The following is a 228,938-nucleotide window of genomic DNA, read 5'->3' as shown; positions in this document are numbered from 1 at the left end:
CGGCCGCGACAAGTTCATCGAAAAAGTATGGGAATGGAAGCACATTTACGCTTCGCACATCCGCGAGCAGTGGGAAAAGCTGGGTCTTGCGCTGGACTACTCCCGCGAGCGTTTTACGATGGATGAAGGCTTGTCCAAAGCTGTGCGCGAAGTATTCGTCCGCCTGTACGAAAAAGGGCTGATTTACCGCGGCAACCGCATCATCAACTGGGACCCGGCTGCCCGTACCGCCCTGTCTGATATCGAGGTCGTTTACAAGGAAGTAAAAGGCGCCCTGCACCATATGCGCTATCCGCTCGCTGACGGCACAGGCTACATCGAAGTGGCGACGACCCGTCCGGAAACGATGCTGGGCGATACGGCTGTCGCTGTCCATCCGGAAGACGAGCGCTACAAGCACCTGATCGGAAAAACCGTCATTTTGCCGATTGTCGGTCGCGAAATCCCGATTGTCGCGGATACGTACGTCGATCCAGAGTTCGGCTCCGGCGCGGTAAAAATCACGCCTGCGCACGATCCGAACGACTTCGAGCTGGGACTGCGCCACCAACTGCCGCAAATCGTCGTCATGGACGAGACTGGCACGATGAACGAGCAGGCAGGCATCTACAAAGGGCTGGACCGTTTTGCCTGCCGCAAGCAAATCATCAAAGACCTGACAGAGCAAGGCGTCATGTTCAAAATCGAGGAGCACATCCACCAGGTAGGCCACAGCGAGCGCAGCGACGCCGTTGTAGAGCCGTATTTGTCCACCCAGTGGTTCGTGAAAATGCAGCCATTGGCTGACCTCGCGCTTGCCAACGCCAACAGCGAAGACAGCGTCAAATTCGTTCCGGAGCGCTTCAAGACCAACTACCTGCGCTGGATCGAGAACATTCGCGACTGGTGCATTTCCCGCCAGCTCTGGTGGGGCCACCGCATTCCCGCCTGGTACTGCCAAGAGTGCGGCGAGACCGTCGTCTCGCGCGAAGATGTCACCGAATGTCCGAGCTGCCACAGCCACAAGCTGGAGCAGGACAACGACGTGCTCGATACCTGGTTCTCCTCTGGTCTGTGGCCGTTCTCCACGCTCGGCTGGCCGGAAGAGTCCGAGGACATGAAGTATTTCTATCCGACAAACGTCCTCGTAACCGGCTACGACATCATTTTCTTCTGGGTAGCGCGCATGATGTTCTCCGGTCTTGAGTTCACCGGAAAAAGCCCGTTTGAATCCGTGCTGATTCACGGCATTATCCGCGACTCCGAAGGCCGCAAAATGTCCAAGTCGCTCGGAAACGGCGTCGATCCGATGGAAGTGATCGAAAAATACGGCGCGGATGCCCTGCGCTTCACGCTGGCGACAGGCAACTCGCCAGGGAACGACCAGCGTTTTTACTGGGAAAAAGTCGAGGCGAACCGCAACTTCGCCAACAAGATTTGGAACGCCTCCCGCTTTGCCCTGATGAACCTGAGCGGATTTACGTACGACGACATTGATCTTAGCGGCGAGCTGTCGACGCCAGACAAGTGGATTCTCTCCCGTCTGCAAGCGACCATCGCTGACGTGACGCGCCTGTCCGACGCATTTGAGTTTGGCGAAGCGGGCCGCGTGCTGTACAACTTCATTTGGGATGACCTGTGCGACTGGTACATCGAGATGGCGAAGCTGCCGCTGTACGGCAGTGACGAAGCAGCGAAAAAGACGACGCAATCCGTGCTCGTGACGGTGCTCGACCAAACGCTCAAGCTGCTCCATCCGTTTATGCCGTTCATCACCGAGGAAATTTGGCAGGCGCTGCCGCACCAAGGCGAGAGCATTACCGTAGCACCTTGGCCGACGGTGAACGAACAATGGATTTTCACCGAGGCGGAGAGCGAGATGACCATGCTGATGGAAATTATCCGCAGCGTGCGCAACATTCGTGCGGAAGTAAACGTGCCGATGTCCAAAAAAATCGAGCTGTTGATTAAGCCAAGCGATGCGACCTCTGCGGCTCGTCTGGCGCGCGGCGAAGAGTACATCGCCCGTTTCTGCAATCCGGAGACGCTCACGATCAGCGCGGAGCTGGCGATCCCGGAAAAGGCGATGTCTGCGGTTGTGACAGGAGCGGAGCTGTTCTTGCCGCTGGCTGGCCTGATCGACATCGAGCAAGAGCTGAAGCGACTGGAAAAAGAACTGGCTACTTTGCACGGCGAAGTGGAGCGGATCGAGAAAAAGCTGAACAACGCCGGCTTTATGGCCAAGGCACCAGAAAAAGTCGTGGAAGAAGAAAAAGCGAAAATGGCTGACTACATGGAAAAACGGGATAAGGTCATCGCTCGCCTTGCCGAACTGAAGGGCGAATGATCCGCCGTACCAACGCATATTTTTGAGAATGGAGCATTTTGGTATGCATGCTGAAGCACAATTTGTTGAATACAAAGAAGCGCTCGACTGGCTGCATGGACTGCTTCGCTTCGGTCAGCGGCCGGGGCTTGAGAGAATGCAGTGGGTACTTGAGCAACTGGACCATCCGGAACGGAGAATCCCGTTCATCCATGTGGCAGGCACCAATGGAAAAGGCTCGACGTGCGCGTTCCTGACGCAAATGCTGATGGAGGCCGGCTACAGTGTCGGCACGTTCACCTCGCCTTATCTGGTAGATTTTCGCGAGCGCATTCGCTACAACGGGAGCATGATCGAGGAAGCCGATCTGCTCCGGCTGGTGAATGAAGTCAAGGTCTTGATCGAGCGCTGCGAGCGCGAGACGGAATTTGGCTCGCCTACAGAGTTTGAAGTCATCACGCTGATCGCCATTCTTTATTTTTCGAGAGTGGCGAGACCGGCTGTCGTCGTCTGGGAGACGGGGCTGGGAGGACGGCTGGACTCGACGAATGTCGTGCTGCCGCTTGTCTCCGTTATCACAAATATTGGCATGGACCATACACAGGTGTTGGGCGATACCTTGGAGGAGATTGCCCGCGAAAAAGCTGGCATCATCAAGCCGGGCGTACCTGTCGTCACGGGCGAGACCCGACCGGAAATACTCGCCGTGCTCAAGGAGCGGGCTGCTGAGACGAAAAGCACCGTGTACAGCTTGCAGGAGCATTTCTTTGCCGAACAGGTAGAAGAAGAGCTGGGGCAGCAGCGGATTCGCTACAGCAGCATCCATCGGCGCCATGAAGCTACCTATCGCTTGACCATGAACGGCATTCATCAAACGGCAAATGCAGCGGTCGCGTTGATGACCATTGATGTCTTGCGCAACTATTTCTCTTTCCTGCTGGAGGAAGAAGAAATATCTCGTGGTTTGCAACAAACACGCTGGCCTGGTCGTCTAGAAGTCGTCTCGCCAAGACCGCTTGTGATCTTGGACGGGGCACACAACCAGGAGGGAATGGAAGCACTCGCCAATAGCCTGGAGCGGCTTTTGCCGAACGATGCAGGGCTGCACCTGCTGTTTTCCGGCTTGGCTGATAAGCCGCTTTCCGAGATGGCAAAAGCGCTGGCGCCCGTAAAGGCGAAAATCAAGTCGCTGAACGTGACGGAATTTGACTTTCCGCGTGCAGCAGCGGCAAGTACGCTGCGCGATGCGTTTTTGCAAGGCGGATGGGCGGAGGAAAACCTCGAAGCCGTCCCGGACTGGCGAGCGTTTCTCCTTTCTTGGATGCGGGAGAAGCAATCGGCGAAAGCGGATGACTGGTTGGTCGTCTGCGGTTCGCTCTACTTCATCGCCCAAGTGCGCGCATTCTTTCCCACTACAGTAGAAGAGGCAGGTGAATAGGGTGGATCAGGCTAGGCACGTCCACTTTGTGGGCATCGGCGGATATGGCATGAGTGCCATTGCCCGCGTCTTGATCGACCTTGGATACAAGGTAACCGGCTCCGACGTCGCCATGAACGAATTGGCGAAGAAGCTGGAAGCGAGAGGGGCGGTCGTTCATATCGGCCATAATGCTGCCCACGTGGAGGGAGCAGACATCATTGTTTACTCTACCAGCATCCCCAAGGACAATCCGGAGGTAGTCGCAGCAGAAGCGAAGGGAATCCCGGTCATGCACCGTTCCCAAATGCTCGCCCGCATCTTGAACGAACGAACAGGTGTAGCCGTTGCCGGAGCACACGGCAAAACGACCACGACCTCCATGATTTCGCACGTACTGGAGGAGTGCGGGGTAGACCCGACCTTCATCATTGGCGGAGAGCTGATGAATGCAGGGACAAACGCCAAGGCAGGGACGAGTGATTTTGTCATTGCCGAAGCGGACGAGAGCGACGGTTCCTTTTTGGAATACAGACCGATGTACGAAATCGTGACCAGCATCGAGCCGGACCATCTGGAGCATTTCGACGGCGATTTCAACAATTTGAAACAGGCGTACGTCCAGTTTTTGAGTCATCTGAAGCCGGGCGGCAAAGCGATTTTGTGCATAGATGACTCGCACGTTCGCGAAGTGATGCCGTCTGTCGCAGGCACGGTAGTAACGTATGCGATCGATCCGGCTTTTGTGTCGCAGGCCGAGTTTCGCGCCGTGTCGATCGAGTGCGGAGATCGGCGCAGCACATGCCAGGTGTATCATGGAGAAAAACTGCTCGGGACGCTCGCGCTGACGGTTCCGGGCAAGCACAATATTGCCAATGCGCTGGCGGCGATCATCGTCTGCCTGGATGCAGGGCTGTCGTTTGAACAGATTGCCGAGGCACTGACTTCGTTTCGGGGAGCGAAGCGCAGATTCCAGATCATCGGAGAGGCGCGCGACATTCTCGTGGTGGACGATTACGCCCACCATCCGACAGAGATCATTGCGACGTTGAACGGAGCCAAGGCGTCCGGCCGACGGGTCATCGCTGTCTTCCAGCCGCAGCGCTACACGCGGACGTATTTCCTGATGGATGAGTTCAGCCGTGCTTTTTCACAGGCTGACGAAGTCATCGTTACGGATATTTACTCCCCGGCTGGCGAAGCCAAAATCGAAGGGGTAAGCTCTGAGGTGCTGGTTCAAAAAATCCGCACCAACAGCCACCCGCGGGCGCAGTACATCCCGACGAAGGAGCAGATGCAGGAGCAGTTGGTCAAGGAATTGCAAGCTGGCGACCTGGTGCTGACCATGGGCGCGGGAGACATTTGGAAGTCCGCCTACTGGCTGGCAGAAAAGCTGGAAAAATAACAGCAGCACGAGTGCTGCAAAGAAGAAAGACTTGGTTCGGAAGCGGAGCCAAGTCTTTTTTCATACAGAAAAGAATTTATAAGATTCTTATCCAGTATAAGTGCAACTAAGGCTGCGCCAAAGGCTTGGCGCAGCCTTAGTTTTCTAATGCGCAAAAGTATAAATTAGTACCAGGTATTAATATCTAGTGTTATAATGTAGTCACAAACAAGCAGAGGTGATGATTCGATATGATGAACGCAAATGCTATTCCTTCCCGAATAACGGCGATCGGCACCTACGTGCCAAGCGGTGTGCTTCGCAATGCCGATCTGGAAAAGATGGTGGAGACGTCCGACGAATGGATTTTGCAGCGAACGGGCATCCATGAACGGCGCATTGCAGCAAAAGATGAGTTTACAAGCGATTTGGCGATTGCGGCCGTAGAGAACATGGCCGCTGCCTATGGCAAAAACCTCACAGACGTCGACTTGATCCTCGTGGCCACGAGCACGCCGGATTTTCCGTTTCCGAGCGTCGCCAGCCAAATCCAGGCTCATTTCGGCATCGCGCAGGCGGGCGCCATGGATCTTTCCGCCACATGTGCCGGGTTTACGTACGCGCTGCACACCGCGAACGCGATGATCGCCTCCGGGCTGCACCGCAAAGTGCTGGTGGTGGCAGCCGAAACGCTTTCCAAGGTGACCGACTACACCGACCGCACGACCTGCATCCTGTTTGGCGATGGAGCGGGTGCAGTGCTGGTGGAAGCCGACCCGGACGCTCCCGGTTTTCACGCTGCCTATTTAGGCTCGAAGGGAGACGGCGGCATTCACGTCTACCGCTCGGGGCTGTCGACGAGCATGGATGGCAGAGAGCTTGCGGGGAATGGCTGCATCGTGCAAAACGGCAGAGAAGTGTACAAGTGGGCGGTTACGACGGTGCCGACAGGCATGCAGGAGGTCGCAAGCCGCGCAGGCATTGCGCTCGATGAGGTGGATTGGTTCATCCCGCACAGCGCCAATTTGCGCATGATCGAGTCGATTTGCGAGCGCAGCGGCTTTCCACTTGAGAAGACGTTGTACAGCTTGGCCTACTACGGCAACACATCGGCCGCTACGATCCCGCTTGCGCTCGGGCTGGGCATCGAGCAAGGCAAGGTAAAGGCGGGGGACAAAATTTTACTCTACGGCTTCGGCGGGGGACTCGTTCACGCCGGGCTGCTTTTGACCTGGCAGCCGTAAGCTTTGGCGAAAAAGCTTCGCCGCTGTGCTAGAGAATTTGCTAGATTTGCTAGATCGCAGTCATAACCCGTCCCGCCCAGACGTAAGCTAGTACAAAGAGCCTGCAAGCTGGGAGGGCATGAGCGTGAACGGAGAAAAGAAAAATCATGTAACAGTCAAGATGAACGGCAGATTTTGGGACGAAAAGCGCGAGACCATCAAGCAAGAAGCGAGTGTGAAGCGTACCCCCAAAGACGACACGCCACGGGTAAAAATTCAGGGGCCACCTATCCCTTTTCACGGCACGCTTCCACCGAAAAAGGAAAACGACGCCTGGGAACGCATGATGCAACTGAGAGGGGCCGCGCAGCGGGAGACGAGCAGAGAGCCGGGGCCGATCCTCGATGATTCGCCCGAGCTGGAAGAGACGCAAGAGCAGGAGGAACTTCTGGGAGCTTACAGCAGCTCCGGCAAAAATCCCGCAAAGCGCTTCCTCGCTTTTTGGCCGAAAACTCCCATCTGGCGGACCGTGCTGACGACAGGGGGAGCAGTAGCGATCGGGTTGTTGTTCGGCTTTTTGGTGCTGTCGGTTTTCACGCAGGAGGAATTTTCGCAATCGTATGGATCAGTTTTAAGCGAGACCGTGCAGACGTTGACGGCACAAGAGGCAAAAGGCGGGCAGGCAGGAGGCCAGGAGGCGCTGGCTGGCCCCGGTTCGTCCGAGGCAGGAGCAGGAACTGCAGCCGGCAATACCGCTTCTGGCGAGCAGCAAAATGTCTCGCTGCAAGTGCCGCAGATCAGCATGTTCGTCGCCCAGGCAGGCGTGTTTCAGCCGGACGCGTCTCCACAGTCTGCGGTAGAGCCGCTGGCGAAAGCGGGAATCCCGCACCTTTTGTACAAGGATGGCAGCAAGCAGTATATGTTTGCCGCTGCCGCGCCTACGCGAGATGCCGTGCTGGGCTTTGCCGCCAGCTTGAAAAACAAGGGGATGGACGTGTACGTCAAGGAGTTTGCCTTCCCGGCCTTCCAGGGAGCGGTTCCGGTGAGCAAACCGGCTGCCGCCACGGAAGGGCCGAACGTGCAGCAGTTTTTTGACAATGGCGTGAAGCTGGCGCAGGCGCTCTCTGCCCAATCCGGCCTGATTATCACATCGGGACAGCTTTCTGCCTCGGCGCAGGAGACGGCCGACCTGAAGGAATGGCATCGCCAATTTTTGGAGGAAAGCCGCTTGATTCAGGTGCAGGATGCGTGGAAGCCGCTGTTCGAAGGGATGGTCAACGGGATCAATCAGGCGCTGGCCGCCCGCGACAAGATGGCGGAAGCAAGCGCCGGAAAAAAAGGGGAAAGCGCCGAATCGTACGCGTGGCAAGTACAGGCGGGCGTGCTCGGATATTTGGAGAGCTACGCGAGCTGGGTGCAGTTGGCGCGCTAAAGACAAATAAGCGAGCGCTGATAAGGCTTCCGCAAGTTTTCTTGCAGGAGGCCTTTTCTTTTTATACAGTAACTAGCAAGAGCAAACAGGGATTGTTTCACCCCCTTCCATTTGCTAAACTTATGGTTGGCAAAAAGAGAATCCCTTCGTAAAAGGGAGTTGGGAAAAGGAATGGGGAAAGAAACGCTTACACTCGTGTTTCTACTGGTGAGTGGCCTTTTGTGCGGGAGCATCGTCGGGGAAATTCTCGGTCCCTGGGTGCCTTTTCTGACCAAAAGCAAAACGATTACATGGTCACCTGCGGCAGATTTAGAAATTTTGAAGTACGACCTGAACTTTCAGGTAAAACTAAATCTAGCCAGTATCGGGGGGCTTGCCCTCGCGTTTTGGATACATCGACGGATAAAGTAGGTTGAAAAATGACGACAGAAAAACATGATACGCTCATTCTTGCTTCATCATCGCCCCGCCGAAGAGAACTGCTGCAGGCGCTGGGCATTCCGTTTACGGTGATGACCAGCGATGTGGACGAGACGACTGCGCCTGGCTTGTCTCCTGCGCAAGTGGTAGAGGAGCTGTCCTTGCGCAAGGCTAGGGAAGTAGCCGCCCGCCTGACAGAAGGCGTCGTGCTCGGTTCAGACACGATTGTCGTTCTGGATGGACATATTTTGGGCAAGCCGGCAGACGAAGCGGACGCGTTTCGCATGCTGTCCATGCTCCAGGGGCGAGAGCATACCGTCTATAGCGGCGTGGCCCTGATTGATGCAGCGTCTGGGCGCTCAGAAGTGGCGCACAGCCACACCGATGTGAAAATTCGCCCGTTGAGCGAAGCAGAGATCAAGTCGTACATTGCAACGAAAGAGCCGATGGACAAAGCGGGTTCTTATGCGATTCAAGGGATTGGAGCGACGATCGTGGAAGGGATAACCGGAGATTACTTTACGGTTGTCGGGCTTCCGCTTTGCTTGACCTCCAAGCTGCTCGCGCGTTTCGGGATGCCGATTTTGTAGGAAAGCTGTGCTTGTGTGCAAGTGACAACGGCCAACCACCTCACGACCTTCTTCTAGTAAGCCGTTGACGATAATGAGATAGGTGGGAGGCGGCGAAAAATGGCAGTAAATACCTGTAACAAAACAGACGGCAAAAACGTCCCTTACTATGACCGTCCACGTGAACGACTGCTTCGCGAAGGAGCGGTCCATCTGTCTGATACAGAGCTTCTTGCCATTTTACTGAGGACAGGCAGTGAGCAGGAGTCAGTCTATCAGTTGGCTCAGCGCTTGTTAGCCAAATTTGGCGACCTGCGTGGATTGGCGCAAGCCTCTCATGCTGAGCTGAGGGAACTGAAAGGGATCGGCCCGGTAAAAGCAGTGGAACTGCATGCCGCCTTTGAACTCGGGCGCAGAATGGTCGGCGTACCGCGGCAAAGCCGCACCTCCATCCGTCTGCCCCGCGATGTGGCTGACTTGATGTCGCCTGAGCTTGCTCATTTGACACAGGAGCACTTTGTCTGCCTTTTTCTAAATACCAAGAACCACGTGATTGGCAAGCAGACTATTTTTGTAGGCAGTCTGGACGCTTCCATCGTGCACCCTAGAGAAGTCTTTAAAGAAGCGATCCGTCGTAGCAGTGCATCGGTAATTTGCCTACATAACCATCCAAGTGGGGATCCGACACCTAGCAGGGAAGATATCGCGATCACGCATACGCTGCGTGAAGCGGGGGAACTGGTAGGGATTTCATTGTTGGATCATGTGATTATCGGGGATGGCAGGTACGTCAGCTTGAAAGAGCAAGGGTACTTGTAGGATGTAACATTGCTTGTCATTTGTATATTATTGGAAGGAGTTTTTTTATGTTTGGTGGATTTACACGTGACTTGGGGATTGACCTCGGCACTGCCAATACACTTGTTTTCGTTAAGGGAAAAGGAATTGTAGTGCGTGAACCTTCTGTAGTAGCCATTCGTACCAACAACAATTCCATTGAAGCGGTAGGGAATGCGGCAAAGAGTATGATCGGCCGCACGCCTGGCAACATCGTCGCCGTTCGTCCGATGAAGGACGGGGTTATTGCGGATTTTGACACGACTGCAACGATGATGCGCTATTTCATCAATCAGGCCCAGAAAAACCAGGGTCTGTTCAGCCGTCGCCCGAACGTGATGGTCTGTGTGCCATCGGGAATTACCGCTGTCGAAAAGCGCGCTGTTGAAGACGCGACGAAGCAGGCTGGCGCGCGCGAGGCTTACACGATTGAGGAGCCGTTTGCAGCAGCGATCGGAGCCGATCTGCCTGTATGGGAGCCGACCGGAAGCATGGTCGTCGACATCGGCGGCGGTACGACAGAAGTGGCGATCATTTCTTTGGGCGGGATTGTTACCTCCCGTTCCATTCGCGTGGCCGGGGATGAGATGGATGAAGCGATCATCCAGTACATCAAGCGCCGCTACAATCTGATGATCGGGGAACGGACAGCGGAAACGTTGAAGCTGGAGATTGGTTCTGCCATCGCGCCAGAGGAACCGGAAAACGTGGATATTCGCGGCCGCGACCTCGTGACTGGCTTGCCAAAAACACTCTCGGTCAGCAGCACGGAAATCGCAGAAGCATTGGCAGAAACAGTTGCTGCCATTATTGAAGCTGTGAAGGTGACCTTGGAGAAGAGTCCGCCGGAGCTTGCCGCAGACATTATGGATCGCGGGATCGTGTTGACAGGCGGGGGAGCGCTGCTGCGCAATATCGACCGTCTGCTCAGCAAGGAAACAGGTATGCCCGTGCATGTTGCGGAAAATGCGCTGGATTGCGTAGCGATCGGGACAGGCCGGGCTTTGGAGAATATCCACCTGTTCAAATCGAAACAAGGCATCACCTCTTCCCGACAAAAACGGGGTAAATAAACGGAGGGTAGGGCATGTCGTTTTTCGGGAATAAGCGGCTTATTATCGTACTTGTAGGCTTGGTCCTGCTAATCTCCGTCGTGGGCTACACTTCCCGTGAACGGGTTAACCTGACCTGGCCAGAAATGTTTTTCAAAGATACGTTCAGCGTGGTGCAGGGCTTGTTTTATCGCCCTGCCCAAGCTGTTTCTGGCTTTTTTCGGGAAATAGAAGACGCGTACAGCGTCTACGAAGAAAACAAGGCCCTCAAGGCAGGGCTGGACCAGTATGCCCGGCTGACGGCAGAACTCCACGACCTCAAGGCAGAGAATGAGCGGCTGAGAAAAGAGCTGGATGCGAAAAACAGGCTCAAGTCGTCGTACAGCCTCCTTTTTGCGGAAGTCGTGGCGCGCAATCCCGATACGTGGAACAACGTCATTACCATCGATCTGGGGCTGAAGAGCGGAATTAAAAAAGATATGGCGGTCATTACGGCAAAAGGGATGATCGGGCGTGTACAGAGTGTTGCCAACTTTTCAGCTACGGTTGAATTGTTGACCAGCTATGAACGGCGCGACCACATCTCCGCCGACATTCAGGCCACGTATATCGTCGACGGCAAGACTGTCCATGAGCCTGTCAGCGGTGTCATCGAGGAATACGATCCGCAGGAGCGATTGCTGGTCATGCGCAAAATTCCTTGGGGCAAAAAAATCGAACCGAAGCAGCAAGTCATTACCTCCGGCCGGGGGGGAGTGGTTCCGCGAAATCTGCCGATCGGCTACATTGTCCGGGTCGTGCCGGACGACTACGGGTTGACGCAAACGGCTTACATACAGCCGAGCGCAGACTTTTCGCAATTGAGCGAAGTGATGGTGGTAGAGCGCGACTTTACCATTTCGCCTAACGGTGAGCTGATACCAAAGCAGGCGGCTGGACAAGTGCAGCCGCCTGCGACGGGAGGCAAAGCGGCAACGCCCAATTCGACGGGGACTTCCTCCGCAACTACTGGCGGAGGTGGTCAATAGATGGCGCGTTTTTTATTGACGCTTGGTGTCGTGGTCTTGTTTGTTCTGGAAGGGACAGTCATGCAGGTCCTCTCACCTGATTTATGGGGACTGTCATGGATGACAGTCCCTCGCTTCGCGCTCGTATGCTGTATCTTCATTTCCATGTATCTCGGGAGGCGGGAAGGGCTGTACTACGGGCTTGCGTTCGGCTTTTTGCAGGATGTCCTGTTCGGGCAGGTGATCGGCATTTACACCATGTCCATGATGGTAGCCAGCTATTTTGCCGGTTTGATCGTGCTGTTGTTCCAGCGCGGGATCGGCATGGTCTTTGTGACGAGCTTCTTGATCCTGTTCGGGCACGAATGGCTCTTGTACTCCTTGTACCGTCTGTTCTCGGTCGCTCCCTATGATGTGCAATGGATTCTCACCCGTCAAATTTTGCCCACTGTATTGCTGAACCTCGTCTTCGGCCTGATTGTGTACATACCGATCAAAAACGGCTGCAACAAGGTGCTCGACAAAAAGGAAATGCACGTGGAGTAACAAGGAGACAGGGGATGTTACCCGGAAAGGAGAGGATCGCTCATGGAAGAGACCAAAGAACCGAAATCGCACATACCCGTGCGGCTTAACATATTGTTTCTGATCGTCTTTCTGTTCTTTGCCGCCATCATTTTGCGGCTCGCCTTCGTCCAACTGGTGGAAGGGGAGCAGTATCGGCACGAGCTGGAAAAGTTCAGTATCCGCGAGTTGCCGATCCCTGCGCCGCGCGGCCGGATTTTGGACAAAAATGGCGAAGTGCTCGTCTCCAACAAACCTGTTTACACGGTTCAATACGTAGAAGAGCAAGGGCAGGACATCGACGAAGAAAAAGTGGCGGATCGTCTGGCGAAAATTTTGCTGCCTGACGGGGAAAAAATCGGCACAGACAAAGAGCTGCTCAAAAAGACGATCGAGCTGCGCTCCACATTGCCGATCGCTTTCAACAACGAGGAAACGAACGCGCTGAAAAACAGGGTGGCAGCCAAGCTGCAAGCCGTTCCCAAGCAGGAAGCTGTCGACAGCATGTCAGACTTCGAGCTGGTCAAAACGGCATTGTATGTCGGCTTGCGCGTGCGCTCGCCTTTTGATGACAACCAGCGCAAAGACGTTATCAAAAAGCTCAATGCCAACGCAAAAGGAGCAGGGACCGTTCTGACGGAAGACAACACTTCCGACCTGGAACTGCTCAAAATGGCGATCAGCGCAAACATGAAGCTCGTGCTCACGCTGGACAAGGAAGACCGCGACGCCTTGATAAAAGAAGTGAAGGCACAAATTCGCAAGCTTCCGGCTCCGAACGAGTTATCGGACAAATCGGACATGGATTTGTTGCGCTACGCTTCCTTGTTCGAGCTGGATGTCAATCTGCCGCTCACCGCGGAGCAACGGCAATTCCAGTGGCACAAGCTTTCGCTGTTGCAGGAAATGCGCTCTCCGCAGATGCCGAGCTACATTCCGCGCCGGGTGAAGGTGAACATCAGCGACGAAGAAATGTTCCAAATCGAGGAGCGGCGCACGGAGCTTCCCGGGATTAGCGTCGTGCTGGAGCCTGTCCGGCAAATTTTCAAAGACCCTGACGGCTCTGCCTTCGGGACTCATTTTCTCGGCTATATCAACGCCATTCGCCCTGAGAGCCTGAAAGAGTACCAGGCACAAGGCTACAATGCAATTGACCGCGTTGGCGTCACCGGACTGGAAAGCTCCTACGAAAGATACTTGCGCGGCAAAGACGGGATCATGGACGTCTACGTGAACAAAAATTCCGAGACGATCAAAAAAGAAATGCGCCCGGGCAGGGAACCGGAGCCAGGCAACGACCTCGTGCTGGCGATGGACTGGCGCTATCAGAGCAAAGTGGAAGCGATTTTGAAGGAAGAAGTAGAAGCGTTTAAAAAACGGCCTACGACGCCAAAAGAGTTCAAGGATGCGCACGTCTTGGTCATGAATCCGAATACGGGCGAGATTTTGGCGATGGCCAGCTACCCGGATTACGATCTGAACCTGTACTACGATCGCAAGGCGTTCAACCAAAACTACACCTCGCTCATTTTGCCGAACGAGTCTAACCGGTTCATTTACACGCCGTACCCGCCGGCCTCCACCTACAAGCCGTTGTCTGTCATGATTGCCCTGCAAGAAGGGCTGACAACGCCAAACGAAACGATTAATGACCGCGGCGGCCTGAATGTCGGTACGTCCTACAAGCGCAACTGGAAGCCTGGCGGACACGGGATCGTCAACGCGCGCCGTGCGCTGCAAGTTTCGAACAACACGTATATGTACGAAATGGCGATCCGCTTGGCGAGAAAAGGCAAAGAAGGCTGGGAACAACAATTTTCCGTGCTGGATTACTACAATGCCCAGTTCGGGCTTGGCGTCAAAACAGGGGTGGACCTGCCAGGCGAGAAGACCGGATGGGAAAACCCGAACTTGTACTACGGGAACTTGGCTGACGCGATGATCGGCCAGTACGACCTGTTTACCCCGATGCAGATCGGCCAGTACGTCTCTGCGATTGCCAATGGCGGATACCGGATTCGTCCGCATCTTGTCAAGGAAATACGCAAAGGTACAACCGATCCGAAGCAGAAGGGCCAGACGCTTGCGCAAATCGAGCCGCAAGTGTTGAACCGGGTCAACATTGATCCGAAGTACATCCAGGTCGTCAAAGAAGGGATGCGCATGGTTACGCAGCCAGGCGGTACTGTGCAGCGTTTCAACGGCTTGCCGTTTACCGTTGCCGCGAAATCCGGTACCGCGCAGACAGGCAGAAGCGCGGAAAACGCCCTGGTTGTAGGCTTTGCACCGTATGAAAATCCGCAAGTGGTGTTCGTCGTGATCGCGCCAAACAGCTTGCGGGACGGAACCTCCAGTTCCGATGCGACGGGCCCGATTGCGCGTCGCCTGCTGGAAGCTTACAACGAATTGAATCCGGGAGTTCTCACAAACGGAGTCCCGATTCCCAATCCGCCCTCCTCTCATAAATAAGGGAGCGAGCCCCTCTCGTGGCAGCATCTGACCCGTTTCGGCAATTTTTTCATGCAGAGCAGGAGAAATCTTTCTGTATGGCGAATGGTAACGGTCGAGGTGAAACCGGGTGACGACTGTGAAAAGCAAGGTCACAATCAAAGGGACTAAAGAGGGTCTCGTCTTCTTTATGGATGATGCCTGTTCCTTCGACGAGCTGCTGGAAGATGTGCGTGAAAAAATAGAGCACAGTCACCAACAGATATTGTCAGGGCCACTCATACGGGTATCGATCAAATTAGGAAAACGTTACTGCTCGCCTGAACAACAGGAGCAGTTGACACAAATTATCCGGCAAAAGGGAAACCTCGTGATTCACACGATCGAAGCAGATGTAATCACGCGGGAGGAAGCTTTTGCTGAACGCTTAAAAACCCATTTTTCTATACAGGTAAACACCGTACGCTCCGGTCAAGTGTTGGAGTTTGACGGAGATTTGCTCTTATTGGGTGATGTCAATCCAGGGGGAACTGTTCGCAGTACAGGAAGCATATACGTGATGGGACATCTGCGCGGGTACGCCCATGCAGGTATTTCCGGTGATACGCAAGTCATTATTGCTGCTGCTGTCATGAGCCCGACCCAGCTACGGATTGCCGAGGTAATCAGCAAGCCAGGGGAGGAATGGACGAATAATTCCGGAGGCACAGAATTTGCCTATCTGGAAAATGAGACCATGCTCGTAGCAAAAATGAACTACCTGTCGCGAATACGCCCGGATCTTGGCGCGAAAAAGCGTGAGGGTTGAAGGGAAGAGGAGGAACGGACGTGGGTATTGGAATAGTCGTAACTTCAGGAAAAGGCGGCGTGGGCAAGACGACCACATCCGCCAATTTGGGAACTGCGCTTGCATTGCTGGGCCAAAAGGTGTGCATGGTAGATACTGATATCGGCTTGCGCAATCTCGATGTCGTCATGGGACTTGAGAACCGGATCATTTACGATCTGGTCGACGTGGCCGAGGGTGCTTGCCGCCTGCCGCAAGCGCTGATTAAGGACAAGCGATTCGAAAACTTGTCGCTTTTGCCAGCGGCGCAAACAAAAGACAAATCGGCAGTCTCTCCTGAACAAATGGAGGAAATCGTCACGCAGTTGAAGCGCGAGTTTGATTACGTCATTATCGACTGCCCGGCCGGGATCGAGCAAGGGTTCCGCAATGCCGTAGCAGGAGCGGATCAGGCTATCGTCGTGACGACGCCAGAAAAGGCGGCCGTGCGCGATGCCGATCGCATCATCGGCCTTTTGGAGCGGGAAAAAGTCGGGATGCCCAAGCTCGTCATCAACCGCGTGCGCTCTCATATGGTGAAAAATGGCGACATGCTCGATGTGGAAGATATTTTGGATTTGCTTGCCATTGACTTGATCGGTGTCGTGCCTGATGATGATTACGTTATCAAGTCTGCCAACCAGGGCGAGCCTGCTGTCATGAATCATGAATCGCGGGCAGCGCTCGCCTATCGCAATGTTGCGCGCCGCTTGCTCGGTGAAGCGGTTCCGCTGCAGCCGCTGGAGGAAAAGGCAGGCGTGTTCCATAAAATGCGTAAATTTTTTGGGCTAAAATAGGCTATGCATGGCTCCCCTTCTTTTACAGAGGGGAGTCACGTTTTCTAGGAGGAAAACATGGACCTGGAAAAACGTCACTTAAAATCAATTGACTGGACGATTATTTTGATTTTGGCAGGACTGGGTGTGTTCAGCTATCTGGGGATCTCCGGGTCGGCTGCCGGGGTGGACAAGGCCCATCAGCAGGTGATGTGGTATGTGATCGGGTTTATCGTGCTCGGCGTCACGCTGCTGTTTGACTATCGGCTGTTTCACAACCTCGCCTACGTCCTGTATGTACTCGGTCTGATTTTGCTGATCGGGGTCTTCCAGACAAAGCCGATCAACAATACGACGAGCTGGTACGATCTCGGGCCAGTCCTGTTTCAGCCCTCGGAGCCGATGAAGCTGTTTACGATTTTGACGGTCGCCCGCTTCATGGCGAAAAGGGCGGAGGACCCCGACCGCTTCTACTATTTTTACAAGCTGATTCCGGTAGCGGCGCTCGTAGGCGTCCCGCTGCTGCTTATTTTGGTTCAGCCTGACCTGGGGACGGCGATGGTCTTTACGGGGATGCTCGCCACTCTGCTGATCGTCGGCGGAATCCGCATGAAGCACGTCTTGTACTTGGTGGGCATTATCGGCAGCTTTTTTGCCGCGATGACGCTATTGTACGAGTACAAGCAGGAGATTTTTTTCAAGATCATCAAGCCGTACCAGTGGGATCGCGTCGTCTTCTGGATGGACCCTGATCTGGAACCGATGGGGCGAGGCTTCCAGTTGAAGCAGGCATTGATTTCGATTGGCTCGGGCCAGCTTTTCGGAAAAGGCATCGACACACCTACACAGGCGAGCTTTGGCTGGGTGCCTGTCGGGGAAAGCGATTTTATTTTCACGGTAATTGCGGAAAAGCTCGGCTTTGTCGGGGCCGGTCTGTTGATGATCCTGTTCTTCGCCTTGATTTACCGCATGATCCGCATCGCGATGGAAGCCAAAGATCCGTTTGGCTCCTACGTCGTAGCCGGCGTGGTCGGGATGCTCACCTTCCAAATTTTTGAGAACATCGGCATGACGATCCAGTTGATGCCGATTACGGGGATTCCGTTGCCGTTCATCAGCTACGGGGGCAGCTCGCTGATTACCAACTTTTTAATCATCGGCGTCGTCCTCAATATCGGCATGCGCAAAGACAAATTACGATTTGACTAAATGCGTGACAAATCGGAAATCGTGTGATAAAATCATCCTAAGTTAACCATTTTTACAAGTTATAGTGGTTTGGATGATTGGTTATGGAGTCGTACCGTTGTGAGAGACGTCACCATTGTCAATCGCATTGGTACGGCTTTTTTCCTTGACGCAAAAGGCTTATCTGTAAAAAAGGGGTTAACGCTACACTTTTTCGCCTCATGGGGCGAAATGTTCAGGGAGGTTTTGTTTCATGCAACAAGGTATCGTAAAATGGTTTAACGCGGAAAAAGGGTACGGGTTCATCCAAGTGGAAGGCGGAGACGATGTATTCGTACACTACAGCGCGATCCAGTCTGAAGGTTTCAAATCTCTGGACGAAGGTCAAAAAGTTGAGTTCGAAATCGTTCAAGGTAGCCGTGGACCACAAGCTGCTAGCGTAACCAAACTGTAAACTTCGACAGATTCAAAGGCAGTCTCTCAATGGGGAGACTGTCTTTTTTGCGTATGGGAGCGGTTTTGGCAAGAGGGCAAGCGGAGGAAGTCCTGGGAGCGGGCGGCATAAAGCCGGCAGACAAGTCATAAACTGGAACAAAGGCTTGGCCTGCGGAGGGATGGACATGTTCGGTGGAGCAAATCGTGTAAAAGAAAGACGGCGGGAGCGGCTGGAGCGAATCCGTACACAATCACGAGACAGTTTCTCTCCTTACGTGGACGACTGGAAGGACCCAATCGAAGTAGAGACTGATCCGTTCGGGTTTTCCTTGAAGGAAAACGACGAAGGGACGCCGCCGCCTTCTCATGAAAAATGGGGGCTGCAAATTTTTGCATCCGTCCTTTTGCTGGGGATGGCGTACTTGTTGTTCCAAACGTCGCTGATCCCGGCCAACTGGAAAGATTCCGCGCGCGAGGTCATGACGCGGGATTTTAACTTCGCGGGCGTGGCAGATTGGTACGAAGCCCGGTTCGGCCCGATTCCAACGCTGCTGCCTCAGGTTCCGGGGCCAAGCGCGGTTCCGGCGACAAGTACAGCCAAGGATGTGGCTGTCTGGAAGCTGCCTGCGAGCTGGAAAGTCGTGAAAGCTTATGAAGCGCCAGATACGAAGGTTGTGCTGGATACGGGAGTCGGCGAGCAGGTGAAAATCGGGGAGGCGGGATGGGTTTCCTACGTCGGGGAGCAGCCTGGCTTCGGGACGACTGTCATTGTCCGGCTGACCAAAGGACGGGAAGTGTGGCTCGGCAATCTGGACAGTGTCGGCGTGGCAAAAGACGAGGTGTTGTCGCCCGGACAGGTGATTGGAACGGCACGGGTGGTGAACGGAACAGAGCGCCATTTGTACTTCGCAGCGAAAACAGATGAGCAGTTTGTCGATCCGCTGGAAGTGATCCCGTTTGAATAATGGCGGATGGCTGGACATACGTTTTCGCATTCACCTGCTCTTTTGGGCAGTAATCGGTGTGTCTGTGCTTACAGGCCACTTTTTGGAAGTGATTACGCTGTTTGTGATCGTCCTCATTCACGAGCTGGGACACGTGGCGATGGCTCGCGAGCTGGGCTGGCGAGTGCAGGAGGTCCAGTTGCTCCCTTTTGGCGGGGTGGCGACGGTGGAAAACAGCTACGCCACAGACCCGCTGGATGAGATTGCTGTGGCGCTTGCCGGGCCGTTTATGAACATGGTGATGATGGCAGCCTCGTACCTGTTTTGGTACACAGGCGTCTGGACGGAAGAATGGTCCCGGTTTTTTCTCGTCAGCAACGCTACGATCGCGTTGTTCAATCTGTTGCCGATCTGGCCGCTGGACGGCGGGCGGATCGTGCTGGCGATGCTTTGCTGGTTCATGTCCTACCGCCAGGCAGCACTCGTTTCGCTGGCGGGCAGCACCTTGCTCGCGGGCATTCTCGTCGGGGTGTCCGGCCTCGATCTGAAGCTCAACCTGCTCATCATCGGCCTGTACTTGCTCGCGATGAACATTCAGTCGTTTTTGCGCTTTCCGTATCAATTTTTTCGCTTTCTGGTGGAAAAGTACGGGCGCAGGCAGGAAGAAGCGGCCGTGCAGGCCATCCGCGTCCGCCCGGAGGAGACGGTGCTGGCGGTGTCGCATAAGCTGCGCCGGGGCCGCTCCCACCTGTTCTACGTGCAGGGGGCGGGACTTTTGGCAGAGGAGCAACTGCTGCACGCCCTGTTATTCGAACAAAAGCACGATGCTGCGGTGGGCAAGCTCCTGTAACGGTTAACGCTCAACGGATGCTGGCGGACGCCATTCCAGCAGCAGGCAATCGCGCAAGCTTCCTTCGTGCCATTCGGGGCGGGGAAGCTTTTTCTTTTGGGGTAGCCGTACTGCTCTTTGGCCGAAGCGTCGAGCGGGACGGGGGAAATCGCGCCTTTCTTTTTCCGAATGCCTATGTTAGATTACTTCCTGTGAGTCCGGCAATCCTGCTGGGCTGCCGGAAAAGGACGGGAATACGGAGTGTGAGTGCAGTGAGACAATTGGCAATAAGCGGCAGGGGCGGCGTGCGGATCGCATTTCTTACGGATGGGCAACTGAGCGAATGGCGGACGCAGGAGACAGGCGAGCACGTCGGCGCAGGGGATGTTTACTACGGACGGATCGCAGACGTAAAGCCGGGAATCCAATCCGCTTTTGTTGACATTGGGTGCGGGCAAAACGCTTACTTGTATGTCGATGACACGCTTCCAGCCGCGTCTGGCGAAAAGGGCAAGCCGAGCATTTCCGAGCGTGTGCAAGCGGGTCAGTATGTCATCTGCCAGGTCATCAAGGAAGGCTCAGAGCTCAAGGCTCCGAAAATTTCGCTGAAAATCAGCCTGCAAGGGCGCTACCTCGTGTATTTGCCCGTAGAGGAAGGATTGTCTCTTTCGCGAAAAATTAGCGCGCCAGAGGAACGGCAGCGGCTGGAGCAGATGATCGTGCCGCTGCTCGGAAGCAAAGAAGGAGTCATCGTGCGGACGGAGGCGGCTGAAGTGGACAGCGAGCAGTTGACGAGCGAGCTAGCCTACTTGCGCAAGCGGTGGGAGGGCGTCTGCCAGCAGGCTGCTGCGCGCAAGTCGCCCGGGCGAATCGGCAGCGATCTGGACGCGGTCGAAGCGGCGCTGCGAGAGGCGCTGGCGGAAGGTCTCGATGAAGTGGTGGTGGAGGATGCCGCTACGTATCAGCAAGTAAAGGCAGCGCTTGCCGCCTTTGCAGCGGATGCGCAAAGCCTGCTGCGAAAACATACGGGCAAAGCGCCGCTGTTTGACGAACTGGGCGTGCAGGCCAAGCTGGAGCGGGCTCTCCAGCGCGAGGTACCGCTTGGCAACGGCGGCTTTCTCGTGTTTGACAGGACGGAGGCGATGACCGTCATCGACGTGAACACCGGCTCGTTTACCGGAGGAGGCGGCCAGCAGCGAGAGCAGGCTGTCACCGCAACCAACCTGGAGGCGGCAAAGGAAATCGCCAGACAGCTTCGGTTGCGCGACATCGGGGGCATCGTCATCATTGACTTTATTGACATGAAGGAGCCTGCCAACAAAGAAAGGGTGCTGGCGACGCTGAAAAAAGAGCTGGCCCGGGATGCAGTTCCAGCGACTGTGCTTGGAATGACGGCGCTTGGACTGGTCGAGCTGACGCGAAAACGGGTGAGAGCGAGCCTGGTGGAGCGGCTGACCGAGCCTTGTGCGGCGTGCGAGGGACGCGGGCGAGTTTTGCGTGCTGACGAGTGCCTCCGGCGTCTGCAAGACGAGCTCGCCGGACTGGCCCGTTCGCAGCAGGCGGAGGCGGCGGTCGTGGAGCTTTCCACCAGACTTTTCCCGCTCGTGGACGCCGGGGACGGGGGAACAGCCGCTGCCACCAACTGGCCTCTGCGCATCTATAAGCGCGAGCAACCGCGGCTTGCCCCGGACGGCTACCGGATTACCTACGCGGGAAATGCGGTGGAGGCAGAGCGTTTGTCCGAAAACAATCGCAAAATGACTTGACTGGGCGCTTGCTGCTATGATAACCTAATGTTTGTCATGCAGCTATGTCTTGTGCATACTGTAACCGCACGAATCGGGTACATAAGTCGCCGCCAGTCGGCGCACCTGTAGAGGCGAGTCTGAGTATAGGAGGTGCACACAGTGTACGCAATTATCGAAACCGGTGGAAAGCAATACAAAGTTGAAGAGGGTTCCGTTCTCTTCATCGAGAAATTGGCTGGCAATGAAGGAGAAGTTGTTACTTTTGACAAAGTTCTCTTCGTAAGCAAAGACGGCAAAGTTACTGCAGGAGCTCCTACAGTAGCTGGTGCAACGGTAACTGGTAAAGTAGAAAAACACGGTAAAGCTGCAAAAATCATCGTGTACAAATACAAAGCCAAGAAAAACTACCGTCGCAAACAAGGTCACCGTCAACCGTTCACCAAAGTTGTGATCGAAAAGATCAACGCTTAATTTTGGTGACCTGATATGATCGAAGTGATCGTGAGCCGTGCGCAGCACGGTATCCATGAAATTAGTATTTCCGGACATGCCAATGCGGGTGCTTATGGGGCGGACATCGTTTGTTCCGCCGTATCAGGCATCAGCTTTGGTATATTAAACAGCGTGCAGCCGCTGACGGGACTGACACCGCAAGTTTCAGTCGCCCAAGAAGGCGGCGGCTTTCTGAAGTGGACGCTCGCTTCCTCGGAAGCGGCGGACATACTAGAAAAGCAGCAGCTTTTGGCTGAGAGCATGGTGATCGCCCTGTTATCAGTTGCGGCGCAGTACGGGAAATACGTAAAAGTGAATGACCATAAATGGCAGGGAGGTGTCTGATATGAACATGCTGTTTAATTTGGACCTTCAGTTTTTCGCATCGAAAAAAGGGGTAGGTTCCACTAAAAACGGACGTGATTCCATTTCCAAACGTCTGGGCGTGAAACGCGGTGACGGTCAATTCGTTACTGCCGGAAACATCCTCGTTCGCCAACGCGGAACGAAGATTTACCCAGGTGCGAACGTAATGAAAGGCGGAGACGACACTCTGTTTGCAACTGCAGATGGCGTTGTTCGTTTCAAGCGTCTGGGCCGCGATCGCAAGCAAGTTGTGATCGAACCAGTTGCTTCCGAAGCGTAAATATTTGTTCCAGGAAAACCCAGCATCGTTGCTGGGTTTTCTTTTGCTTTTCGGGCAAACGGAACAAAAGCGGAACAGTTTGCGCCAAAATAGTTGGGCGCAGCCAAGTTTTCTCATTGTCCCGGCTTCTTTTATGGTACAATAGTTAGGAAAGAAATTCTTATCGACTTGGGTGAATGTGATGGGGGACGAGCGGAGACTGCTTACGCATCAGACAGACCAGTTGCTGGCCGTACTGAATCGGCAGCGGCATGACTGGTTGAACCACGTTCAGGTTCTGCTCGGCTATTTGCATATGAACCGTACTGAGCAGGGAGAGGCGCACTTGAAGCGCATCGCGCAGATGGCGATGCAGGAATCAATGGTCGCGCGTTTGAACAACTCCCTGTTGTCCGTCTTCTTCTTGACATTCAATGCGCTGAACAAGGAAATGCTTTTGGAAGTAGACGTGTGCAATGATGTGGATCTCACGCGAATAGCATTGGACGAGCAGCACTTGTTTCAGTTGGTGTCGGAGATATTATGCACAGTGAACGATCATGTAGACCAAAATGGCTACGAGCCAGCCAGTATGCACGTAAGCTTGCAGGCGGATCAACGAGGCGTTCATTTTCGTTTTGACCTGGCCGGAGAGCTGAATGCATCCGGAATGGAAAAATTGGAAAAGCTGATACGGAATAGCGAGCAAAGTACGGTGGAGGTCACCGAGTGGATACAGACGGAAGGCGAATGGGTGTTGGACTTGCTGATTCCATTCGCGCAATGAAAGAGGTGACACCATGTTTGTCGATCAGGTAAAAGTTTATGTAAAAGGCGGAGACGGTGGGAACGGAGCCGTTTCTTTTCGCCGGGAGAAGTACGTGCCGCTTGGCGGACCGGCAGGCGGCGATGGCGGTAAAGGCGGCGATGTCGTGTTTGAAGTCGATGAAGGACTGCGCACGCTCGTAGACTTCCGCTACCAAAGACATTTCAAGGCGCCGCGCGGAGAGCACGGACGCAACAAGTCGCAGCACGGAGCCGGAGCGGAGGACATGATCGTCCGCGTACCGCCGGGCACGACCGTCATTGATGACGACACAAAAGAAGTCATTGCCGATCTGGTGGAGCACGGCCAGCGCGCTGTGATCGCCAAAGGCGGACGTGGCGGACGGGGGAACATCCGTTTTGCCAATTCGTCCAATCCCGCCCCACATATTTCGGAGAACGGAGAACCGGGCCAGGAGCGCTACATCGTCATGGAGCTGAAGCTGATTGCGGATGTCGGTCTGGTTGGCTATCCGAGCGTCGGAAAATCGACACTGCTCTCCAGTGTGACTGCGGCGAAGCCAAAGATCGCAGCGTACCATTTTACGACGTTGACGCCGAATCTGGGTGTCGTGGATTTGGGCGAGCAGAGCTTTGTCATGGCTGACTTGCCGGGGCTGATTGAAGGCGCGCACGAAGGTGTGGGGCTTGGCCACCAATTCCTGCGCCACGTGGAGCGCACCCGCCTGATTGTTCACGTCATCGACATGGCAGGGGTGGATGGACGCGATCCTTACGAAGATTACTTGCAGATTAACCGCGAGCTGAAGCTCTACAACCTGAAGCTTGAGGAGCGTCCGCAAATTATCGCGGCCAACAAGATGGACGTGCCGGAAGCGGCGGAAAACTTGCGACGCTTCAAGGAAAAAGTGCCGGATGTCAACGTGTTTGAGATTTCGGCAGCGACCAGACAAGGCGTCCAGGAATTGATGTACGCGATAGGCGACATGCTCTCGACGATTCCGGACAAGCCGACGGTCGAGGAAGTTGTAGAAGTGGAAGAGCGCGTGGTGTTCCGGGCGGAAAAAGAGCCGGAGCCATTCGAGATTACCCGCGACAACGATGTGTTCGTGGTCAGCGGCGAGAAAATCGAGAAGCTGGTGCGCATGACGAACCTCAACAGCTATGACGCCGCTCAGCGCTTCGCAAGACAGATGCGCAGCATGGGCGTGGACGAGGCATTGCGCAAGCACGGCGCAAAAGACGGGGATACCGTTCGGATTGGCAAATTAGAGTTTGACTTTGTGGAGTGACAAACAAAAATGATTGATATCCCATCCCTTACCCCTTTCATGGCGGACAAACGCCTCCAACGCGGTGCTTCTTTGCCGATGATGATCTCAAGACAGGTCAAAGCGCCCATTCAAGTAATGGTAGAGCATGTCAAAAGCAGTTATCTCGTTGTCTCTCTTGAGATGAAGGCCGAAGCAAGGACCGAACTGCTCGGATCAACGGTACGTGTTCGGTGGGAATCGGATGCGGCTATTAACACGATTGATCTGGAAGTCATTTCAGAAGAAACGGTCTGGCCAATCAAGCTGTTGGCGATGGTTCCGGTCAGCGTCGGCGTCGAGATTGTGGCAGGCCGCAAGCAGGAGCCCATCTCCCCGGGAATCGACATCCGCGTCCCGTACAAGGTGATGGGGGCAAGGCCGATCGAGGAAAAAGGAGAGGCTGTGCTGCTGAAGCTTTCCCCCACACGGCTTATTCTCGGCACAGAAGGCTACGTGGCAAAGGGAGAGTTTCTCCACCTCTCGTTCACAGTTCCGTCGACTGGCCAGGAAATCGTCATGATGGCAAAAATCGTGGAGAAAACTTTCGACGACAAGCAAACCGTGATCGAGTTGATTTTTACGGATATCAATGAAAAGCATCACCAACTCATCAAAGATTACTATAAAAAACTCACGTCTGCCGCTTCTTCCTGAGGAAGCGGTTTTTTTTCCTTTGCTGTTCCCGCGAAGAAGGTATATAGTAGAGTACATAGAGTTCTGAATCGAGCCTGTTCACCTGGTGGATTTGTTTTGTACGCTTTCCTGAATATCACTTTGTGAAATCTTGCACTTTTGATTATTCTACGCTGTTGTGTTGCTTCAGTTTGTGAAAAATATTACAAGCACATAGGCTTTTCGGTATTTTGGGAGAATGGCGGCCGTTACTCGTATGAACAGGCATCGAGAAAGAAGGCCTCTATTCCAAAGCAAAGGAGGACGTTTTTCTATGTCTCAAACAACCACGCAACAAGCTCAGGCGGAAGTAGCAAGCACCGCTACCCTGGCACCTGAGCAGCAAATGGATGTACTCGATCAGTTGATGAAGCCAGAAATTCAAGAATCCCTGAATGTGTTGGTGGCAAACTTGCCGAAGCTGGCCGAGATGACAACCATCCTCACCAAAACGTACGACCTGGTACAAACCGTAGCCAACGACCAAGTGCTCATCGAAGACATCAAGGGCGGCGTGGAAGAGTTCGTCAAGCCGATCTCTGACAAGGCAAAAGGCATCGCACAAGCGGCGATCGAAGCAAACGACCGCGCGCACGCGGAGGAATCCACTATCGGTTTGTTTGGCATGCTCAAAATGCTGAAAGACCCGCAAGTACAAAAAACATTGCGTTTCGCCCAGGCATTCCTGGAAGTTTTGGCAGAGCGCCAGCAGCAAAAACGCTAATTACGATAACCTACGAGAGACAAGGACGGAGGATTGGGCATGGCGAAGCATATTCTCATTTTGGGCGGCGGCTACGGCGGATTGCTGTCCGCTTTGACTGCACGTAAACACATGACGGCTGAAGAAGCGACGATCACGGTTGTGAACCGTTTCCCTACGCACCAAATCATCACGGAGCTGCACCGCTTGGCAGTAGGAAACCTGTCTGAGCAAAACGTGGCGCTGCCACTGGAAAGACTGCTGCGCGGCAAAGATATCAACCTCGTGATTGATACTGTGGAAAAAATCGGCCTCGAATCGCAGCGTGTGACGCTGGCGAGCGGCGAGTCTATCAAATACGATGCACTGGTAATCGCGCTGGGCAGCGAGACGGCATTCTTCGGCATTCCTGGCCTGCAAGAGTACAGCTTCACGCTGAAATCGGTAGAGGAAGCAAACCGTCTGCGCGCGCACCTCGAAGAGCGCGTAGCAGAGTACAGCAAGAGCAAAAACAAGGCAGATGCCACCTTCGTGGTTGGCGGTGGCGGCCTGACCGGGATCGAGCTGGTTGGCGAGTTCGCCGACATGCTGCCGAACCTGTGCCGCAAATACGGCGTAGATTTTGCAGACCTGTCCATCTACTGTGTAGAAGCAGGACCATCCATCCTCGCAGGCTTTGCCCCTGACCTGGTAGAGCGTGCGAAAACAAGCCTGGAAAAACGCGGCGTTCAGTTCCTGACGGGCGTTCCGGTAACTGAAATGAAAGAAACGACGGTATGCTTAAAAGACGGCAACACCATCGAAACCAAAACAATGGTTTGGACAGGCGGCGTGCAAGGCAATCGCGTAGTGGCGGAGTGCGGCATTGAAGTAAATCGCGGCCGTGCAACCGTTACCGAATACTTGCAATCCACTTCTCACCCAGAAGTATTCCTCGCAGGCGACAGCGCGGTCGTGATGGGACCAGAAGGCCGTCCATACCCGCCGACTGCGCAACTGGCATGGCAAATGGGCGAAGTGGTGGGCTACAACCTGTTCGCGCACTTCAACGGCTCCAAAATGGACACGTTCAAGCCGGTATTCTCCGGTACGCTGGGCAGCCTGGGCCGCAAAGACGCCATCGGCACCATCGGCGCAAGCCAACTGAAGCTGAAAGGCTTGCCAGCTACCTTGATGAAGGAAGCGAGCAACGTGCGCTACCTGACTCATATCAACGGCCTGTCCTCGCTGGCCTACTAATTCATACGAGTAACACGCACAAAACCCGGGATCTGGCATCCCGGGTTTTTCCTATTTCAGCGAGCAAAGGTGCAGATCACTCTGGCGGACTTATTTGTTGCCGCTCGGATCTTCGACGATGTTCGGGGATTGCGCCATTTTTTTGCCGCGCAGATCAGCGCCAAACTGATCCAGGCTGCTCGGCTTCCCGGCCGGGTGATTGTTGCGGCGCTCTGATTTGTCCGACTTTCCGCGTCCTGCCATCTGTCTTTCACCTCCTCTTCCTCAACCGCTTTTAGTTTGCGCGAAGCGCGCCAAGCTCATGTAACCCGAGTGAACCGAATCAGGTTGGGTGAAAAAAATTGGCGTTCAAGGATTGTCACAGCGGACGGTATCCGTTATAATGTCCTCTATGAAGAAACAACTGTTTTTCTCAGGAGGACACGACGGTGAAACGGGAAGAGAAGTTCTACTTGATACGATCTGACATCTTACCAGAATCTATCGTGAAGACGATCGAAGCGAAAAAGATGCTGGAATCCGGCGAAGTGGACACCGTGAATGAGGCAGTGGAGCGGGTGGGACTGAGCCGAAGTGCTTTTTACAAATACAAGGACGGTATCTTTCCCTTCAATGCCATGATGAGCGAAAAGATCATGACGATCACGTTTTCGCTGGAGCACATGTCCGGTTATTTGTCCAAGGTGCTCACGTACGTAGCAGAACAAGGCGGGAACGTGCTGACGATCAACCAGACGATTCCGCTGCAAGGGATTGCCAACATTTCCATGTCTGTCGATATGGCCAACCTGCGCGTATCCAGCACGGAATTTCTGGAAAGCTTGCAAGAAATCCCCGGCGTTCGCAAAGCGATGATCGTCGGCAGAGGGTAAAAGAAGGGTAGGAGGAGAGAAACAATGGAGAAGCAAAGCATCAAGCTGGGGTTAATGGGGTTTGGCACAGTAGGGACAGGGGTTGTCCGCATCATCCAGGCGCATCAGGACGACTTGCAAAAGCAGACGGGACTGGGGATTGAGATTACGAAAATTCTCGTGCAGGACGCCGAGAAATCCCGCAATATCAGTTCCATGGATAATCTGCTGACGACAGAACCTGCTGAGCTTCTGGATGATCCGGACATTGAGGTGATCGTCGAGGTCATCGGTGGCATCCATCCGGCGAAGGAGTACATTCTCGCAGCACTGGAGCGCGGCAAGCATGTGGTGACAGCCAACAAAGACTTGATGGCGCTGCACGGCGCTGAAATTTTGAACAAGGCGCAGGAAAAAGGCTGCGACGTGTTTTACGAAGCGAGCGTGGCAGGCGGCATTCCGATCTTGCGCGCGCTGGTGGAAGGCTTCTCCTCTGACCGCATCACCAAAATGATGGGCATCGTCAACGGGACGACCAACTACATTTTGACCAAAATGAGCCAGGAGGGGGCAGACTACAGCGACGTTTTGAAGGAGGCGCAAGCGTTGGGATATGCGGAGGCGAATCCTACCTCTGACGTGGAAGGCTTCGACGCGGCCCGCAAAATGGCGATTCTGGCGACGCTCGGCTTCCGCGTACCGATGAAGCTCGAAGACGTGGACGTCAAAGGAATCAGCAAAGTGAGCAAAGAGGACATCGCCTACGGCAAGCAACTGGGCTATGAGATCAAGCTGCTGGGCCTGGCGAGACGCGATGGGGAAGCGATCGAGGTGAGCGTGCAGCCGACAATGGTGCCAAAATCGCATCCGCTGGCTTCCGTCAACGGCGTGTTCAACGCAGTGTACGTTCACGGCGAAGCGGTTGGCGAGACGATGTTCTATGGGCCGGGCGCGGGCGAGCTTCCGACTGCGACCGCAGTCGTGTCCGACCTCGTTACCGTTGTGAAAAACAGAAAGCTCGGGGTAAACGGACGCGGAATGGTCGCTCCGTACAAAGAAAAAATTCTCAAGGACGACAGCGAAAAGCTGTCCAAATACTTCCTGCGGATCGTAGTGACAGACAAGCGCGGCGTTTTGGCGCAGATCACCCAGCTTTTGGCTGACAAAAACATTTCCCTGGAGCAAGTCATCCAGCAGCCGTACAACAATGGCGGCGAGGCGGAAATCATCATGGTGACGCACCTGTCCTCGAAAAGCGACATGGACGGAGTCATTGCCTACATGGAACAAATGGACATCGTGTCCAAGATTGAAAGCTGCTACCGGGTAGAAGGGGGAGACAAATAATGAGTTCGGATCGACAATCTGGCATCATCGCACGCTATCGGGAGTTTCTTCCGGTTACGGACAAGACACCGCTCATCAGCCTGCACGAAGGAAATACACCGTTGATTCACGCGCCAAACCTGTCCAAACAGCTCGGCGTCGAGCTGTACGTGAAGTACGAGGGGCTGAACCCGACAGGCTCGTTCAAGGACAGGGGCATGGTGATGGCTGTCGCCAAGGCAGTAGAGGAAGGCAGCAAAACGATCATGTGCGCTTCCACCGGCAACACGTCGGCTGCTGCCGCTGCTTACGCCGCGCGCTCCGGCTTGCGCTGCATCGTGTTGATTCCGAGCGGCAACATCGCCCTCGGCAAGCTGGCGCAAGCGATCGCGTATGGCGCGGAAGTGATCGCCATCGACGGCAACTTCGACGAGGCGCTGAACATCGTGCGCGAAATTACGGCGAAAGAGCCGATTACGCTCGTCAATTCCGTCAACCCGTACCGGATCGAAGGGCAAAAGACAGGAGCGTTCGAAGTGTGCGACGCCTTGGCTGACGCACCGGACATTTTGGCGATTCCCGTGGGCAACGCCGGAAACATCACCGCCTACTGGAAAGGCTTCAAAGAGTACAAGAAAGCGGGCAAATCCAGCCGCTTGCCGCACATGTACGGCTTCCAGGCAGCGGGAGCGGCGCCTCTCGTGCTCGGACAGCCTGTACCCAATCCGGAGACGATCGCAACAGCAATCCGCATCGGCAACCCTGCGAGCAAGGATGGCGCTCTGAACGCGATCGCCGAATCGAACGGACTCGTCGACAGCGTGACGGACGAAGAGATCATGCAGGCGTACCAGCTTTTGGCGAAAAACGAAGGCGTCTTCTGCGAACCGGCATCTGCCGCATCGCTGGCGGGCATCATCAAGCTGCATCAGGCCGGAAAGCTTCCACAGGGCGTCAAGGTTGCTTGCGTTTTGACCGGAAATGGCCTGAAAGACCCGAACATCGCCCTGAAGCTCGTAGGCGAGGAGCCGCGCTCGGTGCCTGCGACACATGAAGCCGTCATGCAACTGGTTCGCCAGAGCGAAAGCGAAGTCGTGTCATGAGCGAGCAGCGCGTAAAAGTAACGATTCCCGCAAGCACAGCCAATCTGGGGCCGGGCTTCGATGCTTTGGGAATGGCTTTTCAACTGTATTCGGTAGTGGAAATGGAAGTAAGCGAGCAGACAACCGTCGAGCTGGTTGGAAAAGAGCTGGAAGGGACGCCAGCAGACAAAAGCAATCTGTTGTATCAAGTAGCCGCGGGCTTGTTTGCAGAAGCCGGGCTGGCAGTTCCGGAGCTGGCGATACGGGCTTCGAGCGACGCTCCCTTGACGCGCGGGCTGGGCAGCAGTGCCGCGGCGATTGTCGGCGCGCTGGTGGCGGCGAATCAGCTTGCCGGGGAGCCATTTACCCGCGAAGAGCTGTTCGCACGGGCAACAGCGATGGAGGGACACCCCGACAATGTGGGAGCCTCGATGTTTGGCGGCATCATCGTGGCGACCATGCCGGAAAAAGCGGGGGAGCCCGTCCCGTATGTTCGCTTCGCCCCTCCCGCCGGGTTGCAAACGCTCGTCGTCATCCCGGATTTCATGCTGGAGACGCAAAAGGCGCGCAACGTTTTGCCGCAGGTGTACAGCAAGGAAGATGTTGTATATAATGTGGGACATAGCAGTTTGCTCGTTGCCGCATTGGCACAAGGCAGACTCGACCTGATGGGACGGGCTATGTCAGATCGGCTGCACCAGCCGTATCGCGCTAAACTTGTACCTGGCTTGAACGAAATCCTGGACAAAGCGACTGAGCACGGTGCCGTAGGCGCTGCCTTGAGCGGCGCGGGTCCGACGATTCTTTGCTTCTTTTCTACCGCAGAAGAGGAGGGACGACTGCGCGCATTCGTGGACAGCGTGATGAAAGGGCACGGCATTACTTACCGTGTCATGATTTTGCAGCCGGACGAAAATGGCGTACAAGTAGAAATCCATCAGAGATAGAGCATAGTTGGATAGGAGAACGCCATGGAGAAGAAACTCGCTTTTCTCGGACCTCGCGGAACGTTCACGGAAGAGGCGGCCCGGTCTTTGACGCAAGACCAGCCGATCTCGCTCGTTCCGTACCCGAGCATTATTGATGTGCTGAACGCCGTTTCCAACAAGGAAGTGGCATTCGGGGTTGTGCCGATGGAAAATTCCATCGAAGGAACCGTCAACTCCACCCTGGATTGGCTCATTCACGAAGTCGACTTGCCGATTATGGCCGAGCTGGCGCTGCCGATTACGCAAAACTTGCTGGTGGCAAAAAGGGAGCAGCCGCTGCCTTTGTCTGCGATTACGAAAGTTTTGTCGCATCCGCAGGCGATCGCGCAAAGCCACAACTTTTTGCGCGAAAACTTGCCGCACGCCCAGATCGAGTACGTGAACAGCACGGCGCTGGCAGCGAAAACCGTGAGCGAGCATCCCGAAGAGCCGTGGGCTGCTGTCGGCACCAGGCTGAATGTGGAGATTTATCCGCTGGAATTCGCACGCGAGCAAATTCAAGATTATTCGAATAACTACACCCGCTTTGTGCTCGTCGGCCAGGAACCGCTTGCGCTGCCGGCGTCTGCGCGCGAAAAGACGACGATTCTCGTCACGCTGCCGGAAGATTTCCCGGGGGCGCTGTACCAGGTGCTGGCGGCGTTTGCCTGGAGAAAAGTCAACTTGTCGCGGATTGAATCCCGCCCGACGAAAAAAGCATTGGGAAGCTACTATTTTGTCATTGATATCGAGCAAAAAATGGATGATGTCCTGCTGCCGGGAGCCTTTGCCGAGATTGAAGCGATCGGCTGTCAGGTGCGCCAGCTTGGAACGTATCCGTTTTATATGCAAAAAGCCAATTTTTAGAAATTGGCTTTTTTTCTTTTTTCTCCCCCGGTCAGGAAAGCCAAGGCGTAAAGGAGCAAAACGCCCATGGGTGCATACCATGGTAGGGAGTTTTTACGCAAGGGAGGAGAAACATTGAGGATTCACATCGTACAAAAAGGCGAGAGCATGTGGAAGATCGCCAAAAAATACGGCGTCGATTACAAGGAACTGCTGCGCTTAAACAGCCAGATCAAAACTCCCGACACGCTCTATCCCGGAGCGAGAATCAAAATTCCGGCAAAGCGCGTTCCTGTCAGACCACAGCCACGAACAACGCCTCACCCGATGAGCGAGGCGGCTCCATATGTAAAAGAACGGCCGATTACCGAGCCTGAGTCGGAGGAAGTTCCGCTGCAGATTGAGCGGCGTCCGATCGAGCCGGAAGAACAAGAGGAAGAGGTGCGGATTGAATCGGAATCCAAGCCAAGAGTGAGTCCGGAGATTCCGTTTACGCCGCCAGCGAAGGAAAGGCCACCGGCTTCGCCAACCCCGTCTGTGTCGCCAGAGACGATCCGGCCAACGCCAACGCCTGCACCGCTGCCGGAGAGGGTCGTTCCGCCAAAGCCACCCGGACCGAACATCAACCTAGAGCCGCAGAGGCCGCCAGTGCCGACGACGCCAGCCCGGCCTGTCGTTCCGCCCGTGCAGCCAACGCAAGTAAGCCCGTATATTTACCAGCCTCCCAGCCCGCCGAACATCGCGATGCCGAACGTACCGCCGCTGCCGCCTACACAGATCAGGCCGCTTCAGCCGCAGACACCGCCTGCGATCCAGTGTCCGCCATGCCCGCCTGTTCAGACTCAGCCAAACATCCCACCAGGCCAGGTGAGGCCGTTTTCGCCGATGCCTCCGACACAGGTGCGCCCTCTGCAGCCAATGCCGCCACAGCAGGTACGCCCGATGCCGATGCCACCGAGACCGCCGCAGCAGCAAGTGCACCCGCTGCCGCCTGCGCCAAAGTTTCGGCCATGCCCGCCTGTGCGACCTTGCCCGCCGTGCGCGGCTCCGAGAATGCCTATGCCGCAGCAGCCGGGAAGACAACTGGTCAGTCCGGAGCAGATGGGGCCAGGGCCATGGCAAAGGCCGTTCCCAGGTCCAGGCCCGGGACAGCCGATGTTTCCCTACAGGCCGTTTGTCAGCCCGTGGCAGATGATGCCGCCATTCCCGGGGATGATCCCGTTCGGAATGCCGCCGATACGTCCGATGCCGCTTCCAATGCCGCTGTATCCGCTGCAACCGCTGCATCCGCCCATGCCTATGCCATATCCACCGTCTCCGCCTAGACAGCCTCGCGCGAAGCTGCCTGTTTGCCCAGAACCAGTGGAGTCATCGTCATCATGTGAGTGTTCCTCGGCCAGCCCGGAGTACAGAAAGCGCAGACGCGTGAGAAGCAGCCGTGGCCCGCAGCCGTTTCACAACAACATGATGTTCCCGCCTACCCAGTGCGTCGCCTCCATGCCAGAGCAAGGCGCATGGCCAAACTGGGGAGACGGGCTCGATGAATCCTCTTCGTACTGAGAGGGACGGTTATGAACAAAGGACTCATACCAGCGATCGAAAAAGCTTTTCGTTGTGAGGTGCACGGGGTTAAGCCTAAGAGGAACGTCAATCTGCTCAAAACAGACCGGGGACACTGGATCATCAAAGGGTATAAGCAGTTGGAAAAAGCAGTATGGGTCACGGAGTTAGCCGATGCCTTGAGGCAAAAGGGCTTTGTTCACACGGTGCACTACGTCTCCGATGCGGAGGGCGCCAAAATTTTTCCTTACGAGGATCGTTATTACACGATCATGAAGCTGATCGACGGCGAGGAAGCCGACAACGCGTCGCTCTATGACGTGAAAAAGACAGCGGAGACGTTGGCGCGCTTCCATGTCGCGGCGCAAGGCTTTCCCGTCTCCCATTCGTATGCGTACGAAGGAAAGCCGAACTTGCTGGATAAATGGGAAAGCCGCCTGGAATACTTCGAGCGGCTCACCTGGATGATTGAGCAAAACGGCCCGCAAAACAAGCTGGAGCAAATCATCGCCCACTCGGCTGATGAAGTGCTGCGCGACGGCCAGCAGTTGCTGCAGTCTGCCTACAAGCTGCCGTTGACGCCGGAAATGTTCCTGGCCATGGAGAGAGGTACGCTCGCGCATCGGGACGTTGCCAGCCACAACTTTTTGCTCACCCAGCGGGGCAACTGCTATCTCATCGACCTGGATACGGTCGGCCACGACATTCAGCTCGTCGACCTCGTCCAGTTGATGTCGCGCATGCTGCTGATGCAGGACTATCGGATGGAATCGTTCGTGGAAGCGATGGAGGCATACAGCAACATTAACTATTTGAGCGACACGCAAATTTGGACCGTTCATCAACTGCTCCGTTACCCGGACAATTTTTTGCGCGAGGTGACAGGGCTGTACAGCAGGCGACCAGGCTACCATATGCGCGGCGTCCTGCAGCTTGTCATGCTAGAGGGAAAACTTGCCCAAAACCGGCAAAAGTTTTTGAATGACGGGGAGCGCATCTTCCAGCGTTCGCCGTGGGGAGAATATCATTTTGTCGGGTAAATTGCTCTTTTGTCCGCTCGGATTGGACGATACGAAAAAAACATCCCTCTTGCAAAAGAGGGATGTTTGTCTTGGAGACGCTAAGCTTACTTGGAAGCTGGCTTGGACAGGTCGATAGCGAACTTGGCAAAGCCGGATTCCAGTTGGCCGATGAATTTCAGGTTGGGCATTTTTTCGGCAAAAGGCTTCGCGTCTGGAGAAGAAGTGAAGGTTACGTTCACTTTTTCTTTGATTGGCGCAAACGTCCAGTTGTTGTCTGCTGCCGGGTTGATGTCTTTTTGGCTCAGGATGTAGTCGATCACTACTTGGCGGTTTTCATCCGGAGAATCGATGACGATGTTTTTGCCGTCCAGGCCAGGGAAGTTGCCGCCGCCGCCTGCGCGGTAGTTGTTGGTGACGACGATGAACTTGTCTTCCGGTTTGACTGGTTTGCCGTTGTAGGACAGGTTTTTGATGCGGTTCGCATCTTTGTTTTCCAGCTTGCCGTCAATCGCGTATTTGGATGGCTGTGTCACGTCGATTTGGTAGGTTACGCCATCAATTACGTCGTAGTTGTAAGTAGGGAACGCTTCGTTTATGAGCGGCTGCTCTTCTGTTTTCTTCACATCAATCTGGTTGAACTGGCCTGCGGAGCGCTCCAGCCATTCTTGCAGTTGGGAGCCGTTAATCAGAACAGCCTTCAATGTGTTTGGATAGATGTACAGGTCAGATACGTTTTTGATGGCGATCGTGCCTGCAGGGATGTTGGTGTAGTAGGATGCGCCGTTGCGGCCGCCTGCCTTGAATGGAGCTCCTGCGGACAGAACCGGAATGCCATCGTATTCTGTGCCTTTAATGTTTTTCTCTACGAACCATTTTTGTGCATTCGTCACGATCTGGATGGATGGGTCATCCTGTACCAGCGCGAAGTAGCTGAAGATAGGGGAAGACGTTTTCCCTACAGCGGAGCGCACCCATTCCACGGTGTGGTCGTGGTCTTCTTTGACGGCATCGAGAACGGCCTGATCTGCATCTGCCAAGGAAGCTTTGTTTGTTTTGTCGTAGATCGGAATCGTTTTGGTAACCGACTCAGCCACTTTCCATTTGCCGTTTTCTTGCTTCAGCGTCAGGTCGATCACGCCGAGGTTGTTGCCCCAGTAGCCAGGCATGACAGCCGGTTTGCCGTTGATAGTGCCTTTTTCGCCGTCAACGCCAGGGATGTTTTCAAAGCCAGGTCCCGGGAAGATGAGGTGGGAGTGGCCGAACAGGATCGCGTCAATGCCTTCGACCTTGCTCAGTTGGTAGCTCGCGTTTTCCAGGTTCGCTGCCGGTTCAACCGGGCCGATGCCGGAGTGCGGAACCGCTACGATGATGTCGGCACCTTTTTGCTTCATCTCAGGGATGAACTTTTTGGCGCTTTCCACAATGTCTTTGGCGATCACTTTGCCTTCCAGGTTCGCTTTGTCCCACTGCATGATTTGCGGCGGAACGAAGCCGATGACACCGACTTTCAAGGTTACTTCTTTACCGCTCTCGTCCTTGAACTTGCGCTCGAGGATTTGATAAGGAGTGAACATGTTTTTGTCGTTGTTCGGGTTGTTATCCTTGTCGTCGATGTAGACGTTGGAGTTGATGTAAGGGAATTTCGCGCCCTTCAGGCTGCGATCCAGATGTTCCAGACCGAAGTTGAACTCGTGGTTCCCGATGTTGCCAAGGTCGTAGTTCAACAGGTTCATCGCTTTGTAAACCGGGTGAGTTTCTCCGTCTTGCAGCGGATCGATTTTCGCTACGTAGTCGCCCAGCGGGTTTCCTTGCAGCAGATCGCCGTTGTCGATGAGGATGCTGTTTTTCGCTTCGTCTCTCGCTTTTTTAATCAGCGTAGCGGTTTTGGCGAAGCCGAACTCGTCCGTGGCTTTGTCTTGGTAATAGTCGTAGTTTACGATGTTGGTATGGATATCGGTAGTTTCAAGCAGGCGGAGCTTCAGGGTGGAGCCAGTTTCGGCGCTCACAGGGGTAACAGGGAACGTGAGAGCGCTGACAACTAAAGAAGTGCTGAGGAGAAAAGCGGTCAGCATTTGTTTGTTTGTCTTTTTCATTTTTTGGTTGACCTCCAATAAGTTCACAATAAGTGCCAAGCAAAAATAGTTTATCACTACAATCTGTAGATTGGTAGATAATTGTAGGTTAAGATTATTAAATTTTGTCTATTGACAAAAAAGATATAATGATTGCTCAATTTGCCGTTTGCCCGCGATAAATTTCTCGCCAATTACGAATCCTTGAGAGATTCACGTATGTCCCCCTTCAAACATGGCAAAACTAGGAAAAAAGGTATAAGAAGGGGTTCATCAAATCATGCGAAAAAAATGGATGGTGTACGCATCGTGGGGCGCTGCGCTTCTCACCGGTGTCGTATTGGGCATCCTGCTGGCAGGCAGCGGAGGCAGAGAGAACGGACTGCTTCAACTGCTGCATACAGACATCGGCAAGACGGCAACGGTGGCAGGAAAGCCGTATGAACTGGTGTTGACCCGCAGCTACTTGTGCGGCGTCCGGGATGAAGAGCGTCAACCGATCGCCGCAGGCCATTTGCCGGAAGCGATGGGGGATTACAAAGGCTGGGAGATCGTGACAGCCGATCCGAGCAAAATGATTTTAATGAGAAGGGAACAGGACATTTCTCCCGCATGCAAGGAGAACGGCCATTTCGGCTTGTCGGCGGACGGAATGCTGACGCTGTTTCACGGGGTTCCCGCCGAGCAGGACGTCATCCAGACGTTTTACCGCATCAACACGGCAAAAATGGAAGCGAGCCTGCCAAAAGAAGAGCTGGAGAGCTTGAAGCGGGGCATCCGCATTCGCAATCTGGCAGAGTATAACAGCGTCCTGTCGACGTACGGGGAGTTTCAACTGGATGGCGACTAAAGCGAGCAGAGGAAAAAGTCGGCGATCCCGCAGGGGGAATGGTCGGTTTTTTTCGTGCTGCCGTACTGTTGTGCTGCATTTCGTTACAAGTCTACAGCGATAATCCGCCACTTGTCCCACGGCGTGGAGCGGCGCAGCAGAAACGTCCACTCTTCGTTCCGTTCATGGTTGTCATGCGTGAAGTAAGTCAGGTGGACGTGGACCTCCGAGAGCAACGGCCCCCGCTCGTCAGAAGGAATGACGATTTCGGTCTTGCGGACGGAGGCTACGTCAGACAGCCGGGCAGGCAGCGGGAAGCCGTCTGTCGTCATTTGCAGGACGTGGTTGTCCTGTTCGTGCAGGGCAGTGAGGAAATACCCCACCAGCTCCTCGGCAGTAGCACCTGTGATCGTCGTCGCAAGCGAGCCGGACGCTTTTTCGATCATCAGGCTGTGGCTGGGATCGGGCTCCTTGCGCTTGTGGGTCGAGCTTCCGAAAAAGTGGATGCAAAAATGGCCGGGAAAGTCATTGCCCGCGATCGCCCCTGCACCGTGCGGCATGCCGTGCATGGAGGCGGCAAAATAAACGCCGTTGACCTCGACGAGAATCGCTCTGCGCTTCCATCTCCATTTGCCCTGGTAAATCTTTTTCATCGTCTGCGTATCTGTGCGCGTCAGCGGCTGCACATCGGCATGCCTGCTGCCCGCACGGCGCTGGACGTGGAACCGCTCGCCAGTCTCCAGGTCGATGACGGTGGCGTACTCCATGCGGCCGAAGGTGTGTTTGACCTGCTCCCACGGCGTCGCTTTGGCATAATGCACGCGTTCCACCTGCGCGACAAGCTCCTCGATTCGCTGGTGAACATCCGTCGGCAAAAGGTATTGCAGAGGCTTGTTGCTTTCAAACAAATTCCCGTCGTGGTCGTACACAAACTGGCGCTTTTTGACGGTCAAGGTGGCGCGAACCCAGTGGGGATTCACGAAAGCCGGAACCTTTTTTGCGGCAAACAGCCGTTTGACGAACGAATGCTGGGCGCGAACATTGAGCGTAGAGTGAAAAGGCGAAGTCGGCGATACAGAGACAGAAACGGTAATCGGTTCTTTGCCTTTCGCCTGGGCGGGCTGCTTTGCGCAGCAGACAGAGAAGAGAAGCGTGACGAGTAAGAAAGCGGCTAGTAAACGTCGCACCGAATCAGCACCTCCACCCTATATGGTTTCAAGACGAAACGGCGGAAATGAGCTGTAAATCTTGGCATCATAAGGCCGGAGGCGGGACGCCATACTGTACTCATACGGCGATCGAAGGAGGAATCTTTTCTTATGTCTACCATGCCCAGAGGTAGCTACAAGGACCAGTTCCACCAGCGTTTGTACGTTCAATTGAACCAAGGACACAACAAGCTCAATTACCAGCAGATCAACCGGATCCAGGAGCAGATGCAGAGCGGCGTAGATGAATACGCGCACATGCAGCACGATGTGTCGGACTCACTTGGAATGAACAAACACTAAAAGCGACGCCGTATGACCCGTTCCTTTTGGCAGGAGCGGGTTTTTGCATGGAAATACACGTTCGCTTTTCGAGCGCTTTGTGATACAGTAGAGAGTAGAAACTTTGCACACGGAGAGAGAGTGGACCATGCGCATTTTAGGAATCGACCCTGGCATTGCGATCGTTGGGTTTGGGGTTCTGGATAAACAGGGTAGCCAATTGCGTCCCGTCCAGTATGGCAGCATTCAGACAGAGGCAGGCTTGCCCGTTCCGCTTCGCTTGAAGCAGATTTTTGAAGCGATGCAAAGCCTGCTGGAAACGTATCGACCGGATCAAATGTCAGTAGAAAAACTGTTTTTCAATAAAAACGTGACGACGGCCTTCACGGTGGGGCAAGCGCGCGGCGTCATCCTGCTGGCGGCGGAGCTGGCCGGAGTGCCTGTGTATGAATACACGCCGATGCAAGTAAAGCAGGCGGTGACCGGCTACGGCGGGGCAGAGAAAAAGCAAATACAGGAAATGACCAAGCTGTTGCTGCGGCTGAAAGAAGTGCCGAAGCCTGACGACGTGGCGGATGCATTGGGCATTGCGATTACGCACGCACAGTTTCGGGCGTTCATCTCCATCTCGGAAGGAGTTCAAAAATGATTGATTTTGTGGAAGGGACACTCTGTTACCTCGATTCAGAATACATAGTGGTAGAAGCCGGAGGGATCGGGTATCGCCTGTTTTGTCCCAATCCGTACCAGTTTGTGCGCTACGAAGGCAGCAAAACCAAGCTGTACACGCACCATCACGTCCGCGAAGACGCGATATTGCTCTACGGTTTTGCCACCCGTGACGAGCGCGACCTGTTTCGCAAGCTGCTCGACGTGAACGGTATCGGGCCAAAGGGCGGCCTGGCGATTCTCGCGGCGGCGACTCCCGAGCAGTTGGTCATGGCGGTGCAACAGGAAAATGTGACCTACTTGACGAAGTTTCCTGGAATCGGCAAAAAGACCGCGCAACGAATCATTCTCGATCTCAAGGACAAACTGGTCGGATACACGCCATCGGCGATCCTGACCGTCGCGGCAGGCGATCTGACAGCAGGCGAGCAGGCGGTTTCCGCGTTGAACGAGGCGCTCGACGCCTTGACGGCGCTCGGCTACTCGGACGGCGAGCTGCAAAAAATCAGAAATGCGCTGTCGGAGAAATCAAAAGAGGGCGATAGTGTGGAAAAGCTCATCAAACAAGGGCTTGCCCTGCTCATGAGGGGGTAGGATTTTGGATCAGCGAATCATCACGACGCATATGAACTGGGAAGAAGATGCGGCGGAGTTGAGCCTCCGTCCCCGTTATTTGAATGAGTATATCGGACAGCAGCACGTCAAGGAAAACTTGAAAATTTTCATTGAAGCGGCGAAAATGCGCAAGGAATCGCTGGACCACGTCCTGCTGTACGGACCGCCGGGACTGGGCAAGACGACGCTGTCGCAAATTATCGCCAACGAACTTGGGGTGAACATCCGCACGACGTCCGGACCGGCGATCGAGCGGCCAGGCGATCTGGCGGCGATTTTGACCAACCTGCAGGAAGGCGACGTGCTGTTTATCGACGAGATTCACAGGCTGAACCGGAGCGTCGAGGAAGTGCTCTATCCGGCCATGGAAGACTTTGCGCTCGACATCATCATCGGCAAAGGGCCGAGCGCGCGCAGTGTGCGCCTCGATTTGCCGCCGTTTACGCTTGTGGGCGCGACGACGCGGGCAGGGATGCTCTCTGCGCCGCTGCGCGACCGCTTCGGGGTGGTGAACCGCCTGGAGTTTTACACCGTTCCCGAGCTGACCTTTATCGTCTCTCGGGCAGCGGATATTCTTCAGGTGATTATTCGCGAAGGCGGCGCGGAAGAAATCGCGCGTCGCTCGCGGGGAACTCCGCGCGTGGCGAACCGTCTGTTAAAGCGTGTGCGCGACTTCGCCCAGGTAAAAGGCGAGGGCGTCATCACGACGGAGATTGCCAAAGAAGCGCTGGAGCGGCTGCAGGTAGACGCCTGCGGACTGGACCATATCGACCATAAGCTGCTTCTCGCCATCATCGACCGCTTTGACGGCGGTCCGGTCGGGCTCGATACGATTGCCGCCACGATTGGCGAAGAGGCGCAAACCGTTGAAGACGTGTGCGAGCCGTATTTGATGCAGATCGGCTTCATGCAGCGGACGCCGCGGGGCCGCGTGCTGACCCCGAGCGCGTACCAGCACTTTGGGCGGGAGATGAAATCGTGAATCCAATAGCCAAGCTTCTCATTATCGGCGGAGCCGTGCTGATCGTCATCGGCCTGCTGTGGCAGGTGGGCGGCCGCTTTTTGCCGCTGGGACGCCTGCCTGGGGATATTGTGGTGGAAAAGGAAAACGTCAAATTTTACTTTCCGGTCGTGACGTGCATCGTCATCAGCATCGTGCTGTCTCTTGGGATGTATTTGTTCCGGCTTTTCAAATGAGGGCATTTGCCTTGCACACACAGCCTGTTTGTACGCCATCGGAGCCGTTTCGTCCGGTGGCTTTTTGTTTGCGTCGCCTGGTCCCATTTTGCGGGCGAGGGCAGGAAAATCGCCTGTGATTGTCGAAAAAGATGGGAGTACATGCCAATTTTCGACGAGATGAGATCAGGAGAAAGGAAGGACGTTGGACGACATGAAGAAGAAGTGGATGGGGAAAGTCCTTTCGGTGAGCCTGATGACAGTTGCTCTAATGGGAGGACCAGCGCCGGCCGAGGCGGCTTCTGAACATATCCGGGTGGCGCTCTTTGTGGATACGGGCAAAGGCTACAGGGGAGTTGTTCCTTCCGTTACGCTGACTGCTGAAAAAGGAATGGAAGTGACGTTAGCAGGCCCGGAAGGCAAGATCGAGTTGCCAGAATTAAAAGGGGAAGCTGCCCGTTACCGGGTGGATGAATATCATCTGATCGTGGCGCAGACGCCAGACTGGAACCAAGCGCAGCAAATCGCTCAGCTTTTGAGCCAGCGCAAATATGAAGGCTCGATTCAGGTGGCGAAACGAGGCGGACAAACCGTTTACCAGGTTGTCAGCGGTACATACGACACGTATCAGGCAGCGGCCAATCAAGTGGCGGCCGTGGCCCAGGCGACGGGGCAAAAGCCGGTTGTCCAAGGCCCGCTCCGGCTGGAAGCGGGGCAGTTCAAAAGCTTGAGCGAAGCCCAGAAATGGCAGGAGTCGTTTGAGCAAAAAGGCATCCCGGCGTACCCTGTGCTGTTGTCAAACGGCGAAAAAGTCAAATACGCGGTCTGGATCGGCGACGAGGTCAGCCAGGAAGCGCTCGCTGCATTGGCGCGCAAAGCGAGCAGCGCTTTTCCGAACTTTTCCTACAAGGCGCCTGACAGCCAGTCGTATGTCGTACTGAAGCAAGATGTTTACGGCTCTCCGGATGAGCCGATCTGGAAGTACGTATTCTCGCCGCAAGCCAAGCTGACGGTCGAGGCGAAAAAGGCGGAGCCGGAAGCGTTGATCGGCGTCGTGGAACGCGAGCAGCGGACGTACCGCGGCGAGATGGAGCTGTCGGAATACAACGGTCACTTGACGGTTGTAAATGAACTGCCGCTGGAGGAGTATCTGTACGGGGTTGTCGGCTCGGAAATGGCTCCGGGCTGGCCGCTGGAAGCGTTGAAAACGCAGGCGGTCCTGTCGAGAACGAGAGCTTTGTGGCAAGGAAACAAGTACGGGATTGCCAACGTGTCGGATACGGTGACGGAGCAGGCGTATTACGGCTATGGAAAAGAGTCGGAGGACGTCCGCGAGGCGGTGGATGAGACGGCAGGGGAAGTCATCTACTACCAGGGCAAGCTCGTCGAGTCCCTGTTCTACTCGAACGCAGGCGGAATGACCGCCGATGGCACAGAAGTGTGGGGAAATCCCGTTCCGTATTTGCGGCCCGTCGAGAGCGACGATACGTATCCGCTGGAAGCGGCGAGCCTGTGGTATCGGGTAAAGCTCGCGGACGGGACGATCGGATATGTGCGCAGCGACCTGGTGCGGCTGACAGGCACAGAGGCCAATGGCGCCAGAATAGCCGTCATCACAACGGAAAACACGAACTTGCGCACGGGTCCGAGCACGACGACGCATCGGGTTTTGTCTACCTTGCCAAGCGGCGCTGAGGTGACGATTCTTTCCGAAGAGGCCGAGGAAAATGCTTATGCGTGGACGCGTGGCCCGTTTACTTCCGCTGAACTGACGGCCTTGCTCAATGCGAACCAGGACAAAAACAAGGCACCGCGCATTCAGGGGAACGTCACCAGTCTGAAAGTGACGAAGCGAGGACCGTCCGGGCGCGTGATCGCGATGGAGGCGAACGGGGTTCAGATTGCCGTTCCTTCCCCGGATGCCTTCCGCTCGCTTTTCCAGCAAGGGGGAAGCCCGATTCGCAGCACGAAGTTTGATGTCGAAGTGATCCAGGGCGGCAAGCAGGGAGGACCGCAGTTCCTGTTCCGCGGCTACGGCTTTGGACACGGCCTCGGGGTGTCGCAATACGGCGCTCGCGCAATGGCGGAGAAAGGGTATGACTACCTGCAGATTTTGCAACACTATTACCAGGATGTGACAATTGACAAGTAAGGCTTTTGCCACATGAACTGTCATTAAAGGAGTTAACGATTCGTGGACGTGCAACAATTTGATTTTGAACTGCCGGAGCATCTGATTGCCCAGCATCCATTGAAAGACCGGACAGCTTCGCGGCTGCTCGTTTTGAACAAACAGACTGGCGCCATTTCCCATCAGCGCTTTACCGACTTGATCGACCATTTGCAGCCGGGGGACGTGCTCGTCATGAACGACAGCCGCGTGCTGCCCGCAAGGCTGATCGGCGAAAAGGCCGAGACGGGAGCGAAGATCGAGGTGCTTTTGCTCAAATCGCTCGGGGACGATCGCTGGGAGACGCTGGTAAAGCCAGGCAAGCGGATGAAGCCGGGAACGGAAGTGGTCTTTGGCAACGGGCTTTTGCGCTGCGTATGCGAAGAAGCGACAGAGACAGGCGGGCGGATCGTACGCTTTTTGTACGAGGGCATTTTTTACGAGATTCTCGACCAGTTAGGTTCGATGCCGCTGCCTCCTTACATTCATGAGCAGCTTGAAGACAGCGAACGGTACCAGACGGTGTATGCGCGCGAGCGAGGCTCAGCGGCGGCGCCGACAGCCGGGCTGCACTTCACCAAGCCTTACCTGGAGCAAATCGCTGCAAAAGGCGTACAGCTCGCGTACGTGACGCTGCACGTCGGACTCGGCACGTTCAGGCCGGTCTCTGCCGACTCGGTCGAGGAGCACGTCATGCACGCCGAGTATTACGAGATTCCGGAAGAAACCGCTGAGCTGGTGAACAAGGCGAAGGCGGAGGGGAGAAGAGTCATTGCGGTCGGAACGACCTCGTGCCGGACGCTGGAGACGGTCGGACGTGCGAACGGCGGCAAGCTGGCGGCGACGTCGGGCTGGACGGACATCTTCATTTACCCGGGATACACGTTCTCGATTCTCGACGGGCTTTTGACGAATTTTCATCTGCCCAAGTCGACGCTCGTGATGCTGGTCAGCGCGCTGGCTGGCAAGGAGCATGTCATGAATGCGTACAAAGCGGCCGTCCAGGAGGAATATCGCTTCTTCAGTTTTGGGGACGCGATGCTGATCGTTTAAAAAAGGTACACATCCCACCCGTATAAGTGTATACTTATAAGTCGGGTGGGTTTACTTCACTCTCAAGTTTTCTTATAATAGGAAAGACTTACATACATAGCTTGAGGAGTGCGACAATTTGGCTGTACGCTACGAATTAATCAAAACATGCAAGCAAACAGGCGCTCGTCTCGGAAAGCTGCACACTCCCCATGGGACGATTGACACTCCTGTCTTCATGCCAGTCGGCACGCAGGCAACGGTCAAGACGATGAGTCCCGAGGAACTGAAAGCGATCGGAGCGGGCATTATCCTCAGTAATACCTACCATCTGTTTTTGCGTCCGGGGCATGAAATCGTCCGCGAAGCAGGCGGGCTGCACGGCTTCATGAACTGGGACCGCGCCATTCTGACGGACTCCGGCGGATTTCAGGTGTTCAGCCTGAGCAACCTCCGCAAGATCACAGAGGAAGGGGTTTCCTTCCGCTCTCATCTGAACGGGGAAAAGCTGTTTATCGGCCCGGAGGAGGCCACCCAGATTCAAAACGCGCTCGGCGCCGATATTTTCATGGCGTTTGACGAGTGCGCGCCCTATCCTGCGGAGTACGACTACGTGAAAAAGTCGATGGAGCGCACGACCCGATGGGCGGAGCGCTGCCTGAAGGCGCACTCACGGCCGAACGAGCAGGCTCTGTTCGGGATCGTACAGGGCGGAATGTTCAACGACCTGCGCGAGCAAAGCGCCAAAGACCTCATCTCCATGGATTTTCCGGGATATGCGATTGGCGGGCTGAGTGTGGGCGAACCGTTTTCCTTGATGTACGAAGTGCTGGAGCATACCGTTCCGCTGCTTCCGGCAGGCAAGCCTCGCTACCTGATGGGAGTAGGCTCGCCAGACGCTCTGATCGACGGCGCAATCCGCGGCATTGACATGTTTGACTGCGTCTTGCCGACGAGGATCGCTCGCAATGGGACATGCATGACAAGCCAGGGACGACTGGTCATCCGCAATGCCAAATACGCACGCGACTTTACTCCGCTCGACCCGAATTGCGACTGCTACACGTGCAAGAATTACACCCGCGCTTACATCCGCCATCTCATCAAGGCGGAGGAGACCTTTGGCATCCGTTTGACCACCTACCACAATCTGCATTTCCTCGTGAAGCTGATGGAGCAGGTGCGCCAGGCGATTGCTGAAGACCGCTTGCAAGATTTCCGGGACCAGTTTTTCGCTCAGTATGGATTGAGTGAAGATAGATCTTTTTAATCGAGGGGGATTTTCATGGAGGGCTTGACTCAGTTTTTACCGATTATCATCATGTTTGCGATTTTCTACTTCTTGCTGATTCGTCCGCAACAGAAGAAAGCCAAACAGCGCAACGCCATGCTTGCAGCTCTGAAAAAGGGCGACAAAATCGTCACCATCGGCGGCATGCACGGTACGATTCAGGAATTGAACGACGACTCGGTGACGCTGCGCATCGCGCACAACGTCAACGTTACGTTTGATCGCGGCGCGATCAACAGCGTTGTTTCTACAAGCAACGAGCCAGCGAAAAGCGAGCCGGCAAAAGCGGAAGCGGAAAAAGAAGAGTCCAAATAAAGCAAAACAAAAGCAGGTGGGAGTTCCCGCCTGCTTTTGTTTTGCTTTTTGCCTGCCAAGCTTTTTACCGTCTCGGCTTGAAGCCTTTGGGCTTGTTGCTGGAGTTGGCCGAATTGACTCCGAGAATCCCTCCCAGCGCGGCAATGCCGAACGCGCCGAGCAAAAAGAGGAGCGTTCCCCACTGCATCGGGGCATCGAAGCCAAGAAAGCCGATCAAAAGAATCAGAAGAAAATAGGAGAACCCGGTCAAGCCTCCGTAGTACCAGCCTTTGCCGCCGCAGCGCTTTCCGGTGACGAAACCGCCGACGAGCAAGGCAATCGCGTTGATGATGTACGTAAAATAAGGCAGAGAGCCTTCGCGCATGCTGGTAAAGCTAAGAAGCAAGGTAGCGAGCAATGCCCCAAACAAGACAAGTCCTGTCGTGTACAAAAGTCCTGTCAGCACAGAGGTGGACGCACTCCGCACGGTATTTACCCCCTCACTGGTCACTGTTTGTACCATCTATATGAAAGGCCTGGCCGCTGTATTCATCTTCGCGTTGAACATTGGGAGGAATTTTCGTATGATGGATGGGGAACGAGACGGGGGTGAGGAAGAATGATTAAAACGTACTTTTACAACCATTCAGAGCAGAAAATGTTTCACGATGTTGATTTGTCCACAAAAGATCAATGGCTGAAATCTCCCGAGGACTTGCTCTGGATCGACCTGTATGATGTGGGGAACAACGAGTTGCCCTATATTGCCAAAATCTTCGACTTTCACCCGCTGGCCATCGAGGACTGCCTGCACGTCAGTCCGCGGGCCAAGGTAGACAAGTACGACGATTATTATTTCTTCGTTTTTCACGCCCTGCGTTACAATGAAGAAAGCGACGACGAGATTACCACGGTAGAACTGAACGTTTTTCTCGGCCCCAACTACATCGTTACGATTCACAAATCGCCGATGAACACGATAGGCCGGATCGCTGCCATGTGTCACCGCAACAATTCCTATCTGAACCGGGGGCCTGATTACTTGCTCTATGCGATCGTAGACGGGATTACCGATGAGTATTTCCCGATTATCGACCGGATCAGCGTGCGGATTGACGAACTGGAGGACGAGATTTACGAGCATCAGATGGAGGAAATTACGGAAGAGTTCCTGGCGCTGAAGCGGACGATTATTTTGATTAGGCGTGTCATCATGCCGCAAAAACGAATCTTCGCCAACGTGAATGGCCGCTTCTCTTTCGACATTTCCGAGGAAAACGTTCCGTTCTACAGCGACTTGACCGACCACCTGGAGCGCATCTCGGACTCAACCGAGACGTTCCGCGACCTGGTGAACGGTGCACTCGACACGTACTACACGATCATCAGCGCGAAGACGACGGAAACGATGCGTGTTCTCACAATTATTTCCACGATCATCCTGCCGCTTACATTCATTACCGGCTTGTTCGGGATGAACACGTTCGGCTGGCTGGGCGAACAGGCAGAGCCTTACATGCTGATCGTCGCACTCGTCATCATGCTGGCGATGACCTTTTTCATGCTGCACATCTTCCGCAAACGAAAGTGGTTGTAATTGGAGCTAATAGTTGCAAGCCCCCTGCCGAACACTACTAGCAAATGTTCGTTAGGGGGCAGCGGGAAGTGGAAGATATTTCAACAATCATATTGCGCACCCTTTTCTCGTATTTTTTCCTCCTGATCTTGCTCCGCGTCATGGGCAAGCGAGAACTGGGAAAGTTGTCCGTTTTTGATGTCGTGATCTCTATCATGCTGGCGGAAATGGCGGCACTGGCTATCGAAGACGTGGAAAAGCCCGGACTTCGGTTTTATTTGCCGATGCTGCTGATTGCTCTGATGGAAGTCGGAATGGCGTACCTTTCACTCAAAAGCAAAAAGTTTCGCGATGTTGTCGACGGCTCCGCCGATATGATTATCGAAAACGGGGAAATTCGCGAGCAAGCGATGCGCCGAAATCGGCTGAATATGGATGACCTGCTGGTTCACCTGCGGCAAAAAAACGTCAAAAACATCGCAGACGTCGAGTTTGCGCTGATAGAGCCGACAGGGCAGATGAGCATCTTTTTGAAGCAGGAAAAAGAACATCTTACGCGTGAAGATGTGGGACTGCCTGACGAAAAGCCGGTAAGTCCTGTTTCTTATAAAGGTCTGCCGATTCCGTTGATTCTCGACGGCAAGGTCAGGCAGGAGGCTTTGCAAAAAATCGGGCAAAATCAGTTGTGGCTGAAGCGGGAAATCCGCAAGTACGGGATCAAGGACATTCGCGAAGTGTCCTTTTGCAGCATTGACGAGCGTGGCATCATCTACCTCGACAAAAAAGACAAGCCGCTACACTAGGTGTTAGCGGCGGGGGAAGAACACGGCGAGCTGCTCGCCGATCCACGGAATGAGGCGGACGTCCTGCTTGCCCAGGACGCGCATCGCCACGAGCAGCACTACGTACAGCAAGGTGCTGATGCAGGTGCTGGCGAGAAGCAGCTTGCCTGTCGAGGAATGCAGGAACCAGTGATCCGCCATGTACGAGCCGAGGTAACCCATGGCCAGCATGGCGATCCCTATTTTTCCGAACTCCCATACGTCGATGACAAAGCCGATTTTTTTGATGAGACTGGCAAAATGAAGCAGCGTCCCCAACGTGATGCCGATGTTGGTGGCGATTACCGCGCCGTGGATGCCGAAAGCGGGCTGGGCGGTAAACATGAACATAGCCCCTGTCTTGATGATGGCGCTAAGCAGCGTATTGCGAAAGACGACCTGGGCGTAGTCGAGACCTTGCAAGGCAGCAGCCAGCGGCGCCTGGAAAAACAGAAAGACGGAAAAGGGAGCAAGCTCCTTCAACAGCACGCCGACCTCACGATATTCGCTGCCGTAGAGCAGCACGCACAACGGCTCGGCAAAAATAGTTAGCAGGACGGTACAAGGTGCTCCGATTACGAGTGTGATGCGCATCGCTTGGTAGATGCGCCGATGCACGAGAGGAGCATTTTTTTGATAGGCAGCCTCGGCGACGGCAGGAACGAGCGAAACGGACAAGGAATAGGTTAAAAAAGTGGGAAAAAGCAGCAGCGGGACCGCCATCCCGGCAAATTGCCCGTACAGCCCGGTTGCGGCTGCCGTCGTGTAGCCTGCGATGACGAGTGCGAGCGGAACGAGCATCGGCTCCAGGACGTAGGCGATGGAACCGATGATGCGGCTCAGCGTGACGGGCAGGGCGACGTGGATCAGTTGGGACAAGTTCGCCTTGCTTCTGGAAACTGCTTTGCGAAACGGCGTTTCCAGAAGCTGGGCGGCCGCTTTTTTGCTTCCTTTTCGGTATTGCCAGAGAATGTAGAGGAGTCCGGCGGCTTCCCCGAAAATAATGCTGGCGACCGCACCGGCCGTGGCGTACTCGATCCCTGCCGCCAAAAACGACATCGTCATGACGACGACCAGCGCCATGCGGGCTACTTGCTCCAGCAGTTGGGAGACGGCTGTCGGAATCATGTTTTGCTTGCCCTGGAAGTACCCGCGCAGCACGAGGGAAATACTGGAGATCGGAATAACGGGGATGGCGGCGAGCATGACGATATGGGCGCGAGGGTCAGTGAACAGGGCACCCGCAATCCAGTGGGAAAACAACAGGAGCAGCGTGCAGATGAACAGGCTGATGCCGCCGGCCACCGACAAGGCCAACAGCAGGTAGCGCCGGGTCAGCCGCGGATTGTTCGCCGCTTCCGTCTCTGCCACTTGCTTGGCGATGGCAACAGGCAGGCCGAACGTCGTCACCGTAATCAGAAAGTACAACAGGGGCACGACCATTTGATACAGCCCCATTCCTTCCGCTCCGATGATGCGTGAAAGCACGATCCTGTGAGCAAAGCCAAACACTTTGGTGATGCCGCCAGCAATGATGAGGATAACCGTTCCGTAAAAGAATGACTGTCTCATGGAAGGCTCCTTTGCAACGAAAAATTCACTCAGTAAAGAATATGGACGTGCCGCTGTCGGCATGACTACTTTGAGGGGGAAACGGAGATGGACCAAGCGCAAAAACAGGAATGGTATGGGCGAGTAGCAAGTCTTTGCCAGAGCAAGGCCGAGGAATTTGCCATGCTGGGTTATGAAAATGTGGAGGCTACGGACGTGTGGGAATGCGTCACGAACGGGTACAAGGAATTCCCCCCGATGCACCGTCTCGTCAACGATATTCTGTCTCTCAAGCCGAACAAATACATGAACTATCTCATGATTCAAATGTATAAAAATTCTTAGTGAAACTTCCTGTCTCTACATTCGTATAAGTAGCATGCTCATTGTAGATAAGGGGTTGGTTACCATGGTTCGCTCTTCCAGCAATAATTGACACGTTTTTTCATACTTCGCTATAATGGGCATATTGGTTTCTCGCCTTGGCGCGGGACCCTGTTTATGAAAGAGGGGTATCACAACGATGATAAAATGGGGAAGATTTCTCCTGTTCCTGGTTGTTGTCGGCCTTTTGGCGACACTTGTGTCAACTACGACCAAACAGGTGGCAGGAAACATCACTCTCGGTCTGGACCTGCAGGGCGGGTTTGAGATTTTGTACGAGGTTGAGCCTCTTGAGGCTGGACACAAGGTTGATATCGAGCTGTTGAAATCAACCGCACACATGATTGAGAAACGGATTAACATCGGTGGCGTGGCAGAGCCTGTGATCTCAACCGAGCTGCCAAACCGGATTCGCGTGCAAATCGCTTCGCAATCCGCCGATCAGGACAAGCTGCGCGAGCTGATCGGCAAACCGGCTGTACTGACGTTCCGCGACGAGTCGGGCAAGATCATCCTGCAAGGTAGCGACCTGGCGCCAAACGGGGCAGCGGTCGGCTACGATGACTTGAGACGCCCGTTGGTAACCTTGAAATTTTCCGACGCGAAAAAAGTAGAGGAAGTTACCCGCGCGAACCTGTACAAGCGCATGGCGATTTATTTGGATGAAAACATGCAAACAAATCCTACCATTCAAGCTGTGATTACAAACGGAAGCGCTCAAATCACAGGAGACTATACCCAAGAGACTGCACAGGAACTGGCTGACCTGCTCAATTCCGGTGCGATGCCTGCGAAGCTGACAGAGAAACAAGTGACATCGGTAGGGGCTTCCCTCGGTGCGCTGGCTCTGGAGAAAACGCTCTATGCCGGCTACATCGGGGCTGCCTTGATCTTCGTGTTCATGCTGCTCGTCTACCGCATGCCAGGGATGATTGCCAATATTACGCTGGCCGGGTTTACTTATTTTTGTATGGTCGTACTCGACTGGATGGATGCTACCCTGACGCTGCCTGGTATCGCCGGTTTTATTTTGGCAGTAGGGATGGCGGTCGATGCGAACATCATTACGTATGAGCGTATCCAAGAAGAAATTCGCTCGGGCAAAACGATTTTGTCGGCATTCCGTGCCGGTGAGCGCCGTTCCTTGATTACGATTATCGACGCGCACGTGACGACGTTGATTGCGACAGGCGTGTTGTTCTACTTCGGGACAAGCTCCGTGCAAGGTTTTGCTGTCGTACTGGCAATGACAATCATCGTGAGTGTGATTACCAACGTGTTTGGGTCTCGCTTCCTCCTCTGGCTGGTGGTCCGTTCCAACATGTTTAAAAAGCCGTTCTGGTTCGGGGTAAAGGAGAGTGAGATCGGTGAGCTTTGATCGTGAACACACTGTCGTTCGATTTGACATCGTAAAGAATCGCCGGAAGTTTTTCATTTTCTCTTCCGCGATTATCGTCATCGGTTTTTTGTTTATGCTGTTCCAGGGGCTGCACCTTGGCGTTGACTTCAAGGCGGGGACCCGTCTGGACATTTACGTAGGAAAAGAGTTCAACCCGACTGACGTCGAAGCGGTGTTGAAGCAGGAGATTCCGGACGTATCCTTTTCCAAGGTGACGCCGTACGGAACGAATCAGGCGTACACCCGCTTCGATCAAACGATTTCCTCTGACACACTGATGAAGGTAGAAGAGGCGTTGAAGAAAAAATTCGGCGATCAGGTAACGAAGCAAGTATCGTCCGTTGACCCGAGTATCGCCCAGGAAATGGTGAAAAAGGCAGCGATTGCGGTAGCGATTGCCTCGCTCGGGATCGTCGTTTACATCGCGATTCGCTTCCAGTTGCTGTTCGGGATTGCCTGCGTCGTCGGGCTTTTGCATGACGTGATTATTCCGATCGCGCTGTTCTCCGTGTTCGATCTGGAGGTAGACATTACCTTCATCGCCGCGCTGTTGACGATTCTCGGTTACTCGATCAACGACAAAATCGTTATTTTTGACCGTATCCGGGAGAACTTGCGCACCATGAAGTCCAAAACGATTCCGGATTTGGAGCATCTGGTGAACGTGTCTCTCTGGCAAACGATGCGCCGTTCCGTCTACACCGTAGCGACCGTGTTCTTTACCGCTCTTGCTATCGCGGTACTCGGCAGCGAAAGCATTCGCAACTTCTCGCTGGCGCTTTTGTTCGGTCTGGTGAGCGGTACGTACTCCTCGATCTTTATTGCTGCTCAAGTTTGGGTAAACTTGAAGGAGCGGAATATGAGAAAGAAAAAAGAAGCGTAATCCATTTGCTTCAACAAAAGCTTTCGCAACGTAGACCGCAGGGATTTTTCCCTGCGGTTTTCTACTCTTACACAAAAAAGCGTGCGGATGGAGGAGGAGATAGCGATGGGTGATGATCGGCTGGCAAAAGCCCAGTTTGGCGCGTGGGTAGGCATTGTGGGCAATCTCGCGCTGGCAGGAGTGAAGCTCGCGATCGGGCTTGCGGCAAAATCGCAGGCGCTGATCGCAGACTCCGTCCACTCGGCGTCCGATGTTGTCGGATCGGTGGCTGTTCTGATCGGTCTGCGAGCGGCAGAGCGTCCGCCTGACGCCGATCATCCGTATGGACACGGGAAAGCGGAGTCGATCGCAGCGATTATCGTCTCGGTGTTGCTGGCGATTGTCGGCTTTGAAATTGCGATGTCGTCGCTCAAGGCGTTTTTCGCTCCGCTGGAAGCTCCCGGCTTGCTGGCTGTCTGGGCCGCCATCGGCTCGATGATCGTCAAGGAGTGGATGTTCCGCTACAAGTACAAGCTCGGCAAAAAGCTGAACAGCCAGTCGCTGATTGCCAACGCCTGGGAGCATCGCTCGGACGTCTATTCGTCTTTTGCGGCGCTGGTGGGAATCGGCGGCGCGATTGCCGGGGAGTGGCTGGGAGTAGCGTGGATGCTGTACCTGGACCCGGCTGCCGGAATTTTCGTTTCTGCCCTCGTGCTGAAGATGGCGTACAGCATCATGATGGAATCCATTCACAGCACGCTCGACCACGTTTTGCACGAAGAGGATACGCAAAAGCTACGCCAGGCGATCGAACAGGTCGAAGGCGTGCTGCGGATTGATTCGTTGCGAGCGAGAGAGCACGGGCACTACCAGATTGTCGATGTAAAAATCAGCGTAGACCCGTCGATTACTGTGCTTGCGGGGCATCAAATCGGCAAGCGTGTCAAGCATACGCTGCTGGAAACATTCGCAGAAGTCCGCGACGTTTTTGTCCATGTCAACCCATACGATCCCGCTCCCCGGCAAAAACCGTAAAAACGCCATGTTTTATGCAGTTGTCAGTCTCCCGCTCCATCCTCTATAATGAATGAGGATTGGAGGAGAGCCTATGCTGAAAGCGAAAACACGCTGGAAACTGGCCACCTACGATGAACAGATTGCGGCCAGTATAGCTGAGGAGTGCCAGCTAACTCCGCTCGTGTCCAAGCTGCTGGTGATTCGCGGCATCGACACAGCGCAGAAGGCCCGTGATTTTTTGCAAGCTGGCCCGGAATTGTTTCATGACCCTTTTTTGCTGGATGGAATGGAACAGAGCGTGCATCGCATTCAACAAGCCATAGAGAGGCAAGAGCCGATCTGCATTTACGGCGACTATGACGCGGACGGGGTCAGTTCCACATCGTTAATGGTACATCTGCTGCGCCAACTCGGCGCTGTTTTTGACTACTACATTCCCAACCGTTTTACCGAAGGGTATGGGTTACATAAAGACGCCTTGGCGCATCTGCATAAAAGCGGTTACAAGCTGATTATTACCGTCGACACAGGAATCAGTGCAGTAGAGCAGGTAGCGTATGCCACACAGTTAGGTCTTGACGTCATTGTAACCGACCACCACGAACCTCCGGCTGTCATCCCGGAGGCATTTGCTGTGATTAACCCGAAAAAGCCGGGCTGTACGTACCCGTTTGACATGCTCGCGGGAGTCGGGGTCGCCTTCAAGCTGGGGCATGCCTTGCTGAAGGAGCCTCCTTTGCACTTGGCCGACCTGGCTGCACTCGGGACGATCGCCGACTTGGTGCCATTGGTCGATGAAAACCGGATTCTCGCCAGGGTAGGACTGAAGCGGCTGAACCAGACGCGCAATATCGGCTTGCAGGCGCTCATCCGCGTGTGCGGGCTGGCTGACAGCGAGCTGTCGGCAGGCCATGTCGGATTTGCCCTCGGACCGCGGCTGAATGCGAGCGGACGGCTGGAGACGGCAGAGTCCGCCGTCAAGCTGCTGACGACCGAGGATCAGGCCGAAGCCGAGCAGTGTGCGCAAGCTTTGGACGACCTGAATCGCGAGCGCCAGGAACTGGTGGCGGCGATGACGGAAGAAGCCGTACAGATGGTGAGAGAGCTGTACCCACCGGAAGAAAACAACGTCCTCGTGCTGGCCAAGGAAGGCTGGAACGTCGGCGTCGTGGGAATTGTGGCGTCTCGGCTGGTCGAGCTGTTTTACCGTCCGACCATCGTGCTCGGCATCGACCCGGAAAAAGGCACGGCCAAAGGCTCGGCGCGAAGCATTGCCGGCTTTGACATGTACGAAGGGCTGACCGCGTGCAAGGAATGGCTCCCGCATTTTGGCGGACATACCATGGCGGCAGGGATGACCTTGCCTGTGGAAAATCTCGACCTGCTGCGCAACAGGCTGAACGAACTGGCAGGCCAGTGGCTGACGAAAGAAGACTTTATCCCGCTGACCAAGGTCGATGTGGCGATGAGCATGGAAGAGATCAGCCTGGAGGCAGCGGAGCAGTTGGAGCGGCTAGCTCCGTACGGAATGGGCAACCCGACTCCGCTCGTCATGCTGGAGGAAGTGGAAACCCAGGGAATGCGCACGATCGGGCGCGACGACAATCATTTGAAATGCACACTCGTCAGGTCAGGCCAAGCGTTGGATGCCATCGGCTTCAACTGGGCGCACGTGACGAAAAAGGTGACCCCGAAAGCGCGCTTTCAGGTGCTGGGCGAGCTGTCGGTCAATGAATGGAACGGCAACCGCAAGCCACAGTTGACCATTCGCGATTTGTCGGTCAATCACCAGCAAGTTTTTGATTGGCGGGGAAGTCGTGATAAAGTAGAAAAATGGAAGCAGCTTGCAGCGGAGTCAGAAACGGTGACGATCGTATTTCGCACGGAAAGCTACGAGCAGTTGGCGCAGAAGACGGCAGAAGCGCAGTTGTCGTCGCTGCTGTTGCTCGGGCCATCCGCAAAGCTCGAACACGAAGGGCCGAAGCAGACGATCATCCTCTACGATCTACCCAAGCGCCGGGCGGATTTGCATGCGATCAGTGCCATGCTGCAACAGGCCGAGCGCATCTACTGCCTGTTCGGCGACCCGGATTTGGGGATGGAGCGGCTTTCCTGTCCGAGCCGGGAGCACTTCAAGCAATTGTACCAGTTTTTTGTGCAGGTGCCAGTTGTCAAGCGCATTCATCTCGACGCGCTGGCCCGCAAGCTGCAATGGAAAAGGAACTTGCTGGACGGGATGCTCGCCATTTTTGTCGAGCTGCAGTTTGTCAGCGAGGACGCAGAACAGTACCGCTTGCAGCAGACGGTAGAGAAAAGGCCGCTGGAAAGCTCGGTTATTTATTCGGAGTGGAAGGAAGAGGCACAGCTTGCCACGGATTTGCTGCTTTCTTCTTCGGAATCATTGATTCAAACGTTTCAACAGTTGGTGACACCTGTCACCGTATAGGAGGAATTTTTCATGGATTACAAACAATACATTCGCGTCATTCCGGACTTCCCGCAACCGGGGATTCGTTTCAAAGATATCACCACGCTGCTGAAAGACGGCTCCGCCTACCGCGCTGCGATTCAGGATCTCGCTGAATTCGCCCGCGAAGTGCAGGCAGACGTCATCGCAGGTCCGGAAGCACGCGGGTTTGTTGTGGGGGCTCCTCTGTCTTACGAGCTCGGAATCGGCTTTGTGCCGATCCGCAAATCCGGCAAGCTGCCTTACGAGTCGATCAAAGCGGACTACGACCTTGAGTACGGCAAAGACGCGCTCGCGGTACACGTAGATGCGGTTACGCCTGGGCAACGCGTTCTGATTGCAGACGACCTGTTGGCAACCGGGGGAACGATCGAAACGACGATCAACCTGATTGAACAGTTGGGCGGAAAAGTGGTAGGCGCTGCTTTCTTCATCGAGCTGTCCTACCTGGAAGGCCGCAAAAAAATCGGCGACGTGCCGATCAAATCTTTGGTGCAATATTAATTGAACCATCAACGAAAAACGGGCTATATGCCCGTTTTTTTCTTTTTTCCGCGCCCTGTTCATACTTTACAGGGGAAACAGCTTTACAATACGAACGACATAAAAGATAATAGTATGAAATAGACATGACGTTTTTTTTCATCCAGACAAACGATCGATTATTCGAGCCTGCTTCTACGCAACAACTTCAACCTTTAAAGGCTTTTTTTTATCCGCAACGAAGCCTTCGCCTGTGACATAAGGCTTGGCAAAGCCAAGTTTTCCAATGAGAGGATAAGGGAAGGGAACTATGATTACCGGCATTGATGAGGTAGTAAAAAAAGCAAGCACCTATTTATCACAATCGGATCTGGACCTGATTACTCGCGCCTATCAGTTGGCTGAAAAAGCCCATGAGGGGCAGATCAGAAAATCAGGTGTTCCGTACATCATGCACCCGATTGCCGTGGCAGGGATTCTCGCAAACCTGCACATGGACGCCGTGACGATTGCGGCCGGGTTTTTGCATGATGTGGTGGAAGACACCGACGTTACGCTTGACGATCTCCGGGAACAGTTCGGGCCTGATGTGGCTCTGCTGGTAGATGGGGTAACCAAGCTGGAAAAAATCAAATACAAGTCCAAGGAAGAGCAGCTTGCCGAAAATCACCGCAAGATGCTGGTCGCCATGGCCCAGGACATCCGTGTCATCATGATTAAGCTGGCAGACCGGCTGCACAACATGCGGACGCTGCGGCACATGTCCGAAGAAAAGCAGCGGGAAATTTCCGATGAAACGCTGGAAATTTTCGCGCCGCTTGCCCATCGCCTGGGGATTGCCTCCGTCAAATGGGAGCTGGAGGACACGGCGCTGCGCTATTTGAATCCGCAGCAGTATTACCGGATCGTCAACCTGATGCAAAAAAAGCGGGTGGAGCGAGAGGCTTACCTGAATGAAGCGTCGGACACGATCAGGGAGAAGCTGGGCGAGCTGAATATCGAGGCGGAAATATCGGGGCGTCCCAAGCACATATACAGCATCTTTAAAAAGATGACCAAGCAAAACAAGCAGTTCAACGAAATTTACGATCTGCTGGCGCTGCGCATTATCGTGAACGACATTCGCGATTGCTACGCGGTATTGGGAATCGTCCACACTTTGTGGAAGCCGATGCCTGGCCGCTTCAAGGACTACATCGCGATGCCCAAGACGAACATGTATCAATCGCTGCACACGACGGTGATCGGGCCAAAAGGCGAGCCGCTGGAAGTGCAAATTCGCACATGGGATATGCATCAGACGGCAGAAATCGGGATCGCGGCGCACTGGGCGTACAAGGAAGGCAAAAGTGTCGTGCAAGGCTCGTTTGCCGAGAAGCTGGGCAGCTTGCGCGAGATCATCGAAGGCGGCTCCGAGGAAGCGCCCAACGCCCAGGAGTTCATGGAAAGTCTCAAGCAGGACTTGTTCTCGGATACGGTCTTTGTCTTCACGCCAAAAGGCGATGTCGTGGAGCTGCCAAAAGGCTCCGTGCCGCTCGACTTTTCCTATCGCATTCACTCGGCGGTTGGAAACCGGACGATTGGGGCGAAAGTAAACGGCAAGATTGTCCCGCTCGACTACGCCATGAAAACGGGCGATATCGTCGAGATTCTCACCTCCAAGCATTCGTACGGGCCGAGCCAGGACTGGCTGAAAATGGCCAAGTCCGCCCATGCGCGCAACAAGATCAAGCAGTGGTTCAAAAAAGAAAAGCGGGAAGAAAACGTCGCCAAAGGCCAGCAAATGGTGGAAGCCGAGATCAAGTCGCGCAACTTCGACGTCAAGGAAGCGATGACGGAGACGAACCTGAAGGAAGCGGCGGCGCGCTTTAATTTTCAGGGGGCCGAGGACATGTTTGCGGCAGTCGGCTACGGCGGCATTAGCGCCTCGCAGATTGCCACAAGGCTGCTCGACAAGCTCCGCCGCGAGCGGGAAGAGCAAAATCCGGTCATCCCGGAAATCAAGCAAAATCCGGCCCACCGTGCGCAAAAGAGCGAATCCGGCGTCAAGGTGCGCGGCGTAGACAACCTGCTGGTGCGCATCTCGCGCTGTTGCACGCCGGTTCCAGGCGACCAGATCATCGGCTTTATTACCCGGGGACGCGGGGTGTCTGTGCACAGGAAGGACTGTCCGAACGTGCTGGCAGACGAGTGCTCGGAGCGTTTGATCGACGTCGAATGGGACACGGACCAGAAGCACAACTTCAACGTGGAAATCGAGATCACGGGCAACGACCGCAGCGGCCTTTTGAACGACGTGCTGCAAGTCGTAGCCGAGACGAAGACGAATATTGCCGCGGTCAGCGGCAAAGCAGATAAAAATCGGGTGGCGACGATCCATATGACCATCTCGATCAGCAATGTGGATCATCTCTTGAAGGTTGTGGAACGAATCAAGCGCATTAAAGATATTTATTCGGTTCGCCGCATTTTGAGCACCTGATCCTTTGTGGATCGGGTGTTCTTGTTTGGCGGCGAGCGGCTGCGATCAGCAGGGCAAGACGCGAAACGAAAGGAATGGATCGACGTGAGAGTAGTTGTGCAGAGAACGAAGGAAGCGAGTGTGACCGTTGCCGGCGAGGTGGTCGGGCAAATCGAGCACGGGCTGCTGTTGTTGGTAGGCATCACCCATGAGGACAGCGAAAAAGAGGTGGAGTTCGTCGCGGACAAAATCGCCCATTTGCGCATTTTCGAAGACGAAGAAGGCAAAATGAACGTTTCCGTGCTGGAGACGGGCGGGCAGATTTTGTCCGTGTCCCAGTTTACGCTGTACGGGGACTGTCGCAAGGGAAGGCGGCCAAACTTCATGGCGGCGGCTCGCCCGGAGCAGGCAGAACCGCTGTACGAGCTGTTCAATGCCAAGCTGCGGGAAAAAGGTCTGGTCGTGGAGACGGGGCGCTTTGGCGCGATGATGGACGTGCGTCTGCAGAACGACGGGCCAGTCACCTTGATTGTGGAAGCGTAACACAGAAACGACGTGGGGGGCGGGCAAATGGCGCGGGAAGCATTGGTAATCGGAGCGAGCGGGATGCTGGCAGAGGTGGCGCGCTGGCTCGCAAAAGAAGGCTGGCAAGTAACAGTGGTGGGACGAGATCGCCAAAAGCTCGAACAGGTAAGAAACGGGGCTTTGAACCCTGGCTCTGTTCATCTGCTCGCGCTCGATTACGGGCAGACGGAGACGCTGCGCGCCGCCATGGCAGAGCTGGTGGCGAGCCGAGGGCCGATGGAGCTGGTCGTGGCCTGGATTCATCAAACGGCGCCAGATGCGCTTGCGACCGTATTGGCAGAGCTGTCCCGCCCCAAGCAGCCGTTTCGGCTGTACCACGTCTGCGGCAGTCGCGCCTGGAAAAATCCTCCGGCTGTCCATGTGCCGACGACGTGCGCGTACCAGCGTGTCATTCTCGGCTTCGTGTGCGAAGGGGAAGATGCGCGCTGGCTGACCAACGCGGAAATTGCCAATGGCGTCATCCGGGCAATCGGGGAAAAAGCAGCGCAGACGATCGTCGGCCAGGTCGAGCCGTGGGAGAGGCGCCCAACCTACTGAACAAGCGAACAGGTGCAAGATCCAAACAAAAAACGGCTGCCGAGGCAACCGTTTTTTTGTTTGCGCGAAGGGCGACTCCCCAAAGATCAACCGCCCTGCGGGTGCAACGAGTTGAAATATTGGACAATCCCTTTGAACAGGCCCTCTGCCGCCAGATCCTGCTGCTTCTCCGAGCGGACGCGAATCTCGTCGTTGTAGTTGGAGAGGAACCCGATCTCGGCCAGGATGGAGGGAACGGAATTTTCCCGCAGGACGAAGTAGTCGCCGAAGCGGGACTGCAAGTCTTTGTAGTTCGTCGCCTTCACCAGCTCGTTTTGCACCAGCGAAGCGAGCTTGCTGGAATTGCCTTGATGGTAGAAAAACACGATGGAGCCGTTGGTCGCCGTGTTTGGATGCGTATTGTGGTGAATGCTGACAAAAATGTCGGCTTTGTTCTGCACGGCCACGTCCACGCGCTGCTGCAAGGTGAGTTTGCGGTCGTCCGCCCGCGTCATGATGACTTTGGCTCCGGCCGCTTCCAGCTTGTTGCGCAGGAGCAAGGAGACTTGCAGGTTGACGGTTTTCTCCAGGGTGGAAAAGCTGGAGCCGGTCGCGCCGTTGTCGTTTCCGCCGTGTCCGGGGTCGACGACGATCAGTTTTCCGGCGAGCGCCTGGCTGCGAATGACAGCAGGCGCTCCGCTCGCCGCTACGAGCCAGCCGGCCACATAGCCTGTCGTGCCATCGCTGAGCGTGACTTTGAACCAGTCGCCCTCTCTGTTTTCGATGCTGTATTTCTCGCCTGTCTGTACTTGCCGCAGCACGCTATGTTCGGTGCCGGGACCGGAGCGGACATTCGTATTGGCATTGATGATCGTGACGTATGGGCCGCTTGGCGTAGGCGTGTTTGCTCCCGAGACGGTGACGAGCCAGCCTGCTACCCAGCCCGTTTTTCCGGCAGAAGTTTGCACGCGGTACCAATCGCCTTGCTTTTCCAGCACCTTCAGCTTGCTGCCGATGGGCAGCGTGGCGAGAATCGCGCTGGACGTATTGGACTCGCTGCGCAAATTCAGCCCGTCTGTTTGCACCGTCGCTGTCTGCTCAGCGGGTGTGGCAGGCGTGCTCGGCTGAGCGGGCGTGCTCGTATTGCCTGCACCACCTGTATCTGTGCTTGGCGCCGTGGTGGTGTCTTGGGCAGGTGCGTTGCTGTTCGTGGAAATCCAGGCGTTCACCCCGTCGTAGGGGAACTGAATCCAGCCGTTTTGCTGCGTCAGCACGGTAATCGTCTCGCCCGCGTGCAGTTGTCCGATCGCCGGCGTGCTCGCATCCGGTGTAGGGTACACATAAGGGGCGAACTCCAGCGTCAGGCTGGCCCCCTGAACGGCGGACGGCTTCGGTATGACAGCGCCTCCGGCAGTGCTCGGCGGATTGCCGCCTGCCTGTCCGGTTGGCGGCGTTCCGGCTGTTCCAGCGCCTGGCGTGGAGCCTGTCGAGGCAGACGAGCTGTCTTTGACGAGCCAGGCGGCTACCCAGCCTGTTTTGCCGCCGCTGAGCTGAATCATGATCCAATCGCCGTTTTTTTGCACGATCGGGTAGCGCGTCCCGGGGTTGATCGTCTGGATGACCGGATGAGTCTGGCTGGGACCGGAGCGCACGTTGAGGTTGGTCGTCGTGCTCTCGACAGTCTTTGCCGCAGCGGGCGCGGGCTGCTGCTGTGCCGAGACGAGCCAGTTGGCTACCCAGCCGCTTTGCCCATTGGGCAGCTTGACCTGCACCCAGTCGTTTTTGGTGGAGATGACAGGCAGCACCGTCTTGTTCGGCAGTGTGGTGACGACGGCGTCCTGAAGGCTCGGGCCGGAGCGGACATTGAGCTTGTCCACGGTGACCTGAACAGAACCGGCAGCCCAGGCTGACGAAACGGGGAGGGAGATGGCGCAGACGATAGTCAGTAGCGACCTCACGATTTTTTGACGTACAGACACGGTAGACATCCTTTCCCAATAATTGAAATGCTAGAGTCGTCAAGGGACGTTTCTTTCATGTTTTTGCCAACACAATCACTTCGCGCCTGCTTCGGCTTTTTCCTGCAAGAAGCGACAAAGCTTTGCAAGTCCTTCCGTCGACTGCAATGTCTCGCAATAGGCCATACTAGGACAAAAGAGCACTATTGCACGCAGGAGGAGTAGATTGTGAGGCAGTCCAACAAGGAAACATTTGCGCAAGGCTTGAATCGACAATTTTTTTCCGTCGACTTTCATGACGATTTGGCCAAAGAATCGTCACGGCCAAATGTAGAAATGTCCCAAGATTTTTTTGTCGGCATGCGCGACCTGCAGCAGCCGCGTCAAAAAAGGAAGTAATCGCCTGAAGTGCCGCTCCTTGCTTTTGTTGACCGGGGGGAACTCCGTCAGCTATGATGAGGAGTGGCATTTTAAAAAAGCAGGTGAACGAACGATGATTCAAATAAAGTGCGAGGGACACGCCTTTGAGCGCGAACTCTCCTTGATTCTCGCCTTGTTTTACGAAGACCCCGCGCTCGCCTTCGTCTCTTCGTGGGAAGGCGACGCCGATATGCGAATAAAGCTGGCACTTGCTGTACAGGAAGAGGGAGTTGTAGCTTCGGGCGAGCTTTTCGCCGGAAACAGGCAGCTCGCCCATCAAGTCAAGCGCAATTACGTCTCGCGCGATGAAAAAGCGATGCGCAAAACGGCCAAGCAGGCGCTCTGCTACGCCCTGTTGCTGATGCTGGAAGAATATACCGGGATCGAGCAAGGCTGGGGCATCCTCACAGGCATTCGCCCGACCAAGCTGCTGCACCAGTTGAACGTGGCAGGTGTCGGACGCGAGGAAGCGCACCGGAAGCTCCAGCAGGATGTGATTTTGCGCCCGTACAAGCTGAAGCTCTTGCAAGCGATCGTCGACAAGCAGCTTCAGGTGGTACCCGACCTGTACCAGATCGACCGCGAGCTGTCCGTGTACATCGGCATTCCTTTCTGTCCGACGAAATGCGCGTACTGTACGTTTCCTGCCTATGCGATTCGCAGCCATACGGCTTCGGTCAATCCGTTCCTCGAAGGGCTGCACTACGAGATCGAGAAAATGGGCGAGTGGCTGACGAAAAACGACCAGCGCATCACCTCCATCTACTTTGGGGGCGGCACGCCGACGAGCATTACGGCAGAGGACATGAACCAGTTGTTTGAGACGATGCACCGCAGCTTTCCGCATATGGACGGGGTGCGCGAGCTGACCGTCGAAGCGGGCAGGCCGGATACGATTACCGCCGAAAAGCTCGACGTGATGAAGCGCTGGGAGGTGGACCGGATCAGCATCAATCCCCAGTCGTTCACGCAAGAGACGCTCCGCGCGATCGGCCGCCACCACACCGTCGAGGAGACGATTGAAAAGTACCATCTCGCTATGGAAATGGGCCTGACCAATATCAACATGGACCTGATTATCGGGCTGCCCAACGAGGGGGTGGCCGAGCTTGTGCACAGTCTCGAACAAGTGGAGAAGCTGATGCCAGCCTCGCTGACTGTGCATACCTTGTCGTTTAAACGAGCTTCCGAGATGACCCAGAACAAGGAGCGCTACAAGGTAGCCAGCCGCGACGAGATCAGCAGGATGATGGAGATGGCTTCCGCCTGGACAGCCGCGAACGGCTACGATCCGTATTATCTGTATCGCCAAAAAAACATTTTGGGTAACCTAGAGAATGTCGGCTATGCCAAGCCCGGTCAGGAAAGCATCTACAACATCATGATTATGGAAGAGGTGCAGACGATTCTCGGCCTTGGCTGCGGCGCCGTCTCCAAGCTGATGGCGCCGGGCAGCGGCAAGCTGAAGCGGTTTCCGAATCCGAAAGACCCGAAGACGTACAACGACACGTACAAGACGCTGGTGGACAACAAGCTGCGCGACCTGGACGAAATTTACGCCGGGGCGACAGGTAGAGAAAAAGAGGCGCACGCATAGGGCGTCTTGCCGCATAGCGTAGTAAAAAAAGTTTTATGGGGCGCCTGTTGACGCCCGCTGACTGGTTTGCTATGATTCACAATAAGCTTTTTGATACAACGATCTGATGACGGGAACAAGTATCCAATGAAACGGATAACCAGAGAGGAAGCGCCGTGGCTGAGAGTGCTTTCGTATCACGACTTGGTGAATGACATCCCCGAAGACCGCAGTGAACGGGCGAGGCATCGGCCTCGACTCCTCAGTAACTGGCAGGCGTCCGCCGGCGTTAACGGCTAATAAGTGGGATAGCCTTTTTACATAAGGCTGTTCAAACAGGGTGGCACCACGGGAGTATAACCAGTCTCTCGTCCCTGACATGTGGCGAATTGCTGAATGTCAGGAGGCGAGGGACTTTTTTATTTGTCAGCGAAAAAAGTTGTCTCATCCTGGAGGTTTGGCGTAGCCCGAGTTTTTCAAAAGACATGGAGGTTCGAGAGGAATGACGAGAATCCAGATTCCCCGCGGTACGCAGGATATTATGCCAGGTACCGTAGAGCTGTGGCACTACGTAGAAGCAAAAGCCCGCGAGCTGTGCCGCCGCTTTAACTACGCGGAGATTCGCACGCCGCTGTTCGAGAGCACGGAGCTGTTTCAGCGGGGCGTAGGCGAGACTACGGACATCGTGGAAAAAGAAATGTACAGCGTGGCCAACCCGCGCAGCAACGATGCGCTCACGCTGCGTCCGGAAGGGACGGCGGGCGTCGTTCGCTCCTACGTGGAAAACAAGCTGTACGGTTCGCCAAATCAGCCGACCAAGCTGTACTACCTGGGGCCGATGTTCCGGCACGAGCGTCCGCAGGCAGGGCGCTACCGCCAATTCGTGCAATTCGGGGCGGAAGCGATCGGTTCGAGCGATCCGGCGATTGACGCCGAGGTGATCGGGCTTGCCATTCGTCTGTACCAGGAGCTGGGACTGACAGGGCTGTCCGTCGAGCTGAACAGCGTCGGGACGGTAGAAGACCGGGCGCGCCACCGCGAGCACCTGCTGGCGCATCTGAACGGCGTGCGCTCCGAGCTGTGCGAGGATTGCCAATCCCGGATTGACCGCAATCCGCTGCGCGTGCTCGACTGCAAAAACGAAAAGTGCAAAACATTGACCAAAGACGCTCCATCCATTCTGGATTACTTGAGCGAAGAGTCGGCGGCTCACTTTGAAGCCGTGAAAGACTACCTGACTGCGCTCGACATTCCGTACCATGTCAACCCGCGTCTGGTTCGCGGACTGGACTACTACACACTGACCGCTTTTGAAATCAAGATGGCGGAAATCGGCGCGGTGGAAACGCTTTGCGGCGGCGGACGCTACAACGGTCTGGTCGCGGAGCTGGGCGGCGACGACATGCCGGGAATCGGCTTCGCGCTGAGTATCGAGCGCTTGCTGCTGGCCCTGGAAAAGCAGGGCGTGCAGTTGCCGATTACCGGCGGGATCGACTGCTTCGTCGTCGTGCAGACGCCGGAAGCGAAAAAAGGCGCGTTTATTCTCGTCGACCAACTGCGTCAGGCGGGCGTGGCCGCTGAGCTGGACTATCTCGACCGGAAAATGAAGGCGCAGCTCAAGCAAGCGGATCGGCTGTCTGCCCGTTTCACCGCGATCATCGGAGAGTCCGAGCTGGCAAACGGCACGGTTGTCCTGAAGGAAATGGCAACAGGCGAGCAGCAGGAGATCAAGCAGGACGAATTTATCTCTGTCCTGGCGGCAAAAGTACAACAAGCAAACTAACAAAACCAACAAACCAAAAGTGGGGGAAATCATCATGTCTTGGCAATATCGCACCGTACATTGCGGTGAAGTGACAACAGCACATGTAGGGCAGGAAATCGTACTGAACGGCTGGGTGCAAAAGCGCCGCGACCTCGGCGGGGTCATTTTCATCGACTTCCGCGACCGCACAGGGATCGTGCAAATCGTCTTCAATCCGGAGCACAACAAGGCAGCGTGGGAAGCCGCTGACAAAGTGCGCAGCGAGTACGTGCTGGTGGTAAAAGGAAACGTCGTGAACCGCGCGCCGGAAGCCGTCAATCCGAAGCTGAAAACGGGTGAAGTCGAAGTTCACATCTCCGAAATCCAAATTTTGAACGACGCCAAAACGCCTCCGTTCCAAATCGAGGACGGCATCGACGTCGATGAACAGGTTCGCCTGAAATACCGCTACCTCGACCTGCGCCGTCCGGAAATGCAGCGTTCCTTGATTCTGCGCAGCAAAGCGGCAAAAGCATTCCGCGACTACCTCGACGAGAACGGCTTCGTGGAAGTGGAGACGCCGATGCTGACCAAGAGCACGCCAGAGGGCGCGCGCGACTACCTCGTGCCATCCCGCGTGCATCCAGGCGAGTTTTACGCGCTGCCGCAATCGCCACAGTTGTTCAAGCAGCTTCTGATGGTATCCGGTCTGGAGCGCTATTACCAGATCGTGCGCTGCTTCCGCGACGAAGACTTGCGCGCTGACCGCCAGCCTGAGTTCACCCAGGTGGACATCGAGACGTCCTTCCTGTCGATGGAAGAAATTTTGCCGATGATGGAAAAAATGGTCGCGCACGTGTTCAAGCAAACGATCGGCGTGGACGTTCCGACGCCGTTCCCGCGCCTGACTTACGCGGAAGCGATGGCGCGCTACGGCTCCGACAAACCGGACGTGCGCTTCGGCATGGAACTGACAGACGTATCCGACCTGGTTGCGACAAGCGACTTCAAAGTTTTCGCAAGCGTTGTCGCTGGCGGCGGACAAGTAAAAGCGATCAACGCCAAAGGCTGCGGCCACTACTCCCGCAAAGAAGCGGATGACCTGCAAAAATTCGCGGCCCGCTACGGCGCGAAAGGTCTTGCGTACATGGGCTTCAAGGACGGCGAAGTAAAAGGCCCGATCGCCAAGTTCTTTAAAGAAGAAGAGATCAACGAACTGAAAAAACGCCTCGAAGTCGAAGAAGGCGACCTGCTTTTGTTCGTGGCCGACAAGCCAAAAGTCGTCGCGGACGCATTGGGCGCCTTGCGCTCCAAGCTCGGTGCGGAACTCGGCCTGATCGACCAGAGCAAGTTCGCGTTCCTGTGGGTCGTCGACTTCCCGCTGGTCGAGTGGGATGAGGAAGCAAAACGCTACGTGGCGCTGCACCATCCGTTCACTCGTCCAAAAGACGAAGACCTGCACCTGTTCGACACCGATCCGGGCCAAATCCGTGCGCAAGCGTACGACATGGTACTGAACGGCTACGAGCTGGGCGGCGGTTCCATGCGGATTTTCAAACGCGACGTGCAGGAAAAAATGTTCAAGGCACTCGGCTTCACACAAGAAGAAGCGCATGAACAATTCGGCTTCCTCCTGGATGCATTCGAGTACGGCACGCCTCCGCACGGCGGTATCGCGCTCGGCCTGGACCGTCTGATTATGCTGCTGGCTGGCCGCACCAACCTGCGCGAAGTCATCGCGTTCCCGAAAACGGCTAGCGCAAGCGACCTGATGGTCAATGCGCCAGATGTGGTAGCGCCAAAGCAACTGACAGAGCTGTCTATCGCCACGCTGGCAAAAGAAGAAGAAAAGGTAGAAGCGTAATCGACTTGCGCAACTGCATTGCTCTTTGATACATTGGTAATACTAGCTACAAGCCCTGCGATGTTCGTGACATCCGATAGTTTTGAGCCACAAAGTTTGTCTCGGGAGTTTTTCGTCCGCAATTGTAAAGGCATGCCTCCGTCGAGTGGACGTCTGCAACAGTTGGGCAAGACACCCACCTGCGATTAGCAGGTTCAAAACTAAGGAGCTACACGGCATAATGGGGCTCCTTTTTTCTTTGTGATTCCTACTTTTCCGATTGACTATCATTTTACTTGCGAATGAAAGGTGAAACCTACGATGCTTCATCAATTTTCCCGTTGCGAATTGGCCTTCGGTCCCGAAGGTTTGGAAAAAATGAAAAACAGCCGCGTCGCCGTTCTCGGTGTCGGCGGCGTCGGCTCCTTCACAGTGGAAGCGCTGGCCCGTACAGGTGTCGGCAAGCTTGTGCTCGTGGACAAGGATGTGGTTGACATCACCAACATCAACCGTCAAATTCACGCGACGCTCCACACGATCGGACAGAAAAAGGCAGAGCTGATGAAAGAGCGGATCGCCGCGATCAATCCGGAATGCGAAGTCGTGACGCTCAACATGTTTTACAACGAAGAGACGGCCGAGCAACTGTTTGCCCACGAGTTCGACTACATCGTGGACGCCATGGATACGATGTCGGCCAAGCTGCATCTGATCCAGGAAGCGAAGCGCCGCCATATTCCCATCATCTCCAGCATGGGGGCCGCCAACAAGATGGACCCGACCCGTTTTGAGGTCGCGGATATTTCCCAGACGAGCTATGACCCGATTGCCAAGGTCATTCGCCGCGAACTGCGCAAAAAAGGCATTTATAAAGGCGTCAAGGTGGTTTACTCCAGAGAGATTCCGGTGACCGTTCGCACAGATGTGCGGGAAAAAATCGTGTCCAACCCGAACTCCCCGATCAGCAAAGTGCGGCAGCCTCCAGCGAGCAACGCTTTTGTTCCATCCGTAGCTGGCCTGATTCTGGCCAGCGTCGTCGTGCGTGACCTGTTGGACTGGCAGCCCGTAAAAGGATAGGATAGCATGAACGATCTGTTTTCGTATGCCTATGACCAAGAAGGGGGCCGCAAGCAAAAGCCGCTCGCTGCGCGCATGCGGCCCAAGACGATTCAGGAAGTGATCGGCCAATCGCACATTTTGGCGCCGGGCAAGCTGCTGCGCCGGGCGATTGAAGCCGATCAAGTGTCGTCGCTCATTTTTTACGGTCCGCCCGGCACGGGAAAGACGACGCTGGCCAAAGTGATTGCCCGTACCACCCGGACGCATTTTTCCGAGCTGAACGCGGTCACGGCAGGGGTGGCGGACATCCGCAAAGTCGTGGACGCAGCGAAAGAGCGGCTCGTGATGGACAACCAGCGGACGACGCTGTTCGTCGACGAGATTCACCGCTTCAACAAGTCCCAGCAGGACGCGCTTCTTCCTTACGTGGAGGAAGGAACGATCATTTTGATTGGCGCCACGACGGAAAATCCGTATTTCGAGGTCAATCCGGCCTTGCTGTCGCGCTCGCAAGTGTTTGCCCTGCAGTCGCTGTCGCATGAGGAGCTGCAGCAGGTGATGGAGCGGGCGCTGAACGATGAAGTAAACGGATTGGCAGAACTGTCTGTCACCGTGACGAAGGAAGCGGCCGAACACTTGATCCAGTACGCGGAAGGAGACGCCAGACGGCTGTTGAACGCCTTGGAGCTGGCGGTGACGACGACGCCTCCTGGTCCGGACGGCGGCGTGACGGTGACCCTGGACGTGGCCGTCGAGTCCATCCAGCGGCGCGCTGTTCGCTACGACAAGAGCGGCGACAATCATTACGATACGATTTCGGCTTTTATCAAATCCATCCGCGGCTCTGACCCGGATGCCGCGTTATATTGGCTGGCGAGGATGATTGATGCGGGAGAAGATCCCCGTTTCATTTCGCGCCGACTGGTGATTTCGGCTTCCGAGGACATTGGAAATGCGGACCCGCAGGCGATCTCGGTTGCGGTGGCCTGCTTTCAGGCGGTAGAATTGGTGGGGATGCCCGAGGGACGAATCCCTCTGGCCCAGGCAACGACGTATTTGGCTACGGCTCCGAAAAGCAATGCTGCCTACAACGGAATCAACTCGGCGCTGGCCCGGATTCGGACGGACGGCCACAAGCAGGTTCCGATTCATTTGCGAGATTCGGCGTACAAGGGCGCAGCCAAGCTGGGACACGGTCAGGGATATTTGTACCCGCACGATTACCCGTATGGATATGTGCCCCAACAGTATCTGCCTGACGGTGTGAATTATTCGTTTTATCAGCCAAAGGATTTTGGCTATGAGCGGCATATCCGGCGCTTTCAGGAAGAGCGGCAAAAGCTGGATGCTCGCGGATTGCCGAAGAAAAACTCCCCCGAGTAAGAGGGGGAGCCAAACATCAGGTGCGGACGTCTCCGCCGGGTTTGTTCGGCAAATCGCCATTTTCATTCGGCTGTTTGCTCTGTTCGCTTGCCCCGTAGCGGGCTTTGTGGGCAATGGTGCCCGCAGGCTGGTCGTACAAGGTGTCGGACGGGTGGTTGCGTCCTCGTTCCGAGCGTTTGTTCGTTGCCATTTTAATTTCACCCCCCAAGATGCTAGTGTGTCCCAGGACGCCCAAGTCATGTAGGCTAAGGGAGTGGGTAAACACAAGAATAAGAGGAGAGTTGCTACGTGAAGATTTCTACGAAAGGACGCTACGGACTGACAATCATGATGGAGTTGGCCAACCGTGTAGGAGAGGGACCGACCTCCTTGCGCAGCATTGCCCAGAAGCACGAATTGTCCGAGCATTACTTGGAGCAGTTGATTGCGCCTTTGCGCAACGCAGGATTGGTAAAAAGTATTCGCGGAGCCTACGGCGGCTACGTTTTGGCAAAACAACCGGATGAAATCTCCGCAGGGGATGTCATTCGCGTACTGGAAGGGCCGATCAGCCCAGTTGAGTTTGCGGAGGAAGAGGACCCGGCGAAGCGCCATTTGTGGCTGCGCATTCGCGACAGCATTTCGGCGGTGCTCGATGCCACCTCGCTGCAAGATTTGATTAGCTATGAAGACGACGGGCATACCGATAACTATATGTTTTACATTTAAGCACGGCTACCAAGCCAGTAGAAGGTGACACAGTGTCTGACATGTTGTATTTTGACCACGCTGCTACGACTCCGGTGCATCCCCGCGTACTCGCGGCGATGACTCCGTACTTGACGCAAGTATTTGGCAACCCGTCCAGTGTCCACGCTGCCGGACGCGAGGCGCGCAAGGCACTGGAGCAAGCACGGGATGCGATCGCAAGCTTTATGGATGCCGATCCGCAATCGCTCATCTTTACCAGCGGCGGGACGGAAGCCGACAATATGGCGGTCATTGGCGGGGCGATGGCGCAGCGCGAACGAGGCCGTCACGTCATTACGACGCAAATCGAGCACCACGCCGTCCTGCACGCTTGCGAATATTTGGAGCAGGCAGGGTTTGAAGTGACGTATTTGCCTGTAGATAAGACAGGCTCTGTCCGGCTGGAAGATGTGAAGCAGGCTGTCCGACCGGATACCGTGCTCGTCTCGATCATGTACGGCAACAACGAGGTTGGAACGATTCAGCCGATTGAAGAAATCGGCGTTTTCCTGCAGGAAAAAGGCATTATTTTTCATACGGATGCCGTTCAGGCATTCGGCGTGCTGCCGATTCGCGCAAGACAGCTTCCTGTGGACATGCTCTCCGTGTCCGCGCACAAAATCAACGGTCCCAAAGGCGTAGGCGCCCTGTACCTCGGGCGCAAGGTGCCGGTTTCGCCGATCTTGCACGGCGGGTCGCAGGAACGCAAGCGCAGGGCAGGCACGGAAAATCTGGCGGGAATCGTCGGATTTGCCGAAGCGACAAAAGTAGCGACGGAGGAGATGGCAGACCGCGTTGCCAAATACGAGCAAATGAAGGCTGCCATGCGCGCGGTTTGGGAAGAGGCGGGAATCGCTTTCCACGTCAATGGACACCCGACAAACGTGCTGCCGCACATTCTCAATGTCAGCTTCCCGGGCGTACACACGGAAACGATGCTGATGAATCTCGATTTGGCGCGAATCGCAGCCGCCAGCGGCTCGGCGTGCACGTCAGGCTCCCTGGAGCTGTCGCACGTGCTCGTGGCGATGCAACTGGAAGACGAAATCGCCCGGTCCGCGATCCGCTTCAGCTTCGGCATTACGAACACCGTCGAGGAAGCAAGACAAGCCGCGCAGACAGTGGCGCAAATCGTCAATCGTCTCGTGCGCAGCAAGTAATGGAACACACGACAAACCAGCGAAAACCGCCCGGAAGCAGGAAAGTGCCTCCGAGCGGTTTTTTGTGCAACCAAAGCTTCGCCAATCGCCTGGCACAGCCAAGTTTTATTGGTTTTTGTCTTGTGGAAAAAAATGGTTGATTGAACGGCTTCCAACCGTACCTGCCAAGCATACGTTACTACTGACGTCGGTTTTCCAAGGTGAGCATACATGTTTACGAACAAAGCTTCCGAGCTGCAAGCGAGAAAAATCGAGGCTCCGCTGTTCAGGGAGGCGGAGGCGATCAGGCAGCAAAAGCTGTTGAAGCCTGAAAATTGTCCTGACAGCGACGACGACGACCGTGACGTAAAGAAAAAGCAGATTGCAAGCATAGTTTGCAATCTGCTTTTGTTTTTCTAACCAATTTTTCTAATTATGTGGCACTTGTGGTTAATTGTGGATGACAATGATAAAATGAGTCTGTAGAACTATGTTGGAAGAATCAAATCTTTCGGCATCTTAAAGGAGAGGAAAATCATGATGGCCAGACGTTTCTCGATTCGCTACAAACTGGTGCTTACCATTCTCTTCCTGACCATGCTTCCGCTGATGGTAGTCGGGTATATCCAGTTTGAAAATGCTCGGAGTGCAGTCTATCGGTTGACTGTTTCCGACTTGCAATACATAACCAAAATGAAAGCGCGGGAACTGGCCCCTTACGTCCAGGCGACGACGCTCAATGACGGAAATAGACAGAAAATTGATGAAATCATTCGCGAGGTAGCCGACAGCTACTACAAGCCGAATGGCATGGTCGGCTACGCCTATATTGTCGATGAAACAGGGGTGCCGATCTTCCACCCTGACCCGAGCGTGCAAAATACGTCGCTTGCGGGCGAGGCGTTCATGCAGGAGATGCTGAGCAAGAAGAACGGCTGGCTGGAATACGAGTTCCAGGGAGCGACGAAGCTGGCCGTGTACGAGGCTTTGCCGAACGGATGGATTCTCGCCATCGGCAGCTATCAGGACGACTTGCTCGCGCCGATCGAGAGCAGCCGTCCGGTGATGTTTTTGTTGAATCTAATCAGCGCAATCGTGGCGCTCGCTACCGGAATTTTTATCGTCAACAGGCTCGTTCGTCCGTTGAAGGAGCTGGTAGCGGCGATGAAGATAGCCGAGGCAGGCGATCTGACCAAGCGGGCGACTGTCCGCTCGCGGGACGAGCTTGGCGAGCTGTCTGCGATGTACAACGAGATGATGGAAGTGTTCTGCAACATGTTGAGCGAGGTGCAGCGCGTGTCCCAGCAGGTGGCGGCCGCCTCCGAGGAAATGACGGCCAGTGCCGCAGAAAGCGCTCGCGCCGCGGAGCAAATCTCGCTCGCCTCCACAGAGATCGCGTCTGGCTCTGAGGCGCAAAAACAGACGGTAGCCGATACGACGCGGTTTTTGACGCGGATCGGCGGCGACATCCAGCAAATCGCGACCGCCACAGAGCGGGTCAATACCGATGCGACACAGGCGTTCCGCTTGGCGCAGGATGGCGAGGGCAAGCTGAAAGGGCTTGTGCAAGAGATGGACGAGATTACGACCCACGCCCGCAATACCGAGCAGGTCATCCGCGAGCTGGGTATGCAATCGGAAAAAATCATCGGGATCATCACGATCATCCGGCAAATTTCCGATCAAACGAACCTGCTGGCATTGAATGCGGCGATTGAAGCGGCACGCGCAGGCGAACAAGGGAAAAGTTTCGCCGTAGTCGCGCAGGAGGTGCGAAAGCTCGCGGAGCAGTCAGGGCATGCTGCAGAAGAGATTGCCTCCCTGATTCATACGATTCACACCGATATTTTGGCGGCCGTCCAGGCGATGGGGACGACGACAGAAGCGGTTCAGAAAGGACGAGGCGGCGTAGCCGTCGCAGGCGAGAGCTTCCAGCAAATTTTGGTCGCCGTCCAGGACGTCAGCCAGCAAGTGTACCGCATGAACGAGGCCGCGCAGGCCATTCACCGCGATACGCTCCGGCTCGTCGAACACTCCGAAAAAATCGCTGAGCTGGCGGATACGGCCGCGAAGGATACGCAGGAGGTAGCGGCCGCTTCCGAACAGCAGACTGCGACGACCGAGGAAATGACGGCAGCGTCCGAAACATTGGCCCAGATGGCGGAGCAGTTGTCAGAGCAAGTAAAACGCTTTACAATTTAAAACGTATGACTACGAGAAAAATCCACTTTAACAGGAAAAGTGGATTTTTCTGTTCGTGCCACTTTGCTCGTCTTTGAGCAGGCAAGAGAGGAGAGGGTGAGATGGAGGAGCAGCAATCAATCTCCCTGTTTGCGGAAACTTTTATTCGCGGCTATATGACACAAGAAATTTTTTACAACGAAGAAACGTGGTACGGCGTGATTCGTCTAAAAATAGAAGAGACGACGGAAGCGATCAAGGAATCGGACGTCATCATTGTCGGCAACTTCCCTCGTCCTCACCCGGACGAGCTGTACACGTTCTACGGCGAGTGGAAGACCCATGCGCGCTTTGGACAGCAGTACGTAGCCAAGCGCTACGAGCGGGAAACGCCGAAGACGTTGGCAGGCGTGGAGCGCTATTTGGCCAGCGGGCTGTTTCAAGGCATCGGCAAAAAGATGGCGAAGCGCATCGTGGAGCACCTTGGGGTAGATGCGTTGACGATTATTGCAGATCATCCGGAGCGGCTTGCCGAAATCCAGGGCATTTCCGAATCGCGCGCCAAGCTCATTTACGAGTCCGTCCTGGAGCATCGCTCGCTGGAGAGCGCGATGGTCTTTCTGTACGACTTCGGGATTGGCGTGAACATGGCGCTCAGGATTTACCAGACGTACAAGCTGGAGACGATGACGGTGCTCAAGGAAGAGCCGTACCGGCTGATTGAGGATATTACCGGAATCGGGTTCAAGCGGGCAGACGATATCGCCCGCGCGACAGGCATAGCGGCCTCATCGGAAGAGCGCGTAAAAGCGGCGGCCTTGTTCGTGCTGCAGGAGGCGTCCTATTCCGAGGGCCACGTCTATTTGCCCGTGGATGAGCTGTGTGAAAAGACGCTCCGCCTGTTGACGGAGTGCGGCGGGCACGCTTTTTCCGGCGAAGACATTACGCGCGCTGTCGAGGCTTTGTTTGTCGCGAGCAAAGTTGCCTGGGAGGACGAGCGCGTCTATTTGCCTTCCCTGTTTTTTGCGGAGCTGGGCTTGGCGAAAAGGCTGCGGCACTTCGCCCGGCGCGATTCGTTCGGATCGTTTCCGGCCTCCGAATTTTACCGGGCCCTGGGAGCCGTGGAGGACGAGCTTGGAATCAGCTATGCCCAGACGCAGCGGGATGCGATTGAACAGGCGATTACATCCGGGCTGATGCTACTCACAGGTGGACCGGGTACGGGCAAAACGACGGTGATTCGCGGGATTTGCCGCGTCTTTTCGCAGTTGCACGGACTGTCGCTCGACCTGAAAAAATACAACGAAGAAAATCCGTTCCCGATCCTGCTCGTGGCCCCGACCGGACGCGCTGCCAAACGGATGACGGAGACGACGGGCTTGCCTGCAATGACCATCCATCGGCTTTTGGGCTACAAAGGCGAGAGCTTCGAGCACGACGCCGAGCATCCGATTCGCGGCAGGCTGTTGATCGTGGACGAGATGTCGATGGTCGACATTTGGCTGGCGAACCAGTTGTTTCGCGCCGTGCCGGACGACATGCAGATCATCATGGTCGGCGACCCCGACCAGTTGCCGTCCGTCGGCCCGGGTAACGTGCTGCTCGACATGATCCGCTCCGGCCTGCTGCCGCTGGTGCAGTTGACGGAGATTTACCGCCAGGCCGAAGAGTCTACCATCATCCGGCTGGCGCATGATGTGCGCAAAGGACACGTTCCGGCCGATTTGCTCGATACGACCCCGGATCGGCGATTTTTCACAAGTTCGCCACAAGATGTCCCCGAAGCGGTGAAACAAATTTGCCTGGGAGCCGTAAAAAAAGGATATACGGCAAAAGATGTACAGGTTTTGGCACCTATTTATAAAGGAAATGCCGGGGTAAACCGGCTGAATGAAGAACTGCAGGAGCTGTTTAACCCGAAAACGCCACAAAAGCGCGAGGTGACGTTTGGGGACACGACTTTTCGCACAGGCGACAAAGTCCTGCAGTTGGTGAATAATGCCGAGGAACAGGTGTTCAACGGTGATATGGGTGAAATTGTTGCGATTTTTTTCCCGAATGAAAACGCAGAAAACCAGGAGATGCTGGTTGCTGCCTTTGACAATCGGGAAGTGGTGTACAAGCGTTCGGATTACCATCAACTGACGCTTGCCTACTGCTGTTCCGTACACAAATCACAAGGGAGCGAATTTCCGATCGTCGTGATGCCGTTCGTCAAAAGCTACTACCGGATGCTCAGGCGCAAGCTCGTTTATACGGGCATTACGCGGAGCAAGTCTTTTCTCATCATGTGCGGGGAGCCGGATGCGTTTCGCGCAGCCGTGGAAACCGACGAGGAAGGTGTGCGGTACAGCTTTTTGCAGGAGCGGCTGAAGCAGGAGTAAAGCTGGAACCATTTGCGCCGAATGGACATGCGCCTTTCGCCCGATACTAAAAGAGCGGAAGGGGGATGTCCCACATGCGCAAGGCAATGGATGCAGTCGGCTTGCCAGTAGTTTGCCTCCAAACCGGAGAGACGCTTGGCACCGTTCGTGACATTCTTTGCGACTCCACTTGGCATGTACGAGGAGTCTTGCTGAGCGAGCAGGGTTGGTTCCATTCAGGCACCTATATTCCTACCGAACAGATTCACGCGGTAGGGGAGTCCTGCCTTACCGTAACGGGGAAAGACGCGATCACGCCCTTGCCTCATCTCGCCGGTTTTGAACCTGTCGGCATCGTGACGGGAAAAACAAAGCTAAAAGGAAAAGCGGTCATTACCGCTTCCGGAGAACTTCTCGGCAGGCTGGAAGATGTTTACTTTTCAGCGAACTGGGAGAAACTTGTAGGGTACGAACTGTCTAACGGCTGGTTTGCAGATGTGACAGAAGGGCGCAAGCGCCTGTCTGCACCGGCTTCCGTCATCATCGGGGAGGAAAACCTGATCGTGCCGGACTTTGTTCGTAGCCAGGCGTGATAAGGGAGGAAAAGCGTGATGCGTGTCATTTGCCCGAACTGCAGTTCCAAAGACGTAGGGAAGATTGGAACCAATCAATACTACTGCTGGAATTGCTTTATAGAGATGAGCGTTTCCAACGAGCAGATTGCTTCTGTCTACCAGGTGGAGGAAGACGGGTCCTTGCATTCGCTCAACGATCTGTTTATTGAAGATCAAACCGTTTCCGCACAACTGAACATGTAGCTACTGCTCAATGCGGTAAAAACAACTGGAGGTGGCACGCTTGTTTACTCGAAGCCTTTTGCGCGTCCTTGCCACAAGCGGAATTGTGGCTGTCATCGGCTATTTGATGGCCCCGCGCCGCCGCAGTCGGTTTTCGCTGAATTGGAACCAGTTGCCCTTCTCCATGCGCGATGTGACGCGGATGATGAAGACGGGACGCAAGCTGATGCGTGCGGTTACCCGGTAACGAGAAGTGGCGGCAACAGGAACGTTCAGAAGCACCCGAACATAGGATGAGTTCGGGTGCTTTTTTTGTGCATGAAAAAACTCCGTCGCATCGAGGCGACAGAGCTTTGGAATACAGCTTAGTTTTGTTCGGCCAGTCGTTTTTGCTGCTGGCTTTTCATGCGTCCGATCAACAGCACGCCGACGACGACAGCGACGATGAACACCCATTTGACCCACGGGTACGCGGTGAAGAACGGCACCAGGAATTTTTCGGTTGTCACCATGCTTGCGGCCGTATAGGCGAGAACGCCAGCCCCGATGTAGATCACGATCGGGAAACGCTCCATGACTTTCAAAATCAGCGTGCTTCCCCACACCATGATCGGCACGCTGATGACCAGCCCGATGATGACGAGCAGAAAATCACCATGCGCAGCACCGGCAACGGCGATGACGTTATCGAGACCCATGACCGTATCGGCCACGATGATGGTCCAGATCGCAGCGCCAAGGCTTCCGCTTGCCTTCATGTTTTCGTGGCCATCATCCGAGACGAGCAGCTTGAGGGCAATCCACATCAGGATCAAGCCACCGACAAGCAGCAGACCAGGGATTTTCAGCAGCCAGACAACGGCCAGCGTCGCCAAAGCCCGGATGATAATCGCACCGACCGTTCCCCAGACGATTGCCTTTTTTTGCTGTTCGGCAGGCAGATTTCGCGCGGCCATCCCGATGACAATCGCGTTGTCCCCGGCCAACACGAGGTCGATGACGATGATGGCAAGCAGGGCGGACCAAAATTCAGGTTGCATTAATAATTCCATTTTCTCTTCCTCCTCCTCATCCTGTTTGAAAATAAAGCGAGTCATCCACCGGCCGTTTTCTCGATACCTCCTAATAGTGTGTGTAAAGGGAGACAAAAGAAAACGACCTTTCCCTGGACAGGCAAAGGTCGTTTGAAAACAAAAATAGACCATTTACCTGTTAGGCAAAGGTCTTGCTTACAACATCCAAAAAGCATGTTGCCAACATAGCCGGGGATTTCTCCCGTAATGACGACTATGTTGCGAAAAAGCTACTCCCCTTTGGAGATATCCTCTTGTAACTCCATACTACTGCGGCGTATTCCGGGTGTCAATAGGTTACATGATTTTTGTGCGAAGAACACACCCTAATGGAAATGGAGAGGAGGTGTCCTTCGTGGATGAACTGCGCCGAAGCCGTCTGTTTGCTGCTGCGCTTTGGCTGATCGCGCTGCTCGTCATCGGCAACCTGCTGTGGATGCTTCGCCCGGTCCTTGCCCAGCTTTTTGCTCTTTTGGAGGAAGTGCTGATTCCCATCATCCTGGGCCTGGTCATTGCGTATTTGCTGCACCCGATTGTCGTGCTGCTGGAAAAAAGGAGAGTCCCACGGCTGATGGCCGTTCTGCTTATTTACGCATCGTTTGTGCTGGTCATCACGGTCGCTGTCATCAACGCCATCCCCGTTTTCACCAATCAGCTTGTGGAGCTGTCCGACGACTTGCCCCGGCTGATGGAGTGGTACTACACGTGGATGAGCGAGTGGGAGGCGCACAAATACTTTTTGCCGGACAGCATCTCGCACGGGGTCGACCGGGTGATTATCCAGTCGCAGGAAGGGATGTCTCACTCTGTGACCAAGCTCGTCAACAACGCGCGCAATTCGCTTGGCAAGCTGTTCGCCTTCGCCATCGTTCCGTTTATCGCCTTCTATTTTTTAAAAGACATGAAGGCGCTGCATGAGACGGGCATGTCGATCGTGCCCAAGTCGTACCGCAAGCAGGTGCTGGTCGTCTTGCGGGACATCAACGAATCGCTCGGCAACTACATACACGGGCAGATGATCGTGGCCCTGGTCGTCGGCGTGCTGGCTTACCTCGGCTATTGGCTGATCGGCATGCCGTATCCGTTCGTGCTCGCCGCAGTCGTGTGCCTGACGAACATCATTCCTTACATCGGGCCATTGATCGGCGCTGCGCCTGCGATGGTCGTCGCCTTGACGATCTCGACGAAAATGCTGCTGTTCGTCATCGCCGTCAACCTCGTCATACAGGTGGTGGAAGGAAACATCCTGTCGCCCAACATCGTCGGACGCTCCTTGCAACTGCATCCGCTGACGATCATTGTGGCGCTGCTGGTCGGGGAGACGCTCGGGGGCATTATCGGCCTGATCGTGGCGGTGCCTGTGCTCGCCGTATGCAAGGTGGTCATCAGTCGAATCGCCGTCATGATGCATGAAAGTTGACATGGATCAGGAAAAAAATTTATAATACGAACAAATGAGTACAAGTGAGATCAATGAGGGAACGAGTACGTTGCAGACCTTCTACAGAGAGGGTGCTCCACGGTTGAGAGGGCGCTCAGAAGAAGTGCAACGGAAGGCTACTCCTAAGACCGGGCAAAAACCGGCGGGTTGGCACCGTTACATGCCCAAAAGCGACAGACTGTCCGCGCCTTTTGGCCTGCAATGGAGTCTGTAAGCAGGGTGGTACCGCGAGAAAAAACAGTTCTCGTCCCTGAGGGGATGGGAGCTTTTTTATTTATTTTTCTTAACAGAGGAGAATGCAGATGAAGAAGCTGACAGGCAATCAAATCCGCCAGATGTTCCTTGATTTTTTTGTAGAAAAAGGACATCGCATCGAGCCGAGTGCTCCGCTTGTTCCAATCGACGACCCGTCCCTCTTGTGGATCAACAGCGGCGTGGCGACGCTCAAAAAGTATTTTGACGGCCGCATCATTCCAGACAATCCGCGCATCACCAATTCGCAAAAATCAATCCGTACCAACGATATTGAAAACGTTGGCCGCACGGCTCGCCACCATACGTTCTTCGAAATGCTGGGCAACTTCTCTATCGGCGACTACTTCAAGGCAGAAGCGATTGAGTGGGCATGGGAGTTTTTGACCAGCCCGAAATGGATCGGCTTTGATCCGGAGCGGCTCTCCGTCACCATTCACCCGGAAGACGAAGAAGCGTTTGAGCTGTGGAACAAAAAAATCGGCATTCCGGAAGAGCGCATCATCCGTCTGGAAGGCAACTTCTGGGACATCGGGGAAGGTCCGAGCGGTCCGAATACGGAAATTTTCTACGACCGCGGAGAGGAGTTCGGCAACGATCCGAACGATCCGGAGCTGTATCCGGGCGGCGAAAACGAGCGTTACCTCGAAGTGTGGAACCTGGTGTTCTCCCAGTTCAACCACAACCCGGACGGCACCTACACGCCGCTGCCTAAGAAAAACATCGACACCGGCATGGGGCTGGAGCGGATGGCCTCCATTCTCCAGGGCGTGGACAACAACTTCGAAACAGACCTGTTGTTCCCGCTGATCGAGCAAACGAGCGCGATCTCCGGCGTGAAGTACAAGACAAGCCCAGAGCTGGACGTAGCGCTGAAAGTCATTGCGGACCACGCGCGCACTGTCGTGTTCGCGATCGGGGACGGAGCGCTTCCTTCCAACGAAGGCCGCGGCTACGTCATCCGCCGTCTGTTGCGCCGCGCTGTGCGCATGGGCAAAAAGCTCGGTGTGGAGAAGCCGTTTCTGTACAGCCTGACCGAAACAGTCGGCAAAATGATGGGCGAATTTTACCCGGAAGTTGTGCAAAAGCGCGAGTTCATTGAAAAAGTGATCCGTGCGGAGGAAGAGCGCTTCCACGAGACGCTGAACGACGGACTGGCGATCCTGTCCGAGATGGTGAAGGCGGCAAAAGAAAGCGGCCAATCGCAACTGTCCGGTCAAGATGTGTTCAAAATGTACGACACATACGGCTTCCCGGTCGATCTGACAGAGGACTTCGCGAACGAGCAAGGTCTGACAGTGGATCGCGACGGCTTCGAGCAAGCGATGGAGGAGCAGCGCGAACGTGCGCGTGCAGCCCGTCAGGACGTGGACAGCATGCAAATCCAGGGGGGGCCGTTGTCCGAATTGACGGTTACAAGCGAGTTTGTTGGTTATACTGAATTGGTAGCAACAGGAAAAGTAGAAGCGATTATTTTGGACAACCAGTTGGCTGACGAAGCAGAAGAAGGCCAAACGGTACAGGTCATTCTCGACCAGACGCCATTCTACGCTGAAAGCGGCGGTCAGATCAACGACGAAGGGTACTTGCTCTCCGATTCTGTCAAAGCGCGCGTGACAGATGTGCAAAAAGGGCCAAAGGGCCAAAACGTTCACTCTGTCATCATCGAAGCAGGCACACTGCGCAAAGGCGACACTGTTCGCGCGGAAGTAAACCGCGAAGCTCGCCTGGCGATTACGAAAAACCATACAGCGACACACTTGCTGCACCAGGCGCTCAAAGACGTATTGGGCACGCACGTCAATCAGGCAGGTTCCCTCGTGGCACCGGAGCGTTTGCGCTTTGACTTCACGCACATCAGCGCGATCACGCCGGAAGAGTTGGAGCGCATCGAAGCGATCGTCAACGAAAAAGTGTGGGAAAACCTGGCTGTCGAAATTTCCAACAAGCCGCTGGCGGAAGCCAAAGCAATGGGCGCGATGGCGCTGTTTGGCGAAAAATACGGCGACATCGTGCGCGTGGTCAAAGTCGGCGACTACAGCCTGGAGCTTTGCGGCGGATGCCATGTCAATAACACGGCCGAAATCGGACTGTTCAAGCTGGTCAGCGAAAGCGGCATCGGCGCGGGTACGCGACGGATCGAAGCTGTGACCGGACGCGGGGCTTACCAGTTCTTGAACCAGCAGTTCACGACGCTCAAAGAAGTGGCTCACGCACTGAAAGCACCTGTGCTGGCAGAAGCGCCTGCGCGCGTGGAGAGCTTGCAGCAGCAACTGAAAGAGGTTCAGCGTGAAAACGAATCGTTGCGTGCCAAACTGGGCAACATCGAAGCGGCATCCCTGACCGATCAACTGAAGCAAGTAGACGGCATGAACGTGCTCGCTACCCGCGTATCGGCTTCTGACATGGACAACCTGCGCGGCATGGTGGACGAGCTGAAAAACAAGCTCGGCTCCGCAGTGATCGTGCTCGGCTCCGTCGATGGCGAGAAGGTCAATCTCGTGGCTGGCGTCACCAAAGACCTGATGGATCAAGGCATCCACGCCGGAAAAATCATCAAGGAAGTGGCAACCCGTTGCGGCGGCGGCGGCGGCGGTCGTCCTGACATGGCGCAGGCGGGCGGAAAAGATCCTTCCAAGCTGCAAGAGGCATTGGATGCGGTCGCGGAGCTGGTCAAAAGCCAGGCCGTAGCGAAATAGCCGATTCCCGCCAAGAAATTTGCAAAATCGACAAGGAGTAGGTTGCATCCGAGTCGAATACAGTAAGGAAGCGAAAAGTCCATACAACCTTTAAGTCTTGAAGGAAATCGAGGTGTTGATTGTGAGTTCGTTGGATAATACCATGAAATTCACGGTGCCCAAGGAAGCGAATACGGCGGATGTGCAGGCAACATTGACAGAGGTGTACAAAGCCCTGCAGGAAAAAGGATACAACCCGATCACCCAGATCGTCGGTTACTTGCTTTCTGGCGACCCGGCGTTTATCCCTCGCCACAACAACGCGCGCAGCCTGATTGGCAAACTGGAACGGGACAAAATCATAGAAGAGTTGGTGACCGTTTACTTGTCCGAGCGCAAGTAGACCTTGAACATGACGAGATTGATGGGATTGGATGTAGGCGACAAGACGATTGGCATCGCGGTCAGCGATGAGCTGGGGTGGACCGCCCAAGGGGTGGAAACGATCAAGCGGCAATCAAAGGAAAAAGATTTGGCCCGCATCCAGGAATTGGTAGCGCACTATCAAGTAGGTGCTTTCGTAGTAGGATTGCCGAAAAACATGAATGGCACAATCGGACCGCGCGCCGAGATGTGCCAGGCATTCGGCAAGCTTTTGGAGGAACGGACATCTCTTCCTGTCCACATGTGGGACGAGCGATTGACGACGATGGCAGCGGAGCGCATGCTGATCTCTGCGGATGTCAGCCGTCAAAAGCGCAAGACAGTAATAGACAAAATGGCGGCCACATTGATCCTGCAAGGATTTTTGGACGCGAAATCGAGGTGACCCAAAGTGAGTGAAGAGATGATGGAAGAATTCGAAGTAGGCGACGTGATTGCCCTGACAGAAGAGGGAACGGAGGAGCCGCGCGATTTTCGGATCATGTACATTTTTGATATCGAGGACCGCAGCTACCTGGTGCTCGTTCCGGTCGATCAGGAGGAAGAAGAAGAGTACGAGGTTCACTTCCTGCGCTACGACGGTACGGACATGCTGCAGCCAATCGAAGACGATGAAGAGTGGGAGCAAGTAGAAGCGACCTTCGAAACGTTGATTGCTGATTTAGAGAAAGACGGGATTTAACATTTGGAGAGGGGGCGCATGCCCTCTCTTTTTCCTATCAAAATAACTGTTTTGTAAACGAAAACAAACAGATAGGAGAAAGCGAAATGGATATCACGGGCGCATCCGGCTCCGAATTGATTTGGGAAAAGTACAAGGAAGCCGAAAAACGGTTGAAAGAGCTTGAAAATTCAATCGAATGGTTCAAAGTTTGCTTCGATACCGCGTACGAAGGCATTACGATCGTGGACGAGCGCGGCTACATACGAATGATGAACGATGCGTACTGCCGCTTTATCAGTGTGCGCAAAGAAGATGTCGTCGGGCGTTATGTGGAGGAAGTGATCGAAAATACGCGTTTGCCGGTCGTGCTGCAAACAGGGATACCGGAGCGAAACCAGGCGCATCGGCTGCTCGGCCAGGACATGGTCGTACACCGCATCCCGATCTGGAAGGACAACAAGGTCATCGGCGCAGTCGGCATGCTGATTTTTGAAGGCGTGTCGGAGCTGTACAAAATTTTTGAGCGCATGCAAATCTTGCACGAGAAAATCGGCGACAACCGGATCGTGTTCGAATCGCCGAAGCCGAAAAGCAACAAAGTCACCTTTGACCAGATCATCGGAGAAAGCGAGTCGATTGCCGAGGCGAAAAAAATCGCCCGCCGCGCCGCACAAACGTCCGCTACGATTTTGTTGACCGGAGAGAGCGGTGTGGGCAAGGAGCTGTTTGCCAAAGCGATTCATTATTTAAGCCCGTTTCAAAACGGACCGCTCGTGAGTGTCAATTGCGCCTCTATACCGGAAAATTTGCTCGAATCGGAGCTGTTCGGCTATGAAGAAGGCGCATTTACCGGCTCGCGAAAAGACGGAAAGCCAGGCAAATTCGAGCTGGCGAACAAAGGGACGCTGTTTCTCGACGAGATCGGGGACATGCCGCTGCACATGCAGGCGAAAATTTTGCGCGTGCTGCAAGAGCGGGAAGTAGAGCGGGTCGGGGGAACGAAGAGCATACCTGTCGATTTTCGCCTGGTGGCGGCTACCCATCGCTCCCTGGAGGAAATGGTGCGGGAGGGGACGTTCCGCAAAGACTTGTACTACCGCCTGAACGTCATTCCGATTCACATTCCGCCGCTGGCACAAAGAAGGACGGATATCCCGCTGTTGATCGCCGCCCAACTGCAAGCGATCAGCCAGAAAAACAACATGCCGGCAAAAGACATCGACAAGGAAGCGATGTCTTTGCTGATGAACTACGACTGGCCGGGCAACATCCGCGAGCTGGTCAATACGGTCGAGCGGCTCGTCACCTTGTCCGAGGACGATCGCATCCGGACGAGTGATTTGCCGGAAGTTTTTTTCGGCAAAGGGGCTTGGCGTGGCGAGCAGGAGCCAAGCGCGTCATGGAAGCAGCCTGTCTCGGTCAAGCGCGGCCAGCAGGATGAAAAAAAGCGCATCCTCGAAGTACTGCAGGAAATGAACGGCAACAAGTCCAAGACAGCGAAAAAGCTCGGCATATCCCGGGCGACGCTGTACAACAAGCTGAACAAGTATCAACTGGGTTAAGCGGTAAGCAGGCGGTCGCTGAAAAAAGTGTCTAGACAATCGTTGTGTAATGTCTGGACACTTTTTGTATTTTCTGAACAGTCAGACTCAAAAAAGAAGCGGCGCGGCAACATCATCGTCTGCTGGCATGCAATGTGCTAGATAACGATAGTCAAAAAGGAGCGCTTGCGCTCCGGGGGAAGCGGGGACTTTCGGCGGCTTCAGGCTTGGGAATGCCAGCTTCGTCAAGGAAACTTTTCGCAACCGCTGCCAGCGCGAACAAATGACAGAGGGGGAAGTATATGGCGGATACACCTGTAATCGGCATCATCGGTCTTGGCAATATGGGAATGCCCATGGCGACCAATTTGGTACAAGCGGGCTATGAAGTGTACGGCTTCGACGTCAATGCGAAGGCGGAGCTGGAATTTGCAGCCGTCGGCGGAAAGACGGGCTTGACGGTCGCGGAGGTCGTGCAAAAAACAGACGTCATTCTCACCAGCCTGCCTTCGCCGGACATTGTTGAAAGCGTTTTTACAGGCCTGGACGGCATCCTGGAACATGCGCGGGCCGGACAGACTGTAGTCGATACGAGCACAGTAACGCCCCAGTTGAACGAGCGGCTGGCACGGGCGAGCCAGGCAAAGGGAATCGGGTATTTGGCCGCCCCTGTCAGCGGCGGGGTTGTCGGGGCGAAAAACAGGACGTTGACGATTATGGTCGGCGGCCCGAAGGAGCTGTACGACAGCGTCTATCCGGTTTTTATGGCGCTCGGCCAAAATATTTTTCACGTCGGGGAACGAGTGGACAGCGGCACGGCGGTCAAACTCATCAACAATTTGCTGATCGGCTTTTACACGTCTGCGGTCAGCGAAGGGGTGGCGCTGGCAAAGCAGATGGGCCTCGACCTCGACCTGTTGTTTGACATTTTGAATGTCAGCTACGGGCAGAGTCGCATCTACGAGCGCAATTACAAAAGCTTCATTGCCCCCAACGATTTCGCGCCCCATTTCTCGTTGAATTTGCTGCTGAAAGACTTGCGGATCGCCCAGGAGATGGCGCAGCAGTCCGGCCTGTCCTTGCCGATCACGGCCGAGCTGCTCGCGATTTACGAGCAGTCGCAGGAAGCCGGCTTTGGCGAGCAGGATATGGCTGCCCTGTACGCCTACATCTGCCAGTCGCAAAGCGCGGTTCAATCGTAACCATTTACGGAGAGGAGAGTTTTTCATGACGACAACAGCGGTCAAACGCATCCGCAACTTTATTAACGGCGAGTGGATTCCGTCCAGCTCCGATCGCTTCGAAGCGGTTATCAATCCGGCCACGGGGCAAGTGATTGCCGAAGTCCCCCTGTCTTCCCGCGAAGACCTGGAGGCGGCGGTGAAGGCGGCGGAGGAAGCGTACACCTGGTGGCGAAAAACGCCTGTGCCCAACCGCACGCGCATTTTGTACCGCTACCATCAGTTGCTGGTGGAGCACGCCGAAGAGTTGGCGGTCATCATTACGAAAGAAAACGGCAAAAACATCAAAGACTCGCGCGGAGAGGTGCAGCGCGGCATTGAGGCGCTGGAAGTGGCTACCGCGACTCCTACGCTGATGATGGGGCAGGCGCTGCCGGAAATTGCCACGGGCATCGAAGGGGTCACGTACCGTTACCCGCTTGGGGTAGTGGCTGGCATTACGCCGTTCAACTTCCCGATGATGATTCCGCTGTGGATGTTCCCGCTCGCTCTCGCATGCGGCAACACCTTTGTGCTGAAGCCGTCCGAGCGCACGCCGCTTTTGGCTGAAAAGCTGGTAGAGCTGATGATGGAAGCAGGTCTGCCAAAAGGGGTGCTGAACATGGTGCACGGCGCCCACGACGTCGTCAACGGCATTTTGGAGCATCCCGCCATCAAAGCGATTTCTTTCGTCGGCTCCCAGCCAGTGGCGGAGTACGTCTACAAAACCGGAGCAGCCAATGGCAAGCGGGTCCAGGCTCTCGCCGGGGCGAAAAATCACGCGGTAGTCATGTCCGACTGCCACCTGGAGAAAACCGTGCAAGGAATCATCAACGGGGCTTTTGGCAGTGCCGGAGAGCGATGCATGGCAACTTCTGTCGTGTGTGTCATGGAGGATATTGCCGATGCGTTTATCGCCCGTCTCGTAGAGGAGGCGAAGCAGCTTTTGGCAGGCGATACGCTGGACGAATCGGCTTTTATCGCTCCGCTCATTCGCGATTCGCACCGCAAGCGGGCGCTCAGCTATATCGAGAGCGGCGAAGAGCAAGAAGCAAGCCTGCTGCTTGATGGCAGAAGCGTGATGCAGGAGCTGCCGGACGGCTACTACCTCGGGGCGACCATTTTTGAAGGGGTCACGCCGGAGATGAAGATTTGGCAGGACGAAATCTTTGCCCCGGTCTTGAGCATCGTCCGGGTGAAAAGCCTGGATGAAGCGATCGAGCTGGCGAACAAATCGAATTTTGCCAATGGAGCCGTACTCTACACCACCTCTGGCGAAAACGTGCGCCATTTCCGCGAAAATATTGATGCGGGCATGATTGGCGTGAATGTCAACGTGCCTGCGCCGATGGCGTTTTTCACCTTTGCTGGCAACAAAGCGTCGTTTTACGGGGATTTGGGGACGAACGGAACAGATGGCGTCCAGTTTTTCACCCGCAAAAAAACGGTGACCGCCCGCTGGTTCTGATTTGTCTAAAGAAACGGATCAGGGGGCGAGCGCAGCGTTTGCCCCCATTCAAGGAGGGAGCCGTCATGGCGTTTCATGAACTGTTGATGCCGCAGCGCATCGTCTACGGGCAAGGAAGCTTTGCCGAGGTCGGCCAGGAAGCGCGGCGACTGGGGCAAAAAGCATTGTTGATTAGCGATCCGGTGATGGAAAAGGTGGGCAATGTAGCTGCCTGCGAAGAGCACTTGCAGGCGCAGGGCCTCGTTTGCGTCACCTATGCGAAAGTGGATTCAGAGCCGACGGACATTCATCTCGCGGAAGCGCTGGCCCTCTGCCGGGACGAACGGTGCGACGTGATTGTGGCCGTAGGGGGCGGGAGCTGCCTCGATACGGCAAAAGCAGTCGCTTTGCTGATGACCAATGAAGGGCAGATCGCGGAGTACGTCGCCAAAGCCAAAACGGTTGTCAATAAGCCGCTGCCGCTGATTGCCGTGCCGACGACCGCAGGCACAGGCTCGGAAGTGACGAAAATGACCGTCATTACCGATACGGCCCGCCAGGTGAAAATGATGCTCGCAGACCCCGCGCTGCTGCCGCACGCGGCGATTGTCGATCCGCTGTTGAGCGTGTCCTGCCCGCCGAATGTTACGGCAGCGACAGGAATTGATGCCCTCTGCCATGCGATTGAAGCCTACCTCTCCCGGCGCGCCCAGCCAGCTACCGACATATGGGCAAGGACGGCGATTGAGCTGATCGCCACCCATTTGCGGCGCGCGTACGAAGACGGAGCGGACTTCGAGGCCCGGGACAAGATGGCGTTTGCCTCGATGCTGGCTGGCGCCGCCTTTTCCAATGCGTCTGTCGCGCTCGTGCACGGCATGTCCCGGCCGATCGGAGCCGTTTTCCACGTCCCGCACGGCATCTCAAACGCGATGCTCTTGCCTGCCGTGCTGGCCTATACAAAAGAGGCGGCAGTGGGCAGGCTCGCCGAAATCGGAAGGCTGATGCAGCCGGAAATCAAAGCGCTTTCTGACGAGCAGGCGGCAGAAGCGACAATCGAAGAGATCAAGAGCTTGTGCCTCGATTTGCACATTCCGAGCTTGCGCCATTGGGGAATTGACCAGCAGGCCTTCCAGAAGGCCGCGCCCAAGATGGCTGTGGACGCTTTGGCGAGCGGAAGTCCGGGTAATAATCCGAAAATTCCTACAGTTGAGGAGATTGTCCGGCTGTATCACATTGCCTATGACTACGATTTTCGCGGCAAGCTACAAAATGCGTGAGGAGATGAGGGCATGCTGCTCAGCTTTTTCGGCTTGATAATTGGATTAGGTCTGCTCATCTTTTTGACGATGCGCGGCATCAACATCATCGTCGCGGCCATCGTGTGCGCTGCAGTGGTGGCGGCAAGCGGCGGGCTGGGACTGGAAGAAGCGATGTCGACCCATTACATGGACGGGTTCACGGGCTTTTTTAAATCGTGGTTTTTGACGTTTCTGCTCGGCGCTGTTTTCGGAAAAGTGATGGAGGACACGCAGGCAGCGAAAGCGATCGCCGACTGGGTACGGCGAAAGCTCGGAGCGGGTCGGGCCGTTTTCGCTGTCGTGGCGGCGTGCGCGATCATGACGTATGGGGGCGTCAGCGTATTTATCGTCGCCTTTTCTGTCTATCCGATTGCGGTAGCCTTGTTCAAGGAAGCCGACCTTCCGCATCGGTTCATTCCCGCCGCGCTCGTCTTCGGCTCGATTACGTTCACGATGACGTCCCCCGGCTCGCCGGAAATTCAAAACTTGATTCCGACCCAGTTTTTCGGGACGACGCCTGGGGCGGGCGGCTGGATCGGCGTCGCGATGGCGCTGTTGCTGATGGTGTCTGGCGGGCTTTACTTGAGCCGCGCCGTTGCGAAAGCGGTGAAAAGCGGCGAAGGCTTCGGATATACGTACGACCCGAAAGCAGCCGGCTCGGCAAACGAGGAAGTCGCGGCGACCGCCGCAGAAGCAGCCGAGACGAAGCTGCCGCCTATTTTGCTGGCAATAGCTCCGCTCGTCCTCGTTGTCACAGCGCTCAACCTATTGTCCTCTTACATTTCCACTACTTCCGCCGTTTTGATCGCGCTTTTGATCGGGATATTCGCCGGGCTTGTGCTGATGAACAAATACGCGAGACATTACTGGGCGATGTTTGCCAAAGGGACAGAAAACGCCCTGATCGCCACGGCCAATACGTGCGCGGTCGTCGGCTTCGGAGCTGTGGCGGCGAAGGTCCCTGCTTTTAGCGCGATTGTGGATACGCTCGTGGGGCTGGAGGGCCTGGAATACGTGAGTCTGGGCCTGTCTGTCACGCTGATTGCCGCGATCACAGGCTCTGCCTCCGGTGGCTTGGGCATCGCCCTGCCGATTTTGGCGCCGATCTACATGAGCCAAGGTCTGGACCCGGGAGCCATGCATCGCATCTCTGCGCTCGCTTCCGGCGCTCTCGACTCGCTGCCGCATAACGGATACATCGTGACGACTGTGCGCGCGGTCTGCCATGAAACCCATCAGCGGGCCTATCGACCGATTTTTGTGTTGAGTGTCGTCATCCCGTTTGCCGTCCTTTGCCTGGCTATCGTTTTGTACATGATGTTTACTTGAGAGAAAAGTTCAAAAGTGTGCTGCAAGCGCTGCTACCGGGCAGCGCTTTTTTTGAGTGGAGAGTTTTCGCTACCATTCCTGATCTTTTGTCTTTTTTCGCCAAAAAACCGTATGCAGTGACAGCGAATGACAGCTCTTGTATAATAGACAGGATGGAGAGAAGAGACCCTAAAGGGAGGATTTCTAGCTTGAAACCAATGTCAGCGAAGCCTGATTTCAGATCAGACAGACCTGCTGCGTACCGGCGCAGGAGAGGCGGCCGGATTGTCATGTGGCTGGTAGCCTTGTTTCTCATCGCCATCGTGGCTGCCGGGGGAGCAGCGTGGTATGTGTACGAAGGACTGCAACCCGTAGACGGACCGCAAACGGCCAAAAACGTGACGATTCCCACTGGTTCTTCCGTGCGGGAAATCGGCAGATTGCTGGAAGAGCAAGGGCTGATCCGCAATGCCGATCTGTTCCAGTACTACGTGAAGTACAAAGGCGTGGCCCCGCAACTGAAGGCAGGCGAGTACCAGTTTACAACAGGACAAGCCATTGACGATATGCTCACGGCGATGGCAGAGGGAAAAACGGTAGTGAACGCAGCGCGTTTTACCATCCCGGAAGGCTGGAACATTGAGCAGATTGCCGAACATCTGGACAAGGAAGGCATTGTCGAGAAAGCAGCTTTTCTGAAAGAAGTGAACGAAGGAGAATTTCCGGAGTACGAATTTGTGGCGCAGATTCCGAAAAACAAGGATCGCAAGCACCGTCTCGAAGGGTATTTGTTCCCGGAGACGTACGAGGTGGACAAGGACGCCACTGCGCATGAAGTCGTCTCGCGGATGCTGGCCCAATTCGAGAAAGTATGGCAGCCGCAGTGGACAGAGCAGCTCAAACAGCGCGGACTGACGCTCGATGAGGCGGTCAGCCTCGCTTCCATCGTGGAACGGGAAGTGACGGTAGACAAGGAGCGGCCGCTCGTCGCCGGCGTGTACTACAACCGCATCCGCGATAAATGGCCGCTGCAGGCCGACGCCACCGTGCAGTTTATTTTGGGCAAGCAACGCGATCGGCTGACGTATGAAGATTTGAAGGTGAAAAGCCCGTACAACACGTACCTGAACCCGGGCTTGCCGCCGGGACCGATTGCCAATCCGGGCAGAGCCTCACTGGAAGCGGTTGTCAATCCCGCACAGCACGACTACTTTTTCTACGTCACGAAAAAAGACGGAACCTCGGAGCATTACTTCTCCAAAACACTTTCTGAGCACAACGCAAATGATGCAAAAAGCAGGGGAAACTAACCAGGTTTCCTCTGTTCTTTTTGGCGAGGTATGCTATAATAATGCGGTTGTAACGAAAGAGGAGTGAAATCATGATAACCAATCCCGCAATCGACGACTACGTGTCGGGCCTGGTTCCGGCGCGATCGCCGCTTCTGGCGCGACTGGAACAGGAAGCTGCCGAAGAAAATATTCCGATCGTTCAGCTTGCTTCCGCTCAGGTGATGAGAATGCTGCTTTTGCTGCATCGCCCCCAATCGATTTTGGAGGTAGGTACAGCGATCGGCTATTCGACCATTTGGCTTGCCGAAGCAGCACCACAGGCGCGGATTGTCACGATGGACATAGATGAAGAACGTCTGGCGCGGGCACGGGCCAATGTAGCGGAAGCGGGCTGCGCGGACCGGGTTGAAATCCTGTTGCGCGACGCGACGCTTGGACTGCCTGATTCCTATCAGTTTGACTGCCTGTTTATCGACGCGGCCAAAGGACAGTATCGGGCGTTTCTCGATTTGTACTTGCCCCTGCTCCGGGAGGGGGGACTTGTCATCAGCGACAACGTCCTGTTCCGCGGATTGGTGGCGACGCCAGACGAGGCAGGCAAAAGACAACGGCCGATGGTGGACAAGCTGCTCGCCTTCAACGCGCATTTGGCAGAGCGGCCGGATTTGGAGACGACGTTCATACCAGTAGGGGACGGACTGGCTGTCAGCTTGAAGAAACGCATGCAGCCGTAGGGTGATTTCGTTAGAAGCAGCATGAGGAAGGGGACATGTGGCATGGGTAACCCCGTATTGATTGGGGTAGCAGGAGGCAGTGGTTCGGGAAAGACCACGGTGGCAAAGGAGCTGTATCACCAGTTCCGCAACGATAGCGTGACGATGATCGAGCAAGATTCGTACTACAAGGATCAGAGCCATCTGAGTATAGAAGAGCGCGCCTTGACGAATTACGACCATCCGCTTGCATTTGACAACGATCTGCTTTTGCACCACTTGCAGGAACTGCTGCAAGGACGGGCGATCCAAAAGCCGATTTACGATTTCAAGGTGCACAACCGCAAGAGCGAGCAAATCCAGGTAGACCCGAAGGACGTCATCATTCTCGAAGGGATGCTGATTTTAGAAGACGAGCGGATTCGCAATCTTATGGATATCAAGGTGTTTGTCGACACGGATGCGGATGTGCGCATCGTTCGCCGGATCGTGCGCGATATCGAGGAGCGCGGCCGTTCGCTGGATTCTGTGGTCAATCAATATTTGAATGTTGTGCGTCCGATGCACCTGCAGTTCATCGAGCCGACCAAGCGCTATGCGGATGTCATCATTCCCGAGGGCGGATACAACCGCGTGGCACTCGATCTTTTGTCGACGAAAATCAAAAACATCCTGTTGGAAAAACAGCAGCCAGCCAGGCTGTAGCATCCAATCCGGTTTTGAACGAAAGCACACTGCCAGTTGCAGTGTGTTTTTTGCATGGAAAAGTTTCTCGCCCGGCGATTCCGGCAATACTGGGAAAAAAAGGGCGGGGAGGGAAACGGCATGCAGCTTGATCGACGGATCAAACGACGGCATTTTCTCGTGTTGATGGCGATGACGCTACTCTGGGTAGGGCTGATTGCCCGGCTGTGGTGGATACAGCTCGGCGCGCCCCATCGCTTTTCCCGGCGCGGAATCGACTTGGTGAAAGCTTCGGTGAAGCAACGGCAGCAAAGCTTTGTGCTGCACAGCGGCCGCGGAGATATTTTGGATCGCGGCGGCTATGCGTTTACAGGCGTAGAGCATCTCGCCCTGATTTTGTTTCCGCTTGCCCGCGGCAGCCTGGAAGGGACAGAAGGGCTTGCCAGGCTGGCGGAAATTACAGGCCAGCCAAAAGAACGGCTGTCCGAGACGATGGAAAAAGCAAAGGTCCCGCTGCTTCTGCGCAGCGAAACAGGCAAGCTGATCGAGCTTACCCAAAAGCAGGCAGACGAAATCAACGCGCTTGCGATTCCCGGTGTAGTAGCATTGGCGGTGACGGAGCGCTACCGCACAGACGAAGTGGCCAAGCATCTGATCGGCTTCATTCACAAAAATCCTGGCATGGTCGAGACGCTCTACCCGGACGAATGGGCGAGCGGCAAAATGAATGCGGAATCTACCGTTGGCGCATCCGGGCTGGAAAGAAGCTTTGACCGCTTTTTGCAAGGAGTGGAGCCGTCGGTCTTGTCCTACTACGTCGACGGCCAGGGCAAGCCGCTGCGCGGACTGGACATTCGCTATACGAAGCCTAGCAATCAATATTACCCGCTTTCGCTGTCGACCACGCTCGATGTGGACATTCAGCGGCGAATGGAGGCGGCGGCAGATCAGGTCGGCCTGCGGGAAGGCAGCGTCGTCGTCCTGGATGCGCAAAACGCCGATATTCTCGCCGCTGTCAGCCGGCCAAGCTACGACCAGACGAATGTAGGCGGCCAAGCCGGCGAGTGGAAAAACAGGGCGTTCAAGCAGTTGCCGCCAGGCTCTGTCTTCAAGACGGTGGTAGCCGCTGCCGCCTTGGCGGAAGGCGTGATTTCCCCTACGGAGCGGTTTACGTGTACGGGCGAGTACGGCAAGTACCATTTTTCCTGCTGGAAAAAGGAAGGGCACGGCAGCGTCACGATGGAGGAGGCTTACGCCGAGTCGTGCAACATCGCTTTTGCGGAAATTGCGAAAAGAGTCGGCTCAGAAAAGCTGGAGGAGTACGCCCGGAGACTGGGCTTGACCGCTCAGGTGGGGCATGCAACTGCGCATCTGTTCAAGCTGGATGGATTCAAGCAGCTCGATGGCGAAGAAAGCGGCCGTGTGTTTGCGAAGGATGTCTCCTACAGCGACGAGGGCGTCTTGATCCAGAGCGCAATCGGCCAGCGCGATGTGCGGATTACTCCGCTGCAGGCGGCGAACATGATGGTGACGATCCTGCGCGGCGGCCAACCCGCGCAGGTACGTCTGGTCAAGGAAATTGCTTATCGAAACGGACAGCCGTTCTACCAGTTTCCGGAGCAGAAGCTCTCTGCCGCCGGAATCGACTATGTGACAGCGAGCAAGCTGCGCAAAATGATGCGCAAGGTCGTTACAGATGGGACCGGCCAAATACTGCTGGATTCTTCCTGGCAGGTTGCCGGGAAGAGCGGGACCGCCCAGACAGGGAGTACAAGCGATTCCAAAAATCACCTTTGGTTTGTCGGCTACGCTCCTTTGGAGGAGCCGCGCTATGCGATCTGTGTCGTATCAGAGAACCAGCCAAGCTGGGGGAAGAACCAGGCGATGGAGCTTTTTCGCCGGGCTGTCGATGAGCTTGCCGATTATACAGCTCGATCTTCCCAACTTCGCGCAGGGTATTCCCGAGAATGAACCCGCGCGCCTGAAGCTGATTGCGCTTGCCAAGCCCGACAATCAGCATCAGCGGGGAGGAAGACATGTACACGGATTGCGAAGCTTTTGCCCAGATGGTTCGTTTGTCCCCTTTGCTCGGGGACAGCCGCTTGATCGTGTGGCTATGCCAATCGCCGATGTACTGCCACTGGCGGTTTCGGCTCAGCTTGCGGACGAGCCTTTTCAAGTAGTCATCATCGAAAAAGATCGAGTGCGGCTGATGAATCGCATTTGGCCCCGGGTCGCTGGCAAACGTCACGACCCACTTTTCATCCCCGAGCGGATATCCCATCATGATCCCTCCTGTTTCCAGCGAGGGTTTTTTTCGTACAGTCTGTTCGATCTGTTTCCATGCCTTTGGCGTGATGTACAGTGTCGTCATGAAACGCGTTCCCTCCTTGAAATCACCGCTAGCATTCGCTCTATATCGTATGTGCGGCGCAAGCAGAACGTCCCGCTCGCGAAATCATGACAATTGTCGAAAAAAAGATTGTAACTCTTCCCCTTCCTTTCTATAATTTAGGAAAATACATGACTGGAAAGGTTGATTGTATGCCTACGGCACCCGTCGATCACAAACTGATTGGGCAAGTATTAGCAGAGGATCTTTACTCCAACAGCGGAGTTTTGCTGCTGGGAAAGAATACGACGATTACGGCTGCACATGTACATATTCTTCTGAAACAGCGAGTGCGAGAGGTTGCGGTCGTGCAAACCTGGACGGAAGGAACGGGGGAGCAGGTTTCTACACAATTATTCCAGTTGGAGGCTGACGCGGAGACTGTCGCCGCTTACGTACAAGCCTTGGACCAGACGCGGCTGCTTTTCGATCAACTGCAGCAGGACAAGGTGGGCAGTCTGGAGCAGTTTTCGCAAATTTTTGCGAATGTGCTGGAAAAATCGACGAAGCATCTGGGACTGTTTCGTTCCCTGTACGTGTTGGAAGGGGCGGACAGTTATACATATCGGCATTCGTTGAACGTAGGTATTCTGTGTTCGCTGATCGCCCGGCTGTTGAAGTGGGACGAGCAGCAGGTGACGTTTATGGGGAACGCAGGATTTTTGCATGACGTGGGAAAAATGCGCATTCCCAAGGAAGTGCTGCTCAAGCCGGACAAGCTGACAGAGGAAGAATTTGCGATCATGAAAAAGCACACGACTTACGGCTACGACATGATTCGCAAGATGGAAGGCGGCTCAGAGAAGCTGGCGCTCTGCGCGCTGCTTCACCACGAGCGGCTGGATGGCTCCGGGTATCCTGAACAGCGAAAAGGCGACGAGATACCGCTGGAGTGCCAGGTTTTGGCGATCGCCGACATGTTCGACGCGATTTGCTCCGACCGGGTCTACAAAGGCAGAACTTCTCCGTTCGAGGCGGCGCAGCTTCTGTGGAAGGAAGCTTGCAACGGGCTGTTGAACATTGAGGTGGTCTCGGTTTTTGTGCGCTACATCGCTTTGCTGTACGTCGGGGCGAGGGCGCGCCTGAGCAGCGGGGAAGAGGTCGAAATAATTCTGATTCACCAGGACGAGCCGATGCGGCCATTGGTGCGGCGCAGCGGCGAGTTTCTCGATTTGCGTTACGAGCGCAAGCTGACGATTGAAAAAATGATCGGGTAGGCGTAGACAGACCGCTCTCTATGTGAGAGCGGTTTCTTTGTTGCCAATTTGTGACAGTTGTGCGGGTAGCTCGACCTTGGGCGCAAAGTGTGCCACAATGAGACTGATGTTGGCTTTGGCCAGCAAAAAAACGGGTCGCCTTTCGCAGCCGTCTGTTTAGGGGACGGCGCATGGACACGTACAGTACACGCAAGGAGAGAGTACCATGATACGTAAAGCGGAACCGAGAGATGCAGCATTTGCGGCACCGCTGATTTATGAAGCCATTGGAGATATCGCGTACACCTTGACGGGAGCGACGGAGGCTGACGAGGCCATTTCGCTGATGGCGCAGTTTTTCGCGCAGCAACAAAATCGGCTCAGCTACGAAAATGCCGTCATTGCCATGGAAGGAGACGAGCCAATGGGACTGGCGCTGTTTTATCATGGCAGCCAGACCGAAGCGCTCGATCGGCCGTTTGTCGAGTTTGTCCAAAAGCGGACGGGCGTAGCTCCCGCGCTGGTCAAGGAAGCGCGCGACGATGAGTTTTACCTCGATTCGATAGCGGTGCGCTCGGACAAGAGGGGCAGAGGGATCGGCAAAAAGCTGCTGGCAGCGTTCGAGCAGGAGGCAATCCAGCGCCGCCATGACCGCATCGCCCTTTTGGTGGACGAGGAAAATCCGCGTGCGCGCCAGCTCTACGAAGCATTGGGCTATCGCCAGGACGGGACGGTAAAGGTGAGCGGACATCAATTCCGCCATATGGTTAAAAGCGTATTAGTGCCGGTATAGATCGTGCCGGTGTAGAAAAAACGTTTCCGATTCGAAGGAAACGTTTTTTTGCATGCGGGTGTGCGGTGGCATGGGGAGATGGAGCGGCTGGAGTGATTGGTAAGTGGCGGTTGGGGACGACAGGTACGGTCAGCATGGGGCCAGCCAAGTTTTGAGCATGTTAGCGTGGAAAATTTGGTTGAAATTGGTTCTTTGGAAGATTGAAAATCGACGGCTACATTCGTAACAATAAGAAAAAGCAGGTCAAGTCAAGCATGGACAAAAAGGAGCTGCCTGAATGCGCGAGCAGATGGAAAAGTGGGTTCACGCGTGGAAAACGCTTATGACGGACATGGAAAGACAAGGGGCGCGTATTTGGCCGCTCATCATCGGGCCGCCTGCTGTGCCAGAGCAAGTCGCAGAGGCGGAAGCGCGGCTGGGGATCAGGTTGCCTGCGGCCATTCGCCGGATTTTGCTTGCGGGGACGAGTCGCGTCCAGGTTGGCTGGTCGTTGCCAGCGAGAACGGGCGAGCCTTTTTCCCTCAGCGGGGATCTCGGCTGGAGCCTGGACGGCTTCGAGTGGCCTTATTTTGGCGACGAGGAAGACCCGAGCGACGAGCAGCGGTATCTTTGCTTCCACACAGGAGGCAATGGCGACATGCTGCTGCTGGATTTGCGAGCTGGCGCAGACGATCCGCCCGTGTATGCCTGGGGGCATGAGACAGGCGAGTTTCTTTTGCTCGGGCAAAGCTTCACGGCATTTGTCGACCGGGTGACAGCGCTTGGGTGTATCGGGGCAGAGAGCTGGAACTACGAGCCGTTTGCCGGAGCGGATGGCCTGGATGTGCACGGGCACAACGCAGAAAGCTGGAAGCGGTGGCTGCAGAGCGTTCGCTGGAAGAAGCGGCTACTGACTTTTCCTGGCTGATCGAATACGCCGCGATGCACGGAGCAGGGGACGAACGCGTCCGGGTGGCGTTTCGCCAGTATGCGCCGGACAGCATTTTGCAAGCATGGGTGACGAAAATCGCGCAGGAAAAGACCTTTTCCGGAAGGGAGCCATGGTGCGAGCTTTTGGCGGAAACGCAGGGAGCCAATGCTGCGGGCTGGGTTCGTTCGCTGTGGAAGCCGCAGGAAGGAGAAAAGCTCGTGTCTGGCAGCCAGCGGGCTTATTTGACCGCAGCGTGCCTGCCCTGCCGGAAGCAGAAGGGCTGCCGCTCGTTCTTGCGGAGTTGGACGAAGAGGCCGGGAGTGGAGGCAGATCATGTCGGGCAGGAGGGGAACGGGGAATGAAGCATGTCGTTGCGATTTGGGGAACGACCTTGCAGACGGACGAAGAGCTGCAGTCTTTCCTGCAGCCTGAGTACACGGAGGACGGGGACGTGATCCCGTCCGGATTTATGGCCGCCGCAGGGCTGGATTGGGTTGACGAAGATTTTTTCGAGGTGCACGCGGTGGCGCAGGTAGAGGAGCGGGCAGCGTTTTTGGCTTATTTGCAGCGCGAGTGCGTATCCGCCGGGGAGAGTTTTGCCGAAAAAATTCCGCCGAACCTGTCCGGGGAGATTGCCCGTTTTCCGACAGTTATTTTGCTCTACGGGCAAGTGACCAACTACGGGACTGTGAATGAAGCTTTGTTTGCGCTGACGGGTGAGCAGCACGTAGGCGATGGGCTTGTGGAGCTGTTGGCGACAATCGAATATGAGGAATGAGCAGGGGCGTCCGGCTGAGTGCGGGCGCTTTTTCTATTTTTCAAGCTGGGGAGAGGTTGAGTCATAAAGGGGAAGCAGAAGGCTAACGTTTGGGAACAGACGCGCTATTGCCTTTTTTCTATTGAAGAGAGGTGCCGAAAGGGCAGCAAGGCAAGAGGGGGCACTTTTCTAGCAAGAAGGAGCCTAGATTATCTTTTGTTTCGAATAGGGCTCATTCCGTCTGGCTGCGTTGTTCTGGCAACGCAGATAAATACACGGTGTGCAGGTTCGAAACCGATAAAATATACGTCCTCCCAGATGATGTTTGTCCGTTTCGGGAACGCAGATTCGTTCATTTGATATGTATTGTAAGGTTTTTTCCTTAGGAACTTTACATGAGGAGTTGGTGTGCATGCCAATCATCAAACCATTTATGACGTCTCTGCGCTTCACCTCGACGATGGGAGCCGGAACAGGTACAGGAGCCACTTTTGCGATTGCAGCAACCGAGTTCAGTACAGATGCGGGTACTGCGGCTACTGCATTCCCAAGTACCTTTGCCTTCTACAATCTCTACATCAACGGCGTCCTGCAGCCAGGAAACACGTCCACCATCAGCACAACCACTATCACGATCCCGGATGGCGACGCTGAGAATGCGGGGACACCTGTCTTGGTTGAATTCGTCGTCAACTAAAACAAGAGATCCACTCAAACGGGAAGCCCCAGGCGATTGTACATGCCTGGGGTACTCTCGTTCCGTCGCCAGACTGTCTGACATGGGGGGGAGAAGTGGCGCACGCTCCTTTTTTGCCCGTTCTCGTTGGACCAAAAACAGCTTAGCCGAGTTACGCATGGAAAGCTTTGGAGGTGAACCGGCAGCCGCAAAAACGCACGCATCATTCGTATAGAGAGGAGGGAAAAGTTTTGCAGCAAAGAAACATCCAGTGCAGCGCCGCCAATCGGACGTACTCCCTAAATGTGCGCTATCAGCTCATGCCTTTGGGATGTCCAGACATTTTTCCGGGACAGCCGTGCCCTACCTGCCCCCCTTGCCCGCCGTGTCCGTGCACGCCAGGACTGCTGACCACCACGATTTATCAATACACGACGTTTTCCGATGGACAAAAAAATGTGTACACCGACGCGGATGCCGTGCCACAGCTCAGCACCTCAGGGATTCTCGGACAGCAGTCGGTTTCGATCGTCAATTTGTTCATCAACGGGATTTTGCAACCGCCCAACAGCTATGTCGTGCAAAACGGGCTGCTGGTTCTGAGCGAGGTACCCTCCCAAGGCGTCCCGATTATTTTGCAGTTTATCCAAATTGCAACTTCCTGAAACTGGGATGTAAAGGAACGAAAAGCCAAAGGCAAGCCCGCCAGGAGGCAGAGCCCGTTTTTCCGTTGGTACTTGCACTTACGGGTATTCGCCCACATAAATCAACGCGGCGCTTTCCCTTGTGCTGAAGGAATTCAGTGTAGCCGATCCACCTCACGTACGGTTTGATGAGGGAGAACTGAAACGAGTTCTGGCGACCTTCAGGTCGCCAGAACTCGTTTCAGTTCTCTACTCTACAAACAGATACTTTATTATATAAACAGGTAAGCGAAACGGGTAAGTATTGATGTGTGCGGCTCAAAGCCAGTCTCAAGAGAATGGAGATTATCTTACGGATAATGATATCTTGGCGAATTATGTATGAATTTACCGCTAATTGGGATAATGATAATATAATTATCATTATTAATGTCGCACAACTGAACTTGTACGACATATTAAGACAAAATTCTGCAAATATCGATCCAAATATACCATGAAAAAACAATTATTTTCAATCATTTTCTTTTTAGAGAGTATGTTGTTCAACTTGCACACTAGAGTACTTCCTTCAGGCAATCTTCGACAAAATCCGGAGCTGCTTTTTTGATTTGCTCCACTGTATGTATATAACGTTGTGTCGTATTGATGCGGGAATGCCCCAGAGTCTGTTGCACCTGTTGAAGGGACGCCCCGTTCAACAAAGCCAAGGTTGCATTGGTGTGCCGCAACCAGTGGGGGGTTACCTTCTTGGAAAAATTCGCTTTTTTACGGGCGATCTCGATGATTCGTTCAACCTGACGGGAGGTAATCGGAAAAACTTTGCCACTTCTTCTATCTTCCATACGGTATGAACAAAGCAGGTTCCAGAGCATCTCGGGTACTTTCACCTCCCGTTCTTTCCGACCTTTTCCATTAAGCACGGTCAACCAAATGGAAGTTCCCATGGGATCCGAATGAAAATCGTCCCATTCCATAGAAACCAATTCGGAAACTCTCAGACCAAGCAAAACCAAAGTCAAGCCGATGACATAATTGCGAAGCCCCATGGTGTTTAATTGCTGTAATATCATTACAACCTCATGTTTCGTTAAAAAATGCCGCCTGCTGTTATTTGAAACTTTCGGTTTTTTGATGCATGCTGCCGGATCGTGGGTAAAACAATTAATATTGACACTATTCCCCCACTTATAAAGAGAACGAAGCGGAGCCAGTAATACGGAGATTGTCGCTGTGGCATATTGGCGATTATTGTTTTCATCCCTCTTGAGCAGACTCAGTTTATAAAGTTCGACATCCCTCCAAGTAACTTCATTAAGCCTTTTTTTACCGATGAATTTTTGAAATCGTTCAATCGCGTACTTATAATTTCGCAACGTGTTTTTTGAGTGTTGATATGTTGCCAAAAACATACTGACAATTTCTTCGTCCGTCAACTCATCTTGCTCTTTCTCAATTGGCCCCACGATACCATGTTTCATTTTTTGTCCCTCCTGATGTCGTACAAGTTCAGTTGTGCGAAATTGTGTGTATGGCACTTAAGGCAATAAGTTACAAAACAATATGGGTCCTGTCAACATTATCTTTAATGGAGGGACATCCTATTGAATCAGCGTATCGCAAGTTGGCTGCACAAATTATGGTTGCACGATTCGACTACTTATCATCACAGTATTCGCGTTAGTAATATGGCAAGACGAATGGCCGCAGAATTAAATTTAAATCAAGAGCAATCGCAAAAACTTGTACTGGGATGCTCCTTGCACGATATCGGTAAAATTTTTGTTCCAAAATCCATTTTAAGAAAATCCTCCGCACTGTCCCAAAATGAATGGGAATTAATTAAGCAACATCCGATATGGGGAAACGAATTTTTACAGAAGGAGGGCATCACCAACCAGGATGTTACCAGTTCGGTTCTCTACCATCATGAACGTCTGGATGGAACGGGTTACCCATTCGGTTTGATTGGCAGTGACATCCCATTCTACGCCAGAATTTGTTCCATATTGGATGCGTTCGACTGCATGGTTTCGGATCGCCCTTACCGTAAAAGCATTTCGTTCGCGGATGCCAAAACAGAGTTGTGGAAAAGTCGAAACACGCAATTTGATCCGTATTATTTGACTGTATTTCTACAAATGTGTGAATCGCACTTTATTGAGCTGTACCATACTCATGAATGTTAAAAACAGACAGTATCTTTTCTTGGCATGATCTGCCGTATCTTCTATCCGAATCCGCATTCCTTGGTTGAGTGAATATACCTAGGGGGTGAAACAATGGAAGTTTCACAGCAAGACCAGTATATAGTGATTGAGCTTGGCACAGAAAAATATGCTCTGAAGATTTCCGAAGTCTATGAAATTACATTAGCGTTGCATAAAAAATGAATCCATCTATTGTCAAATTATTCTGAATGACATTTTCAACTTCACAACCAAAAACGAGAACAGCCAAGCAAAAGGTAGCCACTATCCATTTAGTAGTTTTATACATTTATTACAACATCGACAACAACAAACAACACTTACTTCCTTTTCTGTCGCCCTCTGGATGTTCGTTTGGATTGGTAATCCATTCTGCCTATCCATTGTTCAAAGGTCTGCCAGAGAAACACTTTGAGCCATCTACTGATTTGCAGCAGACTGTGCTGACTGTTTCTTTCCAGCTTTACAAGAAGCAACAAGCAGTAAGCAATGAGAGCGAGAAAAACTTGATTCCAGACCGCATTTTCACTTGTTCCATAGAACGTCTTGATCTTTGCGTGTTGTTTCATCCATTTGAAAAACAGTTCTATTTGCCAGCGCCAACGGTAGATGTCGCTCAATTCTTCTGCTTCTAAGTCGAACCGATTGGTGATGATTCGAATACGATTTCCTTTCGAATCATGCGTTTCAATCAGTCGTAACACATTATCCACCCGTTTTTGTGGCGTTCCAAGAAGGATCATGGAGTCAGATAAAACGGAGCTTTCTGGTGGTACTTTGAAAGTATACAAATGACGAGTTTCCGCGTTATCCTTGAGACGTGAAGCAAAAAAGATGCCCTGATCGGTATACTCATCGAACTTTTCATAATCCACGTACCCTCGATCAAAGACGTACATGGCTCCGATCTCATCAATCAGCGACTCCATTTGGGTGCGGTCATTGGATTTGGCACAAGTTAGGGAAATCTTTTCAGGATAGACATCCTCCTGGCTTGCGAAAACGAGACGAAGATGAATTTTGATTCCTGCCTTTGTTTCGCGAAAGGTTGCCCACTTATACTTTTGCAAACATAATCCAATTGTAGTGGAATCAATGATCTTTATGTGTTTTCGAAGAGAGCAGGCTTTTCCAGAAACGCGTTGAATTTGCTGGACAAGGTCGACAAAAACTTCTTCAAGCAAAGCAGGTTCTACCCGATTGTTTTTTCGACTAAGCTGTGCGGGGCTGATCGATGACAGTCCTAATTCTTGCTGAAATTTCTTTGATAGAACATCGTCAGCAATGGCTCGAAGCCCTTCGCGTTGCTGAAGTTGGGCATGTAAAAATAGGAGTGTGAATGCTAATCAAAAAGTTGACCATTTTTGGAGCAAACGCTCATCTTCGAGTTGACCACCTACGATGCTTTTTTTCACACAAAGTAGCATTTTATTTCCTGCACCAAGGATCGTCAAGGATAAAGGGTAAACCCCTTGCTACGCAAGCCCTTGACGATCCTTGGCTCAGTAAAAACATTTGCAATTAGGTGTGAAAATGATGACGTGTGCTCAAACTGTCAGGTGGGTAACTTTATGATGAGCAAAGTGGTCAACTTTTTGGTGAGCGTTCACATAGGAGAAGATACGCTTTTGTCGTCAGCTTCTTCACGTACTTGTCTTGATCCGTTTCGTCAATTCGTTGTTGAAGTTTCATAATATTGATGGGTGCAACCCATTTACCAAATGAAGAAAATAGGGTATTCTTGTCCATGAGCTATCCTTTGCGTTGGATTTGGACAGGAACTACCTGACCTTTCCAGTGTAAAGGATTTTTTTGTTCCCTAGACAACCAAATACCAAAGATTATGTGTATTTTGAATGATGGGAAAAGATTAATGCAACGCTAGTGATTGCATCTGTAAAAGAAGCAGTGAAAGAAAAAAAGAAACCGGGCTCCGCTTCCGTTGATCTGCTCATTATCGGATGTTCCACAGGTGGACCGTCTGCCATGCAATCCATTCTGCCTCGATTTACGCCGGACTTTCCGGCAGGAATTGTGGTTGTACAACATATGCCGCCCGGATTTACCAAACCTTTGGCAGACCGTTTCGATACTATTTGTAATTTAAAAGTGAAAGAAGCAGAAGATGGCGATGTTGTGATGCCAGGGATCATTTATATTGCTCCTGCAGGGTATCAAACTTTATTTCAAAAAACAAATGACGGAAAGACCATACTAAAAATTGTGCTGGATGAGAGCAAATTGTACAAGCCATCCATTGATGTTACGATTCATTCCGCATCTTTGATTTATCGCGACCGTTTATTGGTCGTTATTCTTACAGGAATGGGCACGGATGGGTTAATTGGTTGTAGTGAAGTGAAGCGGCAACGGGGTCATGTGATCGCTGAAGCTGAAGAATCATGTATCGTATATGGTATGCCTAAAGCTGTTTATGAGGCGGGGTACGCTGATCGACAAGTGTCTTTACCTAATATATATCAAGAGATTCTATCATTTATTTAGATGGATCTTTATTTTGCCAAACACAGGTATGCTCTCCTTATTACATGAATCCTTTCCAATCAAGTATTCTATTGCTATTGTTTACTCCTATTGAAAATGGGTATATGTTACTAGGACAAAAGGTTGAGGAGATGTAATTTATGGCTAGAATATTAGTCGTTGATGATGCTGCGTTCATGAGACTACGGTTAACGGACATTTTGACAAAAGGCGGGCATGAGGTAATTGGTGAGGCTGAGAATGGTTTGGAGGCAATAGAAAAATATGCACAATTAAAGCCTGATTTAGTCACAATGGATATTACAATGCCTGTGATGGAGGGAATAGATGCCGTAAAGGGCATTAAGAAAATCGATCCCAATGCATCAGTTATCATGTGTTCTGCTATGGGACAACAACAAATGGTTCTAAATGCTATTCAGGCTGGCGCGAAAGATTTTGTGGTGAAACCTTTTCAAGCAGACCGGGTACTCGATGCCATCAAAAAGATTGTCTAGGGGCTGTCCAAAAAGGGCAAATCCGCTAACGTTTAAAAATCAGAAACATTGCTATATCAACGTTTCTGACATACAAAGGGGCATCTCAAAGTCGAAATATCGACTTTTGAGACAGCCCCTTTTTAAGTCTTATTGAATGTTAAAAAACAAACTTGGGTTCCTGTCTTAACGAGAATTATTACAGAAACTGGACGAGATTGGTCTTTGGACACTTCACATTTGTAAGGGGTTTTCATGTGGTACTTGCACATCTGGGTATTCGCCCACATAAGGATAGAAGTAAGCTATCCAGACGTGGAGGTGGCAGCCATGTCCAGCATCATCGCGGCGCTTTCCCTTGTGTTCAAGGAACTTCTCATGTTTGTCGCTTATGTCAAGAACAACGCGTTCCCCCAGCCTCTTCAGGATACGGAAGAAGAAAAGTACCTCCGACTCATGGCAAAAGGCGATCCGTACGCCCGCAACAAGCTGATCGAGCACAATTTGCGGCTGGTGGCGCATATTGTGAAGAAATTCGAAAACACCGGCGAAGACAGTGAAGATCTGATCTCCATCGGCACGATCGGACTCATCAAGGCGATCGAGAGCTACCAGGTGGAGAAGGGAACCAAGCTTGCTACGTATGCGGCGCGTTGTATTGAAAACGAAATCCTGATGCACCTTCGCAGTTTGAAGAAGACCAAAAAGGACGTTTCCCTGCACGATCCCATCGGCACGGACAAGGAAGGCAATGAGATCACGCTCATCGATGTGCTCGGTACGGAGACGGACGCAGTGGTGGATGCTGTCCAGCTCAAGCTGGAATCGAACAAGATTTATCAGCACATCCACATCCTCGACGATCGGGAAAAAGAGGTTATCATTGGCAGGTTTGGACTCGATCAGGACAAAGAAAAAACGCAGCGCGAAATTGCCCGCGAGCTTGGCATTTCCCGTTCGTACGTCTCCCGCATCGAGAAGCGGGCACTGATGAAGCTGTTCAATGAGTTTTACCGGACGAAACAGACACAGGGGAGATAAACAGATAGAAACCGCTGGCGGTTTTCGGCTAGTGGTTTTATCCCCATATGTACGAAACGCAGCGAAATGTCCTGTATCCGGCAACGTTGTGCCGAAGTGAGGCAAACGCTCGCCACTATACGAAAAAAGCGTTAGGAGTGCCTTCGGGTACTCCTTTTGTTTGATGCGAGGTATAGAACGGTTCTTATTTATTTATCTTCTTTCGTGATTGCACATTTCGTCAGTCTGTGCATCAATAATGAAGGTGTAATGCCAAGAGCTTTTGCGAATATGCAATAGTTGTTCCAGTAATAGTAATTTTACATCGAAAAACAGGTTATATATCTGTGTATGTGAGTCTCTCCCTGATTACTTTCCATTCCAAATTTTCGTACACTAAAACATATTCATAGTGGTTTACGCGCAAGTTCCCTTCACTTGTCGTGACTTTTTTATTAACATCCACATGATATTTCCCTTCAGCAAATTGGATATTGGTATGATTTTTAGCGCCTGCCATTTCCAACTCGTTTGATGCTTTGTTGTGTTCACTGATGAATTCTTTAACGGTAAGCAGTGCCCCCATATTACCAGGCAGGTCTTTGAATTGAAAAAAAACAGTTAACACGATCATAGCCAGAACAATCCCAATGATCCAATTTCTAGTCTTTTTTATAATAATCAGCTCTTCACCATTAAACGTGCTTGATCTTCCTCTAGCGTAGTTTTTCACTTTTTTATATGGCTGGTTTACACTCCAGCCGAATTCGAATCTTGAACCGCTCGATGTTGCGATACCCATAGGCTCGTCGCTTGATGACTTTCACTTTGTTGTGTGTCCCTTCAATCGGAGCATTTGTAACTCGAAACGAAAAATAATTCTGAACCGACTGTCGCCATTGAACGATTGTTTTTGCAATCGAACGGACGGCAGAGGTGGGAGATGTGAGGTGCTCGGTTATCCATTGTTGGAGTGCTTCTTTTCCCGACTCTTCTGTCTGAGCTGCATATACCGTTCTCATGTGCTGAAGAGCGTTGTAAAGGCGTTCCAAATGGGGATCTTGAGCGAACCAGGCTTTCAATTCCTCCTGTTCCTCAGGTTTCAGTTTATCAGGAGATGTGTGGAGCAGACGTTGTTCATGTCTACCCCGGCGATGAGTTCCCCGCGAACGGGTACGTTTACGAGCAGCTTCTAACGATTTGGAGAAGAGCTGAATGACGTGGAACTTGTCCGCTACTACCGTGGCATCCTTCCAAACACCGCGAACCGTCTCAGCCATTCCAGGAGCCAAGTCTGTCACAACAACCTGTGGAGGCGTAGCAAAGGGCCAGTTCATGAGAGCCTGACGAACCTGCTCACGTGAACGCCCTTCTGTAACCTGCCAGATATGCCCGCTTTGTGCATCCATGAGGTTGACACCGTACTTGTGTCCTTTTTGGAGAGCAAACTCGTCCAGACAGACCATAGTAGGCGTAAGATGATCTTGGGGCTTAGCGAGAAGCTGAGGAGCCAGTTGGTAATACCACCGTTCCAATGTCGTATAGCAGATTCCGAGTTGTTTGGAAACGCTAAGCAAATCCCTCTTCTGACACAACTCAACGGCCATTTGACGAAACGCAAAAGTAGCCGTTCCTCGATAGGGAATTCCATCCCATTCGAGAGTCCAGGTGATCTGGCAATCGTGGCAACGTTGTCGATATACAGGAACACGTACCCAGACAGTACCCCATGAAGAAATAAAGCGGTGACGAAGAAGACGGTACCCTGGGCGAGCATGATTGGTGCTCTCTTTCAGGCAGAGAGGACACAGATGAGAGGCTGGATTGGGAGTGAGAGTCACTACCCAATCGGTTTCAGTCGTTTTGTCCCAATGGGAAAGTTGAAATGATGGAAGGCCGATTAAGTCTGTGGTAAACTGGTTAGACAACGTAGATTTCCTCCTATCTTGTGATGGTCAGGACAACTTTCACGATAGAGGAACATCTACGTTTTTTCAATGTCTAGCACGGGTTATGGTGATGAATCTAATAATCACCACATTTTTCTAGTTCTATGAAAATGAAATGGTGCATGATGAACTTCAGATACCATAATATAATACGTTTTCAATAAATTAGAAGTTACGATGGGCACTATTTTTTCATTTTTTTCTGCAAGCTTTTTCAAATCCAACTCAATCATACTCAGTCAACTGTTCAAATGTAACACCAGCCCTCAGTTGTCCCAGCCGCTAGGATCGCCATTTTATACAGATCAAGCCGGATCACTTCGTCATTCGGATGGCGGTTGATAAGTCTGGATAAACTCTTTGCCAGCTTGTATGCTGGATGATTGTTCACGACCGTGTGGATTGGCCCTGATCTACAATACGGTATCCATAATGGTAATACCCATAACCTGTTTTGGAAGCAAGAATAATGGAGGGGGCAAACTATGCCTCCCTCCATTACTGACCGCCATATTCGTTACAATGTTTTGCTCGCAGAAGCGGTTACGATCTGTCTGGTAGAAACGTTCAGCCGATTCCACAGGTTGGCCGTGGCGATCCCGGCGATCAAGGTCGCCAGTGCCTGCCCTTCGAAATGGCGTGCAGCGTCATGGAAGATTTCATCCGGCACTGGATCTACCCGGTCGTTGATTCGGGTAACCGCTTCGCTGAGAGCAAGGGCAGCACGCTCGCTATCGTGGAAGTATGGCGCTTCACGCCATGCCGATACAGCAAGTAGGCGCTCATTGTCCGGGTTTCATCCGTCAGTTTTATAGAAGCTTTATAGGCAAGCTGTGGCTCCTTCTCTTTTGCTGGCTCCGCAACTACTGTTGCCCATCTCACTATGAAGTTCTTGCTCCTCCCCCTACCTCACACGCGATTGCCACCCTTCAAAACGGCTCATGTGCACCGAGTCCAAATCCCCGACAAAAAATGACTTGCCATCAGCCGCCCATCCCAAAAATTGGATGTTGTCGATGGTGTCCAAATAGGAGCTGCCGTCGAGCGGGTATGTAAACGTTTGATTCGCCGTCTTTACGACAAGCTGCTCGATGGCATCCTGGGCATTGGAGGTGAAGAGAAATTTTTCTGCGACGTAGTTATGACCGGTCGGGGACCAGAAAACTTTGGTCAAGTCGCGGTCCATAGACACGGGATGAGGGTTATCGGCGGTCGGCACGCTTTTGCCTGTTTGCAGGTCGGTTATAAAGCCGTGCCATTCTTTGACGTCAAAGCGCAGCTTCATATCGTTCGAATACGAAGGAAAGCTTTTGAACGAATGCGTGTACTTGAGCCCTGTCGGCAAATCAAGCTCTTTAATTGTGCCGTTTGCCTTGTACAGTACTTTTTTGGATGTGGGTATCCAGTAGAGCAGCTTTACCGCCTGTGTGCTGCTTTCTTCTTCAGCCGGGAGCGAAAATTGGTCGTTGACCTTCATTTTCAGCGTGTTCATGTCTTGCAGGTAAAGCTTGTGGCGCTTTTGCAAATTTGGTTCTTTCCGATCCGACTGGATAAAGGTGAGGTAGTGGCCGTCCGGCGCAAGCGCATAATCGAGAATCGGTGTGTCGGCGGTCTCTTTTACGAGCAACGTTTTTTGGTTCGTGAGCGGGTTGTAGCGGTACAAGCTGGCTTGGTCCATAAGGAGAAGCTCGTCCTTGCTCTGTGCCCACTTGGCGAAACCGCTCAGTTGGCGCAGTTGCTTCGTTTTGCTGTCATACAAATAGGGGATGGTCGGTTCCCCTGCTTTGAACCCTTGCTTCTCTGCATACACAAACCGTCCGCTCGGCGACATGCTCGCGCGGTGCACGGCGGGAAGCTGCGCGATGAGCGTTTGCTTTTTTCCATCCAGGCTGATCCGGTATATTTTCGAAGGTTGGGCGGCAGCGTTCGTTGTGGTCGAAGTGGTGCTCGCTGCGCTTGTTCCGGGCGAGGCTAACGGAGAGCATACGGATGCGGCAAGGAGCACTGCTGCCAAGGCTAGTTGTTTCGTTTTTTTCATCAGGCTTCATCCTTTCTCTGACTGATTAGACGTGCAAAAAGCGGGAAAGTTACCAAAACAGCAAAAAAGACTCCCTGTTGGCAGTCTTTTTGCTTAGCTTGTGCAGGAGGAGCGGTCAGCGGACCGTGCCATCGGTCGAAACCGGGATGCTGGCTTGCTTTTTCCAGCAGGACAGGACGAGATAGCCGAATGCGATGCCGCAAATGCTGGAAAGCTTGCTTCCATAATAAAAAAACGACATGGCAGGAAGGTATTCCGCTGCGGGAGAATAGTAAAGGAGAAAAAGGATACTGCCCATAAGCGCGGGAATGCCGAACGCAATGAATTTGATCCAGTCAAATGACCAGCTTTCTTTTGCCGCACATGTTTGAACAAAAGCAGGCAGCCCAAACAACAAGCCGATGGAGACGGGATAGAGAGTGCTGTACAAGATCGCGGGAAAATGCTCAAACGTCGCTTTTGCTTCCGCCATGAAAACTTGTTCGTAATACAAAACAAGATCCAAGACGAATGCGGCAAAGATCACATATCCTACATAAAGGGCAAAGAGCTTGAATTTTTTCATGCGCGTTTCCTCCTGGTCTTTATCCGAACCGTTTCGCGAACGGCCTATTCCAACCAAAATTCTTTCCCCTCCCGTTCGAGCAGTTTCATAAACCATTCGGTAAAACTCATGTGCAAGTCCAGCGGGTTTTCCGGGTCCATCGCACTGATCCACGTCAAGTAGCCATTTTCCGCTCCGGCTTGCTCCTGGTTTACACAAAGGGCGCCAATGGAGTGACTGCTCCAGATGATCGGGTAATGCGGATCGTCAATGCTGTATCCTTTCCAATAGTCAATCACTTCCGACAGGCTCAAAATGTCATAGCCGCCGCCGTAGTCGCTGTGCTGGAACAGGACGGCTTTGCTGTATTGACTGATAAAAGAGCGGTAATCATCAGGGAGCCAAAATTTGTAGCGGGCAACGAACTGGTCCAACGCTGCCGAAGATTTTTACCACTCGCTTCGCTTCGTCGTAAACAAGTTCTCCGGCGAGCGAATCAATGAGCGTTTGGAAATCGGTATTCATGTCGGGTTCCTCCGAACAACATTTGAAATGGAAGGGCAGTGGTGTATGTATGGAATTTCTGATTGTGATTGGTTCAAAAGTGCTGACATTTCACTTCCTGTCCATTGTGCTCAGCGGGGTGTTGCGCTTTGTATGGCCAAAGCTTCATCTGCTCATGATTTTGGGCGCCAATGCGATCGCGGGATTTTTGTTTTTGCAAAAGCTGGAGCTGACCTGGTCCGTTGTATTTTTGGGCATCAATTTGCTTACAGCACTCGGCGGAATCGGGATTGCGAGTTTGCTGAGAAAATTGATTCGCGATCTGCACGAGGAAGGCGGGACCGGACATACGCGATGACGGGTGGCTTTGTCTGATGCTTCTGGTTCAAGTCATGCCTGTGGCGCACTCAAGGCGTTAGGATGATAAACAAGCTTTTTAGGTCGAAGGACTGGCCAAAACGGCATAAAGCTGCCCTTTCATCCTATTCTGTATTCGCTCCCGTTTTTCCTTGTTTTTTAGCGATATTTCCCTTTTGTTCCGTTCACATAAAAAAAGTCCCCGAACAAGGCCAACGGGTTGCCTTTGTTGCCAATAGAGCGAGTGAAAAGAAGCAGGCATCGCGCACAGATGCCTGCTTTTCGCTGGGCAAAAGCAAGCCAGTCCTCTTCCCGTTCGGCAAGCTCGCGAGGATAGTTTTTTGCTTACTCCTTCCAGTAAATAAACAGCTTTTGGAAGAGAAAGGGACATCGCCTGCCAAGGAAAACCCGTCCTAATCCCTGACAGGCAAAAGCGCATCGGGACGGCTGTTTTCTTCACGAATCTTTCATGCATTTTTATCCAAAATTAAATATTGACTTAAAATAAAAGTGCATGATAAAATAAAAATTTTTAAATTCGATAACTGTGTTATAATGAATTAGATCGCATTGTAGGAGGTGGACGTATGTTTCATGTAGGTGACAAGATTTTTTACCCGATGCACGGGGCAGGCGTAGTCGAGGCAGTGGAAGAAAAAGAATTCCTGGGTGAAAAGCAGCTCTATTATGTGCTCAACATGCTGCAAAAAGAGTTGAATATCATGGTCCCTGTTGAAAAAATGTCCGCACTGGGCATTCGCATGGTCGTAGAGGCTGGCATTTTGGATGAAGTGTTGGCGATCATGCAGGCAGAGAGCCCTGACTCCACGTTGAATGCGGCACAGAGATACAAGCAGAATACAGAAAAAATGAAGAGCGGCGATATTTATGAGCAGGCGGAAGTGATCCGTGATTTGTGGCGGATCAGCCAGGGCAGAATATTGGGCACGAGTGACAAGTTGATGCTAGACAATGCCCAGCAGATGATGGTCAGTGAAATTGCTCTCGTAAAAAATGTGGACATCGAGCGGGCTACGCAATTGCTGCGTCATGCGCTGTCTGAAGAACCGCTGGCCCAGCCAGGGGCAGCGGTATCAAAAGTGCATGCGGGGTAAACGGAAAAAGGCAGCAAAGGGTGTGATTGCTTCGGCAGTCGCCCCCTTTTTTTCGTTACCCGTTGGCAACGAGCCTTTTGCTAAAAAGCGCGGCAAGGCCAGCTTATCTGCTTTTGCAAACTGGCCTGGCTGCTCACGGACTAGGGCGAACGGACCAGGCTGTACTCCAGGCGGCTGGCAAACGGGCGATAGCCGGCACGTAAAAAGGCATGGGCCATCGGCTTGTTTTGCTGGTCGGTGTCAGCGCGGATATACGTCTGTCCTGCCGCAAGCAAAAGCTCGGTTGCCCGGCGCAGCAGCGGATGAATATAGCCGTTTCCGCGTTGTTCAGGCAGGACGCCGATGTACCTACGTCGGGCTGACCGTAGGCATGAGTAACCCGATGAGCTTGGCGTCTCGGGTATAAGCGAGCTGCCACCATTTGGGCTGATGGGCCATCCGCTGCAAATCGCGAAACATTTCCTCGGCCTGAGCCGCGGCTCCTTTTGCCTGGCGCTCTTGGACGATGTACTGGTCGAAGGTGAAGCGGGAGACGCGCTCGATCGCATCGACGAACGCCGCTTCCCCTACCTCTGGCATGGTGCGGTACACGATTTCGTGTTCGCTGTTTTTGCTGTGACCGAGAGCAGTCTGCGCGCGGTCGGGCGGCGCATGCCAATCAAAACGGTCCGTCATCCGGCTGAGCTGAAAGCCGGCAGCTTCCAGCACGGCCTGTCGCTTGGCGGGATGGGTTTGCCACTGCGGCGTCATCGGGGGAGTGTCCACTACATGCCCGATCGTGCCGTCCAACTGCGTGCCCATCAGCAAGCACGCCTCGCGAAACAGAGCAAGCCCAAGCCGGGCGCAGTCAGCCGCTTCCCACGGCACATCCCATAACACGACGTCTGTCGCCACTTCGCTTCCAGGCAGCGTCCAGAAGGCGAGTCTTCCCAGCCACGCCCCTCTTTCTCCAGGACAAAGCACCATTCGCGGCGCATGGCTCCTTTTGCCAGCATCGCTTCCAAATAGGTAGCGACATCGTGAACAACCTGCCCGGACTGGCGGCCGAACGCAGCAAACGCTGTCACCTCATCGGCGGTAATCGCGCGAACATGCAGCAAAGCAATCTCTCCCTTTTGTATCGGATTCAACAGCGAACAGCCCAGGTGAAAAATTTTCATAGGAATGCCGGATAAAACAACTTTCTGTAACTATCCAAATTAATATTGGTGGTTACTTGGTGATTTTACCAAAATGTTTCGATAACTGTCAAATTGCATGCGGCAACGGCTGGGCAGCCACAAGCTTGTCCACAACGGCGGCGCAAGCCTTGGCAAAGAATGAAGAAAAAGAAGGAAGGGAGCCAGGCTTTTGGCCCCCTTTTACTCGATCAAAATACTTGGCTTACGGCCGATGATTTGAATCGCGCGGTTCCACAGGAGCCGCAGCTTTTTTCGTTGCAGCAGGGGAAGGTGCGGATCGGGATGCTTCAAGTACGAACGGATGGGAATGACCCGAAAACGGACGCGGCCTCCTTGCAGGAAGCGCTGGCAGTAGGTCGGGATGACGGAGATTTGTCCGATGGCGACCTGCCCGTGGGCATCCTTTTCCACAGAAAAGCGCAGAATGGCCCCAATCTGTGACTGATCGAAGTGCAGCATTTTCTCGGAAGTGAAATTGCCGAGCGAGTAGGCGACGAGTGTGCGCTTTTTTCTGCCACCCGCAAGCGAGATCGCCGGGGTGACGACGGGTTGCAGGACGTGCGGATGCGCGCCGAGAATGACGTCGGCGCCGTGGTAGAGGAGACTTTGCACAAGCAGGCGCTGGTTCGCTGTCGGGGTGTAGCGGAATTCCACGCCAAAATGCAGCGCAACGATCACGAGGTCGACGAGCGGGCGGATGGCGGCGATGTCCTGCAAAATGGCGTCGCGGCGGATGAGATTGGCGAGCCATGGCATGTGGGCGGGAATGACCTGTTTGTTCGTTCCGTACGTGTAAGCGAGCAGCGCGATGCGGATGCCGTTCACTTCCCGGACAAAGGGAATGCTCGCCTCCTGCGGGGAGCGGTACGTGCCTGTGTGCGCAAGCTTGTAGCGATCCAGGACGTCCAGTGTGCGGCAAAGTCCGTTTGGCCCTCCGTCCAGACAGTGGTTGTTCACGGTCGTCACGACGTCAAAGCCGACTTGCTTCAGGTCGCGCGCCAGCTCGTCGGGACAGTTGAACCGAGGATAGCCAGTTCGTGCCGAGCCGATCTGGTAGGGCTGGCCTTTGCCGGAAAACGTTGTCTCCAGATTGCCGATCGTCAAGTCAGCGCCTGACAGGATGGGGGCGAGCGGAGCGAACATATCCGCAAAGGAATACTGATCCACAGAAGCCAGCTTGGCGCAAGCCACCTGCTCCTTCCACATGAGGATATCGCCTACAGCGGCGATGGTGACCTTCTTTTTCATTGGCTTCACCTCTCCACTCTACTCTATTCCAAAAGTCGTCCGTCCGTTTTGGATAGAAGCGGAACGTTTTCATAGATAGCGGTCTATACAGGCTGTTTCCCTCGGACATACAATACGAAAGCGGATTGGGAGAGGGGGGAATGTCAGTGAAAAAGAAAGGGAAAAAGACAAAAAGAGGGCCGTCAAAGACGGTGATTCTGAACAAGCCGGTGATCGCGGTGACGGGAAGCGCCGGAAAAACGACGACGAAAGAAATGATCTATGCGATTTTACAAAGACGCATGCCCACGTATCGTTCGATGTACAACAAGAACTTTTTGGGCAATACGAGAGCGCATGTCAGCCGTTTGCGGGACGAGCACAAAGCGGCCGTGCTTGAATTCGGGATATTGAGGAGTGGACATATTCGCCAGCATTGCCAGATCATTCAGCCGAATCTGGGGGTTATAACGAACATAGGCACTGCGCACATCGGCAATTTCGGCGGAGACATCGGACGGCTCGCCATGGCAAAATCCGAGCTGATCCGCAACATGAAGTCTACCGGTATCGTCTTTCTCAATTGGGATTGTCCATACTCGCGCCAGTTTACCCAGCAGCCTTTTGCAGGGACGTTTGCTGGTAGATTCGTTACGTTCGGGGTCGAGCAGGAAGCGCATTATCGGGCGGACAGCATTGCGCAGGAGGAAGGCGGAATTTCCTTCGTCTGCTCGTTTCAGCAGCAAAGGGAGGCGATGTTCATTCCGATTTTGGGAGAACACAACGTGTACAATGCGCTGGCGGCGATTGCGGTTGCGCATACACTCGGCATCCCGTTCCAGGAAATTCGGGAGGGGCTGCGCCGGTTCCAGCCGCAGCGGAAGCGGCTCGTCAGCTATCGGTTGGCCCACAATGTCCAGGTGCTGGACGATACGTACAGCTCCAATCCGGATGCGGCCAAGGCGGCGATTGATGTGCTCAGCCAGTCTGGACACAGCACCAAAATAGCCGTGCTGGCGAGCATGCTGGAGATGGGCTGCTACGAAGTGCGAGGGCACGAGGAAGTCGGGGAGTATTTGAGTCAAAAAAATGTGGATTATTTGTACACGTTGGGGAGAAGTGCCCGCCATATTGCGCGCGCGGCCATCCGGGCAGGCTTTCCCGCGAACCGGGTCATGCATTGCCCGAACAAAGAGGTCTTGCACCGCAGTCTCGCCAAAAGAATGAAGCCCGACACTACTTTTTTGGTAAAAGGCTCGCATCGGCTGAAAATGGGAGAAACCGTACAGTTTTTGTGCAATGTGCTTGCGAGAGGGAAGCGAAAACCTCGGTAGCGATGCCAGGACCTGTCAAGCGAGCAGGCGCTTGTCCCGGGAGCGGACAAGGGCCTTTTTGGCATGGGGAAAAGGTATGGGGCGAATCGGTCAGACAGGCCTGGGATACAGGGCTATGGTCATCCGACTATGTAATCAAATCCTCTGTTGGAAAGATTTACAGACTTAAACGGGTCGAGTTTTTCCAGTAAAGTGGGATTGTACCCGATCCGTTGGGAAAAAACACAGCCAGGAGGAGAACGAATGACGAAACGAGATTGGTTGCAAAAGTCGACTGTCGCCGTCATGCTAAGCACATCCCTGCTTCTGTTCGCAGAAGGTGGACAGGCAGCAGCTAAGACTGTGGATTCGCAATCTTCTGTCAAAGCAGGAAAAATCGTGCAGGTCGCTACATCCCTGATCGGCAAAGACTACAAATACGGGGCGGTTGGTCCGAACTCGTTCGGCTCTGCGGGACTTGCTACGTACATCTACAAACAGGCCGGCGTGACGATTGACGACACGATTGCCAAGCTGTACAAAGCCGGAAAGTCCGTCTCGGCAGACAATATCCAGCCTGGAGATTTGCTGTTCTTTTCCTCGAATGGAAAAGGCGCACCTGCCTTCATGGGAATTTACATCGGAAATGACCAGTACATATACTCTTCGCAAGGCGAAGATGCGGTAGTTTTGAAAAAAGTCAGCGATTATACGAAGAAGCTGCTTGGCGCACGCCGAATTTTGGCGGAGGACACCGGCACGGGCACAACTCCGGACCCGGGTCAGGAGGAGGAGTCCAACTCTTCTGCAATCGCGGACAAGGTGATTGCGGCCGGGAAAAAATACATCGGCACACCGTATGAGTACGGCTCGTCCCGTGCGAACAAAAAGACGATGGATTGCTCCGAGTTTACGATGTGGGCGTACCGCGAAGGCGCCAATATCGACATGGGCAACGGCGGCGCGCGCTCCCAAGCCAATTTTGTGAAAAGCAACGGCACTTATACAACAGATATTAACAAGCTGAAAAAAGGCGACCTGGTCTTTTTCATGGCCTATAAAGGCTACAAGGAGTCCGACTACAAAGGCATCAACGTGCCTAAGCAAAGCATTACCCACGTCGGCATCTACATGGGTGACGACAAGCTGCTGCACACCTTCTCCAAGGAGTCTGGCGGCGTGAAAATTACCGATTTCAAAAATACGCATCGGGAATACCGCTTCATCATGGGCGGACGCCCGTATTGACTTTTTGCCAGAGGATTATACGGGTTCTACCGATTTGCCTTTGACGAGCAAAGGGCTTATCCAAGTGGCGAAAATGTCTGCTCGCGTGCAAAAAGAGTTTCCGCCCGAGTTTATTTGGAGCAGTACGTTGAAGCGAGCCAGTCAAGCAGCCGGGATTTTAGCCGACGCGGTCGGCTGTCCGGTAGCGTATCTGGATGACCTGAGAGAAAGGCAGGAGACGGAGAGCATACGGGAGTTCAGGGCACGCGCGGAACGCATCCTTTCTTCTATCGAGGAAAACAGCAAAGCGTACAAGCGGATTGCGATTGTTTCCCACGGCGGAATGATAACCAAACTGATAGAAAGCTTCCTTCCGTTGCCGCATGAGAATAACGTCTGCTTCCACTCTGACAACACAGGGATTCATCTGTTGGAACAGACGCCGAAATGGAAGATCATCCGGTTTGCGAACAGCACCGCTCATTTGAACGGGGACGAACCGGCTGCGAACGGATAGCCAGTCTGCTGCCAACAGCAGTTTTTAGAGGACAATAGCGGAAAAATAGGTGAATGACCACGGGCAAACGCACAGTCCATCTGTGCGTTTGCTGCATCTCTTATAGGGAGACTTGTAGGAGGTGAAACGTCATGTCATATCAGTATCCCCCAGGAGGTTACCCGCCGCCACCGCCACCCGGAGGTTCTTCTGGAGGTTTTCCTCCCCCGCCGCCAGGCCCACCCCCAGGCAGGACGCCCAGCTCGCCGGGATCGCGAGGATACGGGGGAACGCGTCGGATTGAACCAGGCGGATTTTATCCGTGCCTGTATCGCTATACGTACATTTGGCTGCAAAATGGGCGGTCTTTCTGGTTTTATCCCGTATTCATCGGTCGTTCGTCCGTAACAGGCTACCGCTGGAGAGGAAACCGCTGGGAATACTATGGCTTGGAACTGAACCGGATTGCCTACTTTACTTGCTAATACGAAAAGACGCAGCGCTTTCTAGCAAAACGGCCTTCCTGGATGGGAAAGGCCGTCTTGGCTTGCCGTCCCGATCAGGTGCCAGGCTTATGTGCCTGTTACTTGACCGTCACGGTGAAATCTTTGTGGTCGTGCACGTCGCCTTTTTCCAGATGGACCTTCAGCGTGTATTCCCCGGAAGCGGGGAAGGAGAGGCGGCCTTCGTACTGCCCGGGACTCGTTTCTTTCGCATCGACGAAGCTGTGCTTCACCTCATCTCCCGTCCAAAACTCGAACTTGACCGTACCTTCCGCAAATGGCTGGTTGTCTTTTAGCAGATGAACGACCATGGCCGCTTCGGTTTGCGCCTTGAGCTCGTCTGGAGGCATCAAGTGAAAGTCGACTCCACTGGCTGCATGCGCTTTGTCTGCGGCTGCTTTGCCGTGCTCGTGTCCGCCGTCTGCATGACCCGTAGCGGCGTGGTCGGCGCTGGCTGCGGCTTTTACGGTAAAAGGCGTCTTTTGCATGTTGTGGAAATCGCGGGCGGTGACGTGGTAGTAGACAAAGTAGGAGCCAGGCTCGCTGATCGTCTGCTGCGCCGTATAGACGCCATCGGCTACGAGTTTCGCCGGAATCGTCTCGTGCTTTTCCTGTCCATCCTTCCACCATTCGAAGGACACTTCCCGGGCATCGTCCACAGGCTTGCCTTCCTGCGTCACCTTGACCGAAAACGTAATGGGTTGACCCGCTACCGGCTCGGCAGGCTCTATCGAAAAAGCGGCGTCAACTGGGGCGCCGGAAGCTTCCAGCGCTTGGTCGTTCTGGCTGGAACAAGCCGCAGCCAAAACGACCAGTGCGGACAGGCATAGCGTGAAAAAGCGTTTCATTTGCGTTACCCTTCCTTCTTCAAGTTCAACAACTCTTGATAAATTTGCTCCGGATCAAAGTCCTCGCCCATCCCGAACTTGCGGATGACCGCGTTGTTTTGATCGACGAGGTAAGTGCTCGACGTATGCGAGATAAAGCCGTCCTCGGTCTTTTTCGCAAAGAAGCCGAGAGAGCTGGTCACGGTGCGAATCGTCTCTTCGTCGCCGCGCAAAACAATCCAGCCTTCGTCTGCAATCCCGAGCTGTTTGACGTAGTAGCGCAGCACGTCCGGCGTATCGTTTTGCGGGTCGATCGTAATCGTCAAAAACTCAATGCCGTGCCCCATGAGTCCAGCCGCTTGCAGCCGTTTTTGCAGTTGCACCATTTTCACGGTGGTCGTCGGGCAAATGTCGGGACAGCGCGTATAGATCAGCTCGACCAGGCGGATGCTCCCGGGCTTCGGCGCGAGGGAGTAAGCCTCTCCGTCCAGCGTCTGTAGCTGTACGTCCGGCAGCTTGGCCGAAACCGACGACGGGCTCAGCCAAAACCACGAGGCGACGAGCGCGGCGAGGACGAGCAGCGGCAAAAACAGCAGCAGCCGTCTCAGCCGGATAGCGGCAGTCGGGGTGAGTGGCACGCGGGATGCCTCCTTTTTTCGCAAGTAAAATGAGAGAGCCGCTTTTTGGGCCGTTATTGCGGGATCAGTTGATCGTCCGGCTGATCTTTTTCTTTCCGGTACCAGGCGGTAAACACATAGGCCAAAACGGAGCCGTACGTCAACTCCTGCACCAGCTTCATGATGATTCCGCCAAGCCGCTGATCGTCCAGAGGCAGGAGCGGAACGGCGAACATCGATTTGTCGATCGGCGCGGAGAAGAACGGCGCACACAGCATGGAAGGACCGTTGACATACGTGCCGTACAGCGCCGATTCCGAAAAAATAATGAGCGCACAGGCTGGCGTAATCAGCACGCCGTTGGCAAAAATGTAGGCCAGCTTTTGCAACTCGGACAGCCGATGAATCTCCGGAATAGGGGCGATGACAGGCAACCACATCAAAATGGCCGCAACCAAAAGCAGCAGGTGAATCAGATTATGTAGGGCCAGGTTGTTCATCGCCATGTCTAGAATAACAGGCATGTGGTAAAACGAAAATAGGGCATTGAACAAAAGGACGGCCGGGATCGGATGGCTCGCCACGCGCAAAACCTGTTTCAGCCCCCTGGGTTCAAACAGCGAGCGCATGAGCCAGGCTGGTGTGCCAGACAAAAGCAACAGCGGCATCACCAGGTAGAGAATGGACTGCTGAAGCATATGGGCACTGAACAAAAAGTGGCCAGCGACGTTTAGCGGGCTGCCCATGCCGAAATAAAACAGCAGCAAGCCAGCGGAAAACGACAGTTTCTGTATGAGCGTGGCTGGCTTTGCGTCCGGAAACGTCCGGCGCAAAGGTCCTGTCAGCGAAAAGTAGGCAAGTCCGATGAGAGCGGTCAACAAAATCAGCTCCGGGTTCCACGTCGCCCGAAAGCCAAACGTTTCGGTCAAGTCGATGAGGGTCAACGCCATTACCTCCGTTTTCCTGGAATATTCCCCATTACCCATTATAGGCATTCGCTTCCAAAAGCCTAATGACTCGTTTGGGCTATTTCTCGTTGTATGCGTTCACATATTTGTCACCGAGGCAGCAAAAAGCCCCCGAACGGTAAAGTCCGAGGGCTTTTTGCCACTATGATTTTTTCTGCTCTTCCAGCCATTTCTTCCACTCGTCGGCTTCGTGGCCGCCTACCAGACGAGCGACTTCCTTGCCGTCCTTGTAGTGAACCAGGGTCGGGGTAAATTCGATCTGGAACTCATCCCAGCTTGCATTAAATTCAAGCAGGTTGTGCTTTTTCATGTCGATCTGCATGTCCTTGACGATTGGCACGAGGACCGGGGTGGTTGCGCGGCAATGCTCGCACAGCGGGCTGTAGTAGTAGACGAACAAGTCTTCCTTGCTCTCGATCTTCTGCTTCAACTCTTCTGGCATAATCAGGTTGTCGTACAGCGGATCTTTCAGTTGCTCGATGGTAGCCGGATTCAGATTGGCTTTTCCGTACGGGTTGCCTGCAGCCGCCTCGCGGTTGGAAATATCCGAGTACACAATGGCGCCAATGAGCAGCGCAGCTACCAGGATGGAAAAAAAGATAATTTTTTTCATGCATCAAATCTCCTTTGCGTTTTTCATGACGATGAACAGCAGAATGCTAATCAGCGTAAAGGCGACCAGCGCCAAAAACGGAATCGTGATAAAGCCGAACCAGTTGATGTAGTCCGTATTGCAAGGCACGATACCGCAAGCGTTGCCCAGCTCATGCAGGGCAGGCACCTTTTGAATCAGGTAATGGTAGAGGGAGATGCAGCCGCCGATCAGCGAAAGAATCAGGGCGTATGATGACATCTTGTAATCTTTTTTGGCGGAGGCCACCCCCAGCAAAATGATGAGCGGATACATCAAGATTCGCTGGTACCAGCACAGATCGCACGGTATGTACTTCAATACTTCCGAAAAAAACAGGCTTCCCGCTGTGGCAATCAGGGACACGCCCCATGCCGCAAACATGGATTGTTCCATCACTTGTTGACGTTTCATAACAACACCTCGTCCCTCTATCTTATCATATTACGAATCGGAAGTAGATTATAAAAAGTAACAATTTGTAAAAGCAAAGCGGCTTGTCCGAAAAAAGCGGGAAACGCTACCTGAAGCAGTAGCCACAGGTAGGAGCCAAAGCTTTGCCACACAAAGGAGGTGTCGTCGAACTCAGATGATCCGCACGGACATGGTGGGCTGGGCGTCGCGAATCGGGACGAAGATCGATTGCAAAGAGGGCTACTCTACCAACAAGATTCCGCGCCGGTAAGCAGCTCCACCGTCAATCCCGACGAGATTGCCCCGCCGCCACGGCCCATGGCCCTCATAGTCAGGCAACCGGGGAACAGGGGTGTGACCGAAGACGATCGGCCTGTCTCCTCCATAATAAAGGTAGAAGGGCTTCCGAATCCACAGGAGATCTTCTGGATTTTGCTCGTGCAGAGGGATTCCCGGGCGAATCCCGGCATGGACCAGGAGAACCGCGGGCGCTCCTGATTGCGGGTCAGCCGGAAGCTCCATGTACAAAGGCAGGCTGGACAAGGACGGCAACAGCCCCGGGTACTCGGCCAAAATCAACCGCCGGGCTTCTTCCTGTTCTGCGGCAGACGGCATGGAATGCAGAAACGCCCGGCGCAGCGGATGAGGGCCGAGCAGCGAACGGATCGTGGCATCCCCTCCGTTGTAGCGCAAGTAAAGCTCCGGATTTCCTTGCCCAAGCAGCCAATCTTCCAGCATCTGCTCGTGATTGCCTTTGAGCAGAAAGACTTGGTTCGGGTGCTGCTGGCGGAGGCGGAACAGCTCGAACAGCACTTCCTTGGACTCGGGCCCGCGGTCGATCATGTCGCCAATCACATAGAGCCGATCCCCTGACTGCGGGGAAAAAGAGGCATCACGCAATGCCCGCTGAAAAGCCTGATTCTGTCCATGAATATCCGAAACGAAATAGGTGGCCACTTCCCATCCCCTCCAAAAGAGAACTTGGCGCGACTGTTATCACCATATGTATAAAAGGAGGAAGAGTGTAAAGGCATGCGCGCAGGCCGTAGCGAGCAAAGCGGCGCCTAAACATGGGCGCACCAACTGAGGGCAGCGGAATATGGATACGTATGAGACATATACCCACATGTTGGAGGGAAAATTGGACAGATGGCTACATCCTATCGGGATTACACTTCACCCAATACGCAATTCACATACGATCTGCGCAACAACACGTTTTTTCGCAAAGACGCCGGGAACTTCATTGACGCGCTCGGCATCCAGCAACTGAACACGCTTGGCAACACGTCGTTGCTCGACATTTTCCTGACGACGGGAAATGTGATTGAGCCGCATATTCACCAAAACGCTTCCGAGCTCGTCTACTGTGTGACGGGAGAGGCGATCGTTTCGATCATCAACCCGTTTACATACCAGTTGCTCAACTTCAATATCAAGCCGCGGCAAGTGGCGAACGTGCCGCAGGGCTGGTGGCACTATGAAGTAGCCATGACGGACGATACCCATCTGATCGCGATATTCGACGCGCCTGTACCGGAAGTGATTTTCGGCTCCGACATCCTGCGACTGACCCCGGCGAGCATCTGGGCACACACGTATTGCCTTGACGAAGCGAAGGTAAAAGACACCTTTGCGCCGATTACCCGGACCGTCGTCATCGGCCCGCCGTTCGGCTGCCAGCAGGGGGCAAACCCCGCTCCCAACCAGGGCCAGAGCCAATGGCAGCACACTTCCAGCCAATATCCGCACTACGACTATTCCAGTCAGTATTCCAGCCAATGGCCGGTGAACTCCTACTACGATGCTGCGGCTTACACGCAGCCGCCGGAGTACGGACAGTACACCCATTACCCGGAGCTGGCGGGCTACACCTACTATTCGCCTAGCCAGCCGCAAACTGCTTATCCACAGCAGTACGGCTACTCTGCGGCTTACTAGCTGTACACCCTCTTTTTCCTCCGATACAATGGGGGCAAAAAGAAAGAGGGAGATGCAGATGGAAGCGCTTGCCAAATGGCTGCAGGAATCGCCGGGCGCGGTCGTCTTTACGGGTGCTGGCATGTCGACGGAAAGCGGCTTGCCGGATTTTCGCTCGCAGACCGGACTGTGGCGCGGAAATGATCCGCAAAAGCTCGCGAGCACGCAAGCGATGCGAAGCAACCGCGAGTCGTTCGTGGAGTTTTACCGGATGCGAATCGAGGGGCTTTGCTCCTGCAAACCGCACGCCGGGCATGAAATATTGGCAAAATGGGAGCAGCGCGGCCTGCTTGCCGGCATCATCACGCAAAATGTAGACGGCTTTCACCAGCGGGCCGGGAGTCGGGCGGTCGCACAGCTTCACGGGACGTTGACGACGGTCAGTTGCATTCGCTGCCGGAAAAGCTACCCGAGCGAGCGGTATTTGCAGGAGGAAGGAAGCCAGTGTGAGTGCGGAGGCTTCGTTCGTCCGGATGTCGTCCTGTTCGGAGAGGCGTTGCCCCAGTCGCAGATTGACCTGGCAGTGGAATGGACAGAGCGCGCGCCGCTATTGATCGTGCTCGGCTCGTCGCTTACGGTCAGTCCCGCCAACTGGTTTCCGCAGCGCGCCAAAGAAAACGGAGCCAGGCTGGTGATCGTCAACCAGGAGCCGACTCCGCTGGACGGATGGGCGGACTTGGTCGTGCACGATGTGAAAATCGGCGAGCTGCTGTCGCGCACAGAACAGTGGCTTCACCGTTGAATGAACGGCAGGCGTACTCTCGATTGCAGGGAGTACGCCTGCTTTTGATCTGGCGGCAGGCAATTTGCGGGCAGTCAGTCCCTAGAGCTTCCGCGAAAAAAATGGTACGATTCTGTGAGGACGGCAAATCGAAAAGTACAGGTGACGACGACCATGCAGATTATTTCAGTAGAAAACCTCTCCAAAAGCTACGGAGAGAAAGTTTTGTTCGATAACATCTCCTTTCATATCGCAGAGCAGCAGCGGATCGGCCTGATCGGAGTCAACGGCACAGGAAAATCATCTCTGCTGCGGATCATGGCGGGACAAGATACGCCCGATAGCGGAAAAATCGTTCATGCGAACCATTTTCACGTGGAATATTTGCCGCAAAATCCGAGCTTCGATGAAGAATCTACGGTGCTTGCGCAAGTTTTTTACGGAGAGTCCCCGCTCATCCAGTTGCTGCGGGAATACGAGGTAGCGCTGGAAGCGGTGCAGCAAGACCCGGAAGACGAGAAAAAGCAGGCGCGGCTGTTTGCCGTCCAAAGCCGGATGGATGCGGCCGATGCGTGGGAGAGCAATACCCAGGCGAAAATGATTTTGACCAAGCTCGGTCTGTCCAACTTTTCGCAAAAAGTAAAAGAGCTGTCTGGCGGCCAGCGCAAGCGGGTAGCGATGGCAAGAGCGCTGATCCAGCCAGCCGATTTGCTGATTCTCGACGAGCCGACGAACCATATCGACAACGAGACGGTTGAGTGGCTGGAGGAATACTTGTCCCGCTACAAAGGCGCCTTGCTGCTCGTCACGCACGATCGCTATTTCCTCGATCGCGTGACGAACCGCACGTTCGAGCTGGATCGCGGCAAGCTGTACAGCTACGAAGGCAACTACGCGACGTTTTTGGAGAAAAAAGCCGAGCGCGAAGAAAACGAGGCGGCGGCAGAGGACAAGCGGCAAAATTTGCTGCGCCGCGAGCTGGCCTGGCTGCGCCGGGGGGCCAAAGCGCGGACGACCAAGCAAAAAGCGCGCGTCCAGCGGGTAGAGGAGTTGCGCGATCGGACGGTGGACGGTCCGGCGGCGAAGCTGGAAATGGCGCTGGGCGCAAGCCGCCTGGGCAAAAAGGTCATCGAGATCGAGCACATCGAAAAAGCGTACGGGGATAAAAAGCTGGTCGACGACTTCAGCTATATCGTGTTGCCAGGAGATCGCGTCGGGATTATCGGTCCAAACGGCAGCGGCAAATCGACGCTCTTAAACATGCTTGCGGGCCGCATCCAGCCTGACAGCGGAACGATTGACGTCGGCACGACGGTGAAAATCGCCTACTACACGCAGGACAGCGTGGAGATGGACGAAAAGCTGCGAGTGATCGAGTACGTCAAGGAAGCGGCAGAAGTGATTACGACGAGCAACGGAGAGGCGATTACGGCTTCGCAAATGCTGGAGCGCTTTCTGTTTTCCCCGTCGATGCAGTGGACGCCGATATCCAAGCTGTCCGGCGGCGAGCGGCGCAGGCTGTACTTGCTGCGGACGTTGATGGGCGAGCCGAACGTGCTGTTTTTGGATGAGCCGACCAACGATCTCGACATCCAGACGTTGAGCATTTTGGAAGACTACTTGGAGCAGTTTCCCGGAGCGGTCATTACCGTTTCCCACGATCGCTATTTTCTCGATCGCACGGTTGACCATCTGTTCGCCTTTGAGGGCAACGGGCAGATTCGCCACTTTACAGGCAACTATTCCGAATATCTGGAAGAAAAGCGGAGAGAGAACGCGGCAGCCTCTGCCGGGGCGCAGCAGCAGCCAGCCGAGAAGCAGCCGGGCAGTCAGGCGACTCGCGGCAACAACCGCACGAAAAAGCTCTCCTATAAAGATCAGAAGGATTGGGATACGATCGAAGGCAAAATCGCTTCGCTGGAAGAACGCCTCGCGCTGCTGAAAAAAGAAATTGCCGGGGCGGGCAGCGACTACGGCAAGGTAGAAAAGCTGTTTGCCGAGGAGCAGCAGGTGACAGCCGAGTTGGAAGCGGCCGTGGAGCGTTGGGCGGAGCTGTCTGCGCTGGTCGAGGAACTGGAGCAGGGGAAGTAATTGGCAGCGTGCCAATCTCTGTGTGCTTAGCCAGTTATTGAGGCTGGGAAAGCGACGCCGATCTCCTGTAGACTAGAGAAGATCACTAGAGTAGAGGAGTCGCTGTCGTTGCCTGCTTATAAGTTGGACCCGGAATGGGTGATGTCTTACCTAGCGTTGCAAGAAGAAAGGCTCGCTTGCGAAGTCCATCCGAAGGACAAAGAAGCGATCATGAACAAGATCAGGGAATTGACGCTGTCGATCATGTACAAGCAAGCCCGAAGATTTCTCGTATATTTGGAGACGGAAGACCAGCAGACGGTCGCCAAAAAGAATAAGCATTGCATGTGAAAAAGACCCGCCTTTTGCAAAAAGAGGCGGGTCTTTGCGTGTCGTCACTGCTGCCGGATGCGCACGGGGGTGCCGATGGGGACGAGCTTCGCCAAGGCGTTGACGTCCTGGTTGTACATGCGAATGCAGCCGTGCGAGACGTATTTTCCGATGGAGGACGGGTTGTTCGTTCCGTGTATGCCGTAATGTGGCTTGCTGAGTCCCAGCCAGTACGTCCCGAAGACGCTGAGCGGGCCTCCGGGGTATGAGTTCGGATAGGGCACCTTGTTGATGATGGTGAAGTCTCCGCGCGGTGTCGCCGTGGCGATTTTGCCCAGCGCAACCGGGTAGGAGCGAACGAGCTTGTTTCCGTCGTACAGATCGAGCCTGAGCTTCGCGATCGAAATGCGAATGTTGTATGCAGGCATTCCCTCACCTCCCTTTTTGCAGCCGCTCGCGACATTGCTATTCCTATCTTATGTGAAAGGGAGGGAGGGGTACTTGGGACACGCTCTTTTACCTGAAGGAAGAAAACGTATCGGGATAGCGCAGGCCGTCGCGATAAAACAAGGTACGTACCCACGCGTACAGCCGAAGCGGGATGGAAGGGAAGACAATCGCGAGCTTGCCTTCTTCCAAAATGGGCAGATCGAGCGGAGACTGGATTTCGTAAGGCACTCCCTCTTGATCGAGCAGTGCCTTGTAGCGGTGGGCTTCACTCCAGCTCACCGGGTAATAGAATGATTTTTCCATCGCATCCAACACCTTTCCGGTTATCGCTGCTCCCATTATATGCAACCCATTTGGGGTAAAAAAAGAAACGAGCGCGCAAAAAATGGAAAAATAGGCCAATTTGTGGCTAGTTGATGGCGGGAGCGAAAATACGTCATGATTTTCCGCGCGAATCGGTGTAAAGTGGAGGTATCCAGAAATTGGAGGGACACTTTGGATGGCGCAGACACACTTGCACTTTAACATGCACATCGGCAGAAAAAAGCCGGAGAGCGTAATCAACAGGGAAACAGCGTGTCCGTTCTGCGATCGCGGCAGCTTGACAGATGTGCTGGAGCAGCGCGGTTCCATGATCTGGCTGATGAACAAATTTCCCGTCCTGCAGGATACGTATCAGACCGTCTTGATTGAATCGGATGAGTGCAACGGCGACTGGTCCTCCTACTCCCGGGAGCACGTGCACGCCCTGCTTTCCTTTGGCGTGGAAAAGTGGCTGGAGATGGAGCGAAGCGGCTCTTTTCGCTCTGTGCTCTTTTTCAAAAACCACGGGCTGTATTCCGGCGGGAGCATTCGCCACCCGCACATGCAGATCGTCGGGCTGACGGGTTACGACTATCGCGCGCAACTCAGGGACAGCGACTTTCACGGCATCACCATCGACCGGGAGTCAGGGGTGGAGTGTTCGCTCTCGACGCATCCGCGCGCGGGCTTTTTTGAGTACAACGTCATTTTGTCCGACCTGGATCGGCTGCCCAAAATGGCTGATTATTTGCAAATTTTGGCGCACTGGATTCTTCACCACGTCAACCCGCGCAACCAGAGCTACAACTTCTTCTTTTATCAATGGAAAGAAAAGCTGATCGCCAAGGCGGTGCCGCGCTTCGTGACTTCCCCGCTGTACGTCGGCTATTCGATTCCGCAAGTAGCGAACAATCTGGAGGAAATGGTGGAGGAGATGAGAAGGCATTATTTTTGACAAAAGACTAGGGCGTGGCTGGAAAAGCATTATTGAGTCAAGAAAATAGCGGTCGTATATCAACAACAAGAATGACTTTGCTAGTTTGTCGTAACGAGTAGCTCGCGACGAAAGAGTTTGATTTTATTTCTTATCGAGTGAATGGATAGTTTTCCCTGAAAGTTTCCAATTATGTGACTTTTTTACCTATTATAATGGTTCTATGCTCCCTTTTGTAATGAATAGAAGATGTGTGAAATTGGATATATATTACAAAAAAGGAGAGGTTATTTAGGCTGAGGAAGTTTATAGTTTCATTGACGATGCTACTATCGGTATCTATTTTTGCTGTTGCTGTTTACGCTGCAACCGATCTTAATCTGGTCGCAGGTTCAGAAGGTACGCTGAAAAAATACTATGCTAACAATACTCCTCTAACTTCATCTTTGAGTGTGGATCACAAAATACTTCAATACGAGGTACGAAATACTGCCGACTTGAGTTCGCGTGAATTAGTCAATGTTTTATATAGAGGTAATGGTGGAGCCGATCAGCATGCAAGGGTGCTGCATAAACAAAATAGAAACTACCTTAGGTACTATGGCTATACTTGTTATTATGGTTCAGGGACGTCTTGTCAGTCTGATTATGTACAACCAACAAATATTGTTATTTCCCCAGGTTCGGATGGTATTGATGTCATCGAACACTGGTTTGGGGCCTTCAACTCTTCACAGTCAGTAAGATACAAAAATTACGGAGCTGGTATTCATTTTGAATACCTACAGCCTAATAGTTCCTATAACTGGAACCATTGGGAAACAAGCAGTCATCTAAAAGTTATTGCTGGTGCCAATTTAGAAAGCTCATTAAGAGGTATTTTCTGGTCAACAGGGACTGTAAAACTTAATCCATAAGTACTTGGATTAAACACAGTTTTAGTCTTACTACTCAATGTTGATCCACAAACAAAATGTTTAAATGTAGAGAATTTTACCTTTGGTGCTGAATCACTAGCGTTGCATTAATCTTTTCATACCATTCAAAATCATCATAACTTTCAGCGTTCAAGTGTTCTCAGGCATAAAAAAATCCTTTACACTGGAAAGGTCAGGTAGTTCCTGTCCAAATCCAACGCAAAGGATAGACCATGGACAAGAATACCCTATTTTCTTCATTTGGTAAATACATTTCACCCATTAATATTGTGAAATTTCAACAACGGATAGACGAAACGGATCAGGACAAGTACGTGAAAAAGTTAACGACCAAAGCATATCTACTCCTGTTTTTGCATGCTCAACTTCAGCAACGAGAAGGACTCCGAGCCATTGCAGATGATGTTTTATCAAAGAAATTCCAGCGAGAGTTAGGACTGTCGTCGATTAGTCCCGCTCAGCTTAGTCGCAAAAACAATCGAGTAGATCCAGCTTTGCTTGAAGAAATATTTGTTGACCTTGTAGGGCAAATTCAGAGACACTCGGGCAACACGTATTCCCTTCGAAAAGACATGAAAATCATTGATTCTACAACGATTGGGCTGTGTTTGCAGAAGTACAAATGGGCAACTTTCCGTAAAACCAAGGCTGGCATCAAACTTCATCTTCGTCTCGTCTTTGCCGACCAGGGGGATGTGTATCCTGAAAAAATAACCATCACGGGTGCCAAGTCCAATGACCGCACTCAAATGGAATCGTTGATTGATGAGATCGGTATGATGTACGTCTTTGATCGAGGGTATGTGGATTATGAAAAATTTGATGAATACACGGACAAAGGCATCTTTTTCGCTTCTCGTCTAAAAGATAACGCCGAAATCCGTCATCTTTATGAATTCAAAATCCCCTTGGAAAGCTCCGTTTTATCGGATTCCATGATCCTTCTTGGAACGCCTCAAAAGCGGGTAGATAACGTGCTGCGACTCATTGAAACGCTTGATTCGAAGGGAAATCTCATTCGAATCATTACGAATCGGTTCGACCTGGAAGCAGAAGAACTCAGCGACATCTATCGTTGGCGTTGGCAAATTGAGCTGTTTTTCAAGTGGATAAAGCAGCATGTAAAGATCAAGAACTTCTATGGAACGAGTGAAAATGCGGTACGAAACCAAGTATTACTCGCACTCATTGCCTACTGCCTGTTGCTCCTTGTCAAACTGGAACAAAACAGTCAGCACAGCTTGTTGCAGATCAGGAGATGGCTAAAAGTGTTTCTTTGGCAAACGTTCGAACAATGGATAGGTAGAATGAATTACCAGTCCAAACGAACATCCAGAGGGCGACAGAAAAGGAATTAGGTATTGGTTGCTGTTATCACGATTGTAATAAATGTATAAAACTACCAAATGGACAGTGGCTACCTTTTGCTTGGTTGCTGCCGTTTTTGGTTGTGTAGCTGAAAATGTCATTCAGAATACTTTGACAAATTACGAACGCATTTTTTATGCAACGCTAGTGAAAAGAAACGGCTAAAATATTTTTCTTTTTTGGCTTGCCATGTATAATAATTTCAGTCGTGATTTATCTAATTACCTAGTTAACAAGATGAGATGAGGTAAGACTTCAAAAAAGGGGGAGAGTCGCATGGGATACGAGATCGTGGCAATCAAATCGCTGACAGCAGCACAGCTTGAGGAAGTCAACCAACTGGCTGTGATCTGCAACGGGCATGACGGCATTGCTTTGAAAATAAACCCGAACATGCTGGAACAGCGTTCGGGCGAGCACACAGAGGACTTTCTCTGTTACGCGGACAACAAGCTGGTCGGATATCTTGGCCTGTATGTGTTCCACGCCAAAGAGGCGGAGGTCAGCGGCATGGTCCATCCGGATCACCGGAGAAAAGGGATTTTTACCGGACTGCAGCACAGGGCTAAAGCAGAGTGCCGCAAGCGGGGCATTCCGGCCCTGCTGTTTATCGTCCAGCAAAAATCGCAGGCAGGGGCCGCTTATCAGAAGCGAATCGGCGCCTCATACGAGTATTCGGAATACTGGATGGATTTAGGAAAATCTGGACGAGAAGCCTTGAGTCACGCTGTGCGGCTGCGGCCTGCTACCGCAGCGGATGAAGAGACGTTGATTCAGCTCGATGTACGCGGTTTTCAGATGGAGGAAGCGCAGGTACGGGAGATGAACGAGAAGATGGCGAACGATCCTCGTACCAGTACGTATCTGGTGCTGGCAGAGGAACGGGCGGTCGGCAAAATCAGCGTAAGCAAAAATGGCATGCAGGCGTTCATCTACGGCTTTTGCGTCCACCCCGACGAACAGGGCAAAGGCTACGGCCGCCAGGCACTGGCGCAGACGATTGCGCTGCTCGAAGCTGAAGGCTTCGCAGAGATTTCCCTTGAGGTCGCCTGTGAAAACAGCCGGGCGCTCGGGCTGTACGAGTCGTGCGGCTTTGTCGTGCAGTCGGCCAACGATTACTACAGGCTGAAGCTCTAGGTCTGCTTCCAGCCGCAAACTGCTTTTGCCGCACCCGCAGGTTGGCAAACGAAGCCGCTTCCGTGCTACCATAGGAGGGAGGTAGCATTGCGGAAAAAGGAGTGACGAAAGCATGAAACTGTTGTCCATCGAACCGACGCCGAGTCCCAACGTGATGAAGCTGAACGTGGACGAGACTCTGCCAGGTGGCGTGCAACATGTTTATACAAAAGCAGAAGCGCAGAAAGCGCCGGAGCTGATGCGGGAGCTGCTGGCCATTGACGGGGTGACGTCGATTTTTCATACGGCGGACTTCCTGGCTCTGGAGCGGAAGTCGAATGCCGACTGGCAGCGCATTTTGACGGAGGCGCGGGAAGTTTTGCAGGCGGGAAAAGGAACGGCGATTCCGGTCGTCTCTGCGGAGCAAGCGGGAGCTTACGGGGAGGCGCAGGTGTTCATCCAGATGTTTCGCGGCGTCCCGATGCAGGTCAAGGTGACGATGGGGACGGAGCAGATTCGCGCCGCCTTGCCTGAGCGTTTCGGACAGGCTGCCGTGCAGGCCGGGTCTGCTTCCCCGAACCTGATTATGGAGCGCAAATGGGTCGAGCACGGTGTCCGTTACGGCGACTTGCGCGAAATCGGCGAGGAGGTAGCGCAGGAGATCGACGCGACGTATCCGCAGAGCCGCGTGGAGGAGCTCGTCCAGCAGGCGATGCTGCTCGGGCCGGGCGAGACGCCGCAGGTGGTCGAGCGCGAGAAAAAGGTCGTCACCCCGGGCATGCTCGACGATCCGGACTGGCAAAAACGCTATGAAGCGCTGGACCGCATGGAACCGACAGAGGAAGACTTGCCTGTTCTGGCAAAAGCGCTGCGCGATCCGAAGCCGTCCATTCGCAGGCTCGCTGTCGTTTACCTGGGGATGGTCGGAGGCGACGAAGTGTTCCCGCTGTTGTTCGAAGCGCTTCGCGACGATTCCGTGTCCGTGAGACGCACGGCAGGCGATACGCTGTCCGATCTGGGCGATCCGCGGGCGATTGGGCCGATGTGCGAGGCGCTCAAAGACCGGAACAAGCTGGTGCGCTGGCGTGCGGCCCGCTACCTGTTCGAAGTGGGCGACGAAACGGCGCTGGACGCCTTGCGTGCGGCCCAGAACGACCCTGAGTTCGAAGTCAGCTTGCAGGTGCAAATGGCCGTGCAGCGGATCGAGAGCGGGGAAGCAGCCAGCGGTACGGTCTGGCAGCAGATGACAAGACGCAACGACTAGCCTGCTCTATCGCGGCTTCCTTTTGAGGGGTGGCCGCGATAGGGCTTCTTTTTGTTTGGCGTGGAAAAAGAACCGGGCTACACGCCGCCGTATATGGCACAGGCGCTTCCGGTGCAGGCCGCCCACGCCTGGTTGCCGTAGTCAAAATGCCACCATTCGTCTGCGTAGTTGGTAAACCCGGCGCGAGTCATGACGTGGTAGAGCAGGCGGCGGTTCGCCTGTGCTTCCCGGTCCGCATCGGACATGTCGGCGAGCGTTTCGAAATAGCGGGTACAGGCGCGCTCTGAAAAGTCGTCAAAAGCGGTCCCCATCACAAGCCAGCCGTCAGGGCCGGCAATCGTCAGGTCGACAGCCCCTCCGGTCAGATGGCGCGGCGGTTTTGCCGGATCGGCAGTAGGGCGGGCGACAAAGCGGTGCAGCTCGGCGTACAGTTCCTCGCTCTCGGTCCAGCCTTGGGCAAGAAGCTGCTGCTTGAAGCGGTCGTACAAAGCTTGCTGCACCTGAAGCGGGCGATAGCCGTCCAGCACGACGAGCCGCAGACTGGCGGGGAGCAGCTTTGCGGCTTGCAGCAGCCTGTCTGCGACCGAGCTTCGGACGAGACAGTCCGCCATAGCGCAAGCAAGCCCTTCGTGGTAGTAGGCTGGATATACCTCAAGCTGTGGGGCATACTGCATGAGAGAAACGAGCGGCTCGTTGTTTTCGCGGATGGCAGGACGCGAACCTGCCTCTTTTTGCGCGGGAGGAATCGGGATCTTCCAGTCCATTTCGGGCATCCCCTTTGCCTTTTTCCCCATCATAGCACACGTATGCTAGGTAAAAAATGGTATCGGACAGTATAAAAATAGACACAGTTCAATAATAGTTGACTTCCACCTTATCCATCCCTTATTCTATTGTAGGGTTTAGCTCATGTAATCAACATCGCTAGTGCGTAGGGGAGATTGTGTATGACAACCAATCACTATGACGTTGTTATTGTAGGTGCCGGACTGGCTGGTCTTTCCAGTGCCGCCTACCTGTCGTCGAAAGGCAAAAAGGTTTTGGTTTTGGAGCGCGGACAATTGGGTGGACGTGCCGTTACACTGAAGATCAAAGGCTTCAACTTCAACTTCGGTGCGCACGCCATTTATGCTCGCGACAGCTCCGTTTTGAGAACGTTTGAAAAAGAACTCGGACTCAACATTGACTGGCAAGACTTCAATCCAACAAAAGCAAAGTACGATATCGGGAGCGATTTGACTGCCGTTCCTTCCAACGTGCAAGGACTTTTCCAAACCAAGCTGTTAAAAGGGATGGACAAGGTATTATTTACGTTTGAAATTTTGAAAACGATGCTCAAAATGGAGAAGGGCCATCCGCACATGTCGATTCAGAAGTGGATGGAGAAAAAGCAAGTCAGCGAAGACGTGCAAGACATGATGCTGACGCTCGCCTCCTCCAACTTCTTTACGCGTGAACCGGAAAAAATTCCGTCTGATGTGTTCTTCACGTACTACAGCCGCCTGTTCACGACGAACAAGCCTGTTGCGTACATCGGCGGCGGTTGGCAGGCGCTGATTAACGAGTTCGTTCGCGTAATCGAGGCAAACCAGGGCACGATCATGCTCAAGAACAAAGTAGAGAAGTTTCTCGTAGAAAATGATCGCGTGGTTGGAGTGGTGACGCCGGAGGGCGAGTTTACGGCTGATGAGTTCGTCTGCTGTATTCCGCCGAAAGAATTGGTAAAAGTATTCGCAGAAACACGCCTGGAGCACGCGGTTGCCCAGCACGCAGAATACGAGCCGACAGTCGTCATGGTTTACGATATCGGTCTGAAAGAGCGGATTGATGTGCCGTTCTCCTACATCTACGACAAGCAAAACAATATTTTCATCACAGACATCTCCTACTACGACCGTACTTGCGTGCCGGAGGGCGGACAGCTTTTGCAGGCGACAGCCTACATGCGCCAGGCTGACGTAGGCAACAAGGAAGCGGCGGAGATTCGCAAGCAGGAGATCGAAAATCTGTACGACAAGCACTTCCCGGGCTGGCGCGAGCAACTGGTTGTACCGCGCGTATCTGCCCGTGCCGTTGTCCAGGAAATCAAATGGACGATGAACCAAAAGCCAATGCCTACCTTCTTCCCGGACTACCGCAACCTGTTCTTTGCAGGGGACTGGTGCGAAGGGCAAGGCCAGCTTTCCGAGCTGTCTTTCTCCAGCGCATGGCAAGTGTCCAATCTGATTTTGGAAAAAGATAAGTAAAAAGCGAGCGGGTCATTCCTTTTCGTCAAAGAAGAGGAAGACCCGTTTTTTCGCGTGGACGGCACAACCGCCAGCCAAAAAAAGCCCGCCCGGCAAAACGGGCGAGCGGTGTACAGGATGCTTATGCTTTCGGGCCGTACGTATCGTACAGCAGGCGGCCGATGCGCGCCATGACGCTGGCGGCATCCTTTTGGGCCAGGCCCTTGTTGAGCAGGGAGACGCTGATCGCGTGCGGTCCTGTATAGAAAATTCCGACATCATGCGTGATTTTCGTGACCGAGCCTGTCTTGTTCGCAAACTCCCACTTCGGCACCATCCCGATGATCTCGCCGTCCGGATCGGGCAAAAGAAACGGGAAGCGGTCGCGATGCTGCTGCTGCTTTAAGATCGCGATCATTTTCAGGCAACTGTCGTAGGAGATGACTTTTCCCGTCGCCAGGTAGCGGAGGTGGCTTGCGATGTCTGCGGCCGTAATCTCGTTGTAGCCTTCCAGCTCGGCTGGCACGACCATCAGCTTGTTGTAAAAGGAGCTGTTTTCCATTCCGGTTTTGCGCATGATGCTGCGAATGCTGTCTGCCCCGACGAGGTCAATCATCATGTTGGTGGCGGTGTTGTCGCTCTGGATAATCATCAAGGTGACGAGGTCGTACACGGTGAACTCCGTCCCGGGCGTCATGTGCTGCAAGACGCCTGCTCCGCCCACGAGGTCCTCCTGGCGCAGCTTGAGCTTGTCTCCCAGTGCGAGCTTGCCGGCGTAGGCTTCGGCGAACACAGCGGCCATGATCGGCACCTTGATGACGCTCGCGGCGTAGAAGCGCTGATTTTCGTTGATGGCGAGCTTTTCGTTTGTCTGTAAATCTTCCAGATAGACTCCCCATTCGCCGCCAGCCGCTTCGAGCAGCTCTGAAACAGGGGCAAAAAGACCGGATAGCATAAGACCCATCTCCTTTTTATTCGTGTAGACAAAATTTTCTCAAGATAATATTATTTAGTCATGCTCCTAACAATCAAGAAGAATTATTCCACAGATGGGGGTTTTGTTGTGAAAAAGTTGAAGAATCTATCATTTTGCGCCGTTTTGCTGACCAGTCTGGTGTTTGCTGGCTGTGGAGCGCCGCAAGCCGGCACCACGGAAAATCCGCAAGGTGCGCAACAGGAGCAGACGAGAGCGCCCCAAACGATGCAGGTCAACCTGAACACAGGCGAGCCGAACTCGATTGACCCTGGACTGGCGGAAGATATCCCTTCCATGTCTGTGGCCCGTGCAGCATTCGATGGCCTTTTGCGCCTGAATGAAAAGGGCGAGCTGAAAGAGGCGGTCGCCGAAAAGTACGAAGTATCCGCTGATGGCTTGACTTACACGTTTCACCTGCGCGATACCAGATGGTCCAACGGCGATCCGGTAACTGCCCACGATTTTGAATACGCGTGGAAACGGGTGCTCGATCCCGAGACAGCCTCCGGATATGCGTACCAGTTGTACTATCTCAAAAACGGGGAAGCGTTCAACGCCAAGAAGGCGAAGGCAGAGGATGTCGGCGTCAAGGCGACTGACGACAAAACGCTGGTCGTGACGCTGGAAAACCCGGCGCCGTTCTTCCCGGAGCTGGTGGCATCGGTCACTTATTTCCCGGTCAATAAAAAAGTGGTGGAGGGGAACAAGGACTGGGCAGCCAAGCCGGAGACGTACATCGGCAACGGCCCGTTCGTCCTGAAAAAGTGGGAGCACAAATCGGTAATCGAATTTGCCAAAAACGACTCCTACTGGGATAAAGACGCGGTTCATTTGTCCGCGCTGACCATCAACATGATTGAAGACCCGAACACCGAGCTGTCCATGTTCGAAAAAGGCGATCTGGACTGGGCCGGCTCTCCGCTGGGCGACCTGCCGCTTGATGCCCTGGATGCCTTGAAAGATTCCGGAAAAATGCAGACGCAAGCGACGGCAGGCACGTACTGGTACATCTTCAATACGACGCAAAAGCCGTTTGACAACAAAAAAATTCGCCAAGCGTTTGCCACAGCCGTCAACCGCAAGGAAATTTCCGAAAGCGTCGTGCCGTTCAAGAGCACGCCAGCGACCGGAATCCTCCCGCCGACCATGGCGCTCAACCCGGATGGCTACATCAAGGACGGCGACGTGGAGACAGCGAAAAAGCTGCTGGCAGAAGGCATGAAGGAAGCGGGCTTGACCGAGCTGCCTGAGCTGACTATCTCCTACAATACGACAGAGGTGAACCAGCGCATTGCGACGGTGATCCAGGACCAATGGCGCAAAGCGTTCGGCATCGAAGTCAAGCTGGTGAACAAGGAAAACAAGGTGCACCGCGAGCAAATGAAGGAAGGTAACTTCACCATTGGCCGCGCAAGCTGGATTGGCGACTTCAACGATCCGATCAACTTCCTCGAAGTGTTCAAGGGCGGTTTGAACACGTCGAAGTGGGAAAACAAAGAGTTCCTCGACCTGCTCGCACAGTCTGCCAAAGAAGGCGACCCGGCAAAACGCAAGGAAATCTTGAAAAAGGCGGACGCCATCGTCATGGACGAAATGCCGGCGCTGCCGATCTACTACTTCACGTATGCCTGGGTGAAGCAGGACAGTGTAAAAGACGTCGTCGTGGACGCCCTCGGGTTCATCGACTTCAAATACGCATCGAATGTCAAGTAAACAGACTAAGGTAGCCATAAGGGAGTGACTTGGCGTGCGTCCGATTATTGGTGTCGCGTGTACGAAAATGTATTTCCCGAATAACCACCTCGACCAGTTTTTCTATGTCGGGTCCGGCTACGTGGACGGAGTGGCCCGCGCAGGCGGCATTCCGCTCATCCTGCCGCTGCTGACTGTACAGGAAGCGCCGTTCCGGGAGATGATCGAATCGCTGGACGGGCTGATCCTGACTGGCGGCGACGATCCTGCCCCGCATCTGTACGGGGAAGAGCCGCTGCAAGGGCTTGGAAACATCGAATACGAGCGGGATTTGGCCGAACTGGCTGTGATTAAGCTGGCATTGGAGCTGAAAAAGCCGATCTTGGGCATTTGCCGGGGAATGCAGATTTTGAATGTAGCGTGTGGCGGCACACTCATTCAGGACATTCCAAGCCAGGTTCCGGGAGCCTTCCAGCATGCGCAAAAAGGTTCCCGCCAATACGGCGCACACAAGGTCACGCTCAAGCCCGGCTTTTTGGCGGACGCTCTCGGGCAGCAGGAGGTGCTGGTAAACACCTCGCACCACCAGGCTGTCAAAGACGTAGCGCCAGGCTTCCAGATGACAGCATGCGCGGCTGACGGAGTGATTGAGGCAATCGAGAGCCTCGACGGGCTATCTATCGGCGTGCAGTGGCATCCAGAGCGGATGTGGTCGCACGACAGCCAGATGTTGAAAATCGCCGAGGCATTTATTGCCCGGGTAAAGCAGCAGAAGCTGCAAGCGAAATAATCGACAGGTGAACAGACAGCCGTCCTGCTGCCAGCAGGGCGGTTTTTTTCATGCGGGTGCTCGTAGCCATGTAAGCCCCGCCCAAACCGATGTTATACTGGTCCCAAGAGGTGAGAGCGATGTTGAAAGTGGGAGCAAGAGCCCCTGTCTTTACGGCAGACAGCACAAAAGGTCCGGTTGACCTGGGAGAGTACGTCGGCAAGCAGACGGTCGTCCTCGTTTTTTACCCGGGGGACGACACGCCTGTGTGCACCAAGCAGTTGTGCGCGCTTCAGGACAACTACGCGAGATTGCAGCAGAAAAACACGGCTGTCTTTGGCGTCAATCCGGGCGAGTTGGGCAAAAAGCAGTCGTTTGCGGAAAAGTTCCATTACGATTTTCCGCTGATCGCAGACGAAGGTCAAAAGATTCGCGAAGCATATGATGTAGGGAAAATTCTCGGCCTGTTTTTCCAGCAGCGCATCGTCTACATCATCGGCAGGGACGGGACGATCGTGTACGCGAAAAAAGGCAATCCGCCCGTATCCGAGCTGCTGGCAGTGCTCGAAGCGCACGGGCAGTAAGCGCGGAGCGACTCTGGGAGCGATCCACCGCTTGCGTCGAAGGAGCAAAACAGGGATAATACAAATGAGAATGTATGTTTGGTGGTTATCCGTCATGAAAAAAATCCTTCATCTGGATATCGACGCTTTTTTCGCCAGTGTAGAGCAACTGGATCGGCCAGAATTGCGCGGCAAGCCTGTGATCGTAGGCGGCACTGCCAACCGCGGAGTCGTCTCGACGTGCAGCTACGAGGCGCGCAAATACGGGGTGCGCTCTGCCATGCCCGTTGCGCTGGCGCGGAAAAAATGTCCGCAAGGGGTGTACCTGCCCGTCCGCTACAGCCGCTATGTCGAAAAATCCGCAGAAGTCAGAGAAATTTTTACTTCCTATACAACACGCTACCAAACAGTCGGTCTCGACGAGGCGTACCTGGATGTGTCCGACTACGAAAATGCCGTGCCGGTTGCCCGCGAGCTGAAGAGACGGATCAAACAGGAGACGGGACTTACGTGTAGCATCGGGCTTTCTTATAATATGTCGCTCGCCAAGATCGCCAGCGATTTGAAAAAGCCTGACGCCTTTGTCATCATCCGGCCCGAGCAGGCATTGGACGTACTGCGCCCGTTGCCGATCGGGACGCTTCACGGTGTCGGCAAAAAGTCGCAGGAGCTGCTCGAAAGAAAAGGCATCAAGACAGTGGAGGACTTTTGGCAGCTTTCGCTGGATGAGGTTGTGCAGCTATTCGGCAAGTTCGGCCGTTCCCTGTATGACCGGGCCAGGGGAGAAGACAGCCGCGAGATCGTGATGGACCGCGCGCCGAAATCGACCAGCCGGGAGACGACGCTGTCGTTTGATTTGTACGACCGCGAGTCCATCGCGCCGATTGCCCTTTCCCTGTTGCGGGAGGTCGAGGAGGACGTGCGCCAGGAAGGGGTCGAGCCGCAAACGATCACGCTCAAGATCAAGTACGCCGATTTTACGCAAAGAACGAAGCAGCACAAGGCAGTCGCCGGGGCCAACTGGCAGGAGCTGCTGGACGATTTGCTCGATGCGTTTGATTACTCGCAAGGTGTCAGACTGGTGGGCGTTGGCTTTTCCAATTTTGCCGAACCGCAAAAAGAGCGCTACGAGCAGCTTTCGCTGTTTCCGTGGAAGCTCGGGAGATAGGGAGGGGCAGGGATGGAGGCGGACAATGCGTTTCATTGCTGTGCGACCTGTATTCATTTTCGCGTGGAAAAAGCGCCAGGCGTCGTGACCTACCGCTGTTCGCGCCTCACCTGCGAGACGCGGCCAGACTATCGCTTCCAATGCTGGACCCCGACGGAGCGGGTCAGGCGGCTGATGGAGACGAGGCAGCAGCAATCCCGGAGTGAATAAAGAAATGGCAACACCCCCGCATGCCACGGCTCAGCGTGACAGCGGGGGTGTGTTTGCTTGGGTCAGGTGGTTGTGTCTGACGAGCTGCATCGAGCGGTCGCGGGCGCAGCCGTTTTTGTTTGCCTGGTGAGCCAGCCGCTTTCCGCCCCCTCCCGCCAACCGCCGCCAAATCATCACCGTCGCCTGCTTTGATCGCAACCCCTCAAGGCGTGTGCATCTCGCCTTTTTGTGCGGAATACCGCACCGCCTTGCTCGCTTTCAACTGGATGAACAGCAAGATGCCAAAGCCGAGCACCGCTGCCGCGACGACGAGGAGAGCCGAGGACACAGGCAAGAGATCCGTCAAAATCCCGCCAGCCAGTGGGCCCGCAACCATGCCGATTCCGTGGAACATGTTGAACAGCGAGTAGGCTGTTCCGTAAGCGCCGCTTCCCCCTTGGTCGATGATCCCCCCGAGTGTCGGGAGAGTAGGGGACAGCGTGAAGCCGACGCTCGCGCCGACTAGCGCCATCGCGATTCCGGCTTGCCACAGCGAGTCGGCCCAGACCAGGAAAGGCATGAAGACAGCGAGTGCAACGACTCCGGCAAACATCAGTTTGTACGGGTTAAACCGGCCGGACAGCGAGCCTGCCACGGGGGCAATCAATCCGTATGCCAGCGTCATCGCGCCAAACAACAGTCCGATCACGGTCGGCGTAATGCTGAGCTTCTGCGTCAAAAAGACGGGCAGTGTCGGCTCCAGCAGGCAGAGCGACACTTCCGCGAGCAGGACGATCCCGGCGATGAAGACGACTTGCGGATTGCGCAAAAATTTGCCGACCAAAAGCTTTTCGCTCGCTGTGCGCGCCGTTTCTTCCTTGAGGAACAAATACACCAAGACGATGTTGATGACCGTAAAGGCCGCAGCCGCGAGAAACGGCGTCCGGTGATCGCTAATTTCAAACAGCCAGCCGCCAATCGGCGCGCCGAGCAAGGTGCCTGTAGAGATGGCCGTCAGCGCGGTGCCCATGACCGCTCCGCGCATTTTCGGCGGGAACAGGTCGGCGAGCAGGGCGAGCGCCGTCGGCCACGTCGCAGCCGCCGCAATCCCTTGCACGAAGCGGGCTGAAATCAGCAAGGCCATCGTTTCGGAAAAAGCGAATAGCAGCGTCGAAGCGGCAAGCCCGACCAAGCCGACGAGCAGCACTGTCCGTCTGCCCAAGCGGTCAGAGATCGGCCCGAAGATCGGCGTGGCGAGCAACATCGCGACCGCATAGCTGCTGAACAGGACGCCCATCATCGTCGAGGAAGGCTGCAGCGTTTCGGAAAAATAAGGAACGATCGGGATCAACAGGCTGTAAAGCAGCATGTCGATAAACAAAATCAGAATCACAAAAAGCAAACCGGTACGTTGCGGCTTTGTCATTTGCGTGAAAAAAGACATCATCAACACCTCATCCCATCTAACTCAAAAAACTATTTTTGTTTTATTAGTTTTCGCAAAAAAAGGGAATAAAAGGGGTCACCTTTTATCCACGGGCACGAGTCCGTACAACAGAACGTCTACAATCGCGGCCAAAGCTTCCGATACGGTAATCTGGTTTTGCATGTAGAAACGCTGGTCGAGCGTCGAATTGACCGCGTCCACGATCAGCTTCATCATCAGCGTGACATTCATGTTGACGATCAGCCCTTCCTTGATTCCTTGCTCGATCAGTCCGCGCAGCGTCTGCCAGTCATCCGAGAGCGCGGAGTCGACCAAGGCCCATTGCTCCGGGTAGTAGCGCTTCATCTGTTCGAGAATGCGCAAATCGTAAAACTCGTAGTGTGTCGGCAAAACCATCATGACGCCTTTGATTTTTTCGATCAGGGAAAGACTGTAGTCGTCGAGAATTTGCTTTGTTTTTTCATCGGCCTCGGCAAACGTTTGGGAGATGATCGCCTCGAGAATCTCCACCTTCGAGGAAAAGTGCTCGTAGAGCGTCCGCTTGCTGATGCCGAGCCTGCGAGCCAGGTCGTCCATGGAAAACTTCATGCCCTTGTCTCTGATCTCATCAATAAAACCTTTCATGATCCGGTCTTTCATCGCCATCGACCCCCTGCCTAACCACCGGTTGAAAACCGGATAAACAAAAGTAGTTTTCTTAGTGTTTCCATTATGGCACAAAGCCGTTGTCCACGGCAAGCGGCAGCTAATGTTTTTCTTTTGCAACAGGGTGGTCGATTATGGTATAGTAGGTGCCGAAATCGCGGTTGATGGCTGCACATCATATGGAGGTGCCCCGTGTTTTTAAACAAGCTGATGCCCAGTCAGTTCGTGGAGTCTATCCATCACATTGATATAGATCAATTGAAACGAAATAAAATCCGCGCGGTGATTACAGATTTGGACAACACCCTTGTAGAATGGGACAGGCCAGAAGCTACCCCGGAAGTAATAAGCTGGCTCGGTCGCTTGCACGATGCAGGCATCCAGGTCACGGTCGTGTCCAACAACAACAAGGAGCGCGTCCAGCGCTTCTGTGCACCGCTCGATCTCGGTTTTATTTGTGCGGCGAGAAAGCCGACAAACCGTGCCTTTTTGCAGGCGGTTCGGCAAATGAATGTGACGATTGCCGAGACGGTCGTGATCGGCGATCAATTGTTTACCGATGTGCTGGGAGGAAATCGGCTGGGGTTTCATACGATCCTGGTCGTGCCTGTGGCCCAGACGGACGGTTTCTGGACGCGCTTTAACCGTCAGATGGAGCGCGTGGCTTTGAGCTGGATGGAAAGGAAAGGAATGGTTTCGTGGAGGAGAAAAGCATGACGGAACAAACAATCGGCACTTGTGCCGGCTGTGGTATTGCGCTTCAGACCGAGGATGCGAAAAAGCCCGGCTATGCGCCTGAATCGGCGCTGGGCCGCAAAGTGGTGATCTGCCAGCGCTGCTATCGCATCAAGCACTACAACGAAGTCGCGCCAGTGGCGATGGGCGATGACGACTTCCTGAAAATTTTGGACGGCATCGGCTCGACACAGTCTCTGGTCGTCATGGTCGTCGATATTTTCGACTTCCAGGGCTCCTGGCTCAGAGGCTTGCCGCGCTTCGTCGGCAACAACCCGATTTTGCTCGTCGGCAACAAGGTGGACCTTTTGCCGAGAAACATCAACCTGAACCGTGTACGCAACTGGATGCAGCACGAAGCGAAGGAACGCGGCCTGCGCCCGGAAGCCATCGTGCTCATCAGTGCGCAAAAAGGGCAGCATATCGACGAGTTGCTCAACCGGATCGGGGAACTGCGCAAAGGACGCGATGTGTACATCGTCGGCGTGACCAATGTCGGCAAGTCGACGATGATTAACCGCATCCTGCACGACTACGGAGCGGCAGAGCTTACGATTACGACCTCGCCGTTTCCAGGCACGACCCTGGACAAAATCGAAATCCCGCTGGAAGACGGACGCTCCATTTTCGATACGCCGGGCATTATCAACCGCGATCAGATCGGGCACATGATTTCTCCATCCGATCTGAGGAAAATCACGCCGAAAAGCCGGATCAACTCCAAGGTGTACCAGCTTGAAGATGGGCAAACCTTGTTCCTGGGCGGACTTGCCCGCATTGACTTTGTACGCGGACCGAAGCAGCCGTTTGTCGTCTATGTCGACAACGACCTGTACATTCACCGCACGAAGCTGGAAAAGGCGGACGAGGTGCTGCAAAAGCATCACGGCACATTGCTCGTGCCCCCTACCGGGGAGGAAGCGGCCAAAGCATTGCCGCCGTTTGTGAAGCATTCGTTCAAGGTCAAGCAGTCGCAAATCCCTACGGATATCGTCATTTCCGGCTTGGGCTGGGTGACGATTCAAGGCAAGTACGAAGCGAACGTCGTCGTTCACGCGCCAAAAGGGGTAAGCGTGGGCATACGCAGAGGTTTGATCTAGCCTTTTGCCAGCGACGCGCATGATGGCGTCTTTTGCTTTGCGCCATATGCTAGAGAGAGAAGCTACGGGGGAGGAAAAGCTCCATGATTACAAGCAAAACACAGTTGGTCGGCCTGTTTGGACATCCGGTATCCCATTCGCAGTCTCCGATGATGCACAATGCTGCTTTTGCTGAGACCGGACTCGACTTTGCCTACTCGGCTTTCGACGTCGAACCGGAAGCGCTGGAGGACGCGGTAGCGGGGATTCGCGCATTGGGCCTTCGCGGGATTAACGTCACGATCCCGCACAAGGTCGCGATCATGCCGATGCTCGATGAAATTGATCCGCTGGCGAAGCGAATCGGCGCCGTCAATACCGTGGTGAGCAAAGATGGCAGGCTGATCGGCTACAATACAGATGGCATGGGCTACGTCCGCTCCCTTGTGGAAGAGACGGGAATCGTGCTGGACAAGCAAATTGTCACCATGATGGGCGCGGGCGGTGCTGCCCGTGCCGTTGCGTTTACGCTCGCCGAAAAAGGCGTAAAGGAAATCCGCATCATCAATCGCTCGCGGGAAAGAGCCGCCGTGCTGGCCGAGCATGTAGGCACGATCGTTCCGACGCGAATCGTCGAGCAGGGCGAAGGCAAAGACGCGATCGCGGACTCTTCGCTTTTGATTAATACGACGTCCATCGGAATGCTGCCAAACGTGCAGGACACCCCGGTGCCAGCAGACTGGCTTCACTCCGGGCTGATTGTCAGCGACCTGATTTACAACCCGCTGGAGACAAGACTGCTCCGCGAAGCGCAGGCGATCGGCGCGACTGTTCACTCCGGCGTCGGCATGTTTGTGAACCAGGGCGCCCTTGCTTTTGAGCTGTGGACGGGAACCGACGCACCGACGGAAGTCATGCGCGAAGTCGTCTTGCAGCAACTGACGAAAACAACCTGATCGAACATGATTGCAGGAACTAAAGGAGGCATGCCGATGTTGACCGGCAAGCAAAAGCGCTTTTTGCGCGCAGAAGCTCATCATCTCACCCCGATTTTCCAGGTAGGAAAAGGCGGCGTTAACGAAAATATGATTACCCAGATCAAGGAAGCGCTGGAAGTGCGCGAGCTGATTAAAGTCGCGATTTTGCAAAACAACAGCGACGACAAGCATGAAGTAGCAGAAGAACTGGCAGCAGGTGCGGGTGCCGAGCTGGTGCAACTGATTGGCCATACGGTTGTCTTGTACAAAGAGTCCCGGGAGCACAAGACGATCAAGCTGCCGTAAGTGATCGAACACCATGAAGGACGCACGAAAAAAAGTCGGGATCATGGGCGGCACGTTTGATCCCATCCATTGCGGCCACTTGCTGGCGGCTGAACAGGCCAGAGAGCAGGCTGGACTTGACGAGGTCTGGTTTATGCCATCGCACATTCCGCCGCACAAGAGCAGGGAGGGGCTGACAGAGGCGCATCATCGCCTGCAAATGGTTCAGCTCGCCATAGCCGATCACGAGTCGTTTCGCGTGACGGATATCGAACTGGCCCGAAAAGGCCCCTCTTACACGTACGATACGATGGTTCTGCTCACGCAGCAGTTTCCTGATTGTCAGTTTTCTTTTATTATTGGGGGAGACATGGTAAAAATCTTGCCCAAATGGTACCAGTTCCAACAGTTGATCCGCATGGTACGCTTTATAGGTCTGGCGCGACCGGGCACGGAGCTGGAGCGGGAGGCGTGCGAGTACGTCACCTTCGTGGAGATGCCGGTCTGGGACATCTCTTCCACGTTAATCCGGGAAAAGGCGGCGGCGGGCAAAAGCATCCGCTATCTGGTACCTGATGCTGTGGAGCGTTATATAAAGGAGAACCGATTCTATGAAACTCTTGTCTAATCGGGAGGAACTGCTTGCGCGCATCCGGGCGCAAATGCACGAGAAGCGCTACAAGCATACTTTGGGGGTCGCCCAGTCTGCCCGCGAGCTTGCACAGCGATACGGCGCTGACCCTGACAAAGCCGAGCTTGCCGGACTTTTGCACGACTACTGCAAATGCTGGCCCGTGGAGAAAATGTTCGAAATTCTCGTTCGCCACGATATGCCGACAGAGCTGTTGGAAGGGGAAAAAGAGCTGTGGCACGCTTTTGCCGGGGCAATCGTCATTCAGAACGACCTGGGAGTGACGGACCCGGATATTTTGCAAGCCGTTCGCTACCATACGACCGGGCGAGCCGGGATGTCCCTGTTAGAAAAAGTGGTTTGTGTGGCAGACTATATAGAACCGAACCGGAATTTTCCTGGCGTGGAGCAGATTCGCACGCTGGCCGAGAAAGACCTTGATGCCGCCCTGGCTCTCGCTTTGGGAGGCACGATCCAGTTTTTGATAGAAAAGCAGAAGACGGTCTATCCGCTGACGCTTACCGCTTATAACGATCTGGTATCCCGCAAAGGGAAAGAAGGAGGGCTTTGATGGTTAAAACAGTAGAAGAGTTGGCTCGCTTGGTAGTGAAGGCAGCAGAAGACAAAAAGGCAGAAAATCTGAAGGTGCTGGACATCAGCAAGCTTTCGGTGATTGCAGACTACTTCATGATCTGCCACGGAAACAACGAGCGTCAGGTGCAGGCGATCGTGCGCGAAATTCGCGATCAAGCCCACAAAAACGGTTTTGACGTTCGCGGCATTGAAGGCGCGGATGAGGGACGCTGGGTGCTCGTCGACCTCGGCGATATCGTGATTCACGTCTTCCACCGCGAAGATCGCGAGTTTTACAATCTGGAGCGACTGTGGAAGGATGCAGAAGAAGTGTCCTTCGCTGCGCAAGGGTAAAAACGGATGGCGTACGCACACATGGCCGCAGTTTACGACAGGCTGATGGCGGACACCCCCTACGATCAATGGCTGGACTGGGTCGAGCGCACCTGGCAAAAGGGAGAGGCCCCAAAACGAGTCATTGATCTGGGCTGCGGGACGGGATCGATTGCGATTCCGCTGGCCAAGCGCGGCTATCGGGTCACGGGCGTCGATCTGTCCGCCGAGATGCTGGCGATTGCCTACGACAAAATGCGGCAGGAGCAAGTAGAGGTGGCGTGGGTCGAGCAGGATATGCGCGAGCTTTCCTTGCCGGAGGCGGACGCGGTCATTTCCTTGTGCGACTCTCTCAGCTACCTGACAGAAGAAGCGGACGTGCAGGAGACGTTTCGGCGCGTCTTCGCTCACCTTGCTCCCGGGGGAAGCTTTTTGTTCGATGTGCACAGCCCGTACAAAATGCTGCATATTTTCGGCGACGAGACATTCACCTACGTCGACGATGAGGTTTCGTACATTTGGCAATGTTTTTGCGATCCGCTGCGCCTGGAGGTAGAGCACCAGCTCACCTTTTTCGTCCGCCAGCCAAACGGCTTGTACGAGCGGCTGGAGGAGGAGCATTGGCAAAGAGCCTACCAGCCGGTCCAACTGATGCGCTGGCTGGCCGACGCGGGCTTCACGGACATCGTCATTACGGCAGACTATTCGGATTTGCCGCCGCAGGAAGCGAGCGAACGCTTATTTTTTGCCGCTCGCAAGCCGTAGGGTTTGACACGGTTGGTTTATATTGACTATAATGGCGTTATAACTACAAATTTCGACGCGTTTAAGAGGAATAGTAGGAATATGCCCCGCGCATACAGAGAGTTGACGGCAGGTGCAAGTCAACCCGGGACTATCTGAACTCGCCTCCCAGCACTTGCCCCGAAGGCCATGTGTACATGGTTGCGTAAGGGCAGGCGGCTCATCCCCGTTACGGATTTCAAGTGGGTGAATGCTTTTTCATTCGCCAATCTGGGTGGTACCGCGGGAATATAAACAAACCTCTCGTCCCTTTCGTAGAACGACTGGGGACGTGGGGTTTTCTTTATACTGGACCGGAATGTACAGATTCTTATCCGGTATAAGTGCAACGAAGGCTACGCCAATGGCTCGGTGTAGCCGAGTTTTCATTTTTTACCTATTTCAAGATGGGAGTGCTCTACCATGGTTTTCAGTCATCGTGATGTTGAAAAAAAGTGGCAACAATACTGGGAGCAAAACAAGACCTTCAAAACTTCTGAGGACCCGAACAAGAAAAAGTTTTACGCACTCGATATGTTCCCGTATCCATCTGGTGCCGGGCTGCACGTCGGACACCCGGAAGGCTATACGGCTACCGATATTTTGTCCCGCATGAAGCGGATGCAAGGCTACAACGTGCTCCATCCAATGGGCTGGGATGCGTTTGGCTTGCCAGCCGAGCAGTACGCGCTCGATACGGGGAATGACCCTGCGGAGTTCACAGAAAAAAACATCAACACGTTCCGCCGCCAAATCAAGTCGCTCGGCTTCTCCTACGACTGGGACAGAGAGATCAACACGACCGATCCGCACTACTACAAATGGACCCAGTGGATTTTTACGAAGCTGTATGAGCACGGCCTGGCCTACGTTGACGAAGTAGCCGTGAACTGGTGCCCGGCGCTGGGAACCGTTCTGGCCAACGAAGAAGTCATTGACGGCAAAAGCGAGCGCGGCGGCCATCCGGTCGAACGCCGCCCGATGAAACAATGGGTATTGAAAATTACCGCGTATGCGGAAAGACTGCTCGAAGACCTGGAAGAGCTGGACTGGCCGGAGAGCATCAAGGAAATGCAGCGCAACTGGATCGGCCGTTCCGAAGGGGCAGAGGTTACGTTTGCCATTGAGGGACACGACCAGACCTTTACTGTCTTCACGACCCGCCCGGATACGCTCTACGGCGCCACCTACACGGTACTCGCTCCCGAGCACAAGCTGGTGGAACAGATTACGACGCCAGAGCAGAGAGCAGCGGTAGAAGCTTACCTGGAGCAGACGAAGCACAAAAGCGATCTGGAGCGTACCGACCTGGCGAAAGAAAAGACAGGGGTATTCACAGGCGCCTATGCGATCAACCCGGTTAACGGCGAACGTCTGCCGATCTGGATTGCCGATTACGTGCTGATTAGCTACGGAACAGGCTCGATCATGGCTGTACCGGCGCACGATGAGCGCGACTACGAGTTCGCCAAGACGTTTGATCTGCCAATCAAAGCGGTCATCGCAGGCGGAGACATTTCCAAGGAAGCGTACACAGGCGACGGAGAACACATCAACTCCGGCATGCTCGATGGCCTGAACAAAGAACAGGCGATCAACAAAATGATCGAATGGCTGGAGAAAGAAGGCAAAGGCAGCCGCAAAGTGACCTACCGTCTGCGCGACTGGCTGTTCAGCCGTCAACGCTACTGGGGCGAGCCAATTCCAATCCTGCATCTGGAAGACGGCACAATGAAAACTGTGCCAGAATCCGAATTGCCGATCATGCTGCCTAAAACAAAAGAAATCAAGCCGTCCGGCACAGGCGAATCGCCGCTCGCCAACATCACCGACTGGCTGAACACCGTCGATCCGGAAACCGGCAAGAAAGCGCGCCGCGAGACGAACACCATGCCGCAATGGGCGGGCAGTTGCTGGTACTTCCTGCGCTTTATCGACCCGCACAACGACAAAGCTTTGGCCGATCCGGAAAAGCTGAAACAATGGCTGCCAGTCGACATCTACATCGGCGGTGCAGAGCACGCTGTATTGCACTTGCTCTACTCCCGCTTCTGGCACAAATTCCTGTACGACATCGGCGTCGTGCCAACCAAGGAGCCATTCCAGAAGCTGTTTAACCAAGGCATGATCCTCGGTGAAAACAACGAAAAAATGAGCAAGTCCAAAGGCAACGTCGTCAACCCGGACGATATCGTCAACAGCCATGGTGCCGACACGCTCCGCCTGTACGAAATGTTCATGGGGCCGCTGGATGCATCCATCGCCTGGTCGACAAAAGGTCTCGATGGCGCGCGCCGCTTCCTGGACCGCGTGTACCGCCTGTTCGTTCAAGACAACGGCGAGCTGAACCCGAAAATCGTCGATACGAACAAACCGACCAGCATGGAGCGCGTCTACCATCAAACCGTGAAAAAAGTGACGGAAGACTACGAGGGCCTGCGCTTCAATACAGGGATCTCCCAGTTGATGGTATTCGTCAACGAAGCGTACAAAGCAGACGTCCTGCCGAAAAAATACATGGAAGACTTCGTGAAAATGCTGTCCCCGATCGCCCCGCACTTGGGCGAGGAACTGTGGGAAAAACTCGGCCACAACGATACAATCGCTTACGAGCCATGGCCAACCTACGACGAGTCGAAGCTGGTCGAGGACGAAGTGGAAATCGTCATCCAGATCAACGGCAAAAACAAGGAAAAAATGCTCATTGCCTCCGACTCGACCAAGGAACAAATGGAGGAGCTGGCACTCAGCAACGAGCTGATTAAGGAACTGATCGAAGGCAAGACAATCGTCAAAATCATCGCCGTGCCTGGCAAGCTGGTTAATATTGTGGTTCGTTAGTCGGATTAGACGCAAGATCCAGAAGGCGGGCCAGATAAACGACTCGCTAGTCGCACGAAAAGCGTCTATCGCTCACCGTCGGCTTGTCATCCTCTCGTGATGGCAAGCGGGTGAGAGGTGAAAGGAAAAAGGAGTGGAGCCTGTTTGAATAACAGGTTTCCGCTCCTTTTTTCGTACTGCCAGTTTTCTGATACTGACAGCGTGCTTGTCGTCGCTCTGCAAGGCTCGCAACTGCAAGCAACCCACGCTCTCGCAGCTACTGCGGCTGTTCGTTCAAATAACGGTCGAGCAGTTCCTGATCCTCGGCGAACTTCGCGCGCGTGCGCCGGAATACCTCTGCAAAAATGCCGGGCAGCTTGCTTTGCAAAGGAATCAGCCCTTCGCCGGTGATTCCTCCGGGGACGCAGACGCGCTGCTGCAAGGAAGGGAGCGTGAATTTTTCTTCGCGCAACAGATCGGCCACTCCGATCAGCATCTGCGAGGTCAAATAAGTAGCGGCTTCTGTCGAGATGCCTGTCTCTTCGACGGCATCCTGAATCATCTGCTGCAAAATATAGCTCAAAAAGGCAGGGCCGCAACTGGCGATGTCGGAAGTGATTCGCAAGAAAGGCGCGGTGATCTCGACAGGCGTGCTGATGTGGGCAAACAGGTTGCGAATATAATGGCGCTGCTCTTCGTCGACGCGCGCACCGAATTCGCACAGGCTCGCGCCGCTCTGCGCCGCGTTGGTAATGCTCGGAACGACCCGGGCGATGGCGCAAGGTACTTTTGACTCAAGATGCTCCAGCTTGATCGGACTGGTGATCGTGACGATAAGCTGTTCCGCCGTCAGGACAGGGGCGAGTTGCTCGAGCAGCACGCTGTACTCCAGCGGCTTGACGCACAGCAGGATCATGTCGGCTTCTCTGGCCAAATCCACATTGCTATGGGCGACCGCCAGCCCGCCAAGCCGCTTAGCGAGCTGTTCGGCTTTTTCGATCGTGCGGTTGCTGATGGTGATCTGGCTGGGAGACAGCGCTTTGGCGGACAGCAATGCTTCAATCAAGATACTGCCCATGCTGCCCGTACCAATGAACCCGATTTTATCCATGGGCATACCTCCCTCCGATATTCTTTCCCCATTCTATGTGAGAAGATCGGCAATCATGACCGGACAGTGCTTTATTGCGCAACGATCTGGTCTTTGATCCGCTCGAACATCTTTGCCCCGATCCCAGAAACCTTTTTCAATTCGTCGGCGGAACGGAAGCGGCCGACTTGCGAACGGTAGTCCAAAATCGCTTTTGCTCGCGCCTCCCCGATTCCTGGCAAGCTCATCAGTTCCTCGACGGTCGCTGTGTTGAGATTGAGCAGCTTGGCTTTTGGCACAGCGCCGCCAGTCCCCGCAGCACGGGTCACGCTCGCGGGCACTGGCGAAAGGGGAGGCGCGCCAACTGCCGATCCAGGCCCGCCAGTCGCGCTGCCTTTTGCCGGAACCAAAAGCGCAGTCCCATCTGCCAACGGCTCAGCCAGATTGATTTGATCGAGGTCCGCTTCGGGCAGGGCGCCGCCAGCCTGTTCGATCGCGTCCGCTACGCGCATGCCCGGCGTGAAGCGGTACAGTCCCGGCTGTTTCACCTTGCCCTTTACGTCGACGTAGAGAGGCGGAGGGGCGGGCTTTCGTTCGACTGCGGCTTCCGCTTCGCTGCGGGCGTGCGCATCAGATGGTTGGTCAAGGACAGGCTCCCGTTTCTGTAGGGCAGTTTCCGGCTGCCCGACGCGCTCCCTTTCCGCATAGGCAGAGGAAACGAGCGGTACACCGACGGTCTCTGCCCGCTGCTCCCCCTGGTAGAGCCAAAAGCTGACGGCCACAAACAAGGTCGCCGCCACGATCAGGACCAGGCGTCGATGACGTTCCCACCAATCCAACAGCATAGCAAAAGACCCTCCCTTACCTCGCGTCTGCTTGTGAAATAGAGTAATAGCATTCTCTAGTCACAATCTACGAAAAGTAAAAGAGGGTCTGCAAATATTTTTGCGTAGGCACGCTACCGGCTTTTAGCCGATATGCTGCAGCGAATTTTTCTTGCGGCGAATGTCTACATTCGGGCTGACGTACGGATCGAACGTATATTTTTGCTCGATAAAGATTTGGTGCCACAGCATGAAAACGAGGATCGTCCAGATTTTGCGACTATAGTCGGCATTTCCTTCACGGTGTTCGTCGAGCATGTAGAGCACGTAGGCCTTATTAATCAAATTGTCTACCTTCGATTCGAAAATGATCTCTTTTGCCCATTTGTAAAATTCGTTTTTCAGCCAATGGCGAGTCGGAACCGGGAAGCCAAGCTTCTTCTTCGACTTGATTTCCGGCGGCAGGAAGTCTTTCATCGCTTCGCGCAGCACGTGCTTGGTCGTGCCGTTGGCGATCTTGTACTTCGTCGGAATGGTAGCGGCGAACTCGAACACTTTCAGGTCGATGAAAGGAACGCGCAGCTCCAATGAGTTTGCCATCGTCATTTTGTCGGCTTTCATCAAAATGTTTCCGCGCAGCCAGGTGTGAATGTCCAAATACTGCATCTTGGTCACGTCATCGTACTGGGAAGCGCGCTTGTAAATCTCTTCTGTGATCGTAAACGGCGAGACGTACGATTCGGAACGGGCGATGTCGTCCATCACGACGCGTCTTTTCATCTCTTCGCTGAAGATCAGGGCGTTGCCGAAAAAGCGCTGTTCCACCGTCTTCGAGCCGCGGATGAGGAAGTTTTTCCCTTTTACCTGATCGGGCAGGCGCTGTGCCATGTAACCGATCGACTGGCGCATCCAGCCAGGCATGCCGGAAAACATCTTGAGCGAGCTAGGCTCCCGGTAAATGTTGTACCCGCCGAAAAACTCATCGGCGCCTTCGCCGGACAAGACGACGGTGACGTGCTCGCTCGCCATTTGCGCGACGAAGTAGAGCAGGATGGCGGAAGGGTCCGCTACCGGTTCGTCCTGGTGCCAGATGAGGCGTGGCAGTTCATCCATGTACTGCTGGGCGTTGACGACCCGCTCGAAGTGCTCGGTGCCCAAAAAGGCAGCCGTCCGCTTCGCGAAGTCCAGCTCGCTGTAACCAGGAATGTCCGAGCCGACGGAAAAAGTTTTCACAGGCTCAAAGGTGCGCAGCATGGCGACGATGCTGCTGGAATCGACGCCGCTGGAAAGGAAAGCGCCGCGCGGAACCTCGCTGATCCGGTGCTTGTCGATGGATTCCAGCATCACGCTGCGAGTCCCTTCCACGAAGTACGAGAACGGCTTGCTCTCGTCTGGCTTGAACTCCACGTCCCAGTAACGCTCCAGCTTGATCTGGTCGTTCTCGATGATGAACGAGTGGGCTGGCGGGATGCGGAATATGCCCTGATACATCGTTTCGGGATCAGGAACGTATTGGAAAGTCAAATAGTGGTAAAAGCCGTTGTGGTTCACCTCGCGCGTAAAGCCGGGTAGCTCCAGCAGGCTTTTGATCTCGCTGGCGACGCCGATGGAATCATTCGTTTCCACATAGTAGAGCGGCTTGATCCCAAAATGGTCGCGCGCGCCAAACAGCCGTTTTTTGCGCGAGTCGTAAATGGTAAAGCCGAACATCCCGCGCAAGTGCTTGGGCGCGTCCGTCCCTACCTCTTCATAGAGGTGAAGGATGGTTTCAATATCAGAATCGGTATGGAATACGTGACCGGCGTCCTTTAACCATTGCTGCAATTCCTTGTAGTTGTAAATTTCTCCGTTGCCAATAATCCAGATGTCACGCGTTTCGTTAAACAGCGGTTGATGCCCGCCTTCCACGTCGATGATGCTTAAACGACGAAAGCCCAGGGCGATGTTGTCTTCGAGATGAAAACCATCGTCATCTGGACCACGGTGCAGGATGACACCAGTCATCGCGCTGATCGCTTCTTGTCTAACTGGCATTTGCCGCTTGTTGTAGAGTGTTACGATTCCACACATATGAAATGACTCTTCCTCTCACTGGATTGCTCCTGCTAACTCTATCACGTATCGCAAGTTGGCGCAATCTCTTCTGGATGCCCGGTCCTGTGCGCAAAACGGTTGCACAGCCAGGGGGAAAAAGGACCCTCGTCTCTTCTATTTTTGTCCGCCTGTCAGGGGATATACTCTCCGCAGGAAAAGAACAGTTCGACAAATGGACGGAGGGGGAGACGATGTCACTTTGGAATGCGAGCTTGGCCGTGATGAGCGGCTTGCTCCTGTCGGCGTATGCGCATCCCGTCTGGCTGCTCGGAGCGGCCGGGGCGTGGGCGGCAGCGGCTGCGTTTGTTCCGCGCGCCTATCGAGGCCGCCTCGCTGTTTACTCCTTCCTCTCTATTCTAGCAGGTCTCTATTTTTATGGGTACGAGATTCTCCAGCAGTCGGAAATGAAACCGTTGGCGGCACAGGAGCGAACCGTATGGGTGCGCGGAGAAATCGCTTCTGGCGTCAAACGGGACGGCGATGTCGCCCGCTTCTTTGCGGATGTGGGCCAGTGGCGCGAAGAGGGCGAAAGCTGGCAGCAGCTTGGCCTAAACGAAACGATCGTTCTGCGCGTCAAATTGAGTGCAGCGGAGGAAGCGGCAGCAGTCGAGAAGTGGCGCACAGGCAGCGAGCTTGTGGCACTTGCCCGGCTCGGACTGCCGCAAGGAGCGCGCAACCCGCACGCCTTTGACTATGCGCGCTACCTGCACTGGCAAGGGGTACACGTCGTGGCGGAGACAGCCTTCCGGGACGCGAGGGTAGAGGCGGCAGCGAGCATTCAAGGGAGTTTTCAGGAGTGGCAAAAGGCGGGGGCCGAGCGGATCGAAAGCTTGTTTGCCGATCGGGAAACAGCCGGTTATATGAAGTCATTGCTGCTGGGGCTTGGCCAAGACGTGACGCCTGAGCTGGAATCGATGTACGCCAATTTGGGACTCAGCCACGTTCTCGCGATTTCCGGCTTGCATGTGACGCTGGTCACCTCGATGTTCATGTGGTGTCTGGACAGGCTGGGAGTAAGCCGCAGGTGGGGGCTTTTTGCGACTGTTTCTTTGCTCGTCGGATATGTCCTGCTGGTCGGGGCGAGCGCATCGGCTGTCCGCTCCGGCTTGATGGGCGGTGTCGGGCTTGTTTGCCAGGTGGCAGGAAAAAGGCTGGATGGAAAAGAAGTTTGGGCAGGTGCCTTGCTGGTCATGCTTGCGGTAAATCCGTACCAGTTGTGGCATGTCGGGTTTCAACTGTCTTTTGCGGTCACGCTGGGGCTTATTCTGTTTGTCCCGTACAGCCTGCACGTGTTTGAGCGGGTACCTGTCTGGATCAGGACGCTCGTTGCGGTCACGTTTTCCGCCCAACTCGTCTCTTTTCCGTTTCTCATCTATCACTTTCATCAGTTTTCGCCGCTGTCCTGGCTGGTCAACCTCCTGGCTACACCTGTGCTTTCCTTGCTCGTCCTGCCGCTCGGCTACATCGCGATCGTGCTTGCTCTCGTCCATCCGGCGCTTGCGGCCGTTCCTGTCTGGCTTACGACCCGCCTGCTCGGCTGGATTCACGAGCCGCTGTACGCACTGGATCAACAGGTGATTCCATTTACCTACTGGCCGCATCCAAAGTGGTGGTGGCTACTTCTGTACGCCTGTTTTCTCGGGATGCTGCCCATATTATGGAATCGCGGCTACCACCGCAAACAAGACGTTGCGCTTTGTTTGGCCTTATTTCTCGGGCTTTTGGTCGCGGCACGCCAGCCGCTTGCAGGCAGCGATGAAGTGCGGATTACCTTCCTCGATGTCGGGCAAGGGGATTCCATCGTTGTCGAAATTGGCACCGAGAAGGTATACTTAATGGATGCAGGTGGGACAATGCGCCATCCGGCAGCGGAACCGTGGATGGAGAAGCGCGACCCTTTTGAAGTAGGCAAGGACGTCGTTCTCCCGTTTCTCATGGCGCGTGGGATCGAAAAAATTGATCGTGCCATCATGACGCATGGCGACCTGGACCACATTGGAGGAATGGAAGCGCTGGTTTCCCGCTTTTCTTTCGGGGAGGTACTGGTGAACGGACAAGTGCCTGAAGCAAAGGAAGCACAGATTCGCGAGCTTTTTCGCGAAAGAGGCGTCCCGATCACGACTGGCACTCCCGGTCAGGTATGGTCAGATGGACCGGAAATCGAATGGAAATGGCTTCATCCTGGAGAAACGACACTCCGCGGCAACGACGCCTCCGTCGTTCTTCAGCTTACCGCATACAACAAAACGGTTTTGTTTACAGGCGACATCGAACGAAGCGGAGAAGCAGTGCTCGTCCAAAACGGCCTGTCACCCGTAGATGTATTGAAGGTCGCCCACCACGGCAGCAATACTTCAAGTACCGAGGAGCTGCTGGCGGCGACGGCTCCCAAAGCAGCGGTCATTTCGGCAGGGGTGAACAATCGGTATGGACATCCTGCCGTCCAGGTGCTGCAGCGTTTGGGGAAATACGGCACCACGATTTACCGGACAGATCGGCACGGTGCGATTACGTTGATTATCTCGCCTGCCGGACTGTCTTGGAATACCCAACAATTGGATACATAATATGGTTGCAACCTTTTTCATGAGCGACCCGTCTGTAGGGGGGAGAGGAGATTATGCAGGAAGCAGAACTGATCAGGCTGGCGCAATCCGGGGATCATGATGCGCTTGTCGAGCTGCTTCGATCCGTTGAGACCTCCGTTTACCGAAGCGCTTATTATATTCTGGGAAATGAACAGGACGCGCTCGATGCTGCTCAGGAAGTGCTTATTCGCATTTATCGCAAGTTGGACACCTATCAGGAAAAGGCAAAGTTTTCCACCTGGGTGCAACGCATTGTCAGCAATGTCTGTATGGATAAATTTCGCGCGAAGAAGGAAACGGTCTCAATCGACGAGCATGAGCTGATAATACCTGATCGAAACAACGTAGAAGATGAGATCCTTCTCACCGGGCTGTCAAATGACATCCAGGAAGCCATCGGGAAGCTGCCCAAGCAGTACCGGATGGTTGTAGTACTCCGCTACCTGGAGGATTTATCCTATCAGGAAATAGCGGAAGCGTTGGATTTGCCGCTTAACACGGTCAAGTCGTATTTGTTTCGGGCTAGGCAACAGTTGCAAGAACTGTTGTACGACTACCAGAAAGGGGGAATCGGTTGATGACTAACGAAGAGATTTGGGAATGCATGCAGAGGGATCTGGATGGGGACTTGTCCGAACAAGAGCAGCAAGTGCTGTACACCCTTATTCAAAAAGATGCTGACCTGCAACTTATGTACAACCGTTTGAAAACTGTGTCGCAAAAACTAGAGCAGTTGCCCCCTGTCGTACCCTCATTCAGCATTGTAGATTCGATTTTGCCACAGTTGGAATCAGCGGCAGCAAAGCCGGTAGCTGTGAAATCTGCAACGATTGAGGAATCCTTGCCTACTCTTGAAGTTAAGCGCAAGTCGTCTTCGCTGTCGGAATCGAAAAAATGGAAGCGAATGAAAGTATGGCTCGCCGGACTTGGCAGCACGGCTGTTGCAGCCTGTCTGCTGATCGGCATGCTGTTCACAGGCGGCGACGGGAAGCATCCGGAGCCAGATCCGTTAAGCCAAGGTACAGACAGTGCTCCAGCCCCCGTCGTGGAGGACAAAACGGTGGTGTACGGACCAGAAGCTCCTACTCCAAGCACTAATCCATCTCCATCGAATAAAAAGGAAGTGGGGAAGAAGTCCGAGGAAACTCCGCCTAAGAAAAAAACGTCCAAGCCGCCTGCGCAAACCGATCAAAAGCCACCGGTCAAGCCGCCTGCCCAAAACACGACTCCGCCAGCTTCGAAGCCCGCAGTTGCTCCAAAGCCTGTAGTGACAGAGGATAAGCCGCCGTCATTTCCGATCGGACTGGAAGAGAAAACGGACGAAGATGACAACAAACATGCGCCTGATAAAGCAGACAGGGATGAAGACGAGGAGAAAGACAGCAAACAAGACAAAAAGAAGGAGCAGGAAAACCAGCAAGAGAATGATGAATAATCATCCAGCTTTTTTCCTGTTTCAGGGCAAACGTGTTTTTCAAATGTGGACTGGCACCACTAAGGGGGTTCTTGCGTAAAGTACATTATCAAGCACCCCCTGCTTACCGTTTGGGGAGGAGGAATCCCGGGGCTTTTCCCTAAACGTTTACATAGAGGTGCCAACGGATGGAAAAACCGCTACCTGTTCAATCGGTAGCGGTTTTTTGGTCGCTGACCAGGCAAAAAGATGGGCAAGTCAAGTTTTCTAATGCTATAATGACGCAGATAAGTTGCAAGGAAAGGGAGAGAAAACGCATGCCACTCCTGTCGGCCATTCGGGAAATCCGGCAAAAGCACTTTTCGCCGCTGTACGTGCTTTTCGGCCCGGAATCGTTTTTAGCCGAAGAATTTTTGTCGCTGGCCAAAAACGAAATGATTGACCCGCAGTTTCGCGATCTCAACATGAGTGTCTACGATTGTACGGAGACGGGACTCGCGGACATATTGCAAGACGCGGAAACTTTGCCGTTTTTGGGAGAGCATCGCCTCGTGATTGCCAAACACGCGTATTTTTTGACGGGGAGCAAGCCGCAGACGAAAGTGGAGAGCGATCCGGATGCGCTGCTTGCCTATTTGCAAAATCCGCCTCCGTACACGACGCTGATTTTACATACAGAAGCCGAAAAGCTGGACGAGCGCAAAAAGCTCGTCAAGACGCTGCAGCAAAAAGCGAAGGTCATTCCGTTTCCGCTGTTAAAGGACGCGGATTTGTACGGCTGGGTAGAGCGGCAGGCAGACAAGTACCAGGCGCGGATCGGGCGCCCGCAGGCGATGAAGCTGGTGGAGCGCGTCGGCCACGAGCTGCGGCTGTTGGACAAGGAAGTGGAGAAGCTCGCTTTGTACGTAGGAGCGGGGGCCAGCATTACGGATGAGGTGATCGAAACGCTCGGCGCACGGACGCTGGAGCAGGATGTTTTCGGGCTGATCGAGCAGGTCGCGTCAGGGAAGTTGGACAGGGCGTTGCGGATGATGTACGACTGCATGAAGACAGGCGAGGAGCCAATCAAGCTGATTGCGCTGTTGGCGAGACAGTTTCGCATGCTGCTGCACGTCAAGCAGCTCTCGCCGCGCGGTTATTCGCAGCAGCAGATGGCAGGCATGATAAAAATGCATCCGTACGCCGTGAAAAAAGCGATGGAGCAGGCGCGCCATTTTTCCGAGGATTCGTTGAAAAGGCTGCTGGGGATTCTGGCAGAAGAAGATTTTCGCATGAAGTCCGGCCAGGTGGACAAGCGTCTTGCGCTGGAGCTGTTTGTGGCGCGGGCCCATGCCGAGCGGCAAGCAACGACGAACTAGCGCCAAACATAAAAAAACCCCATGAACGTGACGTTCGCGGGGTTTTTTCGGTTGGTCTCTTACGCTACAGGAGCGCTCAGAACGTTGAGCTTTTTCATCAAACGAGACTTTTGACGGTTTGCTGCGTTTTTATGAATGAGACCTTTCGAAGCGGCCTTGTCCAGCTTTTTCACAGCCACCAGAAGAGTGGATTTCGCCAATGCTACATCAGAAGCGGCGACAGCTTTCTCAAAGCTCTTGATCGAAGTGCGCAGATCAGACTTTTGAGAAGCACGGTGTGCGCGACGCTTTTCGATTGTTTTGGTGCGTTTAATCGCGGATTTAATGTTTGGCATGTGTGTCACCTCCTTAGACGACCATAGACATACAGTCATACAACAAAGTAATTCTAGCATGGGCAAAGACCATTTGCAAGAAAGGATTCGGAATAAAAATAAAGGATTCAAGCAACCTAGTAGCAGGAAGAAAACGGTCACGACCGTTTTTCTCATCGAGAAGGGAGTCGATGGAACATGGCGCACAACATTGATTTGTCAGGCTACTCGATTCGGACCGATTTGGCCGTAGAGGCGCATGAGCTGGCCCAACAGCAAAACGAAAGCAATATCGAAGGCATTTGGCTGCAAGCTGACGACCGGGAGCCGAACATCAAGGTGACGAGACTGCACGTACAGACGGAAGAGGCAGGCAAGCAAATCGGCAAGCTGCCGGGACGCTACCTGACGATAGAAGTACCCAAGCTGCGCGAAAACGATACTTCTATAGAAGAACAAGTCGCAAAGCGGTTCGCTGTGGAATTTGCCGCTTTTCTGGAGCAAATGGGAATCACGAAAGACCAAAAGGCGCTGATCGTGGGGCTTGGCAACTGGAACGTGACCCCGGACGCGCTCGGGCCGATGGTGGTGGAAAACTTGCTGATTACGCGCCACCTGTACAAGCTGGCCCCGGAAACGGTCGGGGAAGGCTATCGCGAGGTCAGTGCCATCTCGCCGGGCGTGTTGGGCATTACCGGGATTGAGACGAGCGAAATTGTTTTCGGCGTCGTGGAAAAAAGCAAGCCAGACTTCGTCATCTGCATCGACGCTCTCGCCTCCCGCGCTCTGCACCGCGTCAATACGACGATCCAAATATCGGACACAGGCATTCATCCCGGATCCGGGGTAGGGAACAAGCGCAAGGCGATCGACCAGGCGACGCTCGGGATTCCGGTGATCGCAGTCGGCGTGCCGACCGTCGTTTTTGCCTCCACGATCGTCAATGACGCGATTACGTATTTGCTGGGGCATTTTGGGCAGTCCATGGTGGAGAGCAAGCGGGCGTTCAACAAGTTGGCGCTGAGCACGGTGCCGGAGCGTAGCGAGCCGTACACCGAGGATGATTTGCCTGACATGGAATCGCGCAAAACGTTTATGGGGCTGGTAGGCTCGCTGCCGGAAGAGGAAAAGCGGCAACTGATCCACGAGGTGCTCCGGCCGCTTGGACAAGATTTGGTCGTCACGCCAAAAGAGGTGGACGACTTCATCGAAGGCGTAGCCAACGTGATCGCAACCGGGCTGAACCGCTCGCTGCATCAGGCCGTGGACGGGGACAACAGCGCCGCCTACACGCACTAGCCAAGGAGCTTGCGCGCAAAGCGCTAGATTGTGAGAGAACAGCTAGAAAAGGGTTCTATCGTCTCTATGAGGCTCATAGGCTAAAGCATAGACAAGCGTGAGAGAGAGCGTCGCGCTTCGTCCACGCAACAGCCAGAGGAGTGAGACAGATGGCGACCCTAATCCAACGCCAATTCGCAGTTCTTTCATTCATAACCGCGTTTTTGTTCGTCATGACGGGTGTGTTGTCGCTGGGAGGAAATCGCGTCGCGATCACCTCCTCCGCCATCCAGCAGGCGGCGTCGCATATATCGAGTCTGGCGATTTTGAACTGGATGGGGCAGGAGATTCCGGCTCTCTCCGCTACGGTGCAGGCTTCGTCCGATGCCAGGTCCAATAGCGTGACGGGCTTTCTTTTTCAACTGGCGACCAATATTCAGCCAGGCGATTTGCGCAGCCTGCTCGGCAGAGAGCTGCCGGGGATGGTGACGACGGAGGATGCGCGGTTTGTCGTCCAGGGAAAAGGAGCTACGCTCGCTGACTTTTACGTCGAGTATCCCGCCCATCCGAAGCAGGTGGCAGATACGTCCCAGCTCGTGCCCGTCGTGGAGCCGCAAGAGCAGGCGGCGGCAAAGCCCGCAGAGGAAAAGCCCGCTCCTGTGGCAAAGCCAGCCACGACGAACGGCAAAAAAGTCGTCTTCGTCTACAATTCGCACAACCGCGAATCGTGGTTTAGTGAAACAAAGCCGGTCGGCACTTCTGTCGATCATCCGACCCGAAACATCTCCCTCGTCAGCCAACATCTGAGCGAGGCGCTGAACGAGCGGGGAATCGGTGCGGATGTAAGCAAGGATGACATTTACCAGCAGCTTCTGAACAAAAAGATGGATTACGCGCTGTCGTACGCCCAATCGTTGCAAGTAGTGAAAGCCGCTGTCGAAAAAAATCGGGAGCTGCACTACTTCTTCGACCTGCACCGCGATACGGCTCCGCGTGATCGCACGACCGTGACGATCAAAGGAAAAACGTACGCACGCGTCATGTTCGTCATTGGCAAGCGGAACAAAAGCCACGAGAAAAACGAGGCGTTCGCGACCGAACTGCACGAGCTGATGGAAAAGATGTATCCCGAGCTGTCCCGCGGCGTGATGGAAAAAGGGGCAAAAACCGATCATGGCGAGTATAATCAGTCCATCTCTCCGGGAAGCCTGTTAATGGAAATAGGTGGCACGGAGAACACCTTGCAGGAGAGCTTGAATACGGCGGAGGCATTGGCCGATGTCTTTGCCGCTTATTACCTGCAGGCCGAAAAAGTAGGCAAAACAGTAGCGGAAGAGCCTGCGAAGAGGTGATGGGCATGAACGTGACGGTGAAGCTGACAGGTCTGTTAATCATTTTGCTGGTCGGCGTGGTGATTGGTCTGCAAACGGCGGAGCGGGGAATCTCCAAGGTGAGCGGAGTGCCCGAAGAAAAAGCGCAGACCTTTTACATCAAAAAAGTCGATCAAGGTCAGATGGAAATCGCAGTGATGGGCAAGCAGGTGCAGACGGCAGGGCCGGAGAAAATGGTCAACTACGTGAGCCGTGTGGGCTTGACATTGGGCGACAGCATCAAAAATGGAGCGCAAATGTTTGTCGATTGGGTAGGAAGTTTTTTCGAGCCGTAGATTTTGTTTACGCGCAAAAAGAAGGGGTGTACAAATCCTCAGTGACAAAAGACCCGTCAGAGCGGGTCTTTTTTGCGTGTCAGGCGGGCGGGGAACGATTTGCCGCAAACTGTGCAACGCAGATGGCGCCTGCGCTCCGTGCCGCAAGCGAAAATTTTTGAATGAAATTGGGGGAGGAAGGAGGAATATTCGATATAGTCAGCAAAAATATAATAGTTAGAATTTATTGTGTTGCCAAAAAATTGTATTAATGGCATAATGTCTACTGATAGATCTTTTTCTACTGAATATATCGGTAAGAGAGGTGAGCCACGTGTCAGATCCTGTCCTTCAAATCGAAAACCTGCAGACGCACTTTTTCACGGACCGCGGCCAAATCCCTGCCGTTGATGGCGTGACGATCACGGTTAACAAAGGAGAAGTAGTCGGCATCGTAGGCGAGTCAGGCTGCGGGAAAAGCGTTACTTCCTTGTCAGTCATGAAGCTGGTGCCCAATCCACCTGGAAAAATCGTCGGGGGAAAAATCAAGTTCAAAGGGGAAGACCTCGTAACAGCCGATGAAAAGCGGATGAGGGACATACGCGGAAATGAAATCGCGATGATTTTCCAAGAGCCGATGACGTCCCTGAACCCTGTTTTTACGATCGGGAATCAGATCGGCGAAGCGGTTCGCTTACATACGAAAGCCAGTAAAAAAGAGTCGCGGGCTCGCGCGATCGACATGCTGAAAAAAGTAGGGATTCCGCGAGCGGAAGCGATTGTCGATGAATACCCGCACCAGCTTTCCGGCGGGATGCGGCAGCGCGTCATGATCGCCATGGCGATGGCCTGCAATCCGGAGCTGTTGATTGCGGACGAGCCTACGACGGCGCTCGATGTGACCATTCAGGCGCAAATTCTCGATCTGATGCGCCAACTCAACCAGGAGGCGCAGACGGCCATTTTGCTCATCACGCACGATTTGGGCGTGGTCGCGGAGATGTGCCACCGCGTCGTGGTCATGTACGCGGGCAACGTCATCGAAGAGGGAGACGTTCGCACGATCCTGAAAAAGCCCAAGCATCCGTACACAAAAGGATTGCTCAACTCCTTGCCCAAGCTGGAAGAGTCGCAGGAGAGGCTCTACTCCATCCCGGGGAATGTGCCGATTCCCGGCTCGCTTACGGTCGGATGCCGCTTTGCGCCCCGGTGCGATCAGGCGACTGATCTTTGCCGCAGCGAAATGCCGCAGCTAAAAGCAGTAGGGGAAAATCACCTGTCCCGCTGCTGGCTGAGCGAATAACCCGAGAGGAGCATGCCCGTTGACAGAAGAACTACTCGTCGTAAAAAACTTGAAAAAGTACTATCCCATCACTGGTGGCATCCTGGGCGGGGAAGTAGGCGTCGTAAAAGCAGTAGACGATGTTTCGTTTACGGTTAAGCGCGGGGAAACGCTGGGACTGGTCGGAGAGAGCGGCTGTGGCAAGTCGACGACCGGGCGCTCGCTCTTGCGGCTGATCGAGCCGACTGCGGGTGAAGTCACGTTTGACGGTGTGAATGTAACCGCGCTTTCAACGGATGCGATGCGCAAAATGCGCCGCGATATGCAAATTGTTTTCCAAGACCCGTTCGCTTCCCTGAATCCTCGTCACAATATTGAGAAGATTCTGGAAGAACCGCTGATCGTTCACGGGATCGGAACGAGTGCCGAGCGCAAACGAAAAGTGCAGCAAATGCTCGAGGTCGTGGGGCTGAGCAGCTATCACGCCAGGCGTTACCCGCACCAGTTCAGCGGTGGGCAGCGCCAGCGGATCGGGATCGCCCGGGCGCTCATGCTCAATCCGAAGCTGATCGTGGCCGACGAGCCTGTATCTGCGCTCGACGTGTCGATTCAGTCGCAAGTGCTCAACCTCATGCAAGATTTGCAGCGGGATATGGGCCTCACCTACTTGTTTATCGCCCACGACCTGAGTGTCGTGCGGCATATCAGCGACCGGGTGGGCGTGATGTACCTCGGCCGGATCGTGGAGCTGACCACGAGCAACCAGCTTTACACGAATCCGCTTCATCCGTACACAAAAGCTTTGCTGTCTGCCGTGCCGACTCCGGACCCCGACGCTGTGCGGGAGCGGGTGATTTTGCAAGGCGACGTGCCAAGTCCTGCGAATCCTCCCAGCGGCTGTACGTTCCATACGCGCTGTCCGCACGTGACAGAGGAATGCCGCTCTGTTCGTCCCGCTTTTCAGGATGTGGGCGACGGACACTTCGTGGCTTGCCATCTGTACAAGCAGTAAGCCGCACGTAGGATGTCCGCCTGCTGAAAAGGTTGCCTTGTTAAAGGGGGGATGCGAGGCAGGAGCGACATGAATGACCACCTATCCAAGTAACATGTTTTCACTTTAGTAGAGGGGGATGTTTTCATGAAGAAGAGAGTTCTCTCCGCAGCCATGACCAGCCTGTTGGCGCTGGCTATGTTGCTTGCCGGATGCAGCGGTTCTCAGACGACACAGGCGCCGGCAGAACAGCCAAAAACAGAAACTCCGGCGACTTCGGCACCAGAGCCGGCAAAAACGGGACCCAAGCAACTGATCGTCGGCCGCGGCGGCGACACAGTGGGCCTCGACCCGATCGCGCAAACCGACGGCGAATCGTTCAAGGTGACGGAAAACATATTCGATACGCTGGTAGGCTACGCGGAAGAAAGCACAGAAGTAGTGCCTTCCCTTGCTGAAAAGTGGGAAATCTCTCCGGATGGTTTGACGTACACGTTCCATCTGCGCAGCGGCGTGAAGTTCCACGACGGCACGGATTTCAATGCCGAGGCGGTAAAATGGAACTTCGAGCGCTGGAGCGACAAGAACCATCCGCAGCATAACAAGGAAGGCTTCGAATACTACAACGACATGTTCGGCGGCTACAAAGGCGACGAAACACACGTCATCAAGAGTGTAGAAGCGGTAGACGCGCAAACGGTGAAATTCACCCTGAACCGCCCGCTCGCCCCGTTCATTCAAAACCTGGGCATGTCCTGCTTCGCGATTGCATCGCCAAAAGCGGTACAGGAGATGGGCCCTGAGAAGTTCAACGAAAAACCGGTCGGAACAGGACCGTTCAAGTTCGTAGAGTGGAAGCGCAACGACACCATTACGCTGGAGAAAAACCCGGACTATTGGAACGCTGGTTTCCCTAAGCTCGACAAGCTCGTGTTCAAGGTCATTCCTGAAAATACAGCTCGTCTGACAGCGCTCACTTCCGGCGAGATCGACATGATGGACGGTCTGAACCCGGATGACGCGGAAACGGTGAAAGGCAACAGCGATCTGCAACTGATCCTGCGCCCGTCCATGAACATCGGCTTTGTCGGCTTTAACGTAGAGAAAAAGCCGCTGGACAACCCGAAAGTTCGTGAAGCGATCGCGTATGCGGTCAACAAGCCGGCGATCATCGACGCCTTCTTCGCAGGACTGGGACAACCGGCTGTGAACCCGATGCCGCCTTCCATCTGGGGGCACAACAGCAACATCCAAGACCGCGAATTCAACATTGACAAGGCAAAGCAGCTTTTGACAGAAGCAGGCTTCCCGAACGGCTTCAAAATCAAGTTCTGGGCGATGCCGGTTGCTCGTCCGTACATGCCGGATGGCGTGAAAATTGCCGAGGCGATTCAGCAAGACCTGAAAAAGATCGGCGTAGAAGCGGAAATCGTCACCATGGAATGGGCGACGTACCTGGAAAAAACAAAAGCAGGCGAGCAGGAAATGTTCATGCTGGGCTGGACTGGCGACAACGGCGACCCGGACAACTTCCTGGCGACCTTGCTGGATAAAAACAACATCGGCGGAAACAACCGCACGCGCTGGGCAAATGAAGAAGCGCACAAGTTGCTGATGGCTGCCCAGTCTGCGACGACCAAGGAAGAACGCGAGAAGCTGTACCTGCAAGTTCAGGAAATCATCTTCAAGGACGTGCCGATGGTGCCACTGGCGCACTCGACGCCTGCGCTTGCTGCCAAGGCCAACATCATCAACTACAAGCCGCATCCAAAAGGCTCCGAGAGCTTGGAGAAGGTTGACCTCAAGTAAAACTGGATTGATCCGATGAGCAAGCAGGGTAAGAGGAGCGACCCTCTTCTTACCCTTTCTTTCTTGCACGCAGTCATTATTTTTTGGTAAGGAAAGCGAGGAGATGGCATTGCTATCCTACAGCATCCGAAGAATTCTTATGCTCATCCCCGTTCTACTGGGCATGTCCATCGTCGTATTTTCCATCATTCGTGCCATCCCAGGTGATCCGGCTCTGACCATATTGGGAGAGAAAGCAAGTCCGAAAGCGATTGAAGATTTACGGGAAGTTTTAGGCTTGAACAATCCGTGGTACATTCAATATTTTGACTACTTGAAGCAGATTATTACCGGCGACTTGGGCGTTTCCCTGCATTCCGGGGCAAGCATCACGCAAGAAATCGGCCCGTATTTGGCCGCCACCACCGAGCTGACGATTGTCAGCATGCTTTTCGCTGTCATTATCGGAGTGAACGCAGGGATTTTGTCTGCGTGGAAGCAAAACTCCTGGTTTGACTACTGTGCGATGCTGATCGCCTTGATCGGTGTTTCGATGCCAATTTTTTGGCTAGGGTTGATGGAGCAGTGGTTCTTTGCGCAAGAACTGAAATGGCTGCCATCCGTTGGTCGCGACAATTCGCGTAATCCTGTAGAGGCCATTACGCAGTTCTATATACTGGACACGATTTTGGCTGGACAGTGGGATCAGTTGTGGGAGGTCATCAAGCATTTGATCCTGCCTGGCGTGGCTTTGGGGACGATTCCGATGGCGATTATCGCCCGGATTACCCGTTCGAGCATGCTGGAAGTCATGCGTGCCGATTACGTGCGGACCGCTCGGGCAAAAGGCTTGGCGCAGTTCTGGGTCGTGTACAAGCACGCGCTGAAAAACGCGATGATTCCCGTGCTGACGGTGATCGGTCTGCAAACGGGCTTGCTTTTGGGCGGAGCGGTGCTGACCGAAACGATTTTTGGCTGGCCAGGAGTCGGCCGCTACATTTTCACAGCGATCGGCAACCGCGACTATCCGGTGATCCAGTCCGGCATTTTGGTGATCGCTACGATTTTCGTCTTGATTAATCTCCTGGTCGACCTTCTGTATGCCTATATCGATCCGCGCATTAAATACCGCTAGGGGAGGGACGAAGAGACATGGCAGAGACACAAGTACAGACGGTATCCCTGAGAGTAAAAGAGGAAGAAGTTGTCTCTCCTTGGCGGGAAGCTTGGAGAGCCTTGCGGAAAAACAAGCTCGCGATGGTGGGGCTGGCGATCATTCTGTTTTTCGTGGCAGTTGCCGTCTTTGCGCCAGTGATTGCTCCGTACCCGTATGACGAGGGGGAGCTGGTGATGAAAAACAAGCCGCCGTCCGAAGAGCATTGGTTTGGAACAGATTACAACGGGCGGGATGTGTTTAGCCGCGTCGTTTACGGTGCGCGCATTTCCTTGTGGGTCGGGACCTTCTCGGTCATCGGCTCCGTCGTGGCAGGCACGATTTTGGGCCTCTTGGCGGGCTTTTACGGCAGATGGATTGATACCGTCATCTCTCGCGTTTTTGACATCATGCTGGCGTTTCCAAGCATTCTTCTGGCGATTGCGATTGTCGCCATTCTGGGGCCATCCTTGCAAAATGCGCTACTGGCCATTGCCATCATCAACATTCCGACCTTTGGACGTCTGGTGCGCTCGCGCGTGTTGAGCCTGAAGGAAGAGGAGTTCGTCATGGCGGCCCGCGCAATCGGGATGAAAGACTCGCGCATTCTCATGCAGCACATTTTGCCGAACAGCCTGGCGCCGATCATCGTGACGGGGACGATGGGGATTGCGACAGCGATTATCGAAGCGGCAGCGCTCGGCTTCCTCGGGCTTGGTGCCCAACCGCCGGAGCCGGAGTGGGGGAAAATGCTTTCCGATTCTCGCCAGTACATCCAGAAGGCGCCGTGGACAGTCATTTTCCCGGGCTTGTCGATCATGCTGACGGTTCTCGGCTTCAACCTGATCGGGGACGGATTGCGGGATGCGCTTGACCCGCGGATGAAAAACTGATACGCAGCAAAAGGGGCGTAAAGGGACGCAGGCAGTCCTTTTCGCCTCTTTTTTTGTTCAGTTCAGCCATTGGCGGCATAGTTGGTTGAACGTTGCTGCGGCGCGCGTGACGACCTGGTGCTTGACCGACGGCACCATCACCAGTTCCGCTTGCGGAAGCTTTTTTTCCAGTAGCCTGGCATACGGCAACATGTTCGCATCGTCTGCGCCATAGACGAGCAGCATCGGCAGCTTGAGCTGGCTCAACTGATCCGTGCAATTGTAGCGGTGCCCGGCGGCGTACAGGTGGCGGAGGCTCGCTGCATCTGTTTGGCTGCCATGCTCAATCCAGCGGGAGCGAGCAAGCGGGTCGTCGAGATGAGAGGCGGCGATCGACCTGGCAATCAGCGGAGCTGCGTGCAGGCAGGACAGCGATTGGGCGAGCAGAAAACGGCTGTGCAACGAAAAGTCGGTTACTTCGGAAAAGGCGCTGACGAGGATGGCGCCGCGCACGTTTTCGGGAAAGCGGAGGCAGTATTCGAGGACGAGCGAAGCCCCCTGCGAGTACCCCAAAAGCAACGGACGCTCAAGTCCGAGCGACTGGCAAAGCCCGTGAATCACGCTGGCAAGCTCGCGCATGGTCGTAGGTCCAGCCAGCGGGGAGCTGTCGCCATGCCCCGGGAGGTCTGGCACGACGAGTTGGCAAACATCCGCAAGCGGCTCTTGATAGTCGAAGTTGACAGAGCCGATGCACGGGGCGTGAATGCACACGAGTGGCGTGCCGCGCCCTGACAGGTGGCAGGCGATGCGGTGGCTGTCCAGTTGTACGATGGTTGGTTCCATGTTGGTTATTCACCCCTAGCATATGGTGTCCGTTTCAAGAGAGAATTTTCCGTTCCGCTCTTCTTTTTTGGACAGGGAAATGGTATTCTCGAGGAAGAATCTTGTCGAAAGCGAAGGTGACGCAGGTGTATTTGGAGCGCATTTCGAAACTGCACGAATTTTTGACCAAACAAGAGCTCGACGCGGTAGTCATCACCTCTCCCAAGCACGTTTACTATTTGACCGGCTTTTTTACCGATCCGCATGAACGCTTTATGGGTCTGGTTATTCCAGCCCAGGGCGAGCCATCCCTGATCGTTCCCGCCCTTGACCGCGAAGCGGCAGCAGCGGCTTCGACTGTTCAGACGATTCATACGCATACGGATATTGAGAATCCTTACGAGCTTCTCAAGCAAGTGTTGCCAGCGAACCTGAAGAAGCTGGGCATCGAAAAAAGCCACATGACCGTAGAGCGTTACGAGGCGCTGGGACAAGTCATCTGTGCAGAGAGCTACGCGGATGTGGAAGAGCCGCTGCGCGAAATGCGCCTGATTAAATCGGCAGACGAAGTGGCTCGTTTGCAAAAGGCTGTCCAACTGATTGAAGATACACTCGGCGAGACGTTGAAAACATTCAAAATCGGCCAGACCGAAATGGAAATCGTCGCGGAGCTGGAATACCAGATGAAGCGTCTGGGAGCGGACGGCCCGTCTTTTTCCACGATGGTTTTGGCGGGGGAAAAATCGGCATTGCCGCACGGAACGCCTGGTTCGCGCAAAGTGCAGGAAGGCGATTTGCTCCTGTTTGACATCGGGGTAGCAGCGGACGGCTACGTTTCCGATATTACCCGTACGTTTGCTGTCGGCCAGATCAGCGAGCAACTGCGCGATATTTACGAAACGGTGCTGGCAGCGAACGAGGCGGCGATTGCCGAAGTTCGTCCAGGGGTGACGTTTGCCCATCTCGACCAGACCGCTCGCGACGTCATTGCCGCAAAAGGCTACGGCGATTACTTCATTCACCGTCTGGGGCACGGCCTCGGCATGGATGTGCACGAATATCCGTCCGTGCATGGGCAAAATCAGGAAACGCTGCGCCCAGGCATGGTGTTCACCATTGAACCAGGGGTGTACTTGCCGGGAGCAGGCGGCGTGCGCATCGAGGACGATGTGCTCGTAACCGAAACAGGCGTAGAAGTGTTGAGCAAGTTCCCGAAAAAACTGACGGTGATCGGATAAGGCTTCAAACTCACAATTTTATATGAATCTGATGGTGCTGCCCGGAATCGTTTGGTTCCGCCAGCTTAATAGGGAAGTCCGGTGAAAATCCGGCGCGGTCCCGCCACTGTAACGAGGAGTGTCCAGCAAAAAAGCCACTGTTTTTCGCGCGACGAAAAATGGGAAGGGCGCTGGGGATGATGATTCGTAAGCCAGGAGACCTGCCATGAGATGATTTACAATCGACCCACGAGGATGGGACAGATGTGGAAGCAGACTAGGAACAGGCGTCATTGGCAACGCCGAATCTATAGGCATGTCTACGTATGTCAAGCACCTCCCGATTGGAAACTGGGGGGTGCTTTTTTCTATGAACATCGCCGTGGCGGTCGAGGCTGTGAAAGGGGTGATGCATTTCCTGTGTTGCCAAACAAGCAGGCTCTCTGTATAGTAAAGGTGTAATTCGTAATCATTACGATTTACATAACGCTTCATTTTCATCATGCCAACAACAAAAGAAGAGGGGTTACCAGATGAGTACAATCCGTAAGAGAAAAAAAGCCTTCCACGGTTTCTGGATGGCAGCGCTGGCAGCGATTATGCTGCTTTTGTCCGCATGCAGCTCGGCAGCACCTGCTACGACCGAATCCACGGTGGCGAATGCTGGCTCGGAGCAAACGGCCCAGCCTGCTGCTGACAACAAGCCCGTCACGATTGTGACCAACGGGATCGAGATGACGTACCCGGAAGCGCCAAAACGCGCTGTGACAATGAACCAGCACGTAACCGAAGTCATGCTCGCGCTGGGGCTGGCTGACAAAATGGTCGGAACCGCGTACCTGGACGATCACATTTTGCCTGAGCTGAAAGCCGACTACGACAAGGTACCAGTCCTGTCTGACAAGTATCCGACCAAAGAAGTGCTTTTGGCCGCAAACCCTGACTTCGTCTACGCAGGCTGGAAAAGCGCATTTGGCGACAAAGGCGTAGGCTCGATGGAGGACTTGGAAAAGGCGGGAATCAAATCGTACCTGCAAGAGTCCTCGAACAAGCCGGGTCCGACGATTGACGACGTGTTCGCCGATATTCGAAACATCGGCCGCATTTTCCGCGTAGAAGACAAGGCGAACGAACTGATTGGCAAAATGAAAGCGGAAATCGAGCAAACCGTGAGCAAAATCGGCACGGTGGACAAGCCGCTGAACGTGTTCGTGTACGACAGCGGAGAAGACCAGCCGCTGACCGCTGCCAACAACTACATGACTTCTCTGATTAAAGCGGCAGGCGGCAAAAACGTGTTCGACGACATTCAAAAAGGCTGGGCGACCGTAAGCTGGGAAGAAGTCGTGAACCGCAAGCCAGACGTCATCGTCGTGGTCGACTACGGCGACAAGACGATCGAGCAAAAACAAAACTTCCTGTTGTCCAAAAAGGAACTGGCTGACGTGCCAGCGATCCAGAACAAACGTCTGATCGTGCTGCCATTGTCCGCAGCGTCCGAAGGGGTACGCGCACCGATCGCGCTGAAAATTCTCGCGGAAGGTCTGCACCCGGATACATTCAAATAAGAAACGGCTGCTTAGACAAGGAGGGAACGGCCCTGCACAAGATCAAGATGCCCTTCATCATCGTTGCCCTGCTGATCGGGCTTGTCGTCTCGATTACGTTTGCGGTGACACTCGGCTCGGTGGAAATCAAACCAGCGACGGTATGGAAAATTGCCTTGGCGAATCTCCCGCTGGTCAATCAATGGGTGGAAGTGGATTGGTCAAAAGGAGAACAGACCATTATCTGGGACATTCGGTTTCCCCGCGTCCTGCTGGGGGCTGTCGTCGGGGCCGGCCTGTCTGTTGTGGGGGTGGCGATCCAGTCTCTGGTTCGCAACTCCCTCGCAGATCCGTACATATTGGGAGTCTCCTCGGGCGCATCGGCCGGAGCGACGCTGGTCATTTTGTTCGGAGCATTCAGCATGTACGGACAATTCGCGCTTTCTTTCGGTGCTTTCACCGGATCGCTCGTCTCGATCCTGCTTATTTTTACCTTGTCCCGCATCGGCGGGCAAAACTCGACGGTGCGTCTGCTCATGGCCGGCATCGCGATTTCCGCCATCCTGTCTGCGATCACCAGCCTGATTATTTTTTCCGCGCCCAACGAGCACGGCATCCGCTCTGTCCTGTTCTGGATGAGCGGCAGTCTGGCCGGAGGGAAGTGGGAGTATTTGACCATACCGACGCTGATCGTCGTCATCTGTCTGATTGTCCTGTTGACGCAATACCGTTCGCTCAATGCGATGCTGATGGGCGAAGAAGCGGCGGGGACGCTGGGCGTCAATACGGTGCAATTTCGCAAGCTGCTGCTGGTCATTACCGCGCTTTTGACGGGCGTCATCGTCTCGATCAGCGGGTCTATCGGCTTTGTCGGCTTGATGATGCCGCATATCGTTCGCGTCATCGTCGGCTCGGACCATCGTCGCGTCCTGCCTGTCAGCGCCTTGTTCGGGGCCATTTTCCTGATCTGGGCGGACGTGATCGCCCGGCTTGCGTTTGCGCCGGAAGAGCTGCCGATCGGGATTATCACGGCGCTGTGCGGCGGTCCGTTCTTTATTTGGTTGATGATGCGCAGCTCATATTCTTTCGGAGGTAGCGGGCGATGAATCTGCATGTGGAGAACATTTCGGTCGAGCTGGAGAAAAAAACGATTTTGCGCGACGTTAGCCTGACGGTTCGCTCCGGCGAATTTGTGGGGCTGATCGGGCCGAATGGCAGCGGAAAGTCCACCCTGCTCAAAAGCATTTATCGGGCGCTCGAGCCGCGCAGCGGATTCATTTCCCTGGACGGGGCTGACGTGTACGAGCTTACCGCCCGGCAAAATGCGCAGCGCATGGCGGTCGTGCGCCAGGAGTCGTCGATCGAGTTTGACTTTACCGTCATGGAAATCGTCATGATGGGGCGCTCACCCCATAAAAGGCTGTTTCAAACCGATACCCCGGCGGACAGCCGCATCTGTGAAGAGGCGCTGGAGCGGGTCGGCATGCAGGCGTACGCCTCGCGCAGCTTTTTTTCCTTGTCTGGCGGAGAAAAGCAGCGCGTGCTGATTGCAAGAGCGCTGGTCCAGCAAGCCGAGTTTCTCGTATTGGACGAGCCGACCAACCATCTGGACGTCCGGTACCAGCTACAGGTGATGGATCTGGTCAAGACGCTCGGGATTACCGTGTTTTCCTCGCTGCATGATCTGAATATCGCCGCCATGTACTGCGATCGGCTGTACGTCATTCGCGACGGGGAGCTGGTTGCTTCCGGCACGCCGGAGGAAGTGCTTGAACCCGGGTTGATTCGCGATGTTTTCGGGGTAGAGACAGAGGTGGTCACCCATCCGATCACGGGGAAAAAACACGTTTATTTCTTTTCGGAAGCGGTCCGCGTCCAGCAATCGCGACAGGAGGTCAAAGCATTATGAGTGTGTACAGTTGCCAAGTATGCAAGTTCCGCTACGACGAATGGCTAGGCGATACAAAAAACGGCGTCCCACCAGGGGTGCCTTTTTCGCATTTGGCAGGCTCGGTCTGTACGACCTGTGGGATGCAAGGAGAGGGGCGGCACGTGCGCCTTCCGGAGGCCACATACTCCGGATTGGAAGCCACCTATTACGACCAGTTTGCCGGAAAAGCGGGCATCGCGTTTTACCGCAACTGGCTGCTGCAAGAAGCAGAGCAAGCCCCGGTGTCCGTGCTCGAGCTTGGCGTAGGCACAGGGCGCATTGCCATTGAGCTGGCGCGCTGCGGCTTGTCCGTCTGCGGCGTGGACAATAGCCCTGACATGCTGGAGATCGCGACAAAAAAGAAGCGGCGCATGCTCAAGGACAACGAGGAACTGCTTGAGCTGATCGAGCAAAATGTACAGGAGTTGCAGCTTGCTTCCCGCTTTACCCATGTGCTGCTGCCCGAAGGCATTTTTCAGCAGGCGACCTGTAGAGAGGAACAGCGGCAGTTGCTTTCGGTCGTTGCCCGGCATTTGACAGAAGGCGGAACAGTGGCGATTGACTTGCTCCTGCCGCCGGTGAACCGCAAATGGTCGCTCATGCAGCGCAAGTTTGTGTTCCCGGACCGGATGGTGTACCAAAAAGTCGAGGGAGAAACGCTCATTGCCGAGCAAAAGTTCCGCTATACGCTGACCTATGAGACGTTTGTGGAGCAGGTGGAGCAGCCGCGCTACCGAGTGGAGCGCGAGCTGGCGCTGCTGTTGCCGGGAGAGCTGGAGTTGCTCCTGGAATCTTCGGGCTACAACGTCGTGCAAAGCAGGGAAAACGTCGTTTGCCACCGCAGCCAGCCGCCAGAGCAAACGGAAGAGTACGAGCTGGATCGCTGGCAGCACGGCGGCTATCCGTTTGCCGAACTACCGGGCGCTCCGGGGGCGGCGACGCGCTGGACGATCATTGCCAAAAAAAATTCCGCCCCTTCCCTGTAACAAAATCTACGCGGCTGCATCTAACCAGTAAAGGATTTGCGTGAAGGAGGTCGCGCCCTTGGATACGTTGCAGCCTACGGCAGACGCTGCATTCGAACAGATCATGCAAGAGTACGGGACGCGGGTCCTTCGGCTGGTCACTTTTCTGGTCAAGGATCACAGTCTGGCTGAAGATATAACTCAAGAAGTGTTTGTCAAAGTGTATCGGCATCTGCCCCGGTTTCGCGGGGAGAGCACGGTTCATACATGGCTGTACCGGATTGCGGTCAACGAATGCAAAGGCCATTTGCGCTCCTGGTCGTTTCGGAATATCCTGCCTCGCTCGTGGATCAGGCAAGACGGCGAGCTGTCCACGGAGCATCTCGTGCTCGACCAGGCAGAGCGGGATCAGCTTGTGACGGAAGTGCTGCAGCTTCCTCCGCTGTATCGCCAGGTCATCGTCCTGCACTACTATGCCGATTTGACGATCAGCGAGGTCGCCTCTGTGCTCGCAGTGTCAGAGGGAACAGTCAGAACCCGGTTGCACAGGGCGAGACAACGGCTGAAGCAGAGTCTGGCGGAAGGGAGTGAGTGGGAATGGACGAGAACAGATGGCTCGCAAATTTGAAGGACAGGGCCGATCAAACCGCTTTTCGCGACGTCCGCTTTACCGAAGCGATGAAGGATCAGGTAAGAACGCGGATAAGCCGGGAAGCGAGAAGGAGCGGCTGGAAAAGGCTCGCCATGCCAGCGACTGTCCTCGTCCTGGGCTTTCTCATCTGGACGGCTTTGCCGCTGCCACAGCCAGCCGAGCATGCCGCCCATCCCCAACCGCCCGTGCCAGAGCTGCTGCCGGGCGGCCAACTGCTCGCGCCGGATTTGTGGAAGCCGATGCCGCTCATTTCGGCTACGTACGAGCAGCAATCTTTTTCCTATGTAGGGGAAAAGCCTGTCCGGGCGATGACCGATCCCGACGGCCTGTACGAAGGACAGACACAGCGCTTCATCTGGCTGTTGAACGCAAGCGAGTTGTCTCGGGTGGAGCTTGTCGCTTACAGCAGTGCGGGCAAGCGCATCGAGCTGGGCAGCTATCAGGTGATGGGGCCGCTGCACGATGCGTCCGGGCATTTTCCATCCGGCATCGCATTGCCCGATCCGGGTGTCTGGAAGCTGCAGGTGCTGTCCCAAGGCAAGCAGCTCGGACATGTGTTCGTCGAGGTGAAAAAAGGCATTTCCCCCGCGAACCGCGAACTGGTCGAGCCGATCGTCCGCAGCTATTTGGAGACGGAAGAAACCAAGCTGGGCTGGCTGCCGAATGACAGAGAGGTCAGTCTGGAGCTGTTGGGAGTGGAGGCCCCGAATGCAGAGCGCAGGGTCGTGTACGCCTGGGTGAAAGTATTGAGCAAAAATCCGGCGCATTCCTCCGGCGTCAGCGCTCCGATGGTCTTTTATCTCGCTTACGACGGACAAACGTACCGCGTGCAAGACATGCAGATGCCAGAAGACGGGAGCCGCTACAATAGCAGCCTGCAAAAGCTGTTTCCGCCAAACGTGCTCGAGCAAATTCGCTATCGCGAGTGACGCACGGCTGTCGGCGTGGCGTTCTCAAAAAAACAACCGGACTTTTCCCGTCACGAGGAAAAGGTCCGGTTGTTCGTTGCTGCAAGGTAATTGGCGAGGCATGTGCTTGCCCACAGCACTCAGCCGTATATTTGCGCGCCGATGGCGAAGTACGTGCCGGCCCGGGGCGGCAAGCGATCTGCATTCGCGACCATGACAGGCGGGTGGGACGCCTTTTGGAAGCCGTTTTGCTCCAAAAAAGCAAGGAAGGCAGGCTGTCCATCCGGTACGTCGATGCGCACCTGGCCCGGATGGTTTTCCGTGAGCTTGCCCAGCAACTGGATCGCCATGTCGGCATCCAGCGCGACAATCGGCCCGGCGATCAGGTTGACTGGCCCTTGGATGGCAAAGCCGTAGCCGACGATCGTGCCGGATTCGGTTTTCGCTACCAGACAGGTTGCTGCTTGCCGCATGCGTGCTTGCAGAAAATGCTCGCGGCGGCTGCCGAGTGCCTGCTGGTCCAGCAAGGCGACGCTTGCGAAGTCCGCTTCGCTCATCGGGACGATCTGATACGTCGCTGTTGGAGGGAGCGGCGGTGCTGCGAGCTTGCCGCCCGGGCGCACAAACTTGTGGATGCGCTCGACGGTGGCAAAGCCGAGGCTTTTGTAGAGCGGCTCCCCGTCGGCTGTAGCGATGAGCATGATGGTCGTATCGCCCGGCACCGCAGCCAGACAGGCTTGCATCAGGTCGCGCCCGTATCCGCGGCCGCGGCACGATTCATGCACGATCACCATGCCGACCGTAGCCAGTCTGTCTTCATAGGCGATGATCGCCGCAGACGAGACGACCCGGTCGCCGTCATCCTTGTGCCCGAATACTTTACCGATAGACAAAATCGTGCGGATTTCCGCTTCGTCATAGTCCCAGCCCACTGAGTCGGACAGCGCCATCAGATCGGGAATGTCTGCGACAGACAAGCTGTGCAGGCGGTGGGTCGTGCTTTTCACGTTGGATCAGTCTCCGTTTCGTTGTAGTTGCTCTTTGTCGCTTCTCGCTTGTAGCGCATCGGCCAGAAGCTTGCGTGTCTGCGGCAGGCGAGCCGCGGCTCCGTGCTCGTGCTGCGGCTCGCTCCAGGCGAAGCCGTCGCCGTGGAAGCGAGGAATGACATGCAGGTGAAAATGGGTCAGCTCGTTGAAAGCTCCGCCGTTTTGACAGAGCGTAATCCCGTCAGGCTTATACACACGGCGCAAGACACGGGAGAGGAGAGTCGCCGCTTCCGTAACGTTTTGCATCGTGCGCGCATCCAAATCTGTCCATTCGACGAGGTGCTGCTTGGGGAGAATCAGCGTGTGTCCCTCCGAAAAAGGCTCGATATCGAGCAGACACGTCACCCACTCGTTTTCATAGACGACGTGGGCGGGCGCCAGAGAAAGGGCCAAACGGCAGCCCAGACAGTCGATTTGCTCCGAATACACGCGTTGCTTTTGCATGCCAATCTCCTTTTTCCATCACTTTATCATAAAAAGAAAGTTTTGGTGACGAGCAAAAACGTGACAAGCGCCGTATTCTCTTTGGTTGCTCTTTATATCAAGCGTTTGTTATAATTACCGTTAGTGTATTTTTTCGAGGCGCAATCTGTACGTTTGAATGGATTCGCGTGGGAGGGAACGAACAGCACATGGATCGCCGTGAAAGACAAAAAAGGATTCGAAATTTTTCCATCATCGCCCACATTGACCATGGAAAGTCGACGCTGGCAGACCGGATTTTGGAACTGACCGGAGCGTTGACTGCACGTGAGATGGAAGCCCAGTTTCTGGATACGATGGAGCTGGAAAAAGAGCGCGGGATTACAATCAAGCTGAATGCCGTGCGTTTGAACTATAAAGCAGAGGACGGAGAGGAATACATTCTCCACCTGATCGACACACCTGGACACGTAGACTTTACGTACGAGGTTTCCCGCAGCCTGGCTGCCTGTGAAGGAGCGATTCTCGTCGTGGACGCCGCTCAGGGGATCGAAGCCCAGACGCTTGCCAACGTCTATTTGGCGCTGGACAGCAATCTGGAGATCATTCCGGTCATCAACAAGATCGACCTGCCAAGCGCGGAGCCTGAGCGCGTGAAGCAAGAGGTAGAGGACGTCATCGGGCTGGATGCCAGCGAAGCGGTGCTCACCTCTGCCAAAGCAGGCATCGGGATCAAGGAAGTGCTGGAAGCGGTCGTGCAAAAGGTGCCGGCTCCAGAGGGAGATCCGGACGCGCCGCTGCAGGCACTGATTTTCGACTCGTATTTTGACGCGTACAGAGGGGTTATCGCTTCGATCCGCGTCATCAACGGTACGCTTAGAAAAGGCATGAAAATCAAAATGATGGCGACCGGCAAGTCGTTCGAGGTGACGGAAATCGGTACCTCGACGCCGCGCCAGACGCAAGTGGAAGAGCTGACTGTCGGCGACGTAGGCTACGTGGCTGCTTCGATCAAAACCGTTGGCGACACGCGCGTCGGGGATACGATTACCGATGCGGCCCGTCCTGCTGCCGAGCCGCTGCCAGGCTACCGCAAGATCAACCCGATGGTATTCTGCGGCCTGTACCCGATCGAGACGAACGAGTACAACGACCTGCGCGAAGCATTGGAAAAGCTGCAGCTCAACGACGCGTCGCTGCAATTCGAGCCGGAGACGTCGCAAGCGCTTGGCTTTGGCTTCCGTTGCGGCTTCCTGGGACTTTTGCACATGGAGATCATCCAGGAGCGCATCGAGCGCGAGTTCAACATCAACCTGATTACGACGGCTCCGAGCGTTATTTACCGCATTACCCGGACAAACGGGGAAGTGTTCGAGATCGACAACCCGTCGAAAATGCCGGAAGCGCAAAAGATCGAAATGATCGAGGAGCCGTACGTGCTCTCCACCATCATGGTGCCAAAAGAGTACGTGGGCGACGTCATGCAGCTTTGCCAGGGCAAGCGCGGGGAGTTCCTCGACATGCAGTACATGGGGGAAAACCGCGTGCAGCTCAAATACGACATGCCGCTTTCCGAGATCGTCTACGACTTCTTCGACATGTTGAAGTCGGGTACGCGCGGATACGCCTCTTTTGACTACGAACTGGCAGGCTACAAGCCGTCCAAGCTGGTGAAGATGGATATCCTCCTGAACGGCGAAATGGTCGACGCCTTGTCGTTTATCGTGCACAAGGACACGGCATATGCCCGCGGAAAAGTCATTTGCGAAAAGCTCAAGGAGCTGATTCCGCGTCAGCAGTTCGAGGTGCCGATTCAGGCGGCCATCGGGCACAAGGTCGTGGCTCGCGAAACGATCAGCGCCCTGCGCAAAAACGTTCTCGCCAAGTGCTACGGCGGGGACATTTCGCGGAAACGCAAGCTGCTCGAAAAGCAAAAAGAAGGAAAGAAGCGCATGAAGTCCGTCGGCTCCGTCGAGGTGCCGCAAGAAGCGTTTATGGCTGTATTGCGCATGGATGATAAGAAGTAGGCCTGACCTTGTGTCAGGTCTTTTCCATTCGTCGACAAGCGCGCAGCCTGGCGCGACCGGGTTTTTCACCTGTATTTCAAACACGAAGGAGGGGAAGCGTCATGATGCCGCAATCGGTGTACATCCACATTCCCTTTTGCACAAATAAATGCTATTACTGCGATTTCAACTCGTTTGTGACGAACAACCCGCAACTGGTCTGGGACTACCTGGACGCCTTGGACAAGGAGATGGAGCTGACGTTTCGCGAGCAGCCAGTCCAGGAGGTCAAGACGATCTTCGTCGGCGGAGGCACGCCTACGTTTCTCGACCACGCCCAGATGCGAAAGTTTTTGCAGACCGTCCAGACTCACCTCGGCGCATACTGGACGGACGACATCGAATTTACGATGGAAGCCAATCCGGGGACGACCGACGTGGAAAAGCTGCGGATCATGCACGAGCTTGGCGTCAATCGGCTCAGCTTCGGCGTGCAGTCGTTTGACAATGCCCTGTTGAAGCGGCTGGGGCGGATTCACGACCGGGACGACGTGTACCGTAGCATCGAGAACGCGAAGCAAGTCGGGTTTGCAAACGTGAGCATTGACTTGATGTTCGGCCTGCCGGACCAGACGATGGAAATTTTTCGCGAGACGCTGCACAAGGCTTTCGAGCTGGGGACGACACACTTTTCCGCGTACAGCCTGAAGGTCGAGGAAAATACGCTTTTCCACACGCTCTATCAAAAAGACCAGTTGCCGCTCCCGTCGGAAGAGACGGAGCTTGCGATGTACATGGTGCTGATCGAGGAGATGGAGCGCCACGGCTATCCGCAGTACGAAATCAGCAATTTCGCGAAGCCGGGCTTTGCGAGTAAACATAATAAAACCTATTGGCTCAATCGTGAATACTATGGGTTGGGGGCGGGTGCCCACGGCTACGTGTGCGGGCAAAGACATGTCAACGCCGGGCCGCTTACGATCTACATGCAAAAATGCAAGGAAGGCTTGCCGCGCGTCGAGCAGTTTGCGGTGCCGAAGGAAGATGCGATGGAGGAGCAGATGATTTTGGGGCTGCGCTTGCGGGAAGGGGTCGACCTGGCCGGGTTCGCCTCGCGATTTGGCGTGTCTGCACATGACGTTTTCGGGACGATAATAGAAGAAGAGATTGCCAAAGGCATGCTGGAAGAGCAAGACGGCTGTCTGAAGCTGACCAAACAGGGACTTCCACTCGGAAATGAGGTATTCGCGCGTTTTTTGCGCTAAAATCAGGGCATTGCTGGCGAAATATGTGAGATTTTGACCGTGTATCTCGCTCAAGTCCGTTGACAAATCCTTCTACTATTGATACCTTAGTAAATAGATTTAGCACTCGTTAAGTATGAGTGCTAACAAACGCTCCGAAACAGTGAGCGACAACATCTTTCTTTTCATGCTCAACGGGGAGGCGAGCGACATCCATGTTATCTGACCGTCAACAATTGATTTTGAACGCGATTGTCGATAATTACATTCATTCTGCCGAACCGGTTGGTTCCCGGACGATTTCCAAACGGGAGGACATCGGGTTTTCTTCGGCGACCATTCGCAACGAGATGTCCGACTTGGAAGAGCTGGGGTACTTGGAGCAGCCCCACACGTCGGCAGGGCGAGTTCCTTCTACAAAAGGATACCGTTTTTACGTCGACAATCTGATTCAGCCGCAGGACTTGAGCGAGGCCGAATTGGGCAAACTGAAACAGTTGTTTGCCGAGCGTATTCTCCATTCCGAACAGGTGGTAGAGTACACGGCTCAAATTCTTTCCCAGTTGACCAATTACACGGCAATTGTCCTGGGGCCGGAGATTTTTGAGCATCGGTTAAAACATATTCAAATCGTTCCTCTGAACGAGACACAGGCGGTTGCGATTGTCGTTACGCATACCGGGCGTGTGGAGAACAAGCTGATCGATCTTCCCGAAGGCATTGGCGTAAGCGAAATCGAGCGCCTCGTCAACCTGTTGAATGCCAAATTGACCGATGTGCCGCTGTGGCAGTTGAGACAGCGCGTCTATCAGGAAATATCGGGCGAGATGCGCCGCTATGCGGAGCAGTACGAGGAAATGCTGAAGATTCTCGACAAGTCGCTGACACACGAAGAGGAGCGCGTTTACTTACGCGGTGCGACCAAGATCATGAACCAGCCGGAATTCCGCGACGTAGATAAGGTCAAGGACATTCTGGAGCTTCTGGAGCAAAACGATCAGCTTTTGCACTTGATCGGGATGCCGGGAGAGGGACTTACGGTGCGCATCGGTCAGGAAAACCAGCTAGACGCGATCAAGCAATGCAGTATTATTACCACGTCCTACTCGCTTGGAGGCAAGCCGGCAGGGATGGTTGGAATACTTGGCCCGACGCGAATGGAATATGGCAAAGTCATTTCCGTACTCAATTATTTGGCAGAAGGCTTATCGCGCATGCTGACTTCGCAGTTTGAGAAATAAATGGAGGACGGCTTCGCTGATTTTTTGCCAATCAGGAAAAGAGCCCCCAGGAGGTATCGACGTTGAGCGAAGAAAAAATGACCCAAGATCCGTCTGCCGCAGAAGAGCAAGTCAATGAGGCAGCCGGAGAGCAAGAGACGGCCGAGGTGAACTGGGAGCAGGAAGCAGCCCAGTGGAAAGCGCAGGCGGAGGAACATCAAAACCGCATGCTGCGCGCCATGGCTGACATGGATAACCTGAGACGCCGTGTGCGCAAGGAGCAGGAAGATCTGGCCAAGTATGCTTCCCTGAAAATCGTGGAAGAGCTGCTGCCGGTTCTCGACAACTTCGAGCGCGCGCTTGCTGCCGACAAGGAATCCATGACGGTAGAATCGCTTTTGGAAGGAGTCAACATGGTGTACCGCCAGATGGTGCAAGTTTTCGAAAAAGAAGGCTTGAGCGCCATCGAGGCACAAGGAAAGCCGTTTGACCCGCACGTTCATCAGGCTGTCATGCAGACCCAGAACCCTGAATTTGATTCGGGCGTCGTAGTGGCCGAACTGCAAAAAGGATACATGTTCAAGGACCGCGTCGTTCGTCCGGCGATGGTTCAAGTGAACAAGTAAGCTTGATTTCACCCATTCATTCGATGAGAAAGTGTTAGGAGGACATATTGTATGAGTCGCGTAATTGGTATTGACCTTGGAACAACTAACTCTTGCGTAGCGGTAATGGAAGGCGGCGAACCAGTCGTCATCGCCAACGCCGAAGGAAACCGCACCACTCCTTCTGTCGTCGCTTTCAAAAACGGCGAGCGCATCGTAGGGGAAGCGGCAAAACGCCAGGCGATCACCAACCCTGACAACACCGTTATTTCCATCAAGCGTCACATGGGTACTACCCACAAGGAAACATTGGAAGGCAACCAGTACACCCCTGAGCAAATCTCTGCGATGATTTTGCAAAAGCTGAAAGCAGACGCCGAGGCTTACCTGGGCCAGCCTGTGACGCAGGCGGTGATTACGGTGCCTGCGTACTTCAACGACGCCCAACGCCAGGCAACCAAAGACGCTGGTAAAATCGCCGGTCTGGAAGTGCTGCGCATCGTGAACGAACCAACCGCAGCTGCCCTTGCATACGGTATGGAAAAGACCGAAGACCAAACCGTCCTCGTATATGACCTCGGCGGCGGTACGTTTGACGTTTCCATTCTGGAACTGTCCGACGGCTTCTTCGAAGTAAAAGCGACCTCCGGCGACAACAAGCTGGGTGGAGACGACTTCGACGATGTGATTATCAACTACCTCGTCAGCGAGTTCAAAAAAGAACACGGCATTGATCTGTCCAAAGACCGCATGGCGATGCAGCGTTTGAAAGACGCGGCGGAAAAAGCGAAAAAAGACTTGTCCGGCGTACTGACTACGACGATCTCGCTGCCGTTTATTACAGCAGATGCGACAGGTCCAAAACACTTGGAGATGAACCTGACTCGCGCCAAATTCGAAGAACTGTCCGCTGAACTCGTAGAGCGCACCATGGGTCCAACCCGTCAGGCGCTGAAAGACGCAGGCTTGACGCCAAGCGATATTGACCGCGTCATCCTTGTCGGTGGTTCTACACGCATTCCGGCTGTACAGGAAGCGATCAAGAAGTTTATCGGCAAAGAACCGCACAAAGGCGTGAACCCGGATGAAGTGGTAGCGCTGGGTGCTGCCGTGCAAGCAGGGGTACTGACTGGTGACGTGAAAGACGTCGTTCTGCTCGACGTAACTCCGCTGTCCCTCGGTATCGAAACTTTGGGTGGCGTATTCACCAAGCTGATCGAGCGCAATACGACCATTCCGACCAGCAAGTCCCAAGTGTTCTCTACAGCTGCTGACAACCAGACTTCTGTAGAAATCCACGTTCTCCAGGGCGAGCGCCAGATGGCTGCCGACAACAAATCGCTGGGCCGCTTCACGCTGTCCGATATCCCGCCAGCGCCGCGCGGTGTTCCGCAAATCGAAGTTTCCTTCGATATCGACGCAAACGGTATCGTGAACGTGCGTGCAAAAGACCTGGGTACAGGAAAAGAGCAACGCATCACCATCACTTCCAACTCCGGTTTGTCTGATGAAGAAATCGAACGCATGGTAAAAGAAGCCGAGCTGAATGCGGAAGCGGACAGAAAGCGCAAGGAAGAAGTCGAAATCCGCAACGAAGCTGACCAGCTCGTATTCACTACCGAGAAGACGCTGAAAGAAGTGGAAGGCAAGGTAGACCAGGCGGAGATCGACCGTGCGAACGCTGCCAAGGACAAAGTGAAAAAAGCGCTGGAAGGCGGCAACATCGACGAAATCAAAGCTGCAAAAGACGAACTGTCCGAGATCATCCAACAAATTTCCGTGAAGCTCTATGAGCAGGCTGCACAAGCGCAGCAAAATGCAGGGGGCGCAGCAGAAGGTCAAGAACCGAAGAAGGACAATGTCGTTGATGCTGACTATGAAGTGGTAGACGAGAAAAAGTAATCACGAAGGAAGCGGGAGGGGAGAGCGATTCTCCCCTCGCTCCCCGCGATGTGACCCCATGGAAGTCAAAGTCACGCAAAAGCTGACTTTGACTTTTTTTCGGGTCTGTCACATGCTATGATAACAGTTGACTGTCATGGGAGTGATATTAGGAGATGAAACGCGATTACTACGAGGTTCTGGGAGTAGCCAAGGACGCGGACGCGGAAGAAATCAAGAAAGCGTACCGGAAGCTTGCCCGCCAGTACCATCCGGATGTAAATAAAGCCGCTGATGCGGAAGAAAAGTTCAAGGAAGTCAAGGAAGCTTACGATGTCCTGTCTGAACCGCAAAAACGCGCGCAGTACGATCGTTTCGGCCATCAGGACCCGAATCAGGGCTTTGGCGGCGGAGGGTTTGACACGTCGGGCATGGGCGGCTTCGGAGACATTTTTGACATGTTCTTCGGTGGCGGCGGCAGACGCGCGAACCCGAACGCGCCGCGCAAAGGGGCCGATCTGCAATTCGGCCTGAGCATTGATTTTATCGACGCGATTTTTGGAAAAGAAACCGATGTGGAAATCCCGAAAGAAGCGGAGTGCGATACGTGCCTCGGCTCCGGGGCCAAACCGGGAACAGGCGTCGAGACGTGCAAAACTTGTCACGGTACCGGGCAGCAGGAAGTGGCAGCGAACACGCCGTTTGGCCGCATCGTCAACCGTCGCGTCTGCTCCACGTGCGAAGGCAAAGGAAAAGTTTTCAAAGAAAAATGCTCCACGTGCCGAGGCAGTGGACGCGTCAAGATACGCCGCAAAATTCATCTCAACATCCCGGCAGGTGTCGATGACGGAGCGCAATTGCGCGTCTCGGGCGAAGGGGAACCGGGAGCCAACGGAGGGCCTCCAGGTGATTTGTACGTCGTGCTGCGCGTGAAAAGCCACGAGTTTTTCGAGCGCGAAGGCAACGATATTTACTGCGAAGTGCCGCTCACTTACGCACAGGCGGCGCTCGGCGACGAGATCGAGGTGCCAACCGTGGATGGCCGCGTGAAGCTGAAAATCCCGGCGGGAACACAGACAGAAACCTTCTTCCGCTTGCGTGGAAAAGGTGTGCCGCACCTGCGCGGCAACGGCAGTGGCGATCAGCACGTCAAAGTGCGCGTCATCACGCCGACGAAGCTCAGCGACAGGCAAAAAGAGCTTCTGCGCGAGTTGGCTGAACTGTCCGGAGAGAAGCCGGGACAGCATGGCGCAGGCGGAGAAGACGAAAGCTTTTTTGAAAAAATGAAACGGGCATTCCGCGGCGAGTAATCGGTCGCGGTTTTGTCCGCTTGCAGTTAAACAAGTTCATCAGGAAAGCAAAAGTGGGGAGTGGTAGATTCGTGAAATGGTCAGAAATCAGTATCCATACAACAGCGGAGGCTACGGAGGCGGTGTCCAGCCTTCTCTATGAAATGGGGGCTAACGGTGTCGTCATCGAAGACCCGGAGGTGCTCTATCGCGAGTGGGATACCCCCTTTGGCGAAATCTACCAGCTCTCTCCTGACGATTTTCCGGCCGAGGGCGTATTCGTCAAAGCGTATTTGCCCGTTGACAGCAGCGAGTTGATTGATGTCGTGGAAGAATTGAAAGAGCAACTGGCGCAACTGACCGACTACGGCCTGGACATCGGCAAGGCGTCGATCGCCGTAAACGATGTTCACGAGGACGAATGGGCCCACGCCTGGAAAAAGTATTACAAGCCTGTGCACGTCTCTGACCGGATGACGATCAAGCCTGTCTGGGAAGAGTATGAGCCGCGCCACCCGGAAGAAATCATCATCGAGATGGACCCGGGAATGGCTTTTGGGACAGGGACGCATCCGACGACGATTCTCTGTTTGCGCGCGCTGGAAAAGTATTTGACAAAAGGCGATCGCGTGTACGACGTGGGAACCGGAACGGCGATTTTGAGCATTGCTGCGATCAAGCTGGGGGCCAAAGACGTGATTGCGATGGATTTGGACGAGGTGGCGGTGCGCTCCGCCCAGGCCAACACCGAGCTGAACGGCGTGAGCGAGCACATCACCGTCAGACAGAACAACTTGCTGGATGGCATCGAGGAGCAGGTGGAGGTCATCGTCGCCAACATTTTGGCGGAAGTCATCTTGCGCTTCACAGACGATGTATTCCGCGTGCTGAAGCCAGGCGGCACGTTCATCGCATCCGGCATTATCGCGGCGCGGGAAGCGGACGTCAAAGCCGCTTTGGTCGCTTCCGGGCTTGAAGTCGTGGAAACCATTTTCATCGACGACTGGGTAGCAATTGTCGCAAAAAAACGATAGAATAGTGAGGTTGGCGAGATGCAACGATATTTTGTCGAGCCACATCTCTTTCATGAGCATGAGCTAACGATTATCGGAGACGATGTTCACCATATCGTAAACGTGATGCGAGCGCGGATCGGGGACGAAATCCTCGTCTCGGACGGAGCGGGCAGATCGGCGCGAGCCAGGCTCGTCAGTTTGTCTGCCAAGGAAGTCCAGGCAGAAGTGATCGAACTGCTCCAGGAAGAGCGCGAACTGCCGATCCGCGTTACCATTGGGCAAGGCATGCCAAAAGGCGAGAAGATGGAGTGGATCTTGCAAAAGGGGACGGAACTCGGAGCGTACTCCTTTTTTCCGTTTTCCTCTGAACGGACCATCGTCAAACTGGACGCCAAAAAAGAAGCGAAAAAGCTGGAGCGCTGGCGCAAAATCGTCAAGGAGGCAGCCGAGCAGTCGCACAGGGCCGTTTTGCCTGAGCTGCTCGCACCTGTTTCGTTTCGCGAGGCGCTTGCGGCAGGGCAAGCCTATACGCATGTGGCCATCGCCTATGAAAAGGAAGGCAGTACAACCGTTCATGAGGTGCTGGAGCAGATGTCGGCTGGCGATTCCCTGCTCGTCCTGATTGGCCCTGAAGGGGGCTTTTCCCCGGAGGAAGTAGCCCAGGCGGAGAGCAAAGGATTTTTGACAGTGTCGCTTGGCCCCCGCATTTTGCGCACGGAAACGGCAAGCCAATACGTGCTCGCCGCCGCTTCCTACCAGTTTGAACGAAAAGCTTCATCGCATCGCAAAGGATGAGCGCAAGCGAAAGGAGGAATGGCAATGTCTACCGTTGCTTTTCATACATTAGGCTGCAAAGTGAACAGCTATGAGACAGAGGCGATCTGGCAACTGTTCAAGGCAGAAGGCTACGAGCGAGTCGACTTTGAACAGGACGACGCCGATGTTTACGTGATTAATACTTGTACCGTTACGAATACAGGTGATAAAAAGAGCCGTCAAGTCATCCGCCGCGCGATTCGCCGCAACCCGGACGCGATTGTCGCGGTAACCGGCTGCTATGCGCAAACATCTCCCAGCGAGATCGCGCAAATCCCGGGCGTGGATATCGTCGTGGGAACGCAAGGCCGCGAGAAGCTGACCGAATACGTCAAGCAAATTCAAGCCGAGCGCAAGCCGATCAACGCGGTTGGCAACATCATGAAAGCTCGCGAGTTTGAGGAGCTGGACGTCCCGAACTTCACGGACAGAACCCGCGCCTCGCTGAAAATTCAGGAAGGCTGCAACAACTTTTGCACGTTTTGCATCATTCCGTGGGCGCGCGGCCTGATGCGCTCCCGCAAGCCGGAGAGCGTTGTCGAGCAGGCGAAAAAGCTGGTGGAAGCAGGCTACCTGGAAATCGTTCTGACCGGGATTCATACAGGCGGATACGGCGAAGACCTGGAAGACTACAACCTGGCCAAGTTGCTGGTCGACTTGCATCAGGTGGATGGGCTCAAGCGCATCCGCATCAGCTCGATCGAGGCGAGCCAGATTACCGATGAAGTCATCGAAGTCATCAACAATTCCGACCGCGTCGTACGCCATCTGCACGTGCCGCTGCAGGCGGGCGACGACGAAGTGTTGAAGCGCATGCGCCGCAAGTACACAACGGCTGAGTTTTACGAAAAAATGGTGAAAGTGCGTGAAGCGCTGCCGGGTGCGGCGATCACCACAGACGTCATTGTCGGCTTCCCGGGCGAGACCGAGGAGCAGTTCATGAACGGCTACAACTTCATCAAAAAAATCGGCTTTGCGGAGCTGCACGTATTCCCGTACTCGATGCGGACAGGTACGCCAGCCGCCCGGATGACCGATCAGATTCCGGAAGAGGAAAAACACGAGCGCGTAACGAAATTGCTTGAGCTGAACCAGGAGCTGACCATGGCGTACTCCAAGCAATTCGTCGGCGACGTGCTGGAAGTGATTCCAGAGCGCCCGTTCAAAGATGCGCCGGACAGCGGCCTGTTGATGGGCTACTCCGACAACTACCTGAACGTCGTGTTCCCTGGCGACGAGAGCATGATCGGAAAAATTTGCAAGGTCAGACTGGACAAACCAGGCTCTGAATATTGCCAAGGGACTTTTGTCCGCGTCGTTGAGACGGAGCTGCTGCCTTATTTGAAGGAGCGAGCCATATGAAGGAGATATCGGCAGGAGGCGTAGTCTATCAGTTGCAAGACGGACAGCACATGCTTCTTTTGATCGAAGACCGCTATGGCAAAGTCACGCTGGCAAAAGGCAAGCAGGAAATCGGCGAGACGATTGAAGAAACCGCTTTGCGTGAAGTGTTGGAGGAGACAGGAGTCGCAGGGCGTCTCGACGCCAAGCTGGACATGATTACCTACGTCTACACGCATCCGGTGACGGGGGAGTCCGTCGACAAGGAAGTCCACTATTATCTGGTGGAAGCCTACAATACAGAGATTACAGTGCAACTGGAAGAAATCAACGATGTTCATTGGCATCCTGCCAAAGAGGCCTGGGAGCTGCAACTGCAGCGCGGATACCGGAACAACGACGACATTTTTCGCCTTGCCTTCCAAAAACTCGGGATTGAGGTGTAGTTTATGCAATTGAACAAATTTATCGACCATACCCTTTTGAAGCCGGAAGCTACGCAGGAGATGATCGACAAGCTCTGCGCGGAAGCGAAAGAGCACGATTTCATGTCTGTGTGCGTCAATCCATACTGGGTGAAGCGTTCTGCCGAGCTGTTGGCGGGTACAGATGTGAAAGTGTGCACCGTGATCGGCTTCCCTCTGGGAGCGAACACGACGGCGGCAAAAGTGGCGGAAACGCGCGACGCGATTGCCAACGGCGCAACAGAAGTCGATATGGTGCTGAACGTCGGCGCCCTGAAATCCGGTGACCTGGAAACCGTGAAGCAGGATGTGGCTGCCGTGAAGCAAGCGGCGGGAGACGTGCTTGTGAAAGTGATTTTGGAGACAGGTCTTCTCACGGACCAGGAAAAAGAAATCGCGTGCAAGCTCTGCGTGGAAGCAGGCGCGGATTACGTGAAAACGTCCACCGGCTTTGGACCAGGTGGAGCAACGGTAGAAGACATTGCTTTGATGCGCAAAACCGTCGGCCCTGATATCGGGGTAAAAGCATCCGGCGGCGTGCGCGACGGCGAGGCAGCTCTCGCGATGATCGAGGCAGGGGCGAGCCGTATCGGTACAAGCTCCGGCATTTCGATTGTGACGGGCGCAAAAGCAACAGGCAGCGGATACTAGCATGCACAAGCAAAGCCTGGCCAAGTAAGGCCGGGCTTTTTCCTACTTTTTTTGCATGAAACGACCGAAACAAAAGAAGACGAGAGGAGAAAGCGGGAGAGGGGTGTGGCAGATGAAAATGGTCACGGGGATCGGTATTCTTCTTGCTTTTTATGGAGTGGGGGTGCTTGCGAGCAAGTGGCTGCATATCCCTTTGCCTGGCAACCTGGTCGGGATGCTCTTGTTGACGCTGGGGCTTGTCACGGGCTGGGTTCGGATGGAGTGGGTAGAGCGGGCGAGCACGTTTCTCGTTCGCCACATGATGCTGTTTTTCGTTCCGATTATCGTCGGGGTGGCCAGCTATTTGAATTTGTTTGCCCAGGCTCCATGGTCGATTGCGCTGTCGATGATTGTAGCGCCGATGCTCGTCATGCTCGTGACTGGCCGTGTCGTCCAGAGCTATTTGCGCCGCCAGCAGCAGAAGAAGACGCAAGCTTCCGTGCCGGAAGGAAGGAGGACGCTGGATGCTTAGCCAATGGTTCGCGATCCTGGTCACGCTGGCGGGCTATCGCGGGGCGATGCTGGTCAACGCCCGCTTTCCCCGCTTGCAGCCGCTGATTGTGGCGGTCGTGCTCGTCTGGGTCATCTGGTGGGCCGCAAGCGGTGACTGGGAAGCTTTTTCTGCCGGAGGACAGTGGATTTCGTTCTGGCTCGGTCCGGCTACCGTCGCGTTGGCGGTTCCGCTCGCCAGACAAATCAGAGAGTTTGCCCACATCTGGCGCGGCGTTTTGCTCGGAGTCTGCGCGGGGTGTGCCGTGGCGATTGCGTCTGTGTATGCGATCCACTGGTGCTTTGGCTCAGACGATATGCTGCTGAAAAGCATGCTGAGCAAATCGGTCACGACGCCGATTGCGTTGGAGCTGGCTGCCTCGATTGGCGGAGTGCCTGCTCTCGCTGCCTTTTTTACCGCACTGACAGGCATGGTCGGAGTGATGATCGCGCGACCTGTCCTCAAATGGGGCCGGATTACAGATGACTGGGCAATCGGGATCGCCGTGGGAACGAGCGCGCATGCGATTGGAACAGCCAGCTTGAACCGGATTTCCCCTGTCCAGACAGCGGCTTCGAGCGTCGCGATGATCGTTGCGGGCGTCGTCACCTCGCTCTACCTCATCCCGTTTTCTTTTTAAGCCATACGGTCGGTGTAGGCGGCTGCCGCTTATCTGGAATGATCCACTGGATGAAGCGGGCAATCTGGGGCACAAACGGCAAGGCGGCCATGGAGCAGATCAGATTGAAGAGCGTCTGCGAATGGGCGATTTGCATCGAAGGGCTTGCCGTTAAAAAGGCGCTGACCTGGGCAAGCTGGGATAAAAAAGGCAAAAAGACAATCGCGCCTGCGACGTTGAAGAGCGTATGGCACCAGGCAACCTGCTTCGAGGCCGTATTCGTTCCGATCGCGGCAATGACAGCGGTGAAGCATGTGCCGATATTGGCCCCAAGCACGATGGCAAGCGCTGTCTCCATGGACAAAATCTGATGGGTGAGCAGCCCCATCGTAATGACGGTCGTCGCTGATCCGCTGTGGATGAGCGCGGTGAAAATGATCCCGGTGACAAGCCCGATCCAGATGGAGTGGCTGCTTTCCAGGAAAAGGGAGCGGAACGTCTCGGACTGTTCCAACGGCTTTGCCATCAGCTTCAACGTATCAATCCCGAGGAAGATCAGGCCGAAGCCCGCAATGACAAGCCCTGTGCAGCGAACGTTCGGGCGGGGCATCAGCCAGAGAGCCACGCCGACGAGCAACATCGGGATGGCAAACGACTCCAGTTTCAATGCGACCAGCTCTGTCGTCACCGTTGTGCCCAGATTGGTCCCGAGGATGATGCCGACTGTCTGGGCGAACTGGATGATGCCCGCATTGGTCAGGCCGATGGTCAGGACGGTTACGGCGCTGGAGCTTTGCAGGACAAACGTGGCGATCAGTCCGACCCAGAAGCTATGGTAGGGCGTGCGGGTGAAGCGCGACATCCATTCTTCCATTTTTTTGCCTGCCAGATTTTGAAAGCCGGTCCGCATCGCATACATACCAAGCAGAAAAAAACAGAGCCCGAGCGTAAACGGGGCGAGGATGGAGAACATCACAAGTTGGGTTCCTCCTTCTTGATTACAATAGCAAGCGAGGCTGGCCGTTAAAAACGCGGGGCCAACCGTAAAGGAAGTTACTATAACGCTATGCCTGTACAGGGGCAAGCATGACAAGGAGAGGACTGACTGCATGGCGAGAGTGCTACTGAATCAGCATCGGAAAAAGCGGCTAGAAGCGGGCCACCCGTGGGTTTTTCAGTCGGAAGTATTGGAAATTCAGGGCGAGGTCGTGCCGGGTGAGATCGTCGAAGTGACGAACCACAAAGGACACTTTTTGGCAAAAGGCTACATCAACCCAGCATCGCAAATGATCGTGCGCATTTTGAGCTACGACCCGAACGAAGCGATCGACTATGCGTTTTTCTTGCGCAAAATCAGACAAGCTGCACAGTTTCGCGACAGATTTGTGGACAACCCGCGCGCCTGCCGCGTCATTTACGGCGAGGCCGATTTTTTGCCTGGGCTGATCGTGGACCGCTACGAGGATACGCTGGTCGTACAAGTTCTTTCGCTGGGCATGGAAAAGCGGATCGACTGGATTTCCGATGCGCTCGTGGAAGTGTTTGCGCCGACGGGCATCTATTTGCGCAACGACGTGCCTGTGCGCAAGCTGGAAGGGCTGGCGGAAGGAAAAGGCGTTCTGTACGGAGAATGTCCGCGTGAAGTATTGATCGAGGAAAACGGTCTGAAGTACTATGTGGATATCGTCGAGGGGCAAAAAACCGGATTTTTCTACGACCAGCGGGAAAACCGCGCTTCGATCGCGCCATTGATGAAAGGGTGGGGCGAAAAGCACGGCATTACACTACAGCAGGTAGAAACAGATGGCGAGCAAAAGCTCATGCCCGTCGACAAGCGGGGAAAAGTAGTCAAAAATCCGTTCTGGGACGGGGCAGAGGTGCTGGAGTGCTTCACGCATACAGGCTCGTTCACGCTGAACGCCTGCAAGCACGGGGCGAAAAAAGTGACGGCGCTCGACATCTCCGAGCACGCCATCGAAACGGCGAAGCGCAACATCACCTTGAACGGCTTTTTGCACCGCGTCGAGTTTGTCGTAGCCAATGCGTTTGACTATTTGCGGGAAAACGTGGAGGCGGGCAAAAGCTGGGACGTGGTCATTCTCGATCCGCCAGCTTTCGCCAAGTCGCGTGGCGCAGTCAAAGGCGCCTGCCGCGGTTACAAGGATATCAACCTGAACGGGATGAAGCTCGTCCGTCCGGGCGGTTTTTTGGTCACTGCCTCCTGCTCGTACCATATGTCGCCGGAGCTGTTTTTGGAAACGATCCAGGAAGCGGCCGTCGATGCGAAAAAAATCTTGCGGCTGATCGAGTGGCGCGGAGCCGGGAAAGACCACCCGCAAATCAGCGGGGCCGACGAAGCGCATTACTTGAAGTTCGCCATTTTTGAAGTGCGCGATCGCAAGTAGAAAAAGAAAACAGCGCCGAAGCGTATCTGGCGCTGTTTTTGCGTTCACGTGGAATGGGGTCGCTGCTCGCGCTAGCTGGCTGACATCCGCGCGCCGATTTCGCCAGCCTGCCAGGCTTACTGCGCAAACTGCTTGTCGTTTTTCACCTGCCGGACGAGGTCGAGAGCTTTTTTGAAGCCGAGCTCTTTTCCGAGCAAGACTTGTCCTTCGGCGGGGGTAGCGGCGCGGGCCTGGCTTAATGTTTGCAACTCGTGGGTCAGCAAATGCTCGATGAGGTAGAGCTGGACCTGGCCGATTTCGCGCTCGCTCTTGCGGTTCCGCTCCCGGAACTTCGCCCGTTGCTGGCTTTCCTCCACATATTTGTCGATGTCATCCTCGAGAAAATGGGAGGCGTTGCAAATAATTTGCCGATAGTCATCCGTCTGGGAGGGAATCGGCCGGATGGTGTGACCGAGGTGAGCGAGCAAAAATTTGTTCAGGACGATGCTGTCCCGCGTGTAGTCGTTGTGAAGGAGCGAGTACTCCCCCAAAAAGGCGCCGTTGTCTTTGTCATAGCTGTGCAGCAGCGTGTACGTGGAGCAATACGTACAGTAAAGCAAGTAGTCTCTCATGGACATCCCTCCAGCAAAATAGCTCCATGACAGGGTTTTTACTTCCCATGATATGACGAAGTTTCGCGGTGGGTGATACTTGCTTCTCTTGTATTTGCCGGTCGGTTTGTGTATGCTAAATGACGAGCTTTTGCCCGGTACAAAGTGCAGATGCTGGGCGCGTGCATAGCATAGGAGAGAGATGAAACTAAGGTAGACTCTTTGCCTGCCACAGAGGAAAGGAGCATGGCACGGATGGGAACAGAAAAAATCCGTCTGGGAATTATTTATGGGGGAAAATCCTCGGAGCACGAGGTTTCTTTGCGGACAGCCTTGTCGATCATGAAGGCTGTGGATGCGAATAAATACGAGGTAACGCCAATTTACGTGCAATTGGACGGCTCCTGGGTAAAAGGAGAGGCGCTGGCAGGCCAACTGCCGGAAAAAATCGACGCGCTGCGCTTGACGACAGGCGACCAGGCGATCAACCAGGCAACCGGATCGGGACAGGAACTCATCCCGGCGAGCAAGCCGGCTTCGTTGTTTTCCATCGGCCAGCAGGTAGATGTGATCTTTCCGGTCGTCCACGGCCCAAACGGCGAGGACGGCACGATTCAGGGGATGCTCGAGCTTGCCAACCTGCCTTATGTCGGCACGGGCGTCATGGCCTCCGCGGTCGGCATGGACAAATGGATGATGAAAACCGTCTTCGCCCAAGTCGGTTTGCCGCAGGTCAAGTACGTCGGTCTTTTGCGCTCGCAATGGGAGAAAAACCCCGAGGAAGTCGCGGAAAACATCGAGCGCAAACTCGGCTATCCGTGCTTTGTCAAGCCAGCGAACATGGGCTCTAGCGTCGGGATCAGCAAGGCGAAAAACCGTGCGGAGCTGGTGCAAGCGCTCAATCTGGCTGCCCGTTTTGACCGCAGACTGATCGTGGAAGAGTTTGTTCAGGCGCGGGAGCTGGAAATTGGCGTACTCGGCAACGAGGAGCTTGTGACGTCTGTGGTGGGCGAGATCATCGCCGCCAAGGAATTTTACGATTACGAAGCCAAGTACAAGGGAGCGGGCACAGAGTTGTCCATTCCTGCCGTCATTCCCGAGCATGTCGCAGACGGGATCGCCGACATTGCGAAAAAAGCGTTCCAGGCGCTGGATGGTTCCGGGCTCTCCCGCGTCGACTTTTTCTGGGACGAGAAAAATGACAAACTGTACATCAACGAAGTGAACACGATGCCAGGCTTCACGCCGTTCAGCATGTACCCGATGCTGTTTCAGGCAGCGGGTGTCAGCTACAGCGAGCTGATTGACCGCCTGGTGCAGCTCGCGCTCGAGCGCCACGCAGACAAGCAGCGCAACATCGTCGAAGCGGAAGGGTTGGAATAGGCAAAACGAAAGGTGCTAGCAGATAGCGCCTTTTTCTTTTTCGCCACGCCGCCCGCAAAAAGCCAAAAGCGAACAGCAGGCACACCGGGCTTTTGACCCGAGCACGCCCCCGGCACGCTGCGAGCCGCAGGAGCCATAGCCGCTGCCGCACATGAAACAGCGCCTCCCGTACAGGACGAGAGGCGCTGTTTTTTAATCGCGATTTTCCAGATCGGAGAGCAGCGTCCACAGCTCCATGCCTTTTGACGCTTTGAACAAAAAGGCGTGGCGCTCGTCGCGCAGCGGCAAAAGAGCGGAAAGCGCCTCGGCCTTCGTGGCAAAATGCAGCTTGTGGCCGCCGTAGGCATCGTGCAGGTGGCGGCTGTCTTCGCCGACGGTGACGAGCAGCTCGATGCGGTCCGCAATGTCTGTGAGCGCTTGGCCGACCCCCGCGTGCATCTGTGCGCTTTGCGGGCCCATCTCGTACATGTCGCCGAGCACGAGCACTTTTTTGCGGGCGAAAAACAGCTCGGCAAACGTGCGCGCAGCAGCTTCCATCGACGACGGGCTGGCGTTGTAGGCGTCGCTGATGTACAGCGCGCCGTGCCTGGAGGGCACCTGCTCAAAGCGCATGGCGGACAGCTTGACAGTCGACAATGCTTCGACGATCTGCTCGGCGCTCATGCCAAGGCGTCTAGCGATGGCGACAGCTGGCAGGGCGTTCAGCACGCTATGCTTGCCGTGCAGCGGGAGGAAGGCGGAAAAGCGCTCCCCAGAAGCGAAGCAGACGTCAAACTGCGTCCCGCTGTCGGTCGGCTCGATTTGCTCTGCCCACAGGTCACAAGGCTCCTTGACCGAGTAGTACATGATCTCGCCGGAATACAGGTGGGCAATGCGCGGCAAGTACTCCGAATCCTTGTTCAGCAGGACGAGGCCGTCCGGGGCTGTATGCGGCAGCAGCTCTGCCTTGGCGAGCGCAATTTTTTCCCGCGTGCCGAAAAACTCCAGATGCGATTCGCCAATGTACGTAATCACGCTGATTTGCGGCTTGACCAGGCTGGCGAGCAAGTCGATTTCCCCGGCGTGGTTCATCCCCAGCTCCAGGACGGCGGCCTGATGTTCCGGCTCCATTTGTAGCAAGGAAAGCGGCACGCCTAAATGATTGTTCAAGTTTTTATATGTCTTGTAGACAGGGGAGCGCGCTTCGAGTACGTGGGCTACGATGTCCTTCACCGTCGTTTTCCCGATGCTGCCCGTAATCGCGATATGCGGGATCGAAAAGTCTTTCCGATAGGCGGCTGCCAGCTTTTGAAAACCGCGCAACGTGTCGTTGACGAGAATCAGCCCGAACTCATCGGGCAAGCCCGCAGGAATTTTTTCCTGATTGGATACGAGCGCCGCGACTGCTCCTTGCTCGGCTGCTTGCAGCAAAAAGTCGTGGCCGTCCCGAACGCCGCCAGTCAGCGCCACGAATAAAGAACCCGCTTTCAGTTGGCGGGTGTCAAAGTGAACGGATGACAAGACAAGATGCGGGGAGCCTGCCAGCAAGAGTCCTTCTGCATTGATTGTGGCCTGTTCCAGTGCAATTGGTTTCATGTGCACGAACTCCTTTTTCTATTGATCCATGGATCTATCTCCACCGGGAAGCCGACAACGCGAACGTGAAGCTGCGAAGTCGTGTTGTTCACGAACTCGTGAATCCTCGAAGTCATGCTACCACGCGCCCGGGAAGGCCGCAAGACAAAAGTGCGGGACTGGCCGTTGCATTTGCCGCGTGTCGTCCGCTATCATGATACTGTCTGTGCCTTGAAATCGTCGAAGCCATATACATAGCTGAAAGGGGTTGCCAAAATGGAGAAGAGCATTTTTACCCGGATTATGGAGGGCGAAATTCCAGCCCGCGTGGAATACGAAGACGAACAGGTCATCGTCATTCATGACATCGCACCAAAGGCGCGCGTCCATCTGCTGATTATCCCGCGCAAGCCGATTCCGACACTGATGGATGTGACGGAGGAAGATTTGCCGCTGATCGGCCACATTCACCGGGTGGCGCAGACGTTGGCGAAAAAGCTGGAGTTGTCCGGTTTTCGCCTGGTAAATAACTGCGGAAAAGAAGGCGGACAAGAAGTTTTCCACATTCATTACCACCTCTTGTCAGGATTTCACGAATAAAAATGAACTAAAGGTTGACCTTCATTAGTCATCTATCCTATAATGAAGTGTGACAGTCTGTTCGTACCACGATTCAGGCGTCCCACGGTTTTAGCGGAGGGAGGGAAGACAAATGGCAGAAATTCGAGTCAAGAAAAACGAGTCTTTGGATAGCGCACTTCGCCGCTTCAAGCGTGAGAGCGCCAAATCCGGGGTGATGGCGGAACTGCGTAAACGTCGTCACTTTGAGAAGCCTAGCATTAGGCGCAAAAAGAAATCCGAAGCAGCTCGCAAACGTAAGTATTAATGGACGGAGGGCCCATCATGAGTGTAATGGAGCGACTCGATCAAGATATGAAGCAAGCAATGAAAGACAAAGCTGCTCTAAAACTCTCTGTTATTCGCATGGTGAAAGCCGCTTTAAAGAATGAAGAGATTAACAAAGGCAGAACTTTGTCTGAAGACGAAGTGCTGACCATCTTGACTCGTGAGTTAAAACAACGCCGTGAATCCCTCCACGAATTCGAGAAGGCAGGCCGTGAGGAACTTGCCTTAAAATCGCGCGAAGAGATCGACGTGCTCTCCGCTTACTTGCCCGCTCAGCTCAGCGAAGACGAAATTCGCGATATCGTTCGGGAAGCAATTGCCGCCACAAATGCCGCCTCCAAAAAAGAGATGGGCAAAGTGATGGGGGCAATCATGCCGAAAGTGAAAGGCAGAGCAGACGGAACCCTCGTGCAAAAGATTGTATCTGAGGAACTACCATCGTAGACAAGCAACACCTCATATAGATACGAACGAGAAAACTCAGCCAGATGATGGCTGGGTTTTTTCTTTTCCCCCAGAGGAATTTGCGGTACATACGGCTTGCGGCGTGTCAAGGTGCTTGAGCGGTCATCTTATTGACAAAAATCTGAAACAATCTTCCCTCTCCTTCGTATACCTTATTGGGCATAAGTTGAAGCTGATACGAGGAAGGAGGTAAATGCAATGACTGCAACAAGGCCAGCTTTACGCCGTGTGCGATTGCTCTTTTCGTTTCTCTGCCTGATGATGGGGCTTTCGATGTTTTTGGCAGCGCCAGGGACGTTTGCACAGTCTTATCAAAAAGCCGTCTGGATTCCGGTAGACAACACGATTGAGCGCGGCCTGGAGAGCTTCTTGGAGAGAGCTTTCGCGGACGCGCAGGAGCAGCAGGCAGACCTTGTCATCTTGCATATTAATACGCCAGGTGGCGAAGTGGATGCTGCCGACCAGATTGGGCAGCTCATCCGCCAATCTCCCATGCATACCATTGCCTACATTGACAATCAAGCTTTTTCAGCGGGTACCTACATCGCTTTGAATGCCAATGAAATCATTATGACGCCAGGCAGCAGCATGGGGGCGGCGACTCCGATTGACCTGGCAGGCAACGCAGCCGATATCAAGTTCATCTCCGGATGGAGCAAAAAAATGTCGGCGGCCGCCAGCTTGAACAATCGCAACCCTGATGTGGCGCGGGCCATGGTCGAAATGGATACGGAGTTTCCCGGCTTGAAGCCGAAAGGAACGGTGCTCTCGCTCGACGCCCAGCAAGCCAAAACGTTGGGCTACGCGGACCGCGTCGTTTCCGGCAAGGAAGAGCTGCTGGCCAGCCTTGGTGTTCCGGGCGATTCCCTTCAGGTGATCGAGCCGACAGGTGGGGAAAAGGTCGCGCGCTGGGTGACCAGCCCGTACGTCATGAGCCTGCTGTTGGTCATCGGCCTGGTAGGAATTGTGGTTGAGCTGTTTGCACCCGGCTTTGGGGTCGCGGGTACGATCTCTCTGGTTTCCTTCGGCCTGTATTTCTTCGGTCATTATGTGGCAGGCTTTGCAAACTGGCTGCACATCGGTCTGTTTGTCATCGGAATTTTACTCATGATCTTGGAAATATTCCTGCCAGGCGGTATCGTCGGAGCGATCGGGTTTATCAGCATCGTGACCGGCCTGGTGATGGCTGCCTACGACACGCAGCAAGGGCTCGCCTCGCTGGGGCTCGCGGCAATCGTCACGGCTCTGGTGGCATTTCTGCTCATCAAACGGTACGGCGTCAAAGGTCTGCTTGGCAAATTCGTTCTCGGCGACGCGCAGCGCAACGAGGAAGGATATGTGGCGCCGAAGGACCAGCGTGACCTCGCAGGGAAAACAGGTGTTGCCCTGACGCCTTTGCGTCCGGCTGGTGTCGTGAAAGTGGATGGAAAACGCGTCGATGCGGTTTCGGCCGGAGGCTTTATCGACGCCGGAACGGCGATTGTCGTCGTGCAAGTGGAAGGCACGCGCGTCGTCGTAGCCGAACAAGGATAAAGGAGTGAACTGCACATGTTGGAAAGTGGATTGATACCTCTCATATTTATGGTGGCGGTCGCCATCGTAGCTCTCTCGATTTTCTTCTCGTTTGTTCCCGTGATGCTCTGGATTTCCGCGCTCGCCTCGGGCGTGAACATCGGGATTATTACGCTCGTCGCCATGCGCCTTCGCCGCGTCGTTCCGTCGCGCATCGTAAATCCGCTCATCAAGGCGCGCAAAGCTGGCTTGCAGTTGGATACAAACCAGTTGGAGAGCCACTACTTGGCAGGCGGTAACGTAGACCGTGTCGTGGACGCATTGGTAGCCGCGCAGCGCGCAGATATTCCGCTCGGCTTTGAGCGCGCCGCAGCGATTGACCTGGCAGGGCGCGACGTCTTGGAAGCGGTACAAATGAGCGTGAACCCGAAAGTTATCGAAACGCCAGTCGTAGCAGCCATGGCCAAAGACGGTATCGAGCTGCGCACAAAAGCAAAAGTAACGGTACGCGCCAACATTGACCGTCTGGTCGGTGGTGCGGGGGAAGAAACGATCATCGCCCGCGTCGGGGAAGGGATTGTTTCGACAATCGGTTCGTCCGCGAGCCACAAGGACGTATTGGAAAATCCGGACCTCATCTCCAAAACCGTACTGAACAAAGGTCTGGATGCAGGAACGGCATTCGAAATTCTCTCCATTGATATCGCGGACGTCGATGTAGGCAAAAACATCGGGGCGCAACTGCAAACCGACCAGGCCGAAGCCGACAAGCGCATCGCCCAGGCAAAAGCGGAGGAGCGCCGCGCGATGGCGGTTGCCCAAGAGCAGGAAATGATCGCTCGCGTACAGGAAATGAAAGCGAAAGTAGTAGAGGCAGAGGCACAGGTTCCACTTGCTTTGGCAGAAGCGCTGACCAGCGGCAAAATGGGCGTCATGGATTACTACAACCTGCAAAACATTGCAGCCGATACGCAAATGCGCCAATCGTTCGGGCATCCAGGAGACAAACAGGACCCTGCCTCGCCTGACAAGAAAGAGTAAGGGCGATCGCCATGGACGATCTCTTGGATCTCCTCTTTGACTTGTTTGGCTGGCTTCTGCCTCTGATTGGAAAGTACTGGTTTATCATTTTGGGCTACATCGGCTACAAGCTGCTTGGATTGGGCGGCAAAGGGAAGAAGATGTCGCAAGGGAGACCGAACCGCCCCCTTACGCCTGTCGAGACGCCATGGGCTAGGCAAGAGCCTGCTGTGACGGAGGAGCGGAAAACGGTGCGAGCCTCCGCCAAATACGAGCCGATGGACCGAGACACAGAATCGATGGAAGGCGTCGGAGTGGAGCAGGAATGGGCATTTTCGGAACCTGTACGCGCTTCGACAGGCTCCACGATTCGCCTGTCTGCGGCGGCGGCACAGTCGGCTCCACAGCGAGCGAAGCCGCAGCCTGCCAGCACCGTCGATCCGCGTGAAGGCATGAAGTGGGCGCTGATTTTCGGCGAGCCGCGCTCCAAAGCGCCATATTTCGCCGAGCGCTCTCGCAAATCGGCCAAGTAGCGGCCAAGCGAAAACAGGTGAACGTCATGTTCGCCTGTTTTTTTGTACAGATAAAAATTTCTAAGATTCTTATCCAGTATAAGGGCAACTAAGGCTGCGCCAAGCCATTGGCGCAGCCAAGTTTTCTAATTGCGTTTGTCGAAAACTTGGGCTTGTGTCCATCAAGGCGGTTGACTATCCTGAAAGTATAGAAATTTGTTCCAATAAAGATAAGGGGTAGTGGACAAGCAATGAATCAGCAAATCTTTGAGCAAATGGGGCGCTTTCGCCAAAAAGTGATTCGGCTTGCCATTTTTGAAAAGAAATCCATCTACGAAACGGCCATTGCTTGCGGGTGCTCCGCGGAAAAAGTAAAGCGCGTCTTGAAAAAATGGAAGGTGCTTACACGAAGCGAACGACAGTTGTCCGCCTTCCTTGAGAAAGAACAGCAGCGATAGGCCTCTGGCACTTGGGACTCCCGAGTGACGGAGGTCTTTTTTTGGTTGTCCACGCCCCTTTTCGCAAAAAAATCTGCCCCCTCTTTGGAAATGCGAAAGCGCAGGTTTTCGTATGAATGCCGCACAGTTCGCTCGCATACGCATAGGTAAGAATGATATTGCACCAGATGCCCGGAAGCGATTTTGGCATGACCCGTTGTAGAAAACAAGGCGCGTGCGCCAGTAGAAGGGGGGCTTATCCATGAAGCGTTGGAGCCGCCGTCTGCGCCAGTTGGCCGGAGGTGTGTTGGATCTGCCGCAAGATGTGGTCCTGGAAGTCCCGCGCATTACGATGATCGGTCACTTGCAAATGTACATAGAGAATCATCGCGGTGTTCTGCATTTCAGCGAACATGAGCTGCGCTTGCTGTTGACAAACGGGCAGATGATTGTCTCAGGCGAACAGCTTGTCATAAGAGCGATTTTGCCGGAAGAAGTGCTACTCGAAGGAAGAATTGGCGGGGTCAAATTTTTGGAGACGGGGCCGCAGGGCTCGTAGCACAAAGAAAGGTGGAGACGGCACATATGCGAAACGGACTCAAGGAATGGGTAGATGGACACATCACCATCACCGTACGGGGTAAGCGTTTTGAGCGTTTGCTGAATATGGCCGTACGGGATGGCATCCGAATCTGGAATATTCGCAGGGTCGGTTCGGAGGTGAGCCGCTGCGATATACTGATTCGCGACTATTTTCGCCTGCGGCCGCTGTTGAAGGAGACAGGCTGTCGCAGCCATGTGGAAAACAGGGACGGCCTGCCTTTTTGGCTCTTGCGCGTGCGCAGGCGCGCGGGACTGGCTATTGGCGCGGTTTTGTTTTTTATCGGATTGTACATGCTCTCCTCGTTTGTCTGGAGCGTCGAGGTGACCGGAACCAAGCATATTGATCCGGCGCGGGTGATTAAAGCCGCCGATCAGATCGGGATTAAAGAAGGGGCCTGGAAGGTCAAACTAAAGGAACCGCTGCTTTTGCAAAAAGAGCTGTTGAGCCTGCTGCCGGAAGCGGCCTGGGTCGGCATCGACATCCAGGGCACGAAGGTCAGGCTGCAAGTGGTGGAGAAGGAAGCGCCTGTCAAGCCGCTAGCGACGGGGCCGCGCCATCTCGTGGCGAAAAAGCGCGCGGTCATCCACAAAATTCTCCCCGAAGTGGGCAAAAGCCAGGTGACGAACAACCAGCTCGTCGAAAAAGGCCAGGTGCTCATCTCGGGCATTATCGGCAACGAAGAGCGCCAGCAGGCTGTTTCGGCGCGCGGCAAGGTGCAAGGGGAGGTCTGGTATGTCAGCAACACCTCGGTGCCGCTGAAGCAAACGCTCTACCGCTTGACCGGAGAGCGCCAGGAGCAGCAGTACTTGCTGGTGGGGCCGTACGCGATCCAGGTGTGGCCGTTCAACAAGGAAGGGTTTGCCGATGCCCAGACCGAAGAAAAACGGTACGTCCCCTCTTACGCCGGGTACACGTCGCCGATCGGCTGGAAAACGGTCACGTACACGCAAATCGAGCCGATTACGAAGCAATTGAGCGCAGAAGAGGCGACGGAGATAGCGAAAAAATTCGCCAGAGCAGACATTTTGCAAAAAGCTGGTAAAGATGCGTTCATTCAGGACGAAAAAGTTTTGCACGTCACCGCAGAGAATGGTAAAGTTTACGTAAGCATTCATTTTTCCGTCATTGAAGAAATTGCCGTTGAACAGCCGATCATCCCCCAGGCACCCGTGAACAATGGCAATCCGTGACGTCATATTGCTGATAACCGTTGCAAGGAGATGGAAGCCTGTTGCACGTACAAGATGAGGTAAGAATCCCGTTTTCAGACGCATCTGAGGCCTTGTTGTTGTTTGGACCGCACGACGCGTACCTAAAGCTGATCGAGGAAAAAAGTCCTGCCCGAATCATGACCCGCGAAGGCGAACTGGTCATTAGCGGCGACAAGCCGGAAGTGGATAAGCTGACGGAGCTGATTGGCATTTTGCTGCAGCTAATCCGCAGAGGAATTGCACTGTCCGAGCGCGACATTTCGTATGCGATGATGCTCGTCGGCCGGGGAGAAGCAGCGCAACTGCTGGATGTTTATGATGAGGAAGTGGCACGCACCCAGCGCGGAAAGGTGATCCGGGCCAAAACGCTCGGCCAGCGGCACTATTTGTCGGCGATCAAGAAGCACGACATCGTCTTCGGAATCGGGCCTGCCGGAACGGGAAAAACGTATTTGGCGGTGGTTACGGCAGTGACCGCGTTGAAAAATGGACGTGTCAAACGGATCGTTCTTACCAGACCGGCTGTGGAAGCGGGAGAGAGCCTTGGATTTTTGCCTGGCGATCTGCAGGAAAAGGTAGACCCGTATTTGCGTCCGCTCTATGACGCCTTGTATGACATGCTTGGCACCGAGCAGGTGGCCAAGATGATGGAGCGCGGACTGATTGAAGTCGCTCCGCTGGCGTACATGCGCGGTCGTACTCTAGAAGACTCGTTCGTCATTTTGGACGAGGCGCAAAACACCACTCCCGAGCAAATGAAAATGTTTTTGACCAGGCTTGGGTTCGGGTCCAAAATGGTGATTACGGGTGACGTGACACAGGTTGACCTGCCCAAAGGCAAAAAGTCCGGACTGCGCGAAGCGGAGCGGATTTTGAACCGGATACCGGACGTAGCCTTCATCCATTTCCAAGAAGGGGATGTCGTGCGACACAGCCTGGTGCAAAAAATTATCGCGGCCTATGCCAAGGAAGAAGCCGATCACGGCTATTGATAAATCGCGTTTGCAAAAAAAAGGAGATTGTTCATCTGTGCTATCTGTAGAAATCCTCCATGAAGAAATCGAACCGCTTGATGAAAGCCTGCAAAAACTGCTGACCGACTGTCTCGAAGCATGCGCAAAGCTGGAGGACGTACAGGGAGAAGTAGTCGTTACGCTGGTCACCAACGAGCGGATTCACGAGCTGAACCGCGACTATCGCGGCGTGGATCGTCCGACAGACGTTTTGTCTTTCGCCATGAACGAACCGGGTGAGGGCGAAATGGAAATCTTCTTCGACGAGAGCGAAGCGGACGAAGTTCCAAATATGCTTGGAGACATTATCATCTCCGTGCAAAAAGCGCGTGAGCAAGCTGAGGATTACGGCCACTCCTTCGAAAGAGAGCTGGGCTTTCTCGCTGTGCATGGCTTTCTCCATCTGCTCGGCTACGATCACGGTACGCCGGAAGAGGAGAAAGAAATGTTTTCCCGTCAAGAAAAAGTATTGGAGCAAATCGGCTTGACGAGGTAGGAGATCACGTTGAAGGAATTCCGGAGAATGGCGAAAAGCTTCGGCTACGCCTTGCAAGGAATCGGGCACACCGTAAAGACACAGCGAAACATGCAAATCCACGTAGCCGCTGCTGTAATCGTACTGGCGGCGGCCTGGTGGCTGCACATCCCGCGCAGCGATGTTTTGCTGGTCTTTTTTTCTATCGGCCTTGTCTTTTCGCTGGAGCTGGCGAATACGGCTGTAGAGGCAGTCGTCGACCTCGCCTCTCCAGACTGGCACGAAAAAGCGAAAATCGCCAAAGACGCGTGCGCAGGGGCTGTGCTGGTGGCGGCGATTTTGTCTGTCATTATCGGCATGGCTGTCTTCGGGCCGCCTTTGCTGCAAAAAATAGCGGGCTAGCCTGCGGCATGTCCCAGCCGGACGTTTGACAGGCCCCGAATAGACGACTGACCGGACGAGCCTTTTTGGGAGGCCATGAAGTCTGGTCTCTTGGCGTCTCTTCGTCAGGGGCAGGCGCGTTTTTTCCGGTTCGCGAAAAATCGTGGTAGAGACTACGTATAAGAGGAATGATGAGAATGGATAAACAAGCGTTACTGGCGAAAGCCATCGAAGCAAGGGAGCTGGCGTACGTGCCGTACTCCAAGTTTCAGGTAGGAGCTGCGCTGCTGTGCGAGAGCGGCAATGTTTACTTGGGCGGCAACATCGAAAATGCCGCGTACTCGCTGTGCAACTGCGCGGAGCGTACCGCCCTGTTCAAGGCGTTTTCCGAGCGGGATCGCACCTACAAGGCGCTGGCGGTGGCAGCAGATACGCCGGGGCCGGTGTCTCCGTGCGGCGCTTGCCGTCAGGTGATCGCCGAGCTGTGCCCGCAGGACATGCCGGTGTATTTGACCAACCTCAAAGGGGACGTGGAGGAAACGACAGTATCTGCCCTGTTGCCAGGGGCATTTTCCAAGGAGGATTTACGTGGATAACCGCAAGACCAAAAAGTCATTCAAATCAGGGTTTGTTTCGATTGTCGGCAGACCGAACGTGGGCAAATCGACGCTCTTGAATCACATCGTCGGCCACAAGATCGCGATCATGTCGAACAAGCCGCAAACGACGCGCAACAAAATTACCGCCGTGCATACGACGGAAGACGGGCAGATCATCTTCCTCGATACGCCGGGCATTCACAAGCCGCAATCCAAGCTCGGTAACTACATGGTTTCGGTTGCGGAAAACACGCTGAACGAAGTCGATCTCGTGCTGTTTGTCGTCGACGCGACCGAAAAGCGCGGCGCAGGTGACGACTACATCATCGAGCGGCTGAAGCAAGTCAAGACCCCGGTATTTTTGGTCATCAACAAAATCGACAAGGTGCATCCGGAAGCTTTGCTGCCGATCATCGACGACTACCGCAAGCTGTACGATTTCAAGCAGATCGTTCCGATCTCGGCGCTTCAGGGCAACAACACCAGTTCGTTGACCGAAGCGATCATGGGCGAAATGGAAGAAGGCCCGATGTTCTACCCGGCCGACCAGGTGACCGATCACCCGGAGCGCTTTGTCGTAGCGGAGCTGATTCGGGAAAAAGTGCTGCACCTGACACGCGAGGAAGTGCCGCACTCGATCGCCGTCGTCGTGGAAGAAATGAAGCGCGGCGAAAACGGGAAAACGCTGTACATTTACGCTGCGATCTACGTCGAGCGCGATTCGCAGCGCGGCATTTTGATCGGGCAAAAAGGCCAGATGCTCAAAGAGATCGGCCGACGGGCGCGTAAGGACATCGAGCGTTTGATGGGCGATCAAGTGTTTTTGGAGCTGTGGATCAAGGTGAAAAAGGACTGGCGCAACCAGGAGCGCATGTTGCGCAACTTCGGCTTTTTTGACGAGGAATAACAGCCGGGTCAGTGTCCTTCGTTTTCATTCGTGTTAATTTTTCCAAGGCATAGAATAACGGGCGCAGGTGATTCTAAGAAGGAAGTGGAGAGACCCGATACAGGAAAGGATGATGCTCCATGCTTCGTGACTTTTCTTGGAGAGTTTTCGCTTCAACCGGTGACATCCATGCTTACCTTCTCTACCGCGATCACCATCAGGCAGACGGCTCCTCGGAAGACGCGCTGCTTGATCTCGCCCAGGAAGAATTGGGTGACTCGCAGGCATGCTTGTAAAGTGGGAAGGGATTGTCATTCGCAGCGTGGACTACGGCGAGTCCAGCAAAGTGGTGACGTTGTTTACCCGGGAGAACGGCAAGCTTGGCGTGATGGCGCGCGGTGCAAAAAAGACCAAGAGCCGTCTTGCCGCCGTCTCCCAGTTGTTTTCGCACGGCTACTTTCTGTGCAAAGCAGGACCCGGAGCAGGAATGCCTGATTTGTCACAGGGGGACATACTGGATTCGTTTCGGGATATGCGGCAGGGCCTCACGGCGACGGCTTATGCCGCTTACATAGCGGAGCTTTTGGATCGATTGACACACGAGAGGGAGCCGAATCCTTTTTTGTTCCAGTTGCTCCTTCAGACGTTTCGCTACTTGGATGAAGGGGTGGACCCGGAAATTCTTTGCCGCATTTTCGAGATGAAGATGTTGAGCGTGGCCGGAATCTCCCCGCAGTTGTCAGCTTGCGCGAACTGCGGACAGCAGCGGGAGCCGTACGCGATCAGCGTGTCGCAGGGGGGACTGTTGTGTCCGTCCTGTCAGCCTTTTGATCCGTATGCTTTGGCGGTTACGCCCTCTACCTGGAAGCTTTTGCGGCTGTTCCAGGTCTTTGATTTGGAGCGGCTCGGCGATATCGAGGTGAAGCCGGCGACGCGCAGCCAGCTCAAGCATGTCATCCGCAGCTTCATGGATGAGCATCTCGATCTGCGGCTGAAAAGTCGCGCCTTTCTGGAACAGCTTGAGCGAATGGAAAGGATGGCGCAGCCGGACAGCGACTGATTGACATCCGATTTTCTTTTCGCTATGATAGGTAGCAAACTTACATATCGAAATGTTGCCATGAAGGAAAAGAGTAGTCGGCCACTGTGTGCCAGTAGCGAACCGGGGACGGTGCAAGCCCGGTCACCATGCTGATGAAGGGCGTTCCGGAGCAATTTGATCTTGACAAGGTGGGCGAAGAACTTTTTCGCCAAGTAGGGTGGAACCGCGAGAATCCTCTCGTCCCTACACTGTTGCTTTTTGCGACAGTGTAGCGGGCGGGAGGTTTTTATTTTTGGAGGAGGAAAAAGCATGAAAATGACATTTCAAGACATCATTTTGACGCTGCAAAACTTTTGGGCGAAGCAAAATTGCCTGATCGTGCAGCCGTACGACGTGGAAAAAGGGGCGGGGACACTCAACCCGATGACATTTTTGCGCTCCATCGGCCCTGAGCCGTGGAATGTCGCTTATGTGGAGCCTTCCCGTCGCCCGGCGGATGGCCGCTACGGCGAAAACCCGAACCGCCTGTACCAGCACCACCAGTTCCAGGTCATCATGAAGCCGTCGCCGGACAACATCCAGGAGCTGTATCTGGAAAGTCTGCGTGAGCTCGGCATCGAGCCGTTGGAGCACGACATCCGCTTCGTGGAGGACAACTGGGAGCACCCGGGTCTGGGCGCGTGGGGGCTCGGCTGGGAAGTTTGGCTGGACGGCATGGAAATCACCCAGTTCACCTACTTCCAGCAAGTGGGCGGCCTGGAGTGCAAGCCGGTAGCGGTCGAGCTGACGTACGGCTTGGAGCGGCTGGCTTCCTACATTCAGGAAAAAGAAAACGTGTTCGACCTGGAATGGTGCAACGGCTTCACGTATGGAGACGTGTTCCTGCAGCCGGAGTACGAACACTCCAAATACACGTTCGAGCTGTCTGACACAGACATGCTGTTTACCCTCTACAACACGTACGAAGCAGAGGCAAAACGACTGATGAAGGAGCGTCTCGTCTACCCGGCGTACGACTATGTGCTGAAATGCTCGCACACGTTCAATCTGTTGGACGCCCGCGGCGCGATCAGCGTGACCGAGCGTACAGGCTATATCGCCCGCGTCCGCAATCTGTCGCGTGAAGTAGCGCAAACGTACTACGCGGAGCGCGAGCGTCTCGGCTTCCCGCTGCTGAAAAAAGCAGGCGGACAAGAGGAACAGACGGCACAGGTGAAGGGAGAGGATACAAATGAGTAAACGCGATTTGCTCGTAGAAGTTGGTCTGGAAGAAATGCCAGCGCGGTTTGTGGCACTGGCAGCATCGCAATTCAAGGAAAAAGTGGAAAAATGGCTGACGGCAGAACGCGTGCCATTTGACCAGATTACGGCGCTGGAAACGCCGCGCCGCTTTGCCTTGCTGATCCACGGCCTTGCGGAAAAGCAGCCGGATCGCAACGATGAAGCGAAAGGTCCGGCCAAAAAAATCGCCCAGGACGAAGCGGGCAACTGGACCAAGGCAGCGCTCGGCTTTGCGCGCAGCAACAACGTCGACCCGAACGACCTGTACTTCAAGGAAGTAAACGGCGTGGAGTATGTACATGCAAGAAAAGCGGAGGCAGGCAAGGCGACGACGGAAATTTTGCCGCAGCTCGCCGATGTGATCGCGGGCATGAGCTTCCCGAAAAACATGCGCTGGGGCGCAAGAGATTTGAAATACGTTCGTCCGATTCGCTGGCTCGTTGCCCTGTTTGGCGAAGAGCTGATTGACCTGGAAATCGCAGGCGTCAAAAGCGGTCGCGTCTCCCGCGGCCATCGCTTCCTGGGCACAGAAGTGACGTTGAACAACCCGGGCGAGTACGTGAGCAAGCTGGCCGAGCAGCACGTCATTGTCAATCCGGAAGAGCGCCGGGCGTTGATCGTGGAGCAAATCCGCCGTATGGAGCAGGAGCACGGCTGGACGATTCCGATGGATGAGGGGCTGCTCGATGAAGTCGTTCACCTCGTGGAGTATCCGACCGCACTCTACGGCACGTTCGAAGCGGAGTTTTTGACGATTCCGCGTGAGGTTCTGGTCACCTCCATGCGCGAGCATCAGCGCTACTTCCCGGTGGAAAACGCGCAAGGCCAACTGCTCAACCACTTTGTCACCGTGCGCAACGGCGACAGCCGCGCGCTGGAGAACGTCGCAAAAGGAAACGAAAAAGTGTTGCGTGCCCGTCTCTCTGACGCCCGCTTCTTCTATGTAGAGGACCAGAAGCTGTCCATCGAAAGCTGCCTGAAGCGCCTGGAGACGATCGTGTTCCATGAAGAGCTGGGAACGATCGGCGACAAGGTGCGCCGCGTCCGCAAGACGGCGGGACTGATCGCAAGCAAGCTCGGCGTCACTGCCGAAGAAGCCAAGCAAGTAGACCGCATCGCCGAAATCGCCAAGTTTGACCTCGTGACGAACATGGTCGGCGAGTTTCCTGAGCTGCAAGGCATCATGGGTGAAGATTACGCCCGCAAGGCAGGCGAGTCCGACCTCGTGGCGCGCGGCGTGTTCGAGCACTACTTGCCGCGCTTTGCCGGGGACCTCATGCCTGCCTCTGCCCAAGGCGCGATCGCGAGCATGGCTGACAAGCTCGACACGATCGTCGGCTGCTTCTCCATCGGCATCGTGCCGACAGGCTCCCAAGACCCGTACGGCCTGCGCCGGATGGCGGCGGGAATCGTCGCCATTTTGCTGGAACGCAACTGGCAACTGTCTTTGGACGAACTGTGGGATGCGGCGCTGGAAGGCTATGCGGCACAGGGCGTAAGCAAACGTACCGTGGAAGAAGTGAAAAAGGACTTGGTCGACTTCTTCGCTCTGCGCCTGAAAAACGTCCTGCAGGAAAACGGAGTCCGCTACGATGTGGTGGATGCCGTGCTGAGCGCAGATTTGACGCGGGTGCCTGACGTGCTGGCAAAAGCGAAGGCATTGATGGCGACTGTCTCGGCCGAAGACTTCAAGCTGATCGTCGAGCAGTTTAACCGGGTGAACAACCTGGCGCAAAAAGCGGAAGCGGACAGCGTGGACGAAGCGCTGTTTGCCGAAGAAGCCGAGCGCAACCTGTATCAGTCTTACCAGTCCGTCGAAAGCGAAGTGCAGGGACTCGCCGATCAGGAGAAAATTTTGGCGACGCTCTCCACGCTGCGCGAGCCGATTCAAGGCTTTTTCGACAAGGTGATGGTCATGGCGGAAGATCAGGCGGTTCGCGCCAATCGCCTGGGCTTGCTGCTTCGCATCTCCCGTCTTTTGAACGGCTACGCCGACTTTGCAAAAATTGTGTTTGCGTAAAAAACAAATAGGCTGGTGCCTCCGTCTTAAAATGAGACGGGGGCACCTTTTTTCCGCGCGAAAGAAGGAATATCCGGTCGAATAGAGTAATACTAGGAAGAGGTAAAGACAGAACCGGGGTGATTGGTCATCGAGCTTACCAAGCGTCAAGAGCAGATCTTACAGATAGTGAAGGATGACGGACCGATTACAGGGGAGCATATCGCGGAGCGTCTCAATCTGACTCGCGCTACGTTGCGCCCTGATCTTTCCATCCTCACGATGTCAGGATATTTAGAAGCCAGACCTCGGGTCGGGTATTTTTATGCCGGCCGACCTGCAAGCTCCGTCATTAGTGAACGGCTTCACAAGCTTATTGTCAATGACTACAAGGCAGTGCCAATCGTAGTTTCCGAGTCCGCCTCCGCTTACGATGCCATCGTGACCCTCTTTCTGGAGGATGTCGGGACGTTGTTCGTTGTCAACCAAAAAGGGTATTTAGCTGGCGTCATCTCACGCAAGGACCTTTTGCGCGCTTCCCTCGGCAACAAGACGCTGGAGGATGTGCCAGTCAGCATCATCATGTCGCGGATGCCGAACATCATCACCTGCGGGCCAGAGGAAACCTTGTACGCGGCAGCGAAAAAGCTGATTGATTTCCAGATCGATTCCTTGCCTGTCGTGCGACCCAGTGACGAAGATCCGAAGCAGATGGAGTTGATGGGACGGGTTACGAAGACGACGATCGCCAAAGCATTTGTAGAACTGGGCAGCGAGCCGAAAGTGTAGGAGGAGAATGGATGCAAGGTAACCAACAAGGACAGCTCATCTACGTGGTCTCAGACTCCATCGGCGAAACGGCCGAGCTGGTCGTTCGCGCTGGAGCCAGCCAATTTGACCGTTTTTTGTTTGATGTGCAAAAGTATCCCTACATAGAAGACAAGGAATCCATCGACGAAATCATCGCTTCCGCCAAGGAATCGAAAGCGATGATCGTTTTTACTCTGGTAATCCCGGAGCTGAACGCGTACATTACCCAGCAAGCGGCCTTGCACGGCATTCCTGCGATTGATGTGATGGGCCCGCTCATGCACACGCTACAGGGCATGCTCAAGGAGCCGCCGACAGGCAAGCCAGGGCTTGTGCGTCGACTGGACGAGGAGTACTTCCGCAAGGTGGACGCGATCGAGTTCGCCGTCAAATACGACGACGGCCGCGACCCGCGCGGGCTTTTGCGCGCGGACGTCGTTTTGATCGGGGTATCGCGCACCTCCAAGACACCGCTCTCCATGTACTTGGCGAACAAGCGCCTGAAAGTGGCGAATGTTCCCCTCGTTCCGGAGGTGGAGCCGCCGGAAGAGCTGTTCCAGCTCCCGCCAGAACGGTGTGTCGGGTTGACCATTAATCCGGAGCAGTTGAACGGCATCCGCACCGAGCGACTGAAAGCGCTCGGATTGACGGCGCAAGCCAACTACGCCAATCTCGACCGGATTGCGGAAGAGCTGGCCTACTCCAAGCGGATTATCGACCGTCTGGGCTGTAAGGTGATCGACGTGTCGAACAAGGCTGTGGAGGAAACGGCCAACATCATTTTGGAGATGATTCGCAAAAACAACCTCCGCAACGAAAGAAAATAGGCCAAAAGAAGGGATTTGGCGACTTTTGTAGAAAACGAGTAGCGAAAGCTTTTCATACATGGAGCGCAACAGCGTTTATTGCTTGCGGAAATGTGGAAAAGTAGAAAAGAAGAAAAGAAGTTCGAGACAAAGAAGGAATTTGACGAATTTTGACGAACTAAATAATCTCATCGTGCGATTCTCCTAAAAAGGTGGAAAGACATGACAGGTCCCACTTCAGATGAATTTGTGAATCAAGTGCGTGCCGCTGTCGACATCGTAGACGTTGTAGGAGAGTACGTTCAACTGAGAAAAAGCGGTCGTGCCTTTCTCGGTCTATGTCCGTTTCACTCTGAAAAGAGCCCTTCCTTCAATGTGAATGCAGAGCGACAGTTTTTCCATTGCTTTGGCTGCGGGGCAGGTGGGGATGTCTTTTCCTTTTTAATGAAACTGGAGCAACTGACGTTCCCAGAGGCACTGCACAAATTGGCGGAGCGTGCCGGGATCGAGATGCCCAAGACACAGCAAGTAGAGGAATCTCCTGAAAAACGCGCCAAGCAAGCCATGCAGGAAGCGCATCAGCTTGTGTCAAAGCTGTACCACTACGTGCTGACGGAGACGCCATATGGCGTGGAGGCGATGAAGTACCTCGAACGGCGCGGAGTGTCTATGCAGACGATTGCCGAGTTTCAGATCGGCTTTGCGCCCGATTCCTGGGATTTTGTGACGCAGTTTTTAAAAAAGCGGGAGTTTTCCCAGGAGTTGATGGTGGAGGCCGGACTCTTGGCGAAAAGCGATGGAGGAAAAGTATTCGATCGCTTTCGGGGACGGATCATGTTCCCCATCCACGACACCCAGGGAAATGTCATCGGATTCGGCGGCCGCCTGTTGGACGGCTCAAAGCCGAAGTCTCAACCCAAGTATTTAAACAGCCCGGAAAGCCTTTTGTTTAACAAAAGCGCTACCCTGTTCAACCTTCACCGTGCCCGTCCATATATTAGAAAGAGGAAGCAGGCACTGTTGTTTGAAGGATATGTCGATGTCATCTCGGCATGGCAGGCGGGTTTTCCCCAAGGAATCGCCACGCTGGGCACCGCCCTGACGGAGCAGCAGGCCAGAATGATTCGGCGCAATGTCGATTCGGTTGTGCTTTGCTATGACGGAGACGCTGCCGGTCAGGAGGCGACAAGCAAGGCGATCCACATACTGCAGCAGGCTGGTCTCATCGTTCGGGTAGCTCCTTTGCCGCAGGGAGTCGACCCCGATGATTACATCCGCCAGTACGGAGCTGAAGCCTTTTCTCAGCAGGTTTTGCTGCAGGCGATGCCGATTACGGCTTTTCGCTTGAAACATTTACGCAGCCAGATCGTAATAAATGATGAGACGGACAAGGCCCGCTTGATTGCCAAGGCCGTTGAAATCATTAACGAGCTGGAAAGCCCGGTCGAACGGGATATGTATTTGCGGCAATTGGCGGATGAATACTCCCTGACGCTCAGCGATCTCAAGTGGGAGGCCAAGCGCGTTTACAAACAGCAAAAAAGTGAACGGCAAAGGGATAAAGTGTCGCCAGCATGGAATAATAGTATAAATAATGGCAAAGTTACGCTCGCGAAAACACTGCCGCCCGCTTACCATACGGCTGAGCGCATGCTGCTGTACTACATGATGCGGAATCAAGAAATAGCCGCCCGCGTCCAGGAGGAATGCAGCGCCCACTTTCAAGTGGACGAACACGACGCGCTGGCTGCCTACCTGTACGCCTACTACGCAGAGGGAAACCCGGAAGACCCTGGAGGGTTCATACATTACGTGCAAGACGATTTGTTAAAGCAATTAGCCTCGGGATTGGCCATGATGGAGTGCAAGGAAGACGTATCTGATTTAGAGATCGGTGACTACATCAAACAAGTGAATAACTACCCGAAGCGTGCCGAGTTGGAACGATTGCGCGAAGAGCAGCGGAGCTTACACCTCCAAGCGGCCGCAGCGGACAGCGAGGATGCGCGCAAACAACTGGAAATTCAAGCTGCCTTAACAGGGATGAAGATTCTTGAATTGGAAAATGCTTTAAAAGAAGGGTAGCTTCAGATCATTCCCGGGGAAGGAGGGAAAGTAGATGAACAAGCAAAATATCACTTCTGACATGGAAGCAATGTCCATCGAACAAGTGAAGGAGCAGTTGGTCGAATTAGGCAAGAAACGCGGCGTTTTGTCGTACAAGGAAATTACGGATCGCCTGGCAGGTTTCGAGCAGGATTCGGATCAGATGGATGAGTTTTTCGAATACCTGGGCGATCAAGGTATCGAGATCAACAACAACGAGAACGACGACGACGATGAAGTCGACGAAATGATTATGAAGGACGAGGACAACGAAGAATTCGACTTTGACGATCTCTCCGTTCCGCCTGGAATTAAGATCAATGACCCTGTACGGATGTACTTGAAAGAAATTGGTCGTGTTCCTCTGCTCTCCGCTGAAGAGGAGATTAAATTGGCGCAGCGCATTGAACAGGGTGACGAGGAAGCGAAAAGAAGACTGGCTGAGGCCAACCTGCGACTGGTTGTTTCGATTGCCAAGCGCTATGTAGGCCGCGGCATGCTGTTCCTCGACCTGATTCAAGAAGGGAACATGGGTCTGATTAAAGCGGTGGAAAAGTTTGACTACCGCAAAGGCTACAAGTTCAGTACGTACGCGACATGGTGGATTCGCCAGGCCATTACCCGTGCAATTGCGGACCAGGCGCGGACCATTCGGATTCCGGTGCATATGGTGGAAACGATCAACAAGCTGATACGCGTTTCCAGGCAGCTTCTCCAGGAGCTAGGACGCGAGCCGATGCCAGAGGAAATCGCGGAAAAAATGGATTTGACCCCGGAAAAGGTTCGAGAAATCATGAAGATTGCTCAAGAGCCTGTTTCTTTGGAGACGCCAATCGGGGAAGAAGACGACTCTCACTTGGGCGATTTCATCGAGGACCAGGACGCGCTGGAGCCTTCGGATGCAGCGGCGTATGAGCTGTTGAAAGAGCAGCTCGAAGACGTTCTGGACACCTTGACTGATCGGGAAGAAAACGTTCTTCGCCTGCGTTTTGGCCTCGACGACGGTCGCACGCGCACGTTGGAAGAAGTTGGCAAAGTGTTCGGCGTAACGCGCGAGCGCATTCGTCAGATCGAAGCAAAAGCGCTGCGAAAACTTCGTCATCCAAGCCGAAGCAAACGCTTAAAAGATTTCCTGGAATAGCCGATATAAGGAGTATGAGGCCTACGTTTTAGCCGACGTAGGCTTTTCGTTTTCCACCATCATTTTCTTTCACGAGTAAGGAGGGGCCGCGTTGGACGACCAGCGCAAGCGAACCATCATAGCCGAAATTGAAAACTGGCGGCGCAATCACCTGCTGCCTGAACATTACTGCATTTTCCTGTTAAACCTGTACACAGAAGGGGATCGGCCGAGTACGAGTTCTACGGCATCCGCGGGCAGGGGAGAAAAGAAGAGAACGGATGCGACGTTGGGAACGGGAGCAGGGGTTGCGACAGGCAACTCGTCACCATCCACCGCTTATGCCTACGCAACCAGACAAGTAGCTCCGATTACGGGAAAAATGGTGATGACCTGGCTCCTTGGCGCCTTTGTTATTGCTGGTTTGATCTTACTTGCTTTTCATTTTAACCGTTTTACGACCCCAATGCAAATTGCCATCTTTGCCTGTTTCGCTCTCATTTTCTATATTCTAGGACTCGGCTTTCGCCGCCAAGCCCCGCCATTGACGCATTTGTTTCTCATGATTTCCTTTATTCTGTTAATTGCGGGTGGAATATATTGCATTCAAAAGCTGAACGGTTCCATGCCGCTGGTCCTCTTGTATTTGGGCTTCATTTGCGTGCTATTGTGCGTAAGTGCTTTCCTGTTTGGCTACGCCTACTTGCTTTATTGCGGGATGCTCGGCCTGGCGCTCCTGTACGGATTTGCGACTGTGCAGCGAGTAGGGGAGGACTACACGTGGTGGAAATCGGAGCTGTACTGGGTGCCTCTCGCTTGCCTTTTGACGGGACTCGGCTTTTTAATGAACAACGGCAACCCGAAGTGGGCAGGGGTTTTCGCAGTGTGCGGGCTCATCTCCTTTTTTGGCGCGGAGATTCAGGCGCTGTATATTGCCGAAGCGAAAAGAGACATGATCCAGTTGCTGCTGTTCATCAAGGTGTTTTTAGCCTCGGCGCTGTTTTTCTTTACGCGCGGCTACTGGTACACATGGCTCAGACTGTAAGGCAGCCCCATTTTTTTCGCCTGTCCGATTTGCTACAATGAGGGGAGAGAGAAAATGAGGTGAGGGAAATGGAGAGCAAGTGGAAAGTATTGATCGGAATCTTGCTGGCTGTCGTCTTTTTGGGTGGAGAGACGGCTGCACAGCTTATGGGAGTCAAAACATACAGCATCGGGTACATACTGGGCGCTCTGGCCTTTTTGGGAGCGATCCTCGTGGGAGCACGCCAACGTTAGGCGTGTTTTTTTTGCGGAAATCACACAAACAAGCCTTTCATGGTGTATAATGGAAGGAGCATTCTGAACAAACGCTCAGTCATAACGGTACAAGTCTTGCCCATTCACTACTAAAGCGTTTTCAAGGGGGTAGCAAAAGATGAATTTTGATCTGACGGTAGAGCAGCAAATGCTCAAAAAAATGATGCGGGAGTTTGCCGATGAAGTCGTGGCACCTGGCGCAGATGAACGTGACCGCACCAAGCAATTTCCTGTCGAAATATTCAAGCAGATGAGCGAACTGAACCTGATGGGCTTGCCGTTTCCGGAAGAGTACGGCGGCGGCGGATCTGACTCCACGAGCTTCGCCATCGTTGTCGAGGAGCTTAGCCGTGCTTGCGGCTCGACGGGCATTACGTATTCGGCGCACATTTCGCTCGGCGGCGCTCCGCTGCACCTTTTTGGCACGGAAGAGCAAAAGCGAAAATATTTGAGCAAAATCTGTTCCGGTGAAAGCTTTGGGGCATTCGGCCTGACGGAGCCAAACGCCGGCTCGGATGCAGGCGGGACGAAGACGACAGCCGTCTTGTCCGATTCGGAGTGGCTCATCAACGGCTCCAAATGTTTTATTACGAACGCTTCTTACGCGTCGTTTCTGGCCCTGACCGCCGTGACGGACAAAGACAAAGGATCGAGAGGGATCTCCGCCTTTATCGTCCCGACCGATGCGCCGGGCTTTACCGTGCTGGCCAATTACGAAAAGCTCGGCTTGCACAGCTCCAATACGACAGAGCTGGTGCTGGAAAATGTCCGGGTGCCGGAAGAAAACATGCTCGGAAAACGCGGCGAAGGCTTCAAGCAGTTTCTCATTACGCTTGATGGCGGGCGCATCGGCATCGGGGCGATGGCGGTCGGAATCGCACAGGCCGCTTACGACAAGGCCTTGCAATACGCCAAGCAGCGCACGGCTTTCGGCAATTCCTTGAGTCAGTTCCAGGCGATTCAGCACAAGCTGGCTGACATGGCCATGCAGATTGATCTGGCTCGGACGATGGTGTACAAGGCAGCCTGGCTCAAAGACCACGGGCGCAAATTTACGAAAGAAGCCGCGATGGCGAAGCTGTACGCTTCGGAAGTCGCCATGTCCGCGACTCACCAGGCCATTCAAATCCACGGCGGATACGGCTACATGCGCGAATACCAGGTGGAACGCTTTTTCCGCGATGCGCGTCTTTTGGAAATCGGCGAGGGCACCTCGGAAATTTTGCGCAATGTCATCGCCAGGGAAATCGGCTGCTAACAAATTTTGGAACATTTGGAATCCTCGCTGCCAGATCAGCGGGGATTTTGTCGTTCTTTGCGCGGGCGTTGTCACGTAATTTGCATTTCGCAATTGCTGCCAAATAGGGTAGAATAGAGGCAACGGAAGGTGAAAACAAAGATGACATCATTAACGATTTCCAAGCGGCTGCAAACGATTGCCCGCTACTGTCCAGAAGGAGCCCGCGTCGCCGACATCGGGTCGGATCATGCGTTGTTGGCTTCTTATTTGCTTGTGAAAGGAATCGCCTCGTTCGTCATTGCCGGCGAGCTGAACGAAGGACCTTTTCAGGCAGCGAAAAAGCAAATACATACTTTGCAGGTGAAAGACCGCGCGTCCGTCAGAAAAGGAAACGGACTGGCCGTGCTGGAACCGGGCGAAGCCGACGTCGTCTGCATCGCCGGAATGGGCGGACAGTTGATCGTCTCCATTTTGGAGGCGGGACTGCCCAAGCTGGAAGGCGTACAGCGCCTGATCCTGCAACCGAATGTCGGGGAAGAGGCGGTGCGCCGCTGGCTGTTGAATCAGGGCTGGCAGCTCGTAGCCGAAACCATTTTGAAGGAAGACGGCATTATTTACGAAATTTTGGTGGCCGAACGAGGCGTTCCCACTGTTCCTTATGAAAACAAAGATCGTCCGCAAGAAGATCTCCTGAGGATCGGTCCGTTCCTCTGGGAAGAAAAATCAGAAATTCTCCTGGAAAAATGGAGTAGCGAAGCTGAAAAATGGCAAAAGGTCCTGCTCCAGTTGCAGCGCTCGGACAAGCCGGAAGCTGCCCAGCGAATTGCGGAAATCGAACGAGAAGTGAAATGGATCAATGAGGTGATAGCATGCTTGCGCACGGACAAACCGTAATCCAGTACGTAGAGCGTTTGGCGCCAAAGGCTTTGGCGATGGAAGGCGACAAAATCGGCCTTCATGTCGGGACGCTGCAAAAGAAAGTGAAAAAAGTGATGGTCGCACTCGACGTGCTCGAATCGGTGGTCGACGAGGCGATTGCCGAAGGCGTCGACCTGATCGTCGCACACCACGCCGTCATTTATCGCCCGCTCAAGCATTTGCGGACCGATCTGGCAGCAGGACGGGTTTTTGAAAAGCTGATAAAGCACGACATTGCCGTCTATACGGCACATACGAATCTGGATGTCGCGGTGGGCGGCATGAACGACTGGCTGGCAGAAGCGATCGGGCTGGTCGATGTGGACGTGCTGGATGTGCTGCAGCGAGAAGCGTGGAAAAAGCTCGTCGTCTTCGTACCGGCCACGCACAAGGACGCTGTTTTCCAGGCCATGTCTGAGGCGGGTGCCGGGCATGTCGGCAACTACAGTCACTGCTCCTTCCAGGTGGAGGGAACCGGAACCTTTTTGCCGGGCGCAGGCACCAACCCGCATATCGGTTCGCAAGGCAAGCTGGAGACGGTCGAGGAAGTTCGCATCGAAATGGTGATTCCGGCTTCCAAGCAAACGGCGGTGCTGAAAGCGATGCTCGCGGCTCATCCGTACGAAGAAGTTGCCTACGATATCATCAGCCTGGAACAGTCCGGCCAGGCTTACGGAATCGGGCGCATTGGCTACTTGCCTGCTCCCATGACGCTGCGGGAAATGGCTGAGTTGGTCAAGGAGCGCTTTTCGCTGCAAGGGCTTCGCGTGGTAGGCGATCTGGATGCCACGGTCAAAAAAGTAGCGGTCGTCGGCGGAGATGGCAGCTCGTTCGCTTCCAAGGCGATTTTCAAAGGCGCAGATGTGTTCCTGACGGGAGACATCGGCTACCATACTGCACACGATGCGCAGGCCGACGGGCTTTCCATCATTGACGCGGGCCACAATATCGAAAAGATCATGAAACAAAAACTGGCGGAATACTTGCTGGAGCAGTTGAAAGCAAACGGCTACGAAACCGAAGTCATCGCCTCTGCTGTGCACACGGATCCGTTTCAATTTGTGTAAGGAACATGTCGGCAAAAAAGAACGGTTGCCGTCCAGTTGAAGTGTAGGAGGATTTTGTGTGCAAAAACTAATTCGAACGCTATCTAGCGGACTGCTTGTCGCTGCTCTGCTCACCCCCGGCGTCGCTTCAGCGGCTGGGGGCTTTCTGCCTTACAAAGACATTGGCACGCATTGGGCGAAAGCATCCATTATTCGCGGTGTACAGGCAGGGCTGTTTGCAGCGGGTGCGGATGCGCCGATGTTTTACCCGAATCGGGAGATGACCCGCGCCGAATTTGTGGCCTTGATGGATCGCTTGTACAACGGCGGGCAGTATCAGTTGTATCCGCTGACGTTTTTATCCGAACATGCCGAATGGTCAAAAGGAGAAGGGTTCGATGAGCCGTACCTTCCTTATAAAGACGTCGATCGGCTGACGTGGATGTACAACCCGACGTTGCGCGTGTCAGTCATTTTGGACAGGCTGTACGGCCCGAATGCCATCCAGGAAGTATTTCCCGGCGAGGCGATGAACCCGAACCAGCCGATCACCCGCGAAGAAGCGGCAAAGCTCATGCAAATGTTCACGATGTCGCCGGACAGCGCAAAAGCGTGGGAAGAAGTCAAGGCTTGGGGCTGGCTGGAAGGCGAACGCTCAGACAAGCTGAAGCGGGGCGAGGCGGCGGCAGCAGCCGATCGCATGATTACGTATTTGGTGCAGGACACGATCCTGCCGCTGTTGGACTACGATGGTCAAAAGTTTCCGATGGTTCCGGAGATTGAGGAGCTTTTCCCTTATTTTGCAACGTATACGATTTGGTCAACAACAGAGGAAAAGGCGTACGTGGAGGCCGTGGACGCGATTCGCAACCACGAAGACACGGATCAGACGTTTCAGGTGCTGCGCAAGCTGTTGGGGACCTCGTTTGACAACCGGATCGGGCTGCATTTTTATTTGAGCTGGGACCCGGAGACGGAGATTTCCGCCAACCTCGATGAAGCGATGAGTGCTATCGACGCTTATTTCGCCGACAAGGTCATCGCGCCGGATACGCTGCGGCTGTTGAGCGCCAATGTATATGACCTGGCGCTGCAGCTCGGGGCAAACGACCCGCAGCAATTCGCCAAGGTGCTGGACCGTTTGAGCACGTATGAAGCAAAAGTCAAACCGGATTCAAAAGAATGGGAGGCGCTTGCCATCTACCTGGGGGCTCTGGAAATCAGGAGCGGACAGACGGAAAAAGCGCTGAGCCGCTACAAGCAGTTTGCCGCCGCCAATCCGGAAGCGCTGCTCAACGCCTGCTACTATTTGCATCAGGATGGACGGCTGGAAGAAGCGGCAGCGCTGCTGGCAACGGTCAAGCCGAACGCCGCAGACACCCGGATGGTGCAGCTCGGCAAGCTTTTGCAGCAGGAGCTGGCTTCCTTGCAGGAGCAAACGGCGATTGTGAGCGACCTCGGCTATTCGCTGCGCCGCCTGGACAGCACGGAGTCCTATCAGGTCAAGGGCGAAGCGGTGCTCAGCGGGTTCACCTTCAAGTACACGCAGGAGATCGACCAGCGCAGCCAGATCAGCAAGCTCAACGGATTTTACCAATCGCCGCAAAAGCTCGTGTCCGACAAGCTGTCTACCTATACAGACGGTCGCAAACATATCCAATACTCCTACGACTCCGAATCGCAAAAATGGGAGCAGCACAAGACGGACAAGCTCGACTTTTTGCATGAATGGGTCAGTGCCCTTCCGGTAGCGGAACGTGCCAAAACTTTGCATGCCCGCTACTTCAAGCAGTCGTTCGGGGAGATTGACGTGATTACGGAGTGGATACCCGGTGCCGCTCTCGAAGAAAAATCCGCTTCGCTCATGCTTGAGCGCGGCAAAGTCAAACACGTGCCGCTGTTCATGAACAAGTATTACATTGACCGGGCGAGCGATCGCGTCGTCAAGCATACGTGGCGCTATGAAGAGATTTACAGCAGCGATGAATATGTCGCGTATTCCGGTACGGATCGGTACGATTACGCCGCAAACGTGAAACTATCAATTCCTGATGAAGTGCGAAAAGGGGTGACTCCATGAAGCGGTTTAGTCAATGGCTAGCGGCTGCCCTGTTGGCAGTATCGGCATGGCAAGCGCCAGTCCAGGCAGCAGAAAATCCGTACGTGGAAACAGAAGAAGTGTTTTATCACGTCATGGAAAGTCATCTGAGCAAGCCGCAAGCGGCGCAGTTGGTAAAAGGCGCGCTGCAAGCGGTCAGCGAGCAGGCAAAGGAACGAAAAAAGCTGCAGCTTGCCGTCTCTCCTGAGGACGACACATGGGACGAGCTGGAGCAGCGGCTTGTGGAATGGCAAAGCAAAGGCGGCTTCGATGCGGCTTCGATGAACGTATGGGCGATCGACGGCATGCTCTCGACCCTCGATGATCCGCACAGCGTCTTTTTTACAGCAGACGAACTGCGGCTGTTCCAGTCCGATGTGGAGAATCAGTTCGTCGGGTTCGGCTTTCGTCTGCGGATGCAAAACGATCATTTGATTATTCGCGAAATCGTTCCCGGCTCCCCGGCTGCGGCCTCAGTCCTCAAGCGCGGCGACCAGTTGCAAAAGGTCAATGAGGTTTCGCTTGTGGGCAAAAGCTTCGAGGAGTCGTACGCCTACCTGAAAGGGGCGGAAGGAACGGAAGCGGTCCTGACCGTCTATCGTCCCGCTGAAAAACGCGAGCTTCAGGTCAAGCTGAAACGGGCGATGATGACCCTTCCGGAAGCCGAAGGACAGCTTTTTTCCGATGGGTCCATTGGCTACATCAGCCTCGAAACATTTGGCTCCGAGGGCGCTTTGCAAATGCGCGACAAGCTGCTGGAATTTGCTCGCTCACCAAAACCGTTGACCGGGCTTGTGCTCGATTTGCGCGACAACGGCGGGGGCTATTTGGCGACTGCGCGAGACATCGCGAGCCTGTTTATGGAAGAGGGCCTGCTCATGTACACGACGAACCGCAATGGCGTGGAAGTGGAGACATGGGTGAGAAACGGACGGGATATCAACGTTCCGGTGCGGATTTTGGTGAATGGAGGAACAGCCTCCGCCTCTGAGCTTTTGTCTGGCGCCTTGCGCGACCACGGCATTGCCAAGCTGATCGGCACTAAAACGTACGGAAAAGGAAGCGCGCAGCAAGTCATCCCGCTATCGGCGGGAGATGCGTTGAAGCTGACGCTGAACGAGTATTTCACGCCCAAGCATACGATCGTCAATCACATCGGACTCACGCCGGACATACTGGTAGAGGATTACGGGGCGCAAGTGATCGAAGCTCTCCACTCCCTGAATGTTCGCCAGTGGGAATTGAGCGATGAGGATGGCGATACGGTTATCAACGGCATTCCGTTTCCTACCGTGGAACCGCTTTTCAAGCAAGGAACCAACGGATTGCAAATCAGGGCGGCTGTCCTGTCGCACTTGTTGAAAGATCCTGAGATCGGGGAAAAAGAGTATGTGGAGCTTTCGCCTTATTTGCATAAGCATTCTGCCTTGAAAGTGCAAAGCAAAAATGGATTCCATGTCCTGACTTATACTTCCTAACGAAAAGAGAAGAGAAGGCCTCTGCTGTCCGTGGGATTTGTCCATTCCACGTGCCGGCAGAGGCTTTTTTGTTTGACATGGGCTATCCTCCAAAGATGCTTCGCCAAAAACACGGTCGAAGCCTTTCGTTTTCGCATACGAGCGGGGCTTGCGGAAAGCCAGGGGGGAAGTTTTCTTTCGCTTGGAGTATAGTCGACTGCTGGAAGCCGAACACTATCAGGTGATACTAATGAAGAACGAAGGATGGCAGACCGATGAAAAAGGTACTTCTTTTTTTGATCGACTCCATGATGCCGGATGTGCTGGAGCGTTGCATTGCGGCAAACAAAGCGCCGGGCTTGCGCTTTTTGCTGGAACATAGCCAGTACATCCCGGACTGCGTGACCGTGTTTCCGACGATGACGGCTTCGATCGACTGCTCTCTGATAACGGGCGTGTACCCGGATCAGCACAAAGTTCCGGGACTGGTTTGGTACGATTCGGAGCAGAAAAAAATAGTGAATTACATTAACGGCGCGGTTCCGGTGCGCAAGCTGGGCATTGCCCAATGTGCAACCAACGTGCTGTTTGACTTGAACGAGCGCCACCTTAGCAAAGACGTGAAGACGATCCATGAGGTGCTGGAAGAGCACCAGCTCGTGTCGGGGTCGATCAATGTCATTGCCCACCGTGGCCATAAGCAGCACAAGGTGCACATGCCGCCTCTGCTCGACGCCATCACCTCTTTTCAGCTTCGCGAGACGGTAAGCGGCCCGACGATCATGAGCATAGGCACGCTGGTGCGGCCAGACATATTCCGTCCGGTGACGTGGAATATGGCGCAGACCGTATTCGAAGGCTACGGAATCAACGACACGTACGCCATCGACGTCCTGATCGAAGTCATTCGCAGTGGCAAACAGCCTCATTTTACCTTGGTCTACCTCCCGGAAAACGATCACAAGCTCCACGCTTCGCCGCAAAATGCTATCCAGCACCTTGCCGATGTAGACAAGCAGCTCGTGCGCTTTTTGGACAGCTTCGCCTCCTGGGAGCAAATGCTGGAGCGAAACGTCTGCATCCTGATCTCGGACCATGGCCAGACGGTAATCGGGGAAGGCGAAGAGC

Annotated in this window: 232 protein-coding genes, 1 other RNA gene, 1 pseudogene, 1 riboswitch and 2 other annotated features (2 of these 237 running past the window's edge); of the genes and pseudogenes, 188 read left to right on the top strand and 46 right to left on the bottom strand. The window is 54.4% G+C overall.

From position 1 onward, the window contains the following. The 27 genes from BA6348_RS19850 to BA6348_RS19720 all read left to right on the top strand — a co-directional run. A protein-coding gene (locus BA6348_RS19850; protein ID WP_122952970.1) for a valine--tRNA ligase crosses the window boundary here: on the top strand, window positions 1-2,326 show its 3' portion. It extends 347 nt beyond the left edge of the window; 2,326 of the gene's 2,673 nt are visible here — the last part of the coding sequence; its start codon lies beyond the left edge, outside the window; the stop codon is at window positions 2,324-2,326. A gap of 43 nt (window positions 2,327-2,369) precedes the next feature. Then, entirely contained in the window at window positions 2,370-3,743 is a 1,374-nt protein-coding gene (locus tag BA6348_RS19845; RefSeq protein WP_005826495.1) for a bifunctional folylpolyglutamate synthase/dihydrofolate synthase, read from the top strand. Window position 3,744: 1 nt separating this feature from the next. Further along, window positions 3,745-5,127, top strand: a complete 1,383-nt coding sequence (gene murC / locus BA6348_RS19840; RefSeq protein ID WP_005826492.1) for a UDP-N-acetylmuramate--L-alanine ligase — start codon at window positions 3,745-3,747, stop codon at window positions 5,125-5,127. A gap of 230 nt (window positions 5,128-5,357) precedes the next feature. Continuing rightward, a complete protein-coding gene (locus BA6348_RS19835; RefSeq protein WP_005832344.1) occupies window positions 5,358-6,350 on the top strand; it encodes a ketoacyl-ACP synthase III in 993 nt (330 codons plus the stop codon). 118 nt (window positions 6,351-6,468) lie between these two features. Continuing rightward, window positions 6,469-7,761, top strand: a complete 1,293-nt coding sequence (locus BA6348_RS19830) for a hypothetical protein (RefSeq protein WP_005832346.1) — start codon at window positions 6,469-6,471, stop codon at window positions 7,759-7,761. Between the two features lie 171 nt (window positions 7,762-7,932). After that, complete coding sequence (locus tag BA6348_RS19825; RefSeq protein ID WP_005832348.1) at window positions 7,933-8,172, top strand: DUF4321 domain-containing protein; 240 nt, start codon at window positions 7,933-7,935, stop codon at window positions 8,170-8,172. A gap of 8 nt (window positions 8,173-8,180) precedes the next feature. Further along, window positions 8,181-8,771 carry a Maf family protein gene (locus tag BA6348_RS19820; protein ID WP_005832350.1) on the top strand — a complete coding sequence of 197 codons (591 nt, stop codon included), beginning with the start codon at window positions 8,181-8,183 and terminating at the stop codon, window positions 8,769-8,771. Between the two features lie 99 nt (window positions 8,772-8,870). Further along, window positions 8,871-9,569: a RadC family protein gene (gene radC / locus BA6348_RS19815; protein ID WP_005832352.1), complete on the top strand. Its 699-nt coding sequence runs from the start codon at window positions 8,871-8,873 to the stop codon at window positions 9,567-9,569. Between the two features lie 47 nt (window positions 9,570-9,616). After that, window positions 9,617-10,660: a rod shape-determining protein gene (locus BA6348_RS19810; RefSeq protein WP_005832354.1), complete on the top strand. Its 1,044-nt coding sequence runs from the start codon at window positions 9,617-9,619 to the stop codon at window positions 10,658-10,660. Window positions 10,661-10,674: 14 nt separating this feature from the next. Further along, the gene (mreC, locus tag BA6348_RS19805; RefSeq protein WP_122952971.1) at window positions 10,675-11,667 is read left to right on the top strand and encodes a rod shape-determining protein MreC; all 993 of its coding nucleotides are present in this window, start codon (window positions 10,675-10,677) and stop codon (window positions 11,665-11,667) included. Next, a complete protein-coding gene (mreD, locus tag BA6348_RS19800) occupies window positions 11,668-12,192 on the top strand; it encodes a rod shape-determining protein MreD (protein WP_005832358.1) in 525 nt (174 codons plus the stop codon). 42 nt (window positions 12,193-12,234) lie between these two features. After that, window positions 12,235-14,679: a peptidoglycan D,D-transpeptidase FtsI family protein gene (locus tag BA6348_RS19795; RefSeq protein WP_007782419.1), complete on the top strand. Its 2,445-nt coding sequence runs from the start codon at window positions 12,235-12,237 to the stop codon at window positions 14,677-14,679. A 109-nt stretch (window positions 14,680-14,788) separates the two neighbouring features. Next, entirely contained in the window at window positions 14,789-15,466 is a 678-nt protein-coding gene (minC, locus tag BA6348_RS19790; RefSeq protein ID WP_005832362.1) for a septum site-determining protein MinC, read from the top strand. 20 nt (window positions 15,467-15,486) lie between these two features. Next, window positions 15,487-16,281, top strand: coding sequence for a septum site-determining protein MinD (gene minD / locus BA6348_RS19785; protein WP_007782416.1), 795 nt, complete (start codon window positions 15,487-15,489; stop codon window positions 16,279-16,281). A gap of 57 nt (window positions 16,282-16,338) precedes the next feature. Beyond that, the gene (rodA, locus tag BA6348_RS19780) at window positions 16,339-17,469 is read left to right on the top strand and encodes a rod shape-determining protein RodA (protein ID WP_005832368.1); all 1,131 of its coding nucleotides are present in this window, start codon (window positions 16,339-16,341) and stop codon (window positions 17,467-17,469) included. A gap of 232 nt (window positions 17,470-17,701) precedes the next feature. Beyond that, entirely contained in the window at window positions 17,702-17,902 is a 201-nt protein-coding gene (locus tag BA6348_RS19775; RefSeq protein ID WP_005832370.1) for a cold-shock protein, read from the top strand. Window positions 17,903-18,068: 166 nt separating this feature from the next. Continuing rightward, the gene (locus BA6348_RS19770; RefSeq protein WP_005832372.1) at window positions 18,069-18,848 is read left to right on the top strand and encodes a M23 family metallopeptidase; all 780 of its coding nucleotides are present in this window, start codon (window positions 18,069-18,071) and stop codon (window positions 18,846-18,848) included. Continuing rightward, a complete protein-coding gene (locus tag BA6348_RS19765) occupies window positions 18,841-19,677 on the top strand; it encodes a M50 family metallopeptidase (RefSeq protein ID WP_005832374.1) in 837 nt (278 codons plus the stop codon). The genes BA6348_RS19770 and BA6348_RS19765 overlap by 8 nt, the downstream gene beginning before the upstream one ends. Before the next feature lie 251 nt (window positions 19,678-19,928). Then, complete coding sequence (locus BA6348_RS19760; RefSeq protein ID WP_122952972.1) at window positions 19,929-21,422, top strand: Rne/Rng family ribonuclease; 1,494 nt, start codon at window positions 19,929-19,931, stop codon at window positions 21,420-21,422. A 52-nt stretch (window positions 21,423-21,474) separates the two neighbouring features. Then, window positions 21,475-21,553 (top strand) — a sequence feature (ribosomal protein L21 leader region). A 10-nt stretch (window positions 21,554-21,563) separates the two neighbouring features. Beyond that, a complete protein-coding gene (gene rplU, locus BA6348_RS19755; protein ID WP_005832378.1) occupies window positions 21,564-21,875 on the top strand; it encodes a 50S ribosomal protein L21 in 312 nt (103 codons plus the stop codon). 15 nt (window positions 21,876-21,890) lie between these two features. After that, entirely contained in the window at window positions 21,891-22,241 is a 351-nt protein-coding gene (locus BA6348_RS19750; protein ID WP_005832380.1) for a ribosomal-processing cysteine protease Prp, read from the top strand. A 7-nt stretch (window positions 22,242-22,248) separates the two neighbouring features. Further along, window positions 22,249-22,542: a 50S ribosomal protein L27 gene (gene rpmA, locus BA6348_RS19745; RefSeq protein ID WP_005832382.1), complete on the top strand. Its 294-nt coding sequence runs from the start codon at window positions 22,249-22,251 to the stop codon at window positions 22,540-22,542. A 181-nt stretch (window positions 22,543-22,723) separates the two neighbouring features. Then, entirely contained in the window at window positions 22,724-23,308 is a 585-nt protein-coding gene (locus tag BA6348_RS19740; protein WP_005832384.1) for a Spo0B C-terminal domain-containing protein, read from the top strand. Window positions 23,309-23,321: 13 nt separating this feature from the next. Continuing rightward, the gene (obgE, locus tag BA6348_RS19735) at window positions 23,322-24,599 is read left to right on the top strand and encodes a GTPase ObgE (protein WP_005832387.1); all 1,278 of its coding nucleotides are present in this window, start codon (window positions 23,322-23,324) and stop codon (window positions 24,597-24,599) included. A gap of 9 nt (window positions 24,600-24,608) precedes the next feature. Next, window positions 24,609-25,274, top strand: coding sequence for a PilZ domain-containing protein (locus BA6348_RS19730; RefSeq protein WP_005832390.1), 666 nt, complete (start codon window positions 24,609-24,611; stop codon window positions 25,272-25,274). Between the two features lie 292 nt (window positions 25,275-25,566). Further along, window positions 25,567-26,016 (top strand): DUF1641 domain-containing protein, encoded by a 450-nt coding sequence (locus BA6348_RS19725; protein WP_005832392.1) that lies wholly within the window; start codon window positions 25,567-25,569, stop codon window positions 26,014-26,016. 39 nt (window positions 26,017-26,055) lie between these two features. After that, window positions 26,056-27,234 carry an NAD(P)/FAD-dependent oxidoreductase gene (locus BA6348_RS19720; protein ID WP_005832394.1) on the top strand — a complete coding sequence of 393 codons (1,179 nt, stop codon included), beginning with the start codon at window positions 26,056-26,058 and terminating at the stop codon, window positions 27,232-27,234. A gap of 90 nt (window positions 27,235-27,324) precedes the next feature. On the opposite strand, the gene BA6348_RS26855 is transcribed toward BA6348_RS19720, so the two are convergent. Beyond that, window positions 27,325-27,477, bottom strand: coding sequence for a hypothetical protein (locus BA6348_RS26855; RefSeq protein WP_007782400.1), 153 nt, complete (start codon window positions 27,475-27,477; stop codon window positions 27,325-27,327). 185 nt (window positions 27,478-27,662) lie between these two features. On the opposite strand from BA6348_RS26855, the gene BA6348_RS19715 reads away from it, so the two are divergent. The 7 genes from BA6348_RS19715 to BA6348_RS19685 all read left to right on the top strand — a co-directional run bounded on the left by BA6348_RS19715 (window position 27,663) and on the right by BA6348_RS19685 (window position 34,907). After that, window positions 27,663-28,106 carry an ACT domain-containing protein gene (locus BA6348_RS19715; protein WP_005832396.1) on the top strand — a complete coding sequence of 148 codons (444 nt, stop codon included), beginning with the start codon at window positions 27,663-27,665 and terminating at the stop codon, window positions 28,104-28,106. Between the two features lie 24 nt (window positions 28,107-28,130). Next, window positions 28,131-29,432: a homoserine dehydrogenase gene (locus BA6348_RS19710; RefSeq protein WP_005832398.1), complete on the top strand. Its 1,302-nt coding sequence runs from the start codon at window positions 28,131-28,133 to the stop codon at window positions 29,430-29,432. Then, window positions 29,432-30,514 carry a threonine synthase gene (gene thrC, locus BA6348_RS19705; protein WP_005832399.1) on the top strand — a complete coding sequence of 361 codons (1,083 nt, stop codon included), beginning with the start codon at window positions 29,432-29,434 and terminating at the stop codon, window positions 30,512-30,514. Before BA6348_RS19710 ends, thrC begins: the two co-directional genes overlap by 1 nt. Further along, a complete protein-coding gene (gene thrB / locus BA6348_RS19700) occupies window positions 30,511-31,440 on the top strand; it encodes a homoserine kinase (protein WP_005832401.1) in 930 nt (309 codons plus the stop codon). The genes thrC and thrB overlap by 4 nt, the downstream gene beginning before the upstream one ends. 24 nt (window positions 31,441-31,464) lie before the next feature. After that, window positions 31,465-32,328, top strand: coding sequence for a prephenate dehydratase (gene pheA, locus BA6348_RS19695; RefSeq protein ID WP_005832402.1), 864 nt, complete (start codon window positions 31,465-31,467; stop codon window positions 32,326-32,328). 114 nt (window positions 32,329-32,442) lie between these two features. Then, window positions 32,443-33,867 (top strand): LysM peptidoglycan-binding domain-containing protein, encoded by a 1,425-nt coding sequence (locus BA6348_RS19690; protein WP_122952973.1) that lies wholly within the window; start codon window positions 32,443-32,445, stop codon window positions 33,865-33,867. 11 nt (window positions 33,868-33,878) lie between these two features. Further along, a complete protein-coding gene (locus BA6348_RS19685; protein ID WP_005832405.1) occupies window positions 33,879-34,907 on the top strand; it encodes a phosphotransferase in 1,029 nt (342 codons plus the stop codon). A gap of 86 nt (window positions 34,908-34,993) precedes the next feature. On the opposite strand, the gene BA6348_RS19680 is transcribed toward BA6348_RS19685, so the two are convergent. Beyond that, window positions 34,994-36,982: a bifunctional 2',3'-cyclic-nucleotide 2'-phosphodiesterase/3'-nucleotidase gene (locus BA6348_RS19680; RefSeq protein WP_007782379.1), complete on the bottom strand. Its 1,989-nt coding sequence runs from the start codon at window positions 36,980-36,982 to the stop codon at window positions 34,994-34,996. Between the two features lie 259 nt (window positions 36,983-37,241). Here BA6348_RS19680 and BA6348_RS19675 point away from each other — a divergent pair, with 259 nt between their 5' ends. After that, complete coding sequence (locus BA6348_RS19675) at window positions 37,242-37,811, top strand: BofC C-terminal domain-containing protein (protein WP_005832408.1); 570 nt, start codon at window positions 37,242-37,244, stop codon at window positions 37,809-37,811. Window positions 37,812-37,894: 83 nt separating this feature from the next. On the opposite strand, the gene BA6348_RS19670 is transcribed toward BA6348_RS19675, so the two are convergent. After that, window positions 37,895-38,977, bottom strand: a complete 1,083-nt coding sequence (locus tag BA6348_RS19670) for a hypothetical protein (protein WP_026558423.1) — start codon at window positions 38,975-38,977, stop codon at window positions 37,895-37,897. 132 nt (window positions 38,978-39,109) lie between these two features. Here BA6348_RS19670 and BA6348_RS19665 point away from each other — a divergent pair, with 132 nt between their 5' ends. The 9 genes from BA6348_RS19665 (at window position 39,110) to yajC (ending at window position 46,548) form a co-directional block, all read left to right on the top strand. Further along, window positions 39,110-39,301: a hypothetical protein gene (locus BA6348_RS19665; RefSeq protein WP_005832411.1), complete on the top strand. Its 192-nt coding sequence runs from the start codon at window positions 39,110-39,112 to the stop codon at window positions 39,299-39,301. A gap of 127 nt (window positions 39,302-39,428) precedes the next feature. Continuing rightward, complete coding sequence (ruvC, locus tag BA6348_RS19660) at window positions 39,429-39,929, top strand: crossover junction endodeoxyribonuclease RuvC (protein WP_005832413.1); 501 nt, start codon at window positions 39,429-39,431, stop codon at window positions 39,927-39,929. After that, window positions 39,926-40,543 (top strand): Holliday junction branch migration protein RuvA, encoded by a 618-nt coding sequence (ruvA, locus tag BA6348_RS19655; protein ID WP_005832414.1) that lies wholly within the window; start codon window positions 39,926-39,928, stop codon window positions 40,541-40,543. Before ruvC ends, ruvA begins: the two co-directional genes overlap by 4 nt. A gap of 4 nt (window positions 40,544-40,547) precedes the next feature. Continuing rightward, complete coding sequence (ruvB, locus tag BA6348_RS19650) at window positions 40,548-41,546, top strand: Holliday junction branch migration DNA helicase RuvB (RefSeq protein ID WP_005832416.1); 999 nt, start codon at window positions 40,548-40,550, stop codon at window positions 41,544-41,546. Then, the gene (locus tag BA6348_RS19645; RefSeq protein ID WP_005832418.1) at window positions 41,543-41,761 is read left to right on the top strand and encodes a DUF2905 domain-containing protein; all 219 of its coding nucleotides are present in this window, start codon (window positions 41,543-41,545) and stop codon (window positions 41,759-41,761) included. Before ruvB ends, BA6348_RS19645 begins: the two co-directional genes overlap by 4 nt. A gap of 184 nt (window positions 41,762-41,945) precedes the next feature. Continuing rightward, the gene (locus BA6348_RS19640; protein WP_122952974.1) at window positions 41,946-43,892 is read left to right on the top strand and encodes a SpoIID/LytB domain-containing protein; all 1,947 of its coding nucleotides are present in this window, start codon (window positions 41,946-41,948) and stop codon (window positions 43,890-43,892) included. 42 nt (window positions 43,893-43,934) lie between these two features. Continuing rightward, entirely contained in the window at window positions 43,935-44,963 is a 1,029-nt protein-coding gene (queA, locus tag BA6348_RS19635) for a tRNA preQ1(34) S-adenosylmethionine ribosyltransferase-isomerase QueA (RefSeq protein ID WP_005832421.1), read from the top strand. A gap of 118 nt (window positions 44,964-45,081) precedes the next feature. Then, window positions 45,082-46,212, top strand: coding sequence for a tRNA guanosine(34) transglycosylase Tgt (tgt, locus tag BA6348_RS19630; protein WP_005832423.1), 1,131 nt, complete (start codon window positions 45,082-45,084; stop codon window positions 46,210-46,212). Window positions 46,213-46,227: 15 nt separating this feature from the next. Continuing rightward, window positions 46,228-46,548 (top strand): preprotein translocase subunit YajC, encoded by a 321-nt coding sequence (yajC, locus tag BA6348_RS19625; protein WP_005832425.1) that lies wholly within the window; start codon window positions 46,228-46,230, stop codon window positions 46,546-46,548. Window positions 46,549-46,612: 64 nt separating this feature from the next. On the opposite strand, the gene BA6348_RS19620 is transcribed toward yajC, so the two are convergent. Next, window positions 46,613-47,014: a TIGR04086 family membrane protein gene (locus BA6348_RS19620; protein ID WP_005832427.1), complete on the bottom strand. Its 402-nt coding sequence runs from the start codon at window positions 47,012-47,014 to the stop codon at window positions 46,613-46,615. Between the two features lie 132 nt (window positions 47,015-47,146). Here BA6348_RS19620 and corA point away from each other — a divergent pair, with 132 nt between their 5' ends. After that, window positions 47,147-48,124, top strand: coding sequence for a magnesium/cobalt transporter CorA (corA, locus tag BA6348_RS19615; RefSeq protein WP_005832428.1), 978 nt, complete (start codon window positions 47,147-47,149; stop codon window positions 48,122-48,124). A 68-nt stretch (window positions 48,125-48,192) separates the two neighbouring features. Beyond that, a complete protein-coding gene (locus tag BA6348_RS19610) occupies window positions 48,193-48,906 on the top strand; it encodes a DUF421 domain-containing protein (protein WP_122952975.1) in 714 nt (237 codons plus the stop codon). Window positions 48,907-48,909: 3 nt separating this feature from the next. Here the strand turns inward: BA6348_RS19610 and spoVB are convergent, their stop codons facing one another. Further along, complete coding sequence (gene spoVB, locus BA6348_RS19605; protein ID WP_005832431.1) at window positions 48,910-50,496, bottom strand: stage V sporulation protein B; 1,587 nt, start codon at window positions 50,494-50,496, stop codon at window positions 48,910-48,912. An 87-nt stretch (window positions 50,497-50,583) separates the two neighbouring features. Here spoVB and BA6348_RS19600 point away from each other — a divergent pair, with 87 nt between their 5' ends. From BA6348_RS19600 to BA6348_RS19560, 9 genes are all read left to right on the top strand, one after another. Beyond that, window positions 50,584-50,820 carry a post-transcriptional regulator gene (locus BA6348_RS19600; protein WP_005832434.1) on the top strand — a complete coding sequence of 79 codons (237 nt, stop codon included), beginning with the start codon at window positions 50,584-50,586 and terminating at the stop codon, window positions 50,818-50,820. Between the two features lie 178 nt (window positions 50,821-50,998). Then, a complete protein-coding gene (gene secD / locus BA6348_RS19595) occupies window positions 50,999-52,237 on the top strand; it encodes a protein translocase subunit SecD (RefSeq protein ID WP_005832436.1) in 1,239 nt (412 codons plus the stop codon). Further along, the gene (gene secF, locus BA6348_RS19590; protein ID WP_005832437.1) at window positions 52,227-53,141 is read left to right on the top strand and encodes a protein translocase subunit SecF; all 915 of its coding nucleotides are present in this window, start codon (window positions 52,227-52,229) and stop codon (window positions 53,139-53,141) included. The genes secD and secF overlap by 11 nt, the downstream gene beginning before the upstream one ends. A gap of 105 nt (window positions 53,142-53,246) precedes the next feature. Continuing rightward, on the top strand, window positions 53,247-54,155 hold the full coding sequence (locus tag BA6348_RS19585; protein ID WP_005832439.1) for a cation diffusion facilitator family transporter: 909 nt from the start codon (window positions 53,247-53,249) through the stop codon (window positions 54,153-54,155). Between the two features lie 73 nt (window positions 54,156-54,228). Continuing rightward, a complete protein-coding gene (recJ, locus tag BA6348_RS19580; protein WP_122952976.1) occupies window positions 54,229-56,583 on the top strand; it encodes a single-stranded-DNA-specific exonuclease RecJ in 2,355 nt (784 codons plus the stop codon). A 12-nt stretch (window positions 56,584-56,595) separates the two neighbouring features. Next, window positions 56,596-57,108, top strand: a complete 513-nt coding sequence (locus BA6348_RS19575; protein WP_005832442.1) for an adenine phosphoribosyltransferase — start codon at window positions 56,596-56,598, stop codon at window positions 57,106-57,108. A gap of 289 nt (window positions 57,109-57,397) precedes the next feature. Beyond that, window positions 57,398-59,569, top strand: a complete 2,172-nt coding sequence (locus BA6348_RS19570) for a RelA/SpoT family protein (RefSeq protein ID WP_122952977.1) — start codon at window positions 57,398-57,400, stop codon at window positions 59,567-59,569. A gap of 84 nt (window positions 59,570-59,653) precedes the next feature. After that, window positions 59,654-60,091 carry a D-aminoacyl-tRNA deacylase gene (dtd, locus tag BA6348_RS19565; RefSeq protein ID WP_005832446.1) on the top strand — a complete coding sequence of 146 codons (438 nt, stop codon included), beginning with the start codon at window positions 59,654-59,656 and terminating at the stop codon, window positions 60,089-60,091. A 27-nt stretch (window positions 60,092-60,118) separates the two neighbouring features. After that, a complete protein-coding gene (locus BA6348_RS19560) occupies window positions 60,119-60,670 on the top strand; it encodes a short-chain dehydrogenase (protein ID WP_026558420.1) in 552 nt (183 codons plus the stop codon). A gap of 86 nt (window positions 60,671-60,756) precedes the next feature. On the opposite strand, the gene BA6348_RS19555 is transcribed toward BA6348_RS19560, so the two are convergent. Next, the gene (locus tag BA6348_RS19555) at window positions 60,757-62,637 is read right to left on the bottom strand and encodes an N-acetylmuramoyl-L-alanine amidase family protein (protein WP_242507378.1); all 1,881 of its coding nucleotides are present in this window, start codon (window positions 62,635-62,637) and stop codon (window positions 60,757-60,759) included. A gap of 198 nt (window positions 62,638-62,835) precedes the next feature. On the opposite strand from BA6348_RS19555, the gene BA6348_RS26850 reads away from it, so the two are divergent. From BA6348_RS26850 to BA6348_RS19525, 7 genes are all read left to right on the top strand, one after another. Then, window positions 62,836-63,006 carry a hypothetical protein gene (locus tag BA6348_RS26850; RefSeq protein ID WP_005832458.1) on the top strand — a complete coding sequence of 57 codons (171 nt, stop codon included), beginning with the start codon at window positions 62,836-62,838 and terminating at the stop codon, window positions 63,004-63,006. A gap of 94 nt (window positions 63,007-63,100) precedes the next feature. After that, the gene (locus tag BA6348_RS19550; protein ID WP_122952983.1) at window positions 63,101-64,624 is read left to right on the top strand and encodes a coproporphyrinogen III oxidase; all 1,524 of its coding nucleotides are present in this window, start codon (window positions 63,101-63,103) and stop codon (window positions 64,622-64,624) included. Window positions 64,625-65,105: 481 nt separating this feature from the next. Next, window positions 65,106-66,386, top strand: a complete 1,281-nt coding sequence (gene hisS, locus BA6348_RS19545; RefSeq protein WP_007782338.1) for a histidine--tRNA ligase — start codon at window positions 65,106-65,108, stop codon at window positions 66,384-66,386. A 34-nt stretch (window positions 66,387-66,420) separates the two neighbouring features. Continuing rightward, on the top strand, window positions 66,421-68,211 hold the full coding sequence (aspS, locus tag BA6348_RS19540) for an aspartate--tRNA ligase (RefSeq protein WP_007782334.1): 1,791 nt from the start codon (window positions 66,421-66,423) through the stop codon (window positions 68,209-68,211). Between the two features lie 49 nt (window positions 68,212-68,260). Next, window positions 68,261-68,442: non-coding RNA, 6S RNA (gene ssrS, locus BA6348_RS19535), on the top strand. 69 nt (window positions 68,443-68,511) lie between these two features. Further along, window positions 68,512-69,267 (top strand): tRNA threonylcarbamoyladenosine dehydratase, encoded by a 756-nt coding sequence (locus BA6348_RS19530; RefSeq protein WP_005832465.1) that lies wholly within the window; start codon window positions 68,512-68,514, stop codon window positions 69,265-69,267. 6 nt (window positions 69,268-69,273) lie between these two features. After that, window positions 69,274-70,632: an AAA family ATPase gene (locus tag BA6348_RS19525; RefSeq protein WP_122952979.1), complete on the top strand. Its 1,359-nt coding sequence runs from the start codon at window positions 69,274-69,276 to the stop codon at window positions 70,630-70,632. 16 nt (window positions 70,633-70,648) lie between these two features. Here BA6348_RS19525 and BA6348_RS26845 read toward each other — a convergent pair whose 3' ends face one another. Next, window positions 70,649-70,822 (bottom strand): hypothetical protein, encoded by a 174-nt coding sequence (locus BA6348_RS26845; RefSeq protein WP_007782328.1) that lies wholly within the window; start codon window positions 70,820-70,822, stop codon window positions 70,649-70,651. Between the two features lie 98 nt (window positions 70,823-70,920). Between BA6348_RS26845 and cymR the strand changes: the two genes are divergently transcribed. The 8 genes from cymR to BA6348_RS19485 all read left to right on the top strand — a co-directional run bounded on the left by cymR (window position 70,921) and on the right by BA6348_RS19485 (window position 78,088). Continuing rightward, window positions 70,921-71,340 carry a cysteine metabolism transcriptional regulator CymR gene (gene cymR, locus BA6348_RS19520; protein WP_005832467.1) on the top strand — a complete coding sequence of 140 codons (420 nt, stop codon included), beginning with the start codon at window positions 70,921-70,923 and terminating at the stop codon, window positions 71,338-71,340. 32 nt (window positions 71,341-71,372) lie between these two features. Further along, window positions 71,373-72,521: a cysteine desulfurase family protein gene (locus tag BA6348_RS19515; RefSeq protein WP_007782325.1), complete on the top strand. Its 1,149-nt coding sequence runs from the start codon at window positions 71,373-71,375 to the stop codon at window positions 72,519-72,521. A 210-nt stretch (window positions 72,522-72,731) separates the two neighbouring features. Further along, window positions 72,732-72,920, top strand: coding sequence for a hypothetical protein (locus tag BA6348_RS19510; RefSeq protein ID WP_005832471.1), 189 nt, complete (start codon window positions 72,732-72,734; stop codon window positions 72,918-72,920). Window positions 72,921-73,037: 117 nt separating this feature from the next. Beyond that, on the top strand, window positions 73,038-74,702 hold the full coding sequence (locus tag BA6348_RS19505) for a methyl-accepting chemotaxis protein (protein ID WP_026558417.1): 1,665 nt from the start codon (window positions 73,038-73,040) through the stop codon (window positions 74,700-74,702). Window positions 74,703-74,803: 101 nt separating this feature from the next. Next, complete coding sequence (gene recD2 / locus BA6348_RS19500; RefSeq protein ID WP_007782317.1) at window positions 74,804-77,065, top strand: SF1B family DNA helicase RecD2; 2,262 nt, start codon at window positions 74,804-74,806, stop codon at window positions 77,063-77,065. Between the two features lie 74 nt (window positions 77,066-77,139). Then, window positions 77,140-77,637 (top strand): PRC-barrel domain-containing protein, encoded by a 498-nt coding sequence (locus tag BA6348_RS19495; protein ID WP_005832478.1) that lies wholly within the window; start codon window positions 77,140-77,142, stop codon window positions 77,635-77,637. Between the two features lie 18 nt (window positions 77,638-77,655). After that, window positions 77,656-77,862: a hypothetical protein gene (locus tag BA6348_RS19490; RefSeq protein ID WP_005832479.1), complete on the top strand. Its 207-nt coding sequence runs from the start codon at window positions 77,656-77,658 to the stop codon at window positions 77,860-77,862. 31 nt (window positions 77,863-77,893) lie between these two features. Beyond that, window positions 77,894-78,088 (top strand): hypothetical protein, encoded by a 195-nt coding sequence (locus BA6348_RS19485; protein ID WP_235694726.1) that lies wholly within the window; start codon window positions 77,894-77,896, stop codon window positions 78,086-78,088. A 118-nt stretch (window positions 78,089-78,206) separates the two neighbouring features. On the opposite strand, the gene BA6348_RS19480 is transcribed toward BA6348_RS19485, so the two are convergent. Then, the gene (locus BA6348_RS19480) at window positions 78,207-78,893 is read right to left on the bottom strand and encodes a TerC family protein (protein WP_007782307.1); all 687 of its coding nucleotides are present in this window, start codon (window positions 78,891-78,893) and stop codon (window positions 78,207-78,209) included. A gap of 376 nt (window positions 78,894-79,269) precedes the next feature. On the opposite strand from BA6348_RS19480, the gene BA6348_RS19475 reads away from it, so the two are divergent. The 14 genes from BA6348_RS19475 (at window position 79,270) to BA6348_RS19405 (ending at window position 95,870) form a co-directional block, all read left to right on the top strand. Beyond that, window positions 79,270-80,334: an AI-2E family transporter gene (locus BA6348_RS19475; RefSeq protein WP_025847106.1), complete on the top strand. Its 1,065-nt coding sequence runs from the start codon at window positions 79,270-79,272 to the stop codon at window positions 80,332-80,334. A gap of 323 nt (window positions 80,335-80,657) precedes the next feature. Further along, complete coding sequence (gene alaS, locus BA6348_RS19465) at window positions 80,658-83,306, top strand: alanine--tRNA ligase (protein WP_005832487.1); 2,649 nt, start codon at window positions 80,658-80,660, stop codon at window positions 83,304-83,306. Between the two features lie 121 nt (window positions 83,307-83,427). Beyond that, on the top strand, window positions 83,428-83,688 hold the full coding sequence (locus BA6348_RS19460; RefSeq protein WP_005832489.1) for an IreB family regulatory phosphoprotein: 261 nt from the start codon (window positions 83,428-83,430) through the stop codon (window positions 83,686-83,688). Window positions 83,689-83,697: 9 nt separating this feature from the next. Next, window positions 83,698-84,114 (top strand): Holliday junction resolvase RuvX, encoded by a 417-nt coding sequence (gene ruvX / locus BA6348_RS19455; RefSeq protein ID WP_007782299.1) that lies wholly within the window; start codon window positions 83,698-83,700, stop codon window positions 84,112-84,114. 6 nt (window positions 84,115-84,120) lie between these two features. Next, window positions 84,121-84,411 (top strand): DUF1292 domain-containing protein, encoded by a 291-nt coding sequence (locus tag BA6348_RS19450; protein ID WP_005832492.1) that lies wholly within the window; start codon window positions 84,121-84,123, stop codon window positions 84,409-84,411. Between the two features lie 86 nt (window positions 84,412-84,497). Beyond that, window positions 84,498-85,955 (top strand): sigma-54 interaction domain-containing protein, encoded by a 1,458-nt coding sequence (locus tag BA6348_RS19445; protein WP_005832494.1) that lies wholly within the window; start codon window positions 84,498-84,500, stop codon window positions 85,953-85,955. A 281-nt stretch (window positions 85,956-86,236) separates the two neighbouring features. Continuing rightward, window positions 86,237-87,136 carry an NAD(P)-dependent oxidoreductase gene (locus BA6348_RS19440; protein WP_005832496.1) on the top strand — a complete coding sequence of 300 codons (900 nt, stop codon included), beginning with the start codon at window positions 86,237-86,239 and terminating at the stop codon, window positions 87,134-87,136. A gap of 25 nt (window positions 87,137-87,161) precedes the next feature. After that, window positions 87,162-88,622 (top strand): CoA-acylating methylmalonate-semialdehyde dehydrogenase, encoded by a 1,461-nt coding sequence (locus BA6348_RS19435; protein WP_005832498.1) that lies wholly within the window; start codon window positions 87,162-87,164, stop codon window positions 88,620-88,622. Window positions 88,623-88,687: 65 nt separating this feature from the next. Further along, the gene (locus BA6348_RS19430; protein ID WP_007782289.1) at window positions 88,688-89,881 is read left to right on the top strand and encodes an iron-containing alcohol dehydrogenase; all 1,194 of its coding nucleotides are present in this window, start codon (window positions 88,688-88,690) and stop codon (window positions 89,879-89,881) included. Window positions 89,882-89,893: 12 nt separating this feature from the next. Then, window positions 89,894-91,231, top strand: a complete 1,338-nt coding sequence (locus tag BA6348_RS19425) for a GntP family permease (protein WP_122952980.1) — start codon at window positions 89,894-89,896, stop codon at window positions 91,229-91,231. A gap of 188 nt (window positions 91,232-91,419) precedes the next feature. Beyond that, window positions 91,420-92,520, top strand: coding sequence for an endolytic transglycosylase MltG (mltG, locus tag BA6348_RS19420; protein WP_025847111.1), 1,101 nt, complete (start codon window positions 91,420-91,422; stop codon window positions 92,518-92,520). A gap of 71 nt (window positions 92,521-92,591) precedes the next feature. Beyond that, entirely contained in the window at window positions 92,592-93,236 is a 645-nt protein-coding gene (locus BA6348_RS19415) for an O-methyltransferase (protein WP_005832506.1), read from the top strand. 42 nt (window positions 93,237-93,278) lie between these two features. After that, entirely contained in the window at window positions 93,279-93,920 is a 642-nt protein-coding gene (gene udk, locus BA6348_RS19410; RefSeq protein ID WP_005832508.1) for a uridine kinase, read from the top strand. A gap of 120 nt (window positions 93,921-94,040) precedes the next feature. Then, entirely contained in the window at window positions 94,041-95,870 is a 1,830-nt protein-coding gene (locus tag BA6348_RS19405) for a peptidoglycan D,D-transpeptidase FtsI family protein (RefSeq protein ID WP_122952984.1), read from the top strand. Window positions 95,871-95,961: 91 nt separating this feature from the next. Here the strand turns inward: BA6348_RS19405 and BA6348_RS27445 are convergent. After that, window positions 95,962-96,183, bottom strand: a pseudogene (locus BA6348_RS27445) (Mov34/MPN/PAD-1 family protein); the annotation flags it as partial. Window positions 96,184-96,443: 260 nt separating this feature from the next. Between BA6348_RS27445 and BA6348_RS19395 the strand changes: the two are divergent. The 7 genes from BA6348_RS19395 (at window position 96,444) to BA6348_RS19370 (ending at window position 101,288) form a co-directional block, all read left to right on the top strand. Beyond that, window positions 96,444-97,508, top strand: a complete 1,065-nt coding sequence (locus tag BA6348_RS19395) for an HD-GYP domain-containing protein (RefSeq protein WP_122952981.1) — start codon at window positions 96,444-96,446, stop codon at window positions 97,506-97,508. Between the two features lie 205 nt (window positions 97,509-97,713). Then, on the top strand, window positions 97,714-98,280 hold the full coding sequence (locus tag BA6348_RS19390) for a GNAT family N-acetyltransferase (protein WP_122952982.1): 567 nt from the start codon (window positions 97,714-97,716) through the stop codon (window positions 98,278-98,280). A gap of 277 nt (window positions 98,281-98,557) precedes the next feature. Then, complete coding sequence (locus BA6348_RS19385) at window positions 98,558-99,187, top strand: SMI1/KNR4 family protein (RefSeq protein WP_007782266.1); 630 nt, start codon at window positions 98,558-98,560, stop codon at window positions 99,185-99,187. Further along, window positions 99,136-99,552 (top strand): hypothetical protein, encoded by a 417-nt coding sequence (locus BA6348_RS27440; protein WP_007782264.1) that lies wholly within the window; start codon window positions 99,136-99,138, stop codon window positions 99,550-99,552. Before BA6348_RS19385 ends, BA6348_RS27440 begins: the two co-directional genes overlap by 52 nt. Next, complete coding sequence (locus BA6348_RS19380) at window positions 99,549-99,968, top strand: immunity 22 family protein (protein ID WP_005832514.1); 420 nt, start codon at window positions 99,549-99,551, stop codon at window positions 99,966-99,968. Before BA6348_RS27440 ends, BA6348_RS19380 begins: the two co-directional genes overlap by 4 nt. Before the next feature lie 391 nt (window positions 99,969-100,359). Next, window positions 100,360-100,644: a DUF4183 domain-containing protein gene (locus BA6348_RS19375; RefSeq protein ID WP_005832515.1), complete on the top strand. Its 285-nt coding sequence runs from the start codon at window positions 100,360-100,362 to the stop codon at window positions 100,642-100,644. A 230-nt stretch (window positions 100,645-100,874) separates the two neighbouring features. Beyond that, window positions 100,875-101,288, top strand: coding sequence for a DUF4183 domain-containing protein (locus BA6348_RS19370; RefSeq protein ID WP_026558410.1), 414 nt, complete (start codon window positions 100,875-100,877; stop codon window positions 101,286-101,288). Between the two features lie 536 nt (window positions 101,289-101,824). Here BA6348_RS19370 and BA6348_RS19365 read toward each other — a convergent pair. Continuing rightward, complete coding sequence (locus BA6348_RS19365) at window positions 101,825-102,748, bottom strand: tyrosine-type recombinase/integrase (RefSeq protein WP_051353982.1); 924 nt, start codon at window positions 102,746-102,748, stop codon at window positions 101,825-101,827. Between the two features lie 123 nt (window positions 102,749-102,871). Here BA6348_RS19365 and BA6348_RS19360 point away from each other — a divergent pair, with 123 nt between their 5' ends. Further along, window positions 102,872-103,456 (top strand): HD-GYP domain-containing protein, encoded by a 585-nt coding sequence (locus BA6348_RS19360; protein ID WP_081414796.1) that lies wholly within the window; start codon window positions 102,872-102,874, stop codon window positions 103,454-103,456. Between the two features lie 341 nt (window positions 103,457-103,797). Here the strand turns inward: BA6348_RS19360 and BA6348_RS19350 are convergent, their stop codons facing one another. Continuing rightward, window positions 103,798-104,763, bottom strand: a complete 966-nt coding sequence (locus BA6348_RS19350; protein WP_242507506.1) for an IS4 family transposase — start codon at window positions 104,761-104,763, stop codon at window positions 103,798-103,800. Between the two features lie 700 nt (window positions 104,764-105,463). On the opposite strand from BA6348_RS19350, the gene BA6348_RS19340 reads away from it, so the two are divergent. The 3 genes from BA6348_RS19340 to sigK all read left to right on the top strand — a co-directional run bounded on the left by BA6348_RS19340 (window position 105,464) and on the right by sigK (window position 107,499). Next, window positions 105,464-105,982, top strand: coding sequence for a CheB methylesterase domain-containing protein (locus tag BA6348_RS19340; protein WP_242507377.1), 519 nt, complete (start codon window positions 105,464-105,466; stop codon window positions 105,980-105,982). Window positions 105,983-106,122: 140 nt separating this feature from the next. Next, the gene (locus tag BA6348_RS19335; protein ID WP_005833252.1) at window positions 106,123-106,479 is read left to right on the top strand and encodes a response regulator; all 357 of its coding nucleotides are present in this window, start codon (window positions 106,123-106,125) and stop codon (window positions 106,477-106,479) included. 309 nt (window positions 106,480-106,788) lie between these two features. Beyond that, a complete protein-coding gene (gene sigK, locus BA6348_RS19330) occupies window positions 106,789-107,499 on the top strand; it encodes an RNA polymerase sporulation sigma factor SigK (RefSeq protein ID WP_005833248.1) in 711 nt (236 codons plus the stop codon). A gap of 316 nt (window positions 107,500-107,815) precedes the next feature. Here sigK and BA6348_RS19325 read toward each other — a convergent pair whose 3' ends face one another. The 8 genes from BA6348_RS19325 to BA6348_RS27715 all read right to left on the bottom strand — a co-directional run bounded on the left by BA6348_RS19325 (window position 107,816) and on the right by BA6348_RS27715 (window position 112,534). Beyond that, window positions 107,816-108,211, bottom strand: a complete 396-nt coding sequence (locus BA6348_RS19325) for a hypothetical protein (RefSeq protein WP_242507376.1) — start codon at window positions 108,209-108,211, stop codon at window positions 107,816-107,818. Window positions 108,212-108,215: 4 nt separating this feature from the next. Beyond that, window positions 108,216-109,406 carry an ISL3 family transposase gene (locus tag BA6348_RS19320; protein WP_129552220.1) on the bottom strand — a complete coding sequence of 397 codons (1,191 nt, stop codon included), beginning with the start codon at window positions 109,404-109,406 and terminating at the stop codon, window positions 108,216-108,218. Between the two features lie 538 nt (window positions 109,407-109,944). Next, entirely contained in the window at window positions 109,945-110,097 is a 153-nt protein-coding gene (locus BA6348_RS26840) for a carboxymuconolactone decarboxylase family protein (RefSeq protein ID WP_005833245.1), read from the bottom strand. Between the two features lie 5 nt (window positions 110,098-110,102). Beyond that, a complete protein-coding gene (locus BA6348_RS19315; RefSeq protein WP_129552219.1) occupies window positions 110,103-110,309 on the bottom strand; it encodes a hypothetical protein in 207 nt (68 codons plus the stop codon). Between the two features lie 22 nt (window positions 110,310-110,331). After that, window positions 110,332-111,465, bottom strand: coding sequence for a hypothetical protein (locus tag BA6348_RS19310; RefSeq protein ID WP_122953406.1), 1,134 nt, complete (start codon window positions 111,463-111,465; stop codon window positions 110,332-110,334). 115 nt (window positions 111,466-111,580) lie between these two features. Beyond that, window positions 111,581-112,030 (bottom strand): hypothetical protein, encoded by a 450-nt coding sequence (locus BA6348_RS19305; RefSeq protein ID WP_005833242.1) that lies wholly within the window; start codon window positions 112,028-112,030, stop codon window positions 111,581-111,583. 44 nt (window positions 112,031-112,074) lie between these two features. Then, window positions 112,075-112,443 carry an SMI1/KNR4 family protein gene (locus BA6348_RS19300; protein ID WP_005833240.1) on the bottom strand — a complete coding sequence of 123 codons (369 nt, stop codon included), beginning with the start codon at window positions 112,441-112,443 and terminating at the stop codon, window positions 112,075-112,077. After that, window positions 112,403-112,534 carry a hypothetical protein gene (locus tag BA6348_RS27715; protein WP_007784819.1) on the bottom strand — a complete coding sequence of 44 codons (132 nt, stop codon included), beginning with the start codon at window positions 112,532-112,534 and terminating at the stop codon, window positions 112,403-112,405. Before BA6348_RS27715 ends, BA6348_RS19300 begins: the two co-directional genes overlap by 41 nt. A gap of 49 nt (window positions 112,535-112,583) precedes the next feature. Here BA6348_RS27715 and BA6348_RS19295 point away from each other — a divergent pair, with 49 nt between their 5' ends. Next, a complete protein-coding gene (locus BA6348_RS19295) occupies window positions 112,584-112,871 on the top strand; it encodes a hypothetical protein (protein WP_005833238.1) in 288 nt (95 codons plus the stop codon). Window positions 112,872-113,457: 586 nt separating this feature from the next. Further along, a complete protein-coding gene (locus BA6348_RS19290; RefSeq protein WP_005833235.1) occupies window positions 113,458-113,985 on the top strand; it encodes a CarD family transcriptional regulator in 528 nt (175 codons plus the stop codon). 140 nt (window positions 113,986-114,125) lie between these two features. On the opposite strand, the gene BA6348_RS27710 is transcribed toward BA6348_RS19290, so the two are convergent. The 4 genes from BA6348_RS27710 to BA6348_RS19280 form a co-directional block, all read right to left on the bottom strand. Continuing rightward, window positions 114,126-114,281, bottom strand: a complete 156-nt coding sequence (locus tag BA6348_RS27710; RefSeq protein ID WP_340640810.1) for a hypothetical protein — start codon at window positions 114,279-114,281, stop codon at window positions 114,126-114,128. A 52-nt stretch (window positions 114,282-114,333) separates the two neighbouring features. Next, a complete protein-coding gene (locus tag BA6348_RS27435; protein ID WP_242507375.1) occupies window positions 114,334-114,864 on the bottom strand; it encodes a hypothetical protein in 531 nt (176 codons plus the stop codon). After that, window positions 114,786-115,085, bottom strand: a complete 300-nt coding sequence (locus BA6348_RS27430) for a hypothetical protein (protein WP_242507374.1) — start codon at window positions 115,083-115,085, stop codon at window positions 114,786-114,788. Before BA6348_RS27430 ends, BA6348_RS27435 begins: the two co-directional genes overlap by 79 nt. A gap of 261 nt (window positions 115,086-115,346) precedes the next feature. Beyond that, entirely contained in the window at window positions 115,347-116,414 is a 1,068-nt protein-coding gene (locus BA6348_RS19280) for a CapA family protein (protein ID WP_026558460.1), read from the bottom strand. 140 nt (window positions 116,415-116,554) lie between these two features. On the opposite strand from BA6348_RS19280, the gene BA6348_RS19275 reads away from it, so the two are divergent. The 3 genes from BA6348_RS19275 (at window position 116,555) to BA6348_RS19265 (ending at window position 119,450) form a co-directional block, all read left to right on the top strand. Further along, a complete protein-coding gene (locus BA6348_RS19275) occupies window positions 116,555-117,727 on the top strand; it encodes a UDP-N-acetylmuramoyl-tripeptide--D-alanyl-D-alanine ligase (protein WP_039971466.1) in 1,173 nt (390 codons plus the stop codon). Between the two features lie 243 nt (window positions 117,728-117,970). Beyond that, window positions 117,971-118,954 (top strand): C40 family peptidase, encoded by a 984-nt coding sequence (locus BA6348_RS19270; RefSeq protein ID WP_005833227.1) that lies wholly within the window; start codon window positions 117,971-117,973, stop codon window positions 118,952-118,954. Window positions 118,955-119,027: 73 nt separating this feature from the next. Further along, complete coding sequence (locus BA6348_RS19265; RefSeq protein ID WP_242507505.1) at window positions 119,028-119,450, top strand: histidine phosphatase family protein; 423 nt, start codon at window positions 119,028-119,030, stop codon at window positions 119,448-119,450. A gap of 562 nt (window positions 119,451-120,012) precedes the next feature. On the opposite strand, the gene BA6348_RS19255 is transcribed toward BA6348_RS19265, so the two are convergent. From BA6348_RS19255 to BA6348_RS19230, 6 genes are all read right to left on the bottom strand, one after another. Continuing rightward, the gene (locus BA6348_RS19255; RefSeq protein ID WP_007784833.1) at window positions 120,013-120,780 is read right to left on the bottom strand and encodes a FixH family protein; all 768 of its coding nucleotides are present in this window, start codon (window positions 120,778-120,780) and stop codon (window positions 120,013-120,015) included. A 5-nt stretch (window positions 120,781-120,785) separates the two neighbouring features. Further along, entirely contained in the window at window positions 120,786-121,397 is a 612-nt protein-coding gene (locus BA6348_RS19250) for an SCO family protein (protein WP_007784837.1), read from the bottom strand. Window positions 121,398-121,450: 53 nt separating this feature from the next. Next, complete coding sequence (ctaG, locus tag BA6348_RS19245; RefSeq protein WP_007784839.1) at window positions 121,451-122,320, bottom strand: cytochrome c oxidase assembly factor CtaG; 870 nt, start codon at window positions 122,318-122,320, stop codon at window positions 121,451-121,453. A 166-nt stretch (window positions 122,321-122,486) separates the two neighbouring features. Then, window positions 122,487-122,957 carry a thioredoxin family protein gene (locus tag BA6348_RS19240; RefSeq protein WP_005833218.1) on the bottom strand — a complete coding sequence of 157 codons (471 nt, stop codon included), beginning with the start codon at window positions 122,955-122,957 and terminating at the stop codon, window positions 122,487-122,489. A gap of 3 nt (window positions 122,958-122,960) precedes the next feature. Next, window positions 122,961-123,389, bottom strand: coding sequence for a disulfide oxidoreductase (locus tag BA6348_RS19235; protein ID WP_005833216.1), 429 nt, complete (start codon window positions 123,387-123,389; stop codon window positions 122,961-122,963). Window positions 123,390-123,629: 240 nt separating this feature from the next. Next, a complete protein-coding gene (locus tag BA6348_RS19230) occupies window positions 123,630-124,346 on the bottom strand; it encodes a metallophosphoesterase family protein (protein ID WP_242507373.1) in 717 nt (238 codons plus the stop codon). Window positions 124,347-124,538: 192 nt separating this feature from the next. Between BA6348_RS19230 and BA6348_RS19225 the strand changes: the two genes are divergently transcribed. The 4 genes from BA6348_RS19225 to BA6348_RS19210 all read left to right on the top strand — a co-directional run bounded on the left by BA6348_RS19225 (window position 124,539) and on the right by BA6348_RS19210 (window position 128,511). After that, window positions 124,539-125,330, top strand: coding sequence for a cupin domain-containing protein (locus BA6348_RS19225; RefSeq protein WP_007784843.1), 792 nt, complete (start codon window positions 124,539-124,541; stop codon window positions 125,328-125,330). 58 nt (window positions 125,331-125,388) lie between these two features. Continuing rightward, on the top strand, window positions 125,389-126,111 hold the full coding sequence (locus BA6348_RS19220) for an NAD-dependent deacylase (RefSeq protein WP_025844933.1): 723 nt from the start codon (window positions 125,389-125,391) through the stop codon (window positions 126,109-126,111). A 153-nt stretch (window positions 126,112-126,264) separates the two neighbouring features. After that, window positions 126,265-128,181 (top strand): ABC-F family ATP-binding cassette domain-containing protein, encoded by a 1,917-nt coding sequence (locus BA6348_RS19215; RefSeq protein ID WP_025844931.1) that lies wholly within the window; start codon window positions 126,265-126,267, stop codon window positions 128,179-128,181. 108 nt (window positions 128,182-128,289) lie between these two features. Continuing rightward, window positions 128,290-128,511, top strand: a complete 222-nt coding sequence (locus BA6348_RS19210; RefSeq protein WP_005833210.1) for a hypothetical protein — start codon at window positions 128,290-128,292, stop codon at window positions 128,509-128,511. A 44-nt stretch (window positions 128,512-128,555) separates the two neighbouring features. On the opposite strand, the gene BA6348_RS19205 is transcribed toward BA6348_RS19210, so the two are convergent. Beyond that, on the bottom strand, window positions 128,556-128,918 hold the full coding sequence (locus tag BA6348_RS19205) for a L,D-transpeptidase (RefSeq protein ID WP_005833208.1): 363 nt from the start codon (window positions 128,916-128,918) through the stop codon (window positions 128,556-128,558). A gap of 88 nt (window positions 128,919-129,006) precedes the next feature. Next, window positions 129,007-129,243 (bottom strand): hypothetical protein, encoded by a 237-nt coding sequence (locus BA6348_RS19200; RefSeq protein WP_007784848.1) that lies wholly within the window; start codon window positions 129,241-129,243, stop codon window positions 129,007-129,009. A gap of 196 nt (window positions 129,244-129,439) precedes the next feature. Between BA6348_RS19200 and BA6348_RS19195 the strand changes: the two genes are divergently transcribed. The 5 genes from BA6348_RS19195 to BA6348_RS19175 all read left to right on the top strand — a co-directional run bounded on the left by BA6348_RS19195 (window position 129,440) and on the right by BA6348_RS19175 (window position 134,863). Then, on the top strand, window positions 129,440-130,198 hold the full coding sequence (locus BA6348_RS19195; protein WP_005833205.1) for a DUF4931 domain-containing protein: 759 nt from the start codon (window positions 129,440-129,442) through the stop codon (window positions 130,196-130,198). Window positions 130,199-130,494: 296 nt separating this feature from the next. Then, complete coding sequence (locus BA6348_RS19190) at window positions 130,495-131,094, top strand: hypothetical protein (RefSeq protein ID WP_129552218.1); 600 nt, start codon at window positions 130,495-130,497, stop codon at window positions 131,092-131,094. 233 nt (window positions 131,095-131,327) lie between these two features. Next, window positions 131,328-132,473, top strand: coding sequence for an IS4 family transposase (locus tag BA6348_RS19185; protein ID WP_005837477.1), 1,146 nt, complete (start codon window positions 131,328-131,330; stop codon window positions 132,471-132,473). Window positions 132,474-132,759: 286 nt separating this feature from the next. Further along, window positions 132,760-133,620 carry a GNAT family N-acetyltransferase gene (locus tag BA6348_RS19180; protein WP_005833202.1) on the top strand — a complete coding sequence of 287 codons (861 nt, stop codon included), beginning with the start codon at window positions 132,760-132,762 and terminating at the stop codon, window positions 133,618-133,620. Between the two features lie 112 nt (window positions 133,621-133,732). Beyond that, window positions 133,733-134,863 (top strand): virulence factor, encoded by a 1,131-nt coding sequence (locus BA6348_RS19175; RefSeq protein ID WP_005833200.1) that lies wholly within the window; start codon window positions 133,733-133,735, stop codon window positions 134,861-134,863. A 77-nt stretch (window positions 134,864-134,940) separates the two neighbouring features. Here BA6348_RS19175 and BA6348_RS19170 read toward each other — a convergent pair whose 3' ends face one another. Continuing rightward, complete coding sequence (locus BA6348_RS19170) at window positions 134,941-135,627, bottom strand: M15 family metallopeptidase (RefSeq protein WP_122952705.1); 687 nt, start codon at window positions 135,625-135,627, stop codon at window positions 134,941-134,943. Between the two features lie 183 nt (window positions 135,628-135,810). On the opposite strand from BA6348_RS19170, the gene BA6348_RS19165 reads away from it, so the two are divergent. Then, entirely contained in the window at window positions 135,811-137,109 is a 1,299-nt protein-coding gene (locus BA6348_RS19165; RefSeq protein ID WP_005833198.1) for a phytoene desaturase family protein, read from the top strand. A gap of 121 nt (window positions 137,110-137,230) precedes the next feature. Here the strand turns inward: BA6348_RS19165 and BA6348_RS19160 are convergent, their stop codons facing one another. Further along, the gene (locus tag BA6348_RS19160; RefSeq protein ID WP_005833196.1) at window positions 137,231-138,043 is read right to left on the bottom strand and encodes a serine hydrolase; all 813 of its coding nucleotides are present in this window, start codon (window positions 138,041-138,043) and stop codon (window positions 137,231-137,233) included. A gap of 108 nt (window positions 138,044-138,151) precedes the next feature. Between BA6348_RS19160 and BA6348_RS19155 the strand changes: the two genes are divergently transcribed. The 5 genes from BA6348_RS19155 (at window position 138,152) to BA6348_RS19135 (ending at window position 142,466) form a co-directional block, all read left to right on the top strand. Next, window positions 138,152-139,777, top strand: a complete 1,626-nt coding sequence (locus BA6348_RS19155) for a peptide ABC transporter substrate-binding protein (RefSeq protein WP_122952706.1) — start codon at window positions 138,152-138,154, stop codon at window positions 139,775-139,777. A gap of 34 nt (window positions 139,778-139,811) precedes the next feature. Beyond that, entirely contained in the window at window positions 139,812-140,546 is a 735-nt protein-coding gene (locus BA6348_RS19150; RefSeq protein WP_005833193.1) for a gamma-glutamyl-gamma-aminobutyrate hydrolase family protein, read from the top strand. 119 nt (window positions 140,547-140,665) lie between these two features. Beyond that, window positions 140,666-141,109, top strand: a complete 444-nt coding sequence (locus BA6348_RS19145) for a peroxiredoxin (RefSeq protein WP_122952707.1) — start codon at window positions 140,666-140,668, stop codon at window positions 141,107-141,109. Window positions 141,110-141,203: 94 nt separating this feature from the next. Next, window positions 141,204-142,256 (top strand): DNA polymerase IV, encoded by a 1,053-nt coding sequence (locus BA6348_RS19140; RefSeq protein WP_005833189.1) that lies wholly within the window; start codon window positions 141,204-141,206, stop codon window positions 142,254-142,256. A gap of 12 nt (window positions 142,257-142,268) precedes the next feature. Next, window positions 142,269-142,466, top strand: coding sequence for a hypothetical protein (locus BA6348_RS19135; protein ID WP_122952708.1), 198 nt, complete (start codon window positions 142,269-142,271; stop codon window positions 142,464-142,466). A 30-nt stretch (window positions 142,467-142,496) separates the two neighbouring features. On the opposite strand, the gene BA6348_RS26835 is transcribed toward BA6348_RS19135, so the two are convergent. The 3 genes from BA6348_RS26835 to BA6348_RS19125 form a co-directional block, all read right to left on the bottom strand. Further along, window positions 142,497-142,640 carry a hypothetical protein gene (locus tag BA6348_RS26835; protein WP_165329002.1) on the bottom strand — a complete coding sequence of 48 codons (144 nt, stop codon included), beginning with the start codon at window positions 142,638-142,640 and terminating at the stop codon, window positions 142,497-142,499. A 28-nt stretch (window positions 142,641-142,668) separates the two neighbouring features. Next, complete coding sequence (locus BA6348_RS19130; RefSeq protein ID WP_025844918.1) at window positions 142,669-143,889, bottom strand: MFS transporter; 1,221 nt, start codon at window positions 143,887-143,889, stop codon at window positions 142,669-142,671. A 78-nt stretch (window positions 143,890-143,967) separates the two neighbouring features. Then, on the bottom strand, window positions 143,968-144,531 hold the full coding sequence (locus BA6348_RS19125; protein ID WP_005833183.1) for a TetR/AcrR family transcriptional regulator: 564 nt from the start codon (window positions 144,529-144,531) through the stop codon (window positions 143,968-143,970). A 198-nt stretch (window positions 144,532-144,729) separates the two neighbouring features. Here BA6348_RS19125 and BA6348_RS19120 point away from each other — a divergent pair, with 198 nt between their 5' ends. The 9 genes from BA6348_RS19120 to leuS all read left to right on the top strand — a co-directional run bounded on the left by BA6348_RS19120 (window position 144,730) and on the right by leuS (window position 152,774). Then, window positions 144,730-145,254 carry a YqeG family HAD IIIA-type phosphatase gene (locus tag BA6348_RS19120; protein ID WP_005833181.1) on the top strand — a complete coding sequence of 175 codons (525 nt, stop codon included), beginning with the start codon at window positions 144,730-144,732 and terminating at the stop codon, window positions 145,252-145,254. Then, entirely contained in the window at window positions 145,251-146,372 is a 1,122-nt protein-coding gene (gene yqeH, locus BA6348_RS19115; RefSeq protein WP_122952709.1) for a ribosome biogenesis GTPase YqeH, read from the top strand. The genes BA6348_RS19120 and yqeH overlap by 4 nt, the downstream gene beginning before the upstream one ends. An 83-nt stretch (window positions 146,373-146,455) precedes the next feature. Then, window positions 146,456-147,307: a shikimate dehydrogenase gene (locus BA6348_RS19110; RefSeq protein ID WP_005833178.1), complete on the top strand. Its 852-nt coding sequence runs from the start codon at window positions 146,456-146,458 to the stop codon at window positions 147,305-147,307. Between the two features lie 36 nt (window positions 147,308-147,343). Then, a complete protein-coding gene (gene yhbY / locus BA6348_RS19105) occupies window positions 147,344-147,634 on the top strand; it encodes a ribosome assembly RNA-binding protein YhbY (protein WP_005833176.1) in 291 nt (96 codons plus the stop codon). A gap of 13 nt (window positions 147,635-147,647) precedes the next feature. Next, window positions 147,648-148,241, top strand: coding sequence for a nicotinate-nucleotide adenylyltransferase (locus tag BA6348_RS19100; RefSeq protein ID WP_005833174.1), 594 nt, complete (start codon window positions 147,648-147,650; stop codon window positions 148,239-148,241). Then, a complete protein-coding gene (gene yqeK, locus BA6348_RS19095) occupies window positions 148,225-148,815 on the top strand; it encodes a bis(5'-nucleosyl)-tetraphosphatase (symmetrical) YqeK (protein ID WP_122952710.1) in 591 nt (196 codons plus the stop codon). Before BA6348_RS19100 ends, yqeK begins: the two co-directional genes overlap by 17 nt. Then, window positions 148,815-149,171 carry a ribosome silencing factor gene (gene rsfS, locus BA6348_RS19090; RefSeq protein ID WP_005833170.1) on the top strand — a complete coding sequence of 119 codons (357 nt, stop codon included), beginning with the start codon at window positions 148,815-148,817 and terminating at the stop codon, window positions 149,169-149,171. The genes yqeK and rsfS overlap by 1 nt, the downstream gene beginning before the upstream one ends. Before the next feature lie 6 nt (window positions 149,172-149,177). Then, entirely contained in the window at window positions 149,178-149,915 is a 738-nt protein-coding gene (locus BA6348_RS19085) for a class I SAM-dependent DNA methyltransferase (protein ID WP_007777469.1), read from the top strand. A 51-nt stretch (window positions 149,916-149,966) separates the two neighbouring features. Then, window positions 149,967-150,208 (top strand) — a binding site (T-box leader). 148 nt (window positions 150,209-150,356) lie between these two features. Next, on the top strand, window positions 150,357-152,774 hold the full coding sequence (leuS, locus tag BA6348_RS19080) for a leucine--tRNA ligase (RefSeq protein ID WP_122952711.1): 2,418 nt from the start codon (window positions 150,357-150,359) through the stop codon (window positions 152,772-152,774). Window positions 152,775-153,030: 256 nt separating this feature from the next. On the opposite strand, the gene comER is transcribed toward leuS, so the two are convergent. The 3 genes from comER to asnB form a co-directional block, all read right to left on the bottom strand. Continuing rightward, on the bottom strand, window positions 153,031-153,864 hold the full coding sequence (gene comER / locus BA6348_RS19075) for a late competence protein ComER (protein ID WP_122952712.1): 834 nt from the start codon (window positions 153,862-153,864) through the stop codon (window positions 153,031-153,033). Window positions 153,865-153,935: 71 nt separating this feature from the next. Further along, window positions 153,936-154,688 carry a helix-hairpin-helix domain-containing protein gene (locus BA6348_RS19070; protein WP_007777475.1) on the bottom strand — a complete coding sequence of 251 codons (753 nt, stop codon included), beginning with the start codon at window positions 154,686-154,688 and terminating at the stop codon, window positions 153,936-153,938. A 123-nt stretch (window positions 154,689-154,811) separates the two neighbouring features. Further along, window positions 154,812-156,737, bottom strand: a complete 1,926-nt coding sequence (gene asnB / locus BA6348_RS19065; RefSeq protein ID WP_122952713.1) for an asparagine synthase (glutamine-hydrolyzing) — start codon at window positions 156,735-156,737, stop codon at window positions 154,812-154,814. Between the two features lie 215 nt (window positions 156,738-156,952). On the opposite strand from asnB, the gene BA6348_RS19060 reads away from it, so the two are divergent. The 4 genes from BA6348_RS19060 (at window position 156,953) to holA (ending at window position 162,121) form a co-directional block, all read left to right on the top strand. Beyond that, window positions 156,953-159,328 carry a DNA internalization-related competence protein ComEC/Rec2 gene (locus BA6348_RS19060; protein ID WP_007777479.1) on the top strand — a complete coding sequence of 792 codons (2,376 nt, stop codon included), beginning with the start codon at window positions 156,953-156,955 and terminating at the stop codon, window positions 159,326-159,328. A gap of 53 nt (window positions 159,329-159,381) precedes the next feature. Beyond that, window positions 159,382-159,927 (top strand): RNA polymerase sigma factor, encoded by a 546-nt coding sequence (locus BA6348_RS19055; RefSeq protein WP_005833157.1) that lies wholly within the window; start codon window positions 159,382-159,384, stop codon window positions 159,925-159,927. Next, window positions 159,927-160,784: a hypothetical protein gene (locus tag BA6348_RS19050; RefSeq protein WP_005833155.1), complete on the top strand. Its 858-nt coding sequence runs from the start codon at window positions 159,927-159,929 to the stop codon at window positions 160,782-160,784. The genes BA6348_RS19055 and BA6348_RS19050 overlap by 1 nt, the downstream gene beginning before the upstream one ends. A gap of 296 nt (window positions 160,785-161,080) precedes the next feature. Then, entirely contained in the window at window positions 161,081-162,121 is a 1,041-nt protein-coding gene (holA, locus tag BA6348_RS19045) for a DNA polymerase III subunit delta (protein WP_122952714.1), read from the top strand. Between the two features lie 59 nt (window positions 162,122-162,180). On the opposite strand, the gene rpsT is transcribed toward holA, so the two are convergent. Continuing rightward, the gene (gene rpsT / locus BA6348_RS19040) at window positions 162,181-162,456 is read right to left on the bottom strand and encodes a 30S ribosomal protein S20 (RefSeq protein ID WP_005833151.1); all 276 of its coding nucleotides are present in this window, start codon (window positions 162,454-162,456) and stop codon (window positions 162,181-162,183) included. A 177-nt stretch (window positions 162,457-162,633) separates the two neighbouring features. Between rpsT and gpr the strand changes: the two genes are divergently transcribed. The 8 genes from gpr to BA6348_RS19000 all read left to right on the top strand — a co-directional run bounded on the left by gpr (window position 162,634) and on the right by BA6348_RS19000 (window position 171,465). Further along, on the top strand, window positions 162,634-163,734 hold the full coding sequence (gene gpr, locus BA6348_RS19035) for a GPR endopeptidase (RefSeq protein ID WP_007777491.1): 1,101 nt from the start codon (window positions 162,634-162,636) through the stop codon (window positions 163,732-163,734). 149 nt (window positions 163,735-163,883) lie between these two features. After that, entirely contained in the window at window positions 163,884-165,065 is a 1,182-nt protein-coding gene (gene spoIIP, locus BA6348_RS19030; RefSeq protein ID WP_007777495.1) for a stage II sporulation protein P, read from the top strand. A 5-nt stretch (window positions 165,066-165,070) separates the two neighbouring features. Continuing rightward, on the top strand, window positions 165,071-165,379 hold the full coding sequence (locus BA6348_RS19025; protein ID WP_007777498.1) for a DUF3679 domain-containing protein: 309 nt from the start codon (window positions 165,071-165,073) through the stop codon (window positions 165,377-165,379). 313 nt (window positions 165,380-165,692) lie between these two features. Beyond that, window positions 165,693-166,661 carry an ABC transporter ATP-binding protein gene (locus tag BA6348_RS19020; RefSeq protein WP_005833139.1) on the top strand — a complete coding sequence of 323 codons (969 nt, stop codon included), beginning with the start codon at window positions 165,693-165,695 and terminating at the stop codon, window positions 166,659-166,661. Window positions 166,662-166,680: 19 nt separating this feature from the next. Next, window positions 166,681-167,652: an ABC transporter ATP-binding protein gene (locus BA6348_RS19015; protein WP_005833137.1), complete on the top strand. Its 972-nt coding sequence runs from the start codon at window positions 166,681-166,683 to the stop codon at window positions 167,650-167,652. A 126-nt stretch (window positions 167,653-167,778) separates the two neighbouring features. Beyond that, window positions 167,779-169,440: an ABC transporter substrate-binding protein gene (locus BA6348_RS19010; protein WP_005833136.1), complete on the top strand. Its 1,662-nt coding sequence runs from the start codon at window positions 167,779-167,781 to the stop codon at window positions 169,438-169,440. A 103-nt stretch (window positions 169,441-169,543) separates the two neighbouring features. Continuing rightward, the gene (locus tag BA6348_RS19005; RefSeq protein ID WP_007777512.1) at window positions 169,544-170,554 is read left to right on the top strand and encodes an ABC transporter permease; all 1,011 of its coding nucleotides are present in this window, start codon (window positions 169,544-169,546) and stop codon (window positions 170,552-170,554) included. Between the two features lie 17 nt (window positions 170,555-170,571). Continuing rightward, the gene (locus tag BA6348_RS19000; RefSeq protein WP_005833132.1) at window positions 170,572-171,465 is read left to right on the top strand and encodes an ABC transporter permease; all 894 of its coding nucleotides are present in this window, start codon (window positions 170,572-170,574) and stop codon (window positions 171,463-171,465) included. A 57-nt stretch (window positions 171,466-171,522) separates the two neighbouring features. Here the strand turns inward: BA6348_RS19000 and BA6348_RS18995 are convergent, their stop codons facing one another. Beyond that, the gene (locus tag BA6348_RS18995; protein WP_005833129.1) at window positions 171,523-172,287 is read right to left on the bottom strand and encodes an alpha/beta fold hydrolase; all 765 of its coding nucleotides are present in this window, start codon (window positions 172,285-172,287) and stop codon (window positions 171,523-171,525) included. A gap of 125 nt (window positions 172,288-172,412) precedes the next feature. Here BA6348_RS18995 and BA6348_RS18990 point away from each other — a divergent pair, with 125 nt between their 5' ends. The 7 genes from BA6348_RS18990 to BA6348_RS18960 all read left to right on the top strand — a co-directional run bounded on the left by BA6348_RS18990 (window position 172,413) and on the right by BA6348_RS18960 (window position 179,506). Then, window positions 172,413-173,504, top strand: coding sequence for a M24 family metallopeptidase (locus BA6348_RS18990; RefSeq protein ID WP_338018880.1), 1,092 nt, complete (start codon window positions 172,413-172,415; stop codon window positions 173,502-173,504). Window positions 173,505-173,519: 15 nt separating this feature from the next. Continuing rightward, window positions 173,520-173,726, top strand: a riboswitch (cobalamin riboswitch). A 290-nt stretch (window positions 173,727-174,016) separates the two neighbouring features. Next, a complete protein-coding gene (locus BA6348_RS18985; RefSeq protein ID WP_122952715.1) occupies window positions 174,017-175,051 on the top strand; it encodes an ABC transporter substrate-binding protein in 1,035 nt (344 codons plus the stop codon). A 47-nt stretch (window positions 175,052-175,098) separates the two neighbouring features. Then, window positions 175,099-176,136 carry a FecCD family ABC transporter permease gene (locus BA6348_RS18980; protein ID WP_007777522.1) on the top strand — a complete coding sequence of 346 codons (1,038 nt, stop codon included), beginning with the start codon at window positions 175,099-175,101 and terminating at the stop codon, window positions 176,134-176,136. Then, entirely contained in the window at window positions 176,133-176,939 is an 807-nt protein-coding gene (locus BA6348_RS18975) for a heme ABC transporter ATP-binding protein (protein ID WP_122952716.1), read from the top strand. Before BA6348_RS18980 ends, BA6348_RS18975 begins: the two co-directional genes overlap by 4 nt. Beyond that, the gene (locus BA6348_RS18970; RefSeq protein WP_122952717.1) at window positions 176,936-177,946 is read left to right on the top strand and encodes a methyltransferase domain-containing protein; all 1,011 of its coding nucleotides are present in this window, start codon (window positions 176,936-176,938) and stop codon (window positions 177,944-177,946) included. Before BA6348_RS18975 ends, BA6348_RS18970 begins: the two co-directional genes overlap by 4 nt. A 58-nt stretch (window positions 177,947-178,004) precedes the next feature. Next, window positions 178,005-178,553: a sigma-70 family RNA polymerase sigma factor gene (locus tag BA6348_RS18965; RefSeq protein WP_005833118.1), complete on the top strand. Its 549-nt coding sequence runs from the start codon at window positions 178,005-178,007 to the stop codon at window positions 178,551-178,553. After that, entirely contained in the window at window positions 178,523-179,506 is a 984-nt protein-coding gene (locus BA6348_RS18960; RefSeq protein ID WP_025844880.1) for a hypothetical protein, read from the top strand. The genes BA6348_RS18965 and BA6348_RS18960 overlap by 31 nt, the downstream gene beginning before the upstream one ends. A 119-nt stretch (window positions 179,507-179,625) precedes the next feature. Here the strand turns inward: BA6348_RS18960 and BA6348_RS18955 are convergent, their stop codons facing one another. After that, the gene (locus BA6348_RS18955; RefSeq protein WP_122952718.1) at window positions 179,626-180,492 is read right to left on the bottom strand and encodes a GNAT family N-acetyltransferase; all 867 of its coding nucleotides are present in this window, start codon (window positions 180,490-180,492) and stop codon (window positions 179,626-179,628) included. A gap of 6 nt (window positions 180,493-180,498) precedes the next feature. Then, a complete protein-coding gene (locus tag BA6348_RS18950; RefSeq protein WP_122952719.1) occupies window positions 180,499-180,975 on the bottom strand; it encodes an HIT family protein in 477 nt (158 codons plus the stop codon). A gap of 188 nt (window positions 180,976-181,163) precedes the next feature. Between BA6348_RS18950 and lepA the strand changes: the two genes are divergently transcribed. From lepA to BA6348_RS18885, 13 genes are all read left to right on the top strand, one after another. Then, window positions 181,164-182,981, top strand: coding sequence for a translation elongation factor 4 (gene lepA / locus BA6348_RS18945; protein WP_007777542.1), 1,818 nt, complete (start codon window positions 181,164-181,166; stop codon window positions 182,979-182,981). 101 nt (window positions 182,982-183,082) lie between these two features. Next, complete coding sequence (gene hemW / locus BA6348_RS18940) at window positions 183,083-184,225, top strand: radical SAM family heme chaperone HemW (RefSeq protein ID WP_005833109.1); 1,143 nt, start codon at window positions 183,083-183,085, stop codon at window positions 184,223-184,225. A gap of 194 nt (window positions 184,226-184,419) precedes the next feature. After that, window positions 184,420-185,445 (top strand): heat-inducible transcriptional repressor HrcA, encoded by a 1,026-nt coding sequence (gene hrcA / locus BA6348_RS18935; RefSeq protein WP_005833107.1) that lies wholly within the window; start codon window positions 184,420-184,422, stop codon window positions 185,443-185,445. Window positions 185,446-185,522: 77 nt separating this feature from the next. Further along, a complete protein-coding gene (gene grpE / locus BA6348_RS18930; RefSeq protein WP_122952721.1) occupies window positions 185,523-186,050 on the top strand; it encodes a nucleotide exchange factor GrpE in 528 nt (175 codons plus the stop codon). 51 nt (window positions 186,051-186,101) lie between these two features. Then, window positions 186,102-187,931, top strand: a complete 1,830-nt coding sequence (gene dnaK, locus BA6348_RS18925) for a molecular chaperone DnaK (RefSeq protein ID WP_005833103.1) — start codon at window positions 186,102-186,104, stop codon at window positions 187,929-187,931. A gap of 155 nt (window positions 187,932-188,086) precedes the next feature. Next, window positions 188,087-189,220, top strand: coding sequence for a molecular chaperone DnaJ (dnaJ, locus tag BA6348_RS18920; protein ID WP_122952720.1), 1,134 nt, complete (start codon window positions 188,087-188,089; stop codon window positions 189,218-189,220). Between the two features lie 71 nt (window positions 189,221-189,291). Continuing rightward, complete coding sequence (prmA, locus tag BA6348_RS18915) at window positions 189,292-190,233, top strand: 50S ribosomal protein L11 methyltransferase (protein WP_005833100.1); 942 nt, start codon at window positions 189,292-189,294, stop codon at window positions 190,231-190,233. A gap of 18 nt (window positions 190,234-190,251) precedes the next feature. Next, window positions 190,252-191,010: a 16S rRNA (uracil(1498)-N(3))-methyltransferase gene (locus BA6348_RS18910; protein ID WP_005833098.1), complete on the top strand. Its 759-nt coding sequence runs from the start codon at window positions 190,252-190,254 to the stop codon at window positions 191,008-191,010. 24 nt (window positions 191,011-191,034) lie between these two features. Then, a complete protein-coding gene (gene mtaB / locus BA6348_RS18905; protein WP_005833096.1) occupies window positions 191,035-192,393 on the top strand; it encodes a tRNA (N(6)-L-threonylcarbamoyladenosine(37)-C(2))-methylthiotransferase MtaB in 1,359 nt (452 codons plus the stop codon). Then, a complete protein-coding gene (locus BA6348_RS18900; protein WP_005833094.1) occupies window positions 192,390-192,818 on the top strand; it encodes an NUDIX hydrolase in 429 nt (142 codons plus the stop codon). Before mtaB ends, BA6348_RS18900 begins: the two co-directional genes overlap by 4 nt. A gap of 3 nt (window positions 192,819-192,821) precedes the next feature. Then, window positions 192,822-193,487, top strand: a complete 666-nt coding sequence (deoC, locus tag BA6348_RS18895; protein ID WP_005833092.1) for a deoxyribose-phosphate aldolase — start codon at window positions 192,822-192,824, stop codon at window positions 193,485-193,487. A gap of 112 nt (window positions 193,488-193,599) precedes the next feature. Then, a complete protein-coding gene (locus BA6348_RS18890; RefSeq protein ID WP_005833091.1) occupies window positions 193,600-193,998 on the top strand; it encodes a CidA/LrgA family protein in 399 nt (132 codons plus the stop codon). Continuing rightward, window positions 193,991-194,656: an LrgB family protein gene (locus BA6348_RS18885; RefSeq protein WP_005833089.1), complete on the top strand. Its 666-nt coding sequence runs from the start codon at window positions 193,991-193,993 to the stop codon at window positions 194,654-194,656. The genes BA6348_RS18890 and BA6348_RS18885 overlap by 8 nt, the downstream gene beginning before the upstream one ends. Here BA6348_RS18885 and BA6348_RS18880 read toward each other — a convergent pair. Then, window positions 194,637-195,611 (bottom strand): Na/Pi cotransporter family protein, encoded by a 975-nt coding sequence (locus BA6348_RS18880; RefSeq protein ID WP_007777562.1) that lies wholly within the window; start codon window positions 195,609-195,611, stop codon window positions 194,637-194,639. The genes BA6348_RS18885 and BA6348_RS18880 overlap by 20 nt on opposite strands. Before the next feature lie 133 nt (window positions 195,612-195,744). Between BA6348_RS18880 and BA6348_RS18875 the strand changes: the two genes are divergently transcribed. Further along, window positions 195,745-197,040 carry a class I SAM-dependent rRNA methyltransferase gene (locus tag BA6348_RS18875; protein ID WP_005833084.1) on the top strand — a complete coding sequence of 432 codons (1,296 nt, stop codon included), beginning with the start codon at window positions 195,745-195,747 and terminating at the stop codon, window positions 197,038-197,040. A 116-nt stretch (window positions 197,041-197,156) separates the two neighbouring features. Here BA6348_RS18875 and BA6348_RS18870 read toward each other — a convergent pair whose 3' ends face one another. Further along, a complete protein-coding gene (locus BA6348_RS18870; protein WP_007777570.1) occupies window positions 197,157-197,651 on the bottom strand; it encodes a hypothetical protein in 495 nt (164 codons plus the stop codon). Window positions 197,652-197,885: 234 nt separating this feature from the next. Between BA6348_RS18870 and BA6348_RS18865 the strand changes: the two genes are divergently transcribed. Next, window positions 197,886-199,013, top strand: coding sequence for a D-alanine--D-alanine ligase (locus BA6348_RS18865; RefSeq protein WP_005833082.1), 1,128 nt, complete (start codon window positions 197,886-197,888; stop codon window positions 199,011-199,013). 192 nt (window positions 199,014-199,205) lie between these two features. Here the strand turns inward: BA6348_RS18865 and BA6348_RS18860 are convergent, their stop codons facing one another. Beyond that, window positions 199,206-200,588 (bottom strand): UDP-N-acetylmuramoyl-tripeptide--D-alanyl-D-alanine ligase, encoded by a 1,383-nt coding sequence (locus BA6348_RS18860; RefSeq protein ID WP_005833080.1) that lies wholly within the window; start codon window positions 200,586-200,588, stop codon window positions 199,206-199,208. 255 nt (window positions 200,589-200,843) lie between these two features. Between BA6348_RS18860 and BA6348_RS18855 the strand changes: the two genes are divergently transcribed. The 30 genes from BA6348_RS18855 to BA6348_RS18715 form a co-directional block, all read left to right on the top strand. Further along, window positions 200,844-201,167 (top strand): histidine triad nucleotide-binding protein, encoded by a 324-nt coding sequence (locus BA6348_RS18855; protein WP_005833078.1) that lies wholly within the window; start codon window positions 200,844-200,846, stop codon window positions 201,165-201,167. A 112-nt stretch (window positions 201,168-201,279) separates the two neighbouring features. Next, complete coding sequence (rpsU, locus tag BA6348_RS18850; RefSeq protein ID WP_005833076.1) at window positions 201,280-201,453, top strand: 30S ribosomal protein S21; 174 nt, start codon at window positions 201,280-201,282, stop codon at window positions 201,451-201,453. A gap of 17 nt (window positions 201,454-201,470) precedes the next feature. Continuing rightward, on the top strand, window positions 201,471-201,917 hold the full coding sequence (locus BA6348_RS18845) for a GatB/YqeY domain-containing protein (protein ID WP_005833074.1): 447 nt from the start codon (window positions 201,471-201,473) through the stop codon (window positions 201,915-201,917). Window positions 201,918-202,136: 219 nt separating this feature from the next. Beyond that, the gene (locus BA6348_RS18840; RefSeq protein WP_026558441.1) at window positions 202,137-203,471 is read left to right on the top strand and encodes an NfeD family protein; all 1,335 of its coding nucleotides are present in this window, start codon (window positions 202,137-202,139) and stop codon (window positions 203,469-203,471) included. A 15-nt stretch (window positions 203,472-203,486) separates the two neighbouring features. Then, the gene (floA, locus tag BA6348_RS18835; RefSeq protein ID WP_005833071.1) at window positions 203,487-204,491 is read left to right on the top strand and encodes a flotillin-like protein FloA; all 1,005 of its coding nucleotides are present in this window, start codon (window positions 203,487-203,489) and stop codon (window positions 204,489-204,491) included. 11 nt (window positions 204,492-204,502) lie between these two features. Further along, window positions 204,503-205,003 (top strand): hypothetical protein, encoded by a 501-nt coding sequence (locus tag BA6348_RS18830; protein ID WP_026558440.1) that lies wholly within the window; start codon window positions 204,503-204,505, stop codon window positions 205,001-205,003. A 230-nt stretch (window positions 205,004-205,233) separates the two neighbouring features. Next, window positions 205,234-205,440 carry a hypothetical protein gene (locus tag BA6348_RS18825; protein WP_005833066.1) on the top strand — a complete coding sequence of 69 codons (207 nt, stop codon included), beginning with the start codon at window positions 205,234-205,236 and terminating at the stop codon, window positions 205,438-205,440. A 241-nt stretch (window positions 205,441-205,681) separates the two neighbouring features. Then, window positions 205,682-205,978, top strand: coding sequence for a sporulation protein YqfC (yqfC, locus tag BA6348_RS18820; RefSeq protein WP_007777585.1), 297 nt, complete (start codon window positions 205,682-205,684; stop codon window positions 205,976-205,978). A 26-nt stretch (window positions 205,979-206,004) separates the two neighbouring features. After that, on the top strand, window positions 206,005-207,213 hold the full coding sequence (gene yqfD, locus BA6348_RS18815; RefSeq protein ID WP_007777588.1) for a sporulation protein YqfD: 1,209 nt from the start codon (window positions 206,005-206,007) through the stop codon (window positions 207,211-207,213). Between the two features lie 41 nt (window positions 207,214-207,254). Further along, window positions 207,255-208,226, top strand: a complete 972-nt coding sequence (locus BA6348_RS18810; RefSeq protein WP_005833062.1) for a PhoH family protein — start codon at window positions 207,255-207,257, stop codon at window positions 208,224-208,226. Between the two features lie 37 nt (window positions 208,227-208,263). Next, window positions 208,264-208,743, top strand: coding sequence for an rRNA maturation RNase YbeY (ybeY, locus tag BA6348_RS18805; protein ID WP_005833060.1), 480 nt, complete (start codon window positions 208,264-208,266; stop codon window positions 208,741-208,743). Window positions 208,744-208,752: 9 nt separating this feature from the next. Then, complete coding sequence (locus BA6348_RS18800) at window positions 208,753-209,124, top strand: diacylglycerol kinase family protein (protein WP_007777594.1); 372 nt, start codon at window positions 208,753-208,755, stop codon at window positions 209,122-209,124. Between the two features lie 176 nt (window positions 209,125-209,300). Continuing rightward, on the top strand, window positions 209,301-209,699 hold the full coding sequence (gene cdd / locus BA6348_RS18795; protein WP_005833055.1) for a cytidine deaminase: 399 nt from the start codon (window positions 209,301-209,303) through the stop codon (window positions 209,697-209,699). Continuing rightward, window positions 209,692-210,609 (top strand): GTPase Era, encoded by a 918-nt coding sequence (era, locus tag BA6348_RS18790; protein ID WP_005833053.1) that lies wholly within the window; start codon window positions 209,692-209,694, stop codon window positions 210,607-210,609. Before cdd ends, era begins: the two co-directional genes overlap by 8 nt. Before the next feature lie 119 nt (window positions 210,610-210,728). Beyond that, window positions 210,729-210,884, top strand: a complete 156-nt coding sequence (locus BA6348_RS18785) for a YqzL family protein (RefSeq protein WP_081414799.1) — start codon at window positions 210,729-210,731, stop codon at window positions 210,882-210,884. Then, on the top strand, window positions 210,875-211,648 hold the full coding sequence (gene recO, locus BA6348_RS18780; RefSeq protein WP_005833050.1) for a DNA repair protein RecO: 774 nt from the start codon (window positions 210,875-210,877) through the stop codon (window positions 211,646-211,648). Before BA6348_RS18785 ends, recO begins: the two co-directional genes overlap by 10 nt. Before the next feature lie 291 nt (window positions 211,649-211,939). Next, window positions 211,940-212,869 (top strand): glycine--tRNA ligase subunit alpha, encoded by a 930-nt coding sequence (glyQ, locus tag BA6348_RS18775; RefSeq protein ID WP_005833048.1) that lies wholly within the window; start codon window positions 211,940-211,942, stop codon window positions 212,867-212,869. Continuing rightward, window positions 212,862-214,931 carry a glycine--tRNA ligase subunit beta gene (glyS, locus tag BA6348_RS18770; RefSeq protein WP_007777600.1) on the top strand — a complete coding sequence of 690 codons (2,070 nt, stop codon included), beginning with the start codon at window positions 212,862-212,864 and terminating at the stop codon, window positions 214,929-214,931. The genes glyQ and glyS overlap by 8 nt, the downstream gene beginning before the upstream one ends. 123 nt (window positions 214,932-215,054) lie before the next feature. Then, a complete protein-coding gene (gene ccpN / locus BA6348_RS18765) occupies window positions 215,055-215,699 on the top strand; it encodes a transcriptional regulator CcpN (protein ID WP_005833046.1) in 645 nt (214 codons plus the stop codon). Window positions 215,700-215,710: 11 nt separating this feature from the next. Continuing rightward, window positions 215,711-216,547, top strand: a complete 837-nt coding sequence (locus BA6348_RS18760) for a pyruvate, water dikinase regulatory protein (protein ID WP_005833044.1) — start codon at window positions 215,711-215,713, stop codon at window positions 216,545-216,547. A gap of 201 nt (window positions 216,548-216,748) precedes the next feature. Then, window positions 216,749-218,611, top strand: coding sequence for a DNA primase (gene dnaG, locus BA6348_RS18755; protein ID WP_026558438.1), 1,863 nt, complete (start codon window positions 216,749-216,751; stop codon window positions 218,609-218,611). Between the two features lie 34 nt (window positions 218,612-218,645). Continuing rightward, on the top strand, window positions 218,646-219,773 hold the full coding sequence (rpoD, locus tag BA6348_RS18750) for an RNA polymerase sigma factor RpoD (RefSeq protein WP_007777605.1): 1,128 nt from the start codon (window positions 218,646-218,648) through the stop codon (window positions 219,771-219,773). Window positions 219,774-219,864: 91 nt separating this feature from the next. Further along, entirely contained in the window at window positions 219,865-220,797 is a 933-nt protein-coding gene (locus BA6348_RS18745; protein ID WP_005833038.1) for a hypothetical protein, read from the top strand. 68 nt (window positions 220,798-220,865) lie between these two features. Beyond that, window positions 220,866-221,030 (top strand): hypothetical protein, encoded by a 165-nt coding sequence (locus BA6348_RS26830; RefSeq protein WP_005833036.1) that lies wholly within the window; start codon window positions 220,866-220,868, stop codon window positions 221,028-221,030. A 139-nt stretch (window positions 221,031-221,169) separates the two neighbouring features. Further along, window positions 221,170-222,309 carry an acyl-CoA dehydrogenase gene (locus tag BA6348_RS18740; RefSeq protein WP_005833035.1) on the top strand — a complete coding sequence of 380 codons (1,140 nt, stop codon included), beginning with the start codon at window positions 221,170-221,172 and terminating at the stop codon, window positions 222,307-222,309. A gap of 141 nt (window positions 222,310-222,450) precedes the next feature. Further along, window positions 222,451-223,185 carry a tRNA (adenine(22)-N(1))-methyltransferase gene (locus BA6348_RS18735; protein ID WP_025844849.1) on the top strand — a complete coding sequence of 245 codons (735 nt, stop codon included), beginning with the start codon at window positions 222,451-222,453 and terminating at the stop codon, window positions 223,183-223,185. Next, window positions 223,161-224,276, top strand: coding sequence for a Nif3-like dinuclear metal center hexameric protein (locus tag BA6348_RS18730; protein WP_025844847.1), 1,116 nt, complete (start codon window positions 223,161-223,163; stop codon window positions 224,274-224,276). Before BA6348_RS18735 ends, BA6348_RS18730 begins: the two co-directional genes overlap by 25 nt. A gap of 58 nt (window positions 224,277-224,334) precedes the next feature. Then, window positions 224,335-226,335: an S-layer homology domain-containing protein gene (locus tag BA6348_RS18725; protein ID WP_007777610.1), complete on the top strand. Its 2,001-nt coding sequence runs from the start codon at window positions 224,335-224,337 to the stop codon at window positions 226,333-226,335. Next, the gene (locus BA6348_RS18720) at window positions 226,332-227,831 is read left to right on the top strand and encodes a S41 family peptidase (protein ID WP_005833027.1); all 1,500 of its coding nucleotides are present in this window, start codon (window positions 226,332-226,334) and stop codon (window positions 227,829-227,831) included. The genes BA6348_RS18725 and BA6348_RS18720 overlap by 4 nt, the downstream gene beginning before the upstream one ends. Before the next feature lie 254 nt (window positions 227,832-228,085). After that, window positions 228,086-228,938, top strand: partial view of an alkaline phosphatase family protein gene (locus BA6348_RS18715; protein ID WP_007777614.1) — the 5' portion only. Its footprint extends 632 nt past the window's final position; only the first 853 of its 1,485 coding nucleotides appear in the window; the start codon lies at window positions 228,086-228,088; the stop codon falls past the right edge of the window.

Source organism: Brevibacillus agri (assembly GCF_004117055.1).
In the GTDB taxonomy this organism is placed as follows: domain Bacteria; phylum Bacillota; class Bacilli; order Brevibacillales; family Brevibacillaceae; genus Brevibacillus; species Brevibacillus agri.
This window is presented reverse-complemented; position numbering and strand designations above follow the sequence as displayed.

Excerpts from the sequence above, each read along its gene's own strand:
- BA6348_RS19845 (WP_005826495.1), top strand. The coding sequence starts at position 2,370 with ATGCATGCTGAAGCACAATTTGTTGAATACAAAGAAGCGCTCGACTGG.
- BA6348_RS19835 (WP_005832344.1), top strand. The coding sequence starts at position 5,358 with ATGATGAACGCAAATGCTATTCCTTCCCGAATAACGGCGATCGGCACC.
- BA6348_RS19830 (WP_005832346.1), top strand. The coding sequence starts at position 6,469 with ATGAGCGTGAACGGAGAAAAGAAAAATCATGTAACAGTCAAGATGAAC.
- BA6348_RS19825 (WP_005832348.1), top strand. The coding sequence starts at position 7,933 with ATGGGGAAAGAAACGCTTACACTCGTGTTTCTACTGGTGAGTGGCCTT.
- BA6348_RS19820 (WP_005832350.1), top strand. The coding sequence starts at position 8,181 with ATGACGACAGAAAAACATGATACGCTCATTCTTGCTTCATCATCGCCC.
- radC (WP_005832352.1), top strand. The coding sequence starts at position 8,871 with ATGGCAGTAAATACCTGTAACAAAACAGACGGCAAAAACGTCCCTTAC.
- BA6348_RS19810 (WP_005832354.1), top strand. The coding sequence starts at position 9,617 with ATGTTTGGTGGATTTACACGTGACTTGGGGATTGACCTCGGCACTGCC.
- mreC (WP_122952971.1), top strand. The coding sequence starts at position 10,675 with ATGTCGTTTTTCGGGAATAAGCGGCTTATTATCGTACTTGTAGGCTTG.
- mreD (WP_005832358.1), top strand. The coding sequence starts at position 11,668 with ATGGCGCGTTTTTTATTGACGCTTGGTGTCGTGGTCTTGTTTGTTCTG.
- BA6348_RS19795 (WP_007782419.1), top strand. The coding sequence starts at position 12,235 with ATGGAAGAGACCAAAGAACCGAAATCGCACATACCCGTGCGGCTTAAC.
- rodA (WP_005832368.1), top strand. The coding sequence starts at position 16,339 with ATGGACCTGGAAAAACGTCACTTAAAATCAATTGACTGGACGATTATT.
- BA6348_RS19775 (WP_005832370.1), top strand. The coding sequence starts at position 17,702 with ATGCAACAAGGTATCGTAAAATGGTTTAACGCGGAAAAAGGGTACGGG.
- BA6348_RS19770 (WP_005832372.1), top strand. The coding sequence starts at position 18,069 with ATGTTCGGTGGAGCAAATCGTGTAAAAGAAAGACGGCGGGAGCGGCTG.
- BA6348_RS19750 (WP_005832380.1), top strand. The coding sequence starts at position 21,891 with ATGATCGAAGTGATCGTGAGCCGTGCGCAGCACGGTATCCATGAAATT.
- rpmA (WP_005832382.1), top strand. The coding sequence starts at position 22,249 with ATGCTGTTTAATTTGGACCTTCAGTTTTTCGCATCGAAAAAAGGGGTA.
- BA6348_RS19740 (WP_005832384.1), top strand. The coding sequence starts at position 22,724 with ATGGGGGACGAGCGGAGACTGCTTACGCATCAGACAGACCAGTTGCTG.
- obgE (WP_005832387.1), top strand. The coding sequence starts at position 23,322 with ATGTTTGTCGATCAGGTAAAAGTTTATGTAAAAGGCGGAGACGGTGGG.
- BA6348_RS19730 (WP_005832390.1), top strand. The coding sequence starts at position 24,609 with ATGATTGATATCCCATCCCTTACCCCTTTCATGGCGGACAAACGCCTC.
- BA6348_RS19725 (WP_005832392.1), top strand. The coding sequence starts at position 25,567 with ATGTCTCAAACAACCACGCAACAAGCTCAGGCGGAAGTAGCAAGCACC.
- BA6348_RS19720 (WP_005832394.1), top strand. The coding sequence starts at position 26,056 with ATGGCGAAGCATATTCTCATTTTGGGCGGCGGCTACGGCGGATTGCTG.
- BA6348_RS26855 (WP_007782400.1), bottom strand. The coding sequence starts at position 27,477 with ATGGCAGGACGCGGAAAGTCGGACAAATCAGAGCGCCGCAACAATCAC.
- BA6348_RS19710 (WP_005832398.1), top strand. The coding sequence starts at position 28,131 with ATGGAGAAGCAAAGCATCAAGCTGGGGTTAATGGGGTTTGGCACAGTA.
- thrC (WP_005832399.1), top strand. The coding sequence starts at position 29,432 with ATGAGTTCGGATCGACAATCTGGCATCATCGCACGCTATCGGGAGTTT.
- thrB (WP_005832401.1), top strand. The coding sequence starts at position 30,511 with ATGAGCGAGCAGCGCGTAAAAGTAACGATTCCCGCAAGCACAGCCAAT.
- pheA (WP_005832402.1), top strand. The coding sequence starts at position 31,465 with ATGGAGAAGAAACTCGCTTTTCTCGGACCTCGCGGAACGTTCACGGAA.
- BA6348_RS19685 (WP_005832405.1), top strand. The coding sequence starts at position 33,879 with ATGAACAAAGGACTCATACCAGCGATCGAAAAAGCTTTTCGTTGTGAG.
- BA6348_RS19680 (WP_007782379.1), bottom strand. The coding sequence starts at position 36,982 with ATGAAAAAGACAAACAAACAAATGCTGACCGCTTTTCTCCTCAGCACT.
- BA6348_RS19675 (WP_005832408.1), top strand. The coding sequence starts at position 37,242 with ATGCGAAAAAAATGGATGGTGTACGCATCGTGGGGCGCTGCGCTTCTC.
- BA6348_RS19665 (WP_005832411.1), top strand. The coding sequence starts at position 39,110 with ATGTCTACCATGCCCAGAGGTAGCTACAAGGACCAGTTCCACCAGCGT.
- ruvC (WP_005832413.1), top strand. The coding sequence starts at position 39,429 with ATGCGCATTTTAGGAATCGACCCTGGCATTGCGATCGTTGGGTTTGGG.
- ruvA (WP_005832414.1), top strand. The coding sequence starts at position 39,926 with ATGATTGATTTTGTGGAAGGGACACTCTGTTACCTCGATTCAGAATAC.
- yajC (WP_005832425.1), top strand. The coding sequence starts at position 46,228 with ATGGAGGGCTTGACTCAGTTTTTACCGATTATCATCATGTTTGCGATT.
- corA (WP_005832428.1), top strand. The coding sequence starts at position 47,147 with ATGATTAAAACGTACTTTTACAACCATTCAGAGCAGAAAATGTTTCAC.
- spoVB (WP_005832431.1), bottom strand. The coding sequence starts at position 50,496 with ATGAGACAGTCATTCTTTTACGGAACGGTTATCCTCATCATTGCTGGC.
- BA6348_RS19600 (WP_005832434.1), top strand. The coding sequence starts at position 50,584 with ATGGACCAAGCGCAAAAACAGGAATGGTATGGGCGAGTAGCAAGTCTT.
- secD (WP_005832436.1), top strand. The coding sequence starts at position 50,999 with ATGATAAAATGGGGAAGATTTCTCCTGTTCCTGGTTGTTGTCGGCCTT.
- BA6348_RS19585 (WP_005832439.1), top strand. The coding sequence starts at position 53,247 with ATGGGTGATGATCGGCTGGCAAAAGCCCAGTTTGGCGCGTGGGTAGGC.
- recJ (WP_122952976.1), top strand. The coding sequence starts at position 54,229 with ATGCTGAAAGCGAAAACACGCTGGAAACTGGCCACCTACGATGAACAG.
- BA6348_RS19575 (WP_005832442.1), top strand. The coding sequence starts at position 56,596 with ATGGATTACAAACAATACATTCGCGTCATTCCGGACTTCCCGCAACCG.
- BA6348_RS19570 (WP_122952977.1), top strand. The coding sequence starts at position 57,398 with ATGATTACCGGCATTGATGAGGTAGTAAAAAAAGCAAGCACCTATTTA.
- BA6348_RS19560 (WP_026558420.1), top strand. The coding sequence starts at position 60,119 with ATGGCGCGGGAAGCATTGGTAATCGGAGCGAGCGGGATGCTGGCAGAG.
- BA6348_RS19555 (WP_242507378.1), bottom strand. The coding sequence starts at position 62,637 with ATGTCTACCGTGTCTGTACGTCAAAAAATCGTGAGGTCGCTACTGACT.
- BA6348_RS19550 (WP_122952983.1), top strand. The coding sequence starts at position 63,101 with ATGATTCAAATAAAGTGCGAGGGACACGCCTTTGAGCGCGAACTCTCC.
- hisS (WP_007782338.1), top strand. The coding sequence starts at position 65,106 with ATGACGAGAATCCAGATTCCCCGCGGTACGCAGGATATTATGCCAGGT.
- aspS (WP_007782334.1), top strand. The coding sequence starts at position 66,421 with ATGTCTTGGCAATATCGCACCGTACATTGCGGTGAAGTGACAACAGCA.
- BA6348_RS19530 (WP_005832465.1), top strand. The coding sequence starts at position 68,512 with ATGCTTCATCAATTTTCCCGTTGCGAATTGGCCTTCGGTCCCGAAGGT.
- BA6348_RS19525 (WP_122952979.1), top strand. The coding sequence starts at position 69,274 with ATGAACGATCTGTTTTCGTATGCCTATGACCAAGAAGGGGGCCGCAAG.
- BA6348_RS26845 (WP_007782328.1), bottom strand. The coding sequence starts at position 70,822 with ATGGCAACGAACAAACGCTCGGAACGAGGACGCAACCACCCGTCCGAC.
- BA6348_RS19510 (WP_005832471.1), top strand. The coding sequence starts at position 72,732 with ATGTTTACGAACAAAGCTTCCGAGCTGCAAGCGAGAAAAATCGAGGCT.
- BA6348_RS19505 (WP_026558417.1), top strand. The coding sequence starts at position 73,038 with ATGATGGCCAGACGTTTCTCGATTCGCTACAAACTGGTGCTTACCATT.
- recD2 (WP_007782317.1), top strand. The coding sequence starts at position 74,804 with ATGGAGGAGCAGCAATCAATCTCCCTGTTTGCGGAAACTTTTATTCGC.
- BA6348_RS19495 (WP_005832478.1), top strand. The coding sequence starts at position 77,140 with ATGCGCAAGGCAATGGATGCAGTCGGCTTGCCAGTAGTTTGCCTCCAA.
- BA6348_RS19490 (WP_005832479.1), top strand. The coding sequence starts at position 77,656 with ATGCGTGTCATTTGCCCGAACTGCAGTTCCAAAGACGTAGGGAAGATT.
- BA6348_RS19480 (WP_007782307.1), bottom strand. The coding sequence starts at position 78,893 with ATGGAATTATTAATGCAACCTGAATTTTGGTCCGCCCTGCTTGCCATC.
- alaS (WP_005832487.1), top strand. The coding sequence starts at position 80,658 with ATGAAGAAGCTGACAGGCAATCAAATCCGCCAGATGTTCCTTGATTTT.
- ruvX (WP_007782299.1), top strand. The coding sequence starts at position 83,698 with ATGACGAGATTGATGGGATTGGATGTAGGCGACAAGACGATTGGCATC.
- BA6348_RS19445 (WP_005832494.1), top strand. The coding sequence starts at position 84,498 with ATGGATATCACGGGCGCATCCGGCTCCGAATTGATTTGGGAAAAGTAC.
- BA6348_RS19440 (WP_005832496.1), top strand. The coding sequence starts at position 86,237 with ATGGCGGATACACCTGTAATCGGCATCATCGGTCTTGGCAATATGGGA.
- BA6348_RS19435 (WP_005832498.1), top strand. The coding sequence starts at position 87,162 with ATGACGACAACAGCGGTCAAACGCATCCGCAACTTTATTAACGGCGAG.
- BA6348_RS19430 (WP_007782289.1), top strand. The coding sequence starts at position 88,688 with ATGGCGTTTCATGAACTGTTGATGCCGCAGCGCATCGTCTACGGGCAA.
- BA6348_RS19425 (WP_122952980.1), top strand. The coding sequence starts at position 89,894 with ATGCTGCTCAGCTTTTTCGGCTTGATAATTGGATTAGGTCTGCTCATC.
- BA6348_RS19415 (WP_005832506.1), top strand. The coding sequence starts at position 92,592 with ATGATAACCAATCCCGCAATCGACGACTACGTGTCGGGCCTGGTTCCG.
- udk (WP_005832508.1), top strand. The coding sequence starts at position 93,279 with ATGGGTAACCCCGTATTGATTGGGGTAGCAGGAGGCAGTGGTTCGGGA.
- BA6348_RS19405 (WP_122952984.1), top strand. The coding sequence starts at position 94,041 with ATGCAGCTTGATCGACGGATCAAACGACGGCATTTTCTCGTGTTGATG.
- BA6348_RS19395 (WP_122952981.1), top strand. The coding sequence starts at position 96,444 with ATGCCTACGGCACCCGTCGATCACAAACTGATTGGGCAAGTATTAGCA.
- BA6348_RS19390 (WP_122952982.1), top strand. The coding sequence starts at position 97,714 with ATGATACGTAAAGCGGAACCGAGAGATGCAGCATTTGCGGCACCGCTG.
- BA6348_RS19385 (WP_007782266.1), top strand. The coding sequence starts at position 98,558 with ATGCGCGAGCAGATGGAAAAGTGGGTTCACGCGTGGAAAACGCTTATG.
- BA6348_RS19380 (WP_005832514.1), top strand. The coding sequence starts at position 99,549 with ATGAAGCATGTCGTTGCGATTTGGGGAACGACCTTGCAGACGGACGAA.
- BA6348_RS19375 (WP_005832515.1), top strand. The coding sequence starts at position 100,360 with ATGCCAATCATCAAACCATTTATGACGTCTCTGCGCTTCACCTCGACG.
- BA6348_RS19365 (WP_051353982.1), bottom strand. The coding sequence starts at position 102,748 with ATGAAACATGGTATCGTGGGGCCAATTGAGAAAGAGCAAGATGAGTTG.
- BA6348_RS19340 (WP_242507377.1), top strand. The coding sequence starts at position 105,464 with ATGCAATCCATTCTGCCTCGATTTACGCCGGACTTTCCGGCAGGAATT.
- BA6348_RS19335 (WP_005833252.1), top strand. The coding sequence starts at position 106,123 with ATGGCTAGAATATTAGTCGTTGATGATGCTGCGTTCATGAGACTACGG.
- sigK (WP_005833248.1), top strand. The coding sequence starts at position 106,789 with ATGTCCAGCATCATCGCGGCGCTTTCCCTTGTGTTCAAGGAACTTCTC.
- BA6348_RS19310 (WP_122953406.1), bottom strand. The coding sequence starts at position 111,465 with ATGAAAAAAACGAAACAACTAGCCTTGGCAGCAGTGCTCCTTGCCGCA.
- BA6348_RS19305 (WP_005833242.1), bottom strand. The coding sequence starts at position 112,030 with ATGAAAAAATTCAAGCTCTTTGCCCTTTATGTAGGATATGTGATCTTT.
- BA6348_RS27715 (WP_007784819.1), bottom strand. The coding sequence starts at position 112,534 with ATGAATACCGATTTCCAAACGCTCATTGATTCGCTCGCCGGAGAACTT.
- BA6348_RS19295 (WP_005833238.1), top strand. The coding sequence starts at position 112,584 with ATGGAATTTCTGATTGTGATTGGTTCAAAAGTGCTGACATTTCACTTC.
- BA6348_RS19290 (WP_005833235.1), top strand. The coding sequence starts at position 113,458 with ATGTTTCATGTAGGTGACAAGATTTTTTACCCGATGCACGGGGCAGGC.
- BA6348_RS19280 (WP_026558460.1), bottom strand. The coding sequence starts at position 116,414 with ATGAAAAAGAAGGTCACCATCGCCGCTGTAGGCGATATCCTCATGTGG.
- BA6348_RS19275 (WP_039971466.1), top strand. The coding sequence starts at position 116,555 with ATGTCAGTGAAAAAGAAAGGGAAAAAGACAAAAAGAGGGCCGTCAAAG.
- BA6348_RS19270 (WP_005833227.1), top strand. The coding sequence starts at position 117,971 with ATGACGAAACGAGATTGGTTGCAAAAGTCGACTGTCGCCGTCATGCTA.
- BA6348_RS19265 (WP_242507505.1), top strand. The coding sequence starts at position 119,028 with ATGTCTGCTCGCGTGCAAAAAGAGTTTCCGCCCGAGTTTATTTGGAGC.
- BA6348_RS19255 (WP_007784833.1), bottom strand. The coding sequence starts at position 120,780 with ATGAAACGCTTTTTCACGCTATGCCTGTCCGCACTGGTCGTTTTGGCT.
- BA6348_RS19240 (WP_005833218.1), bottom strand. The coding sequence starts at position 122,957 with ATGAAAAAAATTATCTTTTTTTCCATCCTGGTAGCTGCGCTGCTCATT.
- BA6348_RS19235 (WP_005833216.1), bottom strand. The coding sequence starts at position 123,389 with ATGAAACGTCAACAAGTGATGGAACAATCCATGTTTGCGGCATGGGGC.
- BA6348_RS19225 (WP_007784843.1), top strand. The coding sequence starts at position 124,539 with ATGGCTACATCCTATCGGGATTACACTTCACCCAATACGCAATTCACA.
- BA6348_RS19220 (WP_025844933.1), top strand. The coding sequence starts at position 125,389 with ATGGAAGCGCTTGCCAAATGGCTGCAGGAATCGCCGGGCGCGGTCGTC.
- BA6348_RS19215 (WP_025844931.1), top strand. The coding sequence starts at position 126,265 with ATGCAGATTATTTCAGTAGAAAACCTCTCCAAAAGCTACGGAGAGAAA.
- BA6348_RS19205 (WP_005833208.1), bottom strand. The coding sequence starts at position 128,918 with ATGCCTGCATACAACATTCGCATTTCGATCGCGAAGCTCAGGCTCGAT.
- BA6348_RS19200 (WP_007784848.1), bottom strand. The coding sequence starts at position 129,243 with ATGGAAAAATCATTCTATTACCCGGTGAGCTGGAGTGAAGCCCACCGC.
- BA6348_RS19195 (WP_005833205.1), top strand. The coding sequence starts at position 129,440 with ATGGCGCAGACACACTTGCACTTTAACATGCACATCGGCAGAAAAAAG.
- BA6348_RS19185 (WP_005837477.1), top strand. The coding sequence starts at position 131,328 with ATGGACAAGAATACCCTATTTTCTTCATTTGGTAAATACATTTCACCC.
- BA6348_RS19180 (WP_005833202.1), top strand. The coding sequence starts at position 132,760 with ATGGGATACGAGATCGTGGCAATCAAATCGCTGACAGCAGCACAGCTT.
- BA6348_RS19175 (WP_005833200.1), top strand. The coding sequence starts at position 133,733 with ATGAAACTGTTGTCCATCGAACCGACGCCGAGTCCCAACGTGATGAAG.
- BA6348_RS19170 (WP_122952705.1), bottom strand. The coding sequence starts at position 135,627 with ATGGACTGGAAGATCCCGATTCCTCCCGCGCAAAAAGAGGCAGGTTCG.
- BA6348_RS19165 (WP_005833198.1), top strand. The coding sequence starts at position 135,811 with ATGACAACCAATCACTATGACGTTGTTATTGTAGGTGCCGGACTGGCT.
- BA6348_RS19160 (WP_005833196.1), bottom strand. The coding sequence starts at position 138,043 with ATGCTATCCGGTCTTTTTGCCCCTGTTTCAGAGCTGCTCGAAGCGGCT.
- BA6348_RS19145 (WP_122952707.1), top strand. The coding sequence starts at position 140,666 with ATGTTGAAAGTGGGAGCAAGAGCCCCTGTCTTTACGGCAGACAGCACA.
- BA6348_RS19140 (WP_005833189.1), top strand. The coding sequence starts at position 141,204 with ATGAAAAAAATCCTTCATCTGGATATCGACGCTTTTTTCGCCAGTGTA.
- BA6348_RS19135 (WP_122952708.1), top strand. The coding sequence starts at position 142,269 with ATGGAGGCGGACAATGCGTTTCATTGCTGTGCGACCTGTATTCATTTT.
- BA6348_RS26835 (WP_165329002.1), bottom strand. The coding sequence starts at position 142,640 with ATGATTTGGCGGCGGTTGGCGGGAGGGGGCGGAAAGCGGCTGGCTCAC.
- BA6348_RS19130 (WP_025844918.1), bottom strand. The coding sequence starts at position 143,889 with ATGTCTTTTTTCACGCAAATGACAAAGCCGCAACGTACCGGTTTGCTT.
- BA6348_RS19125 (WP_005833183.1), bottom strand. The coding sequence starts at position 144,531 with ATGAAAGACCGGATCATGAAAGGTTTTATTGATGAGATCAGAGACAAG.
- yqeH (WP_122952709.1), top strand. The coding sequence starts at position 145,251 with ATGACGGAACAAACAATCGGCACTTGTGCCGGCTGTGGTATTGCGCTT.
- BA6348_RS19110 (WP_005833178.1), top strand. The coding sequence starts at position 146,456 with ATGATTACAAGCAAAACACAGTTGGTCGGCCTGTTTGGACATCCGGTA.
- yhbY (WP_005833176.1), top strand. The coding sequence starts at position 147,344 with ATGTTGACCGGCAAGCAAAAGCGCTTTTTGCGCGCAGAAGCTCATCAT.
- BA6348_RS19100 (WP_005833174.1), top strand. The coding sequence starts at position 147,648 with ATGAAGGACGCACGAAAAAAAGTCGGGATCATGGGCGGCACGTTTGAT.
- yqeK (WP_122952710.1), top strand. The coding sequence starts at position 148,225 with ATGAAACTCTTGTCTAATCGGGAGGAACTGCTTGCGCGCATCCGGGCG.
- rsfS (WP_005833170.1), top strand. The coding sequence starts at position 148,815 with ATGGTTAAAACAGTAGAAGAGTTGGCTCGCTTGGTAGTGAAGGCAGCA.
- BA6348_RS19085 (WP_007777469.1), top strand. The coding sequence starts at position 149,178 with ATGGCGTACGCACACATGGCCGCAGTTTACGACAGGCTGATGGCGGAC.
- leuS (WP_122952711.1), top strand. The coding sequence starts at position 150,357 with ATGGTTTTCAGTCATCGTGATGTTGAAAAAAAGTGGCAACAATACTGG.
- comER (WP_122952712.1), bottom strand. The coding sequence starts at position 153,864 with ATGGATAAAATCGGGTTCATTGGTACGGGCAGCATGGGCAGTATCTTG.
- BA6348_RS19070 (WP_007777475.1), bottom strand. The coding sequence starts at position 154,688 with ATGCTGTTGGATTGGTGGGAACGTCATCGACGCCTGGTCCTGATCGTG.
- asnB (WP_122952713.1), bottom strand. The coding sequence starts at position 156,737 with ATGTGTGGAATCGTAACACTCTACAACAAGCGGCAAATGCCAGTTAGA.
- BA6348_RS19060 (WP_007777479.1), top strand. The coding sequence starts at position 156,953 with ATGTCACTTTGGAATGCGAGCTTGGCCGTGATGAGCGGCTTGCTCCTG.
- BA6348_RS19055 (WP_005833157.1), top strand. The coding sequence starts at position 159,382 with ATGCAGGAAGCAGAACTGATCAGGCTGGCGCAATCCGGGGATCATGAT.
- BA6348_RS19050 (WP_005833155.1), top strand. The coding sequence starts at position 159,927 with ATGACTAACGAAGAGATTTGGGAATGCATGCAGAGGGATCTGGATGGG.
- holA (WP_122952714.1), top strand. The coding sequence starts at position 161,081 with ATGCCACTCCTGTCGGCCATTCGGGAAATCCGGCAAAAGCACTTTTCG.
- rpsT (WP_005833151.1), bottom strand. The coding sequence starts at position 162,456 with ATGCCAAACATTAAATCCGCGATTAAACGCACCAAAACAATCGAAAAG.
- gpr (WP_007777491.1), top strand. The coding sequence starts at position 162,634 with ATGGCGCACAACATTGATTTGTCAGGCTACTCGATTCGGACCGATTTG.
- spoIIP (WP_007777495.1), top strand. The coding sequence starts at position 163,884 with ATGGCGACCCTAATCCAACGCCAATTCGCAGTTCTTTCATTCATAACC.
- BA6348_RS19025 (WP_007777498.1), top strand. The coding sequence starts at position 165,071 with ATGAACGTGACGGTGAAGCTGACAGGTCTGTTAATCATTTTGCTGGTC.
- BA6348_RS19010 (WP_005833136.1), top strand. The coding sequence starts at position 167,779 with ATGAAGAAGAGAGTTCTCTCCGCAGCCATGACCAGCCTGTTGGCGCTG.
- BA6348_RS19005 (WP_007777512.1), top strand. The coding sequence starts at position 169,544 with ATGGCATTGCTATCCTACAGCATCCGAAGAATTCTTATGCTCATCCCC.
- BA6348_RS19000 (WP_005833132.1), top strand. The coding sequence starts at position 170,572 with ATGGCAGAGACACAAGTACAGACGGTATCCCTGAGAGTAAAAGAGGAA.
- BA6348_RS18995 (WP_005833129.1), bottom strand. The coding sequence starts at position 172,287 with ATGGAACCAACCATCGTACAACTGGACAGCCACCGCATCGCCTGCCAC.
- BA6348_RS18985 (WP_122952715.1), top strand. The coding sequence starts at position 174,017 with ATGAGTACAATCCGTAAGAGAAAAAAAGCCTTCCACGGTTTCTGGATG.
- BA6348_RS18980 (WP_007777522.1), top strand. The coding sequence starts at position 175,099 with ATGCCCTTCATCATCGTTGCCCTGCTGATCGGGCTTGTCGTCTCGATT.
- BA6348_RS18975 (WP_122952716.1), top strand. The coding sequence starts at position 176,133 with ATGAATCTGCATGTGGAGAACATTTCGGTCGAGCTGGAGAAAAAAACG.
- BA6348_RS18970 (WP_122952717.1), top strand. The coding sequence starts at position 176,936 with ATGAGTGTGTACAGTTGCCAAGTATGCAAGTTCCGCTACGACGAATGG.
- BA6348_RS18960 (WP_025844880.1), top strand. The coding sequence starts at position 178,523 with ATGGACGAGAACAGATGGCTCGCAAATTTGAAGGACAGGGCCGATCAA.
- BA6348_RS18950 (WP_122952719.1), bottom strand. The coding sequence starts at position 180,975 with ATGCAAAAGCAACGCGTGTATTCGGAGCAAATCGACTGTCTGGGCTGC.
- lepA (WP_007777542.1), top strand. The coding sequence starts at position 181,164 with ATGGATCGCCGTGAAAGACAAAAAAGGATTCGAAATTTTTCCATCATC.
- hemW (WP_005833109.1), top strand. The coding sequence starts at position 183,083 with ATGATGCCGCAATCGGTGTACATCCACATTCCCTTTTGCACAAATAAA.
- hrcA (WP_005833107.1), top strand. The coding sequence starts at position 184,420 with ATGTTATCTGACCGTCAACAATTGATTTTGAACGCGATTGTCGATAAT.
- grpE (WP_122952721.1), top strand. The coding sequence starts at position 185,523 with ATGACCCAAGATCCGTCTGCCGCAGAAGAGCAAGTCAATGAGGCAGCC.
- dnaK (WP_005833103.1), top strand. The coding sequence starts at position 186,102 with ATGAGTCGCGTAATTGGTATTGACCTTGGAACAACTAACTCTTGCGTA.
- dnaJ (WP_122952720.1), top strand. The coding sequence starts at position 188,087 with ATGAAACGCGATTACTACGAGGTTCTGGGAGTAGCCAAGGACGCGGAC.
- BA6348_RS18910 (WP_005833098.1), top strand. The coding sequence starts at position 190,252 with ATGCAACGATATTTTGTCGAGCCACATCTCTTTCATGAGCATGAGCTA.
- mtaB (WP_005833096.1), top strand. The coding sequence starts at position 191,035 with ATGTCTACCGTTGCTTTTCATACATTAGGCTGCAAAGTGAACAGCTAT.
- BA6348_RS18900 (WP_005833094.1), top strand. The coding sequence starts at position 192,390 with ATGAAGGAGATATCGGCAGGAGGCGTAGTCTATCAGTTGCAAGACGGA.
- deoC (WP_005833092.1), top strand. The coding sequence starts at position 192,822 with ATGCAATTGAACAAATTTATCGACCATACCCTTTTGAAGCCGGAAGCT.
- BA6348_RS18890 (WP_005833091.1), top strand. The coding sequence starts at position 193,600 with ATGAAAATGGTCACGGGGATCGGTATTCTTCTTGCTTTTTATGGAGTG.
- BA6348_RS18885 (WP_005833089.1), top strand. The coding sequence starts at position 193,991 with ATGCTTAGCCAATGGTTCGCGATCCTGGTCACGCTGGCGGGCTATCGC.
- BA6348_RS18875 (WP_005833084.1), top strand. The coding sequence starts at position 195,745 with ATGGCGAGAGTGCTACTGAATCAGCATCGGAAAAAGCGGCTAGAAGCG.
- BA6348_RS18870 (WP_007777570.1), bottom strand. The coding sequence starts at position 197,651 with ATGAGAGACTACTTGCTTTACTGTACGTATTGCTCCACGTACACGCTG.
- BA6348_RS18865 (WP_005833082.1), top strand. The coding sequence starts at position 197,886 with ATGGGAACAGAAAAAATCCGTCTGGGAATTATTTATGGGGGAAAATCC.
- BA6348_RS18860 (WP_005833080.1), bottom strand. The coding sequence starts at position 200,588 with ATGAAACCAATTGCACTGGAACAGGCCACAATCAATGCAGAAGGACTC.
- BA6348_RS18855 (WP_005833078.1), top strand. The coding sequence starts at position 200,844 with ATGGAGAAGAGCATTTTTACCCGGATTATGGAGGGCGAAATTCCAGCC.
- rpsU (WP_005833076.1), top strand. The coding sequence starts at position 201,280 with ATGGCAGAAATTCGAGTCAAGAAAAACGAGTCTTTGGATAGCGCACTT.
- BA6348_RS18845 (WP_005833074.1), top strand. The coding sequence starts at position 201,471 with ATGAGTGTAATGGAGCGACTCGATCAAGATATGAAGCAAGCAATGAAA.
- BA6348_RS18840 (WP_026558441.1), top strand. The coding sequence starts at position 202,137 with ATGACTGCAACAAGGCCAGCTTTACGCCGTGTGCGATTGCTCTTTTCG.
- floA (WP_005833071.1), top strand. The coding sequence starts at position 203,487 with ATGTTGGAAAGTGGATTGATACCTCTCATATTTATGGTGGCGGTCGCC.
- BA6348_RS18830 (WP_026558440.1), top strand. The coding sequence starts at position 204,503 with ATGGACGATCTCTTGGATCTCCTCTTTGACTTGTTTGGCTGGCTTCTG.
- BA6348_RS18825 (WP_005833066.1), top strand. The coding sequence starts at position 205,234 with ATGAATCAGCAAATCTTTGAGCAAATGGGGCGCTTTCGCCAAAAAGTG.
- yqfC (WP_007777585.1), top strand. The coding sequence starts at position 205,682 with ATGAAGCGTTGGAGCCGCCGTCTGCGCCAGTTGGCCGGAGGTGTGTTG.
- yqfD (WP_007777588.1), top strand. The coding sequence starts at position 206,005 with ATGCGAAACGGACTCAAGGAATGGGTAGATGGACACATCACCATCACC.
- cdd (WP_005833055.1), top strand. The coding sequence starts at position 209,301 with ATGGATAAACAAGCGTTACTGGCGAAAGCCATCGAAGCAAGGGAGCTG.
- BA6348_RS18785 (WP_081414799.1), top strand. The coding sequence starts at position 210,729 with ATGCTTCGTGACTTTTCTTGGAGAGTTTTCGCTTCAACCGGTGACATC.
- recO (WP_005833050.1), top strand. The coding sequence starts at position 210,875 with ATGCTTGTAAAGTGGGAAGGGATTGTCATTCGCAGCGTGGACTACGGC.
- glyQ (WP_005833048.1), top strand. The coding sequence starts at position 211,940 with ATGAAAATGACATTTCAAGACATCATTTTGACGCTGCAAAACTTTTGG.
- glyS (WP_007777600.1), top strand. The coding sequence starts at position 212,862 with ATGAGTAAACGCGATTTGCTCGTAGAAGTTGGTCTGGAAGAAATGCCA.
- BA6348_RS18760 (WP_005833044.1), top strand. The coding sequence starts at position 215,711 with ATGCAAGGTAACCAACAAGGACAGCTCATCTACGTGGTCTCAGACTCC.
- dnaG (WP_026558438.1), top strand. The coding sequence starts at position 216,749 with ATGACAGGTCCCACTTCAGATGAATTTGTGAATCAAGTGCGTGCCGCT.
- rpoD (WP_007777605.1), top strand. The coding sequence starts at position 218,646 with ATGAACAAGCAAAATATCACTTCTGACATGGAAGCAATGTCCATCGAA.
- BA6348_RS26830 (WP_005833036.1), top strand. The coding sequence starts at position 220,866 with ATGGAGAGCAAGTGGAAAGTATTGATCGGAATCTTGCTGGCTGTCGTC.
- BA6348_RS18740 (WP_005833035.1), top strand. The coding sequence starts at position 221,170 with ATGAATTTTGATCTGACGGTAGAGCAGCAAATGCTCAAAAAAATGATG.
- BA6348_RS18735 (WP_025844849.1), top strand. The coding sequence starts at position 222,451 with ATGACATCATTAACGATTTCCAAGCGGCTGCAAACGATTGCCCGCTAC.
- BA6348_RS18730 (WP_025844847.1), top strand. The coding sequence starts at position 223,161 with ATGCTTGCGCACGGACAAACCGTAATCCAGTACGTAGAGCGTTTGGCG.
- BA6348_RS18720 (WP_005833027.1), top strand. The coding sequence starts at position 226,332 with ATGAAGCGGTTTAGTCAATGGCTAGCGGCTGCCCTGTTGGCAGTATCG.